The sequence below is a fragment of the Bacillus sp. JH7 genome (assembly GCF_001563515.1).
Taxonomy (GTDB): Bacteria; Bacillota; Bacilli; order Bacillales; family Bacillaceae_G; genus Bacillus_A; species Bacillus_A cereus.
In genome coordinates this window covers 576,714-805,744 of the sequence record NZ_LPUS01000001.1, presented here as the reverse complement: position 1 = coordinate 805,744, position 229,031 = coordinate 576,714, and the positions used below count along the sequence as shown (strand labels likewise).

The window sequence follows — 229,031 nt, the reverse complement described above, 5'->3', positions numbered from 1 at the left end:
TTATTGATTAACCATGGTAACGTTCGAAATTGAAACTCTAAATACTGTTGCATTCCCTCTAACTCATCTTTAGTAGGAATATCCCCTTTAATAAATTGTTGCTTTAAAGAAAGTGCCCCAAATGGAAAACTATGGTACTCTAAAATCTCTCTATTTCTAAAGTATGTAACTTCTGTACTTCCCCCGCCGATATCTACCGTTATTCCTTCTGAAAACGATGTAGAATTCATAACCGCCAAGTATCCGTAACGCGCTTCCTCATACTCTGATAATACTCTAAGAGTAAAGTCCGTTTGTCCTTCAACAAGCTTTTTAATTTCCTCTTGATTCTCCGACTGTCTAATTGTTGCTGTTGCAACACAAAGTACATGATGCAACTGATGGAATCTTGTACTTTCTTGAAATTGAAATAATGTCTGTAATAATACTTCTATTCCCTCTTCATTCAACACACCATCAATTAAGTAATTCCTTAACCTAGCAACAACTTTCGTATTTTCAATCTCTTTATAAAAACCTCCATTTTGCTTTTCATAAATAACTAAACGCATTGTATTAGATCCAATATCTATAATGGCATACTGTTGTTTTAATATTTCTTTCAAACTTCTCACTCTTTCATTATCAAATTTCAAAAACATATTCTATTACTATTATACAAAATAGTTGTTTTTTGTAACAATATTGCTTTAATATTGAAAATATATACAATCACTTTTTGCGTATAATAAATACCTATTTTATTTATGGTATAATAATGAAAAATTGAAAGGAGATTCAATATGAAACCTTCACAACCACAATCTCAATTACAAAACCAACATTCTATTAATCGACTAGCTCAATCTATTTTCGTTGTGAATCGTCATGCTAAAGCAGCTACTAATCCTAAATATTTATACTGGTTAAAAAAGACAGCTTTAGAACGTTTGATTGCTGAAAAAAAAGCAATTAAAGAAGGATTACATTTTTCTAGAAACCCACGTTTTAGCCAACAACAATCTGATGTCCTTATACGTTTAGGCGATTATTTTTTCCACATCCCTCCTACGAAAGAAGATTTTCGAATTCTACCGCATCTTGGTCATCTTGAATCCTCCTATCGAAATCCGAAAACAACCTTATCTTTAACAGTGGCAAAAAAAACAATTCAAGATTATATTGGTCCTGAAGCATTAAAACAAGAAAAAAAATTAAGTGAACCTGTTCCATGGTATAGTCGTACTTATACAAAAAAATAAAACAGTTTGGCCAAGTGTAGGCCAAACTGTTTTATTTTTTCTCTTCTTTAATTTTAATATTTGCTTGTTTATAAAAAGCTACTTTTTCTGTATTATAAGACTTTGTGAATTCATTAAATTTATCTTTTTCTGACTCAATATCCTTATAAGATTGATTTACTACTTTTACTTTTTCACTAATATCTTTTAATTTAGTACCTTTATCTTGTAACATTGTATATAACTCTTTTTCTTGTTTTAAAGATTTGTCATAGCTGTCATACATTTTATTAAATGAATCGTGTCGTTTCTCATACGTGCTTTTCACTTTATCAGCTTGATCTTTCAATTTCTTATCTTCAATTTTCTTCACATACTTATCAGCTGACTTCACTTCTTCTTGCGCTTTATTTAAAACTTCTTTTTCTTTTGCAAGCACTTTTTCTCGTTCAGTTGTATTTTTCACTGCTTGATTCAGTTTTTCTTTAACAGTTTGATTATTATCTTTTCCTTCTTGAACAATCTGGTTATATAATTCTTGTCCTTCTTTCTCTAAAGTCTCAAGTTTTTTTGCATCTTCAAACATTGTTTTTTCTTGTTTAGCAGCGTTTTCAAACGCTACATATAATTCTTCTTCTGGTTTCGGACCGAAACAACCGGCTAATAAAATCATTGATAATGCAGTTACAATTGCTAATTTACTATATTTCAACATCTCTTCCTCCTACTTATAAACGACCATCGTGTAATATAAAAAAGTTATAAAATATGTAATTGTTCTATACACTCGCATCTTTTTTACGAAGATCATTAATATTGTTTGTACAAATTATTACTTGATATTACATTATTCTTTTTGAATTATTTAGCAATTCCATATCCATCTTTAAGTATACTACTTCGTGTTTTTTAAGGCCTGTTCACACTATGTATTACTTTAATATCCACGGAATTTCACCTCAGTCTTAATAAGACTATAATAGTTCACCTGATAAAAGGTGATCGCTCCGCTCTCACGTCTATCATTCCCTTTCCAGCTTTCTATCAATTAATCTCTTTGTTCATTTTACACAGTACAATCGATATCTCGCAACAACTTACAAATATTCTTTTCATTTCCTAAAAAGGAAAAGTGTAGAGCTTGCTTTCCTCTACACTTTTAAAATAAAACACACTGTGCAAATTGCATTGACACTACCATCATAATTATATGCTTATTTCATATATTTTTAAAGACTTTTATTACAAACGTGGCGTTTTTTTGTAATAAAAGTCAAAAAAATGTTACAAACAAAACATCTTCCTATCATATATCTTCAAATCAAAGCTTCACTCATTTTCTTGCAAATTTCTATACTGGTACAATTGATTTTGCGACTTTCTCAACAGTTCTTCAAACGTTTTTCCTTCTACTGGATAGCTAGCTGCTCCAAATAAAAGAGTGACACTGAGTAAATCACCTTCTATTTCACTTTCAATATTTTTCATTAATCGTTTTGTTATTGTTGATGTTTCATGACCATTATCAATTGCTACAATAACGTACTTATTTTCATCCCACTTTGTAACAACATCTCCCTTCCGAATTGTCTTTACAATGGTACTCTCTAATTTTTGTACTAACACTCCCAACTTTTTTTCTTGCAACGTGTCTTTTAATCCTTCCCATTCTTTTACAGAAAGAATGTACACTGTAATATTACGAGAATCTCTTTCAGATAAAGCAGCTACTTTCCCAAAAAAATCAACAACAAAATCATTGCTTGCCATTCCTCCTACTTCCATACCCATACGCTCGTTCGCTCTTTTATCGTACCAATGTCCAAAATAATAACTTAGTATCATTTGCAATATATAAATAATAAAGACGGTATAAAATGATCGTGAATCCAGTTTTGCAATTACATCCTGAAGTGCAATCCATTCTGTAACTGCCACAGTATTGCCAAGCAATAATCCACTAATTTTCCCTTTATGTTTCATACTTTTCCCCCTTTTATACCAATATATGTTTCTATATCAATAATGTTTTTCTACAAAATAAAAAATGTACATATGCAATGTACATTTCTGCTTAAGCTTGTATACCTTTTCTACTCTATTTCATATATATATAATATAACTTTTATAGAAAGGAGTAATCTATATGCTACAAAAAGAGAATCTATCAGATGCTATGCGTTTACTAGCTGGTTTTCTATTATCATTAAAATTATTATTTACCTCTTTCGGCATACACTTTATTACAAACGATCAAATCGACGCTATTGTTAATGTTGTTTCATTTTTATTTATTCTATACTTTGGCTACAAAAATAACTATGTAGGAAAAAAAGGAATGGAGCAAAAGAAAATACTCAAAAAACACAACCTTCACTAAAAAAGGAACCTTTTGTACAGGTTCCTTTTTATCATTGACGCACAACAACTTCATTTGTTTGCAGTGGGCCATATGATATCTCTTTATCTTGAAATGTATATGTAGCCTGAAAGAATGTTTGTTTAAGAGCTTTATCTTTATTAGCTTTTATTTTACAACGTAGTTCCACCTTCTCATTCGGTAACAAATCATCAATTCGCCATCTAACAAGCTGGAATAAAAACTCACTTATCCCCTTATCAACTTTTAAAGAATTAGGAATATAAGCAAAGTAATCTCGAATCATATGACTTACAACAACTCTCGAAATCATTTCTACTCCTTTATTTTCCACTTCAATTCGCATAATAAGTATGTCGTTTACATCGTAGGTCAATTCATACGAAAACTGTTCTGTATACATACTACCAATTTGTAATGTAACGGCTACTTGAGGAAATTCGTTTTCCTTTTTCGATCCGTCAATCCACAATACTGGTTGTAGCGGTATTGAATACTTTCCTGTATCCGAAATTCGTCCCCATATTTTCATAATATATATTCACCTCATTTCAGATGTAACATACACACAATGAATTCCCCAAATTACTAAAGCTTGCTACAAGCAATGTTTAATATTTCTCTTCCTTTTATCCTATTCGACAATATGAAGAAAAAACCATTTTTCATCTATTAACAGAAGGTGTTCTTTATGAAATTTTTTTACAATTTACTTCATTTCCTTTATAGCAATATTCAGTATGGCTCACTCGTTTTCTACTCATACGAAAGAATATTTTGACGGAAGAAAAAGTTTGCCTTATAGTCAAATTTGACTATAATATTCTTTATGGCATATCAGTGCACTTATGGAAAAGAAATTAAAATCAACTATACATTAAAATTTTTTATCCACTGCACTCAAAACTTAATATAGTTTACTTATTTCTAAAGGAGGGTTATATTTGGAAACTCAACCATTAAAAAAAGACGCCAACAAGACAAAATTTGTTGTTGCTGGTTTACTGCTTGGTATATTAATGGCCGCAATGGATAATACAATCGTTGCAACCGCAATGGCAACAATCGTTGGAGACCTAGGAGGATTTGATAAGTTTGTTTGGGTCACATCAGCTTATATGGTAGCAACAATGGCAGGGATGCCTATCTTCGGGAAACTTTCTGATATGTACGGACGGAAACGTTTTTATATTGGTGGCCTCATTCTTTTCTTATTCGGTTCTGCGCTCTGCGGAACAGCTTCAAGTATTGAGCAATTAAGTATTTATAGAGCTATTCAAGGTATCGGTGGTGGTGCCCTTATGCCTATCGCCTTCACAATTATGTACGATATCTTCCCACCAGAAAAACGCGGAAAGATGACAGGACTATTCGGTGCTGTTTTCGGGACATCTAGTGTATTCGGTCCTTTATTAGGTGCTTATATTACAGACTATATAAGTTGGCATTGGGTCTTCTATATTAATATTCCATTAGGACTTATCTCCTTTTTCTTCATTACTAAATACTACAGTGAGTCTCTAGAATTTAGAAAACAAAAAATTGATTGGGCTGGTGCTATTACACTTGTCATAAGTATCGTTTGCTTAATGTTCGCATTAGAACTTGGTGGTAAAGAATATGCCTGGAATTCTACTGTAATTATTGGCTTATTTACAACAGTAGTTATTACGCTTATTATTTTCTTCTTTGTAGAACGAAAAGCAACCGAGCCTATTATTTCGTTCCATCTATTTAAAAAACCTTTATTCGCAGCTAGTCAAGGAGTTGCCTTTTTCTATGGTGCCGCTTTTATTATCTGTACAGTTTATATTCCAATCTTCATTCAAGGCGTTCTTGGAGGTTCCGCCTCTAATGCTGGATTAATTTTAACACCAATGATGGTTGGTTCTGTAATTGGAAGTCAAACAGGAGGACAATTAGCGTCTCGAACAAGCTATCGTAACATTATGATGGTATCTGGTGTCTTCTTCGTTCTTGGTATTTATTTATTAAGTACTTTAACAATGGACACACCTCGTTTACTCGTAACACTATTTATGATTCTCGCTGGGCTTGGTGTCGGTTTCTCATTCTCAGTATTAAGTATGTCTTCTATTCACAAGTTGGAAATGCGAGACCGTGGTTCGGCGACATCAACAAACTCATTCTTCCGATCACTCGGTATGACTCTTGGTGTAACGATTTTCGGTACAATTCAAAATCATATTTTTACAGATAAACTAAACTCTGTATTCCCCCCTGAACTAGCAAAATTAGCTCCAAAAGGCGGAGACACAAGTTTCTTATTATCACCAGGCGCTACCGCAAAAATTCCTGCTGAAATATTAGCGGGTATTAAAGAAGCTCTCGCTACATCTATTGCGAATACATTCTTCTGGGCACTCATCCCGGCTGTACTAAGTATTATTTGTATTTTACTTATGGGAAATGAACGCCTCTTTACTGGCCCTAAAAAGAAAGAAAAACAAAAGCAAGTTAGTTAATATAAAAAAGAAGCGGCATATTCCTTTATGAAAAAGGATATGCCGTTTATAATATGTATAAAGTGAAACTTTAATCAGTGGGGGTTGTTCATCTCCCACTGATTATTAGCCCTCACCAATCTGGTTTTTACGGGCAGTTAATCCCCACCTAACTTCTTTGCTTCCACTGAATTTTTGGGTGGGGTCTTACTGCCCGTTAATGCGGGATAAAGTTTTTGTATACAGGAGTTGAGACAGCATGAGCATGAAATTAGTCATTCTCGGCTTGCTACTCGAAGGAGATAAACATCCATATGAAGTGCAGCATATTATGAAAGAACGACAAATGGATTGTTACATTAAATATGCTAAAGGATCACTTTATTACGCCTTCGAGCAATTAGAAAAGCAAGGTGCAATTCATATTACAAATGTAATTAGAGACACAAATCGACCGGACAAAACGATTTTTCATATAACAGAAGAAGGCAAAAAACTATTCCATACTTTACTATTAAAACAATTTGAAGCCAAAAACCAAATATATAAACCTATTTATTCAGCATTATCTTTCGCTCACTTTAGCAATGATCACGAATTAGTTCCTATTTTAGAAAAAAAGAAAAACGATACTCTTCAATATTTACATACTATGCAAACGATATATGATTGTAATAAAGGAAAGGTTCCACGTGCACAACTATATATTTTGCAAAGTGTAATTGAGCATATTACAGTTGAATTACAATGGTTAAACACCCTCCTTAAAGATGCTATAGCAGGCCGACTTTCAGAAGTTGCTATAGATGAAAATTGAGCTATGAAAGAAGACATCCCTACTTCTTTCATAGCTCAATTTCTCTTTTTATACAGTACTATTATTAATTAATTCAGAATAAAAATTCAGAATAATAAGAAATAAAAACTTTAGAATTTTCTTATTTCAAAACAGTAGACAAAATTCCAAAAATTGTGTTAGAATTTGTTTCAATATCATATCGCTTGTTAAATTCCTTTCAAAAGGAAAATAGGTACACGAAAGTTTCGTTTCGTGTTTAAAAGGGAAGCTTGGTGAAACTCCAACACGGTCCCGCCACTGTAAATGCTGAGATTTCTTTTTAGTACCACTGTGAAAACGGGAAGGTGAAAGAAATTATATGAAGCATAAGTCAGGAGACCTGCCTGTTTTAACAACACTGATAGATTCACGGATGATGATGAGGTGTTAAAACAAAAAGGAAGGCTTATTTTCTATGTCTTTGTACTTTTTGTTATAGGTATTTCCTAGTAAACGGAAATGCTTACTTTCAATTAGGGAGGAATTTAAAATGGCAATTCAAACAAGTAACTTAGGTTATCCACGTATCGGACTACAACGAGAGTGGAAAAAAACATTGGAAGCATTTTGGTCCAATAAAATCGATGAAGAACAATTTTTAACAACAATGAAAGAAATTCGCCTTCAACACGTAAAAGTACAGCAAGAAAAAGGGATTGAACTCATTCCAATTGGCGACTTTACATATTATGATCACGTTTTGGATACTGCCTATATGCTAGGATTTATTCCATCACGTTTTTCTGAGTTTACATCTTACCTTGATGTATATTTCGCAATGGCGCGTGGCTCTAAAGATCACGTAGCTTCCGAAATGACAAAATGGTTTAACACAAACTATCACTATATCGTTCCTGAATATGAAGAGGGATTACAAATCTCTTTAAAAGATAATCGTCCACTTCGCTTATACGAAGAGGCAAAACAAGAATTAGGAGTAGATGGAAAGCCTGTTATTTTAGGACCATATACTTTCTTAAAATTAGCTAAAGGCTATACACAAGAACAATTTTCTACCATTTTAAAACAGTTAGTTGTACCTTACGTACAACTGCTTTCAGAACTACATGCAGCTGGGGCACAAGCCATTCAAGTTGATGAACCGATTTTCGCTTCTTTAACGAAAGAAGAAGTTCAACAAGCAAAAGAAATTTATGAAGCTATTCGTAAAGAAGTTCCAAATGCGACTCTTCTTTTACAAACATATTTTGATAGCGTAGAAGAAAACTATGAAGAAATTATTACATTCCCGGTATCCGGTATTGGATTAGATTTCATTCATGGTAAAGAAGGCAATTTAAATGCTATTTCAAAATATGGGTTCCCAGCTGATAAAACTTTAGCTGTCGGTTGTATAGACGGCCGTAACATTTGGAGAGCTGACCTTGATGAAGTACTTACGTTATTTACAACGTTACAAAAACAAGTCCAAACGAAAGATATCATCGTTCAGCCTTCTTGTAGCTTATTGCATACACCAATCGATAAAACAGAAGAAACTCACTTATCGACTGAGCTGTTTGATGCGTTAGCATTTGCAAATCAAAAATTAGAAGAGTTAGTTCTTATTCATTCCGCTCTCACTCAAGGTACAGAAAGCATTAGTAATGAGCTGGAAACATATCGAAACGTACATCATACAATTCGTTCATCTGCTGCACGTAACCGAGAAGATGTCAAAGCAGCACGAACAGCACTAAAAGAAGAAGATTTTTCACGTCCTCTTACATTTGAAAAACGATACGAATTACAACAAGTTGCCCTGGAGTTACCGCTATTACCAACAACGACTATTGGTAGCTTCCCGCAAACAACTGAAGTTCGTCAAACGCGAAAAGAATGGCGTAACGGTGTTATTTCAAATGAACAATATGAACAATTTATTGAAAAAGAGACAGAAAAATGGATTCGTTACCAAGAAGAAATTGGGCTTGATGTACTTGTACATGGTGAATTTGAAAGAACTGACATGGTTGAATATTTTGGTGAGCGCCTTGCTGGTTTCTCATTCACTAAAAACGGTTGGGTACAATCTTACGGTTCCCGCTGCGTAAAACCACCTGTTATTTATGGTGATGTAGCCTTTATTAACGGCATGACTATTAAGGAAACAGTTTATGCACAAAGCTTAACGGAAAAAGTTGTAAAAGGAATGTTAACCGGACCTGTTACAATTTTAAATTGGTCCTTCGTTCGAAATGATATTCCAAGAAAAGAAGTTTCGTATCAAATTGCACTAGCTCTTCGTCACGAAATTGAACTACTTGAATCTTCCGGAATTAGAGTAATCCAAGTCGATGAGCCCGCACTTCGTGAAGGAATGCCACTAAAAGAAAAAGATTGGGATGCTTATATTACATGGGCAGTACAATCCTTCCTTTTAGCAACTTCTTCTGTAGCAAATGAAACACAAATTCATACTCATATGTGTTACAGTAACTTCGAAGATATTGTTGACGCGATTCGCGCATTAGATGCAGATGTAATTTCTATCGAAACATCAAGAAGTCACGGAGAATTTATTGATACATTAAAACATACAACATATGAAAAAGGCATTGGCCTAGGTGTATATGATATTCATAGCCCACGTGTACCGAGTAAAGATGAAATGTATAAAATCGTAGAACAATCTTTAGAAGTATGTGATCCTAAATATTTCTGGATTAATCCCGATTGTGGTTTAAAAACGAGAAGAACAGAAGAAGTTATTCCAGCTTTAGAACATATGGTGCAAGCAGCGAAAGATGCTCGTTCCCTTTTAAAAACAAACGCATAACAAAAATGGGTTATCCTTTTCTCAGGATAACCCATTTTTTATTCTTTACTTTCAAAAAAGAATTCATATTGTATTTTATATAATTCATCATCCGTTGGCTCTTCAAGAGGAATTGCTTGTAATACAACTGTATACTCACCATTTGGAATAGGTATTTGAAATTTATTAGAAAGAATACTCGTTATAACGATACTTTCATTTTCAACTGTAAAAGGAACCGTAATCGTTCTAACTACTTCTTCTTTTTCAATATGTTTCCCTGGGGTCACTTTCACTTCACAAGTATAATCAGAAAGTGCTTCAAAAATAACAGTTCCATCTGCCTTAGCATAACCTCTTTCAAAATCTTCATCAGTCCAATCTACATAAGGCTGCTCACCGTCATAGTTCATCAACATTAATTGCGAATAAGAAATCGTTAACTCCATAGTTCCCCTTCTCCTTCATTATGAAATATACAACTACTACTTCACTTCAAATTTTACTCGCGTACCATCTGGGTATTTATCTAACTTATTCCCTACCCAAGAGCCTGCTCCACGGTTATCCGCCGGACTTATATATTCAATATGTGCTCCTTTTCCGCCTTCCTTGCACATCGCCATTGGCCATTCATCACGATCATACCCTTTTTTTGATGGATATGGTGCTAACGACAATTTCCTTCTATCTGCAGCACCACCACGATCGATTGTACAAACTTCTGAATGCCCTTCTTTTATAGCATCCGTAATATGTTTTCCTGTCTCTGGATAACGTTCTTTCGGAAATTCTAACACTTGATCATACGTATTCGTTTTCTTTACACTTGTTTCCTCTGGCACAAGTACTTCATAAACTGCTACTAAAATAGACAGAATTGCGATAATTGAAATGATAATACCTTTTAATTGCTTCATGTATACCTCCATGTTTCTACCAGTTTCTTTTCCTCCGTTATTATAACAAACTTCTCCTGTATATGTTTTCAGACATTATTTTAGTTATTCCTTGCCATTCCGCCAAAAATTTTCATTTTTTCACTAATGCTGTAGAAAACTAATAGCCTTCCGACATTCTTTTTCAAAGGAAGTCCTCATAAAAGATTGAAATGATATATACGATACTTTTTGGGGAGGAAATATGATGGAAGCTACCTATAAAACGAAAGATGTCACGAATAAAACAGGCATCCCAAAACATATAGTTCGCAAATATAGTCAACTGTTAGAGGAACATGGTTATATGATTTCCAAAACAGCTGATGCTCGTATTTATAAACTTGATGATTTAAAATTATTGAAATCTATACACGAAAGAGCTGCTACATTACAAGAAGATATTTCAGAAACGATACCGATTATTTTAAAAGAAAAAGAGGCCCCACCTGTACCAGTTATACAAGATAAGCAAGAGATACAAACGAAAGAAAAAGAAGATGGGCGTAACTTTGAGGAGTTCATGTTAAAACTTGAAATGCTAGCTCAATTAAATGAAGCAATTATTCATCAAAATTCTACTCTAATTACACAAAATCGTTTAAAGGATGAGAAACTAGACGAATTGATGCAACAAGTTTATGTAAAAGAAGGCTCTCAAGAAAAAATGCTTCAAGAGTTAGTCGATCACGCCGCTCAAACAGATGCACTGCAAAAAGAAAAGATGGACTTATTAATGAATCATATGTATAAACGAGAATCCAAACAGGAAGAAAAAATGAATAAACTTGTTAGTCAAATTTATAACAAAGACAGTAACCGTGATGCACAGCTTATGCAAGTTATTCGAGAAATTCAAGAAACAAAAAGAATGGTTGCTGCCTCAAAAGAGCAAAGCTTCTTTCAATCATTTAAAAGTTTATTTAGCCGAGCAAAACAAGAAAAAACAAATGAATAAACAATATAAAATAAAAAGTTACCTTTCATCGGTAACTTTTATTCCTTATTTTGTACAGCTGGTAATATAATAATTGCTTCAGTGCCTTTTCCGCTCTCACTCTTATATTCCAATGTACCATTATGCGCTTGTAAAATACTAAATGTTACCATAAGTCCTAATCCTGTCCCTTTTTCTTTTAAAGAATAATATGGTTGCCCAAGCCTTGCTAACTGTTCTTTCGTCATACCAACACCACTATCTTTAACTCTTATTATGATTGTTTCATCTTTTTGAATAGCTGTTACTTTTAAATATCCTTTATTTCCTTGAATTGCTTCAATACCATTTTTAACAACATTCATAATAGCTTGCTTCAATTTTGTCTTATCACCAATCGTATAAAGACTTTCTGAAATTTCAACTTGTAAATATACACCTTGCATCGCTGCAAATGACGACATAAGAGTGGTCATTTCTATTAATTGGGCTGATAAACAAATGTGTTCTTTTTTCTCAATTTGCGGCCTTGCTAAATTTAAGTAATCTGAAATAATTTGTTCCGCCCGATCCAATTCAGCTAATACGAGACGCATATAATCCTTATTCTTCACATCTTCCGTACTTTCTAGCAATTGGATAAATCCACGAACAACAGTTAGTGGATTTCGAACTTCATGTGCCACACTTGCTGCTAACTCACTTACAATATTAAGCTTTTCTGATTTTTGCATCTCTGTACGTAGCAATGCATTTTCATTTAAATATTCAGTTAAATACACCTGGAATACCATTGTCATGACCATGATAAGCGAGGCAAATATAAATCCGCTATATATTTGCGAAATATACGGTGTAAATCCTGTTTCCAAAAGAACATTAATCATGCCTAATACTAAAGAAACAAGCACATAAAATGATGAAATCATAAATGCTAAAATTAATTTCTTATCCCTTGAAAAAAGAGACCATTTCTTTGATAAAAATAGCGGAACTATCAATAAAAATATTACTTCTAAAACTGGAAGAAAGCTCATTCCCTTTAGTAACCATTCATATGCAACAAAAATAACCGCTGGGATTAAACCAACAATCCCACCATATAAAAAACCACTGACAATTGGAATGGGGTGAAAGTTATACCCACACACATTGCCAAAACAAATAGAGTATGTCATGGAGAGAACGAGCGTAACGCTAGATAAAAACATAATAAAGTAACGATTTGGCTTCGGAGGCATTTCTTGATAGCGATTTAAACGAATCGCTTCATATAAAAATAGTGGCAAAATTATGATGGCAATTTGAATCAATAAATCACGGATAAGCTCCATAACCTCTCATCCCCTATATGTATTTTGATATGATTATATCATTTTATAGGTGTATTTGTTTTAAAATTTTGATTTTTCTTAACATATTTGTTAATTCTTTGTTAACAACTCATAATAATTGTTACAGATTTTCGAAATGATTGTAAACCCTGTACCAAATTTCCTTCGTGCAGTATACAATGAATACGGATTACAAGGAAAATATAAAAATACTTTTTTAGACGGACAACTATAGCAAAATACAGCATATAATCCATACTATCTATGTTTACAAATAAGTGATCATTACTTTAGTAGGAGGAAGATAAATATGGCGGGTACTACGCTTGTTTTAAAAGAAGAAAATTTGGTTGTTCTAGAAAATGTTGAAAAATCAGTATATGAAGAGTTGCAGCATAAAGCGGGAGAAGAAAACTGCACATGTGCTGTGAACGAATCAGTTGTTCACCTTGGCAAGGTATCCTCTGTACTCTGGAATGAAGATGAAATAGATTGGGAATACGGATATTAAAAAGTCGCTTATAGCGGCTTTTTTTCTCTTTTCTCTCTCTTTCTAAATAACATATACAAAGCGTAATCATAGAAAATATGATAAAATGAACTTAATTTTCAAACGGAAGAAAGGGAGATACAATGGAACAATTCATTAACCCTAGAGTGAAGGATATCCAAATTTCTGGAATCCGTCAATTCTCTAACATGATTCAAAACTATGGTAATTTGATTTCTTTAACAATTGGACAACCCGATTTCCCTACACCTTCTCTCGTGAAAGAAGCGGCAAAACGGGCTATTACAGAAAACTATACAAGCTATACACATAACGCTGGTTTACTAGAATTACGTAAGGCAGCTTGTAACTTCGTAAAAGATAACTACGATTTACATTACTCACCTGAAAACGAAACCATCGTTACAATCGGTGCTAGCGAAGCAATTGATGTTGCATTCCGAACGATTTTAGAGCCAGGAACAGAAGTAATTTTACCTGCTCCTATTTATCCAGGCTACGAACCTATTATTCGATTATGCGGTGCAACGCCTATTTTTGTAGATGTTCGTGAAACTGGATTTCGTTTAACAGCTGAAGCGCTTAAAAATGCTATTACAGAAAAAACAAGATGTATCGTACTACCGTATCCTTCTAACCCAACCGGTGTAACTTTATCAACAGAAGAGCTAAAAGATATTGTAGATGTTTTAAAAGATAAAAATATTTTCGTCCTTTCAGATGAAATTTATAGCGAGCTTGTATATGAACAAAAGCATACATCTATCGCTCATTTCCCAGAAATGCGTGAAAAAACAATTGTCATTAACGGTTTATCTAAATCACATTCTATGACTGGCTGGCGTGTTGGACTTTTATTTGCACCAAGTTATTTAGCAGGACACATATTAAAAGTTCATCAATACAATGTAACGTGTGCTACTTCAATCGCTCAATACGCTGCAATTGAAGCATTAACAGCAGCTAAAGACGCACCAAAAATGATGCGCCACCAATATAAAAAACGCCGTGATTACGTATATAATAGACTCACTCAAATGGGATTAACAGTTGAAAAGCCAACAGGTGCATTTTACTTATTCCCATATGTTGGTCATTTGACATCTTCATCATTTGATTTTGCACTTGATCTTGTCAAAGAAGCGGGACTAGCTGTAGTTCCTGGAACAGCATTCTCTGAATACGGTGAAGGCTACCTTCGCTTGTCCTATGCGTATAGTATCGAAACTTTAAAAGAAGGCTGCGACCGATTAGAAGCCTTTCTAATGAAAAAAGCTAAGAGTTAAACTCTTAGCTTTTTTATGCATAATGATCACAAGTTTGACGTTTTAGTAATTTATGAGGAATAATGATACACTTTGCAGTGGATTCTGCATTCTCTACTTTATCAACTAAAGCTTTTGCTGCCTCATATCCTAGCTGATAAATATTCACATCAACTGTCGAAAGTGGAGGGCTCGCAATTTCTGATAATAAAGCATTATTAAAGCTTACAATAGAAACATCTTTCGGTACAACGAATCCTTTTTTAGAAAGAGCACTTAACACACCAAGTCCAATTAAGTCATCCGTTGCCATAATTGCCGTTGGCGGTTGCTGCAGTCCCATTAATTCCTCAACAGCTTGTTGACCACTTTCCCTCGAAAAATCAAAATGTAAAATATATTCTTTTGGTAATACAATGTCTGCTAATTTCAAGGCATCACTCATACCAGCTAAACGATCTCTCGTTACAAGTAAATCTGATCCACCACCAATGAACGCGATTTGCTTATGCCCTAATGAAATTAAATATTCTGCCACTTCTCTTGCAGCTGTATAATTGTCATTATCTACATATGTAATTTCATCTTTTCGATTATATGGTTTTCCTATTAAAACAAACGGGAAATTTTGTTCATGTAAATATTGAATAATCCGATCATTCTCCCTTGAATATAAAAGAATAATGCCACCAATTTGGCGTCCCTGTACCATCTTTACGACACCATTAAAAATTTCTTCTTCCGTTTCACCTGTCGACATGTAAAGCGCATAACCTTCTACGTGTGCAAATGAACTAATCCCTCTTATAACTTCTGGGAAAAATGGATTTTGAAAAGCTTTACTTGCAGAACTTGGCATAACAAGACCAAGTGTTTTCGTCGTTTGGTTCGCAAGATTTCTCGCATTTAAATTGGGATGATACCCTAATTCACTCATCACTTTCCTAACACGGCGCTTTGTCTTTTCACTTATACTTGGATTATCAGCAATTACACGAGAAACTGTTGATGGTGCAACATTTGCTTGCTTCGCCACATCTTTAATTGTAACTGTCATAAAAATCCCCCTCCTCTCATTTCTCTGCCATTTTTCATATATTTTATCTCGCACTCATTGCAAGTCATAAACTTTCATTTCTTATATCTTGCAAAACTAATCCTATTCTCCCTCTTCATGTATTGTAAGGGATATAGCTATTTTTTCCTATACTATAATATACTATTTATTTCACTTCTTTTCACATGTGATGTCAAATCTCTTTTCATCTCCCTATAAACTTATTTATAGGGAGATGAAAAGAAAAATGGGACGTAATGTCCCATTTTTCATCCTTTTGTACCTCCAGCTGTTAAACCAGAAATAAAGTATTTTTGTAGTGATAGGAATAAAATTGAAATTGGGATCGCAATTAACACAGAACCCGCTGCAAACGTTGTAAATTCATTACCGAATTTCTTCGCAACCATTTCATATAATCCAACTGCTAAAGTATAATTTTCTGGTGTTCGCAAAATAATACTCGCTAAAATGAAATCTGTAAATGGACCAATGAAAGTAAATAACGCTACAACCGCTACGATTGGCTTTGCAAGTGGCATAATGATTTGCCAAAAAATACGAAAATGTCCTGCTCCATCCATTCGAGCTGATTCATCCAGTTCTTTCGGAATCGTATCAAAATACCCTTTCATAAGCCATGTATTCATCGGAATAGCCCCGCCTACATAAATTAAAATTAATGCAAGGTGTGTATCAATTAATCCTGTTAATTGAGCTAATACGTATAAAGCAATTAACGCTGCAAAGTTTGGAATCATTTGCAGAATTAAAAATGTTAATAAACCATTTTTTCTTCCAACAAAACGATATCTCGAAAATGCATAAGCGGTAAAACTAATTGCTAACACTGAGAAAATCATCGTTAAAACACTTACTTTTAATGTGTTTTTATACCATAGTAAGTAATTACTATTCTCTAGATCTAATAACTTACGATAATGATCTAACGTTGCATTTTGTGGAATAATACTTGATCCAGATAAACTATCACCTGGATTAAACGATGAGCCAATAATCCATAATAACGGATAGAAAATGATGGCACACATTACGAAAATAACTAAATAACTTAATGAGAGACGTAACATCTTCTGTCTTTTAATATTCATTTACATCATATCCTCTTCTTGGAATGATTTTGTTCTCTTAAATTGCCATAACGCAACTGTAATAACAATTAACGATAATATCATTGTAAGAGCTGCTGCTTTTCCGTACTGCGCTGAAGTCATCGTTAACTTATAAATCCATGAAATTAAAATATCCGTTCCACCTGCGTCTTGTCCAGCTACAGCAGGACCTCCACCATTAAATAGATAGATGATACTAAAGTTATTAAAGTTAAACGTATATTGCGTAATTAATATTGGTGCTGTTGCATATAACACAAGTGGCAATGTAATTTTACGAAACTGTTGCCAAGCTGTCGCTCCATCTACTGTAGCCGCTTCATATAATTCTCCCGGAATCGATTGCAGTATACCTGTTGTCATCGCAAAGATAAACGGGAACCCAAGCCACGTTTGAATCATAATTAAAGCAATCTTCGCCCAAAATGGATCTGTCATCCAAGCAATCTTTTCAATTCCGAATAAAGCTAATACTTGATTGTTAATCGCTCCGAATGTTTCATTAAACATACCAGAGAAAACAAGAATAGATACGAATGCTGGAACCGCCCACGGTAAAATGAAGATTGTTCGAATAATCGCCTTTCCTTTAATACCAGGCTGATTTACGATAATCGCTAAGAAAATACCAAGTGCAACTTGTAATGTTGTTGCAACGAATGTCCAAATGACAGTCCAAGAGAATACACTTACAAATGTCTCTCTCCACATCGGTAAAGTGAAAATATCAATAAAGTTTTTAAAGCCCACCCAATCTACTAATTTAGCTGGAGGAGAATGATATAAATCATAGTTTGTAAATCCAATTAAAATTACGAAGATGATTGGAAATACGACAACAAAGATAAGTAGTAGAAAACCTGGTGAAACCATTAAATAAGGAAAACCTTGATCTAACAAATTACGATATTGCTCTTTTACAGAATTTAACGCTGTTCCGCTATCACGTTTCTTTCCATTTTGGTATGCATCATATAAGTTAAATGCATATATGCCTAGCCCAAAAGCGATAACGATAAGGGCCAAGATTCCTTCTACTAATAGAAAGACAGAATGGTCACGTGGAACTTCTGTACCAAGCGTTACAATACCCCATAATCCCATATTTAATAAATCAGCAAAGGCTACAATAAAAGAACCTGTTAATACTAGAAAAATAAGACCTTTTACAAATTGTTTATTATACATTTGGCCCACGCCTGGAATGATTGATAACATGGTTGCCATTTTCCTATGCTTTGAACGGTTTAACCCATTTGCTGGTTCCATAGATGTTTGCATGTTCCTTCCCCCTTTTTTCTTCCTACATGGAAGGGAGAGAATTCGTGCCTCTCATATTAGAGGCACGAATTTCACCTTATTTTTTCTTGTTATGATTTGCCTCAATATTACCTTTAATTTGTTTCACTGCACTATCAAGCGCCGCTTTTGGTGCCTCTTTATCTGTAACAACTAATTGAAGCGCATCTCCAGCTGGTTTCCAAACTTCTTGCATTTCTGGAATGTTTGGCATTGGAATTCCATTTTCAGATTGCGTTGCAACTGCTTTTGCAGCTTCGTTATCTTTAATAATTGGATCTTCCATTACTGATTTTACTGGAGGAATTTCTTTTGTTTTCTCAAATCGAATTTTTGCGTTTTCTTCATTTGTTACCCACTCAGTGAATTTTGTAGCTAAATCATTTTGTTTAGAGAAACTTGTTACATGCCATCCTTTAACCCCAACAAACGTTTTCATTGGTTGACCATTTGGTAATTTCGGCATTGGAGCAACGCCATAATCAATCCCGTTCTTTTCCATTGCTTGGAACGCCCATGGGCCATTCATGATAGAAGCTGCTTTTCCTTCATTGAATAGTCCATCAGCAGCAGGCCCACCTGATTCACCGATAATACCTTTTGGGAATAATTTTTCCTTGTACCATTTTTGAAGATATTCAGCACCTTGTACTGCTCCACTATTATTTAATCCAACATCACTTGCATTTGGCTTTCCATCTTTTTCACCAAATACATAACCGCCCATACCTGCCATGAATGCATTAGCAAAGTAGAAGTTATCTCCTAATGCTAAAAATCCGTACTTGCCATCTTTCGTAAATTCTTTTGAGAAGTTAAACAGCTCGTCCATCGTTTCTGGCGCTTTTGGCATTAGTTTTTTATTGTAAATAAAGACTGGTGTCTCAATTGCTTTTGGTAAACCATATAATTTTCCGTTATATGTCTGTGCTTCTATTGATGAATTAGTAAATTTACTCTTTACAGCATCATCTGCTTTCACTTCAGAAAGTAAACCTTCTGTTACTGCATTTCCGATTTGATCGTGTGGCAATGTTACAACATCTGGTCCAGTCCCCGCTGGCCCATCAAGGCGTAACTTCTTCACTTGATCTGTCATTTGCATTTCAACAACTTTTACTTTTACTTTATATTTTTCCTCAAAGCTTTTCACTGCTGGTTCTAAACCAACACCTTTTTTATCATCTTCCCAAACAAGAAGATCATAGTCTTTTTTCGCTTTACTTTCCTCTTTTTTCCCTGAATCTTTCGGTCCACATGCAGATAACATACCAATAGATAATGCTGAAACCGTTAATAATGATAATGCTTTCTTCATCCCAAAAACCTCCCTAAATTGTCTATGTACCTCAGTAACTGAAAACGTTTGCATTTGATAGTTTAATTGAAGCGCAAACAATATCTCAATCTATGAAAACGTTTGCGCTATTTGTCTATCATTATACATTCTTTTATTCATTTTGCAAATATTAATTTAAAAATTATGTCATTATACTCTTTATACATTGACTTTATATAAAATGAATACTACTCTTATAAGCAATATTAAAGCTACGAGAAAGGCAATCGTTTGCAATACAGGCTTTATTATTACACTTAAGGGAATACTATGTATAGAGATATTGAAGGGGGATTTTCTATATGTTTAAAGAAGCCATTTATCATAGGCCGAAAGATAATTATGCATACGCTTATGATGAACAAACAATTCACATCCGAGTACGTACTAAGAGAGATGATATTCAAAGCGCCGATCTTATTTACGGTGATCCTTACGAATGGAAAGACGGGAAATGGATATCAGCAAGTACACCCATGAAAAAAACGGGTTCTACTGCATTATTTGATTATTGGTCCATTGCAATCGAACCAAAATTTAAGCGCTTACGTTATGGGTTTGAATTAAAATCTGAAACAGACACTCTTATTTATGCAGAGCGAGGATTCTTTTCTAGCATTCCAAATGATGATGTTGGTAACTTTTTCTGTTTTCCATTTATTCATGCAGATGATGTATTCAAAGCACCATCTTGGATTAAAGACACCATTTGGTATCAGATTTTCCCTGAGCGATTCGCTAATGGCGATAGTACGCTGAATCCAGAAAACACCCTTCCTTGGGGAAGTGCGAATCCAACTCCAACTAATTTTTTCGGCGGAGATTTTTCTGGTGTTATTCAAAACCTTGATTACCTTGTTAAGCTTGGCATTTCCGGAATATATTTCACACCTATTTTCAAAGCTCATTCAAACCATAAATATGACACAATTGACTATATGGAAATTGACCCACAATTTGGGACGAAAGAAACTTTTAAAGAGCTCGTTGAAGAATGTCATAAGCACGGTATAAAAGTAATGCTCGATGCTGTGTTTAATCATAGTGGATACTTTTTCGAGAAATTTCAAGACGTACTAGAGAATGGTGAGAAGTCCGCATATAAAGAGTGGTTCCACATTCATGAATTTCCGATTATAACCGAACCACTTCCAAATTATGATACTTTCGCCTTTACACCGTATATGCCTAAATTAAATACAGCTCATCCAGATGTAAAAGAATACTTACTTGAAGTAGGACGTTATTGGGTACGAGAATTCAATATAGATGGCTGGCGCCTTGATGTCGCCAATGAAGTCGATCACAACTTTTGGAGAGAATTCCGAACTGAAATAAAGACACTAAATCCTGAAGTATATATTTTGGGAGAAATTTGGCACGATGCCCTTCCGTGGCTACAAGGCGATCAATTTGATGCTGTCATGAGCTATCCTGTTACAAATGCTCTACTTTCTTACTTTGCTAACGATTCCATTAAAGCAAGTGAATTCATGAAACAAATTACAGAATCTCTACATTCCTACTCTATGAATGTAAATGAAGCAGCATTTCATTTATTAGACAGCCATGATACTCCAAGAATTTTAACAACATGCAACGGAGATAAAAATAAGTTGAAATTGCTCTATGTATTCCATCTTTCTTTCATCGGCTCTCCTTGTATTTATTACGGGGATGAAATTGGTATGGATGGCGGCATGGACCCTGATTGCCGTAAATGTATGATTTGGGATACTAAAGAACAAGATCATGCATTATTTACCCATATACAAACATTGATTTTATTACGTAAACAACATAAAGCATTTGGAGGACATGGTACTTTTCAATTCATCGAAGCAAATGATGAACATAATTATATTTCTTATACGAAAACATATGAGGATGAAACTATCTTTTTCGTTTTAAACCCTACTAATAGTGAAGTTACAGTTTCACTCCCTCTTCATGTTACTGGTAAGAAAATAATTAACATTTATACAAACGAAGAATTTTCAGCGGAAGCAAGTGTATTACAAGTTACACTTCCTCCATATGGATTCTCCATATTAAAATGGTAATCCAAAAAAGCCTTATGCCAAGTTCGAAATGGCATAAGGCTTTTTCTTATTTCAATTTGAACACTATCGCTTCATACGGACGTAATGGAATGTTATCTATTGATCCGATTTCTACATCGTAATTGTGTATAAATAACTCTGATTCACTATAACTAATATCCTTAGGCATTTCAAATACACTTTCATCCGCAGTAAAGTTTGCAATGACAAGTAGTTTTTCATCTCCATATGTTCTTACATAAGCAAAAATAGAAGGGTCATTATCTAATATTAAATCATATGATCCATACACAACTATTTCATTATTTTTGCGTAGTTCAATTAATTTCTTATAGTAATAAAAAATTGAACCTTCATCTTGGATTGCTTGTTTCACATTAATCTCTTTATAGTTAGGATTTACAGTAATCCAAGGTTCACCTTTTGTAAATCCAGCGTGATTCTGATCATTCCACTGCATCGGAGTTCTAGCATTATCACGACCCTTTATATAAATAGATTCCATTACTTTTTCTATATCTTCACCATGGTCTATCACTTTTTCTTTATACATATTTAACGTTTCAATATCTCGATATTCATCAATTGATTGGAATCGAACGTTCGTCATTCCAATTTCCTCTCCTTGATAAATATATGGCGTTCCTTTCATCATATGAAGAACTGTCGCTAACATTTTTGCTGATTCAATGCGATACATTCCATCATTACCAAAACGAGATACAACGCGAGGCTGATCATGATTATTCCAATAAAGGCTATTCCATCCGGTATGCTCTAATGCTTTTTGCCACTTTGTTAAATTCTCTTTTAAAGTAAGAAGTGAGCATGGTTTTACATCCCACTTTCCACCTTCTCCTGAATCTAAATCCATATGTTCAAATTGGAATACCATTTGCAACTCTTTTCGTTCTTCTCCAGTATACAATTTCGCTTCTTCTGTCGTTACACCAGGCATTTCACCAACCGTCATAATATCATAATGCGATAATACTTCCTCATTCATTTCATGTAAATATTTATGAATGTTTGGACCGTTCATAAAATGCTTATGACCTGAAACATACCCCTCTTCTTCTGTTTCAACAGCTGGTAATCCCTCTTCTTTAGAAATAAAATTAATAACATCCATACGGAAGCCATCAATTCCTTTTTCTAACCAAAACTTCATCATTTCATAAACATCTTGTCTTACCTTTTCATTATCCCAATTTAAATCTGGCTGTTTTTTAGAAAACAGATGTAAATAATATTCATCCGTCATTTCATCATACTGCCATGCAGATCCACTAAAAGCAGCTCCCCAGTTGTTCGGTTCTTTCCCTTCTTTTCCAGGGCGCCATATATAGTAATCTCTATATTTATTATCTTTTGATTTACGTGATTCAATAAACCAATTATGTTCATCCGAAGTATGATTAACAACTAAGTCCATCATAAGTTTCATATTACGTTCATGCATTTCATATAATAGCTCATCCCAATCTTCCATTGTTCCGAACTCGTTCATAATTTTACAATAATCGCTTATATCATAACCATTATCATCATTTGGAGATTCATAGACTGGTGATAACCAAATCACATCAATCCCTAACTCTTTTAAGTAATCTAGCTTTGAAATAATCCCTTGAAGATCTCCTATACCATCACCATTACTATCCATAAAGCTACGAGGATAAATTTGATATACTACACTTTCTTTCCACCATTGTTTTTCCATTATGCTACCCCATTTCATTCATCATTCATTTTTCTCTTTTTTAAGGCGCAAACGTTTTCATTAATGAATGATAACAGATTCTATCTCAATTTAAAATAGCGCTTACAATTTTTATTGTTCTTTTTCTAAGAAAACATATGAAAACCACTAATAAATCTCCAATAAATGAAAACGTTTTATTTTTTTATTTATTTTTTGAATCTATTCGTTTATAATGAACTCAAAGAAAACGTTTGCATAATTATTTCTAGGGGGAAATACCATGGCAGAACTTAAATTAGAAAACATTTATAAAATATATGATAATAACGTAACAGCTGTAACTGATTTTAATTTACACATTCAAGATAAAGAATTTATTGTATTTGTCGGTCCTTCTGGATGCGGAAAATCTACAACATTACGAATGGTAGCTGGACTTGAAGATATTTCAAAAGGCGAGTTTTCAATTGATGGTAAACTAATGAATGATGTTCCTCCAAAAGATCGAGATATCGCTATGGTATTCCAAAACTACGCTCTTTATCCACATATGAGTGTATATGATAATATGGCATTTGGATTAAAACTTCGAAAAATACCAAAAGATGAAATCGATCGTCGTGTGAAAGATGCAGCAAAAATTTTAGGACTTGAACAATATTTAGATAGAAAACCGAAAGCATTATCAGGTGGACAGCGCCAACGTGTTGCGTTAGGTAGAGCAATCGTTCGAGATGCAAAAGTTTTCTTAATGGATGAACCATTATCAAACTTAGATGCTAAACTCCGTGTTGCAATGCGCTCAGAAATTTCTAAGCTACATCATCGCCTTGGAACAACAACAATTTATGTAACACATGACCAAACAGAAGCAATGACTATGGCTTCGCGTCTTGTCGTTATGAAGGATGGAAAAATCCAACAAATTGGAACTCCAAAAGAAGTATACGAAACGCCAGAAAACATTTTCGTGGGTGGATTTATCGGCTCACCAGCGATGAATTTCTTCCGTGGTAAATTGACTGAAACCGATTTCGTTATAGACAATACTATAAAAATTAAAGTATCTGAAGGAAAAATGAAGATGCTACGTGAACAAGGCTATGTAAATAAGGAAATTGTTTTAGGTATTCGCCCCGAAGACATTCATGATGAACTACTATTTTTAGAAGCTTCGCAATCTACTGCCTTCACAACAAAAATTGAAGTCGCTGAATTATTAGGTGCTGAATCCATTTTATATATGAAACTTGGAAATCAAGATTTTGCAGCACGTGTAGATGCAAGACATACATTTTCACCTGGTGATCAAATTAAATTAGCATTTGATATGAATAAAGCACATTTCTTTGATAACCAAACTGAACAACGTATTCGCTAAAAAATTTATCTTTACTATACACATACAAAAAAACCGTCCACATATATTGAGGGCGGTTTTTATTATTATACTAGGGCTTCTACTGTATGAAATGATTGTCCTTTTGTGCTAATAATACCGAAAATCGGTAAATCACTAAGCACCACTTCTTCTTGCTGTTTCATAAAAGATGACGTTAATTGTTTTATCTCTATCCAAACGTCATTAATACAAAGTACATTGGAATCGTTCTCTTGTTGGCGAGAAAAAATAGAATCTATTTTATATAAACCTGCATTTTGAAAAAGCATATCAATGCGACTGAATGCATTCAAAGTAATGCTAATAACGCGTTGCCAATCTCCTTGCTTTCCCATATCATAGGATACAAAAAGTGCCTCTCCGCCTAGATTCATAATTTCCTCCACTGTTGCTTGTCCACTCTCTTGATCAATGTCCGTCACAATAACTTTTGCGCCTTGTTTAGCCAACAAAAGAGCTGTATTACGTCCAATACCGATGCCACCGCCAGTTACGATAGCAACTTTTCCTGCAAGCTTCATTTTCATTACCCCTTCTATAAGTCTTACCGTCATTCAGTATACTCCTTTATAAGATTAATCTGCAAGCAAGAAAATTGCTATCTCATTTGTAAACGTTTACTTTTTATCCTTCTTTTTTCTTATTATTACGCTGGTCGAAAACTAAACCGATGAAAATTAAAATCCCCCAAAAGATTACACTACCTCCAGTCATTTTAATCTCCCCCTTATTATATAAAGTGAAATTTTAATCAGCCCCAATATGGCGGAATAAAGATATTATTTTTAATCATTATATAATTTTCTTAATTTTCAATCTATTATAAATAGAATTAACACATTTTAGCTTTTCCTTACTGTAAACATTCCCCATATACTTATAAAATCAAAAAGACCCTTTTATATATAAAAAGGTCTTTTTTTCATTATACAAGACTTATTACTTTCGTTTTTGTAATTAAATCCTGAAAACCACAATTATCTTTGCGGAACAACATCATATATATATTACATATTAATGGAATTCCTAATAGCAATACGTTCGGTAATAACACTACAAAAAATCTTATAATTAATGTTTGCAACGTTAGCTTTTCACTCTTCAATGAAATTAATTTTATTCTCGTTACCTTTTTTCCAAGTGTAACACCGTTCCAAATAAAGGGTAACACAATAAAATATATCGCCATTAATATAAAAACTACTGCGAAATCATATCTAAAATCACCTAAGCTTATATTAAAGCGCTTAAACATAGCACTATAGTTTCCGGTCATAACAGCTACTACTGCACCATACATAACCGAGATTAAAAACATGTCAATTAGGGAAGCACCTATGCGATTCATTACAAGCGCTGGACGATGCATCTTTAACTTCATTTTATGTCGACTCCTTCATATCCTTCTTTACCCGTCTCATCGTACCACTTCTAAAAAACATTGTAAACTAGCGTTTCTCTTACTTTTCTTGTACAATTTGTTACAATAGCATTATAAAGGAGGTTCCCATATTGAAAAAATGGATAATCCTATTCGTCGCCTTCCTATTAACTGGTTGTGCAGGAAACACAGGTCACTTAACTTATACGGTTAACGATGAATACGAACTCATACGTACTTCTGGAAATGCATTTGAACTTTTCCCCTCGCAAGATGCTGTATATGCCACACAATACATCCCTGCAAAAATTACAGACATTGCTTGGGATGATAAATACATTATTGCAAAACAAACCGAGGAAAAATCAGATCCGAATAACCCTGACGCAGCAATTGCAAATAAAAAAAGTGAACATTATTGGATTATTGACGTAAAGCACAATAAACGTTTCGGTCCCTACAATGAAAAGCAATTTAATGAACAAAAAGATGCGTTTAAAATTAAGGTACCTTTTCAAAATGTAGATTCATACATAAAAGAAATAAAAAAACAGTCAGCATAATATTTGAATGCTGACTGTTTTGTCTTACATTATTTTAGTGAGATGTTAAACGTTTGTGGCTCTTTTACAACATCTTGTGTTTCTGAATCCCCTGCAAGTAAATCATCAGTTGTAAACTGAATATCCTTTACCTTGTCTTTTCCATCGTCAAGTATTAAACCAATAATACCATCTCTTGTTTCACCAGGCTTATAGTCTTCTCTTGATACATTTTTTGTACCAACTAACGTATCTTCGTCATATAAAAAGTTTTGAGTGGCTACTTTAAAATGTTGCTTACCATTAATCATAACATCATTCATAGAGAAAAATTGCATATTTTTATTTCCGGTATTCTCCACTTTATATGTAATCTCAACGTAACGAATTGTATTACTAATCTCTGTTCCACTTAGCGATGCATATAATTCTGCATCTTCTTGGCTTACTTTATCCCCTAATCTCCGTTTTACTTCTTCAGGGGTTAGTGCCGTGTATACTTTCAATGTTTTTTTTGCCTTTTCACTCATCTGTGATAAAGAAATTACTTTCACATCTTGTACGTGAATTTTCATTGGCGCTACTTCAAATGTTTGATTCACAGAATGCATCTGCTCTAACTTGAAAGTACCCCATCCTGTTTCTTTCACTTTTTGTCCTACTTTTTTCAGCTCACGCCCACCATATTCTTTTGTTTCAGGAATAGATTCTTTCTTCTTTGGTTCAGCTTTCTTTTCTTCTTGATGGAAGCAACCACTTAACATAAGAAGAAAACTACATAAAACAAAAATACTTTTCCATGCTTTCATCATTTCATTTCTCCTAACGCTATCATTCATGAATATAAAATTAGTCCCTGGCTTTGTAAACTATAGAAACAATGACAAGTCCACAAAATGAACTTGTCAGTCCAGATACTATTATACCTCCAATTTGGAAAATATGAAAATAGGGATCTAGGAACGCGTGCACGATAAATATAATAGTTGCTACAACAATTACTGAAACCCAATACTTTCTTTTTTCTGAAGCTAAAATAAGATCTTTACCCATTTCATTTCTATACTTCCATAAAACGTATACTAATAGTAGAACACCAATACATGTACTTCCATGTTGCATATATTTATAAACAGAGATACCGTACCATTCTCTTTGTAATAATGGTATTTTCATAACAAAATAGCCTGTATTATGAGTAAATGCATCCCAAACGACATGCGTGAGCATACCGAATAATGCAGAATAGCAAAATACAAAGAATTCTTTCCATGTATATAGCCCCCACCTCTCATCTATTGCATATGAATAATAACCAGCAAACGGTTTAGGCAAATGCGTTATAAACGGCTTTTTTAAAATGTAATGATATATGTATGCTAACAAAAAGACAAGTGGTAAATTGAAATATAAGAATCCAAGCCACGTATGCCCAATTACACCATACGGTCTAAAGTGTAAGAAATATTCAAAGTCAGGCGCCATACTACCTAATATAAGAGCCGTTACTGAAATATGTTTAGAATGCTTTTTCGCAAAAGGAAGAACTGCTGCTGGATGTGCAAATGTAAACGGCATACTTTAACTCCTTCTCACATTTTCAATAGAATACCATATATCATAACGAGAGAATGGATCTTCATGCAATATTTATTTTCACATTGGAATATGATAGTTTAAATGATATAATCCACATAAAATATTCAGAAAATAAGGAAGGGATTCAGGTGTCATTAACACTTGTATTTTCTGCCTTTTTAAATTCAAAATCCGTTATGAATTGAGGTTTATATATTGATTGACGTACCTTTTTTACAAAATGTCACATTAAAAAAAGAAAATATCCCTAGTTTTTCCGCATATCCTTACTGCTTACCTGCTATCCGAACATTACAATCACTAGCTTTCCATCCAAATGTAACATTCATTATTGGAGAAAACGGAACAGGTAAATCAACATTACTTGAAGGAATTGCAATTGCGTTAGGTTTTAATGCAGAAGGTGGAACGAAGAACTTCCGCTTTAGCACAAACGATTCCCATTCATCTTTACATGAATACCTTCGAATTTCAAAAAGTTTCAATACACCAAACGACGGTTTCTTTCTTCGCGCTGAATCATTTTATAACGTTGCTTCTTATATTGATGAAATAGATGCTATAAAATCTTACGGCGGCGTTTCACTACACGAACAATCACACGGCGAATCGTTCTTCTCATTATTTATGAATCGTTTTTCAGGACAAGGTTTATACATTTTAGATGAGCCTGAGGCAGCTTTATCACCAATGAGACAACTTTCCATGCTCATTCGAATGCACGAGCTAGCGGAACAAGGTTCACAATTTGTTATTGCGACGCATTCTCCTATTTTAATGGCCTACCCTGAATCCACTATATATTCTTTAACACAAGAAGGGATTCACGAATCCACATTAGAAGAAACTGAGCATTACCAAACGACGAAACTTTTCTTTGAAAATCGTGATCGATTATTTCATCATCTATTTGAGCCGTAAAAAAAGAAGCAGCAATAGCTGCTTCTTTTTTATAGTGCTTCTATAAATAAGGCAACCCCGATACCGCCACCGACGCATAAAGAGGCAATTCCTTTTTCTAACCCACGTCTTTTTAATTCGTGAATTAAACTTACTGTAATACGAGCCCCTGTACAACCAATTGGATGCCCAAGTCCTACGCCACTACCGTTTACGTTCACTTTTTCACGGTCTAAGCCTAACTCTTTCTCTACAGCTAAATATTGAGCCGCGAAAGCTTCATTAATTTCAAGTAAATCTGCATCTTCCAATGACCAATCTACTTTTTCTAAACCTTTACGAATTGCTGGTGCTGGTCCAATACCCATAATTTTTGGATCTACTCCAGCTACTGAATATCCAACAATTCTAGCTAACGGTTGTAAACCTTTTTCTTTCGCTTTTTCTTCGCTCATTAATACTAGAACTGCACTCCCGTCATTAAGGCCAGATGCATTCCCCGCAGTCACTGATCCATCTTTACGGAATGCCGGCTTCAATCCAGCTAATTTTTCAGCTGTAATATCTGCACGTGGATGTTCATCCTTCGAAAATATAACTTCTTTTCTACGCTCTTTTATTGTAATAGGAACAATTTGATCGTCAAAGTATCCAGACTCGATTGCCTTCAGTGCCAATGTATGACTGCGAAGAGCAACTTCATCTTGTTCCTCTCTTGTAATTTCATATTGTTCAACTAAATTTTCCGCTGTTTCACCCATCATAATATGGTGAATCGGATCTTCTAACACTTCCCACACCGTATCACGAATTTCTCCGTGCTGTAGACGTTGTCCCCAGCGGTGCTGTTTCAATGCATAAGGGCTCGAACTCATCGCTTCTACTCCACCTGCAACAACAACATCACTTACACCTAATTGGATTTGCATTGCAGCTGACATAATTGCTTGCATACCTGAAGAACATTGGCGTTGGATTGTATATCCCGTAACTGTGTCAGGAAATCCTGCCGCTAATGCAGCTGTTCTCGCCGTATTTGCTTCATCAGTTCTTTGAATACAATGACCTAAAATTACTTCATCAACTTCATGTGGTTCTACCCCGCCTCGTTTTACAGCTTCCTGAAGTACAGGAACAGCTAATTCTACTGGCGTTACATTTTTTAGCGCTCCTCCAAAAGTTCCAATTGGCGAACGAACTGCAGCTGTAATAACAACATTATGCATTTTGCACTTGCCCCTCTCTTATGTACCCTAGTAAGTTTTTAGGTGAAATTCCATAAGATGTATATCTATAACTATCATACTATAAACATACTAAAAAATCAAAATATTTGATATAATAAAAATAGAAGGAATTAACCTTCTATTCTGTTAGTGCATATAAAAACTTTTGTAAAATTTTCTCTGTTGTTTCATTCAATTTTGGCAACTTATCTACTGGAAAATATTGAAGTTTCAACCCTTCATGATCGAGCTTTAATTCCCCGCTCACATGATGTGCCTGATACAGATGAATGACATTGAAAATTTCATCGCCATTCGGATAACGGAAATATACTTCTTTTCCTGATAGAACACCAAGAAATTGCATTATTTTTGCAGTTAACCCCGTTTCTTCAAATAACTCTCTACGTGCAGTTTCTTCTGTCGTTTCGCCCAGTTCCATCGCCCCACCAGGTACACCCCAATCATATGTATCTGAACGATATTGAAGCAATACTTCTTGATTATCGTTTAATATAATAATTGCTGATCCTACGAGAATAAGCGGCCTTGTACCAACGACTTTTCGTAACTCTTCAATATACCCCATATGTAAATTCCCCTTTCCCTAACCTCCCTTATCATAACAAAATTTTGCTCTTTTTGTTCATGTAATTTTAAAGAAAAAAGGAAGCTTTCGCCTCCTTTTTTTCACCTTTATTTCTTAAAACTTTCATATTTTACAGCTTCAAAAGCTTCCTCAATTTCATCATTACGATAATGGACATATGTAAAACGACCCAACTCTACTAATCTTGCTATTTCCTGTAACGCTTTATGCTGCTCATATATTTCTTTCAGCTTAATATGTACATAAAACTTCATTAAAGGATGTTCATATAAAGGTTCTCCCACCTCTACATATACATCTTCAACCCCTTGTACAACTCTTACATAACTCGCAAATTGATAAAGTGCTTCTCTGTCTGAAACGATTTTTAATGTATACATATATTCTCCCCCTTTCCTTTACTATATCAAAAAGACGACCACACCATGTTATAGAACTATGAAATTTTTTCGACTTGTCATCTATATATTCAATAAAGAAGGCGTTTATCCATACATGACATCTTTTTCCCACATATATTATAGGAAGAACTTTTTTTCATTTGAGGTGTTCCTTATGGATCCATACGTCAATATATGTATTTGCATTACTCCCGGCGCCGATATTTCTGATGACCGCATCGCAAAAGATTTAGCTGTTGCAGAATCAATTTGGCACCCCATTACATTTCAAATTCAAGAAGTAATTGTATTAAATGAACTTTTCCGTTTTTCCGATCGTGAAATCAGTTATAAAAATTCCATTCAAAGTCAAGAAAAGCTGGCATCCTTTTTCCAAACATGTGTAAATGAAGCTCCTGAATGCGACCTTTATATTTGTTATATTGGCAGTGATTATTTCAAAGAAACAGCAGTAATTGCCTGCGCTTATTCTTTAGCAAAACAACAGCAACTTACCGGTTATATCGTTTTAACAAATTCGGCTGCTCCTATGAAAAATATATATACGCTCGCTCACGAAATTGGTCATATTTTATTTACAAGACGTATTCATGGAAAACTTACTCATGCAGATCCTCATTCTCCAACCGGCTCGGAGCACCACCCTTCTCCAACAAATCTTATGTATCCGATAGTCCCTCGTCCAGAAAACGTTCATATTCATTCCTTATTAACAGCAGAACAAAAAACACTCTCTTTACAAAGCTCTTTATTGCAAAGAAAAAAACAGTAACCCTCATGTTACTGTTTAAAACAACTTATTCCAATCAACAAAACAAATCCCGGCTGCTAGAAATAAAAATAGACAACTAAATGTAAATGTAATCCCTCTAAAAATCCCTATATAATATTTCTTTGGAAATAATTTTTGGTATATCCAGAGCAGCCGCTTTTTATTGAATTTCTAGTTCATACTTTTTCTTTCTTCAATTTTTAAAGACCATTTCATTAATCCATATATACTTCCATACATAAGTAAGACCTTTGCAATTCCCCAAAATACATTACTTTCTTCTAAGTCTTTAAATAAGAACATAATCATAAGAGGAACAATTAGTACAAAAACACCCATCCAGCCAAGAACATATACTTCACCAATAAGAAGTAATAAAAAGATAATTGCTGCTAATATATATGTTTGCATTGTCGCCAATTGCAATACAGGTGTCCCATACCATTTATTCATAAACATCAATAACACCAATAATAAAATAGGAACCATTACTATTACATAAATTATTCCAAATTCTACTAATTTACTTTTAAAAGAAGACATTCTAAATGCAACAATCGTTCCAATAATCGTAATGATTAAAACGATAGGATAACCAATTAACTGTATATTTGTTAACGTAAATTGTTGATCTGGACTTCCAAATAAAATATTTGTCAGTAACCAATATCCACCAATACCAATAATCATCCCTAAAATACTTTTTATGCTCCCACTTTTATCCTTCTCCATCTCTTTCGCTAATTCTTCCGCATACTCTTTTGGTGAGTCACCAAATATGTCACTTACTGTCTTTCCCTTTTTTTCACCTTCTATTAAATGAAGCTCTGCATCTTCTAGAAAAGCGTCCACATCTTCTTCTTTAATACCTTTTGTTATTAAATATACTTTCGTATCGATTAAAAACTTTTCACCTTCTTTAGAAATCTTCATTATAACCCCTCCCTTATTTAATCATTTCTCTTCTATTCGTCTTTATCATAATTTCAACAAAAATTAAAATGAATAAACTTCCATATAAACATATAATTTGAAATAAAATTGGCACGAGATCTTCCGATGTAAATGTTTTAAACACTAACATAATTGAAAGTGGAATAATTAAATATAAGTTTTTAAACCATCCATTAAAATACATATTTACCGCTACTGTAATAATAAAAATACCACCAGCCAATAAATAACTTTGCATTTGAGTGAATATAAACATTTTTGTAGGATATATCACATCTAGTACCATAATAACTCCCATTAAAAACATTGGCGCTATCATTACTAAAAACCACATAGAAAACCACGTTTTTGAAAAACTTGTTACAAAAGTCATTTTGCGAAGTAGAAAATTAGGACCTATAACAACTAAAATAAATGAAAAACTATAACCGATACACTGAATAAGTGAAATCTGTAACATTCCATGATTCACTATTAAGATAGAAGCAATAATCCAAAACGATACGATATTCATTACTGTAAAACCAATTTGCTTCCACGTTTCCTGTCTATCTCTTTCCATCACTTTTACAAGTTCATTTGCATATTCTTTCGGTGAGCTTCCGAAAATATCTTCTACACTTTTCCCATCACTCTCACCATCAATTAAATGGAGTTCCGCATCTTCTATAAAATTTTCAATATCGCTTTCTTTCACACTCTTTGCCGTCAAAAATAATCTCATATCTAACAAAAACTTTCGCGCTTCACTTGATAGCATTATTTTCTCCTTCCCTTCCCTTCAAGTAGACGTTCTACACTACTTTGCATCGTTTCCCAGCGATCCATAAATTCATCAAGTGCTTCCTCGCCTTTTTCTGTTAATGTATAATATTTTCTCTTTGGACCAGATGGAGATTCCTTCATTACGCTTGTTATTAGTCCTTCTTTTTGCATTCGTATTAATAACGGATAAATACTTCCCTCACTCGCCATTGTAAAACCATACTTCGCTAGCTTTTCACTCATTTCATAACCGTATATTTCGCCTTCAGAAATAATAGCAAGTAAGCATCCTTCTAAAATCCCTTTCAGCATTTGACTTGTCGACATAATTCAAATCCTCCTACTATCTTGCTTTACAAAATAGTATAGCAAAGACTATTTTGCAAAACAAGATAGCTAACAATATTTTTTTCCAAATGTTTGCAGGAATTTCATTATAGCTTCTCTAAATAGAGCACTATGAAAACTTTATTATGAAGGGATGTTTTTCATCATGGTTACAAATCGAGTTGTCTTTTTAACAGGTGCTGCAAGTGGTATTGGTTATGAAATGGGAAAGGCTTTTGCAAAAGAAGGTGCAAAAGTTGTGATTACCGATCGACTTGAAGAACGTGCAAAAGAAGCTGCTGAACAATTACAAAATGAAGGTTTTCAAGCTATCGGTTTAAAATGTGACGTTACATCTGAAGAGGAAATTACAGCAGCAATTTCTCAAACAGTTGATCATTTCGGTTCATTACATATATTAATTAACAACGCAGGAATGCAACACGTTTCACCCATTGAAGACTTTCCAACTGAAAAGTTCGAGCTACTAATTCAAATTATGCAAATTGCTCCGTTTATTGCAATTAAGCATGCCTTTCCGATTATGAAACAACAAAAATATGGTCGTATTATTAATGTCGCTTCTATTAACGGCCTTGTCGGGTTTGCTGGAAAAGCTGCCTACAATAGTGCAAAACATGGCGTAATTGGATTAACAAAAGTTGCTGCTTTAGAAGGTGCTACGCATGGTATTACTGTTAATGCCCTTTGCCCTGGTTATGTCGATACCCCTCTTGTACGTAATCAACTACAAGACTTAGCTACTACACGAAATGTACCACTTGAAAATGTTTTAGAAGATGTTATTTATCCACTCGTCCCACAAAAGCGCTTATTACAAGTACAAGAAATCGCTGATTATGCGATGTTTTTAGCGAGTGAAAAAGCTAAAGGTATAACGGGACAAGCTGTTGTTATAGATGGTGGTTATACCGCTCAATAAAAATAAAGTTTGCTCAAGAAGAGCAAACTTTATTTTTATTCCCGAGGATCTTCGTACTTTAGTAATTGCCGCGGGAGCTTCTCAATTGCAACAATTACCCCCTCTAGTTTACTTTCAATACGGTGGAGTAAATATAATGTTACAACAATCGGAAACCCTACATTACCTATCATCTTGATCCACTCTTCCATCCTCTTCCCCTCCTTTCATTATATAAGTAAGAGAAAACACTGCATTTAGGCATAAAAAAACAAGCTATTATGTATTAGCTTGTTTTTCAAATAATGATGCAATTTCTCGTTTATAGTCCCCGCGTATAATACCTTTCTCAGTAATAATTCCTGTAATTAATTCATTCGGCGTTATGTCAAATGCTGGATTATAAACATCCGTTCCAATTGGTGCTACTTGTTTTCCAAAGATTTTCGTAACTTCTGTTTCATCTCTTTCTTCAATAATAATTTCAGCTCCAGTTTCTTTCGTAACATCAAATGTTGACAGTGGAGCAGCAACGTAAAATGGGATATTAAAGTGCTTTGCTAAAATAGCTAAATTCATTGTCCCTATTTTATTTGCCGTATCTCCATTTGCGACAATTCGATCCGCCCCTACAATAATTGCATTTATTTCTTTCGTTTGAATAGCATGAGCTGCAGTATTATCTGTAATAAGGGTCACATCAATATTTGCTTGCTTCAATTCCCAGGTCGTTAAGCGACCACCTTGTAAAACTGGTCTCGTTTCACACGCATATGCATGTAAACGCACACCTTCCTCTTTTCCAATATAAAAGGGAGCTAATGCAGTTCCATATCTGGCAGTTGCGATACTTCCAGCGTTACAGATTGTTAAAATATTATCGCCATCTTTAAAACATGTTAACGCATATTCCCCAATATTTCGGCACACCTCTTCATCTTCCTGCTGAATGCGAAGCGCTTCTTCTTCTAATGTTTTTTGTGCTTCTTTTATTGTAGTAATCTCTCGAATAGATTCTCTCATACGATCAATTGCCCAAAATAAATTTACTGCTGTCGGGCGTGACGTTCCTAAATAATTACAATCTCTATTAAACTTCTTTTGAAATTCTTCAATATGTACAGTGTTATATTTTTTTGATGCAAGCGCCAAGCCAAATGCAGCTACAATTCCAATTGCAGGCGCTCCTCGTACTTCTAACATTACGATGCTTTTCCAAACCTCTTCAATAGTCGTCAATGTTTTGTATTCTGTGCTATGCGGCAATTTCGTTTGATTTAATACCGCAATTGCATCACCTTTCCAGCTTACAGATCTCGGAACAGTAACAATTGTACTCACGCTTTTACGCCCCCTGAAACTGTCTGTTGAAATAATGTTCGAAACAGTTGAATATCAGCACTTTTAGATTCATATTTTATTAGTTCTTTACCTAAGGATAGCACTTGTTTCTTAGCTTGAATTCTTGTTTCTTTATTTTCTATTTCATCTAAATCTGCTACATGAGCTAAACCAATTGTTCTACGAATCAGTTCACATCCGGCAAACCCAACTGCATCAGTAAAGATATTTTGCAAAATAATTGGTAACCATTGTTTTTCTTTCGTATATGCTTCTACACCTTCTCCAATCCATAACTTTGTAAAAGTTTCTACAAAATAACTCCACGTCTTTTCTATATGGAAAAATAGTACACTTCTTTTTTCTTCTTCTCTAGATAAAGCATTTAATAATAGATTTGCAATAAATTGACCTATGTCAAATCCAAATGGGCCATATGTCGCAAATTCTGGATCAATCACCTTCGTTTCAGAAGGTGACGAAAAAATACTACCAGTATGTAAATCACCATGAATAAGAGTTTCTTTTCTTGTTAAGAACTTATATTTATATTGTGCTACTTTTAGTTTTAAAGTTTTATCACTCCAAAGTTCATCAACCACGAGCTGTAAATCTGGCTCATAATCATTTGTATCATAATGTCCAAACGGATCTGTAAACACTAAATCCTCTGTAATTTTACAAAGGTCCGGATTTACAAAGGTACCTTCTAGTACCCTCTTCTCTTCTGACTGTAAACCAAAATCTGAAGTATAAAATAAAACATGTGCTAGAAAATGGCCGATATGCTGGGATAAAAGCGGATATTCTTCTCCGTCTATTAATCCTTTTCTTGTAATTGTTAGTCTTGATAAGTCTTCTATTACCGTTATCGCTAACTCTTCATCATGACTGTACACTACTGGAACATAATCCGGTACATACTGCGCAAAAATTTGTAATGCCTTGCTTTCAATCGTTGCTCTTTTTATAGACAATGGCCAGCTTTCACCAACTACTTTCGCATAAGGCAGTGCTTGTTTTATTATAATTGATTTCTCTCCATCATCTAATTTGAACACGTAATTTAAGTTTCCGTCTCCAATTTCATGACAAACGACATTTGCCTTCGCTTCAAAATAGCCATGATCTTTCGCATATTGTACAGCTGTTATTTCTGTTAATGAATAATATCCCATCGTCTTCTCCCCCTTTTTAAATTCAGAGGTTTTTCTAACATAGAAAAACCTCTTTCCACTAAGAAAGAGGTTTGAAGTTTATCTTCTCCCCTCTTATCTGCCAGAAAGTTTTACTTTCTGCTGGAATTAGCACCGTGCCTTTTGGCGTAATAAACGCCCCATTTCACAATGGTATTACGGTCGGTTGCTGGGCTTCATCGGGCCAAATCCCTCCACCTGCTCTTGATAAGAGTTGTATAATTTTTTGAATTTTTAACTTTATGTTGAAGACTATACCAAGAATAAAAATCACTTGTCAACATTTTATTTGTATAATTCTGGACGGCGATCCGCAAAAACCGGAATTCCTTTACGTACTTCTTTAATTTTCTCGAATTCAAGCTCTCCAAATAAAATTGATTCCTCTTCATTCGCCTCTACTACAACTTCACCCCAAGGGTCCACAATTAAAGAATGACCCGCAAATACATTATTTGGATCTTTTCCTGCTCTATTACACGCAACAACATAACACTGATTTTCAACTGCTCTTGCTTGCAATAGCAAACGCCAATGTGCTAAACGAACTAATGGCCATTCTGCTACAACAAATAATACTTTTGCCCCTTTAGCAGTATGGACACGCATCCACTCTGGAAAACGAATATCATAACAAATTGTTCCAGCGCATTCGACATCATCTAGCTTAAATTCGCCCGTACCATTACCGGCTATTAAATATTTATGTTCATCCATAAGCTGAAATAAATGTACTTTACTATATTCGTTGACTAGCTGTCCTTCATTATTTACAACATACATCGTATTTGTAACACCTTGCTCTGTTTGCTTTGCTATAGAACCACCAACAATATGTATATCATATTGCTTCGCCCATTCTATTAACTTTTCTTTCGTTTCCACTCCATCACTATCTGCAATTTCAGAAAGTCTCGTTAAATCATATCCTGTTGTCCATAGTTCTGGTAAGACGATAACATCTGGCCTTTCCTTCATAGCTTCGCTTATTTTATTTTTAGCATTCTCAATATTTTTTTCTACATCTCCAAAAACAATATCCATTTGAATACATGCGACTTTCATTTTTTCAGCCCCATTCTTATTTTTTTCTTTACAAAATACTGGAAAGATTATATCATTTGTCACTAGAATTGTAACAACTTTCAAAAGAGGTGGAAAGTATGAAATTATTTCAACCTTCTGAGATAGTAACATCATTGCCAACACAATTTTTCGCTTCACTTGTTGCAAAAGTTAACAAAGTCGTTGCAGCTGGTCACGATGTTATTAATCTAGGTCAAGGTAATCCAGATCAACCAACACCGCAGCATATCGTAAAAGCTTTACAAGATGCTGCCGAAAAGACCATTCATCATAAATATCCGCCATTTCGCGGACATGAAAGCTTAAAGGAAGCCGTGGCTACATTCTATAAACGTGAATACGGCGTCGAATTAAACCCAAAAACTGAAGTTGCTATTTTGTTTGGCGGGAAGGCTGGACTAGTAGAATTACCGATTTGTTTTACAAATCCTGGTGATACGATTCTCGTTCCGGATCCAGGTTATCCAGATTATTTATCCGGGGTTGCTTTAGCAAAAGCACACTTTGAAACAATGCCGCTTATTGCAGAAAATAACTTTTTACCAGATTATACAAACATTGATGACTCTATTGCAGAGCGTGCAAAATTAATGTTTTTAAACTATCCAAATAATCCTACCGGTGCTACTGCATCAAAAGATTTTTTTGATGCAACCATTCACTTTGCTAATAAACATAATATATTAGTTGTTCACGATTTTGCTTATGGCGCTATCGGATTTGATGGTCAAAAACCTGTTAGTTTCTTGCAAGCAGATGGTGCGAAAGATATAGGAATTGAAATTTACACATTATCAAAAACTTTCAATATGGCTGGCTGGCGCATCGCTTTTGCTGTAGGGAATGAAAGTGTGATTGAAACAATTAACCTATTACAAGATCATATGTATGTTAGTATATTCGGTGCAGTTCAAGATGCTGCTCGAGAAGCGCTATTAAGTTCACAGTCTTGCGTAATAGACCTTGTAAATAGTTACGAATCTCGAAGAAACGCTCTTATTTCAGCCTGTCACTCAATTGGTTGGAATGTAGACATTCCAAAAGGATCATTCTTTGCATGGCTTCCCGTTCCAAAAGGATATACCTCTGAGCAATTTTCTGATATTTTACTAGAAAAAGCACATGTCGCAGTTGCTCCTGGTGTTGGATTTGGTGAGCATGGGGAAGGGTATGTCCGTGTTGGTCTCTTGCATGCAGAAGATAGATTACGGGAAGCCATTAATCGAATTGATAAATTAAATTTTTTCAAAAAGTAATTGACAACACGAAAAATATCTGACAAAATTCAGTTATCTTAAAAATTTAAACATTTCTAAATACTTCTTATCAAGAGCAGGTGGAGGGACGAGCCCGACGAAACCCGGCAACCGATCTACAATTGTAGACACGGTGCTAATTCTCGCAGCATTACGCTGACAGATAAGGAGCTGGTTGTAAAAAAACCTCTCCTTAGCTGAGAGGTTTTTTTATTTAACTAGGAGGTTATAACAATGAGCGGAATTATAGCGACGTATTTAATCCATGATGATTCACATAACTTAGAAAAAAAAGCTGAGCAAATTGCACTCGGTTTAACAATTGGCTCTTGGACTCATTTGCCACACTTATTGCAAGAACAATTAAAGCAGCATAAAGGCAACGTCATTCATGTTGAGGAATTAGCTGAACATGAATATACCAATTCGTATTTACGTAAAAAAGTAAAACGCGGAATTATTAAAATCGAATATCCGCTATTAAACTTCAGTCCAGATTTACCAGCGATTTTAACGACTACATTTGGAAAGCTATCACTTGATGGCGAAGTAAAACTAATTGACTTAACTTTTTCAGACGAGTTAAAAAAACATTTTCCTGGTCCAAAATTCGGGATAGATGGTATTCGAAATCTTTTACAAGTGCATGATCGTCCCCTTTTAATGAGTATTTTTAAAGGAATGATTGGACGAAACATTGGGTATTTAAAAACGCAATTACGCGATCAAGCAATTGGTGGTGTAGATATAGTAAAAGATGATGAAATATTATTTGAAAATGCATTAACACCACTTACGAAACGCATTGTATCTGGAAAAGAAGTTTTACAATCTGTCTACGAAACATACGGTCATAAAACGTTATATGCCTTAAATTTAACAGGACGAACTTTTGATTTAAAAGAAAATGCTAAACGTGCAGTGCAAGCTGGAGCTGATATTCTATTATTTAACGTATTTGCTTACGGACTAGATGTACTACAATCACTTGCAGAAGATGATGAAATCCCAGTTCCTATTATGGCACATCCTGCTGTAAGTGGTGCTTATTCAGCATCCAAGTTATATGGAGTTTCATCACCATTATTACTTGGAAAGCTACTACGTTATGCTGGGGCTGACTTTTCATTATTCCCATCTCCATACGGAAGTGTTGCGCTAGAAAAAGAGGAGGCTCTTGCTATCTCAAAATATTTAACTGAAGACGATGCATTTTTCAAGAAGAGCTTTTCTGTTCCGTCTGCTGGTATTCATCCTGGTTTCGTTCCCTTTATTGTACGAGATTTCGGTAAAGATGTTGTTATTAATGCTGGCGGCGGGATACACGGACATCCAAATGGAGCGCAAGGCGGCGGTAAAGCTTTCCGTACTGCAATTGATGCTACTTTGCAAAATAAACCACTCCATGAAGTAGACGACATAAATTTGCATAGTGCACTACAAATATGGGGAAATCCCTCTTATGAGGTGAAATTATGAGTATTCAAGTATTTTGTGATTTCGATGGCACGATTACAAATAATGATAACATTATGTCCATTATGGAAAAATTCGCACCACCAGAAGCCGAAGAAGTAAAGAATAAAATTTTATCACAAGAACTATCCATTCAAGAAGGTGTTTCTCAATTATTTCAATTCATACCTACTAATCTGCACGATGATATTATTCAATTTTTAATAGAAACTGCTGAAATCCGTAGTGGTTTTCATGAGTTTATACAATTCGTAAAGAAAAATAACATTTCTTTTTACGTGATATCAGGTGGAATGGATTTCTTCGTCTATCCACTCTTACAAGGAATCATTCCAAAAGAGCAAATTTATTGTAATGAAACAGACTTTTCAGCAGAGTTTATTACAGTTAAATGGCCTCATTCTTGTGATGATCATTGTCAAAATCATTGCGGATTATGTAAATCATCATTAATCCGTAAATTAAGTGATACAAATGACTTTCATATTGTAATTGGAGATTCTATTACCGATTTACAAGCCGCGAAACAAGCTGATAAAGTATTCGCTCGCGATTTTCTTATTACAAAGTGTGAAGAAAATCATATTGCTTATACACCGTTTGAAACATTTCAAGATGTGCAAGCTGAATTAAAACTTTTGTTGGAGGTGAAGGCATGAAACAACTTTTTCGTCAATGGTATGACTTAAGCGAGTTAAAAAAAGAGTTAACAACACGAAATTGGTTTCCAGCAACAAGTGGTAATATTTCTATAAAGGTTAGCCATGAACCACTTACTTTTCTTATTACAGCAAGCGGTAAAGATAAAACAAAAACCACTCCAGATGATTTTCTATTAGTAGATCATGTAGGAGTTCCCGTTTTAGAGACTGAATTACGCCCTTCAGCAGAAACAATATTGCATACACACATTTATAACAATACGAATGCCGGGTGCGTACTTCATGTTCATACAACTGATAATAATGTCATCACAAATTTATATAGTGATGCAGTCACCCTTCAAAATCAAGAAATTATTAAAGCTCTCGATATTTGGGAAGAAGGTGCAACAATTCAAATTCCTATTATTGAAAACCATGCCCATATCCCAACGCTTGGAGAAAACTTCCGAAAGCATATACAAGGAGATTCGGGTGCAGTATTAATCCGTAACCACGGTATTACCGTATGGGGTCGAGATAGCTTTGATGCAAAGAAGAGATTAGAAGCTTATGAGTTTTTATTCCAATTTCATATAAAACTATTATCAATTCAAGGAGGCGTTTCTAATGGCGCAAATTCGTATTCATGAAGTAAATACTCGTATTGAAAATGAAGTGGAAGTATCTAAATTTCTACAAGAGGAAGGCGTTTTATATGAGAAATGGAATATTTCTAAACTTCCTACTCATTTAAATGAAAATTATTCTTTAACAGATGAAAACAAAGCTGAAATATTAGCTGTGTTTTCAAAAGAAATCGCTGATGTTTCAGCACGCCGTGGTTATAAAGCACATGATGTAATTTCACTTTCAAATAGCACCCCTAACCTTGACGAATTATTAATTAATTTCCAAAAGGAACACCATCATACAGATGACGAAGTTCGTTTTATCGTCAGTGGTCATGGCATTTTCGCTATTGAAGGTAAAGATGGGAAATTCTTTGATGTTGAACTTGAGCCAGGCGATTTAATATCTGTTCCTGAAAATGCAAGACATTATTTTACCTTGCAAGATGATCGCCAAGTTGTAGCTATTCGTATTTTTGTGACAACTGAAGGCTGGGTTCCAATCTATTAAGGTAGTTAGTTGAATAAAAGGACTTGGACCCCCTTTTCCAAACTTTTATTCACTCTACATATATACATCCTCCTATGGAACAGGCTTATTTCATTTTGAAATAAGCCTGATTTTTTATTTACTTGAAAGTACCATTTCATCACAAGTTTAACACCTTGATTTTTCAAGTGCATTTTTTGAACATTTTTTGAATTTTTTCTGAAAATTCTGTTTTATATGTGATATACTACAATTAACTAAGAAGGAAAATAATATCGCAAACAGAGGGGGATAATCATGAGCTTACTTATCGCACTTATACTTGGAGTTACATGTGGAGCATTTCCTGTTATTTTAGGAGCTATTATGGAAGAGTTAGAAATTGGTGTTTTAGGATTTGTCGCATCTTGTGTAAGCGCTTTATTATTTGGTTTATTCGGCGCTATTCCTGTTTCAATTCTGTGTGCTTTTTATATAATACGCCATGCTCGTACAAAACAATTTGGCCCTAATCACATCGCACAAATTATCCCGTTCCCGGTTGAACGATGCCGCCGGGCTTCTAACTTATAATTATAAAAATTAAAGATGACTAAATAAATAAAAGTCCTCATTTGAGGACTTTTATTTATTTTCTTCTAGAAATTGAAACAATTCTTGTAGATGTAGGGCATCTTCACCATAGCTAATAGATACATAAAATATGCCGTCAATCTCAGCTTGCATATAAAGATCCACTCCATCACGATCATATTTCAATGCTAAATAAAACTCCATTTCTTCTAACATCTTTTTTGAGGTTCGAATTACATAATGCCCCTTCTCATCTCTTCCATATTCAAATTCTGGTTCAAAATCATATTTTTGTTTAAAAGCTTCTTTTTGTCTTTCATTAATTTGCATACAAGTAGCTCGCTGTACAGTATCAATCATCTCATCAAACTTTTGAAGGTCCACCTCGTTTACCCCCTTATATATTTTTTATATAATACTTGTGTTCCACTATTTTCTTCGCCATCCTTAATTAACTCTTCATACAATTCTTTCGCCAAACTTAAGCCTGGGACTGGTAATTGTAATTTTTCTGCTTCCTCTAAAGCAATTTTCATATCTTTCATAAAATGCTTTACATAAAATCCTGGCTCAAAGTCTCCTTTTAACATTCGAGGAGCTAAATTACTTAATGACCAGCTACCTGCTGCTCCTGTTGAAATACTCTCTAACACTTTATCTGGATTCAGTCCAGCCTTCTTCGCGTAAGCAACAGCTTCACATACTCCAATCATATTGGAAGCAATGGCAATTTGATTGCACATTTTTGTATGTTGTCCACTCCCAGCTGGTCCTTGTAATTGAATGTTTGTTCCTAACTTTTCAAGTAAAGGTAAGCATCTATCATATATTTCTTTCTCTCCACCTACCATAATTGTGAGTTTTGCTTCTTTCGCGCCAACATCTCCTCCTGAGACAGGTGCATCTAACGTATATATTTTTTTGCTTTTTGCAACTTCATTAATACGTTTTGCTAAAGTAGGTGTAGATGTCGTAAAGTCAATTGCTATCGTACCTTCTTTTGCATGTTCTATAATTCCTTCTATACCAAAATACACTTCTTCTACATCATGTGGATATCCAACCATTGTCATTACAATATCAACTTGCTTCACTAACTCTTTTGGCGTATTACACCAATTTGCACCAGCTTGCACTAAAGAATCTGTTTTTGCTTTCGTTCTATTATATACATATACTTTATGACCATCTTGCATTAAGTGATAAACCATACTTTTTCCCATTACGCCAATACCAATGAAACCTATTGATACAGTTTTATGTTCCATTTTCTCATCCCCTTTGTTCTAATAAATCATTTACCATCTTTCGGAACTCTTTATTAAAGTCATCATCCATACTATTTTTCACATTTGAAAATAACATAACAAAAATTCCTTTTTCTTTATTAAAATTATTGAAAGTGTTCCAACCAGATAATACACCATGATTATGAAAATAATCTGGATATATATAAAAACTAAATGCATATTTCCGTTCTGCTGAAGGTGAAAACATTGCTTGTATACTTTGTTCAGAAAGAAGTTTTCCATTTATAATTGCTTCGTCTAACTTCTTCATATCTCCAACTGTCGTATACATCTCACCACAACCATATAGCCAATCCATGCCTAACTTCTGCGCTGGTACAAGCTCTTTATCTTTTTTCACATAACCCTTTGTAAAATTTTTATCTCCAGGTACCATATTTCCCATACCGGATTCATGCATATCTGCTTTTACAAATATGTTTTCTTTTATGTAATCTCCTAAAGGTTTTTTCGATATATGTTCTATTATATAAGCAAGAACCATATAATTATAATCTGTATATCTCCAACCTGTTCCTGCAGGAAATTCTAAATTTTGACGTCCAATCCAATTAATTAACTGTAAACGGGAAGCAGCATTCACATTTCCTTTCGCATGTTCAGGTAAACCAGAGGTATGCGTTAATAAATGATATAGTGTAATATTTTTATTCTCCGGAAATGAAGGAATATATTTATTTACATTATCTTGAATATTCAATTTACCTTGTTCTTGCAACTGTAAAATAGATGTGGCAACAACTGTTTTCGTAATAGAACCGATACGATATTTTGTTTGAGGGGTATTTTCTATTTTATTTTGAACATCAGCATACCCATATCCTTTATTCAATATAACACGCTCTTTATCTGTTACCAAAACTGTTCCATTAAATTGCTTTCCGACTAAATATTGATCTAATTTTTGAGATATACTAGCATAATCAATTTGTTGCTCTTCTTTTTCTTCTATATTCCCTTGTACTTCCGATTCAATAGTAGGATTCACTTTAGTTGTTAATACAGTGTTTTCCTTTATATTGGGGCTAACAAGAAAATAGTATACTCCGCTGCCAACTATAGCAGACAGTGAAGCCATCACCATTACTTTTTTTATCATATTGATCCTCCATAATTCCTTCGCTAAAAATTATCCCCCCTATTCTATTATCAAACAATAAAAAAAAATCGCAACAATTTGTTGCGAAAAATTACATTTTTTCTTTTCTATACACACATACTTGATTCTTTCCATTTTTTTTCGCTTCATATAATGCAATGTCCGCTCGTTGCATTAATTCTTCTCTTGTAGTTCCTTGTTCATATAACGCAACTCCAAAGCTAGCTGTTAACTTCGAAATTCCAGTAAATTGCTTTGTTTCAATAAAGAATCGTAATGACTCCGCAACTTGAAATGCTTCCTTTTCTACTGTATTTGTCACTAATATAATGAATTCTTCTCCTCCCCATCTTGCAAATACATGTTGCTGCTCCACTTTAGATTTCATAAGCTCTGCAAGTTGTATTAATGCTAAATCGCCAAAATCATGACCATATGTGTCATTAACTGTTTTAAAATTATCTATATCAAATAAAATGATTGCTATTTTCTCATCACTACGTATTACCTTTTCCCATTCTACCTCTAGTATTTGTTGAAACTTTAAACGATTATAAATCTCTGTCAATGAATCTATCATAGCAAGTCTTTCTTGTTCTTGATAGATTTCATCTAATTCTGTAATTTCCGTGCACTTTACAATAAATCTTGATAAATCTTCTGGCAATGGTGTCGCACGTAATAGAAAAGTAGATACTGCCCCTTCATAATTTAACATCTTAATTCTTCTACCACTAGATAAAGTATCGTCTAGCCATGTTATATCATGCGTCGTCGAGTAGTATCCATTTTCTCTAATAAAATGTTCAGCAAATACTAAATGTTGCTCACGATAGGCAAACAAATTTTCATATCCGAAAAAAGCTAAAAAATTTGTATTACAATCAACTATTTCATCATCTTCTACTATAAATAATAGATCATTTTGAAAATCAAACATCGTTTGAAGCAATTCCTGCTGCAAACTAACTTGCCTTACTAAAGAAAGTTGATACAAACTCTTATTCACTTCCTCTAACACTGCTTGCGGAGTTACAGGAGCTATTACAATATTACGTATTCCTAATGCAAGTACATCTGTGAATTCTTTTGTTATTTGTTGATCCCAAATGACAATGAATGTACTGTGCGGAGTATACATATTCTTTATATATTTTATTTGAGAATAATCTGTTACATACGTAATGATAATGTGTGGTTTCGTTCTTTGAAATAATAGTTCGCCCTCTTCAAAACTATTTGCTATAAACATACATTTGGGATGGATATTTTCTACCGTTTGTTGATGCTTACATCCATTTTCTATATAAAGGACATTTAACTGCAGATCTTGTAACACATTTTGGAAAACCGTATTCTCTAATAAAAAATGTAGTATGTTCATCACTAGTCTTCACTCACTTCATATATCTTGTTCTACTGAATTCCTCACAAACTTTTTTAAAAGACTGGTCTCCAATAAACTTTAATTTGTGAGAGATACATATTAACAAGCTAATTGAGAATGTTATCTTCGCTTTTCACTCTATAAATTCCTTTTTTAGTGTATGATTGTAGGAATTGTATCGTTTGTATGAATGCCCTAGCTAATTTTTAAAACTTGACAATTAAAATAAAGATATTATATTCTTAAATTCGATAACTTACAAAATGTAAGTAGTGTATATTATTTTTTTGAAGATAATTCGATATACAATTTGGAGGATATACAATGACAAACGACAACTTTTTTGATGTTCTATATGAACGCACATCTACACGTGCATTCAACCCAAATAAAGAAATCTCATCTACAGAATTACATGAGATTTTAAAAGCCGCAGCACAAGCACCTTCCGCTTGGAACTTACAACACTGGAAATTCCTTGTTTTTCAAGGTGAAGATGTACAAAAACGATTACACCCAATAGCTTATAACCAACAACAAATTCTTGATGCTTCTGCAGTAGTCGCTATTTTAGGCGATTTAGAAGCTTATAAAAATGTTGAGCCGGTATATGGTCCAATTGTAGAACAAGGATTTATGAAAGAAGAAGCAAAAGAACGCTTAGCTAAAAATATTGAATCTGCATATGCTCGTGAACAATTCCCAAGAGATGCTGCCTTTTCAAATGCATCTTTAGCAGCAATGCAACTTATGCTTGCAGCTAAAGCAACTGGTTGGGATACTTGTGCTATTGGTGGCTTCAATCCACAAGCACTGACAGACGAATTTAACGTTTCATCTCGTTACGTTCCAATTATGCTTATTACAATTGGTGAATCAACTTTAAAAGGCCACCCTGCACCTCGCATGAGCGTAGAGCAAGTGAGTGAGTGGGCAAAATAATAAAAAACGAAGGTAACTACGTTGCCTTCGTTTTTTTATTTCCTGTCATACTTTTGTAATATTACTACAAATCATTCGACATTTATACTTATGGAAAAGTATATTCTATTCCCTCCTCATAAATAAACGTGACGTTTCGTGTCGAATTTTGTTAAGGTGTTGAAATATACCCGTGTATTTTTGTTACAATTGTGATACAATGATAACAAATAGATAACAAGAGAGGGATTTTCATTGAGTTCATACGGAAGCTTTATCGCACTTTTATGTTACATAGTAACTGTACTGCTTCTATATTTTATTGGTGATGCCGCAAACATCTCCATTTTACAATTTCCAAAAGAAGAAGCATTCCAATTAGAATCAGAAAAACATACTGCACGATCCATTGTGCCACTACTCCTAGCTCTTCCTGTATATATCATCGTTTTATATAAAAGTAAAAAAGTGTAAAGGCTACCCATTTCATTTATTTCGGTGGTTTTTACATTTTTTTGTTATATTCCTCCTATTTTAAACATCATTCCATACTAAACACCCAGCTAGTCATTTAAAATGAGAAAATCCCCTAGAAAAAATTCCACTCTCTGTCCAGTCACTAACTACCGAACTTACATAGATTATAAGTGTGAAGGGGGTGATGAGGATTATGTTTGGATCATTTGGATGCTGTGATAACTTTAGAGACTGTCATCATCGTGAAAGAGAGTGTGACCATCGCGAACATCGCGAGAAAGAGAGAGAAGTAGTTAGACCACAACAACCAGCTGTATGTAACGTACTTGCTAGCATTTCAGTTGGAACAGAGCTTTCTCTTTTAAGCATTAGAGGTAATGGCACTTTCAATAATGTAATTTTTGAAGGTTTCGCTAACGGTGTTGCTCTTTTCTCTGCTTTAGCTCGTAATAACAAAGACGACAAAGATAACAATAAAGACGATAAGAACAATCAAAATCGAAATACTTTTACTGGTATTTTACGTGTATGCCCAACTGATATCGTTGCAATCGCTATCTAATTCTGTCTCTTATCCTCAATAGTAAGCAAATAAGATTTACTTTTCTCATAGAAAAAACCTGAGACCGATTTCAAATCGGCTCAGGTTTTTTTATTGTTTATATGCTTTTAACTAGTTCAACAACTTCTTCAGCAGTTGACATCATTAATGCTTTTTCTGCTAATGTTTCCATTTCTGCTTTTGACAACTTGCTTAGCTGTGTTCTTGCAGGAAGAATAGATGTTGCACTCATACTGAACTCATCTAAACCTAATCCTAATAATAATGGGATAGCAAGTGAATCGCCCGCCATCTCACCACACATACCAGCCCATTTGCCTTCTTTATGAGCAGCATCGATAACCATTTTTACAAGACGTAAAATAGATGGGTTATATGGTTGGTATAAGTAAGATACTTGTTCGTTCATACGGTCTGCAGCCATTGTGTATTGGATTAAATCATTTGTTCCGATAGAGAAGAAGTCAACTTCTTTCGCGAATTGATCTGCTAATACTGCTGAAGCTGGGATTTCAACCATCATACCAACTTCAATAGAATCAGAAACAGTTGTACCCGCTTCTACAAGTTTCGCTTTCTCTTCTAATAAAATCGCTTTCGCTTGACGGAACTCATCAAGAGTTGCAATCATTGGGAACATAATTTTTAAGTTACCGTATACGCTAGCACGAAGTAATGCACGAAGTTGTGTACGGAACACATCTTGCTCATCAAGACATAAGCGAATTGCACGGTATCCTAAGAATGGGTTCATTTCTTTTGGTAAATGTAAGTATGGAAGCTCTTTATCTCCACCGATGTCAAGTGTACGAACAACGACTGGTTGACCTTCTTTTACACCTTCAAGAACTGCTTTATACGCTTCGAACTGCTCTTCTTCTGTTGGAAGATTATCACGGCCCATGTATAAGAATTCTGTACGGTATAAGCCAACGCCTTCTCCGCCATTATCGATAATACCTTGTACATCATTTGGTGTTCCGATATTTGCAACAAGCTCAACGTGATGTCCGTCACTTGTTACAGTAGCTTGGTCTTTTAATTTAGCCCATTCAGCTTTTTGCTCTTCAAATTTCGCTTTCTTTTCTTCAAACGAACGAAGAGTTTCTTCTGATGGATTTACAATTACTTCTCCATCTAAACCGTCAATGATAACGATATCGCCGTTTTGGATTTTCTCCATAACAACTTTCGTACCAACAACAGCTGGAATTTCCATAGAACGAGCCATAATTGCAGAGTGAGATGTACGTCCACCGATATCAGTAGTGAAACCTTTTGCATACTTACGGTTTAACTGAGCTGTATCAGATGGTGTTAAATCTTCAGCAATGATGATTACCTCTTCAGAAATTGTACCAGGATTTGAGAAGTTAATTCCTAGTAAATGTGCAAGAACGCGTTTTGTTACGTCACGAATGTCCGCAGCACGTTCTTTCATATATTCGTTATCCATGTTTTCAAACATAGAAATAAACATTGATGCAACTTCATCCATTGCAAATTCAGCATTTACTTTTTCGCTATTTACTTTATCTTTTACTGGGTTTACTAGTTCTGGATCATTTAACACTAATAAATGTGCTTCAAAGATCGCAGCTTTGTCAGCACCTAGTTCAGCAAATGCGTGGTCCTTAATAGCTTCTAATTCAGTTTTTGCTTTCTCAAGCGCAGCGTCTAAGCGTGCAATTTCTGCAGCTTCGTTTGTAATTGATTTCTTTTCGATGTTAAATTCAGGATTTTCAAGTCTGAAAGCCTTTGCAATAGCAATCCCACTTGATGCAGCGATCCCTTGAATGTTAAGAGTCATTATTCTCCTAATCCTTCATTTTTCATAGTTTCTTCGATAGCTGCTAGTGCTTGAGCTGCATCATCACCATTTGCAGTGATTTTAATTTCTGCGTTTTGTTGAATGCCTAAAGACATAACGCCCATGATTGATTTTAAGTTAACGTTCTTTCCGTTATACTCTAAGTTAATGTCAGAACCGAATTTGCTTGCAGTGTTTACAAGTAGAGTTGCTGGACGAGCATGAATTCCTGAGTCGCTAGTTACTTTAAAGATTTTTTCCATGATAATTTATCTCCTTTAAATTACAGTATTTTTTAGTTGTATAGACGTGAGTACTACACCATCTATTGTATATAATAGGCGATGTTCGGTCAACCACATCGCCTATTATAATTATAAACATTTTGCGTCAAATTCCTACTGAATGTCAATAATAGCGGTTTCGCCCTTCTTAACATTTCCATCTTTTTTCAATTCGACTTGTTGCCCTTGTTGTAAGTTTGTAAAGACAATTGGTGTAATGATAGATGGTGCATTTTCTTTTACAAATGCAAGATCTACTTTTAATAGTGGTTGGCCTTGTTTCACCTTGTCGCCTTGTGCTACAAGCGCTTCAAAACCTTCACCATTTAATTTTACAGTATCAATACCGAAGTGGATTAAAATTTCTTTTCCGCCTTCAGATTGAATGCCAATCGCATGTTTTGTAGGGAATACATTGACAATCTCACCGTTCACTGGAGAAACTACTGTTCCTTCAGTTGGTTCAATTGCAAATCCGTCTCCCATCATTTTTCCTGAGAATACTTGGTCAGGTACTTCTGTAATTGGTAAGATTTTTCCTTCGATTGGTGATACAATTGTTTCATTTTCATCAACTTTTTGAGGAGTTTCTTCCACTTTTACAGGTTCTTCTTTTTCAACATGAGGTGTACGCCCTGACATAATATCATGAATTTGTGATTTTAATGTGTCAGATTTCGGCCCGAAAATAGCTTGAATGTTATTTCCAACTTCAAGTACACCAGCTGCTCCAAGTTCTTTTAAGCGGTCTTTGTTTACATTCTTTTGTTCGTTAACTTGAACACGTAAACGAGTAATACAAGCATCTAAAGAAGCAATGTTTTCTTTACCACCAAGTGCTACTAATACTTCACGAGGAAGTTCGCCTGCTTCTGCTTTTCCTGCGCCGTCATTTGCATTTGCCACTTCACGACCAGGTGTTTTTAGATTCCATTTGCGAATTGCAAAGCGGAATCCGAAGTAGTAAATAACTGCTAGTACAAGACCAACAATAATTACCCACCACCATGCTGTGCGGCCTGGTAATACACCGAATAATAGGAAGTCAATTAAACCACCAGAGAATGTCATACCAATTTTAACACCTAAAATTTGCATTGTCATAAATGATAGACCAGCAAATACAGCGTGAATTCCGAATAATACTGGCGCTACGAATAAGAATGAAAATTCAAGTGGCTCTGTAATACCTGTTAAGAAAGATGTTAATGCTGCAGAACCTAAAATACCTGCTGCTAATTTTTTATTTTCTGGACGTGCTTCATGGTACATTGCTAAAGCTGCTGCTGGAAGACCAAACATCATGAACGGATACTTACCAGTTGTAAATGTACCTGCTGTTAATTCTACACCGTCTTTTAACTGTGCCATAAAGATTTTTTGGTCACCACGGATTAATTCGCCAGCTGCATTTGTATACTGACCGAATTCGAACCAGAACGGTGAATAGAAAATGTGATGTAATCCAAATGGAATTAATGAACGTTCAATTAAACCGAATATAAATGCTGCGATTGTTCTATTTGCATCAATCATTTGATGTGAGAACGTGTTTAAGCCACCTTGAATGTATGGCCAAATGAAGCACATGATAATACCTACTATTAAAGAGAATGTTGCAGTTGCGATCGGTACGAAGCGCTTACCTGCAAAGAAACCTAAGTATGATGGTAATTCAATGTTGAAGTATTTATTATAGCAATATGCCGCTACTATACCGACGATAATACCACCAAATACTCCTGTTTGTAGCGTTGGAATACCTAATACGTTTGCATACGCTGGATCTGCAAATCCAATTTTTACTGGGTCTGCTCCAGAACTTGTTACTTTCACTAGCTTATCTACTTCTAAGAACACACTCATCGTTTTGTTCATAATTAAGTAGCCGACGAATGCTGCTAAACCAGCTACTCCGTCTCCACCAGCTAAACCAATTGCTACCCCAACTGCGAATAATAATGCAAGGTTAGCGAAAATAATATCACCAGATTGTTCCATAATTTTTGCAACCATTACGAACCAATCTGCTTTTAAAGCAGGAATAACATTTGTTAACTGTGGATTTTGAAATGCATTACCAAATCCAAGTAAAATACCTGCCGCCGGTAAAATCGCTACTGGAAGCATTAACGCTTTTCCGACTTTTTGAAGAACACCAAAGATCTTCTTAAACATGGAAACCCTTCCTCTCTTATCTATATTGATACCTTCCGACAAACGCCAAAAAGACATGAGGAAAAAAAGATAGAACGATAGCTATACAAAGGGTAGTATATCCCTTTCTCTAGCTTACATTCCTTACTTTTCTCCACTCATGCCTGATCGAATCAGTAACACGTGTCAAAAATAGGTTTACGTATAAGTTCACTATAATTAAGGCAAACGTTTTCGTTACTCACCTTAATGTGTTTGTCGAAATTTGTATAACTTTGCAATAGTTATTATACATAACTATTGTAAGCGATTCAATCATTTTTTTTAACGTTTTCATTTTAGACAAAAATATATGACTTTTTACACATGCTCTGCCTTCACTAAGCGTTGCAAGTGCATCGTTAAATAAATACTTTCAGCTTCATATACAGGTAGTTGCAACTCTTTTTGCATGACCTTAACTAGCTTCCAAGCCAAGTTATAGCAAACTGGATACTCCGCCTTTAATAAATCAGCAAAACTTTGCGATTCTTCTACTTTTTCTCCTTTTTTCACCCTCTCAATAGCATATTGAAGATGACGAATAAGGCGTAAATAATGAATGCTCTCTTGGTCTAATGTAATTTGTAAGTTTGTCTCAATTAAAGATACAAGTTGTGCAATGAGACGGGAGTTTTGATTAACTGAAGATAAATCAGAATTTGTAAGCGAACTGTAAATGTGAAGTGCAATAAAACCAATTTCTCCTTCTGGCAATGTAATTTGCAAACGAGAATTTAAAAGTTGTACAACACCTTCCGCAATTGCATATTCCTCTGGATAGAGCATTTTTGTTTCAACTAAAAAAGGGTTATCAATTGTAAGTCCTTGTTTTAACCTTTTAATCGCAAATGAAATATGATCCGTTAACGCAATATGAATATGTTCATTTAGTGGAGATTTCGCTTTTTCTTGAATGTACAGCATAATATCGTTCATCAATTCAATTAATTTTTCACTAATATGCGGCACTAATAATTTATATTGTTCACGATCACGTTCATTTTTTAAGACAAACATTTTTTCGATTTGTTCTTGCTCCAATACATCTTTCGCTTTTTTCCCAAATCCAATTCCTTTTCCAATCACTACTACTTCCTCGTGTTCAGGATGGCTAGCAATGATGACATTATTATTTAAAACTTTTTTAATTTCTAGATAATTATTCATATAACACCACCCTCGTACTTAAATAGCCTACTTTCATGTTACAGAATATTCTTCTTTGTCGTCAATGTAAAACATCTGCCATTTAATAAAAATTCATTTTTTAGACATGTTTATATATGATGCGTATAATGTAAGAGCAACTGTACATAGAAAGGAGATAACAGCATGATTAAAATGTTTGTAAGTGATATCGATGGTACAATGATGCAACACGGAGGTCTTATTGATGAACAAGATGTTGCGGCACTACGCAGCCTTGCCGAACAAAATGTTATTCTTTGCTTCGCTTCCGGAAGACTTGATAATGAAATTGCAGACTTAATGAAAGCTGTAAATACAAATTTTCATCGCATTAGTGTAAATGGTGTTTTTGTATATACACATGAAAATAAACAACTATTATCTGCAACTTTTGATTCCAGCATACTTCCCGATTTGTTAGCTATGACGAATGAAGATCCTTATTTCCGTTATGTAAGTGATGAGCATAATTATTACATTGAAGAGAAAACACCTTTTATTCAAGAACTTGAACAACAAGTAACTATGACTTCTGTTGAAGAACCAAACTTACTACAGAAGATTGATGATACAATTTTCCCAAATAAAATTTCTGTCGGTGGAACAAAGGAGAGCTTGCAACTCCTTCAGAAAAAAATTGATGAAAAATTCCACGGGAAAGTTAGTACTTTCATCTCAGCAGAACAATGTTTAGATGTAATGCCACCGAATGTTAGTAAAGGCTCTGCCATTTCTGTTTTATTAAATGAGTTTCAAATAAAACCTGAGGAAATTGCTTGTATAGGGGATTCTTACAATGATATTCCTATGTTTTCTTTAACTCCTCACAGTTTTGCTATGTCACAAGCAGATGATGCAGTAAAAAATCACGCTCACTATGTAGTAAATCACGTCAAAGATGCTGTTAACCACGTAATTGCTCATAATAAAAATACGACTCATTCCTTATAAGGATGAGTCGTATTTTTATTTCTTTACATGTTAACCATTTTCAATTCCACTGTACTTCACAAACTGAAATATACTATTTGTTACGTGCGATATTCGTAATAAATTTATAACGATCTCCACGATAAATACATTTCACATACTCTAGCGGTATCTCACCTTCTGAATATGACCATTGACGCATTACAAGTACAGGCGCCTTTTTAGGAATATGCAGATGTTCAGCTTCATTTTCCGTCGCAACGGAAGCTTCAATTGACTGAGTAGCGCTAACAAGTTTAAAGCCCAGTTTTTTCTCTAAATGTTCATATAAAGATTGTTGCAATATCTCTTCGTTAATATCTTTTACAAGAGCTGGCGACAAATATGTCGTCTCAAAAGCAATCGGTTCATCATCAGCTAAGCGAATACGCCTCACTTCATAAACCGATTCCCCCTCCTGTATTCTCAACCGGTCTGCTATTTTCGCAGTAGCTGGAACTAGGCGGAAACTAAGTAATTGACTACTTGGGTTCATCCCACGAGAAATCATGTCTTCTGTGAATCCCGTCATTCCTTGCAATTTTTGTTCCACTTTCGGAAGTTGGACAAATGTTCCAATTCCACGCTTCCGATATAAATAGCCTTGTTCCACTAAATTATTAATCGCCTGTCTGATTGTCATTCGACTCACTTCGAACTTATCACAAAGTTCATTCTCAGATGGGATTTTATCTCCCGGCTTCCATTCGCCGTCCTCAATTAGCTGTTTCACCCACTCTTGAATCTGATAATAGATCGGAAATGGTGAATACTTGTCGATGTTCATCAGCAATCGCCTCACTGCATAAAGATAGAGCTTCTTGATCAGCGATTACGGTTACATTCGGATGACGTTGTAAAACTGTAGCCGGACACTCTTCACTATATTCACCTTGCAATAATTCTTTAACAGCTTCTGCCTTTTTAGAACCCATAGCAACTAGTAGAACTTGTTTCGCTTTCATAATGCTTCCAATTCCCATTGTAATCGCATGAGTTGGCACATCTTCTTCTTTTTCGAAGAAGCGAAGGTTTGCTTGGCGTGTAGATTCTGTTAATTCAACAATGTTTGTTGGAGAATTAAACGGTGTTCCTGGCTCATTAAATCCGATGTGACCGTTTTCACCGATTCCAAGAATCTGTAGGTCAACTGGGTTAGCAGCTAGAATGCTCTCGTAACGTTTGCATTCTTCCTCTAAATCACTTGCCATCCCGTTTGGTACATAAGTTTGTTTAAATGGAAGATGATCAAACAACTGTTCTTGCATGAAATAGTGATAGCTGTTTTTATCTTCATGTGGTAAATTTACGTACTCATCTAAGTTTACAGTGGTTACACGGCTTGTATCAAGTTTATTTTTTCGCATTTCTGCATAAATACCTAATGGAGAGCTTCCTGTAGCCATTCCTAACGTTGGATTTTCTTTTGTTTTTACAACTTCTTCAATTAATTTATAACCTGCTTCTGCTAGTTCTTCTGGAGTTTTTACAACAAGAATATTCATTTAATTACTTCCCTTCCTTCATATGAATTCCTAAACGAACCGTATCATATACATGTAAATCTTCATTCATCACAACAAAGTCTGCATCTTTTCCTACCGCTAATGCACCTTTATTATTTAATCCAAACTCTTCTGCTTGGTTAACTGATGTCATCAGTACTGCATCTTCGATTGAACAACCTGTAAATTCAATTACATTTCGGAAAGCTTGATCCATTTTTAAAATACTACCAGCTAATGTTCCATCTTCTAATCGAGCACTACCATCTTTTACATGTACTGGCTGTCCGCCAAGCTCATATAATCCATCTTCAAGACCCTTTGCACGCATTGCGTCAGTGATAACACTTACTTTTTTTGGTCCTTTTAACTTATATGCTAATTTCACCATATCAGGGTGAATATGAATGCCATCTGTAATTACTTCAACCATTACATCTGGATTTAATAACACATGACCAACAACTCCTGGTTCACGGTGATGTAATCCACGCATTTGATTGTATAAATGTGTCGCATGTGTAATCTTTCTATTTTTTAGTTGCGCATCAATTGCATCTGTATGCCCCATTGTGCCAACTACACCAGTTTCAGCAAGATATTGTTCAAACTCTAACGCTCCCTCTTCTTCTGGTGCATATGTTACTAATTTAATTAAATTCCCACTTGCTTCTTGCCATTGTTTAAATTGCTCAATATTTGCAGGAACGATATGTTCAAGTGGTTGTGCACCTGCACGTTTCTTTGAAACATAAGGTCCTTCTAAGTGAATATATTCGAAATGCGCTCCTTTTTCTTTTGCTTCTTTTGCAGCAGTTAACGCTGCTTCAATTGCCTCTGGAGCTTGTGTCATTGTTGTTGGGAAGTAAGTTGTAACCCCTTCTTTTAACATTTCTTTACCTAGAGTTACTAACCCATCGCTATTTGCATCCATCGCATCAATATCGTATCCACCATGAATATGAACATCGATCATACCTGGAATTACAATCTTCCCTGTAGCATCAAAAACAGTTTCATTTTCTTGTGGTACATATTGAGCCATCAAACCAATTTCTTTAATGGTTTCTGCGTAACGAATAAATCCGTTTTCCACTATTTCTTGACCTGTGTAAATTTTGGCATTGATGACAATTTGCGTTTTCATTTTCATCGATCCTTTCCCATGAATTACCTACTTGTTATTATTACCTTATTCGCCTAGTTCCATCTTAATATACGCACGAGTAGTTGTCTATACATTCTAATGAAATTTCCTTTTTATTCAACAGAAAAGGAAATTTCTTACGTCTCTTATAATTATAATATATATTATTCATTTTTCCAAAAAGGGACAGTATCGCCCCCTAATCTAGAAATCACTTCAATAATGGCATTAACCCGCTAGATTCTAACATAATATGTTCACCATCTGTTTCCATTTCTACTGTACGTTTATTCGTTCTATATACCATTATACCGTGCCTTTTTAAGCGTTTCACTACACTTTGGTGAGGATGTCCATACGGATTACTACTCCCGTACGACAAAATAGCAAACTGCGGTTCCACTTTTTTTATAAACGTTTCACTTGTTGAAGTATATGAGCCGTGATGCCCCACTTTTAACACATCTGCATGGACATCAAATTGTTTTAATATTTCATGTTCTGTCCGTACATCCGCGTCACCCATTAATAAAAAATCCGCTTTTCCATATCGCACCTTTAAAACAATTGAGGATTCATTATTTTCATCTTTTGATTTCCCGTTGTTTAATACTTGTATAGAAACATGTGGATCCAGCGGTATATATTGTCCTTCCTTTACTGAAACGAAAGGTATCCCTCTTTTTTTAATATTATTCCGATACGTATGATAAGTAAGAGAACTATATGTTTTTCCGCTATCTAATATAAGCGATACCGGCATTTGCTCTACAATTGGAATTAACCCCCCTATGTGATCCATATCGGGATGCGTACTGACAATTACATCTAAATGATTAATCCCTTTCTCAATTAATTTCTGAATAATAACCTCTCCTGCTTCATAAGGTCCTCCATCAATTAACATTGTTTGTCCATTTGGCATTATAATAAGTGTTGCGTCACCTTGCCCCACTTTTAAAAAGCTCACTTTCATTTTACTAAGATGTTGCCGATGCATATGTAAAGGAGACGTAGTATGAATGGACATCATATACCTTTTAGCTGATGCGCTATTTAAAGAAAAACATAATAAAACAGAAACTAATAATAAAATAATCCGCATACCTCTCATAACTCGTCTCCTTTTTTCATTTAGTATGGCACTGTAAATAATTGATATACAAAAAAAGCTTAGCAAAATGCTAAGCTTTTATTTCGATATCTCTTGTAAGGAACCGAAGAATAAATCTGCTTCATTCATTTGTTCATTCTCTTCAGAAAGCAGTGGTAAATCATCTAATGTTTTCAATCCAAATGTGTCCAAAAATTCTTTTGTTGTTCCGTATAAAATAGGACGCCCTGGTCCTTCTGCTCTTCCCATTTCTTTTATAAGTAAATGTGAAACCAACGTTTGTAACGCCTTATCGGTTTTAACTCCTCTAATCTCTTCCATTTCAGTCCTTGTGATTGGTTGGCGATATGCAACAATCGCTAAAGTTTCGAGGGCAGCTTGTGAGAGTGAAGCAGCTGTTGGTGTATCTATTAATTTTTGATAATATGAAGCATGTTCTTTCTTTGTAGCAAAACGATATACTTTTGCATACTGTACAATTTGCAAACCACGGTTTGCACCTTCACATTCTTGTTGCATTTCTTCTAAAATATTAATTACTTCATTCATTTCAATTTCAAGAACTTTTGCTATTTGTTCTGGATAAATCCCTTCATCACCAGAAACAAATAAAAGGCCTTCAATAATTGACTTTTGTTCTTTCCTATCCATTTCACGAGCTCCTTCCTTCTATTTTCCCATAAAAATACACATCAAAAAACCGAATCACAATTAATGCGTTCGGTTCAATATTTTTTCTCTTGTTCCAAACGATACATTAAAACATAGCATGAGATAAAATGTTTCTATCCCATTTTCACATACTTGCTCTATGCAGATTTATTAGAGCTTGATACGAAAATTTCATCAAAATTATGTTCTTGCTCAATTATGATTTGTTGATTTTTCATAAGTTCCAGAACTGCTAAAAATGTTACAACCATTATTTCACGTTCATCATCAACAAACAAATCATAAAAACTTTGGCGACCACCCTTTATTTTTAACTGCTTTAAAATATCAGTCATTCGCTGTTCAATTGGTATTTCTTGACGAGTAATACGTGTTGTTACAGGTTTTTTTGCCTTTTTACGGCGCATTAATTTTTGAAATGCTGCTAGCATATCATATAACGTAACATCAAGAGGTAAGCTTGTCTCCTCTTCTTGTTGCAACGATGTAAAGTCAATTGGTGGACGTGTATATAGCTGTGCTCTTTCTTGTTCTCTTTCTTTTAACTCAGTAGCAACTTGCTTATATTTCTTATATTCAATTAACCTCTCCATCAATTCTTGACGAGGATCATCTATAAAATCATCACCGTTATCAAGTACATCTTCTTCATGTTTCGGCAACAACATCTTACTTTTAATTTGTAATAACGTTGCAGCCATTACTAAATACTCACTTGCAACATCTAATTGAAGTTCTTTCATCGTATGCACATAAGATAAATATTGCTCTGTAATATCTGCTACAGGAATATTATATATATCAATTTCATAACGATGTATTAAATGTAACAATAGATCTAACGGCCCTTCAAAAGCCTCTACTTTAAAATTATATTGCACAAAGCATCCCACCACATTTTTTCTATAACAACATAAGTATAGAGCATACTCATGTTCTATCCAACCTTTTTAAGAAATTTAATTAAAAATAGACCGATGCCTATGTCATCATGCCCACCACTTCATATGATAACAGTGTAGTAAGAACAATGTAGGAGGTCAAAAAACTATGGGTCACGTTGATTGTGGTTTTAGCGGTGGGTTCGCATTACTTGTTGTACTGTTTATTTTACTAATTATTGTAGGAGCAGCTTGCTTCTGCTAATATGAACAATAACGGCTAGGGGGAAACCTCCTAGTCGTTTATTGTTCATATTTCTATGATACACTTATATGTATAACCGTTAGATAGGAGCGAGAAAACATGTATCCTACCGAATACATACAATTTTTAATTCATTTCCATGGAGATTATGACTATTTTGAATGCCACGAAATACTAGAAGAGTATTGGAAAACAAAACCAAGAGGTAATCGTGATCATTACTTAGTTGGTCTCATTCAAATCGCAGTTTCTTTATACCACCAAAGACGTGCTAATTGGAATGGTTCCACAAAAATGATGAAAAGCGCAATCACAATTTTAGAAAAAAGCGGTGTGCCTTTACAACGTTTAGGAATTAATCAAGTACAACTTCTTTCCTTGCTCAATGAAAGATTGCAATCTATCCATAAAAAAGAACGTTTTGTACCTTTATTTTTACCCTTATCAGATCCATCGTTAGAGAAGCAGTGCATAAAGTTATGTCAAAAACAAAACCTCTCTTGGAAAGACTTGAATGCTATCCCAGGTGAATATATTATAAACAAGCACACTATGCGTGATCGCACAGAGGTCATTACTGAACGAAACGAACAATTACAAAAAAGAAAGCAGAGATAATAAACTACTTATCTCTGCTTTCACGAATGTATATTTTGTTCTAGCCCTTTACATTTTTCGCAAAAACTTGCCGTTTGCTCATTTCCGCAAATTGTAAACTCAAGAAATTTACTCTTTAACTCTTGAACCATCTTCGTCCCAATCCCCACATGACGGTGAGACGGGTTCACACTCAAATGCTGAATTTCTAATACTTGATTCTCTTTTTTTACAATCCCCATTATTCCAACAAAATCTTCATTTTCTTTCCACAAATACAATTGCCAATCATCTTTTGCTTCATATTCTTTCATTGTCAATTGTAATGTTTTCACATCTTTTTCAGTTGGCATAAACGAAAGAAGCCCCATTGCAATTTTTTCATAACTTTTTTTAAAACGAATTAACATAACCCTTATCCCTTCTTACAAAAGTTACAAACTAGTAATCCCCTCAATCACTCTTTTCATATCACATTCATTTTACAATATTTTCAACAGAGTGAGAAGAGTCTAAAACAACTTGATAATCATACAAAGCGAAAAGAAGAAAGTCAAATCTATGTTTCAGCACTATTCCTTTAATAAATAGAGTTAAAAAAAGAAAATTTTATATGGAATGGAAAGAAACATATCATTCAACAGCACTTCATTTATAGTTACCCTAAAGCAGCACAATTCTAGCAAAATTAATATAACAAAAAATATTTATTGAAACATATAATGTAATGTATTGTATGTAATTGGTTAAAGGTTTGTTCTCACAAGCAATATATTTTAGCAACAATACTACTTGTATGATGAGCTGTAGAAGAAGTACTCAATCTCATTAAAAATAAAAAAGAGAGCAAAAGCTCTCTTTTTCCTTACCTTATTCTTCCCAAACTTTAACTTCTTTCATTACATCGCCTTGACGCATTTTTAATACTGTTTCAATACCGCTTGTTGCTTTACCAAATACAGTATGAACACCATCTAAATGCGGTTGTGGCTCATGAACGATAAAGAATTGGCTACCGCCTGTGTTACGGCCAGCGTGAGCCATAGAAAGTGATCCTACAAGGTGTCTATGAGGGTTTCCATCAGTTTCACATGGAATAGAGTAACCTGGGCCACCTGCACCTGTACCTGTTGGGTCTCCACCTTGGCTTACGAAGCCAGGAATAACACGGTGGAATGTAACACCGTCATAAAATCCTTGCTCTGCTAATTTTTTAAAGTTTTCTACTGTTTTCGGTGCTTCTTCTGGGAAAAATTCCAAGTCGATTTTTTCACCGTTTTCCATTAATATGTATCCTAAAGTTTTCATGCGTATATGTCTCCTTTCAATTATCTCAGCACTATATTACCACATTCATGACTAGAAACAAAAAGAATCCGACAATCTAGATACTTCTTTTTTGAAATGTGGAAAAAGCTAGGTGACAAATAAGAAATATATACTATAATAACTTTGTTGCCCGAAAATTTTAGAAAGAGAAAGGGAGCGATTTTTCGTGAAAACGAAATTATTAGCTCTGCTATTAGCTGTAACGGTATTTATGATGCCAACAGCTTCATTTGCAGACATCATCGAGGGAGAATCAATTGTTACATTAGGAGAGAACTTATCCGAACAACAAAAACAAGATCTGTTAAAAGAAATGAAAGCACCAAAAGATGCTACAATTATCACTGTATCTAATGCGGAAGAACATAAATTTCTAGAAGGCATTGTTCCAAAAGCACAAATTGGTACGAGAGCAATTTCTTCTTCTATGATTACATACACAAAACCAGGATCTGGTCTTATTGTACGATCAAAGAACATTAACTGGGTAACAGATGCAATGTACACTAACGCTTTGATTACAGCAGGTGTAAAAGATGCAGAAATTCAAATTACTGCACCTTTTAAAGTTTCAGGAACTGCAGCTTTAACTGGATTAATGAAAGCATACGAAACTGCGTCCAATAAACAAATTCCTGAAGAAGTTAAAAAAGTAGCGAATGAAGAAATGGTACAAACAGCCCAGCTTGGTGATAAAATTGGTGAAGAAAAAGCAGTTCAACTTGTTGCAAAAATTAAAGAAGAAATTGCAAAAGAACAGCCAAAAACAACAGAAGATTTACGTTCATTAATTAAAAAAATTGCTGACCAACTCGGCATTACATTAACAGATGAACAGTTAGATAACTTAGTATCGTTATTTGATAAAATGAAGAATCTTAATATCGATTGGAATCAAGTTGGTAGTCAATTAAACAAAGCAAAAGAACATGTTTCTGCCTTTTTAGGATCTGAAGAAGGGCAAAGCTTTCTAGATAAAGTGAAAGATTTCTTCTCAAGTATCATTGATTTTGTTAAATCTTTATTCAAGTAAAAAAGAAGCCCGCCAATGACGGGCTTCTTTTTTATACAAGTAACGGTAATTTCATAACAGCCTCTTCAACCGAACGCACTATATGATTTGCTTTCTCCTTTACATATGGATGGGCATGATGAAGAGTAAATGAATGCGGGGTTACTTCAAACATAGAAATATCATTGAAAGAATCTCCAATACAAGCAACTTCATTTGCTTCAATTTGCAAATGATCCATTAGTCGCTTTAGAGCACTCCCCTTACTCACGCCTCTTGGCATAATATCAACATAGCGTTTACCTGATATAAAAACTTCCGCTTCGCCTTGAAACGTATCTCGTAGCTCTTGATCTAACGTCACAATTTTCTCTTCTTCTCCAAAAACAAACAATTTTGCAGGGTGTACAGTCTTACCAAACTCTTCTTCTAACGCTTCAATTTCAGCGATATGCACGCCCATATATGCTTCAAAATTATGGTGATGTTCATTCTTCCTTTTTGTATATCGCTGCTCATTTGCACAAACAATATCCGCTAGTCCTTTTTTATGTATATATCGATATATTTCCTGGGCAACCACATTTTCAAAACTCGATTCATGAAATAAATTTCCATCTGGAAGTAACATTGTCGCTCCATTTAAGCCAGTTGTGTAATATGGGAATGCAAACCTTTTTACAACTTCATCAATTCTGTGTGTAAAGCGGCCAGAGGCAAAACAAATATTTGTCCCTTTCTCAGCTAACCAACACAGCGCACGTTCATCTTCTTTTTGCATATGATTCACATCGTAAACGAGCGTGTCATCTAAATCACTTACAAATAATTTAATCATGTCCTCTTCCCCTTTCATACACAATATCTACTCTAAGTGTACACAAAAAATGTTTGATTTTTGTTAAAAAATAATAAATTTTTGCTAAAAAAAATAAACGGGTGTATAATCCCGTTTATTTTTGTCTTTTTACATTTTGAGGTCTTACAATACTTGGTCGTACTTTTAAACTAGACATCGTTGGACGGAGTAAAATTTTTGTTAACGCGCCCCAATCAAATGGTAAAAACGGCCATAAATAAGGTGTTTGTAAACTTTTTATAGACGTTAAAAATAAAATTAATATCGTCATACCAATTACAAATCCCATCTCATGGAAGAGACCTGTTAAAATAATAACAAACAATTTCCCAACCTTATTCCCTAATCCTAGTTCATAACTCGGTGTTGCATATGCACCAACCATCGAAACTGCTACATACAAAATTACTTCTGGCACAAACAAACCTACATCAATTGCAATTTGACCAATTAATATAGCGGAAATTAACCCTGCTGCAGACGATAACGGCGTTGGAGTATGAATGGCTGCCATCCTTAAAAACTCAAGTCCGACCTCTGCCATTAACACCTGTAATAAAATTGGTAAATGCGTCATCTTAGTCGGTCCAATAAAAGCAAGATTTGCTGGCAAAAGAGTTGGATCAAATACAAACACTAACCAAAATGGTAATAAAAATAACGAGAATATAACACCTAAAAAGCGCACCCAGCGTAAAAATGTACCGACAGCTGGATTTTGTCTAAACTCTTCCGCGTGCTGTAAATGATGAAAATATGTTGTCGGTGTAATCATAGCACTTGGCGATGTGTCAACAAGTACTAACACATGTCCTTCTAGTAGATGATTTGCTGCTACATCTGGCCTTTCTGTATATCGAATAAGTGGGAATGGGTTATAGCTTTGCTTTACAACAAATTCTTCTACTGTTTTATCCGCCATCGTAATTCCATCTACATCGATGTTATTTAATTCTTGTTTTATAATCTTTACTAAATCTGGATTTGCAACATCTTGAACGTATGTAATACAAATATCCGTTTGCGATCTATCTCCTACTCGAACCATTTCATTTCGAAGACGTGGATCTCGAATTCTCCTACGAATTAACGCTGTATTTACAACGATATTTTCAACAAATCCATCCCTCGCACCTCGTACTACCTTTTCGGTATCCGGTTCTGTCGGTGTTCGCCCTGGATAACTACGAACATCGATCGCGAACGCTTCCGTTTCACCTTCCACAAATATCACGATCAGTCCTGATAATACTTGGAGCATTACCTCATCCATCGTTTTCACTTTACTTACTTGTTGATGGATTAAGCGATTCTCTAAAAGCTTCACTGTATCTTCTTCTACATCCCTTATCTCATTTGTATCCACCGCTTCTTCTAAAATAGGGATAATATAATTTGTATCACAAAGTCCGTTTACAAATAACACACCAATTTCTTTATTCAAAATTTGAAATTTACGAATGCCGACATCGTATGTAACGCCTAGTCCAACTGTCTGCTTTAAATAATTTTCATTGTCACTTATGAAAGTTGATATAGGGATATCCACTTTTTTAGGCTTCGTCATAAAAACCACTCCTTTCCAAAATTAATTGAATTGCTTTCTTCGTAATAGGTGATCCCCTCTCCCATTCATCATTTCCACACATCTTACCAATGTCACCGACTCCAACAATGACAGGAACATTTAAATCGTCTAAACAATATATTGTATCTCCGCTAATCCTGCCAATTTCACCATCTGGAAGTCCAAATTTATCAACACCGTATTCGGTTAAATTCCCGTTCCGATCTACACTTACATCTACACGTGCCCATTCCCAATGATGCGTATTAGACGCTACTGCTAAAATACCGAGCACATCAATTTGTTTATGGGTAGCCACATATTTTAATGCCTTTTCACCAGATCCTTCTCCAATAAATCCACTGTCATCAAACATGACAAATACAGGGTCATATGGCGTTTGCATAATAAGCTCAACAACTTTTTTCCCTGTCAATTTGGTTGGATTACTTTGTGATGCTGAAATACACCTTCCCCCAAATTCCTTCGTTAAAAGCTCAATTGTCCGCTTTGCATATTCATCTCCATCTGTGACCAAAACAACCCTTCGTCTCATTTGATTTATCCTTTCGGTTTACATATAAGTGCTATAAAAAATGAAAACAATATCGCTGCGGAAATGCCCGCAGACGTTAAACTAAACATGCCAATACCAATTCCTAAATATCCATGTTTTTCTGCTGCATGCATTGCTCCGTGCAATAGTGAATGTCCAAAACTTGTGATAGGGACTGTCGCTCCAGCACCTGCAAATTTTATTAGTTTATCGTACAATCCAAATCCATCTAAAATTGCTCCGATGACTACAAAAGTTGCCATTAAATGAGCTGGTGTTAACTTTACGAAATCTAACAATAGTTGCCCAATTAAACAAATAGCTCCACCTACAAGAAATGCATATATAAAATCCACAATTCACTCTCCTTTAACTCTCTCAAATACGACACCATGTGCAATTGTTGGAATCGTTTCCTTCTGTTGCATCATCATCGGGCTTAATAATGCACCAGTCGCAACGACAAAAATTCGTTGTAAATTCCCTTTTTGCATCTCGTGTAATAAATGGCCATACGTAACAACTGCTGAACAAGCGCAACCACTACCACCTGCAAACACTTCTTCTTGACTTGATTCATAAATCATCAATCCACAATCATTGTATATATGCCCAAGATCATAACCTTCCTCAAGTAAAAGTTGTTTCGCAATCGGCGTCCCAACAGCTGATAAATCACCCGTAACAATCAAATCATAATCATCGGCACTTCTTCTTAAATCTTCAAAATGTTGTTGAATTGTATGAGCTGCTGCTGGAGCCATCGCTGCCCCCATATCCAAAGGATTTGTAATTCCTAAATCTTGCACTTTTCCGATTGTAGCTGACGTAATTTTAATTGCACTTTTTTCATTGCTAATTAATATAGATCCTGCACCAGTCACAGTTGAATTTGCTGTCCCTGGTTTTTGCCCACCGTACTCTGTTGGATAGCGAAATTGTCTTTCAGCCGTTGCATTATGACTGCTTACTGTAGCTAAGACACGATTTGCAAATCCACCGTCTATAAAAGCTGAGCCAACTGCTAAAGTCTCCATAGACGTTGCACAAGCGCTAAACATTCCTAAAAAAGGAATGCCCCACTTACGCGCAACATAATTTGCTGTCACTGTTTGATTTAATAAATCTCCCGCTAAAAAGAAATCAATTTGCGATGTTTTTATATTCCCTTTTTGCACTGCTTGTTGAATTGAGTCTGACATTAATCTTCGTTCGGCGAGCTCCCAATTTTCTTCTCCACAATGCAAGTCATCATATGAAATATCAAATTTTTTCCCAAGAGGGCCCTCAGCTTCTTTCGGACCGACAGCAGTACCCGTTGCATTCACATATATATCATTTTGAAATACCCACGTTTGTTTTCCGGTCAACCTCATACTAGCCCCTCCTTTAAGACATAAAAATTTTAAAGGTATACCTTATTAACCCAATGATATATGCACCAACAACCCCAAATACAATCACACTTCCTGCCAGTTTAAACATATTTGTAGCAATCCCTAGAACAACCCCTTCGCTCTTATGTTCTAAGGCAGCGCTCGCCATAGAATTTGCAAATCCTGTTACCGGTACCGCTGATCCTGCTCCAGCAAATTGACCGATTTTATCATATACACCACACCCTGTTAAAATCGCGGATAATAAAACAAGGGTTGCAACAGTTGGGTTTCCTGCCTCTTGTTCACTGAAGTGAAAATAATGTATATAAAATTTCATCAATACTTCCCCAACTGTGCAAATGAGTCCACCTACAAGAAATGCTTTGATACAATTTAGTAAATAGTTTGGCTTTGGATGATACTCCTTCACTTTATTTATGTAATCATCCTTCAATTTCTGACTTGTCATTTATATACTGCCTCCTACTTTACGAAATAAATCCAGTGAAACAACGATCCTATTACTTTCCCAAGTACAAGAGCAACGAGTAAAACAATAATCTTCCCCTCTACCCCTACTCGTTTCGCTAAAATAGGTAGAACATTTAACACCTCTGTTAATGCCGCAGCAAGCATTCCAATGAACGTGCCACAAAATATCCCTAATATAACGAGCCAATATTGCGACGTTTGAAATGTAATGTTTTTCAAACTGCACCAAGCCCCTGTTAAAGTACCTGCAATGACTGCCCACTCAAAATATTGAATATGCTTTCCACTTCTCGTTAATTGGGCTAAACGGGGGATTATACCAAGTACAGCTAAAAATGCGACATATCCGCTACCTACCGCAATCCCTCCAGCTAAACCAATTAAAATAACAAATCCAGACTCAATCATCGGTAAGTTGTTTCATATTATCCTTGTTTTCATTAACGATTACATACTGATCAAGTGACTGTTGGTATTGAAACATCTCAACTTCTAGCGGACTTGGCTCTTCATTAATTCGCTTTTGAAATACATGATTAAAGAATAAAACCATCCCTAAACCAAGACCTAAAGAATAAGGAATTTGAAATAAAAGTGGTTGCGCATTAAATTCTCCAGTAATCATGTAATATAACCGTTGATGTACTTGTTGCATACTTACATCTTCATGGAAATAAATGATCGCAAGGGCCGCTCCAATGAAAAGTAACAGCCATACAAGCCCGAAAAAAATTGGGTGCGCCTTCTTTTTTTCGTATATAATTTCAACAAGAGTTTGTCCAGAACCGAGTAAATTAATTTGTAGATGAGATGCTTTCTGTTGAATAATCTCAATTACTTTCATAACATCAATTACAACATGCGTCTTATCATGCGCTGTTATTTTGTAAACTATCTCATTTTGTAACAACTCAACTACGGAAGAATCTCCGGCAAGTTGAGCAACATCGCCCAGCTTTACTTCATAAGTAGGAGAAACTTTTAAACGATTGCGCATTTTAATATAAATCGTTTGTTCCAACTTTCATTCACCCCTTCACTCTTCCTCGTAGTTGTAGTATGGTTATTGAATTTTTTTCTAATACAATTTTTTCATAAAAAAAACATCTGCACCATTTCGGTACAGATGTTTTTTACTTATGCCTTTTTCTTAAATAAGTTTGCAATACTTAATGCAAGCCCTCCCCAAATGACTACTATTCCAATAACCATCATCATAATTGCTGATCCACTCATTATGAAACACCTCGATCTTTCCATTCTTTTTCAAGCTTGGCAGAATCCGAATGTATTTGTGCATTCCATTTCTTTAGACTAATAATTAGCGCAACGATAAGGAAGGCTGCTGCTATCGACCAACCATACGTTACAACAAACTCAGTCGGATAATCTCCATAATTCTTTTTAATGTTTTGGATTGTACCATCAATTAGCATATACCCTAACATAAGCGGAGTAATAACGAGTAAACTTACTCTCCAAAACGTTCCTAATTTAATATCAGATACAAAGTTTGCATGATTTTGATAAACTGGTAAACGACGTAAAATGAGCCCTATCGTCACTACTTCCGCAAGTGCAATTGTAATTAATCCGAAATTATTAGCGAAATAGTCGACAACATCTAAGAACATAAGCCCACCACGTGTTGCAAATACAAGAGAAACTAACACGAGAAGGGTTCCCATAATTCCAATGGTTTTTTCCCGACTTAAACTGAATTTTTCAGATACAGCGGCAAAACATACTTCCGCGAGTGAAATAAGTGATGTGATTCCAGCAACCGTTAACGATAAGAAAAATAATACACCAAACAACGGTGACATCGGCAATTCATTAATAATTTGCGGAAATACTACGAACGCAAGCCCAACGCCAGCACTTGCTACTTTATCAACCGGTACTCCCATATTATTCGCCATAAATCCAAGAGCTGCAAAGACCCCAATACCTGCTAATAATTCAAATCCTGAGTTTGCAAATCCAGTAATAAAGGCATTATTTGTTGTATCCGAGTTTTTCGGTAAATAACTAGAATACGTAATCATAATTCCAAATGCTAAAGATAAACTAAAGAATATTTGACCATAAGCAGCAAGCCATACTTTCCCATCAAAAATACGACTCCAATCTGGTTTAAAGAATGCATCTAGTCCTTGCATAGCACCTTCCATCGTCACTGCACGAACGACGATAATAAGGAACATAACAACTAATAAAGGAATAAATATACGGTTAACAACTTCTATTCCTTTTTTAACTCCTTTAAATGCAACGCCAAGCACAATAATCCAAACGAGAGCTAATGGAATTAATACTTCCGGTACAAGTCCTCCAAATTGCCCTGGCTTATCTGCAACATGTAAGTACTCTTTAAATAAAAATGATTGCGTGTCTTTTCCCCATGCTCCAGTAATTGCAAAGTATGTATACGATATAGACCAAGCAATAATCACTGCATAATATGTTGAAACGATAAATGTTACGCACATTTGCCACCATCCAATAAATTCGGCACGCGGGCTAATACGGAAAAATGTAAGTGGTGCTGAACCACGATGACGATGACCAAGGGCAAACTCAAACGCTAACAATGAAATACCAGTCGTTAATAATGCAAATAAGTACGGTAAAAAGAATGCTCCTCCTCCATTTTCATACGCTGTATAAGGAAAACGCCATATGTTTCCTAATCCAACGGCAGATCCGACCGCTGCAAAAATAAATCCAGCTCTCGTTCCCCATTGTTGCCTCGTTTCCATGTTTCCTTCCCCCTTTATGACAAGTTCATACTTGGATTATATTTTAAATTGACTAAATTATCAATAAATTCTGTTAATTTTTGCGAAAATTAACATCTCTCTCCTATTAACGGCATAAAAAAATCGAATAGACAATTATTCGTCTATTCGATCTTTCATCTGTTTTAATATTTTCTTTTCAAGTCTTGAAACTTGTACTTGCGAAATGCCTATGCGCTCTGCTACTTCTGACTGTGTTTGATCTTTATAGTAACGCAAGTATACAATTAAGCGCTCTCGTTCATCTAGTTCTCTAATCGCTTCTTTTAAAGCAATTTTATCGAACCATTTCGCTTCAGATTGATCTGCAATTTGATCTAAAATAGTGATTGGATCTCCATCGTTTTCATATACAGTTTCATGTATAGACGAAGGGGCCCGGCTCGCTTCTTGTGCTAGAACAACTTCCTCTGGCGTTAGTTCTAGTGCCTCTGCCACTTCATTAATCGTTGGAGCCCTTCCGAATTCTTTCGAAAGCTCATCTCTCATCTTTCGAATTTTGTTTCCTGTTTCTTTTAAAGACCTACTAACTTTCACTGATCCATCATCACGTAAGAAACGTTGTATTTCACCAATAATCATTGGAACTGCATATGTTGAAAATTTCACGTCGAAAGATAAATCAAATTTATCTACCGATTTCAAGAGCCCAATACATCCAATTTGAAATAGGTCGTCTGGTTCGTATCCTCGATTAAGAAACCGCTGTACAACCGACCAAACGAGGCGCATATTACTTTGAACGATTGTATCTCTCGCTTGTTGATCTCCATCTTGACTTTTTTGAATTAACGCTTTTAGCTCGTGGTCCTTTAACTGAGGTTTCTTCTTCTCATTTTTGACCTCTATGTCCATAGGCTATTCTCCTTAATTGCATAGAGCGTTACTATTTGATAAGTATTTTGTCAAATGGATTGTTGTCCCGAAAGATTCGTTTGAAATAACTTCTACTTCATCCATAAAATTTTCCATGATAGTAAATCCCATTCCGGAACGCTCTAATTCAGGTTTAGTTGTAAAAAGGGGTTGTCTCGCTTCATCTAAGTTAAAGATTCCAATCCCTTCATCTCGAATCGTGAGTTTCACCATTGCTTCTTCCAAAATTACAGAAATATAAACAATACCTTCTGCATTTCCTTCGTATCCATGAATAATTGCATTTGTAACCGCTTCTGACACAACTGTTTTAATCTCCGTTAATTCTTCCATCGTTGGATCTAGTTGTGCAATGAAAGCCGCTACTGTAACGCGAGCGAACGATTCATTTTGACTTAATGCTGAAAATTGAAGGTTCATTTCATTTCTCATCTATGCCACCCCCAACGTCGCGAGCGCGTGCGCTTCACTTTCTTCTAAGCGAACGATTTTGAATAAGCCCGACATTTCAAATAAACGCTTAACAGGCGGTGAAATTGCACAAACAACCATTTCTCCACCTAATCCCTTTACGTGTTTATATCGGCCTAATATAACACCTAGACCAGAACTATCCATAAAAGATAAGTTCTCTAGGCTCAAAACAATATGATGAACACCATGTGTCTCAATCATATCTGTTACTTTCGTTCGCAACTCTTCAGCCGTATGATGATCTAATTCACCCTCTAGTCTCACACATAGGACGTCACGTTTTACTTCTAATTGCATGGAAAGACTCACACGATTTCCTCCTTATGCTCAAACTTTACTTATTCACATACATAAAGATTTTCGTGATACAAAATAAGAATCCTTCCTGCTGACAAAAGAAGAACTATTTCGTCATAAAGTGAAACCTTTCAGCATTATTCACTTACATACGAATAGAAAAGCGGCAAAATATTTGCCGCTATTTTGATGTTGAAAACATCCCAAAACTTCTTTTAAATAACTCCCACCAGCTCGCTGCAGCAACATCTTCTTTTGCTACAATTGTTTGTTTTAATAAAACATCTTTATCTTTTTTAATAACAAGTGTACCAAGCGCGTCACCTTTTTTAATCGGTGCTTTTACTTTCTTTTCAGCAATTACTTCTTGTTTTACCTTGTCCATATTCTCGCCCTTCTTCATAAGAAGAGAAACATTATCTGATGCAACTAAATCTACTTTTTCTTTTTTCCCTTTCCCTACTTGAACTGTCTTAATTTTTTCGCCGCGCGTATACAATTTCTTTGTCATATATTGACCAAATGCGTAGTCAAGAAGCTTCGTCACTTGGTTGTTCCGTTCTTTTGATGTTGGTGCTCCCATGACAACTGAAATGACACGCATGCCATTTTTTTCAGCCGATGCTGTTAAACAATATTTCGCTTCTGTCGTAAAACCTGTTTTTACTCCATCTACGCCAGGATAAAAACGTACTAGCTTATTCGTATTAACGAGCCAAAACTTTTTATCCGTATCTTCACGTAAATAATCTTCGTACTTACCTGTGTATTTACGAATAAGTGGATACTTCATCAATTCTCTCGCCATTATAGCCATATCATTTGCTGTCGAATAATGGTCTTTGGCCGGAAGACCTGTTGGGTTTTGAAAATGTGTATTTTTCAGCCCTAGATCTTTCGCCTTTTTGTTCATCATATTTACAAATCCTTCTTCTGAACCTGCGATATGCTCGGCTACTGCAACAGATGCGTCATTTCCAGATGCAATTGCAATACCCTTTAACATCTCGTTTACAGTCATCTCTTCCCCAGGTTCTAAAAAGATTTGCGATCCACCCATTGAAGCTGCATGTTCGCTCGCTCTAACTTTATCGGTCAGTTTTAGTTTTCCTTTTTCAACTTGTTCCATAATTAAAAGCATTGTCATAATCTTTGTCATACTAGCAGGTGGTAATTTTTCATTTGGGTTTTTATCAAATAAAACTTTACCTGTATCTTGCTCAATTACGATTGCTGACGACGCTTGTTCCGCTAACTTCGGTGTTGTTTCTTCTGTTTTCTCCTGCTTCGTTTTCTCAGATTGTGCGAAACTCACTGAAGTTCCAGAAAGCAATAACATGAAACAAACAAGTATTCCAAAAACTCGCTTCATGACTAACCCTCCATTCTATATCAGACCTATTTTTTCCAATTTACCTTTTTTTAATACCAAATTTTTCTAACATTTTCAGTTGACAAATACATTCGTCCCCTATATTGTATTAAGTGTATTACATACAGTAGTACACTTAATACATATGAGGAAGGAGACATTGCTCTTGCATATTCAACTTGACCCAAGAAGCAACACTCCGATATGGGAACAAATTGTTCAAAATATAAAAGAACTCGTATTGAAAAACATGTTGGCTCCAAGTGATAAACTTCCTTCTGTACGCGAACTCGCTTCTTTACTCGTTATAAATCCAAATACAGTGAGTAAAGCGTATCAAGAGTTAGAGCGACAAGGAATTATTGAAACGTTACGAGGAAAAGGAACATTTGTATCCCAATCGATTACCCCAACATTAGACGAAAGGAAAATCGCTATGGTTGAAAAGCAATTTCATCAATTACTATTAGAAGCCTCTTATCTTGGTATTACGAAAGATAAAATTCATGATTGGATAGATTCATACTATAAAGAGATTGGAGGGAATACGGATGTTGAAAGTGACAAACTTGAAGAAAACAATTGATAATCAAACAATTTTAGACGATGTTTCTTTCACATTGCAAAGAGGGAGTATCATCGGATTACTCGGAAGAAACGGTGCGGGGAAAACAACTTTATTGCGAACGATGGTCGGTATTTTAGACCCAGACGAGGGAACTGTTACATATGAAGATACAAACATTCATCAGTTTCCTGAAATAAAGCAAAGAATTGTATATGTTCCTGATTCTACTAATATACTGAACGGCTATACGATAAAAGAAATCGTAAAGTTTTATAAAGAAGTTTATACCGCATTTGATGAAACACATTTCTATGAACTGTTAGAACGTTTTAACTTACCAAATAAACGAATTCGTAGTTATTCAAAAGGAATGAAAGCACTGCTCGCCATCATTTTAGCCGTTTCTACAAAGGCAGAATATATCATTTTAGATGAACCGACAAATGGACTTGATCCTATCGTGAAAAGGAAAATTTTACAGTTTCTCGTTGGAGAAGTTGCAGAAAAAGAGATTACCATTTTCATCTCCACTCACCATTTAGATGAAGTAGAACAAATTGCAGATACAATTATTATATTAAAAGGCCATACTATCTCGTCTATTACATCACTAGACGATGCAAAATCACGATTTGCTAAAATACAAGTTGCTTATGAACGTTCACTACCTCAAAAACTAGAAAACTTAAGCAATATTAAAATATTAAATCAAACAGGAAAAGTATATACAATCTTAATTGAGGGAAATGTGGCAGCTACATTAGAAAAGTTTCATAAAGAACAGCCACTGCTCATTGAAGAATTAGCCATGTCGCTCGAAGATATTTTTATCACAACGTTTGAGGAGGATTCGCATGTTTCATAAAGCTTTATGGATAAGGCAATGGAAGCAAGGAAAATATATAATTCTATTATTTTGGTTAACTAGTTTATATCAACTACCTTATAAATATTATCAAGAAGCGCAAATGCAACTAAAACTATCAAAAATGAAGTTTGGTGACTATGCATATTACTACTCCTACTATTTTCAGACATCTGATGGTGCCGTCTTCTTTCAAGGAGCTACTCTAATTGCACTCGCTTGTCTTTTAATTGGATGGGAACGTAATAATCAATCAACTGATTTTCTATTCTCGATGCCTTTTAAACGAAAGGATATTTTTTTAACAAAATGGTGGCTTGGTGTTTTGAATATTATTACAGTACAAATTGTTTGCTGGATTAGCATGTACGGAATAAAGAACATGTCGTTTCACAATGAGTATCAAACCTTCGCTCCGTTCTATAGTTACTTTCTATATGCTACCGTTGTACTTATCGCTATTTATACATTCGCCTTATTTATCGGGACTCTTACTGGACATATATTTTCTCAAAGTATTTTAACTATCATTCTATTATTTTTACCATACGGTTTTGGATTGTTAATTTCCGGATTCATTTATTCACACACACAATGGTCTGTAGATGCAATGGGAGAAATAGAGCACCATACTCATGAGTACTTACAACATATAGGTATCATTTCACCATTAGAATATTTTTCTATTACTTATGATTACCACCCGATAGAAACATTTGATGACTATGGCAATAAACTTCCCAGTGTATCACAGGACAATCCTACGGAGCGTATTTCTGTACCTTCTCCTTGGACACTATTAACACCATTTGCTTACATCATTACCTTTTTATCAATAGCAACCTTTCTATACACACGTACACCGAACGAACAAAGTGGAAAAATACTATTGTTTCCTAACTTGCAAAAATGGTTCATAATTTGCACTGTTCTATGCTTCGGACTACTTGGTGGTAGAATATTAGGCGGACGAGATGCACTTCTGTCTTATTATGTTGGATTTTTCCTATTCGCTACCATAAGTTACTTCATTTTTACACGTCTATTAAAATTGAAGTTTGCTTTTGTAGGGAAATAAATATGCATTAAGGTGGTGGATACATGTTTCCAAAAGCATCATAGATGTGAAACTATAAACACGGAACAATGGCATTAATAGAAGCTGACAAAAGAAAGATGTTATGAATTATTTAACTCTTATATGAACTAAATAAAAAGGCATTGCACAAGAGCAATGCTTTTTATTATATATGTCCCTATCTAAATAAAGAGGTTATTTCACATTCTCTCTCCTATCCCCATACACCATCTCTTCTTTCATCCCAAATCCATCACCATTTTGCACAATTTGCTCTGTCGGTGCAACTACACTTTCAGCAATTTTCCATTCCCCACGCTCTTTCACAAATACTTGTAGAAAATAGTTCATGCCATCTAGTTGATATGCATTTTCTTTTTTCACATTATAGTGAATCGCAATGTAGTATACTTGAATGTTTTCTTTTCCTGCTTTTGATACGTATTGCGATAATCTCGGTATATAGAGGGCCGCTTTCTGAAAAGGTAGTTGTTTCGCTTTAACAAGCGATGAACTTGTTACATTACGTAATGTGTCCTGATTACGAATATTATCGCTATGGTGGAATAATACTGCGTTTTGCATAGAACGAACCCATAATTTCGAATATAAGACTGTATTATCGTTTTCAATGTACTTCACTTCTTTTCGTACCACTTGGATAGGTGTATCTGCGTACGTGAATGTTTGAAAATAGAAAAAACCACCAAATAAAATGGTAAGTGCAGCAATATATTTCATAATCTTTCCTCCGATCTTTTAATTAAAGTATCGGAGTTTCAAAATATTTTTATTCAAAAGAAAAAGGATAGGAATGCTTTCGCTTCCTATCCTCATTTATTATAATACGCGGCCAAATAGTTCTAAGACCATTTCTATTTCTTGGTCGCTCCAACCTTTAAATCTCTCTTTATAATATTCTTTACGCACAGCTTCAAGTTTTTCAGTTACTTCTCTTCCGTGCTCTGTAATTTCTAAGTACACGATTCGACGATCTGAATTAGAACGTTTTCTTTCTACTAATCCTTTTCGTACGAGACGATCTGTAACAGCTGTAATATGACTGGAGGTTACGTTTACTTCACTCGCAATTTGCGAAGCCATCTGTGGACTCTTTAAAAATAACGCACGTAATACAGAAAATTCATTATATGGCATATGTTCTGCAAAACGTGTATTAATATCATTTTGTAATAAACGTATCATTTTTCGAAATGATGCAGATAAATCTAAAATCAGCGTTTCTCTTTTTTCGTTCAATAGCCTCGTCCCTTTTTTATCATATTTACACATATTATAATCTATAAATACCTATGTTGTACATGCTTTCTTTCCTCAACATTCTCATTTCTGTAACTTTTTTCATATAAATTTCTTTTTTGTTCACACATATACATATAAAAAGGATGGTGATGGAAAATGCAGGGTGGAATGAATCCTTATTTACACAACGTACGCACAACTAATACTGGTAAAGAAGCTACTATTACTGTACAAGGCGAAGGCGTTGTCAAAGCAAAACCGAATGTTGTCATATTAACGCTTGGCATTCGAACAGATGATAAAAATGTAAAACAGGCTCAAGAAGAAAATGCAGTGCAATCCAAACAATTGCTGGATGCACTTAAACAGCTTGGTATTGCCGATAAAGATATAGAAACGATTTCTTATACGATTACTCCTCAATACGAATATGTAAATGATAAAGCATTGCTACAAGGATACCGTGTGGAGCATTTGTATGAAATTACCGTTTTAAATGTACAAAAAGCTGGGGAAGTATATGATATAGCCGTTTCAAATGGCGCAAATGTAGCAAAAGGGTTACGTTTCCGAGTATCTCATCCAAATAAATATTATGAGCAAGCTCTCATTCAAGCTCTGCACCAAGCAGTAGAAAAAGCTCGTGCTATTGCGAGTACATATAATTTAAATATTAATCCTGTTCCCCTCTCATTCGTTGAAGAATCTGCCCAATTACCACGGGAGGTTACGTCTTATGCTACTTTACATGCGCAAGCGGCCCCACCCATTCAATCGGGTGAATTAGAAATCATTTCATCCATACGGGCTATTTTTACGTATTTATAACGAATTCTCTTTACAAGTAAACGTTATCATTTTACTTGTTGTAAAAACATGATGTTCTGATATAATAAAGAACGGTGAGCTCTTACAAAAGAGATATCACGGGTGGGAGAGGGATATGAAAAAGAAGGTTTAACATGAAAGGAATACTTGAAAGAACATTTAAATTAGGTTTACACGAAACATCACCAAAACAAGAAGTTTTAGCTGGAGTTACGTCATTTTTCACAATCGTATATATTATGATTGTAAATGCGTCAATCTTATCAGATGCTGGCATTCCTCTTGAAGCTGGAATTTTAGCAACTGTTTTTAGTTCATTTGTCGGATGTCTACTCATGGCATTTTGGGCAAATGCACCTGCTATTCTTGTCCCGGGTATGGGTGTAAATGCATTCTTCACGTACACAGCTGTGCATACGCTTGGACTAACTTGGCAAGAAGCATTGGCTGCTGTCTTTATCTCTGGTATTATTTTTGCAATTGCCGCTTTTACACCAATCGCTCGCGTGCTATCAGTATCAATTCCAAAGTCATTAAAGGAAGCGATTACTGTCGGCATCGGATTATTTTTAGCGTTTATCGGATTGCAAAAAGGTGGTTTAGTCGTTTCGAACCCAAATACTGCTGTGGCAATGGGGAAATTAAGTAATCCTGTCGTTCTTGCGACATTACTTACTCTTATCATTGCACTTGTATTATTTATTCGTAACGTACGTGGAAACTTTTTATGGACGATTGCAATAGGAACTGGTATCGCATGGCTATTTGGTCTTGTGGATACGAGTCAAGTGGGAAATAGTTCATTCTCATTCGCTAATTACGGTGATGTGTTTGGAGCTATGTCATTTGGGAAACTTTCTTCCTTACCATTTTGGATTGCAACATTCTCTTTAAGCATGGTGCTTATTTTTGAGAACATGGGACTTCTGCACGGTTTATTAGAAGATGATCGTAAATTCCCACGTGCTTACCAAGCCAATGCAATTTCAGCAATGACATGTGGTCTATTTGGCACAAGTCCTACCGTTTCAACAGTAGAAAGTGCCGCAGGTATTACTGCAGGTGGTAAGACAGGTCTGACGTCTATCGTTACTGGGTTGCTATTCTTTGCATCACTGTTTGCTCTTCCATTTGTCAAATTAATTCCTGATAGTGCCATTGCACCAATCTTAATTATTATTGGCGGTCTGATGATTACAAGCATTCAACAAATTCCTCTGAATGACTTTTCAGAAGGATTTCCAGCATTCTTAATTATCGTTATGATCCCGCTCACATATAGTATCGCTGATGGCATTGCGTTCGGATTTATTGCTTACCCTATCTTAAAAGTTGCTCTTGGAAAGCGTAAAGAAGTCGCACCATCTATGTATATCATTACATGCTTATTCTTAGCTATGTTTGTATTACATGCTATTGGTTAAAAAAACACCGAGGAAATCCTCGGTGTTTTTTTACTTAAACCATCCTTTTTTATAAAACCAGGCCATCATTCCGCCGCCAATTAGTGCCATAATAAGTAGACAAATAAAATAACTATATTGTCCACCAAGCTCTGGCATATGCGTAAAGTTCATTCCATATACTCCCGCAATAAATGTTAATGGCATGAAAATAGTCGAGAATACAGTTAATGTTTTCATAATGTTATTCATATGATGTGAGTTTAATGAAAAATAACTATCCCGAATATCTGCTGTTAACTCTCGGCTTGCCTCAATCATTTCTGTTAGTTTAAGCAAATGATCATGTATATCTTTAAAGTAAATTTCATGATCGCTTATACCGTAAAAACGAGTCGAATTTAAAATACGATATAATAAATCACGCATCGGAATGATTGTACGCCTTAGCTTTGATAAATCTGTACGTATATCAAATACCTCTTCTAATACACTTCCTGCTGTCTCCCCCGTTAAATTATCATCAATTGCATTTAAATGATCCTCAATGTAATATACAGGCGCAAAATAGTCATCTACAATTTGGTCGATAATTGTATGAGCTACGTGTAAAGGACTATTTTTAATACGCTTCTTTTCTCCAAGTGTTTTCCATACTCTTTCGATTGCATTGTTATGAGAAAAGTGGAAAGAAACAATATAACGATCACTAATAAATAAATCGATTTCGTGCGGTTCTAGTCCATCTTCCCCAAATGCATGAAGTACTAAAAAGTTATATCCATCATAAAAATCAACTTTTGGCCTCTGTACATATTCTATACAGTCTTCAATTGCAAGGGGATGGAACTTAAAATGGTCTTGCAGAATATATGTATACTCTTCTTTCGTTGGCTTATATAAATCTAGCCAATACCATACAATATGGTCTTTCTTTGTTTCTTCTAGAGAAACATCATATAATACTTCATCTGTTTTTGTTACTGCACAAATTCTAATCATAATTTCACCCATTATTATTATAAACAAAAAATAGTAAAAAAAGCCAAGGAGAAATCTCCTCAGCTTTTTTATTACTTCGTTACGATACCGTGTACTAAAGTTGGTGCATCTACATGTTCTTTAGAAATCTTCATGTTCTCATAAATTTTCGCTTTTACATCTTCAACATTTTCGCGGTTTGCGTAAATTGTAACAAGGGATTCACCTTGCTTCACGCTATCGCCTACTTTTTTGCGCAGCATTAGACCAACTGCTAAATCAATTTCAGACTCTTTCGTTGCACGTCCTGCTCCTAAAAGCATTGCTGCTGTTCCGATTTCGTCTGCAACGATTTCTGATACATATCCGTCTTCTTTCGCTTCCACTTCAATTTTAAATTGTGCTTGTGGCAATTTAGAAGGATCATCAACAACAGATGCGTCGCCGCCTTGCGCTGATAAGAACGTTTTAAATGATTCTAGCGCTTTTCCGTTGTTCATTACTTCAATTAGCTTTTCACGTGCATCTTCTAAAGATGAAGCTTGTCCGGCAAGGTACACCATTTGACTTCCAAGTGTTAAACATAACTCTTCTAAATCTTTCGGCCCTTTACCTTGTAATGTATCAATTGCTTCTTGTACTTCTAGTGCATTACCAATAGCTTCACCAAGTGGTTGACTCATATCCGAAATAACTGCCATCGTGTTACGACCAACGTTATTACCGATACGTACCATTGCTTCTGCTAAACGTTTTGCATCTTCATCCGTTTTCATAAATGCACCTGCTCCAGTTTTTACATCAAGAACAATTGCATCTGCACCAGCAGCAATTTTTTTACTCATAATCGAACTTGCAATAAGCGGAATTGAGTTTACTGTTGCTGTTACATCACGAAGTGCATATAACTTTTTATCAGCAGGCGTTAAGTTACCACTTTGGCCGATAACTGCGATTTTGTTTTCATTTACAAGACGCATGAATTCATCGTTTTCAATTTCCACATGGAATCCTGGGACTGCTTCTAATTTATCAATTGTACCACCAGTATGTCCTAAACCGCGTCCAGACATTTTCGCTACTGGTACATCTAAAGCAGCTACTAATGGACCTAATACAAGTGTCGTTGTATCACCAACACCACCTGTTGAATGCTTATCTACTTTTACACCTTCAATAGCTGATAAGTCGATTGTATCACCGCTATTTACCATTGCCATCGTTAAATCAGCACGCTCTTGATCGTTCATATCTTGGAAGAAAATTGCCATTGCAAGTGAACTTACTTGATAATCAGGAATATCACCATTTGTATATCCTTCAACAATAAAATTAATTTCTTCTGTCGTTAATGCATGTCCGTCACGTTTTTTTGCAATTAGGTCCACCATTCTCATTGTGAGGTCACCCCTTCATTTGTTTTACGATTGCTTTTACTAATGCTAAGAAGTTCGCTTTAACACGTTCTGTCGTTTCAATTACTTCATCGTGGTGAAGTGGCTGATCTAAAATACCAGCTGCCATATTTGAAATACAAGAAATACCTAATACTTTCATACCAGCATGACGCGCTACAATTACTTCAGGTACTGTTGACATACCAACTGCATCTCCGCCAAGTGTACGAAGCATACGAATTTCAGCAGGTGTTTCATATACAGGACCTGTCATTCCTACGTATACACCTTCTTGTACTTTAATATTTAAGTCTGCTGCAACTTGTTTCGCCATTTCGCGAAGTTCTACTGTATATGATGTAGACATATCAGGGAAACGTACGCCCATTTCAGAATCATTTGGTCCGATTAATGGATTCGTACCCATGAAGTTAATGTGGTCTGAAATTAACATAAGATCGCCTGGCTCAAATGATGTATTTACACCACCAGCTGCGTTTGTTACAACTACTGTTTCTACACCTAGTTCTTTCATAACACGAACTGGGAATGTTACTTTTTGCATGTCGTATCCTTCATAGAAGTGGAAACGTCCTTGCATTGCTACTACTGTTACACCTTGAAGTGTACCAAATACTAGTTGACCTGCATGGCCTTCTACAGTTGATACTGGGAATTCAGGGATTTCACTGTAAGGTACTGTTACTGCGTTCTCAATTTCGTCTGCTAATACACCTAGTCCTGATCCAAGGATTAGTCCTACTTGTGGTGTCTCTTGAAATTTCTCTTTTAAGTATGAAGCTGATTTTGTAATAAGTTCACGATTCATTTGTTTATCCCCCTATTTCTTTAGCTCGTTTAAGAAGCTTGTTCCGTATTCTGGCATTTTCACACCGAAGTTTTCTGCTACTGTTGCACCAATATCAGCAAATGTTTGACGAAGTGGTAATTCTTGTCCGCCTTCTTTCATGCTTGGGCTATATGCCAATAATGGTACATATTCACGTGTATGGTCAGTACCAGGGTGAATTGGATCATTACCGTGGTCTGCTGTAATTAATAATAGATCATCTTCTTTTAGTTTTGCGAATACTTCTGGAAGACGTGCATCATATTCTTGCAGAGCTTCTCCGTATCCTTGTGGATCACGGCGGTGGCCGAATAATGCATCAAAGTCAACTAAGTTTAAGAAGCTAAGACCTGTAAAGTCCATATTTAATGTATCTACAAGCTTATCCATTCCATCCATGTTAGACTTCGTACGAAGTGATTCAGTTACCCCTTCACCATCATAAATATCAGAGATTTTACCGATAGCAATTACATCGTAGTCACTATCTTTTAATTCATTCATTACTGTACGGCCGAATGGTTTTAATGCATAGTCATGACGGTTTGGTGTACGTGTAAAGTTTCCAGGTTCACCAACGAATGGACGAGCAATAACACGACCTACCATGTATTTCTCATCTAATGTTAATTCACGTGCAATTTTACAGATTTTATATAACTCATCAAGTGGCACTACTTCTTCGTGTGCTGCAATTTGCAATACGCTATCAGCAGAAGTATAAACGATTAAAGAGCCTGTTTCCATTTGCTCTTGACCAAGTTCATCAAGAATCTCAGTTCCAGAAGCTGGCTTATTACCGATAATTTTACGGCCTGTTTTTTCTTCTAATTCATCAAGTAATTCTTTCGGGAATCCTTCCGGGAACACTTGGAATGGTGTATCAATGTAAAGGCCCATGATTTCCCAGTGACCTGTCATTGTATCTTTACCAGTAGATTTCTCTTGCATTTTTGTGTAATATCCAAGTGGTTTCTCTACTTTAGAGATACCTTTCATTTCTCGAATGTTACCAAGACCTAATTTCACCATGTTAGGCATTTGTAACCCATTCATATGTTCAGCAATGTGACCAATTGTGTCAGATCCTAAATCACCAAATTGCTCAGCATCTGGTGCTTCACCGATTCCCACAGAGTCCATTACGACTAGGAATATACGTTTATATTTATTCATAACTGCGACCTCCTATAAGTTCAGTTCTACTTCTTGTAGTATGTTCAAAACGCTATAAAGTGAAACTGTTATCAAAAAGAATTCTCATTGTCAAACAGTACTTCTTTAAATCATTTTCTAACCTATTTCGTTTACTTGAAACGATTCAAAAACATTTCTAGTTTTTTCTAAGTCAGATGTCAGACATCTGATACTGATATCATAACATGTTTACGCTTTCTTTTTAATACATTTTCGTAGAATTTCTCATTTTCTTCACACTTCTATTGTAATCCATTCTGCAACGAAGTGCTAATTTTTTTATGATTTATTTCTTCATATTAAAAATAAAAAGTAGCTCTAAAGAGCTACTTTTTATTTTACTTCTATTGTTTCTTCTTTATGTTCATGCAATTCGCCTTTTCTTACATGTACTTTCACTTTGTAAGCACCGTTCTCTTTGAAAGTATGTTTCGTTTCATACTCTCCTTTATTTCCTTCTTTCGCTGGAATAAATTCGTGTTTTTCAACACCATCTTTCCAAATCTCTAGTTGTACTTCAGCACCAGTTAATGCTTCTTCTTTTTGCTTTAAATGAACTTTCATTGTAGATTCAGCATTTGCCTTTATGTCTCCAGCCATAAGATGGATCATTGTGTCACTTTTATGATCTCCATGTCCTGCACTGTGGTCACTATTTTCTTTTTTCGCATCTTCTACTTTCGCATTTCCTACAGCAACTTTTACTTCTGGCATAACGTGCATTTCACGTGCATTTGTGTGAGCGATAATATGGTATACTCCATCCGTTTCGAATGTTTTCTCTACTGCATAAACACCTTTTCCTTTATGCTTACCATCTAACATCTCGTGTTTTTCGTCGCCATCTTTCCAAATTTCAAACTTTACATCATCGGCATCCGTTACTTTTTCTTTCCCTTGTGTAACAAGTGCTTGTACTTCTGTTTTTTCACCTGGTTTAATTTCTTTCGGATTTGTTTGTACTGCTACTTTTACAGCTTCAAGTTTCTGTTCTTTTTTCGGTTCTTCTTTGTTTGTATTACAGCCAGCCAACGCTAGCATCGCGATAAATAAAGTTATAATCAGTTTTTTCATCATCATTTCCTCCTTTATACTTTATTTAGTATAGAGGAAATACATTGTAATATTCCAGTCTTCTGCTGAAAACAATATACGAAATGTTTGTGAAGTTTCTGTGAAGCGGTCTTCCCCTCTTAATCTATGAAAAAAGAGCATAGTAACTATGCTCTCGGATGAAACTGTTTATATACATCTTTTAATCTAGTTTTTGAAACGTGCGTATAGATTTGAGTCGTTGAAATATCTGCATGTCCAAGCATTTCTTGTACAGCACGTAAATCTGCTCCATTTTCTAATAAGTGCGTAGCAAACGAGTGACGCAACGTATGAGGTGTAAGCTCTTTTTCAATATTTGCTTCTTTCGCTAATCGTTTTAATATTTTCCAAAATCCTTGTCTTGATAAACGATTACCATGATGGTTTAAAAAGAGTGCATCTACTACTTTTTTCCCCATTAATTCTCTTCTTCCTTTTTCAATATACTTTTGAATCGCTTCCGTTGCTAAACTTCCTAGTGGAATAATTCTTTCTTTATTCCCTTTCCCTATGCAACGAACAAATCCCATCGTTAAATGTACATCTTCTAAATTGAGTGCAATCAATTCTGAAACACGAAGTCCTGTCGCATACAGTAACTCTAGCATCGCCTTATCACGAATCCCAAAAGCACTTGTCATTTTTGGTGTTTGAAGTAACGCCTCTACTTCATCAACTGATAATACTTTTGGTAATTTCCGTTCCCCTTGTGGCGTTTCAATATGTACGGATGGATCGTGTTCTACCGCTCGTTCACGAAGTAAAAATTGGTGGAACGAACGAATTGATGCGATATGACGCGCTAATGTTTTCGAAGATTTTCCGTTCTCTTTTAAATACTGCAAAAAATTAACAATATGTAAACGGGTCACTTCATGAAAAGTTTTCGTCTGTTCCACATTTTGCAAATACTTTACGTAGCTTTTTAAATCCCGTTCATAAGATACTACTGTATTCTTTGCTAATCCTTTTTCGACAACCATATAATGAATAAAATCTTTTAATTGATCTTCCACTCTACACTACTCCCCATTTTCATAGAAAAACATCATTCTATTTACGAAAGCATCCTTTGCCGGTTCTTCATTCCCTGATACTTTTTCTACAGTCTCTTCTTTAGGTTTTTCATAACGATGATAGCTTTCATATTCTTCATTTATCCATAGTATAGCGAAATAAAACAAAATCGTACAACTTGTAAATAATAAAAATACTTTTATTCCATCAAAAGTTAATTTTAAAGCTCGGCGCATTGTAAATTCCTCCAAAATATAAGTTATTACAACATATGCCAAGCTTTCACCAATTTATACCTTATTCAAATAAAAAACCTCTTCCTAGATAAATAGGAAAAGGTTATTTTTCATCCGTTTCATTTTCTTGACAATTTTTACAAATCCCATGGAATGTTAAACGATGATCTTTCACCTTAAAGCTCCAGTCTCGTTCTACTTTCCTTTCCACTTCACCAAGTAAATCTTCTTGTATTTCTTGTACAGCACCACATTGTGTACAAATCAAATGATGGTGGAAACGCTGCGCACCTTCTTGGCGTAAGTCATAGCGTGAAACACCGTCTCCGAAGTTAATCTTATCGACAACTTTTAACTCAGATAATAGTTCTAAAGTTCGATAGACGGTTGCTAATCCGATCTCTGGCGACTTTTCTTTTACAAGGAGGTAAACATCTTCTGCGCTTAAATGATCTTCTTCATTTTCTAGCAGCACACGAACTGTTGCTTCACGTTGCGGTGTTAATTTGTAGCTCGCTGCATGTAATTGCTTCTTAATTCGTTCAATTCTTTCTTCCATTCGGTACTACTCCCTCCTCGCCACTCTTACACCATTATATCAGAAGAAGGGCTTCTGTCAAAAGAAAAAAACAATAAAAACAAATTGATAATTATTCTCAAAAAGTATTTATTTTTTATTAATAGCCTCAACGACTTCTTTCATTAAAACTGGTGATGCGTAAGCCTCCACACTAGAAGCAAGTGCTAACACCACTCCAATTACGAGAAAGAAGCATGTATAACGGATTAATAATGGTAATAGTGGCTCGGTTATTTTTCTAATAAATTGATGCCTAATCATCCGTAAAGAAAAACTTGCAGCAATAGTTGTCATAACGAGAAAGACTGGAATGATAATTAAATTTTGTGGCAAAACAGATACAAATGCTAATAATAGTCCATTCCATCCATGCTGACTTACTAAAAAACCAACTGTAAATCCAACGACAACTCCTTTTACAAATAATAAAATAAAAATAAGTGGTAATCCAATAATCGAAATCCCTAAAATCCAAATAAACCCGATGTATTTTAATTGCGAAAAGTAACTTTCTCGAAACATTTCGCCCGCAATAGCAAATTCTCCTTTAGAGACTTGTCCAAAAAAACGTTGTAAATAAAATGATAAATCTTGTTTTTGATTGATTTGTAAACTATTCACCAGAATGGCTCCGAATATTACTCCCATCAATAATAAAACGGCGTTAAATATATATAATGAAGAGTTTTCCTGTATGTGAGACATTACACGGTCTTGCCAATTTTTTCGCCACATTTTTCTTCCCTCCGTTCACACTCTTATTAAAAATGTATGAAAGAAAGAAAAAAGTATGACGAATTAACATTGAAATTCCGCTCTACTTTGCTAAACTAAAAAGTAGAGAATAGGAGGGATTTCTCTTGAAACCATTATTATTAGATTTTCCAACATTATTTCAAACTGAACGCTTGCAAGTTCGTAAACCATTTCCAGGTGATGGTGCAGAAGTATATGAAGCAATCCAAGCTTCTCTAGAAGACTTAGTACCGTGGATACCAATTAACGCTGAAACAGAAGAGAGTGCTGAAGAAATTGTTCGCGAAGCTCACGGACAGTTTTTACTTCGTGAAACACTTGATTTTCACTTATACGATAAAGTATCTGGTACATTCATCGGAGCAATTACACTAAAGCCTGAAAACTGGGATATTCCAAAGTTTTCACTTCACTTCTGGCTACATAGTGCCTATACAAAACAAGGCTATATGACCGAAGCTGTTAAAGGTGCAATTCAGTTCGCCTTTGATAAACTAGGCGCTAGAAGAATTGAAATTCGTACTGATGCAACAAATATAAATGCATGTAGCTTAGCAGAACGTCTAGAATTCATTCTAGAAGGTACAATGGAAAATGATTTCCTAGCACCAGATGGTAGCTTACGTGATGCACGTGTATATGCAAAAATCAATTAAAAAACACTCGCCTTTGGCGAGTGTTTATTTTTGTAGTTGTAAATATTGTACTGCAAACATCGTCTTCGCATCATGAATACGAAGATCTTTCATAAGAGTAATCGCTTCTTCTAACGATACTTCCATTAATTCCACAAACTCATCTTCATCTAACTCAGCTTTATTTTCTTTTTTTGTCAAACCTGTCGCTTTATATACATATAAAATTTCATCTGCGAATCCTGGAGATGTATAGAAAGAAGTAATGAGCTCCATATTTTCACATACATATCCTGTTTCCTCTTCTAATTCACGAACTGCTGTTACCTCAGGTTTTTCACCAGGTTCTAACTTGCCAGCCGGAATTTCTATAATCGCCTTTTCAAGTGCTTTACGATACTGCTCAACAAGCACAATTTTCCCCTCATCAGTAATAGCAATAATAGCAACTGCACTAGGGTGATTTACAATTTCACGTTTACTCATTGCTCCATTTGGTAATACTACATCATCAACACGAACTTTTATAACTCTACCATCAAAAATCGGCTCAGTTTTTACTGTTCTCTCTGCAAGATTACTCACACTACTTCATCTCCCTGTTCTATTTCCTATTCTTTCCTCATACATTTTACCACATTGAAAGGAGCGTGATAGAAATGAAAGTTTATATTTTACCAAATCGCGTCACTTTAGTCGGAAAAGCATGGCAAATTCGCCATAAGCTAAAGCAATATAGCAAAGAGTATACAACTGTACAAGAGTGGATTACAGCAAATAAAGTGAAACATTAATCATGCTTTTACGGGCAGTTAATGCGCAGCGAAAAGTAAACGTTTGTCAACCTCTTTTCCCTCTCGTACAATAAAGGTAAGGAGGTTGACCTATGAAAAAACGTCAATTAGGAAACTCAGATTTGTTTGTTACAGAAATGGGCCTTGGCTGTATGTCTCTCGGTACATCTGAAACAGAAGCTATGCATATTATCGATGAAGCGATCGATTTAGGAATTAATTTTTTTGATACAGCAGATTTATATGATTACGGATTAAATGAAGAATTTGTTGGAAAAGCCTTGAAGGGAAGAAGAGACCAAATTGTACTTACAACGAAGGTTGGAAATCGTTGGACAGAAGAAAAAAATGGCTGGTCTTGGGATCCTTCTAAAGCTTACATAAAGACTGAAGTAAAGGAAAGTTTACGTAGACTTCAAACTGATTATATTGACCTTTACCAACTTCATGGCGGAACGATTGAAGATCCAATAGATGAAACAATTGAAGCTTTTGAAGAATTGAAAAAGGAAGGTATTATTCGCCATTACGGTATTTCTTCTATACGCCCAAATGTCGTTCGTGAGTATGCAAAACGCTCAAACATCGTTAGTGTACTAATGGAATATAGCCTTTTAAATCGTCGCCCTGAAGAATGGTTCCCACTTCTGAATGAACACCAAATTAGCGTCATTGCCCGCGGGCCACTTGCAAAAGGAATTTTAACTGACAACAATGCAAGAAAAATAGAAAGAGTAAAGGAAAAGGATTATCTTTCTTATTCTTACGATGAATTACATACAACTCTAGCGAGTGTAAAAGAAACGATTGGAGAACGCTCTTTAACAGGAACAGCTATTCAATATTGCTTACATAATAAGACTGTTGCAGCTGTTATACCTGGTGCAAGCTCGCTTCAACAATTACAGGAAAATATACGAGCTAGCCAACAGTTACCTTTAACGAAAGAAGAATATATACAACTTCAAAAGATTGTTAAATATGACACATATGCTTTGCATCGTTAAAAATATCGAATTACCGATAAATAGAAGACTGTCTCCAGTATCAGGAGACAGTCTTTTTTATAACGTATCATATTTATCAGGATTCGTTCCTACATGTAAATCACGATTCAACGTGTTAATTTGACGTATCTCTTCTTCAGTTAGTGCAAAATCAAAAATAGTAAAGTTTTCTTTAATACGAGATGGTGTAACAGATTTAGGAATTGTAACAATCCCGCTTTGAATATCCCACCTTAATATAACTTGTGCAGGTGTTTTTTCATATTTGTTAGCAATAGCCTGAATGATTGGATGCTGGAATACTTCTCCGCCCCTCATTAACGGACTCCATGCTTCCATTTGAATTTGCTCATCTTGACAATAATTGCGCAACTCAAATTGCGTCAACATCGGATGAAGTTCCACTTGGTTTACCATCGGCTTCACTTTGCAATTTGGTAATAATAGTTCTAAATGATGTTTATGAAAATTAGAAACACCAATCGCGCGCACTTTACCTTCTTCATACAATTTTTCCAAAGCTCGGTACGTATCAACATACTTCCCTCTTACCGGCCAATGTATTAAATATAAATCTACATAGTCCATTTGTAATTTTTTTAAACTCTTTTCAAATGCCTCGAGTGTCTCCTCATATCCTTGATCGTCGTTCCATACTTTTGTTGTAATAAATAGATCTTCTCTTGGAATTCCTGATTCACGTATCGCCTCTCCGACACCGCTTTCATTTTCATATACAGTTGCTGTATCAATCGAACGGTATCCAACTTCTAACGCTGTTTTTACTGCTTGCTTTACTTCGTCTCCTTCTTTCGCTTTATATACGCCTAGACCAATCATCGGCATTTTCACGCCATTATGAAGTGTAGTTGTTGGAATATGCACAGTCGTCTCCCTTTCATTGTTACATTTTTTATAAGCCACAACTTTATTTCAACAAGATTCATCCCAAAAGTCAAAACATACGTACAGTTTACATAACACTTTTATATAGTTAAAAAATAACGTGAATTCATTCATTCACGTTATTTTTTCTCCATTCTTTCGCTTTTTCATCCACATTGCGCACAAACTCATTTTTTCCTTCCGTATATAACGCGCCATCATATGTATACTTTTCGGCTAATTCTTTCTTTAAGGTTGCATATGTCTCTGCTTCTTCACAATGAGCCATCATATAATCACGAAATGCTAAATGCCTTACTATCTCTGGATTTCCTTTTTCAAACACGTGTAAATGATACGAACGTTTTTCTTCAGTTCCATGAATAAAATATCGGCGTCTTGAAATACCATTTTCCCCTTTTACGATGTAACCAAGCTCTATAAATCGTTCATTCCACCCATCTACTCTTTCGATATTTTCTACTTCCATGATCATATCAATAATAGGTTTAGCTGCCAGTCCAGGAACTGACGTACTTCCAATATGATGAATTTTTACCGTTTCTGGCATCGCTGATTTTAATCTTTTAGCCTCCATTTGAAATTTTTCACTCCAATGGTTTTCATGTGGAACAACGACAATTTTTCTCATTCTAACTCCCCTTTTCTTACAAGCTCGTCAAAAAATGATCAGTGGTATTTCACTGATCATTTTTTATTATTTAAAGTCTTTCCAAGTAAGGTTACTTTCACTTAGCAGTTCTTCAAATGATTTATTCTTTTCACGTTCTTTTTGTTCTTGGCGCTTTCTTTCCAGTTCAGCTGCCTCTTTTTCCTCTTCTCTCACTTGCAACTCTTTCTTCTTACTCTTTAATTGTTGCATGAGTGAATCATTTAATTGATCGCCTAATGTAAGTGTTTCTTTCTTTGGTTGATTCACTTGCGATTGTCTTTGCATTTGTCTTTGTTTCTTTTTCTTCATGCTACTCACCTTTTACTTTTTTCTCCATTATAGTAGATACACGATGAAATCGACAATAAAAAAGGGTCTTTACTCTATTATTCACTTTTTGTAAATATGTTAATTTTTCGAAAAGACTAAATTTTTGTGTAGCTATAATCCTATGAATCTATTAAAATTATGTCGTATGATGTCAGATTATAAAAAAAGGAGAATTATATTATGTGGAAAAAAATTATTCCTGCCGTTGCTGTTTTAAGCACCATTACTTTTTCAAGCGTATTTGCCGCTCCCCCATCTCAGAATCCAGCTGAACAAAACCGCTACATAGACGTACAAATGCTTGGTATTAATGATTTCCATGGACAACTAGATACTGTTAAAAAAATCAATAATAAAGAAGCTGGTGGCGCTGATTACTTAGCTACTTATTTAAAAGAACGTAAAAAACAAAACCCTAATACACTTCTCGTACATGCTGGTGATATCGTCGGAGCTAGTCCACCAGTTTCAGCATTATTACAAGATGAACCGACAATTGAATTTTTAAATGACTTAAAATTTGATGTTGGTACAATCGGAAACCATGAATTTGATGAAGGTATTGATGAAATGCAACGCCTCATTTACGGTGGATATCATGAAAAAACAGGAAATTTCAAAGGAGCTAACTTCCCCTATGTAGCTGCTAACTTCTACAACAAATCAACTGGCCGCTTATTTTTACCACCGTTTACTGTAAAAATGGTAGATGGTGTTCCTGTAGGATTCATTGGGGTTGTTACAACTGATACACCAAATGTCGTTATGCCTACGATGCTTAACAATGTACAAATTACTGATGAAGTAGAAGCAATTAATAAATCAACACAACAATTAAAACGTCTCGGCGTTAAATCTATCGTCGTTCTTGCTCATGTCGGTGGAACAACCGATGAGTCTGGGGTAACAAATGGCGATCTTACTCGAATTGCAAATGAAACAGACCCAGAAGTTGATGTTATTTTCGGTGGACATAGTCATACGTATGTAAATGGTACAGTAAATAATAAACTAATTGTCCAAGCAAATTCATACGGAACGGCTTTCTCAGACGTGGATGTAACAATTGATCGTAAAACAAAGGATATTGTAAAGAAAAAAGCTGAAGTTGTTACAACGTATCATGAAGGTGTAGAACCTGATAAACAAGTAAAGAAAAAACTAGATCAATATAAAGAAAAAATTGCACCACTTGTAAATGAAGTAGTCGGAAAATCTACAGCACCTATCGACCGTAAACAAAATGATGCTGGTGAGTCCACTCTTGGAAATTTAGTTGCCGATGCTCAGCGTCAAACAATGCAAACTCAAATCGCCCTCATGAATCCTGGTGGCATTCGTAATGACTTAGATGCTGGTGATATTACGTGGGGTGAGTTATACGGCATTCAACCTTTTGGAAATCAATTAATTAAAGTAGATTTAACAGGTCAAGACATTCGCGATATTTTAAATCAGCAATGGCAAAAAGGAACAACAAGAATGCTTCAAATTTCAGGTATTCAATATACGTGGGATGCAAATAAACCAAACGGTGAAAAAGTTACAAATATACGTTTAACAAACGGTGAAGAATTATCTCCATCTAAAATGTATAGCGTAGTTGCAAATGCCTTCTTAGCTTCTGGCGGTGACGGATTCGTATCATTTAAAAATGGTAAAAATGCAGAAACTGGTCCAAACGACTTTGAAGCGTTAGTCGATTACGTAAAACAATTAAAAGAACCAATTCAGCCAGTTATTGATGGAAGAATTCAAAAAGTAAATTAAGTGTTTCTCTAATAATAAATTTCATTTTTCACGCCATAAAGGATTTATACTGATCCTCTATTTTATATGTAATATACATCATAAAAAGGATACTCGTTCTTCCAATGAACATAGTATCCTTTTCTTTAGTTATCAAAATGTGATGTTTTGTCAACTTCATATTGCTGTAAAAATTGGTGCAACGCCTCTTCTACAAGTTTAGATTTTTGAACTCCTTTCGATTCTGATATAAGGTCCAATTGTGATAATATTTCTGTATTAATAGAAAAGGTTCGTCTCTTCTTCTCTGTACTTTTACTCATAATTGGTACAATTACTTCTTCTCTTTTTCTTAATAATTCATAAATGCTTTGTAATTGCTCATAAATTAACAATTGATAATCTGTTTTCTCATATTGAAGGGCGGTCGCTTCTTGGAGTTGTAAGTGACGTGGTTCTTCTCCATCTCCTACAAAAATACGTTTCTTCTGCTCTCCATCATATTCGTATCCAATCAATCTTAATTTCTTCGATAATGTATACGGGCTAATTTCAAGACGTTTTGCTATAATAGCGATGGGTTCACGTCTATTTAAACCATCTATAATTTCTCCAATCGTCACAATTTCCCTCCTCCCGTGTTGAAATGACACTAGTATGGTATGTTACAATGATTTTCTAACAGTATATGCAAAATGAATAGCCTGTGCGATTCATACGATTTCACAAAAGGAGGTTTTCAATATGCTTTTTCGTAGCTACACCCCTCAGTTCTATAATGAAAACAAACAACTCATTCCTAATAGTATCGCTACGATAGAAAGCGTTATGATTAATAATCGAAAACAAACTCTCCTTATGCGTGGACAAAACGTAGAGCAACCTATTTTATTATGCTGTCACGGTGGACCTGGGATGGCACAAATCGGATTTATTCGCCATTTTCAAAAAGAATTAGAGAAGCAATTTATTGTTATTAATTGGGATCAGCGCGGGGCTGGTAAATCCTTTTCACTGAAAGATTTCGGAGCAAATTTCACAATCGAACAATTCGTTTCCGATGCAAAAGAAGTGATTCAATATGTACTTAAAAGGTTCAACAAACAAAAACTATTTCTCGCTGGTCATTCTTGGGGAAGTATTATTGGGCTTAACATAGCACATCAATATCCAAAGTATATCGAGGCTTACATCGGTATTGGGCAAATTGTACATATGAAACAAAATGAAGAATTGCTATATCAACATTTAATTCATTCTGCAAAAAAACATGATCATAAAAAGGCATTAGCTTCCCTTTTAAAATTAGGCAAACCACCATTTTTAGATACGAGACGTCTCATTATTCAAAGAAAGTGGCTTGGCACATTTGGAGGCGCAATCCAAAACGGATCTTCCTTTTCTTTCATACGAAAAGGTTTCTTTTCTCCTGAGTATACGCTATTAGATTGGTTCAAGTTTCTCGCAGGAAATTTAAAATCTGGAGTTTTATGGGAAGAAATGCTGACAATCGATTTCTTTTCTTCTATCTCAAGTTTATCTATTCCAGTTTATTTTTGTTCTGGTCGCTATGATTATCAAACTCCTTATGCACTCGTTCAAGAATATTGCGATATTATTGAAGCGCCTATAAAAAAGATGATTTGGTTCCCAAATTCAGCACATTCTCCTGATTTAGAAGAACCAGAATTATTCGCTAATTCTTTGCAATCAATTAAACAAGAGCTAGCTTTTCAGCATTAGTAACAAAAGGCTCTTTTACATTTCATAGAAAACATTTTATAATAATATGTCGCAAGTATGTATAAACATAGCAAAACATTTCATATTTACTTGTCTTAACAGAATAAATATTTAGGGAGATTACATTTATTATGAACGCTGTACTCGTCGCAGTAGCAATTATGCTATTGCTTAGTTTGTTACGTGTCCAGGTCATTGTCGCCATCATTGTTGGAGCTTTAACAGGCGGAATTATCGGCGGACTCGGTATTTCAGAAACGATTAACACTTTTACAACTGGTCTTGGAAATAGTGCTCCAATCGCTTTAAGTTATGCAATGCTTGGTGGTTTCGCTATTTCCCTTTCCAAAACAGGACTTCCAGATGCTATGATTCAAACTGCATTAAAATGGATTGGCAATGAACAAGACACGAAAAAACAAGTTTATTCTAAAATACTTATTTTATTCATTATTTTAACGATGGCTTGTTTCTCACAAAATTTGATTCCTGTTCACATTGCTTTCATCCCCATCTTAATTCCAGCACTTTTAAAAGTATTAAATGAGCTGAAAGTGGATCGCAGACTTGTCACATGTATTATTACATTTGGATTGATTACTCCTTATATGTGGATCCCTGCAGGATTCGGAAAAATTTATCATGACGTATTACAAACCAACGCTGCGCAAAGCGGCCTTACATTTGATGTCACACTTATTCCAAAAGCAATGACTATTCCAGCAATTGGTATGATTATTGGATTATGTGTAGCGGTATTCATTACGTACCGAAAACCTCGTACGTATGAAACAGAACAAATTCATACTACCGAAAATGAAATCGTTCCCTATACAAAACGTAGCATTACTTTCGGGTTATTATCTATTATTGCTACATTAACTGTTCAATTAACAACCGAATCAATGATTTTCGGTGCTTTAGCAGGTATTATCGTCTTATCAGTTAGTGGCAGTCTACCACTTAAAGAAGCAGATGCGATATTAACAAGCGGAATGCGTATGATGTCCTTCATTGGCTTTGTTATGATTGCTGCCGCTGGATTCGGCGCTGTTCTTCGAAAAACAGGACATGTTGAATCTCTGGTGCAAACGAGTGCACATATAATCGGAAATAACAAACCACTCGCTGCATTTCTTATGCTCGTTATTGGACTTCTCGTTACGATGGGAATTGGTTCATCCTTTTCAACCATCCCTATCTTAACAACCATTTTTGTACCTCTTTGCATTCAGCTTGGATTTAGTCCAATGGCCACAATTGCAATTATCGGTACAGCCGGAGCACTAGGTGACGCAGGATCTCCAGCATCGGATAGTACCCTTGGACCAACATCCGGTTTAAATGCTGATGGTCAGCACCATCATATATGGGATACATGTGTACCCACTTTTCTACATTACAATATACCGTTACTTATATTTGGCTTTATTGCCGCAATTACATTATAAAAAGGTGCGTATAAAACGCACCTTTTACTTTTTTATTTTTCCTTTTAATTGTTGAAAAGCTACTTTTCCGTTATCTTTGACATAGCTTTCAATTGTCGGTAGTGATGAACCTATCCATTCACACTCTATACTCCCGTTCGGTCCAACAATTTTTAATTTATCTGGTATATGTATATTTAGAAATCTCGCTGACCGAATTAACTCAATAGCAATCTGATCACTTGAGGCTACAATTCCATCTACATACGGATTGTTTTGCAATAATGTAATAAATTGTTTATTTGTATACCCTTGTACACATTCTTCTCGATAAGAGATTCCTTCATCCCAAACAGCGTCTAAAAACCCTGCTATATGATCTTCCATTTCTTCACTTTCTTCTCCCTCACCGAAATATGCAAGAAAGTGACACCCTTTCTCTTTTAATAAAGAAACAGCTCTCTGTCCACTTTCATAATAATTTCCATGTGATTGTTGCTCATCGATCACAACAAACGGAAATGGAATTTTTCCTACACTTTTAAAAACTGCTCTTGTCAAAATAACACCTGCAATGTTATTTTGCTTCAGCATATGTATGTATCTATCTTTATTCTCTATATTACAAATAATGATTTGATAACCTTCTTTATATGCTAGTTCCTCAATACAATGTAGCAAAGTGATGTTTGATTGGTTACATAAATTATCTACAAGTAATGCAATTATCGTTGAATTCTCTTTAAATAGTGGCTTCGCTGCACTGTTTGGCCTATAACGTAATTCTTCAATTGCTTCCTTTACTTGTTTTACTGTGTCCTCATGAACGTATCCTTTTTCATTAATAACTCGTGAAACGGTTGCGACTGAAACACCTGCCAATTTTGCAACATCACGTATAGTTGCCACATCGTCACCCCTTAATATGGTAATAGATTACAAATTTACGGTAACCTAAATTACACTATCCGTCAAGATTAATAACTCACATTTCTGAAAATTGTTACATCATTTCACTAAACGATACTCCAACTGAATTTCATGTAAAATTGGGATATTATCATATCCAATACGTGGAATTTCTTTCTTTATTTTTCGTGCCTCCTCTACCGCATTCACATATAAATTAGTCATTACAAAATTACGTTTTTGGTAAAATCGTAACGCATTCATATTATCATTTGTTGTAATAAGCCAAACCTGTCTGCACCGTTCTTCTTCTGCAACTTGTAATACACAATCCACAAGTTTCGTCCCTATTCCTTTTCTTTCTTCAAAGCTATCTAGCGATACAATTTCGCACATATTCCCGATCACTTCATACGTTATAATTCCGATTATTCTGTCATCTAAGAGCGCAACAAATCCTGGCAACTCTTCTAACTGATGTCCCTTACCACGTGAAACCATCAATGAACTTCCCCAGTTCTCACACATGAACATTCGGATTGTTTCTTTCATCGCTGGCGTAATTTTTTGTATATGCAGCATTTCCTATTTCTCCCCTTTTATATCATTGTGATACAATATAAGTGTATCACATGTAACGGTATTTGGAGGATGAGGTAAAGTATGAAACGTTTTTTTGCAGCATTGTTTACTATACTAGGTGCAATAACTGCCCTTGGGATTTTCTTTACAAATAAAGTGATGTACTTAAAGAAAAAAACAGAGGAAGAAGTACTCGAAAGAGAAACGAAAAAACATTTTCGTATAGAGGATTTTGATGCTCTTCATAAAGAAGAAATTCATATCCCTTCACAATTCGGATACGACCTTCACGGATATTACATTCCTGCTGGTCATTCCACCAATAAGTTTATGGTTTTTTGCCACGGTGTAACTGTAAATAAAATAAACTCTGTAAAATATGCAAACTTATTCTTAAAAAGGGGATATAACGTCCTCATTTACGATCATCGTCGTCATGGTAAAACTGGCGGAAAAACAACAAGCTATGGATACTATGAAAAACATGATTTAAAATCCGTAGTTGACTGGCTAAAAAACCGTTTTGGCACCAATATTACACTTGGTATTCATGGTGAATCTATGGGAGCTGCAACACTTCTTCAATACGCAGGACTTGTAGAAGATGGTGCTGATTTCTATATTGCAGATTGTCCTTTCTCTGATTTTCACGGACAATTACAGCACCGTTTAAAGGTTGAATTCCATTTACCAAAATGGCCTTTATTACCTTTAGCAAATGCATTTTTGAAAGTTCGTGACGGTTATACAATTCGTGAAGTTTCACCAATCGACTGTATAAAAAACATTAACAATCCCGTTCTCTTTATTCATAGTAAAGATGACGACTATATTTTAGCTGATATGACAAAAGCGTTATATGAAGCGAAAGAAAATAATAAGCAGCTTTATATTGCAGAACACGGTGCACACGCTTGCTCTTATAACGAAAATAAAGAAGAGTACGAAGCAGCCGTCGATCAATTTTTAAACACATATGTGAAAGAAACAAAAAACAGGCTTGCATAAGCCTGTTTTTTATTGCGCTAAAACGTCTGTAACTTGTTCCATATTTTCAGAAATCCATTGCATTGCATCATCTAACGTTGGGAATTCTGTCGTTTGAAATGTTACTTCATCTTGAAGTAACCAAACATCCTTTGCCTCTTGCCCTACACCTGCAATGGACCAATGTAACAAACTATATGGATGATTATCATTCAAAAATGATGCCCACGTGCGCTCATTTGCAATGTTTCGTAATGTATGTAATTGTTTATCCATCTCTCGTCACCTTACTCTAGTCAGTTATGAAAACTATTATAACACTCTCTTCTTTCTCAAACAAAGTGCTCTTTTTTCTCCGCTATTTGCGGGCAGTAAAACTCCCACCTCAAAATTCGGCTGAAACAAAGAAGTTAGGTAAGAGATTAACTGCCCCTAAAAGCCCGATTGGTTCAACTAATAATTAGTGGGGGATGCCTCCCTCACTAATTAAAGTTTCACTTTATATTGCCAAGCACTTCCCTTGATTATATGATGAAATTAAGCGTTTGGGAAGGAGGGATAACGTTGGCAAAAGTACAAATTAAAGTAAATGATAATGGCTCTTTTCGCGTTACAGGGGACGTGGAATTAGTCGACTCACAAGGGAATGCATTCCCAGCAAAACCGGCATTTTCTTTATGCCGTTGTGGTTTATCAAAAAATATGCCTTATTGCGACGCTTCGCATAAAGGTAAATTCGAGTCTGTTGTTAGAGCACCAGAGGCAGAATAATGTGACATGCACATTTTTTTGTGCATGTTTTTTCTTTTTAGCAACTCCGTTATATCCCTTCTCTTTACAACATTTCTAATACTTTTATTTCCATTCCAGCCTGCATATATTTTCACACAATTCTTCACATTCGAATATTTTTTACTAGCCTTTTATTTTTTTTGTGCTATAATTTGAGCAAACAGCATCCTTCGGGGTCGGGTGAAATTCCCAACCGGCGGTGATGAAGTGAAAACTTCTAAGTCCGTGACCCGTTTTCAACTCGAAAACGGTGGATCTAGTGAAACTCTAGGGCCGACAGTATAGTCTGGATGGGAGAAGGATATGTTTCTAGTTTTTTATATAGTGAATACACTTTTATTTCAGTATGCATATTTTTAAAGATTCATTTTGATTCTTTATATATGTTTAATTTTCTATACTTATTTTTTATACTGAAATAAAAAGAGACAACTAGCGTTTAAAAATTCGATATTTTGCTAGGTTTTTTCCTTATGCAGAAATATCAATTATCGTTAGGTTTCTTTCCTATGCTTTCGTATTCAAACTATATTTCTAGAAATCACGTCTCCCAAACCCCAAGGATATTAAATCCTTGGGGTTTTTTGATTTTTTTAGGAGAGGTGAAGAAAATGACAGATCAAGAATATATGAGGATTGCCCTGCAGTTAGCAGAAGGAACATCAGGACAAACAAGTCCAAATCCTATGGTTGGTGCTGTTGTTGTAAAAGATGGAAACATCGTTGGTATGGGGGCTCATTTACGGGCTGGTGAAGAACACGCAGAAGTTCATGCCCTTCAAATGGCTGGTCAGAACGCCAAAGACGCTACCGTTTATGTAACACTGGAACCGTGTAGCCACTTTGGAAAAACACCACCTTGTTGTGAATTGCTCATCGAAAAAGGAGTTAAGCGTGTTGTAATTGCTACTCTCGATTGTAATCCGCTCGTTTCTGGTAACGGAAAAAGAAGATTAGAGGAAGCTAGAATTGAAGTAACTACCGGTGTTCTTGAAGCAGAAGCAGTTTTATTAAATCGCTACTTTTTTCACTACATGAAAACGAAACGCCCTTTTGTAACAATCAAAACAGCGATGAGCTTAGATGGAAAAACAGCAACTGTAACTGGTGAAAGTAAGTGGATTACAGGTGAAGAAGCACGTGCTGATGTTCACCAATATCGCCATATACATGATGCAATTCTTGTTGGAGTGAATACAGTTATAGCTGATAATCCTCATTTAACAACAAGAATTCCAAATGGTGGGAAACATCCTATTCGCGTTGTTTTAGATACCCATTTACGAACACCACCATCTTCTCATGTTATAACAGATGGTTTAGCACCGACATGGATTATTGTCGGTAAGGATGTAAAGAAAGAGAAGATATCTTCTTATGAATCTAAAAATATAGCTATATTCCAAATGGAAACGAAGCATATAGAAATTGAGGACCTTCTTTCCTTTCTTGGAGAAAAACAAATTCTTTCTCTATTCGTTGAAGGTGGCCAATCGATTCATGCAAGTTTCTTAAAAACAAACAATTTTAATGAAATTGTAACCTATATAAGCCCGAAATTAATTGGTGGGAAAGATGCTCCTACTTTATTTGGAGGAAATGGTTTTTCAAAATTACAAGATGCGCTTTCCTTGAAAATTCAAGAGATGAAACAAATTGGTGATGATATAAAAATTGTTGCGAATGCCCGAAACGAGGTGACGGAATGTTTACAGGAATTGTAGACGAATTAGGAACGATAGCAAACATGCAACAAAGCGGAGAAGCGATGAAATTAACGATTCATGCAAAGAAAATTTTATCAGATGTTCACTTAGGTGATAGTATCGCGGTGAACGGTATTTGCTTAACTGTAACAAGCTTTACAACTAATTCATTTACAGTTGATGCAATGCCTGAAACGATGCAGTCGACATCACTTCGCATGCTTAAACCGCACTCTAAAGTAAATTTAGAGCGAGCAATGGCTGCAAACGGACGATTCGGTGGACATTTCGTTTCAGGACATATTGATGGCATCGGAACGATTTTAAATAAAAAACAACATTACAATGCCGTCTATTACAAAATAGCAATTTCTGATGAACTGCTGCGCTATTGTTTGCATAAAGGATCCATTGCTGTTGATGGAACGAGTTTAACGATATTTGATATAGACGAATCTTCCATAACGATTTCACTCATCCCGCACACAGTAAGCGAATCTGTCATTGGAGAAAAAAATGCCGGAGATATCGTAAACATTGAGTGTGACATGATTGGTAAATATATCGAACGCTTTATTACTAAACCTACAAAACGAGTAGGTTCAATGACTGAAAGCTTTTTACAAGAAAACGGATTTCTATAAGGGGGAAGCATAATGTTTCATCGTATTGAAGAAGCTCTAGAAGATTTAAAACAAGGTAAAGTCGTTATCGTATGTGATGATGAAAACCGAGAAAATGAAGGCGATTTTATTGCTTTAGCAGAGTACATTACACCAGAAACAATTAATTTTATGATTACACATGGCCGTGGTCTCGTTTGTGTACCGATTACAGCAGGGTACGCAGAACGTCTACAATTAGAACCAATGGTATCTCATAATACAGATTCACATCATACTGCGTTTACAGTGAGCATTGACCATGTTTCTACAACAACAGGGATTAGCGCTCACGAACGTGCAACTACGATACAAGAATTGTTAAACCCCGCATCAAAAGGCGCTGATTTCAATCGACCTGGACATATCTTTCCATTAATTGCGAAAGAAGGCGGTGTCCTGCGTCGTGCAGGTCATACAGAAGCTGCTGTTGATTTAGCAAAGCTATGCGGTGCCGAACCAGCTGGAGTTATTTGCGAAATTATAAATGAGGACGGCACGATGGCACGTGTACCTGATTTAATAGAATGCGCAAAACAATTTGATATAAAAATGATTACAATAGAAGATTTAATTGCTTATCGCCGCCATCATGAAACACTTGTGACGAGAGAAGTGGAAATTACATTACCTACAGATTTCGGTACTTTCCACGCAATTGGCTATTCTAACTCATTAGATACGAAAGAACATATCGCACTTGTAAAAGGTGATATTTCAACAGGTGAACCGGTACTTGTACGTGTTCATTCTGAATGCTTAACAGGAGATGTATTCGGTTCACATCGCTGCGATTGCGGACCACAACTCCATGCAGCACTTGCTCAAATTGAGCGTGAAGGAAAAGGTGTTCTTCTTTATATGAGACAAGAAGGAAGAGGCATTGGGCTTCTTAATAAGCTTCGCGCTTATAAATTACAAGAAGAAGGATTCGATACTGTAGAAGCAAATGAAAAACTCGGCTTCCCTGCTGATCTTCGTGATTACGGTATCGGTGCTCAAATATTAAAAGATTTAGGTTTACAAAGCTTACGATTATTAACGAATAACCCAAGAAAAATTGCTGGCTTACAAGGTTACGATTTAGAAGTAGTCGAGCGTGTACCGTTGCAAATGCCGGCAAAAGAAGAAAATAAATCGTATTTACAAACGAAAGTAAATAAATTAGGACACTTACTAAACTTATAATTAAAGGAGAGATTTATTATGGTATTCGAAGGTCATTTAGTTGGTACAGGATTAAAAGTTGGAGTTGTTGTTGGACGTTTTAACGAATTTATTACAAGTAAGTTACTTGGCGGCGCTTTAGACGGATTAAAGCGTCACGGTGTAGAAGAAAATGATATTGATGTTGCTTGGGTTCCTGGTGCATTTGAAATTCCTTTAATCGCTAAAAAGATGGCTAGTAGCGGAAAGTATGATGCTGTTATTACACTAGGTACTGTAATCCGAGGTGCTACAACTCACTACGATTACGTTTGTAATGAAGTAGCAAAAGGTGTTGCGTCTTTATCACTACAAATGGACATCCCAGTTATTTTCGGCGTATTAACGACAGAAACAATTGAACAAGCGATTGAACGCGCAGGTACGAAAGCTGGTAATAAAGGATATGAATCAGCTGTTGCTGCAATTGAAATGGCTCACTTATCAAAACAATGGGCATAAAAAAAAGAGGCTGCGGCCTCTTTTTATTTTTTCACCTTTTTTTGTACATCTTTTATTAATTCATTCATCGTTTTTCCTTCTGTTTTTATATGAAGAGCTTGTGCTGTTCTCCATACATTCTCTCTTTTTTTCGCTTCTTCTATAATAGTAATTTCTTTTCTAACTTCCTTTAAATCTTTTCCTTCCGTTTTCAATCCAAAATGTTCAGCTTTCGTTCGAAAGTGTTGTTCGATTCTTTGTTGCATCTCTTTTTGTTCAGGATTTTCAGCAGCCTTAACTGGATCAGAACTTATTGCTTTTATTAAAATTAAACAAGTCATAATCGCTAATATGTATTTGTACATGTAAAATCCTCCAACCCAATATAAATTACATATTTACTATGTACAACTAGGGCTTGGAAAATTCGTCCACAAAAATTCTTTTTTTCGCTCAAAAACCAATAATATCAAGCGTTCACAACTATTTATTACATTTTATTTACAAAAAAAGCAAACCCTTTTACAAGTTTGCTTTTTCATCTATCTTATAATGCACATTCTTCAATCTCAAATCCTAAATCTGCAATCATACCCCAGTCCGCAGTCGGCTCTTGCCCAGCTGTCGTTAAGTAGTCCCCGACAAAAATAGAATTTGCTGCAAATAAACCGATTGGCTGTACAGAACGTAAATTGATTTCACGTCCTCCTGAAATACGAATTTCTTTTGTTGGGTTTACAAAACGCATCATTGCAAGTACTTTTAAACATTCTACTGGCGTTAACTCTTTTTGCCCTTCAAGAGGTGTCCCCTTTACAGCAACAAGGAAATTACAAGGGATAGAATCTGCATCTATACGTTGTAATTCAAATGCAATTTCAGCACGCTCTTCAATTGTTTCTCCCATGCCAAAAATTGCTCCAGAGCATGGTGAAATACCAGCTTGTTTTGCTTTTTGAACTGTATCAACACGATCATCATACGTATGAGTTGAACAAATACTATCGTAATTATTTGCATGTGTATTTAAGTTGTGATTATAACGGTGCACGCCTGCTTCCGCTAAACGTCCTGCTTGATCTTCATTTAAGAAACCTAAACAACAACAAATCTTCAAGTCTGTCGTTTCACGAATTTCCTTAACTGCTCCAATTACGTGATTTACCTCTTTATCCGTCGGACGACGACCAGACGCTACAATACAATATGTACCTGCTTTACGGCGTATTGCTTCATGTGCACCTTCTACAATCTTCTCCTGCGTTAACCATGCATATTTATCAATCGGTGCTTCTGAAATAATAGACTGTGAGCAATATCCACAATCTTCAGGACATAATCCAGATTTCGTATTAATAATCATATTCAATTTTACTTTCTTACCAAAGTGATGATGGCGAATAATGTAAGCTGCATTCATAATTTCTAAAACTTCTGTATCATCAGCTTCTAATATCGCTATTGCATCTTCTTTCGTAATCATTTTCTCTTCCACTACGTCGTATGCAAGTTTTTTCCAATCCCTTTTTGTTTGTACTTGTTTCATTTCATCTCTTCCCCTTTTTTGTTATATGTATAAATAAAGCATGATACGTTGCCATTATCCCTTCATTTCCCGTGAAGTCTCTTTCGTATATGCGTAGCATCGCACGAAAGAGTGAGGGACTTTGACAATATGATCCTTCATTGCTATTAGTTGCTCCTACTTTTCGAATAGAATGCAGAAACTCCTTAACTTCTGTAAAACTCTCTATGTAACATGTTTCAGAAACATGCACATCCCCTGTTTCTATCTTACATATATGAAGCAACTGATCTTTTGAATAAAAACGTTGACCAATCGATATTTCATTTTTTATATTTCTTTCTTCTTTCGCACGTTGGAACGAAGCATGCAATTCTTGAAATGTTTCATGTCCAAACGTTGAAAAGAGTAATATCCCATCTATAGACAAATGTTGAAATAAATTTCTTAACACTTGTTGTAAATTATTTAACCATTGAAATGTAGCATTTGAAATAATGACATCATATGATTCTTCTAATCGTAATTGCTCAATATCTTCACAGTGAAACGTTACATTTTTTACATTTTGTCTAGTTTGCGCAATCGCAATCATACTTTCAGCAAAATCAACTGCTGTAATATGTGCTTTCGGAAATAACTTTGATAATTGTTCTGTTACATACCCCGTCCCGCATCCCAGTTCTAAAATACGTATTGATGCCGTTTCACTATATCGTTCCTTTAAGATTGAAAGTAATGAATGTGCCATCTTTTTTTGTACATTTGCATATCGATCGTAAGATACGGCTGCCCCATTAAACCGTTTTTGTAGTAACGTTTTGTTGATCATGTCGTATCCCCTCTACAAATTGAATTATCTCATTTGCACAATATTCAAAATTCGTTACACATAATGCATGCCCTGCTTCACTTACTACTTTCAGCTCGCTGCTGCTATTCTCCGTCATACTACGTGCCGCAGACAATGGGCATATTACATCCTGTTCTCCGTGAATAAGTAGTATAGGTACTTTAATTTCTTTTAGTTCTTCTCTCATATCTGTTTCTATTAAATAATCCAAACCTAGTTGTAAAGACTGAATAGAATCACCTTTAAAACGGTCTACAATGTCTTCAAAGTTTTTATTCCCTTTTAGCTCATCTTTCGTAAACATATTTTCATAAAAACGCTTGAGCGTATCCTCTCTCCTTCTCGCCAAATTCCTTTTCAGCCGTTCTATATGCAAAGCATTCCATCCATTACTATAGTCGCTCGTATTTGTAAATTTAGCAGTCCCACCAATTAATACGATGCCTTTTGCCTGAATCTTTTTATAAGCTTCAACTGCTGCTAACGCTCCTAGTGACCATCCAACTAAAATTACGTTGTCGTTATGCGCTACATCTATAATTCGTTCCGCAAATTCACTTCGTTCTTTCACATTACGCCAATCTACGCATTCAACAGGATATCCTTTAAAATACGGAAGTACTAAATCCCAAATATTCTCTTCCATTCCCCATCCGGGGATAAAAATAATCTTTAGCTCGTTCATACGAAAATCTCCTCTTCTTTCGCAATGTGAATAATTCGGTCAATAGCCCATTTTAAATCAGCTATTGTATGTTGCGATGTAACTGCAAAGCGAATTCGAGAACTATGAACCGGCACAGTTGGCGGACGAATTGCAATGGCCGCAATCCCTGCCTCTTGCAACCTTTTACTAAATCGTAAAGCATGTTCATTTGAACCGACTACAATCGGTACAATATGAGTTGAACTATTCCCAATATCAAAACCAGCATCCCTTAATTTAGTTCTGAAGTATTCTCCGTTTGCTATAAGGTTCTCTCTTCTTTCATTATCTTCTTTTACAATTTCAATTGCTTTTTGCACTGCTCCTAACGTACTTGGTGGTAAAGCTGTAGTAAAAATAAAGCTTCTCATCATATTTTGTAAATACTCTATATAAATTTCATCACCTGTCAAATACGCACCATAACACCCTAAAGCCTTGCTAAACGTCCCCATATGTATATCAATTTTTTGAGCAAGATTTTTTTCTATATGAGATAACCCAGCTCCGCCGATTCCATATATTCCACTCGCATGTGCTTCATCGACTATAATGATTGCCCCGTATTTCTCTTTCAGCTGTACTAAATCTCTCAAATACGCAGTATCACCATCCATACTAAAAACGGTATCTGTTACGATTAATTTTCTGCTTTCAGGCGAAGCCATTTTCAACAGCTTCTCTAAATGATCCAAATCATTATGACGATACCTTTTATGCTCTGCCCCGCTTAATATGATTCCATCAACAATACTTGCGTGATTTAACTTGTCACTAAAAACAATATCGTGCCGAGAGGCCAAAGAAGATATGGCACCTATATTTGCCGTATACCCACTATTTACAATTAAAGCTCTTTCAGTACCTTTCCAGTCACATATGCTTCTCTCAACCTCTTCATATAATGGATGATTTCCTACAACGAGACGAGAGGCAGTCGCTCCAGTTCCATATCTTTTTGTACAGGCAATAGCAGCTTCTTTTAACCTTTCATCTCCAGCTAACCCTAAATAATTATTTGACGCTAAATTTAACATCCTTTTTTTATCTCGAATAAGCCAAGTCTCTTCTGCCTTCTCTGTTACATGCAAATCACGATACTGCCCTTGCTCATGTAATTGTTGTAATTTACATTGAAGGTGCGCCCGCCACGTTTGATTCATTTTGGATAAACTCCTCTAATTTTGAAATCATAATATGTTCTTTTGCAGATTCTAATACTTCTTCTTTCGTAAACTCACCTTCAAAGAATGGTAATAATCCTAAAACTGGTACCCCGCTCAGCTCTTCAATCATCTCTTTATTTTCTTGCACTCTTTCCATTTCACATTCTTTGCAACCTGATAAAATGACACCCGCTACGGTTAAGCCATGCGCCTTTGCATAAGCAATCGTTAACACTGTATGATTTACTGTTCCTAATGTAGGACGAGCTACTACAATAAGAGGCAACTGTAATTCTTTTGCAAAATCAATTACTAAAGCATCTTCTGTATATGGGACAGCAAGCCCACCTGCCCCTTCTACAAATAAGCTATTAAACTCTTTTAATAGTTCATTATAGTAATCAGTAATTTCTTTTAACTTTACTACTCTTCCAGCTCTTTTCATGGCAAGTCTCGGAGCAAGTGGTTCTTCAATAGAATAAGGGCAAATTTCATTTTCTTGTGTCGGCACACCTGATAATGCTTTTAACCTTGCCGCATCTCCCTCAGGGTTTGATGCAACATGCCCACTTTGCAACGGTTTATATACTCCGATGTTATATCCCAATTCTCTAAATACACCGGCTAATGCACCGGCAACGACAGTTTTCCCCACTTCAGTATCTGTTGCTGTTATAAAAAAACCGCTCATTATTCTCCCTCCGTAACATCCGAGATTGCTTTATACAAAATACGTAACATATCATCAATCTCCTCAATTGTAGAAGCAAGAGGTGGCATAAATACAATCGTATTACCGAGCGGTCGTAAGATCATACCCAGCTCTCTTGCGCGTTTACATACTTGAACACCGACTCTTTCTGTCCAGTCAAACGCTTCTTTCGTTTCCTTATTCTTCACAAGCTCAATACCAACCATTAATCCGCACTGACGAATATCACCTACATGTTTATACGCAAAGAGCTTTTCTAATTGCGCTGCCACATAATCCGTTTTATGTGCCACTTCTTCTATTAAATTTGTTTTTTCATATAGCTCTAAATTCGCGATTGCTACGGCACACCCTAACGGATTACCTGTGTAGCTATGTCCATGGAAAAATGTTTTTTGTTCTTCATATTCTCCTAAGAAGGCATTATATATTTCATCTGTCGTTACCGTAACTGCAATTGGTAAATATCCACCTGTTAAACCTTTCCCAGCAGTTAAAATGTCTGGCGTCACATTTTCATGTTCACACGCAAACATTTTCCCTGTACGCCCAAATCCAGTCGCTACCTCATCTGTAATAAATAATACATTGTACTTTGTACATAAATCGCGCAGTCCTTTTAAATATCCTTTTGGCATTGTAATCATTCCGCCAGCACCTTGCATTAATGGCTCTACAATGATGGCAGCTACTTCTTCATGCTTTTCTTTCAACAATTCTTCCATTTCTTCTAAATGGCTTTTTACAATTTCCTCCTTATTATTTCCGTAAGGAGAACGATATGTATATGGATACGGCATTTTAATCGCATCAAATAAGAGCGAACTATACACTTGGTGAAACAAGTCTATTGCTCCTACCGAAACAGCTCCAATTGTATCACCGTGATATGCTTCTTTTAATGTAACGAATCTTTGTTTCTTTGTTTTCCCTTTATGCTGCCAATATTGGAAAGCCATCTTAATTGCAATTTCAACAGCGGTAGAACCTGAATCAGAATAGAATACCTTCTTCAATCCATCTGGTACAACCTCAATAATTTTTTCTGCTAATAAAATAGATGGAACGTTAGCAAGTCCTAACATAGTAGAATGAGCAATTTTATTTAATTGCTCACGAATTGCTTCATCTAATTCCGGTACTTGATGTCCGTGAACATTTAACCATATAGATGAAACACCATCCCAATATTCATTACCATTTACATCGTATAGTTTTCTTCCCTCTCCACGTTCAATAATGACAGGATCTTCTTCTAAATAATCTTTCATTTGTGTAAATGGGTGCCATACGTAAGCTTTATTTTTCTCTGCTAATTCTTCATATGTATAAGATGATTTTTCAATCGTTTTACTATTTATTGTCACAATTGTCACCCCTAATGTTAACTCGTTTATAAATATAGTTAACATTAAATCCGAATGACTGTCAATTATTTTAAAATCAAATAGTTCTTAAAAAAGAACAACTTATCATACGATAAGTTGTTCTACTTTCCATGCTGTATCTTTCCAATTTCTAAAATAATTTCTTCATCTTTTTTCCCCTCTGTATCAATTCCAAGTTGCTTAGCGTGCTCAATTAATAAATCATGACGCTTCTCAAATCTAGCGGTATTTACTTCTTTCGTAACCTCTTCTTTTGTTTTCCCCTCAGTAGAAACTCCTAGTTTTTCTGCTGCTTTTTCCATTGATTTCTTCTCTTCTATTTCTTTTACTTTCTTCACTTCTGACTGTTGTATTTGCTTTTGTTTCAACTGCTCTGATTCAGCCGCAAAAGCTGTGTAAATTCCAGCACTTCCTCCAATAACTAATAAAGTGGTAAAAAGAATTATTTTTTTCTTCACTCTTTCCTCCCCCTTTCAAATTCATTATAACGTACATTTTTACAGCGTTAAAAACAATTATCCTTTATTTCCCTAAAAAAACATTTAATATTTTTATTGACATGTAAGATGAAAATATGATAAAAATTTAACTAACATCATATGAATCGGCGTTGATAGGATTTAGTAGTATTTCGATTTCTGATTTCAGAGAGCTGGTGGTCGGTGCGAACCAGTACAGAGCGAATTATGAATTACCCCCTGGAGCTTCTTTTACGAAACGTGAGGAGTAGTGAAAGACGGTTATAGACCGTTATGTCTAAAGAGTGGTGAAACGACACTGTTTCACAATTTAGGGTGGTACCGCGAATTTTTCGTCCCTGCATATATTGCAGGGGCGTTTTTTATTTTATAAGCGCATATCATATGACCCTTTATTTTGTGATACATTCATTTCACAAGCTAGGGTGGTACCGCGATTTCTTCGTCCCTGCATAATTATATGCAGGGACGTTTTTTTATCCAATCTTTTCCGTATCATATAGAAGAACAAACAATTACCAGTAATTTGTCACAAAATTCTAAATTTTAGAAGGAAATATACAATATTGGCGAATTTTATATAAAAAAGAGCTATTTCACATTACTTAGGAGGGGAAAACAATGGTTTCAAAAATTGAGTCTGTTCTTTTAACAATTTTTATCTTTTTCTGCATTGGCTTTAGTGTTATCAAATTAGAAGTTTCACCACACATCCCGATTTTATTTGGCATCGTTCTTTTATTAGCGTTTGGATTTATGAAAAAAATTGATTGGTCTACTATGGAAAAAGGAATGATAAGTAGTATTTCAGCTGGTATTCCATCTATATTTATTTTCTTACTTGTAGGCGTATTAATTAGCATTTGGATCGCAGCTGGAACTATTCCAACTTTAATGGTATACGGCTTCCAACTTGTATCTCCAAAAATTTTCGTTCCAACTGTTTTTGTTGTTTGTGCAATTGTTGGAACGAGTATCGGTAGTGCATTTACAACTGCTGCAACTGTAGGACTTGCCTTTATGGGAATGGGTGCTGCCCTTGGATACGATCCAGCTCTTATTGCTGGGGCAATTATTTCTGGGGCATTCTTCGGAGATAAAATGTCTCCTTTATCTGATACAACAAACTTAGCGCCTGCTGTAACGGGTGTAGATTTATTTGAACATATTCGTAACATGCTTTGGACAACAGTGCCAGCTTTCATTATTGCTTTTATCGCATTTTTCATTTTAGGAAGCGGATCTGGTGGAAACGTTGATTTCTCAGCATTTATTAACACATTAGAAAAAAATGCAACGATTTCTATCGTTACACTGATTCCTATTTTATTACTGTTCCTATTCGCATTTAAAAAGGTACCCGCAGTTCCAACATTACTTGCAGGAATTGTGGTAGGGATTATTATTCTCTTTATTTTTAAACCTAGCACTTCTTTAGCTGATTTAATAAAAATTATGCAAGACGGTTACGTTTCTAAAACTGGTATCAAAGATATTGATAGCTTATTATCTCGCGGTGGCCTGCAAAGTATGATGATGTCAATTGCTCTTATTTTCCTAGCTCTTTGTATGGGAGGATTATTACAAGGAATGGGTATTATAGCGCAGCTGATGAATATTATCTCTAGCTTCGTAAAAACTAGTACACGCTTAATTATTTCTACTGCTTCAACTGCAATTGGTGTAAACTTCTTACTCGGTGAGCAGTACTTATCCATCGTTTTAACAGGACAAGCATTTGCTAATAAATACGATGAAGTCGGTTTAGAACGTCGTAATTTATCACGAGTATTAGAAGATGCTGGTACAGTAATTAATCCACTCGTACCATGGGGTGTAAGTGGCGTATTCTTAACAAACGTTCTTAGCGTTCCAACATTCGATTACCTGCCATACGCAATCTTCTGTTTAGCATGTCCAGTCGTAACCATTATCGTCGGCTTTACTGGATTCGGCCTTTCATGGAAAAAAGAAAAAGCAGTACCAGTTTCATAATATAATAAAAAGGATTACCAAATCGGTAATCCTTTTTATATTTCTCGACTATCTATTCGCTTTCTTTCTTCTAAATAACATAAGTAATCCCGCTCCAACAAACGCAAGACCCGCTCCAATTGTAGAAGCAATACTTGCACCTGTTTTCGGTAAATCACGTTCATCTTTTTCAGCTTCTTTATTTTCACTTACAGTTGTTGTTGTTTCTTTTGTATTTTGATCATCTGTTGTAGTTTGTCCAGATCCAGTATTGTTTCCATCTTGTTTTGGTTCATTACCATTATTACCTTCTTCTGTTGGTGGTGTTGGGTTTTCTCCATTACCTGTTGGCGGTGTTGTTGGATTTTCTCCCCCACCTGTTGGCGGTGTCGTTGGATTTCCTTCACCAGTTTCTTTATCATCATTTTTCTTCGTTATATCAATTGCATATTTAGCAAATTCATTTTCAGATGGTCCAACATATGATATGTTCCCATCTTTCTTTATATACTTTTGTGCATTTGGTGAAGAATCAAATGTTGTATTTAATTTATCTGCAACAATCGGTTTAAACGTCCAATTTTGATCAGCTGCTGGATCAATATTTTTTATTTTTTGCATATACTTCACAATGATTTGACGTGTTTCATCTTGTGATTGGTATACAACCTCCCCTTTACTTACACCTGGGAACGTTTGACTACTTCCACGATAGTTATTTGTAGCGACGATGAACTCTTGATCATCAGCTACTGGCTTACCTTCATATGTCATATTTACAATACGATTCGTATTTGCATTTACAACTTTTCCATCTTTATCGTATTTCGCCGGTTGTGTTACATCAATTTCGTATTTTAAGCCATCTAAAATATCGAAGTTATATGTAGGATAGCCTATATTTACTAACGGCTGTTCTTCTGTTTTCTTTGGATCAATTGTATTAAACTGACCTGCAGACATTTCAAGCCATTCTTTCACTTGTGCCCCATTTACTTTTACAGCATATAACGTATTTGGATACACGTATAAATCTGCAACGTTTTTAATCGCTAACGTTCCAGCTGGAATATCCGTATAATATGTTGCACCGTTTCGGCCACCTGCTTTAAATGGTGCTCCTGCAGATAAAACTGGAATATCTTTAATCTTTTCGTATTCTGGTTTTTTAAGTTCTTGTTCTACGTACCATTTTTGCGCATTTGTCACAATTTGTACGGAAGGATCATCTTGTACTAATGAAAAATAACTATTAATTGGTGCTTTCGTTTCACCTACATGTGTATTTACATATTCGATTGTCTTTTCATGTTCATCTTTAATTTCATTAACTAATTTTTGATCAGATTCTACTAATGGATTACCTTTACTATCAGCAATCGGACGAAGTTGCGGCTTAGACTGATCTTTTTGCACTTCCCATTTTCCGTTTACCTTTTTCAATTGCATATCAATAATACCTAAGTTACTACCAAAAACACCCGGCATTACAACTGGAACACCATTAAATACATCCTTCACTTCAGTATGTGAATGTCCCATTAATACTGCATTTACGCCAGGAACCTCTGTTAAATAATACGACGCGTTTTCCATACCAACGTTGTATCCACTTTTATCAACACCGGAATGAGCTAGTGCAACGATAACATCTGCACCTTCTGCTTTCATTTTTGGTACCATTTTCTTCGCTGTTTCAACTATATCTTTCGCTTTAACTTGTCCTTCTAAATTCGCTTTATCCCAATTCATAATTTGTGGTGGAACAAATCCCATTACACCAATTTTCACTATTTGTTTTTGGCCTGCTTCATCCACTACTTCTTTCTCTAAAATATGATATGGTCTATCAAAGTAATGCTCGTCATTCTCATCATTACCATCATGGTCATCTCTGTAGACATTCGAGTTAATAACCGGAATTTTTGTTTTACTAGTCACTTTCTTTAAATAATCTAAACCGTAGTTAAATTCATGATTCCCAAGAGAGATGACGTCATACTTCATTAAATTCATTACACGATATAATGGGTGTGTATAACTAGGATCCACACGATTCTTCTGATCTTTTATTTTATTTGCTACATAATCTCCAAGCGGTGTCCCTTGTAATGCATCCCCATCATCAAATAGGACAGAGTTTTTCACTTCTTCACGTGCTTTATTAACGAGTGTTGCAGTTTGTACGAGACCTACTTTATTATCTGTTTTCGTTTGATAATAATCGTAATTCATTAAGTTAACGTGAATATCTGATGTTTCTAGAATTCGTAAGTTAACTGTACTCTCCCTAGTTTGCTCATCCGCATGAGCTGTTGCTGGCAATACTTGCGGCGCTATAACACCAATAGCAAGAGTTGCTCCAGCTAGCATTTTTTTTGACTTTTTCACAAAAAATCCCCCTTATACAATTACCAGAAATAATGAAATGAATCCCTATCTGTCTCTAACCACATACCTTTTTTCTTCTATTAGAGACACAATTTTCATTTCACCCTGCGCTAACGAGTAGTCCCCTTAAACGCCCGATTGATGAAGACTATTAATTAATAGGAAATAAAGCTCCCACTCATTAAAGTTTCACCTTATCTGACATTATCATATATAAAGTTCTTTCCTATCGTCAATATTTTTTGACAAACTTCAACAAATTTTCTGTAAAGTTATTATAAACTTTTCATAAACATATAATATGCCCTTACATTGCTAATACTGCTGAATATGATACAATTACCAATTACAAGGAGGATGAATTTATGAAAAAAGTCATCTTAACAATTGTTTGTCTCCTCCTTCTGATCATTTCTTATTCTTATTTTGAAAAGAACGACGAGACAAAACAAAATGAATCTGAAGAAAAAACAGAAAAAACATCTGCCCCAAATTGGATTGATAAGCAAACAAACGAATCTTTTTATCATCTTGTATTAGGTGATTCACTCGCTAAAGGATATGGATCGACACAAGGTGGATTTGCTGAATTAGCTTCTAAGCAAATAGAAGCACAAATTCATAAACCAATTACAGTAGAAAACCTTGGGGTAAACGGTCTTACAACAGATCGTCTCGCTAAAAAAGTTCAATCAGAAGATGTAAAGGAAAAAATTAGAGCAGCAAATATAATTACAATTAATATTGGAGGAAATAATTTATTTCGTTTAAATCGTGATGTTGGTGTTATAGATGGTATAAAAATGTTAAATAAAGAAAAAGCCCATTTTGAAGCGGATATAAAAAGTATTGTAAAGACAGTTCGAGATCAAAATCCGGACGCTTTACTCATTCTCTCAGAACTCTATAACCCGTTACAACTCGATGACTCCATCGCAAGTTATGCAGATATGTTTTTAGATGGCTGGAATGAATCTGTTTATTCCATTTCCAAAGCAAATCAACCATCTATCGTTTTACCAATTCGCAAATTAATATCGAATGATAAAAAAGAGTTATTATTTGACCAAGTACACCCAAATGATAACGGCTATGCAATTATTGCCAATACATTTACAAAGCAAGTATTATCCTACAAATATTAAAGCGACCATGAAACAATTCTATTTTTATAACATGTCTTTTTTGTTACAATGATAGTGGAAGGGGGCCTTTATATGGAATCACGCGAGTGGGAACGTATTGTTGATCATCTTCTTTCGCTAGTGCCTCTTTTTTATCGCAAATTTATGCTTCCTGGAGAATTTTCTTCTCAAAGACATATGCCGCCATCACATACACAAGTATTACTGCTTTTGCATGAAAACGGCACATTAGCAGTTTCCGAAATCGGCAAGCGGCTAGCGATTTCACGGCCTAACATGACACCTCTATTAAACAAACTTATTCAAGAAGAACTAATAGAGCGTCATTATAGCGAAAAAGATCGACGGGTCATTTTAATTTCCCTAACAGCTGAAGGGAAATTATTAGTAAATCAGTATCAGCAATTCATTTTAGACAAACTAAAAGAAAATTTCCAAACATTATCTGAGGAAGAGCGCGAAAAGCTCATTCATTCTCTTCAAACCATTCAAAATTTAATTTTGAAAACAAACGTATAAAGCTGCTTCTAAATAGAAGCAGCTTTATGATTCGTAATAATTACCATAGTATACATTGGAATATGGCCATGTTGTTAAATATGGTTTTTTTTCCTGTGTAGGCTGTTGTGTTGGTAATTGTGGTATTTGTGATAATTGCTGTAATTGTTGTTGCCGATATAATTCGTATTGTCTACTCGTATCATAAACCGGATAATAATTTACATATGGATATACTTGAGGTACGTAATAATAATACATTATCCTCTCCTCCTTTTTCTTAAACATATTCAAAGGAGAAAATGAATGTGACATTGTTTATAATTGTACAAGTGGTTCTCTCACTCGTTTCTTCCTTTTCTTCAAACGTAACTTACGGTTCTTTTCGTATAAATAATGCACAACGAAATATGAAATGAGACCAAACACAACTCCTAAAATCGTCATTCCAATTAATACATACACTTCACTTTGTAATAAGCTCTTTAATATCGTAAAAATGTGACTTGAAAACAAGTCCGATATGGTAAATGGTTCATGATGAATTTTCTGTACATGAAATGGATAAATCATTTTTCCTAGCGCATACGCAAGCGGAAATAAAAATACTGGGAGAAACGATATTTTCCCAATAATATTGCCAATAACTGCCGCAGGAAAAGATCCCTTTGCTAACCTGACGATTGGATAAAATATTACATATACGAGCGATGCCGTATAAATGACTAACATTTCTAAGCCGAATCCTATAGCAAACCCTAACGATACTTTCTTTGCGCCTTCTGGCGATCGAAGCAACTTATAATATTGAAACTTTAATATTCTCCACATCCGCTGGAAAAACGAATATGTTTTCTTAGTTGTTTTCACCCTCATCATCTCTTTAACTATATTTTTATATGTAGTATGTCCTTACACACTCTGAAAAACAAATTTAGTTTTCTCTTTTATTATAAATGATATCGAAATGGTTAACCAAATATACATCCGACATTTTAATATAAAAAAACCTCCCTTTTAGGAAGGCTCTTCTACATTTTTAAATAAACTCACTAATAACGCTTTTTGAGCATGCAATCGATTACCAGCTTGCTCAAAGACGATAGACTGCGGTCCATCTATAATTTCTCCTGTTACTTCTTCTTCACGATGGGCAGGTAAACAGTGTAAGAAACGATATGTTTGCTTCGCATGCTTAACAAGTTCGTTATTGATTTGGTAAGGTTGAAATAAAGTATACTTCTCTTCTTCGCCCTCTTGCCCCATGCTCATCCAAACGTCAGTATAAATGAAATCTGCTTCATTCACTGCTAATTCAGGATCATGCAAAACTTCAATTTCAGCTCCTGTTTCCTTGGCAATTGCTAACGCTTTTTTTACAATCTCTTCATTCGGTTCATACCCTACAGGCGTTGCCACAGTCATATGCATTCCGACTTTTGCACTCGCTAGCAACAATGAATGACATACATTATTTCCGTCACCTACGTAAGCCAATTTTATTCCTTTAAATGTATTTGTTTCTTCGTATATCGTCATAAGGTCTGCCAATGCTTGACAAGGATGATGATCATCCGTTAAACCGTTAATAACAGGAATACTCGATTCTTTTGCAAGCTCTTCTACATCCGCGTGTGAGAATGTACGTATCATGATCCCGTCAATATACTGCGATAATACTTTCGCAGTATCTGAAACGCTTTCTCCTCTTCCCATTTGCATCTCTTTCCCACTTAAAAACATACCATGTCCCCCGAGCTGTACCATTCCTGCTTCAAAAGATACACGAGTACGAGTGGAATGCTTATCAAAAATAAGCCCTAATATTTTGCCTTGTAATAAAAGCTCTTGCTTATTCTTTTTTAAATATATAGCGAACTCAATTAAAGAAATAATTTCTTCTTTCGTTAATTCTTCTAGTGTTAAAAGATCTTTCGTATTTAATTTCGGTACTTGTACAGTTGACATGAAACTTCCCCCTTATATGATTGATACGTTTTTTGTACAAACTACTTTTTTTATTATATATACTGCCTGTTCTAACTCTTCATTCGTGACAATGAGTGGCGGTAATAGTCTTATCACATTAGGACCTGCTTGTAATACGAGAAGTCCTTCGTTTTCTAGTTGTTCTATAAAACTTGCAACTTCATGCTTACACTCAATCCCAATCATAAGCCCCTTACCACGTATATTTTGAATACATTCGACATGCTGTAATTCCTCTTGCAACTTCTCTAATACGTACTCGCCTTTTTCTTGTACTTCTTTTAAAAACGATGGTTTTTTACTTACTTGCAATACTTCTTTCGCTGCAGCCATCGCGATGTAATTCCCGCCAAAAGTTGAACCGTGTGATCCTGCAGGAAACGACGCTCCGAGCTCTTTCCGGCCAATCATCGCTCCGACAGGAATCCCATTCCCAAGCGCCTTTGCAACGGTAACGATATCAGGCTCTATTCCCACTTGTTCATAAGCGAATAGTGTTCCAGTTCTTCCTATCCCCGTTTGTACTTCGTCTATAATAAATAAGGAACCGAACTTATTACATAATGTTTCAATCTCTTTCAAAAAAGATAGATCAGCAGGTATTACTCCTCCCTCTCCTTGAACAACTTCTACCATTACCGCCGCAACTTCTTCATTCATTACTTCCTCTAATGCTTTAATATCGTTAAAAGGGATATGTAAAAAAGATGGAAGTAATGGACCAAATCCTTCTTTTACCTTATCTTGGCCCGTTGCACTCATCGTTCCAAATGTTCTACCGTGAAAAGACTGCTGGCATGTTACGACGAGAGATTTTCCAGTATGCTTACGTGCTAACTTTAAAGCCGCTTCATTTGCCTCTGCCCCACTATTACAGAAAAACACATAATCTAATGCTCTATTTTCTGTTAATAATGACGCAACTTCTTCTTGCAAGCTGTTTGTAAACAGGTTAGATATATGCCATATATCATCAAGTTGCTCTTGTACACCTTTGAGAACAGTAGGGTGACAATGTCCTAGATTACATACGCCAATTCCTGATGTAAAATCTAAATATTCCTTACCGTTATTATCAATAACTTTCGTTCCAGTTCCCTTTACAAACTCAATAGTTCTTCTGCCATACGTTTGAAAAAGATGACTCGTCATGCAATACTCACACCTTTCGTTACCGTCGTTCCAATACACTCTCCCGTAACCTCAGTAAAATCTTTTGTACCGTTCACAATACTTATCTTTTGCACTCCCATTTTTAATGATGCTAGTGCCGCCTGTACTTTCGGAATCATCCCACCTGTAATAACACCTGTTTCTATAAAAGTAGCAATTTCCGATTCATCCGTTTCCTTTACCAAATTCCCTTCATGTAATATTCCATCTACATCCGTAATAAAAATAAGCTCTTTTGCCCCTAACGCAGCCGCAATCCCAGCTGCAGCATTGTCCGCATTTATGTTATAAATTTCATTACCATTTATCCCGATTGGAGCAATAACAGGAATATACTCCATATTTATTAATCCTTTTAATAAGGCTGTTTCTACATAACTTACTTCCCCCACATATCCTATCTCTTCGCTGACAGGTTGAACTTGAAGTAAATTGCCGTCACACCCTGAACAACCTACCGCAAGTAAATTATGCTTTTGTAAATTCATTACGAGTTTTTTATTCGTACTTCCGCATAGCACCATTTGAACAACATCCATAACTTCTTTTGGTGTTACGCGTAATCCATCTCTTTTTTCTACGTTGATGTTACAATCTTTTAATTTGGCATCAATTTCTGGCCCACCACCATGGACAATCACTACTTTATACTTCTGCTGTAATTTCTTTATACAATCAAAAAACACATCATTTAATTGATTCAACATACTACCGCCGCATTTCACTACAATATATTCGCTCATCTTCTCTCTCCTTATGTACGATAACAAGCGTTTATTTTCACATATTCATAGCTTAAGTCACAGCCCCAAGCTGATCCTGTCTCTTCTCCTAAGTGTAAGTACACATTAATGACTATTTCATCTTCTTGTAATCTCTCTTTCATTTCTTCTTCAGAAAATGTTTGAGGCTCACTATTTTTTAATACCAATATAGATTGAAGAGTAATGTCAATTGTATTCGGATTAATAGCTACTTCACTTTGTCCAATACTGCTAATAATTCGCCCCCAGTTTGGATCTTCACCATGTATTGCTGTTTTCACAAGACTCGAACCGACTATTTGCTTTGCAATTTTTTTTGCCTCTTCATTCGTTTGAGCTCCTAGCACATTTACTTCGATTAACTTTGTAGCGCCTTCACCATCTTGCGCAATTTTCTTTGCTAAATCTTCACATACCTTCTGTAAAGCACATACGAAAGTTTCCCAATCTGTATGTTCCATATTTATCGGCCTTGTTTCTGATAATCCACTTGCCATAACGATGACCATATCATTCGTAGAAGTATCTCCATCTACCGTAATTTGATTAAATGTATGATTCGTAATTTGGGATAATGCCGTTTGCAATACGTCATGCTCTATATGAGCATCTGTCGTAATAAAACTAAGCATCGTTGCCATATTCGGATGAATCATCCCTGAACCTTTTGCAACACCCGCAATCGCCACTTTCTTCCCATCAATAATCATTTCATAGCAAGTTTCTTTCGTTATAAGATCCGTCGTTAAAATTGCTTCAGAAAAAGAATATGCTTCACTTTCTTCCTTCGTCGGTATAAGAGTTGCAACTCCCTTTCGGATTATATCCATCGGCAGCGGAACACCAATTACACCTGTTGAAGCTACTGCAACGTAATTTTCTTTCAATCCAAAATGTTCCGCCCCTAATGCGCGCATCTCGTATGCGTCTTGTAATCCTTTCATTCCAGTACAAGCATTTGCATTTCCACTATTAACGATAATTGCTTGTAACTTCCCTTCTGCCGTTATACTATCCTTCGTTACTTGTAAAGGGGCTGCTTGTATTTGATTCGTTGTATACACAGCGGCACATGATGCTGGTACGTCACAAACGATTGCCCCTAAATCCTTTTTCTCCTTTTTCAGACCATTTGCAGTACCAATTGCCGAAAAGCCTTTCGGCGTTACAATCGAACCATTTTCTAATTTTGTAATAGACGCTACTTTAATCATCATGTCCCCCTTATAGATAAAGCGGCATATGTTGTAAACCTGTTGTCTCTTCTAGTCCCGCTATTATGTTTGCATTTTGAATCGCTTGCCCAGCCGCGCCTTTCATCATATTGTCTATAACAGAAACGACCGTAACTCTTTCTGTTCTTTCATCGTAAGCTATGCCAATATCACAATAATTTGAGCCTCTCACTTCTTTTGGACTTGGAAATTTCCCTTGCGTACAAATTCGGATGAAAGGCGATTGTTCATACGTTTCTTCATACAATTTTTGAAGTTGCTTTATTTCCATCTTTTGTTTTACTTTTGCATAAAGTGTAATCATGATTCCTCGTGATATCGGTATTAAATGTGTGCTAAATGTAATTGGCTGTAATTCACTATTCCATTCTGTAAGCATTTGCTCAATCTCTGGAACGTGCTGATGCTGGTTTACTTTATAGATGTGTAAGTTATCGTATAGCTCAGGAAAATGAGTCATTGTTGTTGGTGTTTTACCTGCTCCTGTTACCCCTGATTTCGCGTCAATAATAATCGAATCTTCTTCAATCATGCTACTACGTACTAACGGTGCTATCGCTAGCAATGTGGCTGTAGCAAAACATCCTGGGTTTGCAATTAAATTTGCCTTTTGAATCTCAGTCCTTTTCCATTCACTTAACCCATACACTGCTTTTCTAAGAATTTCTTCTTTCGCTGCTGGCCTTTTATACCACAATTCATATGACGAAGGATCTATCATACGAAAGTCTCCAGATAGGTCAATTACTTTTAAACCTTCAGCTAATAACTTGGGAGTTAACTCCGCCGATACTCCTGCTGGTGTTGCTAGAAATACGATTTCTGCTTCTTTCCCTATTGTCTCCACATCAATTTCTTGTAACGTATGAACGAGGACATTTCGAAGATGCGGATATACATTTGTTATACACTCACCAACTTGTGAAAAAGAATGAAGAGATGCTATAGAAAAATATGGATGTTGTTCTAATAAACGAATTAACTCAATGCCCCCATATCCAGTGGCTCCAATAATTGCGACTTTCATAAGTTCCTCCTCAAATCGATTCTTTAAATTAAGTATGATTATAATATTGTATATTTATAGAGTCAATTAAATATTTATAAATTTTGCAAACTTAAAAAACTTAATTTTACTAGAAAAACAATATACACAACCGAATTTTTATACAAAAATAGTGCATGGTAGTTTTTTTATTTCACTTCAAGTACAATAAAACAATACATACGTACATACAGGCGGGAAAAAATATGAACGAAAAATTAATTGAGAAAATGATTATAAAAAGTTTTCAGCAATATCAATGCAGTCCAATATCAAAAGAAGATCAGGAAATGCTAGTGAAACATATTCAAACGGTGACTCATTCAAATATTGAAATTGATTTATACGAGGAGATTGAGGATATTGTTTATGATTATGTGACTGGAAAACAATAAAAATAGGAGATTTCCATGTGGAAATCTCCTATTTTTTACTTAATGATTTACCTGCTACACGTTCAAATAAACCTGGGAATAAAGCATAAAGTTTCGGGCCAATTCCCATCCACTTCGGTAAGTTTACTTCACGTTTTTTCGTGTGCATCGACTTTACGATTTGTTCTGCTACGTATGTTGGTTTTAACATGTAACGTCCCATATTCTTTACATATGTACCAGATTGATCCGCTATTTCAAAAAAGTTTGTATCTATCGGACCTGGATTAATTGCTGTAACATAAATATCTGTATTCGCTAATTCCATGCGTAAACTATTCGTAAATCCTAATACAGCATGTTTCGTTGCTGCATACGCACTTGATTTCGGAGTTGCAATTTTTCCGGCAAGGGAAGCAATATTAATAATATGTCCTTCGTTCTTGTTTACCATATAAGGTAGTACCGCTTTCGTACATGCTACTAATCCAAATACATTTACTTGGAACATATCTTTCACTTCATCCATTGACGCATCTTCAAACGTTTTAAAAATACCAAATCCCGCATTGTTTACTAATATATCAATACGTCCCACTTCTTGTAATACCTTTGAAAAAACAGACTGTACTTCCATCTCTTCACTTACATCTAATACATAATAATAGCAAGGCGTATTATAAGTTTCTTTAATTTTGTCTACTAACGCTTGTAGTTTCTCTTCTGTTCGAGCCATTAATACTGGAGTCGCTCCCTGTGCTGCAACTTGCATTGCAACTTGCTCACCAATCCCACTAGAAGCACCTGTAATGACGATTACTTTATTTTGTAAACGTCCTGTCATTGCTGTCACCTACTTTGCATAATAAATCAATTGTTGCGATGACTCATCAATCATCACTTGTTGATTATATGCTAAATAGTCCAATTGTCCAACCGTTTCTGAAATAGTAAGTGGTAATTGTTCTTTATATAATACCGGAAATAGTTTTACACATACTTCAAATGCTGTCATTGGTTTTTCCTTTAATAACTCAAGCACTTTAAAAGCACGTGTTTCTTGCTTTTGTAATCTCGTTTCAATAAGTTGTTTCACATTTAGAACATCTTCCCCATGCCCTGATAAAATACGTGAAATATTCATTTCGCTTAAACGCTGTAATGTTTGATTATATTGTAGTAATGGGCGTGCCCGTTCTGTTTGCCCTTCATATGGTGGTTCTAGTATTGGATTCGAAGAAATATGACTGATGAGAGCATCCCCACCAATTAATATTCCATCAGATTCTCTATATAAAGAAATATGAGTAGAAGCATGACCTGGTGTTTCAAGTACTATAAATCCAGGCAAAGAATCAATACGATCTCCTTCTCTCACAGTATGCGTTAACGATCTATTACAAGAATATTTAAGTGTCCTCGTCGTCAATAACGACTCGTCTTTCAAAAATGCTGCTGGCACACCAAACTGTAAGGCCGTCTCTCTAAAAAATTCATGATACCGCTTTAAAAATTCTGGATTTTGTGTGATCCAAGGCTCATTCCAAGGATGTCCAATAATATTCGTCTTCTCAGAAAATATATTTAAAAGTCCACAATGATCTGCATGATGATGCGTAATGACTACTGTTTCAATATCTTCTAGCGTATGTCCTAATGCACCTAATTGACTTTCTAACGCATTCCTTGCCTCTTCTGTATTCGTCCCTGTATCAATTAATGTTAATGTCTCCCCCTCAACTAAAAACACATTCACAGTTTCCACTGCAAATGGTACAGGAATCTCCATTCGGTGAATCGCCGTCATGCTTAGCCCCCCTGTCTCTTTCCGGTTCAAAAATGAATACTTCTTCAGTTTACAACTTCTATATATATTTGTCATTATTTTCAGATAAAAAGAGGTGTTTCCTATAAAAAAACGAATGTATGTACATTTATAAGAATTTCTAACCAAAATTAAAGGAGGAACATCATGTCTATTCAAAACATTTCCTTTCTCGGTGCAGGCTCCATTGCCGAAGCTATTATTGGTGGCTTGTTACATGCAAATGTTGTTAAAGGTGAACAAATTACTGTAAGTAATCGTTCTAACGAGACAAGATTACAAGAGCTACATAAAAAATACGGTGTCAAAGGTACTCATAATAAAAAAGAATTGCTTACTGATGCAAATATTCTTTTTCTAGCAATGAAACCAAAGGATGTTGCAGAGGCGCTTACCCCTTTTAAAGAATACATAAATAATAACGTGCTTATTATTTCATTACTAGCAGGTGTTTCTACTGACTCAATTAGAAAACTACTTCAAAAAGACGTTCCAATTATTCGTGCAATGCCAAATACATCCGCAGCCATTTTAAAATCAGCTACCGCTATCTCCCCTTCAAAACATGCAACAGCGGAACATATTCGCACTGCAACATCTTTATTTGAAACGATTGGTCTCGTCTCTGTTGTAGAGGAAGAAGATATGCATGCTGTCACTGCATTATCCGGAAGTGGACCTGCTTATATTTATTACGTAGTGGAAGCTATGGAAGAAGCTGCAACAAAAATTGGTTTAAAAGAAGATGTTGCAAAATCACTTATTCTTCAAACGATGATTGGTGCTGCTGAAATGTTAAAAGCAAGTGACAAACATCCTTCTATTTTGCGAAAGGAAATTACTTCTCCTGGTGGAACTACCGAGGCAGGTATTGAAGTATTACAAGAACATAAATTTCACCAAGCACTTGTTTCTTGTATTACACAGGCAACGAAACGATCACATAATCTTGGAAAAACATTAGAACAACTAACAAAAGAAAAATAGAAAAAGGAGCTCAAGTTTATTTGAGCTCCTTTTTCTATAATTACACTTAGTTATTGTTCTTCCCAAAAATCTCTTCTTGCAGGCGACGACCAGTCGGCGTTGCTGCAAGTCCACCTTCTGCTGTTTCACGAAGTGCTACTGGCATCGTTTGTCCGATTCTAAACATTGCCTCAATTACTTCATCACATGGAATTGTACTCGTTACACCAGCTAATGCTAAATCTGCTGAGATCATCGCATTTGCAGCTCCTGCTGCATTACGTTTTACACAAGGTACTTCTACAAGTCCTGCAACAGGATCACACACTAAACCAAGCATGTTCTTTAATGAAATTGCCATCGCTGTAGCTGCTTGATCTTGTGTTCCACCAGCCATCTCAACTGCAGCTGCAGCCGCCATTCCACTTGCTGAACCAACTTCAGCTTGGCATCCTCCTGCCGCACCAGAAATACAAGCGTTATTCGCAACAACCATACCGAAAGCTCCTGCTGTAAATAAGAATTCAATCATTTCTTCACGTGTAGGCTGCAATTTTTCTCTTAGTGCAAATAGTACACCTGGCACTGTTCCAGCAGACCCTGCTGTTGGTGTTGCACAAATAATTCCCATCGCTGCGTTTACTTCATTTGTTGCAACAGCTTTGCTTACTGCATCCAAAATCGTATCTCCAGATAAGCCTTTTCCACTCTTCATATACGCTTGAACTTTTACAGCATCTCCACCAGTTAAACCAGTTGGTGATTTCACGCCGCGAATACCACGTTCTACTGCTTGCTCCATCACGACTAAGTTCTTTTCCATACCAGCAATTACTTCTTCACGTGAAATACTTCTTGTTTCCATTTCACATTGAATCATAATTTCTGCGATTTTTACATTTTGTTCTTTAGCTTGCGCCACTAGTTCCGCTGCGTTCCGAAACATGGTGTGTCCCCCCTGCAATTATTCCATAATAGTTACTTGACAAATATTTTGTTGCGCTTTTATTTCTTCAATTACTTCATCTGCTAATAATTCATCTGTTTCGATGACCATAAGCGCTCTTCTTCCTTTTTCTTTACGAGATACACTCATTGTACTAATGTTAATCTCATGTTTCGCAAGGATTGAAGCTACCGCTGCAATAGCACCGAAGCGATCGTTATTTACAATAAGTAGTGCTGGGCTCGTGCCTGATAATTGAAGATCGAATCCGTTTAATTCTACAACTTCAATTTTACCGCCACCAATTGAGCAAGCAACAACTTCAATTTCATCTTCACCTTTATACAAACGAATTCTCGCTGTATTTGGGTGAGGTGCATTGGCATCTTCTTCAATGAATTCTACTTCAATTTCGCGCTCTTTTGCTATTTCTAGCGCCTCTGGAATACGTAAGTCATCTGTTTCAAATCCTAATATCCCACCTATTAGCGCTACATCCGTACCATGCCCACGATACGTCTTTGCAAATGATCCATATAATGAAATGCTTACTCTTTCTGGTTCATGACGAAACAGCTGGCGAGCAACTTGCCCCATTCTTGCCGCGCCTGCTGTATGTGAACTTGATGGTCCAATCATAACTGGACCGATAATATCAAATACTGAGCGATACTTCATCATAACTCCCCCTAAACCTCTATGAAAAAATTTATTCTACTATTCTATTAAGCTGCTACATCTGTCGCTTTTCCAGTTGTACCACGAATTTGTTCTGCTGTACGAATTGGATAGTTTTTGAATAAAAGTAATCCAATATAACCTGAAATAATGCCAGTTATCATAATACATAAAATTCTTAGTATTATTTTTATTAAAAAATGATATAAGATAATCCACAATAAAGTCTGGTAGCAATCCAAAGTTTAACACAGAAGCCATTGCAAGCATAGCATAAACAAGTGATATAACCATTGCTAATGCAACTAAATTTGCACCCGCTATTCCGCCTAGACTACCTGCTGATGTTCTGAACTCTTTTAAAGAGTGGTGTACCAATTAAATCTCCACCACCTTATTAATAAAAAGCTTCTACTAAGGAACTTGCAATAGATACACTCGCTAATCATATCGTTTAGCTAAAAAGTGAAAAAGACTTATGACAAATAATAGTAATATCTTTCCTATTATAATTCTCGTGTTACTCTCTCATGATTTAGTCAACTTCACTTGTTACGATAATGACTAAACTACATGTGACTTATCATAAATTATAATCTGCCCTCATTATAGCTTGTTTTTTATAAAACGCTTACTTTTGTTGAATTTTAAAAGTTCTGAATAAAAGTCCATTTCTGCTATTTGTATCACTTGTATGTCATCTGACTTATATAACAGTTTTTCTAAATAATCATTATTTCGTATTTTTATCCTATATATTCAAACCATCCTAATTTTCTGTATCATCCAAGTATAAGTATAAAATAATAACAGTTTTATTTTTAAATTTTTTTAGACATAAAAAAATGGTAACCCGCCGTTACCATTTTTTATAAAATTATCATTTTTCTACTGGGAATGATTTCAAATCCGTCGCTATTTCTGTATTAGAAAACAACTCTCTAGCCTCTTTCAATAATTCCTTATATGTATCTCCTTGATAGCGAGAACTAATGTGAGTTAATATTAGTCGCTTCGCATTTGCCTGAAGTGCAATGCTCGCAGCTTGCTTAGATGTAGAATGAAAATAATCATACGCTTGTTGCTCATCTTCTGCTGCGAAAGTCGCTTCATGGACAAGTACATCTGCATCTTGCGCAAGCTCCCTACTCGCTTCGCAATATCGCGTATCACCTAAGATAGTAATAATTCTTCCTTTTTGAGGTGGGCCGATAAACTCATTTCCATTTAATATCGTGCCATCCTCTAATTCAACTGCTTCACCATCTTTTAAACGTTTAAAGATTGGACCTGGTTTCACACCCATCTCAAGCAACTTATCAACTAAAAGAGCACCTTGTATATCTTTCTCTACAATACGATATCCAAAACATTCTATACCGTGTGACAATCTTTTCGTTTCTACATAAAATTCATTATCTTCAAATACGGTACCTTCTTCTGTTATCTCCACAACTTCAAGTGGATATTTCACATGTGTCGTACTTACCGATAATGCCACTTCAATAAATTGTTTAATTCCTTTCGGTCCATACACCGTTAAAGGCGTAGTTCCTCCTTGAAATGAACGACTACCTAATAAACCAGGCAATCCAAAAATATGATCGCCATGTAAATGCGTAATAAATATTTTTTCAATGCGGCGCGGACGTACAGATGTATGTAATATTTGATGTTGCGTGGCCTCGCCACAATCAAATAACCAAGTTTGTCCTCGTTCTTCTAACAATTGTAAAGCAATTGCTGAAACGTTCCTTCCTTTTGAAGGAACACCTGCACCAGTTCCTAAAAATACAAATTCCACTTTCTTTCCTCCAGCTCTAAATATACTCTATCTCTCATCTTACGGAATGTTATTTCAAATGGCAAATTGAATTTACATAACCAATCATCTAGACAACTATATAACACGAACATTATACTTAAAAAATTTAGCTATCGTTCGTGTTTTATGGTAAAATGATTATACTACATTTTAAGGGAGCGTTTTATTATGAAAGAAGTATTTCGTTTACAAACTGATTTTTCATCTTCATTTGATCGCTGGGTAAGTTCTTTCGTGTCTGATCACCCAGCACAATTAGAATGGACAACTTTAAAGGAATTAATCCATGAATATACAACATCACATACAAATGATACGTTACCAGCATATATTTCTTCAGCTTTAACATATTACGCCCAACGTGTTTCAACTACAAACAGTTCAGAGATTGTTATTTTTGAAAACCCTACAATCTCGTAATCTATAAATAAAAAAGCACTGGTTACAGTGCTTTTTTATTTATACTTATTTAGTAAATCGTCATATTCCGTCCAAAAGTTTGTATACATCCTTTGATCAAACTCATCTAAAATTATCTTGTCACTTGATTTATTAAATAATTCTTTTGCTTGTAGTGCAAAAGAAACAATTTGTCTTCTATATTCATTTTCATTCAATTCTATATGAAGTCCTTCATAGTATATAGCCTTTTGATCAGTAGAAATAACTTTGACAAAGTCCTTTAAAATCACGTTTTTACCTATATGGTTTATAGTCCAATGAATTGAAATTGGGCATCCTAACATTAGCATAGTGCCACATCCGTGCAAAATAAGCCCCTCTTCATTTTCAATATCACAAATATATTCTTTATCTAAAGTTCGTAACAAAGCTAAAGCTGATTCACTTATTCCCCATTCCTCATCCATACCTGCCTGCGTAATAATCGTTCCAGCCATATTTAAATATATTTCTCCATGAGAACATAAATCTTCCTGCTCATTAAACAACCATTTTTGATTCTCAATATTTATAATAAAATTTTGTGGTACCATTACAAATTCCCCTTTTATAAAAATATTTATTTTCCATATTATTTATAATCAATATCATGCATTTCATCCCATATATCTATTATAAATCCATTTAATATTTTAAAAACACAGATAAAAAAGATATTGACACTAAGATTTTACAGTGCTAACATCAACATGTAATTGAATATGGTCTCTGTTAGGTGAGGCTCCTGTATAGAGAAACGCTGCTGCCCAAAAATGTCGAGAGACGCCAATGGGTCAACAGGAAAGGTCGGAATGAAGGCCTTTTTTAACGTAGCTGGTTTCAGTACCTATGCTATACAGTGCTAAAACTCAACGAGGGAGAGGTGCATGTATTTTGTCATACACAAAAACTGTTTTTATTTATATCTACTAACAGTCTTTGTTGTGGACTCTTTTAACTGCGAATTCAGACCTTTACTCGTTTTGAGTAAAGGTCTTTTTACGTCTATATGCACCTTACTATGAAACAAACATAGCATATTCAGAAACTACTAAATTGTACGGAGGTGAGGAACAGTTGGCAATTGATGATTCGGCCCAGATACCCATACGTTTTACATTCATATTTCATCATGTAGGTAGGAAAGAAACTGTTCCTCACCATTTCAAATAGTTAGGTAACAGATTGTTTCCTCCTTCATGACAGAGGAGGAACTACCGATGTTTAATTTACAAAGACAAGAAACAAAGCATGCTTATGAGCAAGATAGCATGAAAACAAATAACGAATTATTAGTGGAGGTTGCAACACAAGATGTAAGCTCTGCGTTAAAACTTTTAGAAACAACACAAGATGGATTATCTAAACAAGAAGCGTCTCGTAGACTTTCTTTATATGGTCCGAATGAAATAGCTCATAATAAAATGGCGCCGTGGTACATTCAATTTCTATTGGCATTTAAAAATCCATTTATTTTCGTTTTATTAGCTCTTGGAGCACTCTCCTTTTTCACAGATGATATGCAAGGAACGATTGTCGTATCTGTAATGGTCCTACTTAGTGCAACGATTCGGTTCTCCCAAGAATTTCGTTCTCAAAAAGCTGCCGATAAGTTAAAAGCTATGGTTCGAACAACTGCGAGCGTATTTAGAATAAATGGATTTGTACATGAAACAAAAAATGTAAAGAATTTAAACCGAAATTACACAACAGAAATTCCAATTGAGGAACTTGTACCTGGCGATATTATTTCCCTTTCAGCTGGTGATATCGTTCCAGCTGATGTGCGTGTTGTATCCGCTAAAGATTTATTTGTTAATCAATCTTCTTTGACAGGGGAAGCACTTCCTGTAGAAAAATACGAACACTGCTACCATACAGAAAATAAGCATATCTTACCGAAAAACATGAAAAAAAATTACAATCCACTCGATATGGAAAACCTTTGTTTCATGGGAACAAATATTGTAAGTGGCAGCGCAAAAGCTGTTGTCATCTCAACAAGTACCGATACGTATTTCGGCTCTTTAGCAAATAAGGTAATTGGAAAGCGTGTAGAAACAAGCTTTGATAAAGGTGTAAACAAAGTAAGCTGGCTCTTAATTACATTCATGCTTATTATGGCACCTATTGTCCTTCTCATTAATGGATTCACAAAAGGAGATTGGCAAGAAGCTTTCTTCTTCGCTATTGCCGTTGCTGTTGGCCTTACACCTGAAATGTTACCAATGATTGTAACTGCTAATTTAGCTAAAGGTGCCGTTAACATGTCTAAACAAAAAGTAATTGTAAAACAGCTAAATTCTATTCAAAACTTAGGTGCTATGAACATTCTTTGTACAGATAAAACCGGAACTTTAACAGAAGATAAAGTGGTCCTTGTTCGTCACTTAGATCCCAAGGGAAATGAATGCAATCGCGTCTTGCAATTTGCCTATTTAAATAGTTTCTATCAAACTGGATTGAAAAATTTAATAGATAAAGCTGTTATTAAGCATACAGAGGAAAACAATAAATTTAATCCATCAGCTTTTCAAAAGCTAGATGAAATTCCATTCGATTTCGCCCGCCGGCGTATGTCAGTTATCGTAAAGGATATTTCAGGTGAACATACAATGGTTTGTAAAGGTGCCGTAGAAGAAATTTTATCAATTTGTAACTACACTGAAGTGGATGAAAAAATCGTTCCACTCACCGAGGAAATACGTTCAAATGTCAAAAAACTAAGTGAGACACTAAATAGTGAAGGTATGCGAGTTATTGCTGTGGCTTATAAAAAAGATAGAAGAATAAATGATACAGAGTACGCAGTAAAAGACGAAACTGATATGATTCTCAGTGGATATATCGGCTTTTTAGATCCACCGAAACCATCTGCAGCAGCTGCAATTCAAGCATTACAAAAACATGGTGTACAAGTGAAAATTTTAACTGGCGATAACGAAATTGTTACAAGAAAGGTTTGTAAAGAAGTTGGATTAGATATCGGCGAACCAATCCTCGGTTACGAGATTGATTCTTTACCAGATAAAGCATTAGCAAAACTTGCTGAAGAAACGACTGTATTTGCGAAGCTTAATCCAATGCAAAAATCTCGTATTATACACGCATTACAAGGAAATGGACACACTGTAGGTTACATGGGAGACGGCATTAACGATGCTGTAGCATTACGTGAAGCTGATGTCGGAATATCTGTTAATACTGCTACTGATATTGCGAAAGAAGCTTCCGATATTATTCTACTCGAAAAAAGTTTAACTATATTAGAAGCAGGTATTTTAGAAGGACGTACTACATTCGGAAATATTTTAAAATATATTAAGATGACAGCTAGCTCTAACTTCGGTAATGTGTTTAGCGTGTTAGTAGCAAGTGCTTTCATTCCTTTTTTACCGATGCTTGCCATTCATCTTTTAATTCAAAACTTACTTTATGATATTTCACAACTTTCTATTCCATGGGACAAAATGGATAAAGAGTTTCTAGAAAAACCACGAAAATGGGATACTGCAAACTTACGAAGCTTCATTATTTCTATCGGCCCAATTAGTTCCGTATTTGATATTATCACATACGTAGTCATGTGGAATGTATTTGGTGCAAATACACCGAGCGAGCAATCATTATTCCAGTCCGGTTGGTTTGTCGTTGGATTGTTAACACAAACTTTAATTGTTCACATGATAAGAACACAAAAGATTCCATTTATTCAAAGCACTGCATCAACACCAGTCGTTTTATTAACCGCTCTTATTATGGCAATCGGGATTTATATTCCATTCTCACCACTTGGTGCAGCCGTTGGTTTGCAAGCATTGCCACTTAACTACTTCCCTTGGTTAGTAGGAATACTATTAGGCTACGCTTTTTTAACACAGTTCCTAAAAAAGCTTTATATTAAAAAGTTTCATAGCTGGTTGTAAAAATAAGAATGAGTGGGTATTCCCCGCTCATTCTAAAAAACATAACACATATTTATATATGGAGGTGACCATGATGGTATGGTACGACATTGTATTCAGATTAGTTATCGCAATTATTGTAGGAGCTTGCATTGGAATGGAAAGACAATGGAGACACCGAATGGCTGGGTTACGGACAAATGCTCTCGTATCACTTGGTACCTGTATAATAGGAAAGGTGTCATGATTTTACTACTTCATGACACCTTCTACATAAATTTATTTTCTAACTTTTGTTGAAACGACTTCTCTTGCTTACGTAGTAGTTGACTACCTCGTTGTAAAATCGGTGTTCCATACTTATCATTAATTTGATCAATGACAGCAAGTAGTGGTTCTTTTTTCGCATCCTCTTCAAATGAAAACAAATCTAATTGTTTCACCGATTCTGTCTTCCACTCTATTTCAGTAGCTGTAACACCTAGTAAACGAACGGAATCACCATCCCAATGTTGCTTCCATAAACGGGATGCTGCTTGAAAAATATCGCGTTCTTCCCAAATTGCATTTTTCAATTGCTTACTCCGTGTTACTGTTCGCCTATCATGGTATTTAATCATAATTTGAATATTATAGCTGACAAGGGTTCGCTTTTGTAATCTTTTACTCACTGATTTTGATAAACGTTCTAACATATCAAGCAATTCTTTCTCTTCATCCATATCCTTTGAAAAAGTCATCGAGTTACCGACACTTTTATGTTGGCCCATTTGACTCGGATCCACTTCCCTATCATCCGTACCTTTTGCACGCTTTTGTAAATCAATACCGTGCTTCCCAATTTTAGCGCGAATGATATGCTCGTCTCCCTTCGCTAACTGTTCAATTGTATGTATATGAATTTCATTTAATTTTTCAGCTGTTTTTTCTCCAATCCCATGCATTGCTTCAACTGGAAGTGTCCAAATCATTTCTGGAATATCACGTTTTCGAAGTACGGTAATACCGAGAGGTTTTTTCATATCAGAAGCTGTTTTTGCTAGGAAAAGATTTGGAGCAATTCCGATACTACACGGAAGCTGCAACTCTGTTAATAGTGCTTGTTGAATCATCTTTGCTATTTCAAGAGGCGAACCAAGTGCGTAGCAATCTGTAATATCTAAATATCCTTCATCTATTGAGACTGGTTGTATCTTTTCTGTAAAACGGGAAAGGACTTGAAACATTTGAAATGAAGCTTCGCGATATAATGTGAAATTAGGACGCCTTACAACTAATTGCGGGCATAACCTTTTCGCTTCCCAAAGGGGCATCGTCGTACGTATTCCGTATTCTCTCGCCTCATAACTACATGTTATAATAATTCCTTTTCTCTCTTTTTCATTTCCAGCAACCGCTAATGGCTTTCCTTGTAATGATGGATCATGAGCAATTTCAACAGATGCGAAAAAGCAATTCATATCTACATGTAAAATAACACGACCATTTTTCGGATACATTTCTCGCATAGTACTCACTCCCTAATCAGAACGTTCGTTCTTTCATTATATCAAATTTTGCACAATAGTTATAATAATTACTTGTTCTTTTTTATAATCGATATAAAGAGGATATATATGTGAAAGGGTCTGATTATGATGAGATCAACTAATAAAGTGAAACTTTAATCAGCCTCACCAATCGGGTTTTTGCGGGCAGCAGGGCCCCCACTTAACTTCTTTACTTTCGCAGAATTTTGAGGTAGGGAGCTTACTGTCCGGCAAATAGCGGGATAAACTCAACTATACATTCCTTGTAGTTATATTAATCATTGCAATTAATTATTTACTACTTCCGATTTTCAATATGAATACGTTAGGATTATTCCTTCGTCTAGTACATGTAGCAACAACGTATATACTTCCATAGGTTTTCTTATATTGGCTTATACGTCTTGTCAACGCAATCGAATCAAAATAAAAAGCGTGTAAATCACAATTGATTTACACGCTTTTTCTATTTCATTACTTCGCTACTTCTTCAATAATTGCAACAACTAATTCTGCTGTTTTTGCTAATTCTTCAACAGGAATCTTCTCGTTTGTTGTATGAATTTCTTCATAACCAACTGCTAAGTTAACTGTTGGGATACCATGTCCTGCAATTACGTTTGCATCACTTCCGCCACCACTTTGGTGAAGAGAAGGTGTACGACCAATTTTTTCAGCTGCACGTTTTGCAACTTCTACAACGTGATCGCCATCAGCAAATTTAAATCCTGGGTACATAACGTTTACTTCAACGTCTGCATGCCCGCCCATTTCTTTTGCAGTTGTTTCAAATGCTTCTTTCATTTTCGCAACTTGTGCTTCCATTTTCTCATTGATTAAAGAACGAGCTTCTGCAAAGATTTGTACATGATCGCAAACGATATTCGTTTGTGTACCACCTTCAAAACGTCCAATATTTGCAGTCGTTTCAGAGTCAATGCGACCAAGTGGCATCTTCGCAATTGCTTTCGCTGCGATAGTAATTGCAGATACACCTTTCTCCGGCGCTACACCAGCGTGAGCTGTTTTTCCGCGAATAATTGCGTTCACTTTCGCTTGTGTTGGAGCTGCAACAACGATTTCACCAACTTTTCCATCGCTATCTAATGCGTAGCCATATTTCGCTGTAATACGCTCACGGTCTAATGCTTTTGCACCAACAAGACCTGATTCTTCTCCGACTGTAATAATAAATTCAATTTTACCATGAGGGATATTTTTCTCTTTTAAAACACGGATTGCTTCGAACATTGATGCTAATCCAGCTTTATCATCCGCACCTAAAATTGTTGTACCATCTGATACGATATATCCATCTTTAATAGAAGGCTTAATTCCATTACCAGGAACTACTGTATCCATATGAGAAGTAAAGTAAATTGTATCAACACCATCTTTTGTTGCTGGTAAAGTACAAATTAAGTTACCTGCACCATGACCAGTTACAGCCATTGTGTCATCTTCAAATACTTCTACACCTAAATCTGTGAATTTCTTCGTTAATACTTTGCAGATTTCTGCTTCAAATTTCGTTTCAGAATCTACTTGTACTAATTCCATAAATTCATTTACTAAACGTTCTTGATTAATCATAAGACTGCGCCTCCTGCACTACCATTATGTATGTAACACTATTAATTATAACAGAATTTCGCAAAAGTTTCGAAATACAAGACAAAAAACAGATGGTTTACATGTCTAGATAACCATCTGCTTTCTATTACTCATTTAACAATACCCAGCGCATATGATCTTCCCACACGCCATTTACCATTAACATCTTCCTAGACACGCCTTCATATTGAAAACCTATCTTCGTTACTACTTGTATAGATGCTAAATTACGAGGCATAATCGGAGCTTCTATACGATGTAACTGAAATTCCCCAAAAGCAACTTGAATTGCTTTTCTAAGCGCTTCTGTCGTATACCCTTTGTTTAACTCTGCTTTATCTAATTTATAACTGAGTACACAAGATTGATAAATGCCACGAACGATTAAATTAAATGAAATACACCCAATTATTTTCGTATCATCACCCTTTTTAAAAATCCATAGTCTGATGATTTTCCCTTCTTCGAACTCTTTTCTATCCTTTTGCAACTTTTTCTTTTGATAATCTAGCGTAAAAAAATCATCCGGTCTATACTCTTCCCAAGCTTTTAAAAATTCACGATTTCTGTCGTAATATTGAAGAACTGTTTCAGCATACGACTCATCAATTTCCCTTAAGTATAAACGATCTGTTTCGTATATTTTCATCATCGTATCTCCATTCTTCAGCTTGCCCAACTAAAAATTAACAATATACCCTTTTACTATATTCTCTACACACTCTCAAATTTCCTGTTATATTTTGCAATCCCCTCCCGAATTTTGTCCTCACTCTCCCCTTGTCCATAATTTCATTTCTCGTTACAATGAAATTGTACTGATTTGCAAGGAGGTATAACGATGCATAAAAAAGCTCAAAAAGTTATGGTTTATGTGATGCTAATTTCTATGCTTGTAACAACATTACTTGCTGGCGCGAGTATGTTTTGGTAAAAAGGGCGATGTGTTCGTCCTTTTTTTACTTTTTACACATAACAAAATAAACCATCTCGACATCGAGATGGTTTATTTTATATAAAACACAATCGCTACAATACTAAAGGAAAATGACATTACAAGCGCTATTACAAAACTTGTATATTGTTTCTGCTGAAATGCCCCAATAACAAAAGTGAGATTAAGTAATGCCATACATACAATTGCTACAAGATAAGAACATATATTAAAAGTTGCCAATATGAATGTAATAACAAATAGAAATCCCATAAAAAACTGCATATACGAAAGTTTTGGATTCAAGTACATATGAGCAACCCCTTTATCTAATTTTATCTTTCTATACTCTCATTAACGCACGGTTATGTACACATGTCAAGACAACTTATTATAATAGAAAAAGCCACCCTTTTCGTTGGCTTTTTCATATGCAACGGCTCCTTTTTCTTTTGCCAATTGCTGAAATGATTTTTTCGATTTCACAATCCATACTTTCGTTCCAATTGGAATGCGATCAAACAAATATTCCACATCGTTTTTCTTCATTCTTATACACCCTTGTGAAATATACTTTCCAATTGAACTCGGTTGGTTTGTTCCATGTATTCCATATTTACTTCCATCAGTTCCTCTTGCATTAAATCCAATCCACCTTGACCCAAGTGGATTTTTTGGCGATCCACCTGGAATATCCTTCGCAATGTAATACGGATCCTTTGCTTTCATTACAACATCAAAAGTTCCTTCTGGAGTTAATTCATTCGTTTTCCCTGTCGCTACTGGAAAAACCTTTTGAATCTTTCCATCGTCAATGTAAGCTAATTTATTCGTTGCTTTATTTACAATAATAAAAGGATCTCCGGCACGTGGATTATCCCCAAGAGGCCAAATCGGTGATAAAGAAAGACATAATATGATAGAGAGAAGATACGGCATAGATAATTCCTACCTTCTATATAAGTTCTTTTATATTATCCTTTCCCTTAAAGCGACTTTTAATGAGTAAATATTGTTCCATTTCATACACAAGTTGAACAAGTTTCGCACGTATCTCAAATTCTTCGCGTGTAGCTGGCAATGGCATGTCTCTAAATAATTCCCTCATTTCTTGAAGCTGCCTTAAGGAAATAACGCCAGTACTCTCAGGGCTAATAGCATTACCAATGTTTTCAACAACATCTGCAATCATGTCAGCTTGTTCATATGTCCACGATAAAGAAGCTGCTAGTGGTATCATTCGCTCTAAAATTTCGAATTGTTGCATACGCATATTAAAATAACGATAGTAATAATCATCTTCTCGCATAAATGCATTCTCAAGTTTTTTAAACGATAAATCTCTTGCTTCATTTAACATATTCTCGGTTTCAATGAGTTCTGCTCCACTCCAACTACTTTCTCGATTTCGTAAATACACAACCATTTCAAACAAAATCGTTTTAAAATTATTCTCTATTTTATCCTGATACTCTTTTAGCTTATTTTCACTACTCGGCATATACATATTTACTAATAACGCCACGCTAATCCCTATCGTTAATATAGCAATTTCATTTCCAACTATAAGCCATGTAATTTGCTTCAATGAATATAGATGCATAACAATAACTGAACTCGTGACAATACCTTCTTGAATTTTAAGCATTACTGCAGTCGGAATAAATGTAAGTAACAATATGCTAATTGCAAGTGGTGTATAGCCAATCGTTTCAAAAATACAAAACGCGAATGCCATTGATAATACACACGCTAGAAAACGATGTAACGACACTTGAAGTGATTTGCGCTTCGTATTTTGTACACATAAAATAACTAAAATGCCTGCTGAACTATAAAATTCTAACCCTAATAACTGAGCAATAAAAACTGCCGCACCTGTCCCTATTGCTGTTTTTACTGTACGATATCCAATTTTAAACATATCATTACTCCTATATGTATAAACGTATTTACAGCTAGTATAAAAAAAGGATGACACAATGTCATCCTTTTCTACTTATTATTCACATAACCTTTTCATATTACAATATTTTTTGTAAAAATTGTTGCGCACGTTCACTTTTCGGCGCTGCAAAAAATTCTTCTGGCGCACTATCTTCTACAAGCTTTCCTCCGTCCAAGAAAAGAACACGATCTGCCACTTCTTTTGCAAAGCCCATTTCATGTGTAACGATAGCCATCGTCATTCCTGTCGTAACTAACGATTTCATAACTTCTAACACTTCTTTCACCATCTCTGGATCTAGCGCCGATGTCGGTTCATCAAATAACATAACTTCCGGTTTCATCGCTAACGCTCTTGCAATTGCTACACGTTGCTTTTGTCCTCCCGAAAGACGATTTGGATACGTATCTTTTTTATCTACTAATCCAACCTTTTCTAAAAGTTTCTCAGCTTTCTTTTCAGCTTCTTGCTTCGTTACCCCTTTTACATTGATAGGAGCATACGTAATATTTTCTAATACAGTCATATGAGGAAATAAGTGAAAATGTTGAAATACCATACCGACATTTTCACGAACATGCATAACATTCGTTTTCGGATTCGTTACTTCTTCCGTCCCAATCCAAATGTGACCATCCGTTGGTGCTTCTAACATATTCATACAACGTAAAAATGTTGATTTTCCTGATCCAGAAGGCCCTATAATTGCGACTACTTCCCCTTTTTCAATTGTTGTTGTAATTCCTTTTAATACTTCGTTTTTACCAAATGATTTATGAAGGTTTTCAATTTTAATCACTTTTCTTCATTCTCCCTTCAATTGCCTTCCCGACTAATGTAAGAATAATGACTAACATATAATAAATCAGTCCAACAAAAAGTAATGGTTCAAGATATTTAAATGTCTCACCGCCTACAATGTAAGCACGACGCATTAAATCAGTCGCGCCTATTACTGTTACTACAGCCGATTCTTTCGTAAGTGTCGCAAATTCGTTCACAAGCGCTGGTAATATATTTTTTAATGCTTGAGGGAAAATAATATTTCTCATCATTTTTCCGTACGGTATCCCTAAAGCCATTGCTGCTTCTGTTTGTCCTTTATCAACCGCTTGAATACCAGCACGAATTACTTCTGACATGTATGCACCTGAATTCAAGCTAAATGCAAGTACAGCAGCTAAGAATGCTGGTATTTCATAACCAATTATTTGTGGGACGCCGAAATAAATAATCATTAATTGCAATACAAGGGGTGTACCACGAAAAATTGATGTATAAAAATCTGCTGCTATATTTAATGCTCGTATTCTAGCAATTTTACAAAGTGCTAATAGCGTTCCTAAAATAAATCCTGCTAAAGCTGATACTGCTACAATTTTCAAAGTAACTTCTAAACCTTTTAGTATATATGGTATCGAAGGCGTAATCGCCGAAAAATCTAAGTTCATTCTTTTCATTCCCCTCACAGAAAAGTGAAAGGCAGCTTATTTTCCGCTGCCAAACCATTTCTTCACTAATTTATCCATTTCTCCATTTTCTTGCATTTTTTTAATTACTTTATTAAATTCAGCTGTTTTATCACTGTTTTTCGGAAGGGCAATTGCTGCTCCAACTTCTTCTGGTGCTTCTTTAATTTCAATTCCTTGTAAATCTTTCATTTTCTCTAAATAATTTTTAGCAACTGTATCTTCTATAATTGCAGCGTCAAAACGACCAGCTTTAATTTCTTGTACGATTTCTGGTATACGGTCACGTCCCTCAACTTGGAAATCTACTTGTTTTTTAAATTCTGAAGCTTTCTCTTCTTGAATAGACCCTGTTTGTACCCCTACTTTTTTCCCTTTTAAATCCTCTACAGATTTAATGTTAGAATCCTTTTTAGAAACGACCATATTTTTCGCAACAAAATAAATATCTGTAAAATCAACATTATTTTTACGCTCTGCAGTTGGCGTCATACCTGCCATTACGAAATCAACTTTTCCTGAACTAAGAGATGCTAATAAACCACCAAAATCCATATCTTTCACTTTCACTTCATACCCAAGTTCTTTTCCGATATATTTAGCAACATCAACATCAAAGCCAATAATTTCATCGCTCTTTGACGCATCTACATATTCATAAGGTTTATAATCTGCTGAAGTTCCCATTACGAGTACTTTTTTATTTCCTTTTGTTTCTTTCGATTCCCCATTACTACAAGCGCTGAATATACTTACCATTAAAATAAGTGCAAACGATATTGATACTAACTTCTTCATCTTTCTTCCCCCTAATAATGTATATTTAAAAGTTTAATAGAATATTTATTCGATGTTTGTATTGTATCAGCACTTTTATTTTTATGCAATATATAAAATAAAAATAAATAATTAAACAATATAAATGCTGTTTGTTATGTATAAAATGATGCATAAAATAACACAACTATGCATATCTCAGAAATTTTAATAATAAATAAAAAAGGCGGCACATCCACTTGATTGTGGACGTGCCGCCTTTTCTCTTATTTTTTATAGTTCTTCACAATTCTCTTCGAAATATGATTGTAGTTTCGCAATAACTTGCATCGGTTCATGACCTTCAATTTCATGACGCTCTACCATCGTTACAATTTTTCCATCTTTTAATAAAGCAAATGATGGAGAAGAAGGTGGGTACCCTTCGAAATATTCACGCGCTCTTGCTGTCGCTTCTTTATCTTGACCTGCAAACACCGTTACAAGGTGGTTAGGACGTTTATCATAATGTACGGAATGCGCAGCAGCAGGACGAGCAATACCACCTGCACAACCACATACAGAGTTTACCATTACAAGTGTTGTTCCATTTCTTTTAAACGCTTCTTCTACCGCTTCCGGCGTCGTCAATTCTGTATATCCAGCAGAGACAATCTCTTCACGCGCTTGGCGGACAACATCATTCATAAAAAAGTTAAAATTAATCACTCTTTTCCCTCCTCTAAAACTACCTATTTGTATCTTACCAGTTAATGTTTATGAAATACAAGTAAGTTTACTTGTATTTAAGTATATAAAAGGTGTTAGAGCTCTTGCTCTAACACCTTTTCTTTAATGACCACGATGTTTTTGCTTTGCTTTTTGTACTTTCATTAAACGTCTTCTTTCTTTTTCAGCTTCTCGCTTCTCTTTAGACTGCAGTTTCTTTTCTTGTTTATGCAATTCATAAGATAAACTAATCGCCTCTTGCGCCTTAGTAAAACGTTTAATAGTTGTTTCTTTTGCTGCTTGTCGTATGATACGCTTTATGTTTTTAGGACGCTGTTTTTCTTTAACTTCTACACCACATTTTGCAAAGTGCTGAAAATGCTCTAAAAGTGAACCATTCACAAACATAAGCACTTCTTCATCTGACGGTTCCGCCCCAAAAATATACCTCGCCCCATACAATTTCCCTTTTTCTTTACATGTAATGATTCCAACAAAAAATTGGCCATCGTGATATACTGTCAAATCCATTGACAGCCCCTCCTTTAAAAGATTAGAAATACGGGACATCCCGGAGGGGAAGGTTACTGACATGAAATCATGCGTCTGGACTACCAACCAGAGCTGTGTTTTTGTATTTCTTTCACTATTATTATATCTTTTTTTCCATAATCTTCATATATTCAGCAATCATTTTTTTATGCGATCCTACAATATAGTCAGGTAGTTCTGTTACTGAAAAGAATTTAAGCTGAACTGCTTCTTCTTTATTCATAACAAAATCCCCTTCGTATTCATCCGTATAATAGGCGGTTGTTACAGATTGAAATTCATCACCGTTTTCTAATTTTGTAAAGTAGTTCGCTCCAGAAAATACATTGATTAGTCGCAAGTTCTTCACTTTTATTCCTGTCTCTTCATATACTTCACGATAAGCTGTTTCTTCTGGTGATTCACTAAGCTCCATTAGCCCGCCAGGTAGCCCCCATTTTCCGTACGGCTCTGTCCGCTGCTGCAATAAAACATATCCATTTTCATTTATAACAAGTACAACAGCACCAACTAAAATTAAAGGGCGATGACCAACTATTTTTCGTAATTCTTCTACATATCCCACCGTATCGCCTCCTTTTTCGTTGTCCACACTATTGTATCATATGTTCGAAACGACAAAATGCGTATATTTTTCATTTTTTTAACAAAATATTTATTTTATGTGATTCATCTACTGTAGCTAACATAATAGATTCCACTTCTGTACTCTCCTCTAGAAATTCTCTCGCCCACGCTTCTGTTTTTCCTAATAATGCAAGAACATCTTTCTGTATCCTCCCATCCTTTACTAATACAAAAGAAACTGGAGATTTTTTTCCCGCCACTTTAAGATCAAGCCGCGAAACTGCTTCATATTCTGGATACCGAAATATAGAAACGACACCGTTTGCTTCCCATAATGCTAATTTAATCGTTTGAATATCGCTCACATTTCGCATACGAAGTTCCGAAAACAAATATTCCAAGGTAATTCTCGCCTTTTTCAAATTGCTAAAATTAATGGAACCATTGTGTATAAGAATAATAGGTGCAGGCTCTAAAAAACGTCTCCATCTATCCCATTTCAGCATTAAAACTGAGCTTATAATATGAAGTACAACAAGTATGAACGTTGTAATCATCGATCCCAGTAACCCTACTTTTTCATCAGACAATGCGTTAGAAATATTCCCACCAAGCAATAACACTAATACAACATCTAAAAAACGAAGTTGTGCGATAGACCTTTGCCCCATCGCTTTCGCAACTAATATTAAAAATATGTATGCTATAATAGCCCGAATAACCCATTCACTATTAGAAAGATGTCGTGCTCCTTCAAAAATATGCATATGCATCACTTTGCACTCCTTACCCGTCTCAAACTGCTATCCTGTTTTAGTTTGCAACGTTTATGAGCATATATGTAAAAAAGCTGGTTCGTTTAAAAACGAACCAGCTTTTTTTACTTAACTGAAAACATATATTTTTTATACGTTTTCCGTACCGATAATATGAGCCCCATCATAATCATATTTGAGAATAAGGAACTTCCCCCATACGATAAGAAAGGTAATGCAATACCTTTTACAGGCATTAATCCAACGATCATACCGATGTTTTGGAATATTTGAACTGTTAATATACCGATTGATCCAGCGCATAATAATGTACCAAATAAATTATCAGCGGAATAACCAATAATAATTGTTCGATATAGTAGTAATAGGAACAAGAAGACAACTAAGGCTGCTACGATAAATCCACCTTCTTCGGCAATTGTAGCGAAAATAAAGTCAGTATGCTTCTCTGGGATATAGACGCTTCCTCCACCGTATCCTTTACCTTCCATTCCTCCACTACCTACAGCTAAAATCGATTGTTGCGTTTGATAACCTTGATCTGCATTTTCAAATGGATTTAACCAACCTACAATACGCGACTGTTGGTGAGGTTTTAGTAAAGTAACTAACTTATTATAGAAAAAATCTGGATACTTAAAGAAAATAAATATTAAAGCAGATAATATGGTCAACGGAATAACTGTACATAATGCTATCAATTTCTTTTGAATACCTGACATAAATAAAATACATGCAATAGCAGCAGCATATAAGAACACCATACCTGTATCCGGTTGGCTATATACAACAGCCATAGGCGGAAGAGAAACTAGCATAATTTTACCTACTAATTTTAAATCCGTTTGGAATGTCCTCGCCATATACTGCGCATTATGTTTCACAGCTATGCTTGCTACTACAAGAAGCAATGCAATTTTGAAAAACTCAGACGGCTGAATTTGTCCAAGTACTGGAAAAACAAACCATCTTTTTGCACCTAATTTTTCAGGTGTGAAGGTGGAAACCGGTAGTATTTTCAAAAGAATAAGTGAACCAAACCCGGCAATATAAAGTGGCCAAGATAATTTTTGCAATTGATCTAAGTCGATGCTTGCAACAAGAAGTAACAATACAACCCCAATTATGTAGTTAACACCTTGTTTCATAGCAAAGTTTGCAGCTCCATACTGTCCCGTTTGCTGACTGCTATATATAGCAGCTATACTCGTCACACATAGTGCACACAAAATTAAAATTAATTTTACATCTAAACTTTTTAGAAACTCGGTACTTCTTTTCATGACATCCTCCTGAAACATTGTTACGGCAAAAATAAAAAACCAGGAGTCAACATTCTTCATGTTTTGACGACTGATTACACATTATCTATAAAACACTTATATAGAATAACTCTCTTTTTCATACAATACAATATATTATACTACAGTTTCGTCAGTAAGATTTGCCAAAAAAATTATTCTTTTCTTATTTTATATCCATATACCATATATCAGCAATGTATTTTCGTAAATTCCTAATACATAATCGTTTATTGTAAGATTACTGGGAAAGATATTTATACATATAGTAGGATGTAGATGAAGAAATAAGATAATAAAAAGCTCGCATAAGCGAGCTTTTTATTAATATACAGATGTATTATTTTCTGACATGTTTTCTAAAATTTCTTTAACACGTCCTAAGAACTTACCACAAATTAAACCATCAAGTACTCGGTGATCAAGTGATAAACATAAGTTAACCATATCACGAGCACCGAACATACCGTTATCCATAATTACTGGGCGTTTTACAATTGATTCAACTTGTAAAATAGCTGCTTGCGGGTAATTAATAATACCCATAGATTGAACAGAACCGAATGATCCTGTGTTATTAATTGTAAATGTTCCACCTTGCATTTCGTCTGCTTTTAACGATTTCGTACGTACTTTTCCTGCAAGTTCTGTAATTTCACGAGCGATGCCTTTAATTGTTTTCTCGTCCGCTTGCTTAATTACTGGTACAAATAGTTCTTCCTCTGTTGCAACAGCGATAGAAAGGTTAATATCTTTCTTCTGAACAATTTTATCGCCAGCCCACATTGAATTAATTTGAGGATACTCTTTTAACGCTTGTGCTACTGCTTTTACGAAGAAAGCAAAGAACGTTAAGTTAAAGCCTTCACGCTTCTTAAAGTCACCTTTAATTGAGTTACGGTATGACACAAGGTTTGTCACATCTACTTCAATCATCATCCAAGCATGTGGTGCTTCGTGTTTACTACGTAACATGTTTGCTGCGATTGCTTTACGCACACCTGTTACTGGAATTTCGATATCTCCAGGCATTGTAGGTACAGAAACTGGTTTCGCAGCTTCTACTTTTTGCGCTACTGGTGCTGCTTTTGGTGCTTCTGGGCGAGCTTCTACTACTGCCGCTACAGCTTCCTCTTTCTTCGCCGCACCTGCTTGTGGGATATTTCCAGATTCCACTAGCTTTAAAATATCTTTACGAGTGATACGGCCGTTTGCTCCCGTACCTTCTACTAGATCTAAATCAACGTTATGCTCACCCGCAAGCTTTAACACAGCTGGTGAAAAACGTGGTTTTCCATCAGTTGGTTGTTTTACTTTCGGTGCTTTTTCAGACGTAGCTACTTCTGCCTTTGATTCTTCTTTAGTTTTTTCCTCAACAGCTGTTGCTGCTACTTCATCTGCGCCTTCTACTTGAATAACACAAACTACTTCACCTACAGCTAACGTATCACCTTCACCAGCGATTAACTCTTTCACAACACCCGTGAAAGAAGATGGTACTTCAGCATTTACTTTATCAGTCATTACTTCTGCAAGCGGATCATACTTATTTACGTGATCGCCAACATTAACGAGCCATTTACTAATTGTGCCCTCTGTAACGCTCTCCCCGAGCTGAGGCATTGTAATATTTTCTACAGCCATGTATAGTCCCCCCGATTAAAATTCCGCAAGTTCACGCATTGCTTTTTCAACTTTATCTGGATTTACCATAAAGAATTTTTCCATTGTTGGTGCATATGGCATTGCTGGAACGTCTGGACCTGCAAGACGTGCGATTGGCGCATCTAAATCAAATAGACAGTTTTCAGCGATAATTGCTGCCACTTCACTCATAATGCTTCCTTCTTTATTGTCTTCTGTTACAAGAAGAACTTTACCTGTTTTAGAAGCTGCTTCAATGATTGCTTCTTTATCTAATGGATATACAGTACGTAAATCAAGAATGTGTGCAGAGATGCCATCTTGTGCTAACTTTTCAGCCGCTTGAAGAGCAAAATGAACACATAATCCGTACGTGATAACTGTAATATCATCACCTTCACGTTTTACATCTGCTTTTCCGATTGGTAATACGTAGTCATCCTCTGGTACTTCACCTTTAATTAAACGATATGCACGTTTATGTTCGAAGAATAATACTGGATCTTCATCACGAATGGCTGCTTTTAATAAGCCTTTTGCATCATATGGTGTAGAAGGGATAACGATTTTTAAACCTGGTTGGTTTGCAAACATCGCTTCTACAGATTGTGAATGATACAATGCACCGTGAACCCCCCCGCCAAATGGTGCACGGATTGTAACTGGACAAGTCCAATCATTATTAGAACGATAACGAATTTTTGCCGCCTCAGAAACAATTTGGTTTACTGCTGGCATGATGAAATCAGCAAACTGCATTTCAGCGATTGGACGCATACCATACATTGCTGCACCAATTGCTACCCCAGCAATTGCAGATTCTGCAAGCGGTGCATCAAGCGCACGATCTTCACCAAATTGATCATACAAACCGTGTGTCGCTTTAAACACGCCACCTTTTTTACCAACATCTTCTCCTAAAACGAATACTTTCTCATCGCGTTCCATTTCTTCGCGCATTGCTAATGTAATAGCATCAATATAAGACATTACAGCCATGAAACGTTCCCCCCTATTCTGCGTATACGTGCTTCAATGCATCTTCAGGTGCTGCATACGGAGCATTTTCTGCATATTCTGTTGCTTCATTTACGATATGCATAATTTCGTCTAACATTTGTTTTTCGGATTCCTCAGTTAACACACCAGCTTCTTTTAAATAAGCTGCGAATGTTATAATTGAATCTTTTTTCTTTGCTTCTTCTACTTCTTCTTTATCACGATAAACACGATCATCATCGTCACTAGAATGTGCTGTTAAACGATATGATACTGTTTCAATTAAAGTTGGTCCTTCACCACGACGACCGCGATCTGCTGCTTCTTTTACAGCTTTATATACTGCAAGTGGATCGTTTCCGTCTATTGTATATCCAGGCATACCGTAACCAATCGCACGATCTGATACGTTTTTACATGCTAATTGTTTTTCAACTGGAATAGAGATTGCATATTTGTTATTTTCACACATAAAAATAACAGGTAGTTTGTGTACACCAGCAAAGTTTGCCCCTTCATGGAAGTCACCTTGGTTTGAAGAACCTTCTCCAAATGTAACGAACGTTACTAAATCTTTCTTCTCCATTTTTCCAGCTAGTGCAATACCAACTGCATGTGGTACTTGTGTTGTTACTGGAGATGAACCTGTAACAATACGATTTTTCTTTTGACCGAAGTGACCAGGCATTTGACGACCACCAGAGTTTGGATCTCCAGCTTTCGCAAAAGCAGACAACATAAGCTCTTTAGCTGTCATACCAAATGCTAGTACAACACCCATATCACGGTAGTATGGTAATGCATAATCTTTCTCTCTATCAAGAGCGAACGCCGCTCCAACTTGTGCAGCCTCTTGTCCTTGACAAGAAATTACGAATGGAATTTTACCAGCGCGGTTTAATAACCACATACGTTCGTCAATTTTACGTGCAAGTAACATCGTACGGAACATTTCTAATACTTGCTCATCACTTAAGCCAAGCTCTTCATGGCGCTTTTCTTTTACTTCTGCCATTTTTCATAACCTCCTAAATCCACATTTTTATGCGTGTAACGCTCTTCCATCTACAGCAAGTGCTGCTTCACCAATCGCCTCAGATAATGATGGATGCGGATGAATTGTATGTGCTACTTCCCAAGGTGTTGCATCAAGTACTCTTGCAAGACCCGCTTCAGAAATCATATCTGTTACATGTGGTCCAATCATATGAACACCAAGAATGTCATTTGTCTCTTCATCAACTACAAGTTTTACGAAACCATCTGATTCTCCGTATACAAGTGCTTTTCCGATTGCGCGGAATGAGAACTTACCTACTTTTAACTTATAGCCTTTTTCTTTCGCTTCTTGTTCTGTTAAACCGACAGAAGCAACTTCTGGACTGCTATATACGCATTTTGATACCATAGAGTAATCAATTGGTGTAACTTCTTTCCCTGCAATATGTTCTACTGCAGCAATTCCTTCATGAGAAGCAACGTGAGCAAGTTGCAGGCCACCGATTACATCTCCAATTGCGTAAATATGCGATTCTTTCGTTTGATAAAACTCATTTGTTTGAATGTATCCTTTTTCCACAACGATATCTGTGTTCTCTAGGCCAATATTTTGCGTATTCGCTTGTCTTCCTACAGATACAAGCATTTTTTCTGCTTTAAATTCTTTATTTTCACCGTTGTGTTCAGCTTGGATTGTTACTCCATTATCTTTTACCAATGTTTCTGGTAATACTTTTGCACCAGTTACCACTTTAATACCTTTTTTCTTGAATAGACGTTGCATTTCTTTTGAAACGTCTTGATCTTCTAGTGGTAATATTGTTTTTGCATACTCTAATACTGTAACTTCTACACCGAAGTCAGCAAGCATAGATGCCCACTCAATACCGATTACACCGCCACCAACGATAATAATCGAACTAGGAAGCGTTTCCATTTTTAGGGCATGATCTGAAGACATTACGTACTCTCCGTCTAATTCTAAACCTGGTAATGAATTTGGACGAGAACCTGTTGCAATAAGTACATTTTTTGGAATTAACATTTCATTCTCTTCTCCACTTGCAAGTTCAACTGAAATTGTCCCTGGCATCGGAGAGAAAATAGATGGGCCAAGAATACGGCCAATACCTTCAAACACATCAATTTTACCTTGTTTCATTAAGTGTTGAACGCCTTTATGAAGCTGCGTTACAATCTTCTCTTTACGCTCTTGTACTTTCGCAAAGTTTAGTTCTACATTGCTTGCAATAACTCCGAACTCTTCGCTTTTTTTAGCAGTTGCATATACTTCCGCACTACGTAAAAGAGCTTTACTAGGGATACATCCTTTGTGTAAACAAGTACCACCAAGATTTTCTTTTTCGACTAGTGCAGTTTTTAACCCTAGTTGTGATGCACGAATTGCAGCAACATATCCACCAGTACCGCCGCCAACGATGACTAAATCATATTCTTTTGCCATTATCTCAACCCCTAGCTACCGTTTCTTTTTCACGTACAACATATTCTTTTGGAGCTTCTTCTTCACGTAATACACGAAGTGCTCCTTCTGCTAACGCTTCTAACTCATCTTCGCCTGGATGTACGATAACATCTGCAATCCAGTCCACTCGCTCTTTTATTTCATCGACAAGAATTTTACTGTATGCCAGTCCACCAGTTAATACGATTGCATCGATTTTCCCGTGAAGTACAGCGCTAGCTCCGCCAATCTCTTTTGCAACTTGATATGCCATTGCTTTATAAATAAGAGTTGCTTCAGGATCACCTTTTTCAACCATTTTCTCTACTTTAATCGCATCATTTGTACCGATTAAACTTACAAGTCCACCTTGTCCGACAAGCTTTTTAATCATTTCATCTCGGTAATACTCACCAGAGAAACACATTTCTACTAGTTGCCCTACTGGTACTGTACCAGCACGCTCTGGACTAAATGGTCCTTCTCCGTTTAAACCGTTATTCACATCGATTACTCTTCCTTTTTTATGAGCACCAACTGTAATACCACCGCCCATATGTGTAACTAATAAATTTAAATCCTCATATTTGTGGTTTAACTGTTCGGCTACTTTACGAGCAACTGCTTTTTGATTTAATGCATGGAAGATACTTTTACGTTCCATACCAGCAATACCACTTATACGAGCAACTGGCTCCATCTCATCTACAACGACAGGATCCACAATAAATGCAGGAATGTTTAATCCAGAAGCAATTTCATATGCTAAAATGCCTCCAAGGTTTGAAGCGTGATGACCGCTAAACCCATTTTTTAAATCTTCTAACATCGCATCGTTTACTGTATACGTACCGCCTTCGATTGGACGAAGTAATCCACCACGTCCACAAACAGCGTTTAATTTTGAAATGTTAATACCATGAGAATGTAGAACTTCTAAAATCGTTTCTTTTCGAAACTCATATTGGTCGATAATTCGCTTGTATTTCCCAATCTGTTCTACGTCATGACGAATCGTTTCTTCTAAAACGGGTCTTTCATTATCAAAAACACCAATTTTTGTGGATGTACTACCTGGGTTAATAACAAGAATTCGATTTACAGACAATGTTGCTACCTCCACTAATAAATTCAAAAGGAAGTGGAAACCTCATAAGAGGTAACCACGCCTTTTGTAAAAGTTATATATGAATGATTAGCGACGGCTAATAATATCGTGACCGTTGCGTAAGTAAGTGCTACGAGAATTTTTCAAGCTTGCAATGCGCTCTTCAGCTAGACGATCTGCCGCTACATAAGTTGCTATGCCATCGCGTTTTGAAATTTCGATTACTTTTGCAATTGTGTCATAAATAGACTCAACACGTTTTAGTGCACGTTCTCTATTGTATCCATATAATTCGTCTGCTACGTTAATTACGCCACCTGCATTAATTACATAATCTGGTGCGTATACAATACCCATTTCATGAATGATGTCACCGTGACGATTTTCTTTTAATTGGTTATTTGCAGAACCTGCGATTACTTTTGCTTTAAGTTGTGGAATAGTTTCATCATTAACTGTTGCGCCTAATGCACATGGTGCGTAAATATCGCATTCAACACCGTAAATTTCATTTGGTTCAACTGCTGATGCACCGAATTCTTCTACAGCACGTTGTACAGCTTCTTTATTAATATCTGTAACGATTAATTTTGCTCCTTCAGCGTGTAAATGTTTGCATAGGTGATATGCTACGTTACCAACGCCTTGAACAGCAATTACTTTTCCTTCTAAATTGTCAGTACCGAAAGCTTCTTTTGCAGCTGCTTTCATACCACGGTAAACACCGTATGCAGTTACTGGAGATGGGTTACCAGAAGAACCGAATGATGGTGAGATACCTGTTACAAAGTCAGTTTCTTCATGGATAATATCCATATCATCTACTGTTGTACCAACATCTTCAGCTGTAATGTAACGTCCGTTTAGTCCTTGGATATAACGTCCTAGTGCACGGAACATTGCTTCGCTCTTATCTTTACGAGGATCACCGATAATTACTGTTTTCGCACCACCTAAGTTTAAACCAGCTGCTGCGTTTTTGTATGTCATCCCTTTTGCAAGACGCAATGCATCTTCAATCGCCGCTTCTTCAGAATCATATGTCCACATTCTTGTTCCACCAAGAGCCGGTCCAAGTGTTGTATCATGAATTGCAATAATTGCTTTTAAACCAGATTCTTTATCTTGACAAAATACTACTTGCTCATAATCATATTTTTCTAAGTATTCGAAGATTTCTAATGTCATTGTCGTTTCCCCCTAATGTTTTACCCTTTTTGGTTTATTTTGAAGCAGTCGCAACTGCCAATGCTAATGAATATACTTTTGTTTCTGCTGAATCAGCACGAGATGTTAAAACAATCGGTGCTTTTGCGCCAGCAATCATTGCTCCTACTTTTGCATCCGCAAAGTATACGAGTGATTTATATAGCACATTTCCAGCTTCAATCGTTGGGACGAGTAAAATATCTGCCTTACCTGCTACATCACTTACTATGCCTTTATGCTCTGCTGCAATTTGTGATACTGCATTATCTAAAGCAAGTGGTCCATCAACGATACAATCTTTAATTTGTCCGCGGCGATTCATTTGTGTTAACATCGCTGCATCAATTGTCGCCTGCATCGCTGGATTCACAACTTCTACTGCTGCGATTGGTGCCACTTTGGGCAAGTCGATTCCTATTGCCTGGGCAACTTCTACAGTATTTTGTATAATAGCAGCTTTTTGTGTTACGTCAGGTGCGATGTTCATCGCTGCATCTGTAACGAAAATAAGACGGTCGTAATTTTGAACTTCAAATGCTGCTACATGTGAAAGTACGCTACCTTTACGTAGGCCCCACTCTTTGTTTAACACAGCCTTCAAAATATTCGCTGTTGGGATGTTCCCCTTCATAAGCACATCTGCTTCACCATTTCTCACAGCTTTAACAGAAAGTTCTGCAGCTTCAGCACTAGACATTGCTGCAATCACTTCAACATGTTCTGAAGTTTGTAAACCATGTTCTTGTAGCATCCCCATTATTTTTTCTTGATTTCCATATAGACGAAATTGAGCTAGCTGTAATTTAATTGCTTTCGCTACAGCTTCAATTACTTCATGATCTTCAGCTACTGCTACAGCCACAGTTTTTTTAGGCTTTCCTGCTGCTTGATCAATTAAGTATTCTAACTTCATATTTTGTAATCAACCCTTTCCGTCGTCCCTCGTCTATTTATAAAGCAAATACCGTGCCAACTTTTAAAAGTGGTCTTACCAATAATGAAAACGCATTCAAAATGCAGTAAAATCAATACTTTGGAAAATAACGAAAGATTCTGTCTTATTTTGTCGCTTTTTGTATACCATGCAATAAATTGCACGGTACGCAATTTATTGCATGCTATTTTTTGCATGGTCATACTTTTCTAGCTTGTAATATAAATTTCGAACGGAAATTCCTAACGCTTTTGCAGTTTGTGTTTTATTCCCATCAAATCTCTCCAAATATTCATAAATAATATTCCCTTCAAACTCTGTCACTAAATGTTCAAGTGGCTTTTCTTCTAATTCAGGTAATAAATGAGATTGCTTTGACTCCACCTGCTCTTCGTTATGTAATGGCGGTAAATGGTGTACATCAATATAGGTCTCGTTATAATTCATAAAGATAATAGCTCTCCCCAAAATATTTTCAAGTTCCCTCACATTTCCTGGCCATTCGTATGATTGTAAATATAAAACGGCTGAATCAGTGAGCCCTTCTACATTACGACCGTAATCTTGATTAATTTTTTGAATCAATCTGTCCGCAATTGTCGGTATATCTCCTTTACGTTGACGAAGAGATGGAATTTGAATTGGAATTTTATTTAATCGATAATATAAATCCTCCCTAAACTTCCCTTCTAGAATAGCCTTTTCTAAATTCACATGTGTCGCTGCAATTACTCGAACATTAATAGGTATCGCTTTCGTTCCACCAACTTTTACAATTTCTTTTTCCTGCAATACACGAAGGAGTTTCGCTTGTGTATTTGCAGACAACTCCCCTATTTCATCTAAAAAAATACTACCGTTATTCGCTTCCTCAAAGAACCCACGTTTCCCACCTCTTTTCGCTCCAGAAAACGCCCCTTCCTCATAACCAAATAATTCACTTTCTAACAACGTCTCCGAAATGGCCGCACAGTTTACACGGACGAACTTATTGTATTTTCGATTACTTCCATTATGGATTGCATGTGCAAACAATTCTTTACCAGTCCCAGATTCCCCGCGTAACAGTACTGTTGCTGGTGTATTCGCTCCTAGCTTCGCCTGTTCGATAGCTGCCGTTGTTTCATCTGAATTTCCGACAATATCATCAAATGAATATTTCGCTTCTAATGTACGAATAATTTGCCTTGCTCTATTCAATTCATTTGTTAATTTTTGAATTTCCGACACGTCACGGATAACACCGACGCTTCCTTTCAATATTCCATCCACAATAACTGGTGCTACGTTTACAATTACATCTCGCTTTTTTTGCCCAATCTTCATATGTATTCCGCGCACCGCACGACGCGTTCGAAGTACTTTCATATGCATACTTTCGCCTTCTACAATATCAGTTGTAGCAGGCTTCCCAATAATATCTTCTTCTGTTAAACCCGTTAATTTCGTATATGCTGGGTTAATGACTAAACCTCTTCCTTTTTCATCCACAACCGAAATCGCTTCTTCAGATGAGTTAATAATTGCCTCTAATAGTGTTTGAATTTCTTTTAAGTCTGTAACTTCTTCCGCAAGATCTACAACTTCTGTTATATCTTTAAAAATTGCAAATGCCCCTTGTACCTCTCCTCCTTCTTTTAATATTGGAATACGCGTTGTAATAATTTTCTTTCCATTCTCTAATGTCAGTTCATAATTTACTTCTATTTGTTTCGTACGTATAATGCGAAGTAATTTACTAGTTGGAATGACTTCTAAAATATACTTTCCTATCGCCTCTTCTTTTTTATATCCGATAATACGCTCTGCACTTTTATTAAAAAGACGAACTTGTCCCTCTCGATCAATTACAATCATGCCGTCATGTGTAGAATTTAAAATTAATTCTCCTTGTTGCGTCTGTTCCTCTAACCGCCCAATTAGCCCTTCCTTCTCATGCGCTAATCCTGTAACAATTTTTGCGATATCACCTGGTATAAGAAGAGTGTCTTTTTTCTTTTTTTCTAATAAAACTTTATGTACATCATCTTCACCTGTCATATCAAATATTACATCGATATGCATAGAAAGAAATGGAGTTACACTTTCTCCAATTGCAATCCCGTATTCCTTAGCAATTTGTAGTCCTTTTGCCAACGGATTTATATCAATAATCCCTATAATTTGAAATATATTCGAACTTTGTAACAGATTCAGCAGCGCGCTCCCGCCTTCACCTGCACCAACAATTAATACTTTTTGTTTCATATATTACACTTCCTCTCGAAGTAACTCTGCAAATTTTTTCACACCCTTATCTTACTCGTTCAGCACCCTCTTGACAAACCCCCTTTCCGTATAACATCATTAAAATATACGAAATAATCTGAAAAGGAGCGTTATGTATGCAGCGTTACGTTGCTCTACTATTAGCACTCATCCCTATTTCATTAGCTGTGTTTGGTATAAAGTTAATGAGAGATACTGTATTCGGGATTCAATTTCCACCAATTTCCATACTGTGGTTACAATTTTTAATCGGCGCTCTCTGCTTCGCGCTCGGGTTTTATATCTTTGGTGGCTTCGTCTTGCACCGAGATCGCAAACGAAATAAAGTACAAGCTCGCTTTAGAAGATAGGAATGCCCCACTATTTATAAATAAAAAAATGAGACCGTTACACGCGGTCTCATTTTTTTATTGGCAATAAGGTTCTTGCCGTTTCAGGGTAATCAGTAATAATCGCCGATATATTCATATCAAAATATTTACGCATAAGCGTTTCTTCATTAATTGTATAAGGGCGAACTTCTACACCACTTTCCATCGTTAGTTCGGCAATAGCATCTTGAAGATAACGATAATTCGGATGTACTGCTGTAGCCCCCATTTTTTTCGCGTATGCCCACGGACTATGCAAACCTTCGCGATATAAAATTGCTGTTTGAATATCAGGAGCCATCATATGGCACCGTTTCATACTGTAGTGATTAAACGAAGAAAATATAACACGATCCTCTAGACTAAATTTCCGTACAAGCGTTATAACTTCTTCCTCTAAACCTCTGTATGGAATTTTATTATTTTTAAGTTCAATATTAAGTAGCAAACTCGTTTGTTCAAGCCATTCTAATACCTCTTCTAAAATTGGTATTTTACAAAAACCTACTTTATCACCAAATTTATAACTTGCATCTAACTTGCATAAGTCCTCATATACATAATTCCGAACCGCACCTTTTCCATTTGTTGTCCGGTCCACCTTTTCATCGTGAATGACGACAACTTTTCCATCTTTCGTTAATTGAACATCAAGTTCAATTCCATCCGCTCTAAAAGACTCAGCTGCTTCAAATGAAATCATTGTATTTTCTGGGTACGTTCCAGCCGCACCACGATGTGCAAATATAAGAGTCATCCTCACTCCCCCAATCTTATGCTATACTATACGAAAAAGGAGGTACTTCTATGAGACCATTACAAATCTCTCCAGATACTGCAGTCCGCTTATCAAAAGCACTAGGTGTTCCACTTGAACAACTCATGCATATGCCGCAGCACATTTTAATTCAAAAACTAGTTGAATTAGAAAAACAAAATAAAGACGAAGAATAATACAGTCCTGTTTTTTGCAGGACTTTTTATTATTTTCTATTATATCACGGATGCCTTTCCTACTAAAATCCTTTAACAGATGTACTACGATGTGATTTAGCCGTTCCTTCATCATTTAATAATGAATCACATCTTTTCTTTTTTGTTACACGTCATAAAGAAAGCAGACCATTTATTTATAAGTCCCAATTGCGTCCTAAAAACACAATCATAAAAAACTAGAAGCCCTTTATATTGTTTTTTATTGAACGTGCGGAGCATCCCCTGATTCGTATAGTTCTTTCGCTTTTTCCTCCCCGAATGTAGTTAAAATATAATGTTGCTCTTCTAACGCATCCATTGCTCTAGTTGCTTTACAAACGCTATCTTCTTGAGCATCTGAGAAATAATTGTGATCTTCTACAATTTTACTAAAATCTTTTTTCGCCCATCTATCAGCAATTGCTAAAAGTTCATTTTTCTTCGCAAAGCTACTCTTATTTATAATTTCTTTTAATTTTTTAGTATTACTTTGAATCATTGGGATAGAGCCCGATTTTCGTTCTGCCACCACTTTTTGATGAGTCATGCGATGCATCGCTGTAATGACTTCGCTTTCAGTAGAATTTTCAGTAACATACACATCAACAAAGACCCCATCTACCTCTCTACCTACTATTGTTTGGTCTTCTTTTTTATCTATTTGAGCACTCACTTCTTTATCTACGGGATTATCTGCAAGTTCTAACATTCCAAATGTAACTGCAATAGCAAGAACTCCCATAGCTGCTACTATTCCTAGCCAAGTTGAAATTTTATTTTCCATTCCCCTTCTCCCTATCTATATCTATTTTATTGCCTTATAAAAAACTCAATTACATGTAATATTACTAAAAATAGGTTTTATTTTCCATGCTATCAAATAATCTCTTTTTCTCAACAAAATAAAAAGACCAACGAATTATAACATTCATTGGTCTTTAAATAAAAAGTTCATTGGCTTTAAATTTGATATCGAGTATCAATTTCAAGAATTATTAAGCTTTACTAAAGCTTAAATCCCTTACTACTTTTACTCTCAACTAGCTTTATGTTCAAGTCTCAGCTTATCCGCAACCATTGCGATAAACTCAGAATTCGTAGGTTTTGCTTTTGACATGGATACTGTATAACCGAATAAGGACGAAATAGAATCAATATTCCCACGGCTCCAAGCTACTTCAATTGCGTGACGAATTGCGCGCTCCACACGGCTTGCTGTTGTATTATATTTCTTTGCGATATCTGGATACAATACTTTCGTAATCGATCCTAATAATTCAATATCATTGTATACCATGGAGATTGCTTCTCGTAAATACATATATCCTTTAATATGAGCGGGTACACCAATTTCATGAATGATACTCGTAATACTCGCATCTAAGTTTTTCGGTTTTCCATCTACTGTTGTGGCTGATCGGAATGATGGTAGTGGACGCTTAATCATAGTGTTTGCTTTACCACTCACTTGACGAATATGACTCGTTAAATTCTCCATATCAAATGGTTTTAATATGAAATATGAGGCACCTAAGTCAACTGCTTTTTTCGTCACATCTTCTTGGCCAAATGCTCTCAACATAATTACGCTAGGCTGTTTTAACCTTTCAATATGTCGCATTTTCTCCAATACAGCTAAACCATCTAAGTGTGGCATAATAATGTCTAAAACGAGTACATCAGGTTGCTTATCTGTTAATAAGTTTAAACACTCTTGACCATTATAAGCAGTACCGATTACTTCCATATCATCTTGAGCGGCTACATAGCTCTCTAACATTGATACTAGTTCTTTATTATCATCCACAAGACATACTTTAATTTTCTCCACAGCTTTTCCTCCCTTACCGAATCGATTCTCCGACATGTGTATCCTTCTAGGCTACATGAATTGTTCGACAATTGTGTGAAAATTCCCTTTTAAAGTTTCTTACTTTCCGATAAAATCACAAAAAAATATGTTTATCGTTCATTTATTCCCTTTCGCAACACATTCCATCATAGAAATACAACGAAACGTTCAACCCTTTCCTTTTATTTTACAACAAAAAACACCTCTTGCGGAGCTTTTACAAAATTTCAACGAATTTTTCAACAGAAAAAGCGAGCTAATAATATATATTAGCTCGCTTTTTTCTCTTGATCATAAATATTAATTCCAGCTTGATGTAACATCCATTCAATATGAACACCATATCCTGATGTTGGATCATTTACAAATACATGTGTAACAGCACCAATTACTTTTCCATTTTGTACAATTGGACTTCCGCTCATTCCTTGTACGATGCCGCCCGTTTTCTCTAATAGACGTTTATCTGTTACTTTTATTACCATACCCTTTGTAGCTGGGAATTTTTGCTGCACTGTACTAACAACTTCAATATCAAACGCTTCTACTTTATCTTGATCAATAACTGTTAATATTTTTGCCGGTCCTTCTTTTACTTGATGAGATAATGCGATAGGCATTGCTTTATCCATTATACCGTTTTTCATATTCGTATTTAATTTTCCAAAAATACCATATGGACTATTAATTGTAATATTGCCAATCACTTCACGGTCTGGTGAGAATCTTGCTAATTTCTCCCCTGGATTCCCATGACTACCTCTTTCAATTGATGTAACTGTCGAGCGCATAATTTGTCCATCTTCGACTTGAATCGGCTTTTTCGTATCATTATCAGAAATAACATGACCAAGTGCCCCATATTTCATAGAATCTGGATGAACAAATGTCATCGTTCCAATTCCAGCTGCCGAATCACGGATATACAAGCCAATTCGATAAGATGATTCACCGTTGTCTTTTTGTGGAGTTAGCTTCGTACGAATATATTTTCCATCTCTTAACAATACAAGATTAAGCGGTTCACCTGTTTCTCCACTATTATGAATAAACGGTGCTACATCACTCATTCTTTCAATTGTTTTACCATTAATTTCAGTAATCATATCTCCAATTTGTACACCTGCTGTTTCACCAGGAGATATTTTACCTTTTTCAGTTTGAATTAAATGATGGCCTACAACAAGTACACCTTTTGTATTTAATTTCACACCAATTGATTGTCCACCTGGAATCACTTTAAAATCTTTTAACACTTTCACATTTACTTTTTTCACTGGAAAACCAGCAAGCTGAAATACCATATCAGCTTCACCATTTTGATGAGAATTTACCATAAGTCCTTGTTTTTGTTCATTCGAACTCACTGTAAATACATGACGATTTGTGGATGAAGCTTTGAAAACTGGTAATGATGATATTTCTGATTGTTGCCCTTCAAAAACAACAAGTTGTTTCGGTGATGAAATAAACGTTCGAAGCGGTTTAAAACATCCAATAAAAACTAAAGAAACAAGGAGACAAAGACCTATTATTTTTCGAAATTTTTCTAATTTCAACTTGTTCACTCTCCTCGCTCCTACCCCACATTCAGCCTCTTGGCTTCACTTTTTAATCTCTCCTTGCAGTGCTTTATTTATAACCGGAAGAATTAAGAAATCGTCATTTGAGAAAAAAAGCTATCCATTACTGGATAGCCTCTGCTGTCTGTTTAAAATGATGCGCTTGCGTAAGTAATTCTTTCGCATGCTCTGTCGTTAAATCTGTGATTTCCACACCAGAAATCATTCGAGCTATTTCTGTTACTTTATCCTCCATAGTTAAAACAGTCACTGATGTAATTGTCCGATCATTCGCTACTTGTTTTCGAATAAATAAATGTGAATCCGCCATTGAAGCTACTTGAGGTAAGTGCGTAATACAAAGTACTTGCGAGTTTACTGATACTCGATAAATTTTTTCCGCAATAGCCTGTGCGACCCGGCCACTTACACCCGTATCCACTTCATCAAAAATAACAGATGCAACCCCTTGATGCTTAGAAAAAATGCTTTTTAAAGCTAAAATGATACGAGATAACTCTCCGCCAGAAGCAACCTTTGAAAGTGGTTTTAGCGGCTCTCCTGGGTTCGTTGAAATATAAAATTCCACATGATCGTAACCATCCGCCGTAAGTCTTACCGGCGCACCTTCCACAAGGGGCTCTTCTGCATTTCCTTCTCTCTTCATAATTCTCACTTCAAATTTCGTTTTTTCCATATATAATTCTTTTAATTCCTGATGAATTGCATTTGTAAGGTGTTCTGCAAGCTCATGACGCATATTACTTAACAACGTTGCTTCTTTCATAATAACACTTTCTAATTCCTTCAACTGTTTCTTCGTCGTTTCAATATGAACGTCTTTATTTTCAATCGTAAAAATTTCCTGTTCAATTTTATCAGCATACGCTAAAATCTCTTCTACATTATTTCCATATTTTCTCTTTAGCATACGAATTTCATTCAAACGTGTTTCAATTTCATCTAAACGATTTGGATCATATTCCATCATATCGAGCTTTTCCCTCAGTTGATAGGCAACCTCTTCTAATAAGTAATAGCTATTTGCAATTGAATCATGATTCTCTTGATACACTTCATCTAAATGTGTAATACTTTCCATTTGCCCCATTGCACTTCTTACATTATCTAATCCTTGTCCGTCGGCACTTAAAGAACGATATGCATCACCTAACGCTTTATAAATCTTTTCAAAATTAGAAATTTGCAATCGTTCCTCAGTTAATTCATTTTCTTCATCCATCTTTAAATCCGCCTTGCGAATTTCCTCGTGCTGAAATTGAATTAAATCTAAGCGATGTGCCATTTGTTGCTCATTTTCACTTAACGATTTCAATTGTTTTTTTAATTTTTCATAGTCAGCGTATACGTTTTGATATATGTCTAATTGTTTAACGATTCGATCACCATCAAAGTGATCAAGCATAAACAGATGTCGTTCTTCATTCATTAAATCTTGCGTTTCGTGTTGTCCATGAATATCAACAAGTGTTTTCCCAATTTCTTTTAATATGCTAAGTGTAACAAGCTTCCCATTTACACGACATACACTCTTCCCGTTCGCAGCAATATCACGCTTTAAAATAATCATACCATCTTCTATTTCTATATCTAACTCTTCTGCCTTTTCAATACATGGATGCTTCTCATCTTCAACATAAAATAGCCCTTCAATCTCAGCCTTTTCTGTTCCATATCGAACAAATTCTGCTGACCCACGGCCACCTACAAGTAAACTAATTGCATCAATAATAATCGATTTTCCGGCCCCTGTTTCACCGCTTAAAACCGTTAAACCTTTTTGAAAAGAAATATTTAATGCTTCAATAATAGCAAAGTTTCTAATCGATAATTCCGATAACAATGCCCCATTCACCTCGTTATAAAATAATCCCTTACTAAAGGATTTTCTCAGTTCTTCATTCAAATAATCATGCTATATATTTGTATGTATATACTCTTCTAACCCGCTTCATTGTACCAAACATTTGTTTTACGGGTCAATCCATCTATTTTTTAACTTTATGCAAACAAAATATTATATTACAATTGAAAATTCATATTTTTAACCAATAAAAATATCTTGTTCACTTTCCACTTTACGATGGAAAGCAAACAAGATTTTTTGTTACAACATATTTAAGAAACGATCAGAGACAACACCTGTATCGTCAGGTGTACGGCAAATAATTAAGCAAGTATCATCACCACAGATGGTTCCGATGATCTCATCCCACTCTAAATGATCAATAAGTGCTCCAAGTGAATGAGCGTTACCAGGCAATGTTTTTAGCACAAGCATATGTCCTGCCGTGTCTAATTTTACAAATGAATCCACTAGATTTCGTTTTAATTTTTGTAACGGGTTAAATCGTTGATCTGCTGGCAAGCTATATTTATAGCGCCCATCATGTAATGGCACCTTCACTAAGTGCAGTTCTTTAATATCGCGCGATACTGTTGCTTGCGTTACATTAAATCCCTCATTACGTAAAATATCAACTAATTCATCTTGTGTTTCAATTTCTTTGTTTGCAATAATTTCCCTGATTTTAATATGGCGCTGACCTTTATTCATACATTTGCACCTCACACTATCTCTTACCATAGTTTAAACATTGGTATACTTCACTTATTTATGTTAACTTATAATTCGTTTCTTGTACACAATTGTTTTTACAATCATTATACAATTACAGCAAAAAGAGGAACAACATATGTTATTCCCCTTTCCCTTTTTGTTTTAGAACGTCATGCGCTTCTGTAACAACTTGCTCTATAGAAATCGGAGAATGATTTTCGCCATTCTCACGTTCACCATGCCATTTCAGATGAATTAAAAATTCAATATTACCATCCCCACCCGTAATTGGTGAGAATGTTAAACCTTCCACATCATAGCCTTCTTTTAAAGCAAACTCGACAATCATTTCTACAACAGCTTCATGTACTTTTCTATCACGAACGATACCTTTTTTCCCAACTTGCTCTCTTCCAGCTTCAAACTGCGGTTTAATTAACGCTGCTACGTCTCCGTTAGGCATAAGCATTGTTTTTAAAACTGGCAGTATAAGCTTTAATGATATAAATGAAACATCAATACTTGCAAATTGAGGTAAACCACGTTCTAAGTCTGCTGGTGTCACGTAACGGAAGTTTGTTCGTTCCATTACAACAACACGCTCATCTTGACGTAATTTCCACGCTAGTTGATTGTATCCTACATCTAATGCATAAGATAATTTCGCTCCATTTTGAAGCGCGCAATCTGTAAAGCCACCAGTTGATGAACCAATATCTATCATAACTTTATCTTGTAAATCAAGATGAAATGTCTCTAATGCCTTTTCAAGTTTATAACCACCACGACTTACATACGGCATAACTTGTCCCTTCACCGTAATCTCAGTATCTTGCGAGATTTTCTCTCCTGGCTTATCAAGTCTCATCTCATTTGCATATACGAGTCCGGCCATAATGGCGCGCTTTGCTTTCTCACGCGTTTCTATAAGTCCTCGCTCTACTAATAGTACATCTACTCTTTCTTTTTTTACGCTCATTTGTTACGCCCTTTTTTGTTTTGATGGAATCATTGTATGAATACGGTCTACAACAGCATCTGTCGTTAAACCAATTTCTTCTAATAATTTTGTTACACTTCCGTGCTCTATGAAGCGGTCTGGAATACCCATTCGTTCAACTAATGCACTATGGTAACCATTTTCAGATGCAAATTCAACTACCCCTGTTCCAAAACCACCGATTAAACAAGCTTCTTCAATCGTTAAAATCGGTATATTCTTTCCTAGAAGATCATGTAAATATGCTTCATCCATTGGTTTAATAAAGCGAGCATTCACTACTTTCACTGAAACCCCAGCTTTTTCAAGACGCTCAGCTGCTTCCATTGCCATTGGTATTGTCGTACCAAACGTTAAAATAGCTGCTTGTGTACCCTCTTTTAACGTCTCCCACGTACCGATTGGAATCGCCTTTAATTCTTTATCCATATGAACGCCAAGTCCATTACCGCGAGCATAACGCAATGCGATTGGTCCATCTTCATATTGCATCGCCGTATAAACTAAATGTTGCCCTTCATTTTCATCTTTCGGCATCATAAGCACCATATTCGGCAAGTGACGTAAGAATGAGATATCAAATACGCCTTGATGCGTTTCACCATCTGCTCCTACTAATCCCGAGCGATCTATTCCGATGAAAACATTTAAATTTTGGCGGCATATATCATGAACAACTTGGTCATATGCTCTTTGTAAAAATGTTGAATAAATCGCTAAGAATGGCTTCATTCCTTGCGTTGCCATACCTGCTGCCATTGTTGTAGCATGCTGTTCTGCAATACCTACATCAATCATACGATCTGGGAATTCTTTTTGGAATTTCTCAAGTTTTGATCCAACAGGCATTGCAGGTGTAATTGCTACGATACGCTCATCCGCTCTCGCTAGCTTAAGTACTGTTTCACTAACAACAGCACTCCATGCTGGTGCAACTTCTTTCGGCTTAACGAAGTCACCTGATTCAATTTTATAAGGTCCTGTTCCATGCCAAGTTCCAATAACGTCACTCTCAGCCGGTTTATAACCTTTTCCTTTTTTCGTAATAACGTGAACAAGCACTGGGCCTTTTGTTTTCTTTGCATATTGCAACGTTTCGAATAACTTTTCATAATCATGCCCATCGACTGGACCTAAATATGTAAAGCCTAACTCTTCGAAAAAGACACCAGATACTAGTAAATATTTAAGACTATCTTTTATTTTCTCTGCTGTCGCAGCCACTTTCCCGCCAACTGCTGGGATTTTCTTTAATATATACTCTAATTCATCTTTTACCCAGTGATATTTTCCTGCGGTACGTAAACGACCGAGCACATTATGAAGCGCACCAACGTTTGGTGCAATTGACATTTCATTATCATTCAAAATAACAATCATGTCTGTTTTTTCATGTCCAATATGGTTCAATGCCTCTAAAGCCATTCCGCCTGTTAAAGCACCATCTCCAATAATTGGTATAACATATTCTTTCGTTTTCTTTAAATCACGTGCCAGAGCCATTCCCATTGCAGCCGATAACGAAGTCGAGCTATGACCAGTTTCCCATACATCGTGCTCACTCTCGCAACGTTTCGGGAAACCACATAGACCTTGATATTGCCTTAATGTACCAAACTCTTTCGCACGTCCAGTTAAAATTTTATGTACATAGGATTGATGTCCTACATCCCATAAAAATTTATCTTGCGGGCTATCAAATAATTTGTGCAGAGCAATTGTGAGTTCTACTACACCTAAATTAGGTGCAATATGTCCACCTGTTTGAGAGAGCTCTTCAATTAAAAACTTACGAATATCCTCACTCAATCCCTCTAGTTCACTGATAGACATATCTTTCAAAAAACTAGGGTTTTGAATTTGCGTTAGATCCACATGGATCACTCACTTTCATTTCATAATCTGTCAACATGTCAAATATTATAAAAAACATTTACACAAAACAAGAAATTCTCTTTTCTATTTTTCGTCTTGTCCCGCTATTAACCAGTCTATTGCGCCCTAATCCTATTATAAACCATATTTCTTTAGGCGATGAAAAAAATAGCCGCTAACACGAAGTGATAACGGCAATGTAATCTACATATATTTTTGCCAATAACAAGAAAAGAAAAACCTTTTCCTACATTTATATCATAAAATGATGAATGACTCAACAAATGAAAACGCTGTTATATTAGTTATTACGTTTTGCAATCAAATCACAAATAGATAGTAAATATTCATCTTGTAATTGCAAGGAACTAATCGCACCTTTTGCTTCTGCAATTGTTTCTTCTAAAATATCTTTTGCTCTATCTACAGTAAACAACGTTGTATATGTGCTCTTTTCATTAGAAAGATCGCTACCAATCGGTTTTCCAATCTCTTCTTCAGTTCCTTCGACATCTAAAATATCATCTCGAATTTGGAAAGCTAGACCGATATATTTGGCAAACGTAAGCAACTTTTCTTCTTGCTCTTCTGTCGCATCAGAAAGTATCGCACCCGCAAGTACAGCAAATTCAAGCAGTTTTCCGGTCTTATGTTTATGGATGTACTCCAATTCATCAATCGTAAGGCGTTTCCCTTCAGCTTCCATATCTGCCACTTGTCCGCCAACCATTCCTTCTGGTCCTGCTGCTTTTGCAAGTTCAAGTACAAGTCTTACTTTTTTTTCGGCAGAAATTTCTTTTTGCTCATATGCCATAATAACTTGAAAAGCATACGTCAATAAGCCATCTCCTGCTAAAACTGCCATCGCTTCACCAAATACTTTGTGATTTGTGGGCTTTCCTCTTCTTAAATCATCATCATCCATACAAGGTAAATCATCATGAACTAATGAATATGTATGAATCATTTCAAGAGCACAAGCTGCACCTACTCCAAGATTTCTTTCTTTCCCAAACGCTTGTAATGTTGCAAACAAAAGTAACGGGCGGAGACGTTTTCCACCCGCTTCCAAAGAATATGCCATCGCTTCACGAAGTACATTTGGACATTGTAATTCATTTGCATAGCTTACAAGTTTTTCTTCTACGAAAGTTTTACTTTCTTTCAAAAAAGTATCAAAAGCAATCGTCACTATGCTTCATCTCCTAAAGCAGTAAACGGTTCAAGCTCTCCATCTTCCCCAAGAATAACTGCCATTTGTTCTTGTACATTCTTCAGCTTCTCATCACAAAGCTTAGATAATTCCATACCTTCTTTAAAATAAGAAATCGCTTCTTCTAAAGGTACGTCACCTTGTTCTAGCTTAGAAACAAGATGCTCAAGTTGCGAAATTGCCTCTTCAAAGCTTAATTTATTTTCCATTATTCAATTCACGCTCCTCTATGCCTGATACGCTACAATCTAGTATTCCATCTTGTAATTGAACTGAAACAGCATCTCCAAGGCTTACATCTTTCACACTTTTTAACACTTGCTTCTCTTCATCATATACAAGCCCGTACCCTCTCATCATTACTTTAAGCGGACTTAACGCTTCAAGTTTTTGAGCAGCTCTTACAAAGGCAAATTCTTTCGTTTGAAGTAACGTTTGCATTTCACGTTGTAATTGCTTTTGCAACGTTTCAACAGCTACCTTCGTTTGCATAATTTTTTGAGATGGGTGGTGCTTCTCTAAATAAAATGAAAGTTGCTTTAACTGATTCACCTTTTTATCAATATAGCGCTCTTTCGCTAAAACAAGCTGTTCTAGCGCTCTATCTAATTGCTCTTCCTTTTGCTCATATACTTGTCTTGGATAACGGAACGCATACGATTTTTGCAACACTTGTAGTTTTTCTTCTTTTTTATGTACTAACTCTCTCATTGCTCTTTGCAATCTCAGAGTTCTTTGTAATACCTTTTCTTGTAACTCTATAATGTTAGGTGCTGCCAGCTCAGCTGCTGCAGTCGGTGTTGGCGCGCGTAAATCTGCAACAAAATCTGCGATTGTAAAATCCGTTTCATGGCCTACTGCCGAAATAATAGGAATTTCACTCTTAAAGATTGCTCTTGCAACCATTTCCTCATTGAAAGCCCATAATTCCTCAATAGAACCTCCACCACGACCAACGATTAGTACATCTATCTCTCCCATTTCATTCGCTGTACGAATCGCTTGTACAATCGAGGGAGCCGCTGACTCCCCTTGTACAAGTACCGGAAATACAATAACATTCCCAATTGGATAACGACGTTTAATCGTTGTTATAATATCACGAATCGCTGCTCCTGTTGGCGACGTAATCACACCTATTGTTTTAGCGTAAGGAGGAATCGCTTTTTTATAAACTTGAGAAAAAAGTCCTTCTTCTTCTAAACGAACTTTTAACTGTTCGTACGCTAAATGTAAATTCCCGACTCCGTCAGGCTGCATGTCTTGAATATAAATTTGATAAGAACCACTCGCCTCGTAAACAGAGATTTTCCCTTTCACGAGTACCTTCATCCCATTTTCAGGTTTGAATTTAATATTACGATTATGGCCCGCAAACATAACCGCTGCGATTCTTGCATTTTCATCTTTCAATGTAAAATACATGTGGCCACGGCTATGATTTTTAAAGTTGGAAATTTCACCTTTTAACCAAACAGACTGCAAATGCGGATCATATTCTATTTTTGTTTTTATATAGCGTGTTAACGCTGTAACGGTTAAATATTGCTTCTCCATTTCTCTCTCCTCATAGCCGACTCAAATTATTTACAAACGACACCTGCACGTTTGGCAGATTCAACAGTATTATGAAGAAGCATTGTGATTGTCATTGGACCAACACCCTTTGGCACAGGTGTAATGTAACCCGCAACATCTAACACATTGTCAAAGTCAACATCACCACAAAGTTTTCCTGTTTCTAAACGGTTAACACCAACGTCAATTACAACCGCTCCTTCTTTAATATAATCCGCTGTTATCATTTTAGGTCGTCCAACAGCTACGATTAAAATATCAGCTAACTTCGATAACTCTTTCATATTTTGCGTCTTAGAATGACAATATGTTACAGTGGCATTTTCATTTAAAAACAATTGTCCCACTGGTTTACCGACAATATTACTTCTTCCAATTACTACTACATGTTTTCCAGAAATATCAAGATTTGTTTCTTTTACTAATTCTACAATACCATGCGGTGTACATGGAAGGAATGTATCTTGTCCCGTCATCATACGTCCCACGCTGATTGGGTGAAATCCGTCTACATCCTTTTCTGGTGAAATTCTTTCAATGATAGCTTTTTCTTCAATATGTTTTGGTAAAGGTAATTGCACTAATATGCCATTAATACGGTCATCTCCATTTAAGCGATCGATTTCAGCAAGCAAACGTTCCTCAGTAATTGTTTCAGGAAGTTCAATTAGCTCTGAGTAAATCCCTACTTGTTCACAGCCTTTTTCTTTTCCTTTCACATAAGAACGAGATGCTGGATCTTCTCCAACTAAAATAACTGCTAATCCTGGTACAATACCTTGCTCTTTCAACTTCACAACTTCTTCTGTTAATTGTGCTCGTTTTTTCTCCGCAACTTCATTTCCTTTGATGATTACTGCTACCATTTTAAGATTCCCCCTTAAAGAATTTACAGTGTATCTTTTATATTAGATAAAACGCCGTTAATAAAACGACGAGATTCCTCATCCCCAAATGTTTTTGCAATTTCAATTGCTTCGTTAATTGTTACGTTGTGTGGAATTTCTTCCATGTACTTCATTTCATACACAGCTACACGTAAAATACTGCGATCAACAATACTAATACGCTCAAGCTTCCACTTTTTTAAGTTTTGACGAATCGCTTCATCGATTGCTTCTTTATTTTCTACAAAACCTACTACAAGTGACTCTAGAAACTCATTTGTTTCTTCGCCTTCATCCAGCGTGTTTTCCACTGCTACTTTCGGTTCTAATTCACCTGTAATATCCATTTGGTATAATGCTTGCATTGCTCTTTCTCTAGCCGTCCTACGTTTCATTGTAACTCTCCTTTATGCTTCAAGTCTTTCCTTATACTTTGTTATATTATTATAATTTATAAGCCGTCAATTCACTTACTCTTACAGTTTTCATTGATTTTCCAACCTTATAATACAATGATAATAACACAATTTATCGTTTCACACACGGGTTACAAGGCTGAAAAATAATAAAAAGATTAACTTCAAGTTCCATATCTTATCACAATGTACGTTTTTTGGAAAAACGACACATTTTCTTGTTTATTTCTTATTTTTTGAAATAGTATAATAATTAGAGGGTTGTAATTTGTGAAGAAATGAAACGATAAAAAAGATGCCTATGTTACTAGGCACCTTTTCATTCTTACACTGGTTCGATTTCTGTTTTTTGTGTTTCGAATGTTACGCCAACGATGTGAACATTCACTTCTTTTGGCTCAAGTCCTGTCATTGTAAAGAGTGCTTGGCGAATATTGTCTTGAATCTTTTGTGCAACAACTGGAATTGCTACACCAAAATACATTACAACATAAAGGTCAACGATAATATCTTCGTTTGCTAATTCAACCTTTACACCTTTACCATGATTTTTCTTACCTAACTTCTCAACAACATCTGTAGCAAAATTACCGCGCATTGCCGCTACACCTTCTACTTCAGCAGCTGCAATACCTGCAATTACTTCAATTACTTCTGGTGCAATTTCTACTTTACCAAGAGTTGTATCTTGACCCATATCTAACATATGTTCAGCCATGAAAAAAACCTCCTTTAATGTATCACTGCGTCACAAGTTCATGCTCTTCCAAAAATTTCGTATTAAACTCACCTTTTACAAAATCAGGATGATCTAGCAATTGCAAATGGAACGGGATTGTTGTATGTACGCCTTCAATGACAAATTCACTAAGTGCGCGCTTCATTTTTGCAATTGCCTCTTCACGTGTTTTTCCGTGAACAATTAATTTAGCAACCATCGAATCATAGAAAGGTGGGATTGAATATCCCGGATATACAGCTGAATCGACGCGAATACCAAATCCTCCTGGTGGTAAGTACATTTCTACTTTACCTGGAGATGGCATAAATTTTTTGGCAGGGTTTTCCGCATTAATTCGACATTCAATTGCCCAACCATTAAATTGTACTTCTTCTTGCTGTAACGATAACTTTTCTCCTGAAGCAACAAGAATTTGCTCTTTAATTAAGTCCATTCCCGTTACCATTTCAGTAACCGGATGCTCAACCTGAATTCTCGTATTCATCTCCATGAAATAAAAGGTTTTCGTTTTATATTCATAAATAAACTCAACCGTACCAGCACCTGTATAATCAACCGCTACCGCCGCTTTAACTGCCGCTTCACCCATCTGCTTGCGAATATCTTCATCAAGTGCAGGTGATGGACTTTCTTCTAATAGTTTTTGCAAACGGCGCTGAATTGTACAATCACGCTCTCCTAAATGAATGGCATTTCCGTGTGTATCTGCCATTATTTGAATCTCAACATGGCGGAAATCTTCAACGTACTTTTCTAAGTATACACCAGGGTTCCCAAAAGCGGTACTAGCTTCTTGCTGTGTAATTTGAATTCCTTTTATAAGCTCTTCTTCATGGCGTGCAACACGAATACCTTTTCCACCGCCACCTGCAGTCGCTTTAATAATAACTGGATATCCAATTTGATCAGCAAGCTCGATCGCTTCTTCGGTATTTTTAATAATCCCTTGTGAACCTGGTACAATCGGAACCCCTGCTTCTTTCATTGTATCACGAGCAACGTCTTTTGTGCCCATCTTTGAAATAGCTTCTGGACTTGGACCGATAAAAATCAAGTTACATTCACGGCATAACTCTGCGAAATCTGCATTCTCTGCTAAAAATCCGTATCCCGGATGAATAGCATCGCAGCCTGTTAACTTCGCAACGCTAATAATGTTTGTCAAATTTAAATAGCTTTCTTTCGAAATCGTTGGTCCTACACAATACGCCTCGTCTGCAATCTGTACGTGAAGTGACTCTTTATCTGCTTCTGAATAAATTGCAACTGTTTCAATATCCATTTCTTTACAAGCACGAATAATTCGTACAGCAATTTCCCCACGATTGGCTATTAATACTTTTTTTATCATCACAAAGACTCCCTTATTACGCTTTTACAAGAAATAGCGGTTGTCCATACTCAACAAGCTGTCCGTTATTAACAAGAATTTCAACAATTTCGCCCTCTACATCAGCATCAATTTCGTTAAATAACTTCATAGCCTCGACAATACATACGATAGAATCTTTCGATACTCTATCCCCAACACTTACATATGGAGGTGTATCAGGCGAAGAAGAAGAATAGAATGTACCTACCATCGGTGATGTGATTTTATGTAGGTTTTCATTTTGAACAACCTTCTTCTCTTCTTGTTTTGGCGCTTCTGCTTGTGCTGCTGCTACTTTCGTTTCAACTTCAACAGGCGCTACTGGTTGCATAGCTTGTTTTGCTGCAGGTGCTTGCACAGCAACAACTTCATTACCACGCTTTTTCATTTTGATTGTTGTACCGTCTTTTTTGTATTCAAATTCATCAATATTAGAGCTATCAATTAATTTAATTAATTCGCGAACTTCTTGAATTTTAAACATGTAAAATCCACTCCCATACTCTTGTTTGTCCCGTTTTTACAGATTCTCGTCACGAAAACTAGATTGACTGTAAAAATACGATGTATTCTATTAGAAAATATATTTCATTAACTAATAGAAATATTTACTATTTCCATCTTACGATAAATTTTTTAAACATTCCAATTTATATTTCTTTATAATAAATCGAAACTCCTGTAAAAATATTATTCCAATAAAAATTTAATACCTAGTAATAATACCAAGTTTCACACGAAATTGGCAAGACCACTTCTTAAAAAACATTCACTACTTTTTCAAAACGTTACACAGCAAACATGCCATCCCCTCTCCACTCTTCACCACATCTATAGTCAACAACATATTTTTACCAAATATTATTTTTTTGTTTACACGCCATTCATCATTCCTTCATATAAGAATAGTATGTTCAAAGTGTAGAAAATATATTGTGTCGAGGTGTGGAAATATGATATGGCTCATTCTCTTTTTACCTGCCGTAATCGTTTGGGCATGCGTTCTTTGCATCCACGTCAAATCCGGAAAAAGTAATCATCAGTACCATGAACCATTAATCTTTTACTCACAACGTGTTTCTCCATTCCGAGTTGAACATAGTAAAAATAATTACAAAGACGAAATAGAAAAAAGCTATCGAAAATGATAGCTTTTTTCTATACACACGTTTACTTACATACTCTATTTTACTATTTGCATACCCTTTGCTTAGTAAAAGATAATAATCCGTAGGGAAATCCCTACGGATTAAGGTTTCACTTATTTCGCTGGTGGATCAAATTTCACACCTACATCTTTTGATCCGCCTTCACTTCTTACAAGTTGAATAATTTTATTTGCTTCTTTCTGTGAATGTTTTGCCGCTTTAACCGTTACTCTAATATCAGTACCATCAGCTCTTACAAGAGCATCTGGATATCCTCCTTGAGATTTAATTACTGTCTCAAGTAATTCTTGCTTCGTTTCCATTGTCGTAATGGCATCAAAATTTTCTTTCGCTTTATTCTTTTCTGTTGCTGAAGCTTTTGTTGAACTCATCACTTCTTGTAATTTTGCTTTTTGTTCACTACGCTGATCTTCCATTTGCATACGTAAAGCTGTGAAATTCTCATCACTTGATTGAACTGATACATTGCCCTCTTTTTTACTTGTTTCTTTTTTTGCATTTTCTTTTTTGTCTGTTTCTTTATTTATTGTTTCTTTGCTTGTATTTTCTTTTTTCGGAGTTTCTTTAGGCGCTTCGTTTGTTACTGCTTTATCAGTACCTTGTTTTTCTTGTCCAATCTTTTCACCTGTTGCTGGCGATGCTGTATTCATTTTGTCAGGAGTTGTCACGTAATACACAGATAGTACAACAACTAAACTTAACATCGTTAATAACCAAACTGTTTGTTTTTTTAACACTTTATTTCCTCCCTATCAATTTTTCGGTGAAACTGAAACGCGATGGGCCGGTACATCTAGCAGCCTTATCACAGCTTCTTTTACCATTGCTTTAACTTGTATATTATCCACTCCCTTTGCTACGACAAGAACACCACGTACTTTCGGCTTCTCTGTTCGTAAAACAACAGGAGTTTCTTTATCCCCTTCACGTATAATGACAGTCTTTTCATCAAGAGACTCGTCCTCTACTTCTCTCTTACCGCCTGTTTTATCTGTTTCACCTGTTGTTTGTGAGCGTTTCACTGTATTTTTTTCTAAAATTTTTTCTTCAGATGAATCTAAATTCACTTTAATCGTTACGTCTTTTACTCCTGCTATTTCTTCTAAAGCAGTTTTTAATTCTTGTTCATACGCTTTTTCATATTTTTCTACATTTGACATACTATCATTACTTTTTTGTCCGAAAGTTGGTACGTCTTTTTCTTGGTTTTGAGTTTTTTGTTCTTTAAATACAGGTACTTCTTCTTTTTTACTTGAAAAGAGACTACTAGAAAACATAAGCAAAATTCCAAGTATGAGTAGGACAAGTAAAAACTTAGGTGTTACCTTTTTACCCTTCTCGTTGCTTTCTTTTTGATCCCCATTCAATAAGTTTCGAAAAAATGAGAACTTCGAATTTTTATCTTTATTGTCCATTTACTCTACCTGTCCTCCCTTCCATTTGAACTTGGATTTGTTTACCCTCTAGTTGCCACCTGCTTGAAAAGAAATCTTTCATTTCTCCATTCGTTTCTTCCACTTTTTTTGGAGGCTCTTTCGTGTTAATTTCAATTGGCTTTACTGTTTCGATTGCATCATTTTTACTACGTTCTTTTTCTTTCAACGTCACAACAATAGATTGAATATCTTTCGCTGACTTTACTTCTTCTATATTTTCTGCTGCGACTATTTGTATTTCAGAGACAGCCATACCATACTTTTTCTCAAACTCTTTTCCTACTTCTTTTTTCATTTTGGTAGCCATCTCTTCTAAACTATATGCACGTGTTAGAGCTTGTATTTCTTTTTTCTTCGAATCTATTGAATTTTTTACAGATCCTTCTGCTACGTACTTTTCTTCATTAAAATTTGCAATTACTTCATTTACATCTGTCTGCAATAGTTTAAAAAGGGGTGTTAAAATTAATACGACTAACAAAAGACTTACAACAAATTTAACGTATTTTTGCAAATTCGAATTTGGAAGAATAAGATGAAGCATTGTCGCTAAGAGCAAAAAAACGATAATATTTCTGATCCACTCTGTAACAAATTGCATACTCTTCACCTCCTACCGCATCATAAGTGTAATATTCCCCGCAGCAATAATAATTGTAATACTTAAAAAGAACATAAATGATACGATAGCTAAGCAAGCAAATACGTAAATGATGCTTCTTCCAATAATGTCTAAACATTGAATAATTGCTCCGCCGCCAACCGGTTGTAATACTGCTGCTGCGAATTTATAAATAAATGCAATACAGAAAATTTGAATCGCAGGAAAAGCAACAATTAAGCATAAAATGACGAGCCCAATAATTCCGACTGTGTTTTTCAATAATCCTGATGCGCTAATAACAGTATCTGCCGCTTCCGTAAACATCCTTCCAACTACTGGAATGAAGTTTCCTGTTACAAATTTAGCAGTTTTCACAGCTATACCATCAGCAACGGCTGTCGCTGTTCCTTGTACAGATAATACCCCTAAAAAAATCGTTAAGAAGATACCGATAATCCCAACGCTAACGTTTTGCAGAAGCTTGGACAATTTTGTAACTTTATATTGATCACTCATTGTACTTACAATACTTAATATCGTTGCCAGTAATAAAAGCGGTAGAACGATATAATTCATAAGAAGCCCGCTTGTATTCATTAAGAAAATGATAATCGGATGAAAGAAAGATACAGATACAACCCCGCCACCAGTCGCTATAAGCGCCAATAAAATTGGCAATAGCGCTAATATGAAATCTACCATTGTTTGTATCGTTTCTCTTGCATATGTCATAACGACATAAAAACTATTTAAAGCAAAAATAATAAGTACCATATATACAACAGCATCAGCAATTTTACTTACACTACTTTTTGAAAAAGCGGATTGCAGTGATTGCAACAATGCACTAAAGATTGTGAGCATAATGAGTGTGCCAAGCAGTTTTCCATTAGCTGCAAGCTCATGAAATAAATATTTTAATAACCCTATCATCCACTCTTTTAGAGAGAATTCTTTTTCTCCCTTTACAAACTCCATAAAACTCCCTTTTTGACTCTCTGGCAAATAGCCACCATATTTTGTAACAAGCCCGTCCCAAAATTGCTTCACATCTTCAATTCCGAGCTTATCCAATTGTTGATCAACGACGTTTGTTTCTACAGGAGAAGCTTGTACAACAACCGGTAAAGAAAAGAAAAGGAAGCAAGCAAATAGCAGCTTAGCTCCAAACCTCCTCAACATTCACTCCCCCTTATCCCGTCGGTAAAAATCCGAGAATAGTTTCAATTACAACCGTCAAAATAGGAATTGCCATAACGAGAATTAAGATTTTCCCAGCAAGTTCAATTTTCGAAGCGATGGCACCTTGACCAGCATCTTTTGTAATTTGAGCTCCAAACTCGGCAATATAAGCAATTCCAATAATTTTTAGTAACGTTTCCACGTAGACGTTGCTAACTTTCGCTTCACTCGCTACTCTCTCAATCATTTGTAAAATAGAATGAATTTGATCGATTAAAATAAGAAACATCACGCTACCTACGAACACAATAAATAAAGATGTAATACTAGATTTATGCTGGTTCAAAACAGCAGCTAAAAACGTAGCAACGAGGCCTAATCCGACAATTTGTATAATTTCGATTCGAACCGCCTCCTTTACTGGAAGAGAAAGACACTTTTAATCTTGTCGAATAGCGTATTAATTAAAAATGCAACATGAAATAAAATGACGACAAAACCGACAAGGATAACCCAATTTGCAATATCCTCACGCTTCAATTCTTTTAGTACAGTATGAATGAAAGCTAAAACAATGCCGATTCCGGCGATTTGAAATATTAATCCAACATCAATGGACATCGCCTTTCTCCCCCCTATAGCAGTAAAATTACAATAAGTAGCCCTGCTAGTACCCCTAAGCTCTTAATCATTTTTTCGTATTGCAGTTGTAAAGCTTTCGCTTCCTCTTCTTCTCTCTCCAAATGTGTAATACATAAGCGAATATGTTTTTGTTGTGATTCACGATCATGTTGCCCGAGCGTTTCACCAAATTGCTGCAGTATTTCATACTCGGTTTGTTGAAAAGCCGTCAACTTCCAATTCTCTTTCAAACTATCTATCCAAGCTTCCCTTACTGTTTGTTCTCCACTTTCTAGTTTTTTAGCGAAACTTTGAAATATCCAATTTAATGGCTTTGGCATTTGTTTAACTAATCGCTCGGCAGCCTCAGATAAAGGTGTGTGTCCATACATAATTTCTGCCTCTAATGATTGAAGTGCTGATTTTAATAACCTAAGTTGCCTCGGTCTCTCACTGTATCTTTTAGCATACGAAAACCCGAAAAAGGTGCTGACCGCAACGATTAACACTGCACCAAATATTTTCACCATACGCCCTCAGCCTTTCTATTTGATAACACTGGTTTTCCATATTTATCTTTCACCTGCATAACCGTTCCTGGACCCCTCGCTTTTGACAACTCCACAAACCTATCAAATATACCAAGCTCTAGCACTGCCTTGAGCGATGGACGTCTCACAACATCCTCATAGGAAAATCCGTGTGCGCTTATAAAAAGCTGGACACCTGCATGCACTGCCTCCATAATTGCTTCACTATCTTCTTTACGGCCAATTTCATCTACGATCAAAATATCAGGACTCATAGAACGAATCATCATCATCATTCCTTCTGCCTTTGGACATGCGTCTAACACATCGACTCGGGTACCAAAATCATATTGCGGGATCCCTTTCACACAACCAGCAATTTCTGACCGTTCATCAACGATCCCCACTTTACAGGAAGGAATTTCCGAAGCACTTACCCCTTGACTCATGCAACGTGCTACATCTCTTAAAAGTGTCGTTTTACCCGTTTGGGGAGGGCCAATTACCATCGTGTTTAACCACCTTTTTTCATACAAATATGGCAAAAGCGGTTCAGCAATCCCTATTTTTTGACGAGCAATACGAATATTAAAGGAAGAGACATCACGAATCATTTTCACTGCGCTTTTTTCTGTAATAACTTTTCCTGCTAACCCGATTCTATGCCCCCCGCGAAGCGTCACATACCCACGTTTTAATTCCTCTTCCATCGTATAAATTGAGAATTGACTTAACTTATTCAATAAGTAAATAGCATCCTCTGCAGTAGTGATATAGTCATAAAAAAACACCTTTCCGTGTGCAATACACTCTAGCGGCCTTCCAATTCGAACACGAATTTCCTCTAAAGCATCGTATTGCTTACATTCTTCAATTAAGTACTTCATCGTTTTTGGTAAAACTTCTAATACCTCTTTCATCGGCTTCTCCCCACTATACTCGACTTACTATTTCAGTAATGCGATAAAAATACAGCAAATTCCAAGCGCTAGAAAAAAGAGCTTCAAGAAAGAAATTTCACTTGCTACACTCGCTATCCCAATTGTCATTGTTAAAATTAATACGGTAGGTCCAACAAACGCCAACATACCATTTATAAACAACGCTTTCTTCGCATCATTCACATAAAGCATAAGCAAAGCAGCAAATATCTCCGCACTACCTGAAAATAATCGAAGTGCCCCCATAACAAGCACGGATGTTTCCATTGCCGCTAGCCACTGTTTCATTCTTCCACCTTCTCCCGTAACAGTTACTAACTTCGTATTCTAAAAAAGAATATATTTGTACAACCATATGCAGAGGTTGTCTATTTCAGAAGTAAAAACATAATTTTTCTCTAAATTCCGAATTACAATCTGAATATTCATATTATTTCATGGTATATTATGGTATATTTAGTTTAAAAGAGGTTTAAACCATGCAGCACGTCACTTTATTACCACTAGATTTATGCTATACAAATGTGATTTTCGAGCTATCAAGTGATCCACATATAAAAAATGCATTGGGGATAACGGTAGAAAACATCGAAGACACGAAAACATTTCTTCTTTTCGCAATAGACGAAGAGCGTCAAAAGAAATCCTTATCGAGAATGATTGTGAATGAAGAAAATGAAATAATTGGCCTCACCACACTTAAACATATTAATAATGAGAAAAAGCAATCTCACATTGGTAGTTGGCTCGGCTATCCGTACTGGGGAAAAGGCTATAACGAGGCTGCTAAAAAAGAAATCTTTAAAATCGCCTTTTTAGACTTACAACTTTCCTACGTATTTGCTGGTGCTAAAACGAATAATATCCGCTCTTTAAAAGCACAAGAAAAACTACCTTATATTTCATTGCATGTGGAAAACAAGTTTCCAGACGAACACGCTGCACTAGAGAAAGAAGTAAAGTCACCTTGCTCTCTGCATGTCGTGTCACGTGAAAATTTTTTAAACTGGTTGAAATTACAGAATGAGGGGGAAAAATATGAAGGCATTGAAAGTTAGTTTAACCGTTGTAGTAGAATTAGCTCTTATTTATCTTTTTTCATTATTGGTCGGTTGGTCATTTATAGAGACCTTTTTCCTTGGTAGTTTAGCAATATTTGCAATTATGTGGTTAATTATTATGAGTAACCATAGAAATAACATTACAGATCACGCAATAAGTAAAACATTAACTGGCGTTGAGACTGGCGAAATAAAACCATTTCAAATTGTTTTGACTCCATCTATTATGGGTACTCTTTCACTTGTTTTAGTCAGTTTTATAATAACAGCTATTTACTATCTACCCTATTTCCTATAAAAAAAGCACTCGTGAATTATCACGAGTGCTTTTCTACTATGCACGAGAAACGTATTTACCTTCACCAGTGTTGATGATAAGCATTTCGCCTTCGTTAATGAAGATTGGTACTTGTACAACAAGACCAGTTTCTAATGTAGCTGGTTTTGTTACGTTAGAAGCAGTATCACCTTTAATACCAGGCTCTGTTTCTGTAACTTGTAATTCAACTGTGTTTGGAAGTTCAACACCAAGTACTTCGCCTTGGTAAGTCATGATTGCTACTTCCATGTTTTCTTTTAGGAATTTAAGCTCGCGCTCGATTTGTTTTTCACCAAGTTCGATTTGCTCATAAGTTCCGTTATCCATAAATACGTGAGCCTCACCGCTTGCGTATAAGTATTGCATACGACGGTTTTCGATGTGTGCTTTTTCTACTTTCTCACCTGCACGGAATGTTTTCTCTTGAACAGAACCTGTGCGAAGATTACGTAGTTTAGAACGAACGAATGCAGCACCTTTACCTGGCTTTACGTGTTGGAAATCAAGTACTTGCCAAAGGGCATTGTCCACTGAAATTGTTAAACCTGTACGAAAATCGTTTACTGAAATCATGTAAAAAAATCCTCCTGTGTATTACAAAATAATAAGTTCTTTTGGTGATTTCGTAATTACTTCATTACCTTCACTTGTCACAATGATATCATCTTCAATACGTACGCCGCCAATACCTGGAATATAAATACCTGGTTCTACTGTTACAGCCATACCTGGTTCAAGTACTGTATGAGAACGGAACGCTAAACCTGGTGCTTCATGGATTTCAAGACCTATTCCATGACCAGTAGAGTGTCCAAAGTATTCACCATATCCTTTTTCCGTTATGTAGTCACGCGTTAGCGCATCAGCCTCGCGACCTGTTAAACCAGCTTTAATACCGTTCACACCACGTAGTTGTGCTTCTAAAACGATATTATAAATTTCTTTTAATTTATCAGATGGTTCACCGACTGCAATCGTACGAGTAATATCAGAGCAATATCCTTTGTAATAAGCGCCGAAGTCTAATGTAACGAAATCTCCTGTTTCTATCACTTTTTCAGATGCCACGCCGTGCGGTAATGCCGAACGAAGACCTGAAGCAACGATAATATCAAACGAAGAAGATGTTGCTCCTTGTTTTCTCATGAAAAATTCAAGTTCATTTGACACTTCAATTTCAGATACTCCCGGGCGAATGAATGATAGAATATGCTCAAAGGCAGCATCTGCAATCTGTGCAGCTTCCTTTAATATCTTAATCTCTGAATCAGTCTTTATCAAGCGTAACTTTTCTACAAGTCCAGAAGTCGGGATAAATTCAGCATCAATCGCTTCCTTATGCACTGAATAAGAACTATATGTAAGAGTATCTTGCTCAAAACCAAGCTTTTGAATTCCAAGCTCTTTCACTTGCTTTGCCACTTCATCAATGATCAACCCTGCGTGCTGTACAACCTCATATCCAACCGCTTGTTTACTTGCCTGCTCGACGTAACGGAAATCTGTAATAAATTGAGCACGATCTTTTGAAATAAGAACAACGCCTGCTGTTCCTGTGAAGTTAGCCATATATCTACGACTATGTTCATTTGTTAACAAAATACCGTCAATACCAGCCTCATCAAATGCACTTCGTAATCTTTCAATTTTCTCCATTACTTTATGCCTCCCTCAATTTCTCCATTAATGCAAATAACGCTAACTTATAGCCATAAAAACCAAATCCTACAATTTGACCTGCACAAACAGCTGCCGTCACAGATTCATGACGGAACGATTCACGCTGATGAATGTTAGAAATATGTACTTCAATAACAGGAATCGAAATGCTCGCAATGGCATCACGAATCGCATAGCTATAATGCGTAAATGCTCCCGGATTTAAAATGATCCCTTCATATATATCTTCCGCTTCATGAATAATGTCGATAATGGAACCTTCATGATTCGATTGGAAACATTCTAACTCCACTCCCATTGTTTCTGCTTCTTGCTTCATATCTGCTTCAAGTGTCGTTAGCGTGCCCTTTCCATATACATTTACCTCACGAACACCGAGGCGATTTAGGTTAGGACCGTTTACGAGGAGTAACTTTTTCATATTCTTAAAACTCCTTAATATTAAATATCTATACAATATTTTAACATAGGAGTTACTTATTTGAATAGTTCGTCTTCTCTTACCCTTCTTGTTCTGCTTTATTGCTATTTACTGCGTAAGAAACAGAATATGCTATAAACACACCATACAATATAAAAATACATATTGTCGTCACAATTGTCTCTTTTGGTAAATGGAGCGCACTTTTAATAACAGGAGCCATTAAACCCATCCCCAAAAACAGTAGTGCCCACCAAAATAGCCCATAAATAATTCCCGCTATAATCCCTTCAAACTTTGCAAAAAATGCTTTATACAAAAAGGCAATCAAAATTGAAAGAAGTCCCATACACACTATTCCGAACACATTGCCCCATACACCCTCTTTCCAACTTCCAAACGCAAATGGTAAAAGGAAATAATTCGGGCCCGCCTCCGTGAATGAAAATATATGAAGGAAATACCATACCCCGCCCCAAAAGATTCCACCAAACAAACCAATCTGCACAAAATTCCTTGTTCCTAATTGTTCTTGACTCACATCGACACCTCCGCTCAATAGTATGCCCGAAACTATTTTGAAGCATGTTTAAATCCTGCGAAATTTGTCTATAAAAAGAATAAGAAATGTCCGACTCTCATAACATTTTCCCTTGTCATCTACTTGTATTTGCCGATAAAATAAAGGAAACTCGGTGATTGTCTTATTTCAAAACGACAGAACCCAGTATGACAATTGCCTCTTTTTCTACATAAGAGAGAAACAAATACAGGTTGGTGTTAACATGGCAGAAGAGTCAAAACAAATATATGGCGGGCAAGCGGTCATAGAAGGAGTTATGTTTGGCGGTAGAGAATATACTGTTACAGCGGTTCGTCGTAAAGATAAATCGATTGAATTTTATCGATTACCACGCGTTCGTAATAAAGTACTATCTACCCTAAAAAAAATTCCATTTTTACGAGGGATTGCCGCTATTGTGGATGCAAGTGCGAATGGAGCAAAGCATTTAAACTTCGCTTCAGAACGATTTGACGTCCACCCAGAAGATGATGAACAAATTGCAAATAAAAAAGAAGAACAATCAAAATTAACGATGGTATTAGGAGTTGCAGCTGTTGGCGTTTTATCTTTTATATTCGGTAAAGTCATTTTCACAGCAGTTCCTGCACTATTAGCTGAATTAACAAGACCGATTTTCCCGTCTCATACTGGGCAAATCATTGTCGAAAGTGTCATTAAGCTCATGCTATTATTGAGCTATATATACTTTATTTCTTTAACCCCACTTATTAAGCGGGTATTTCAGTATCACGGTGCAGAGCATAAGGTAATCAATGCTTACGAGAATAACCTTCCTCTGACTGTAGAAAACGTTCAAAAGCAAACTCGTCTCCATTATAGATGTGGCAGTAGCTTTATTATATTTACAGTCATTATTGGAATGTTCGTTTATTTCCTAGTCCCTACAGATCCTCTTTGGGCACGAGTTATAAACCGAATTTTATTAATTCCAGTTGTACTTGGTATTTCTTTTGAAGTATTACAATTTACAAATCGATTACGAGATATTCCCGTATTACGCGTACTTGGATATCCTGGATTATGGCTACAACTATTAACAACGAAAGAACCAACAGATGATCAAGTGGAAGTAGCAATTGCATCGTTTGAAGAATTATTACGTTTAGAGAACAAACAATAATTATTTAAAAATGGTGTTCAACTCCTTTCCTCATCGTTAATATACTAATTTTAATATACGTTTTTAGGAGGTGTCCCTTATGAACGGTCGTTCGTTTACTTTCGCTATATTTGTGCTTATTATCGGATTGGCAATATTCGGCCTTGTTTCATCTGTTATTACAAATCCCATGGGTGTATTAAGAAATATCGGGTACATGTTACTTGTTGTTGGTATCTTTTACTTGCTATACAAGATGTTTACAAATTCCAGTGGTTCTGCAAATTCACAAAGCTCATATAAGCGTGCGGCAAAACAATCGAACCGCAAACATGGGAAACAAAATGTAGCACCCCTAGGCAATTCTTTCTTTAAGTCAAATACTTCTAATGACAAAAGTAAAAAAGGGAATTCTTCCACTTTGAAACGAAAAAGAAAACAGTCTCATTTAACTGTCATTGAAGGCAAAAAAAGCAAAAAGAAAGACCGTGCTTCCTTTTAGGAAATACGGTCTTTTTTTATACTTTGAAGCACTTCTTTTAAACTTTTCTCTCTCATACTTTCAATTCGAAGATGATGATTTTCAAATGGTAAATTCCGTGTCACATCATTAGGTACCACAACGCACGTTAATCCCGCTGCAACTGCTGCTCTCAATCCATTTAATGAATCTTCAAATACAACAGCTTCAGACGGCTTAATTCCTAATTCTTCTATTGCAACTCGATAAAGAGCTGGATCTGGTTTTACCTTCTCAACATCTTCTCTCGTTTTAATTACTTCAAAATATTCTCTAATTTGTAGCTCTTCTAAAAAATGAATAACCCATTCTCTAGAAGAACTAGAAGCTAGTGCGATTTTTAATCCCATTTCTTTCGCTTCTTCTAAATATTCTTTTACCCCGTCACGAGCTTCTGGTATTCTCATTTTCTCTTTATGTAAAGTTGCCACTTTTTCTTTTAATGCACTTTTGTTAAACTTCTCTTTTAATTGATCATTTAAATATGTATAAAGTACCTCATCTGTTGTTCCAATGCATTTCGCAAATTCCTCTAAAGGTAGTTCCCCGCCGTATTCACGAACAGCATCTCTGAAAGAGTGAAACCATATCGTTTCTGTGTCCACAATTAATCCATCAAAATCAAAAATAATTGCTTTCATAATTCTCCCATCCTTTTCGAATTGAAATAAAAAAGGAAACGCCATACGTTCCCCTTAATTACTTTTCTCTTCATTTGCTCTTTGAACACCACGAAGTGTTTCCACTCGGACTGCATCTTGTTCAAAGTATTCCACTAAATCACCAATGCGATCAATTGCTTCCCAACTTAAATGATGTTCAATTCCTTCTACATCATTGTAAATTTTACTTTCATCCACACCGATAATACGCATAAATTGCTCTAGCAAGTCATGACGATATACGAGACGTTCTCCGATTTTTTTACCTTTTGTTGTTAATACAAGCCCTCTATATTTTTCATAAATTAGATATTCATCTTTGTCTAATTTTTGCACCATTTTTGTTACAGAGGATGGATGTACACTAAGCGCTTCAGCAATATCAGATACGCGGGCGTAACCCTTTTCATCAATCAACAAATAAATTTGTTCAATATAATCTTCCATACTAGGGGTAGGCATCGGTTTCCTCCATCCAAGTTCATTTTGCTTATTCCGTACGAAGCAATCAATAAAATGATACACCAGAAAGAATAACGTGACAAGTTGAAAACGAGCCTAAATATATAAAACAAAAAAGAATCTGTATTTGCATGCAGACCCCCCTTAAGTAAAATATTGTATTTCTGCATTAGGAAAAAACTCATTTATATAACCTCTTATCGTTTCTTCCAATACTGCTGCATCATCCTTTTTATATACATATTTTCCGATGGTTTTGGAAAACGATGCTGAATCAATTCAAACGTTAAATTTGGTATCGTCATATCTTTGTCGCTCAAATAGTTTACGGTTCCTTCTTCCCATTCTTCATGCATTTAAATTGGCGCAACTATAAAACCAAGTGGATATTCAAGTGCCTTTCGTTCAAAGTAAACGAGCTTTGGCATAAATGGTCTCATATGCTTTTCGCCCTCTCGTTAGTATGGGGGACATTAAAGTTTTCCACCCCAGTAACTTGCGTTGCAAGTTACTGAATGTTATAATTTGGATACCAGCTACCTTGCAACGCAAGTTACCTGAATAAAAGGTGGTGAAATCATGCACAGCCAAATGTTAAAAGGCGTGCTCGAAGGGTGCATCCTATACATCATTTCACAAGAAGAAGTGTACGGATATGAACTGAGTACAAAATTAAATAAACACGGATTTACATTTGTAAGCGAAGGAAGCATATATCCATTATTGTTACGTATGCAAAAAGAAAAATTGATTGAAGGAACATTAAAAGCTTCCTCACTCGGTCCAAAGCGAAAATATTATCACGTAACCGATAAAGGGCTAGAACAACTTGAAGAATTTAAAAAAAGCTGGGGAATGGTTTCTACTACGGTAAATAACTTATTACAGGGGGAGTGATAGGGATGAATGCACAAGACATGATTGAATTGAATAATAAAAAACGTGAGCTTCTAACTTCCGAAAACGAAATTGCTTATGGTGATATGTTAGTATATCTTCGGTTATCTAATGTACCCGAACATCAAGTGGAAGAACTTTTGTTAGAAATATTAGACCACCTTATCGAAGCACAAGCTGAAAATAAAAATGCTTATGACATTTTCGGAAATGATTTACAATCTTACTGCGATGAACTTATAGCTGCTTTACCCGCCCAAACAAAACTAGAAAAAACTTCTTTAATTGGCTTTGTTATTAGTTTACTCCTTGCTATACAATTTGGAATGGATACCCTTGCTTCTCTTTTCATTTTCCTGTTTGAAAAAGATACCGATATAATAAGTCCACCTTTTAGCATCCCTGGAACTACTTTGTCTATTTCATTAATTGTACTAGGAATACTGCTTATTTTATATTTATTAAAGCGTTATTCTTTTAATAAAAAGATAAATTGGAAAAAACGAATTCTATTCGGGTTCGCTTTTGCTACTCCATTTTGTTCAGCTATATTCGTAAATATTTATTTCAGAAAACAACCTTATTTCATTTACCATCTAACTTTTTGGCAAAACGCCTTAATCGCAATCTTATTTTTTATTTTATATAAACTACTATACAAAAAATCAAATTTTTAACAGCCCTTCAAAAGGCTGTTTTTTCTTCTGTCTAATTTTACAAATTGAAAAATTTCATAAAGAAAATAAGAAAAATGCAAAATAATTAAAGTTAATTGTTGACGTGATGCTTTTATTATCGGTATCATAAATCTTCGTGAGCAATTATTTTTCGTTATACGATTTTTTATTATTACTGAATTTTTGAGAGGAGAAATTAGATGTCAGTTAAGAAGAAAACGCAAGTACGCACCGGCAAAATGGTACGTGAACTAATGTTAGCAGACGAAGATGTAAATGCTTCGCTAATTATGGTATATAGTGAAAACGGTGTAAACGCAGAAATTAAAATCGAGGGCTTAACGCCGAAATGTAACGAAGAATTATTTTTGAGCGGAAACGTGGATTGGAACAAGAGTGTTATTTATAAAATTGTTGATTTCACTGGAAACGCTGAAGTTGGTAAAGTTACATTAACAGCGATGAACAAAAACAATGTTTCTCTAGAAATTGAACGCGTTATGTGGAGTAAAGAAAATAAAGAAGCTGCCGAGCAAGAAGAAACACAGGTAGAAGCAGCACCGAAAAAAGAAGTAGTTGTAGAAGCTCCAAAAGCAATTACGCCTGCTCCTAAGCCTGTTACGCGTGTGGAAACACCTGCTATGGCACCTAAGCCTACTCCGGTACCGACACCGAAGCCAGTAAGCGTAGAAGCAGCTGTAGAACTAGTTACTCCAGCGCCTGTGAAAAAAGCAGTCCCTACTCCAGTTACAAAGCAAGAGACAGCACCGGTTGCTCCTGCAAAACCGAAGCAGCCTGCTTTGACTGAAACAAATTCAAAACTACAAGAAAATTATGTTAAACTCGTGAAAAAGACAATTGAAGTTTGTCAAGATTACGAGCTTGGCATCGACATAGATGATTCTATTGAAAGCTTAAAAGAAGAACTACAAAGCCAAGGTATTAGCGTTACATTTGACAAAGAAATTATGGACGTTGTAAGTCGCCTTCGTTCTTTACAAGATAAAGGAATCAAAGTAGAAAAAGTACTTAATTTACTATAAAAAATAAGAGGTGGCTATCGCCACCTCTTATTTTTTATAATTCCACTCATTACTTTCATACTTTTCTTTCGCTAACGTTTGAACTTCATGTAACTGTTCTTCTGTTAATTCATATGGAACAAGTTCTACATCCAATCCTTTTTCAAAGCCAACTTCAAACGCTTTAATTAACTGTTCTATCGTAAATGTACGGTCTGTTAATTCATTAATTGCTACTGCTTTAGAAGAGAACATACTCTTCATACGTTCCTTCACACGTTCATTTGGGAATAAAAATAGATCATATAGTTCATCTAAATCAATTTCTAGTGGAATTGATCCATGCTGTAAAATAACACCTTTTTGACGTGTTTGAGCACTACCAGCAATTTTTCGTCCTTCCACTACAATTTCATACCAAGATGGTGCATCAAAACATACGCCTGAACGTGGATTTTTTAAATTTTCACGATCTGCTTCTGTTTTTGGAACTGCATAATATGCTTCTAACCCTAATGCCTTAAAACCATCTAATAAACCTTGCGAAATAACACGATACGCTTCTGTAACTGTTTTCGGCATATTCGGATGATCTTCAGACACAATAACACTATACGTTAACTCTTTGTCATGTAGTACACCCCTGCCGCCTGTTTGACGACGAACGAATCCATATTTCTTTTCGTTAACTACATCCATATTAATATCTTTTTCAACACGTTGAAAATACCCAACTGTTAATGTTGGTACTTCCCATTCATAAAAACGAATTGTTGGTGGCATTTTCTTTTCACTTTGCCAATTTAATAAACATTCATCTAACGCCATATTAAATGCCGGTGAACATTGACCAGAGTTAATATAACACCATTTTTCTTTTCCCATCCTGCACCTCATATAACCAATTATTTTTCACATTCTCTAGTCTACCAAATTCGACAAAATTTGTGAAAGAATACGAAATTTCTTCTTATATGCAAATGAATCTGTTGCATAAATACATAAGGGCATTATAATATTGAAAGTAGGATAAGAAAAAAGGGAGCGATAGAATCGTGTCAACAACTTGGATTATTTTATTAGCCGTAATCGTAGCATTTATCGGCTACACTGTATGGATGTACTTCTATCAGAAAAAATTAATTAAAACTCTTACAGAAGAAGAATTTCGCGCTGGCTACCGTAAAGCACAGCTTATCGATATTCGTGAAGCAGACGAATATAACGCAGGGCATATTTTAGGTGCACGTAACATTCCGTTATCACAAATTCGCCTTCGCCATAAAGAACTTCGTCAAGATCAACCTGTTTACTTATATTGCCAAAGCGGATTCCGTACAGGTCGTGCAGCGCAATACTTAAAAAAACAAGGCTACAAAGATTTCTACCAATTACAAGGTGGATTTAAATCTTGGACAGGCAAAATTAAAAAGAAATAATAACATACAAAAAACTAGCTGAATAAATCAGCTAGTTTTTTCATTTCATCTTATTCGCAATGTATAATAAATTCTGCTTGATTACCTTTTCATCGTTCTCTTCTACATTCCGATACAGCAGTTGATATTCAATTCCTTTCTCTTTCCATATAAGCGTAGCAAATTCGTCACCACGTTCATAATCATCTTTATTTTTAAAATAAGCAGACGTTCCATTATTCAGTTTCATTTGTTCTTGAAATCGCTTCTCTTCCACAAGATCCAGAAAACTATAGGGAAAGTTCGCGACATTTAACTCAATATACTCATTTCTACCTGACTCCTTCTGTTTATATTTAATCGTTAAGACAGTGTTCTTTTTCCCAAGCGTTCTTACTTCCCCCTTCACATCACTTGTAATGTCGTACGGTAAAAACGTTGGAACTTTAAACTTCACCGGAAAATATTTTGGAAGTTCCTTTAGCGGAATAGGATCCGTAACACGATCCATAGCTCCTCCTGTTGTTCCCACAAAGTGTTTTTCTTCTTGCATCGTTTGCTGAAACGAACACGAACTAAGCATGAAACTAGAAAACACGAAACAAATGATTCTTTTTTTCAATTTGTTTCCGCCCTTTCATACCGCTCTCTTAACGAACGAAGCGTTGATATTCTCTTCATATTCGCTTTGTCACCAAACTCCACCTTTGAAAACTTTCCACGTTATTCTCACACATTTTGACAACACTTTTTGCAAACAAAAAAGACCCCTATCATTCTTACGCCCAAGTGAAAAGGTTACGCGAATAAAAAGAAGTCTTATTAATACCATAGTTTGTGAAAAGCTTTTCAGGTCAAGATTTTTTCTTTCTTATTATTTTCCCTTTATAATAAGGGAAAGAGGTGATACATATGGCCAATATAAAACAAATTGCTAAAACTGCTGGTGTATCGATATCAACTGTTTCTCGTGTCCTGAATAATCACCCTTACGTAAAAGAAGAAAAGCGTAAGCGTGTTCTAGATGCTGTTGAAGAATTAAACTACGCAAAAAATATAAATGCTGTCCATTTAATAAGAGGGAAAACATATACAATTGGCGTTATGCTTCCTTTCATTAACCTCCCCTACTTCAGTACGATTATTGAAGGAATCGGAAACGAAGCGTTAGCTGCCGGATATCACATTAATTTATGTCAAACGAATTACGATAGCATTGAAGAAATTCGTGTTCTTGAAATGATGAAAATGAAACAATTTGATGGGATGATTATTTGCTCCCGAACGAGCTCTTGGGAACAAATCGAACCTTTTGCAAAATTTGCCCCTATTATTTCATGTGAAAAAATGAAGCATCCCCTCATTTCATCCATCTACGTAGATCATTATGAAGGTTTCCGTCTCGGTACTGCCTATTTACTAAGTAGAGGCCATGAAAAAATCGGAATTTGTTTAGCAAGAAAAACAAGTGTAAATTCCATGGAGCGCGAAAAAGCGTTCGCCGATACACTTCGTAACGAAGGGAAAACGTTGCATCCTGAATGGATTTTCCACCAATGCTATACAATGCAGGACGGAGCACAAATACTCCATCGTATTTTAAATATGAAAAATCGTCCAACTGCTATTTTCACAGCGAACGATCAAGTTGCAGCTGGTTTATTAACAGAGGCTCGAAAACATGGTATTCGAGTACCTGAAGACCTTGCTATCCTTGGATTTGATAATCATGAAATTTCAAAGGCATTAGAAATTTCCACAATTGAACATCCCGGTCTCGCAATGGGCTCACATGCTTTTTCTTTATTCCATAAGCAGATCCAAAGCGAGCAAATTGTCGGCAGTGCAAAAGAACTTTCATTCCATTTAATTGAGCGAGAGACTGTCTAAAAAGAGCGTTACTTATAACGCTCTTTCTCAGCTCTTCACCTATTGACTTTATATTTCCCATCTCATATAATGAACCTAACGAACGGTAGGTAGGGGATGAAAATGACAGCAAACCGCATTAAAGCTGTAGCACTTTCTCATTTCGCACGCTACGGCTATGAAGGAACTTCATTGGCAAATATTGCTCAAGAAGTTGGGATTAAAAAACCATCGATTTACGCACACTTTAAAGGAAAAGAAGAGCTATATTTCATATGCTTAGAATCTGCTCTTCAAAAAGATTTGCAGAGCTTCACAGGCGATATCGAAAGCTTTTCCAATTCGTCCACTGAAGAATTGCTTTTAAAATTATTAAAAGGGTATGCAAAACGATTTGGTGAAAGTGAAGAATCAATGTTTTGGTTACGAACTTCTTATTTTCCGCCTGATGCATTTCGCGAACAAATTATTAATAAAGCAAATGTACACATTGAAAACGTCGGAAAACTTTTATTCCCTGTATTTAAAAGAGCAAGCGAACAAGATGAGCTGCATAACATTGAAGTAAAAGATGCCTTAGAGGCTTTTCTATGCTTACTCGACGGTCTTATGGTTGAACTATTATACGCAGGTTTAAATCGTTTTGAGACACGTTTAGACGCTTCTTGGAAAGTATTTTGGCGCGGACTTTCAAACTGACGGATTGCCCTTTGCAATGCGTCGTTTTTAAGCCCTTTACCTAACGACTGGTAGGAAGGAGAAATGACATATGGCATGGATTTATGTAATCATCGCTGGTATTATTGAAATCTTTTGGGTGATTGGACTAAAAAAAGCAGAGGCACCACTTGAATGGGCTGGTGTTGCTCTATTAATTACAATTAGTTTCGTCTTATTATTTAGAGCTTATAAAGATTTACCTGTCGGCACTGTATACGCAGTCTTTACAGGAATCGGAGCTGGTGGAATCGTTCTTACAGAGATTTTCATTTTCGGAGAACCTTTCTCTATCGTAAAAGTTTTATTAATCGGTTTAATCTTCTTCGGAGTAATTGGTTTAAAACGAGTAACAGAAGAAAAAGAAGCGAAGGAGGCTGCATAAAATGGCTTGGGTATTTTTAATTCTAGCTGGTATTTGTGAAATTATTGGTGTACTCTTTATGAAAGTAGCCACTGAAAAGAAAGGCTGGGCACCAAAAGTTATTTTAATCGCTAACTTCGGCGTAAGCTTCTTCTTCTTATCTCTTGCGATGAACACATTACCGATGGGAACTGCTTACGCAATTTGGACTGGAATCGGAACTGCTGGAAGTGCACTTCTAGGCATTCTCATTTTCCGAGAATCAGCGGATTGGCGTCGTCTTGCTTTCTTAAGCTGCATTTTATGCGGCGCTGTTGGCTTAAAACTATTAAGCTAACGTGAGGTGAATGTCATGTGGAAAGAACAAGGAAAGAAAATATTAGCATGGATCACACTTTGTATCGTCATTCTATTACAAATAAGTTTTCATATAATAGAATCATTGTTTCATAAAGTATTATCCATTCTCACATTCCTTCCTAACATGACACTTGAAATTATATCGATTGTTTGGTCTATTATCGCCTCCATTGCAATCGTCATTATATGGAGTATCGCCAAACTATGGAATAAGTTATTTAAAAAGGACAGTACTTCTGAAAAAGAGTAACTGTCCTTTTTATATTCATTCAGACTTTCTGTAGAAGTTACATGTGATAAGACAAAACAGACCAATTATGGCAATACTTATACCAACCCCTTTATGTAAACTTGGAAATAGTGGTGGTATATTAGAATAAAAATTTGCTAATATGAGACCGATTGAAAATAAAAATACCCCTATTCTATATAACCATTTTCTTTTGTTCATCATTCTCCCCTCCTAAAATTTTTCATACACTCCTTTCTTTTGGACATACTAACTAAAAAAGGAGTGGATAATATGCAAAATTCTATACATAAGCAAATTCTATTTTTATTTTTCCTCTTTCTTATTCTCGTTATCGTTTTCAGCTTTATATTACATACTCCAAAAGATGTACCAAATAGCGTTTCTTTTTATAAACTACTGCTCTCGTATTGTCGTTATTGAAGAAGGTGCCTTTTTTAAGGCACCTTTTAAAATTCTCTTTTTTCATATATTTTTACTGAAACAAAGATAGATATTATGAACATGCATATTGAACTAATGAATAACAAGCTGTTATATAGTTGAATTTGTTCTAGGTTGATTCCAAAGAAAATAGAAGAAACGGCCATAGGTGCTATTAGTATAAAAATCGCAATAAAAATAGTTTTTTTATAGGCCAACCAAAACGATATCGGTAAAACAAAGCTTAAATACACTAAAATAAAGCTAATACTAGCAACCATTGTCGTTTCAATAAATTCAAATAGGTTAACCCCACTCTTCATTCCCATCGTAAAACAACCGACCATTACACTTATAAAAAGAATAATAATTGCTACTATATATTTTGCAAATACAATTTGTTTTCTCAATATTGGTAAACTATTTACTATAACTTCACTCTTATTTTTACTATCTGCTTCAAACGTTTTTACTGTTGCCCCAATTGTAATAATTACTGACATAATTATGAACAGATTTTCCGTATCTGTTAAGGCCATATAAAAGAAAACAGGATACAGTATGTACCAAATTAAAAATTTCCATTGAATAATGAAATCTTTTAAAATTAGTTGCTTGATCATGTATTGCACCTCCTAATATGAAAATGTCCCTTCTATAACTCTGCCTGCTGAAACATTTTCATTGAGAGGAACATTGATATGAATATACTCACTAATACTCCAATACTAAGAACACCCATTGCTAGTGTAGCCTCTTGAGAGTGAAGTACTTTTAACATAATTGTTTTATCACCAAAAATATTGCACATAAGACCAATCATACCCATTAAAGGAAACAGCATAATCAAATTCAAGACTGTAATAACTTTATATCCCCCAATGTAATTAGTCGGTATCGTTACTACACAATAAATCAAAGTTGCTACTATCGCTGAAAACACTGCATATCCAGGCATGACTATATCCCTGTCCAATAAAATATTTCCTAATATTACGACTATAAAAATTACACTCAAACCAGCCATAATAAATAATGTGCTTGAAATATATTTAGCTATAATTATCTCTTTTCTCGTTATAGGTAAACTCACTAATACTTTTTCCGCTTTACTTTTCTCGTCATAATAAAAAGAAATATATATAATCGTACTACATGTTATAAATAATCCTATTGCAATCCCCATTGGTTCGACGGAATTCTTAAAAATAGATAAAATAGGGATTAAAAAATAGAAAGGAAACATCTTCTTCTGTAAAAAAAACTCCTTCAAAATCAACTGTTGCATATGAATTCCCCTCTCTATAAATCACGCGTTTTATAAATTTTAATTGTAAGAAACATAGAAGCGATATAGGCACTAGCTAATATCATTCCTCCAACTGTAAATACACCAATATGTACTGGATTCATAATCCACTCACTGAATGAAGATGTTGTTTCATTCAGCCCATCACTAATAAATATCCAAAGAAGTACACCAATCCCCATTGCTGCGGCTGATACTATACTTCTCATGCCCTTTGATTTTGTACCATAATAACTAGGAAAAAATGTCGCCACAAATACTACAGAATAAATCACTCCACTTACCACTACATACCATGGAATTTCAATATAAAAATTAGGATGGTATACACCAATATCATCAATAACAGCAATACCTCTTAAAAGGAATACAATTATCATAGTTGAAGCCATGGCACCGACAATAAATATTGCACAGGAAATATATCTAGCAATAATGATATCCTTCCGACTTACTGGTAAACTATTTATAATAATGTCACTTTTATTTCTTTCATCCATAAAGGTTAACGTCATAACGGAGGAGAGGGTTATAAATAGACAACTCATCGGAAATAAAAATTCACCACTTGGCTCTAACATAAAAAACAAAAGAGGCATAACAAAATTCACTAACCACATTACCCGAAAAAAGAACAAATCTTTATATACAAGCTGACGCATAGGCACCTCTCCCTTTCGCAGTGTAAACGATAATGTCATCTAATGTAGGCTTTTCTAGTACAACCTCATTTCCAAACCAATCGATAATTCCTTGTTTATCCTTCGCTAAACCTTCGAAACCAAATTTATTTTTTCGTAATCCAACAAATAGTTCTTTTCCTTCTTGGTCTAATAAATCATTACTTCCTTTTACGATTACGTAGTTCTCCATTAAGTCTTCTTTTTCACCAGTAAATATAATTTCTCCATCATTGATGAACGTAACATAATCTGCAATGCGCTCTAAATCTGTTGTAATGTGCGTTGAGAATAATACGGATACTTCATCTTCCATTACAATTTCTTGCAACATATCAAGTAATTCACTTCGAACAACTGGATCTAACCCTGCTGTCGGTTCGTCCATAATAATAAACTCTGCGTGGTGCGAAAGTGCGATGGCAATCGCAAATTTCATTTTCATTCCTTTTGATAATTCTTTAATTTTTTTATACTTTGGAACTTGCAATCTATGCATATACGATTGATACTGCTCTTCGTCCCACTTTTTATATAACGGTGCAATAATACGCTTCATTTGTTCACACGTTAAATCTTCGTAATAATGATTTTCATCATATACAAAGCCGATATTTTGTTTTATTTCCTTTTCAGCTTTCTTATTGTCCTTGCCAAAAATTTTTATATCTCCGTTATCTTTTTTAATTAAATTCATAATCATTTTGATTGTCGTACTTTTCCCGGCCCCATTCGGTCCGACAAACCCCATAATATATCCGCGTGGTAACGTAAAACTTATATTTTTCACTGCGAAACCTTCATAACTTTTACAAACATTTTTTAACTCTAACATCTCTCTCATTCCCCCTTATATAAAAACGCAATCATCTGCTGTAATTCTTCAAGTGAAAGCTGCAACGCTTTACTTTCATTCACAATCTCTTCCGCTTTACTTTCCAATAGGCGAAGCCTTTGTTCTTTTAATAGTTCATTATTTTTACGTGAAACATAAGTCCCCTTCCCAGCAACAGTTTCTATATATCCTTCTTTTTCAAGCTCCTCGTATGCACGCTTCGTTGTAATGACACTAATTTGTAATTCCTTCGCTAAGCTACGAATAGACGGTAATTGATCTCCACCCTTTAAACCGCCATTTAAAATAAGCTGGCTTAATTGTTTTCTTATTTGCACATAAATAGGGTCTTGGGAAGAATTCGAAATAATAATATTCATGTTTTCCTCCAGTGTGTGTATATACTGTGTATACCTTATATATACAGTATATACACAGCATCCTATTTTTGGCAAGAAAAAAAGACCAACACTTTCCTGTTGGTCTTTCGTATATGTATCACTTTTCAAAGCGATCTAACATCTCGTCTCTCATTCCGAAACTTACTACTGCAATTCCTATATACATAAACAGAAGGAATGCCGGATGAACTGTATTGTACCAGCTGCTGTCAACAATTAAGTAAATCGTTAATGCCACAACAAGAACAAACGCTAAGATAAACATATAAAAGTGTCTTGTACTACCCATGATAAACTCCTCTCTTCTCACTTCACCATTCAACAGTTTATTTTATCGAATAATTCGATATGACTCAAGGTTAACTTTCTGTTATGTAATCAAGTTCTACCTTTACAATGTCCTCACATGCTATTGAAATGATTGTTCCTTGTTTATCAATCGCCGTCACTTCTCTATTATCCATTACACGATTTGCTACTCTTTCTAACACTTTTCCCTGGTCTCGATAGCAAAATTCTTTTACATCTTTAATTGTTTCTCCATTTTCTAAATGGTATACCATTCTATAACATCGATATCCCACACTTTCACCCCCGTCTTGTTCGTTTTTTCACATATACATAAAAATGAGTAATCTTTGCCTCATCACATCTTCTTAATTTCAATAAAATTCTAACAAAAATAAATACTTTTATCAAACCGACTTTTTCAACAAAACTACCTATAAAACTACACCTTTACACCATTAGGAAACAAAAAACATATTTTTTTAACATTTTCTTCACTATTTCTGCATAAAGTGAAACTTTAATCAGTGGGGATTTTTGTTCATCCCCACTGATTATTAGTTGAACCAATCGGGCATTTACGGACAGTTTATCTCCCACCTGTCTTCTTTGCACCAGCTAAGTTTTGAGTTGAGAGTTTACTGTCCGTTAATGCGGGACAAATTATCCATACAAAAAAAGAACCCGCCTCAGCGAGTTCTTCTTTTGTTATTTTAATCAAACTTGTACAGGAGCTGGCTTCGCATAACGTAAAACTGGTTTACGTGCAGCCATCGTTTCGTCTAAACGTTTAATGACTGTCGTATGCGGTGCTTCTTGTACAACTTCTGGATTTTCTTCTACTTCTTTAGCGATTTGAATCATCTTATCAATGAAACCATCTAATGTTTCTTTTGATTCTGTTTCTGTCGGCTCAATCATAATACATTCTTCCACATTTAATGGGAAGTAAATTGTTGGTGGATGATAACCGAAATCAAGCAGACGTTTTGCAATATCTAATGTACGTACACCAAGTTTCTTTTGACGACGACCTGATAATACAAATTCATGTTTACAATGTCTATCGAATGGAAGATCGTAGAATGGCGCTAATCTTCTCATCATATAGTTCGCATTTAATACCGCATACTCAGTTACTGCACGCAATCCATCTGGACCCATAGAGCGAATATACGTGTATGCACGAACGTTAATTCCGAAGTTACCATAGAATGGTTTCACACGACCAATTGCTTCTGGACGGTCGTAGTTGAAGTGATAACCATTTTCCGTTTTCTCTAAAATCGGTTTTGGTAAGTACGGAATTAAATCAGCTTTCACACCTACTGGACCAGAACCTGGGCCACCACCGCCGTGAGGACCTGTAAATGTTTTATGAAGGTTTAAATGCACAACGTCAAATCCCATATCTCCTGGGCGTGCTTGGCTTAATACCGCATTTAAGTTTGCACCATCATAGTATAATTTACCGCCTGCATTATGGACGATTTCTGCCATTTCTAAAATATTTTCTTCGAATAGACCTAATGTATTAGGATTTGTTAACATAAGTGCTGCTGTTTCTTCGTTTACAACACGTTTTAAGTCTTCTAAGTCAACAAGGCCATTTTCATTTGATTTTACTGTAATTGTTTCAAAACCAGCTACAGTTGCAGATGCTGGGTTCGTTCCGTGAGCAGAGTCAGGCACAATTACTTTCGTACGGTTAAAGTCACCATTCGCTTCATGGTATGCACGAATTAACATTAAACCTGTCCATTCTCCGTGTGCACCAGCTGCTGGTTGTAAAGTAACAGTATCCATACCTGTAATTTCAATTAAATGCTCTTGTAAGTCGTACATTAATTCCATTGCACCTTGTACTGTCTTTTCATCTTGCAACGGATGAATATTTGCAAATCCTGCGAAACGAGCTACACTCTCATTAATTTTCGGATTATATTTCATCGTACAAGATCCAAGTGGATAGAATCCAGAATCCACACCGTGGTTACGGTTTGAAAGTGCTGTATAGTGGCGCATAATATCAAGTTCAGATACTTCTGGTAGCTCTGCATCTTCTACTCGAATATAATCGCTCTCAAACACATCTTCTAGTTTCACTTCTTCTACATCTAATTTGGGTAAGCTATATCCTATGCGTCCTTCTTTACTCACTTCAAAGATAAGTGCTTGGTCTTGGTTCTTCATTGGATAGCCCCCATTTCGTTTACAAGTGTGTCAATTTCCTCTTTTGTACGAAGCTCAGTTACTGCTACAAGCATATGGTTTTCATGCTCTTTATAATCACGGCCTAGGTCGTAACCGCCGATAATATTCTTTTGTAATAATGCATCGTTTACTTCTTTCACTGGACGCTTGCAATCTACAACAAACTCATTGAAGAATGGTCCAGCAAATGTTACAGTGAAGCCTTTCGCTTCAAATTGACGTTTTGCATATTGTGCTTTAGAAATGTTTTGACGTGCCATTTCTTTCACACCTTGTTTGCCAAGTGCCGTCATTGCAACAGAAGCTGCTAATGCATTTAACGCTTGGTTTGAACAAATGTTAGATGTCGCTTTATCACGACGAATATGCTGTTCACGTGCTTGTAACGTTAATACAAATCCACGTTTACCATCTGAGTCTACAGTTTGTCCAACAAGACGTCCTGGAATTTTACGCATAAATGCTTTCGTTGTTGCAAAGTAACCACAGTGCGGTCCACCAAACTGCGTTGGAATACCGAATGGTTGTGCATCACCGATTACAATATCAGCACCAAATTTCCCTGGTGGTGTTAATGCGCCTAATGATAATGGATTTGAAGAAACGATAAATAATGATTTTTGTTGATGAACGATTTTTTCAATATCAGCTAATTTTTCAACTTGTCCGAAGAAGTTTGGATATTGAACGATTACACAAGCAACTGTATCATCTACTTCACTTTGTAATACGTCTAAATCTGTTACACCATCTTTATGATTAATTTCAACAACTTCAAGATTTTGTCCTTTTGCATACGTTTCAAGTACTGCTCTTGATTCTGGATGAACCGCGCTAGATACAAGAATTTTCTTTTTGCGAGTATGACCAGCTGCTAACATTGCCGCTTCAGCTAAAGCTGTACCCCCGTCATACATAGAAGAGTTTGCTACATCCATTCCTGTTAATTCACAAATCATTGTTTGGAATTCAAAGATTGCTTGTAATTCCCCTTGTGAAATTTCCGGTTGGTATGGTGTGTAAGCTGTATAAAATTCTGAGCGAGAAATAACATGATCTACAATTACTGGAGCATAATGATCGTATACGCCTGCTCCTAAGAAAGAAGCGTATTCTTTTAAGTTAGCATTTTTACTAGCCATTTGAGATAGCTCTTTTAAAAGCTCTGGCTCTGATTTTGCTTCTTTAATTTTTAAATCCCCTTTAAAACGAACACTCTCTGGAATATCAGAGAATAATTCATCGATCGTTTGAACGCCGATCGTTTGTAACATTTCTTTTTTGTCTTCTTCTGTCATTGGAAGATAACGATGCAACATGAAATCTACCCCTCTCCCCGTTACTTTGAACGTTTGTAAAATGGTGTTGGAACAACTACTGCTTTGACGCGTTTATTACGAATTTCAATTTCTACTTCTGTATCAACTGCTGCGTATTTTACATCAATTAGTGCTAAACCAATGCTTTTCTTTAACGTTGGAGATTGTGTACCACTCGTTACTTCCCCAATTTTTTCTTCACCAATAAATACAGGGTAATGCGTACGAGGAATTCCACGTTCGATTACTTCGATGCCGACTAATTTACGAGGCGCACCGTTTTCTTTTTGCTCTTTTAACGTTGCTTTTCCAAAGAAGTCTGCTTCTTTATTTGTTTTTACCGCAAAGCCAATTCCAGCCTCAATCGGTGTAATATCTTTTGATAATTCTTGTCCATAAAGTGGTAATGTTGCTTCGAATCGAAGTGTATCACGAGCACCTAAACCACATGCTTTTAAGCCCTCTTCTGCTCCAACTTCAAGAAGTTTCTCCCAAAGTTTTGCAGCATCTTCACTCTTACAGTAAATTTCGAATCCATCTTCACCTGTGTAACCTGTACGAGATACAAGTGCTGGAATTCCATCTACAAGAATATCGTTTTTAAATTTAAAGAACTTAATTTCTTTCAAATCTTCTGACACAACTTTTTGTAAAATGCCTTCTGCTTTTGGTCCTTGAATTGCAAGCTGTGCAACTTCACTAGAAACATTGACTACTGTCGCATCGCCAATTACATGACTTGCTAACCATTCGTAATCTTTCTCGATATTTGATGCATTGATTACTAATAAATAGTCTTCTTCACCACGTTTGTAGATTAATAAATCATCTACTGTACCACCATTTTCGTAGCACATAGCTGTATATTGTGCGCCCCCTACCTTTAAGGTAGATACGTCATTTGTAACAACACGTTGTAAAAATGCTAAACTATCTACACCTTTTACTTCAACTTCTCCCATATGAGACACATCGAACAAACCTGCAGCTGTACGTACAGCTTCGTGTTCTTCTTTAATGCTTGAAAATTGAACTGGTAATTCCCAACCACCGAAGTCGATTGTTTTTCCACCATACTTCGCGTATACATCAAATAACGGTGTACGTTGTAATGTAATCATGCTCTCTCCCCCTTATGCTTTGACAAATCAATAAAAGTTGCTTCCCTTTTCTAAACATTTTCATTCTGAAAAGATAGGATATACGGAATCTCATTATATTTTTTTATGAAAGCGTAAATAAAAAATCACTTTCTTGGATAAAATACGAAAGATTCCACACATTTCACACCATTATCCTAACATCATTCGCTATATTTCATCAATATTCTAGCATAAAAAATAATTTAGAATTTTTTATGTTAAAACACAATAAATACAGCTTTTGAGATTTAATACTTTATTATTGTCTATCATATAGCCTTTAATAACGATAATTATGCCTTCTTTTAAGGCAAATCATCATACATTAAAAAATAATTACTTTAGTTTATAAAAGGTGGGAGAGTTGTAATGAATGTCGATATTTCCGTAGATCGGACATGGCAAAACAATTTTTTAAATAGAATTGACGAAGATGGTCCTTGGACAAACTGGGATTTATATCACTTAGCTTATGAAACAGAAAAATCGTTACTTATTCCTACTTTTGATGGACTACAAGCACCGAAACATTTATCCCATTTCACACCGCTTCCGCATCAATTAGAAGTCGCTCAAAATGTGATTGAACAAATGAACGGTAAAGCGATTCTAGCAGATGAAGTAGGCCTTGGAAAAACAATCGAAGCTGGACTTATTTTGAAAGAATATATGGTCCGCGGGCTTGTGAAAAAGGTACTTATACTTGTCCCAGCTTCTCTCGTATCACAATGGGCATACGAACTGAATACAAAGTTTTTCATTCCCGCTGTAGCACAAAAGAAAAGCTACTCATGGGAACAAGCTGACGTAATCGTATCATCAATTGATACTGCGAAACGTTCACCACATCGCGATATCGTGTTGAACTTGGAATATGACCTTATTATTATCGATGAAGCACATAAACTGAAAAATAATAAAACAAAAAACTATGAATTTGCACAACGATTAAAAAAGAAGTTTTGTTTATTACTAACCGCTACTCCTGTTCAAAATAAGATTGATGAAATTTTTAACCTTGTTTCTTTATTAAAGCCAGGACATTTAGGCAATCAATCCAACTTTGAAGAATATTACGCTTCCAAAAATCGCTCAGCCGAATCAGATGAAGACTTAAAAGCTCTCATTAATAAAGTAATGGTGCGAAATAGACGACATAATACCGGTATCGATTGGCCGAAGAGACATGTACGTACAATTTTTGTTGAGTTTAATGAACAAGAACAAGCTCTATATAATGATATCGAAAATTGGCGAGGACAAGACGCCTTCACATCTGCTTTCTCATCGTTAACTTTAAAACGGGAAGCGTGTAGTAGTCGTGAGGCTGTTTACTATTCATTGAAAAAGCATGTAGAAAAAAGACAGAAAGAAAACGAACATTATATAAAAGATCCACATATCGATGTGCTAATGGACAAAATTAATCATATTCCTTTCAACTCAAAAGCAAATAAAGCTCTTGAGCTTATAAAAGAAATTGACGATAAAGTCGTTATCTTCACAGAATATCGAGCGTCACAAATGTACTTACAATGGTTTTTACAACAACACGGTATTTCTTCCGTTCCATTCCGCGGCGGGTTTAAACGCGGGAAGAAAGATTGGATGAAGGAGCTTTTCCAAAACCACGCACAAGTATTAATTGCAACTGAAGCTGGTGGTGAAGGGATTAACTTACAGTTTTGTAGCCATATGATCAATTATGATTTGCCATGGAATCCAATGCGTCTTGAGCAAAGAATCGGACGTATTCACCGTCTCGGTCAAAAAAATGATGTTCATATTTATAACTTAGCTACAAAGCATACTGTTGAAGAACATATTCTGAAACTGTTATATGAAAAAATCAACTTATTCGAGCGTGTTATTGGTGAACTCGATGAAATTTTAACAAGAATTAATATGAAAAACATCGACGCGCACATTCAAGAAATTTTCGCGCAATCAAAAAGCGAAGGTGAAATTAGAATTAAGATGGAAAACTTAACATCTATTATCGACTTTGCGAAACGAAATGAAGCTGAGGTGCAAGGCTATGCAGCAACATGAAATTCATAATTACTTATACAATTTCTTTGAGGCGAATAACTGTGAAATTTTAGAACGTTCTCCTCATTTATTAGATGTACAGTTAACAATTGAGATGGATAAATTATTAATGAATCGCCCTTTTTATTGGCACTATCTTGAGAAAACAGGAGGCGTACCGAATCCGATGCGCCTTACTCTTATTACAAATCCAGAAAATGAAGAAAATGATGGTGAGCTTATTCACTACGGTTCACCACGTCTACATCAAATTTTCCAAACGACAAAAGAATTAGGCTCATACATACGTTTATATGAGGATGTAAGACATAATGGGGCAACACATACACCGCTCCACCCTTGGCTCGGTATTAATATAAAAGTTTCCTATCAATGTGATCGAAAAAAAGACATCCTTCACTCGATTGGTATTCATCTCATTTCTGGAACAATGATGGCAAACTTTCATGAAACATTAACAAACATTAAACTTACACCAAAAATACCTGATTTTTGTTTTACGCTCTCGCCTATCATTAAACCTCAAAGTGGTTTACAACGCATAGAAGACGCTTTAAAAAATATAATTGCAGAAGATGACCATACGTGGGCAAAAGAAGCAAGAGTGCGTTGGAATCATGATTTAGACCTTTTAAACCGTTTTTATGAAGAAAGTGACGAACTTCCTGAGAGCTATGAAATTGAAAAACAAGCTCTGCAAGAACAGTATGAACCACGTATTACAGTGCAAATTATTAACGGTGGACTCTTTTATGTTACCGCGAATCACTTTCTATCAAAATAAAGCTCCTTCTGCTTTAGAAGGAGCTTTATTTCGAGTTATTCTCTATCCTCATTACGCTCTTGTTGTTTTTGCTTTGCCATGCGTTTTTGATACGCACGATCCTTCGCGCTCACATGATTTGCATCAGTTGGAAGATTTTCTTTCGAACGTCCAATTCCATTGCTCATCTTTCCCACTCCTTTTTACGTTTTTCAGAATACATGTTTATTTTCAGCTAGAGTTACAATCCTTATACAAAAAAATAAGAGCAGCCATTGGCCACTCTTACTCGCTCACATATTTTTGAAACATATCATGGATGCCTTTATTTACTAGGTTCGAGATCTGCTCGTCAGATTTATTCGGATAACGATCACGCAATCTGATAGATGCCTTCACCATTAAATTTTCTAATACAGAACGGCCACCTTCTCCATAAATAATTTCAGCATATTTAACAAGCCTTCCATCCTCTACTGTTGCTGGATTATGATTGAAGAAAAATTTACTCATTGTCTCCACCTCTCTATTTTGATAACGTTTACATTTATATAGATTATTTATGTTATTTATTTCACAATATTGTATGCATGTATATTTAATTAGTTTCATTATAAAGCAACATATCGATAGTAAATATGTGATTTTCCGTCCATTTTGTGAACAAATTCAAAATGAAAGCGTTTCCTTTATTATATACTAAAAAAACTTACTACGCTAGGGGCAATTTTTTTCAATCTACTCCCCCTCGAAAATTGATATATTTTTTCTTTTCCCATTAAACCTTATACAATTTTCAGAAATTATATTATAAAATATATGTATGACTTAAGGAGGCTTTGTATGAATCAAAATAAAAAAGCTATATTAGATCTTGTCTTTTATCTCGTAATCCCATTCCTCATTTGGAAATTTGCAAAACCTTATATCGATCCTTATTACGCGATGTTACTTTCCTCTGTTCCGGGGATTATTTATACACTGTATACCTTTAAAAAAGAAAAACAGTTTAACGTGACAGGGTTCTTTATTTTAATTACACTCATTTCTAATACAACGGTAGATTTATTATCTGGGTCAGCTGAACGAATGTTGTGGAATGATGCATATTATCACATCGTACTCGGTATTATCGTCATATGTACAATTTTTATAAAGAAACCACTTATGTTATATTTCGCTGCGGATATTGCCGCACTGCAAGGCCATGATCGCGATAAAAGTCGTGAGCTTTATCGTGATAGTCGTATATATCCAGCACTGCAATATTTAACGCTATTTTTCGGGCTGCAATTTATATTAAAAAGCTTTTTAAAAATTTATTTCATCTCTGTTTTTGGTGTAGATGGCTATGGTGAAATGAGAGCGATTATGACCGCTGTCGGCTGGGGCATTTCTATTTGTATCGGAATAGGGTTCGTATGGGTGAACAATAAAATACATGCCGTTACGGAAGAACAAGAATCCGTGCAGTAAATAAAAATCCCCTAGTGTAATACGACACTAGGGGATTTTGGGTTTGCTAAACATATGACTAAAATTTAACTTGATTTTTTTCTTTTACTTTTTACATTTCGGTAAAACAAAGCAGCACTCAGCGGCATAACACCAAACCACTTATTCATAAATGGCTCTTTTTCAGCACGGCGTTGTTCTTTCTTTTGTTTACGATCTTCTTTCGGAGCATCCATATACGATACAAACTGCTGCGTCACAAAGCGAACATAATCATTAGTAGACATATTATCATCACCTCTACTTGATTAGTATGTCCACTTTTTTATACATTAATCTTTTCCTTTAATTCATTCATAATTTGCTTTACAGACTTATTTGTCGTATCGATATGAATATGAGCCTCTTCATAATAAGCTCGGCGTGATTCAAATTTCTTTACGAATGCATCTATATCTTTCTTTTGAAATAGTGGACGTGTCGTATCTTCCCGAAGCCTTTCTGCAATTACATGCGGATCACAATATAAATACACGACAGTTCCGTTCTCTTTCATCCACTTGCGATTTTCCGCTCGTTCAATAATTCCCCCACCAGTTGTAATAATAACATTGTGGACTGGTAGCGCACGTAACATTTCGCTTTCATATTCCCGAAAAGCCATTTCGCCTTCTTCGGCAAAAATTTTTCGAATTGCCTTCTCTTGCTTCTCTTCGATTTTTTGATCAGTATCTACAACATCCATTTGAAGTTCTTTACTTAACGCTTTTCCAATTGTTGTTTTCCCTGCTCCCATGTAGCCGGTTATGTATATAGATTTCATTTCTTGTCCTCTCAATCGTCATTTATTAATTGTTATTATAACGAAAGATGCTACTTTGTTTAATAAAAAAACGTTTTGTTCTTATACTATAAAGAACAAAACGTAACACTCGCTTTTACTTATAAGTACCTCTTCTCACCCACTGCGTTGCAATCCATTTCTCGCCTTTCGTTACAGGTGCCCCTCCGTGTAACGTAAGCTCGTTTAGTGATTGATCTTGATAAAAATACTCAAAGTATACTGCCATTCCCTTTCTAGGGTGTACAGAAAGATTTAATTTTGGGAAGTACGTTTCTCCGCCTTCTTCTACATCATTTAAATACATTACAAGCGTACTAATACGATTGTTAGCAGCTGATCTACTATGTTCCGCAAAATAATCATAGTGTGCTTTATATTGTTGATCCACTTCATAATTTAAAATGTGCAATCCTTCTCCGTGCGCCACCGGAACATTCATGATAGATGAAATTCGTTTTTCAATCTTTGAAGTAAGTTCATTGTCTTCCAAAAATGCACCGCTACTTGTTCGAATATCATTTACATCACGTGATGAACCAATTTTAGAACGCTCCATTTTATTTTTAGACATTTCAATCAATTCATCACACTCTTCATCACTTAGTACATTTGCTAATACGACAATAAGAGGTTCTTCGAATTTTGAAATAATGTGTATTTCTCTATCTTCTGTCATAATCGTATTTCCTTTATGATCAAAAATAGTTTGTTCCTTATTTTCACCTATTTGATTGTTGTTTGTCATTTCCCTATTCTCCCTAAAAATAATGATTGGATAGCATGAATATATCATATTCTTTCTACCTTTCTCTTTTTTGAGAAAATTTAAACTTTTGATCATTATATTTGTCCATTTCTTCTAAAAAATCAATTCAATTTACAATAGGAAATCCTGGTTTATCTATATATATATTTTACATATTATCCTTCTATCCAATCGACTATTTTCCCATCCTTTTTTCTATACCGAAAACTCACCGTATAGAAAGCTTCCTGTTTGAGTGTACACTGCAAAGCAACGAGAATTAAATCATTTTCAAAGACATAATTTCCACTCGCTTCTCCCTTTTCATACTGAAAGAAAAACGTACCTTCTTTTTCTTTTTGCTGTAAGTCTTTTTTTATATCTGTAATAGATCGGTTAAGTAATTCATCCAATAAAAATTTTTGTTCTATTCCTATATAAAAATTTTTATCTGTAAACAACATATTTGTTTCGTATATAAAAAAAGAAGTTAATAAAATAAGAAAGATAATCGTTCCAGGCATTGTAAATCCCTTTTGCTTTCTCATACGTTTATTCCTATTTCGCTATATCGCATAACTACACCTTCATATATTTTCCCACTAGTATCTTTCACATTTATAATGAGTACATGAGGTGTTAGTTTGTAAGAAACCGTTCCAATATTTTGTAAAACAACTTCCCTCCCGCGCCTATCTACCTTTCTTATAAGACGACTATTCTCTTTTTCATACGATACTTCACTCCCATTACGCGATCGGAATTGTAAAATACTTTCTCCATTTTCAAATGCTAGCTGTTCTCCAGATGATACTTCACGAAACTCCAATTGCATTTGCCCTAAATACACATCCCACTCCCAATCATTTAACCCTTTCGACTGTTTATTTTCCATTTCAATGAAATGTAGGCGGGGAAAGAGCAAAAAAAATATTGATAATAGAAACAGACATACAATCATTTCTATTAATGAAAAACCAAATTCTAATTTATTTTTTCTCCTACATAAAAGCATTGTTCCATCATTCTGTCTTTCACATCTTTCCACATGGTACAAACTTCATTGCCTCCCCAATATGTGTAATACCCAATTCCATTTATATTCTTTTCTATTATTCGCTTTTCTTCATTTCCATACATATATATAGCTGCTTCTTTTTTTAATAATCCAGTTGCCTTATAACGAATTTGTATATTTTTTCTTTCTTGCATAACTAATACTGTTTGCGGTAGTAGTAACGATACAGCCATCATTAAAACACTTAACGATACAATCATTTCAGCCATTATGGATCCTTTTTGACATTTCACGATACGTAAATCTCCCTCTTCCAAGCTGAAATACAATTTCATATTTATAATTTCTATACGAAATTATAATCGTACCACCTCTATTAATATTTCCACTTGGGTTATATGTCATCGGATTTGGAAACGTATGCAAATCAATTTGTATATCTTCTTCATACTCTCGCTTGACGATATAATACTTTGTACCTGACTCTTTTATAGCATACATATTTCTATCTTTATGCCAACGTAATGTGTAGTGCTTTTGATGGTTTATCGCTAATTGCTGCATATACAAAATATCATTTGAAAACTGTCTCAAAAATTGTTCAACTTTTTGTCGCTCGTATAAGGAATGAACACTAAAATACGTAACTATACTTAATACAGAAATAACAAATAAAACGAGTAACATTTCTAAAAAAGTAAACCCTTGTTGTTTCACAATGCCCTAATTGATACTGTGCCATCATCTGATATATGAATAGATTCGCCATTCGGACACTTATCAGTTGTAATATACTTTTCATCTGCCAGTTCTTTTAACGATGGAATTTTATTATGTTGTAATTGATATACTTGTATTTGCGCTTCTATAGATTTCACGTAAGCTGCACACCCTTTTCCTTGGACCGATGAACGCTGTGTAACTACATTTGGAATAATTAATAGTAATAATATAGTTATGACAACCATTACTAATAGCATCTCTAACAGAGTAAATCCTTCCTCATTCTGCATACAAATGCCCCCTAAATAGAATTCATCATTTGAAACATCGGCATAATCATCGCTAAATACATAAGGACAACGATTCCTCCAATACATGTAAATAAAATAGGCTGAATGATAACTAACATATGTTTAATTTTTCGTTCCATCTTTTCCATAATAAGATCGCTATAGTCACCTAATTCAATCCCTAAATTGCCATTTGCTTGTCCATGCGTAATAACATAAGAAAGTTCTTTCTCGTAATACCCACTTTTAGCAATGATAGATTGTAACTGTTCTCCTCCAATTAATTGTCTTTCAATCCGATTCGCTTCATATTGAAAGAACGGATGATATCTTTGCTCCATCATTATTGTTAAAGCTTCGCATACTGATAGTCCACCATTTAATAAACCACTCAACTGAGTAGCAAAATAATGTGAATGCTTTAAAATAAGAAATGTTTTGATGAGAGGAATACGAAGCATGATTTTTACCTGTCTAATATGTGGAAGTTTCCTAAAATACAACATGTATAAACTACATCCAATAATAACAGTTAAAATAGCGGTTAAAATAATGTATGGTAGCAGTTTTATTGCACTTAAAATTTGTTCTGTAAGTAGTGGTGTATTAGAACCGAACGAACTATAAACCATTTCAACCTGAGGTAATAAAATGAGGTTAAAAATAAAAAGCATGATTAGTAGAAAAAACATCAAGAACATAGGATACTGCATTATTTTCATCATGTCTTTCCTATACTTATCTTTCTTATAAAGAAGTGCACTTCCTTGTTGCAAAGCAAAAGAAATATCACCATGTTGCTCGGCATAAAATAGATAACTTAACATGTCCTGATGAAACTTTAACTGATGAAAAGAATCGTGTAGACTTTTCCCATCTTTTAACCCCTCAATCATGCGCTGCAATTGTACTTTCTTTTCTACAGGTAATTGAAACTGTAAAAATTCTAATGCTTGTAAAAGAGAGTAGCCTTTTTCTAATAATTCTCCTAAACGTTTCAACAATACTACTTGATCACTTAAACTCCAAGTTTTCTTAAACATAAACATCTTCTTCTAAAAAACCTAAAGCATATCCTTTTCGTATTGACGATTCTAAAGTCTCATGTTTGTAAGTAACACATTCTCCATCTGCTTCTTTAAGTGCTTGTTTTAACTCATGTCCATATAGTAGCTCATAAATGCTTGCTTGCCTTACTTGCCTCATTGATTTACATAAAGTTGAGCACTTTCCTCTGCAAAACGGACACTTCAATTCGACAAGTCGCTGTGCAGCTACAGCCAATAAAGACTGTTCAATCTCTTGCCTCGTTATACCATAATCCATGAAACGAATGATTGCTCCTTTCGCATCATTCGTATGCAGCGTTGTCATTACTAAATGTCCTGTCAAACTTGCCCTTATAGCTATTTTTGCTGTTTCCTCATCCCGGATTTCACCGACTAAAATAATATCTGGATCATGACGTAAAATAGCCTTTAATCCTGTTTCATATGTGAGACCCGCTTTTTCATTTATTTGAATTTGTAATACATCGTCACTTCTTTTTTCAACCGGATCTTCAAGTGTAATGATGCGACGTGTTTTCTTTTTTCTAATTACTTCTAATAATGCATACATTGTCGTCGTCTTCCCAGATCCAGTCGGTCCAGTAAATACGAGTAGCCCCTGTGAATAGCGTAAAAACGAGAGTAGTTTTGCTGCCGTACTTGGAAATAACGAAAGATGTGATAAGGGCTGAACAGATGCTTGTAAATGAAGGCGAATAACGAGACTTTCTTGATATACTGTTGGAAGTGTTGAAAGGCGTAAATACACTTCTTGTCCATCAATTTGCAAATACAACGAACCATTCTGTGGCTTCCGTTTCTCTCCTATGTCCATAGATGCTAAAAATTTGAAATGTGAGACAAGTTTTTCTCCAAACTCCTTTTCAATACACTGTCTCGTCATTAAATCTTTTCCTATACGTAGTTGCACTGCTACATCCTTCTGCCGGGGCACAATATGTAAATCTGACGCTTGTACCCTACACGCTTCTTTTAAAATTGTATTCGCAAAAATTTCAATCCCATTCATTACTTTTCCCTCCTCACTATGTATATAGCATGAAAACATTCGCAATAAAAATTTGGACTTTTGTATTTTCAATAGAGGAAAAAGGAAAAATATGTTTGTGAAATTATGAACAATTTCCGAATTATTGTCTGAAATTACCTATACTCATGTTTATCTGTATTATAATGTTATTATCTTGGATAAAGTGATAAAGGTGGAGATCCTCATGGAACAAGCTTTAAAAATTACAGGTGTATTATCTGACCCAACTCGTTATTACATTTATAAATATATTTCGCAAAAACATAGTTACGTAACGGTACAAGAAATTGCAGATGAATTCGATATTCATCCAAACGTAGCGCGTTTACATTTATCTAAATTAGAAGATGTTCATATGCTAAAATCGGAAACGAAGAAAACTGGAAAAGGCGGACGACCGAGCAGATTGTATGTCTTATCTGAAGATGTTATCCAATTACAATTTCCATTCCGTGATTATCAATTGTTAGCAAGAATCGCATTTAATTCTTTACTTAGCCTTGGCGCTGCTGGTGAGAAAGCGCTATACGAAACAGGAAAACAATTCGGAGCTGAATTAATGCAACAACATATGCAACGTTTAAATGTGAGTGAAGATGCTTTAACAGTGGAACAAAAAGTTCAAATTGCAAAAGAAGCTTTCTCAACAGCTGGCTTATCACCTGCATTTGAATTAAGTGCAGATGGAACAAAAATTTTCTATGATGTACACAATTGTCCATTTAAAGAAGTTGCTGTTCATCATCCAACTGAAATTTGTAACATGCACGGAGATATGATGAAAGGAATTTTTGAAATCCTATTCCCTAACATGGAATTAACTCGAAATGATAGTCTATTAGATGGATGTAAATCTTGTAATTATAAACTAACAATTTAATTTCTCATATAAAAAGAAGCCAATAATAATTGGCTTCTTTTTATATGAATGAATATTTACAATAGTAAGAAAAATAAACTATAATGAGGTGAGGTTTACTTTTTTTAGAAAAGGAGGGAGATGGCATGGAGCGCATGTTTCGCGTTCTCGGCTTTTGGACTGGAATTTTCTCGGTTATGTTTTACGTAGGGGATATGCAACAGACCGCACTACTATTTTTAGGACAAACAGGTTTCTTCGTACTTTTAAGCTATTTAAAATTAACAGAGCGTATGTATATATACGTATTTGGGGCATATTTAACTGTTTTCTTCATAGGATTTACATACTACACGACGTTTTTACTTGTCCCTGGGGCTGGACATTAAAAGATGGCATTTTGCCATCTTTTTTTAATTCCGGAATTTCCTAGTTGACTTATAGGTTTTATTGCCTTATATTCTATATAACAGATTGGAATTAGGGGGAATCAACATGAATACACTGCTTGTCGGAATTAACGTTGCAGTCATGCTCATTTTAGTTGGCGTATTATATTATATGCAACGTAAGCATGTATCTTTTAATAAACGTGTATTTACTGCTTTAGGAGTCGGAATTATATTCGGTCTTATATTACAATTTATTTATGAACCAACTTCTAAAATAATTATTGAATCAAATACTTGGTTTGGCTTAATCGGTAACGGTTATGTGAAATTACTTCAAATGATCGTTATGCCACTTATTTTAGTATCTATTATTTCAGCCTTTACAAAATTACAGTTAACGAAAAACCTTGGTAAAATCAGTGGTCTTATTATCGGAATTTTAATTCTTACTACAGGAATCGCTGCAGCTGTCGGTATCGCTGCAAGTGCAGGATTTGATGTATCTGCAGCAGGCTTGCAACAAGGTGATGCAGAATCTGCTCGTCTGAAACTAGTTGAAGAAAGATTTACTTCTATTGAAAAGACAACAATTCCAGATAAATTATTAGAGCTATTGCCTACAAATCCGTTTCTTGATTTAACAGGCGCTCGTCCAACATCAACAATTTCTGTCGTAATATTTGCAGCCTTTATCGGCATTGCCTTTATAGGTGTAAAACGAAAATATCCAGAACAAGCAGAACTATTTAAGAAAATGCTTGATGCTGTATATGCAATCGTAATGCGTATGGTAACATTAATTTTACGCCTTACTCCATACGGCGTATTAGCTCTTATGGCAAAAACAGTTGCTGGTAGCGATATAAATGCTATTTTAAAGCTTGGTAACTTCGTGTTAGCCTCTTATGTAGCACTTATCGTAATGTTTATCATTCACTTATTATTAATTGCATTGTCTGGTTTAAATCCAATTCAATATTTGAAAAAAGTATTCCCTGTACTAACTTTTGCATTCACATCTCGCTCTAGTGCTGGTGCGATGCCATTAAATATTGAAGCTCAAAAAGAAAAGCTTGGTATTTCCGAAGGAATTGCAAACTTCGCAGCTTCATTTGGGGTATCTATCGGACAAAACGGTTGCGCAGGTATTTATCCAGCAATGCTTGCAATGATGGTCGCTCCAACTGTAGGAATTGATCCATTACAACCACAATTTATTTTAACTTTAATCGCTGTTGTTGCTATTAGCTCATTCGGTGTTGCCGGAGTTGGTGGCGGTGCAACATTCGCAGCTTTAATCGTACTATCTACAATGAACTTACCAATCGGTATTGTTGCTCTAGTTATCTCGGTTGAGCCATTAATCGATATGGGTCGTACAGCTCTTAACGTAAGTGGTTCTATGACAGCAGGTCTTATTTCAAGTAAATGGCTTGGTGAATTAGATCAAGATACGTACAATCAAGATGATACAAAAACTGGTGAAATTGCTTCATAATGAAAAAAAGACGCTAACAATTGTATGTTAGCGTCTTTTTTATTCCGTTCCCTCTTTATAGATTTTATCTTGAGAATTCTTACTCCAAGTATTCTTCTAGTTGCTCTTTTAACTCCTCCTCAATCTCATAACAAGATTCATCAACAAGTTCCCCTACTTTCTTACTCCCAAAAATGTTTGATTGAATTGACATTCCTAAAAAGATTTTTTCGCATTTCCAAATTGGAATATAGTGAAATTCAATCATCTCTTTTTCTTCATCTAATATAGCTATGGCAACTGATGAATAATAACCCACCTCAAAGGGATTCTCTTTTTCTCTTGCAAATCCCATATCTAATTCCATGTGTTTTTCTATGTATAAATCGCATACTCTTTATGCAGTTTAAGTGATATTCGCTCTATTTCCTTCTCCATACATTGAATGTTCTCTTTTAACTCCAACGTAAACTCCTGTTCTTTATATTTCATTTTCGCCTCCTGAAACATAGAAAAAGAGAATATGATAACATATCCTCTTTCCTCAAATATATTTCATTATCTCACAGCCCGTCCTTTTCACAAATAACCATTTTGTTCGCACCATTTATGAAATTGTCCTACGTCTACTCCAACTAACACGATATCCTTTAGCTCTACATCAATGATTTGTTCTCCAATTACAATAGCAAACTGCGATGCTAATTTTGTCTCGTTTTTCTTTACAATTCCAATTCGGTTCCGATGCGGTCCATCTTTTATATATGCTTTTTGTCCTACAATATCAAAGTTCAAAATTCTCACCTCTTTTACTGCGCTCAAATTGGAAATACGATCTCCACCTCGGAAAATTTCCTTTCATTGCACTATTTCTCTATATATATGACGAAACAATAAAAGAGTCCTTCCTTCTTTACAATTATTTTTTCTTTGTTTCATTTTTGTGATTGAAACGTAAAGTTTATAATAAAATACACTTGGAAGCGCTTTCTATGTAATTTTTTATGTTATAATATATAAGTAGAACTTCGTAAAGAGGGTTAAAAAATGAATACAAAAATGATTAAAAAAGTAATTGAAGCATTAAAAGTATATGGCTTTCAGGATGTATCATTCTGTGACAAAACGAAGCAATTTTTATTTCATAACGAAACCGATATTATGAGCGGCTATGCAGAAATAACATATAGTAGTCAATTTGAAAAATTCAACGTACAAATTCATCCAATTGAAACGCATCACCAAGCAGAGTTACAAGAGATTGAAAGACATATACAAGCTTGTATAAGAAAAGTGGAATATTTAAACGCACTTCTTACCGGGCAGACAAAACTAGATGATAAAATTATTATTATGTAAAAAAAGAACGTGATCCAATCACGTTCTTTTTTCATTATACGTTCATCTTTTCCTTTAGTTGTAATCCTGTAACAGATTCTAATACATCCATCGATTCTCCAAATGTCATATCAAAAATTGTCTTGTCCTCTATGTATGGAAACTGTCTGAAACGCTTTTCTAACAACTTCACAGCATCTGATGTAAAGATTGCACTATCAATGCCAAATTCTGTTTCAAGAAGAACGATCCAATCTAGCACATGAAAACCTAATCCATTGACGAATGAAATAAGTTTTTCTTCTGGATTTGAAGATAAGAATACTTGGCGTTCCATCTCACTAAAAAGTTCTTCTCCTAAGATTTCAGCTAACTCATCATCATGTTCACGTTCAACAAGTTCTTCGTAGCCGTAATCATCCACAAGCTCTTCTACTTCTTCACTATCCTGACAAAGCAATTGACTAAGAAGTGCCTCTTTCTTAAATTCACTATTTTGTACGACTTCTAAAAAGCTCGTTTCCCATCCATTTTCTAATTTCATATTATGTACTCCTTTATATACGTTTCTTATCATCACTGTACCCAAAAGATCACTTTTATAACCTTTTAGGTAGTTACTATTATTTCACATGATTCATAACAAAAGATGCAAACTCAGCTACATCTCCTTCAAAAATATTTATTTCTGGCAAGTGATAGAACGTTGTTTGGAGCGGGTTTCCTGCATGATATACATATATCGTTTTCTCTAGTGCAATCGCCATTCCAAACTCTGTATGGCTCCCGTTTCCACCATCTAATATAAGTAAAAATACATCCGCTTCTTTTACAGCATTTCGTTCTGCCTGACCAATTTCTCTTAATTGTTCTTCATTCGCTGCTCTTTCGTTTTTGGTCCAATCATATGTATGGTGCCATCCTGCATGTTTCAGTTCATTTGCTACGGAATGTACAAGATGTTTATTTTGGAAACCTGAGGCGATATAAAAATTCATTTATATACACTCCTTCATTATGTATGGGGAAACTCCTTTTTAGCGTTATTTGTTATAGCTATAATAAAGAACAACTTCAAAAAAAATCCCCATCTTTAAAACTTATTTGCGTTTAAATGATGGGATGCTTCATGGTCTTCTTTTATTTTTTGTTTTTTATAACTTTCATCAGCTAACATTTCTAGTTCAGCTGTTATCTCTGACTTTTCAAGCTCTCTTTCTTGCGAAAATTTCCTTGAAATATAAACAATAACACTACCAACGTACAACACAAAGCATATAATAAGTGCAGTATTTTCATAGAGACTTAGCTCCAACACAGTCACTCCTAATCCATTCGTATTTTCACGCCTCATTAATTGGAATTTCCCTATTAACCCATTTGTTATCCCGCTATTTGAGGGCAGTAAGACTCCCTCCTCAAAATTCAGTAACAGTAAAGAAGTTAGATGTGGGATGAACCCAACTGATTAAAGTTTCACTTTATTGTAACATAAAAATATCAATTCTTGGAATCTTTCACCCTACTAAAAGAGGCATGATTGTTTCATCATGCCTCTGAAATATTTTGAATGATTGTTTTAATTGCTTCTTTTCCATTATATTTTTTTAGTGCTGTTTTATACTTCTCATTATTTTGATTCAATTCTTCGACATACTTTATAAGAGATTTTACAGTTACATCTTCTTCATATAACACGGAGGCATACCCTTGCCTTTCAAAGGACTCTGCATTTAATATTTGATCTCCACGGCTTGCAAATTTCGATAATGGAATTAAAACCATCGGCTTTTGTAATGTTAAAAATTCAAAAATTGCGTTGGAGCCCGCGCGTGAAATAACAAAATCTGTTACCGCTAATATGTCTGGCAGTTCTCCATGTACATATTCAAATTGTCTATATCCTTCTTTATTTTGTAAACTTTCGTCAAGGTTACCTTTTCCGCAAAGGTGAACAATTTGATATTTTTTAAGAAGTTCTGGTAATGCTTCTCGAGCTGTATCATTAATTTTTTTCGCGCCCAAGCTGCCTCCCATAATCGTAATAACTGGCTTTTTACGTGAAAAACCTAAAAACGCTAAACCTTTTTCACGATTTCCCTTCAGCACTTCTTCACGTACAGGAGATCCCGTATATATTACTTTTTCTTTCGGTAAATGTTTCGCTGCTTCTTCAAATGTAACAAATATTTTCGAAGCAAAACGAAGCGCAATTTTATTTGCTAGTCCTGGTGTCATATCAGATTCATGTAATAAAACTGGTACTCTATTTAGCCATCCTCCAATTACGACTGGTACAGATACGAAACCGCCTTTTGAAAAAATCACATCTGGTTTTAGTCTTCGAATCCTTACATACGCATCCATAACACCCTTCATTACAAGAAAAGGATCTTTTATATTTTTCAAATCAAAATAACGACGTAGCTTTCCACTCGAAATACTATAGTAGGGAATGCCTTCCTTTTCTATAATCGTTTTCTCAATACCTTGATGAGAACCAATATAAGAGATATCCCAGTTGTCTTCCTGTAAATATGGGATAATGGCTAAATTAGGTGTTACATGTCCTGCCGAACCGCCACCTGTAAAGACTATTTTCTTCATACGTCTCCCCCTTCTAGACTATAATACACTAAAATATCTTGCCTCAGGGTGAGAAAATACCATAGCCGTTACGGACGCTTCTGGCTCCATCATGAATCCTTCTGTTAATGAAATACCTATTTCCTCTGGATGAATTAAGCGAAATAGCTTTTCTTGATCTGCAAGTTCTGGACACGCCGGATAACCAAATGACACTCGTATTCCTCTATATTTCGTACGGAAACGTTCTTCCATCGTCAGTTCAGGTGAGTCCGGAATGCCCCAGCGGTCACGAATGAGCATATGTGTTTTTTCAGCAAGTCCTTCCGCTAATTCAAGCGCTAACGATTGAATGGCATGACTACGTAGGTAATCACCTTTCGCCTTCCACTCTTCAGCAATGTCCCGAACTCCTTCCCCAACCGTAACAGATAAGAAAGCAACATAGTCCATCTCATCTCCTATTGGGCGCAAATAATCACCTAAAGTACGATAGGGAGCCTTTCCTTGTCTAGGGAATGTGAAACGCTCTATAACACGCGTATGATCTTCTGGATCATATATTACAATGTTTTGTCCGTCGCTTTGCGCTGGGAAAAATTGATACACTGCTTTCGGCTTTAACCAAGATTGTCCTTCCTGCAATAATTCATCTATTAAATCATTTAATTCATGTGCTCTCTTATCTCCCTCTTTCAAAAGCTTCTTCACATTTCCTTTTAATCCAAGGTGATGCCCAAGTAGCATTTGTCTATTTAAAAATGGAGCGAGATGAAGGGCCGGAATATCGCGTAATACAATTCGTTTTGTTGAATCAGGCACGATAACTTCAGCCTTCGGTAATGGCTCAATTACTGCTGGAATTTCTACTTTCTTCTCCTCTTTTTTTACGATATGAAGATGACGTTCTTTTTTATCCTGTTTCATCTTCTCACGCTCTTCTTCTTTTTGAAGCTTATTAATAATATCGAGCCCCGTCATCGCATCACTCGCATAACAAACGAGTCCTTTATATGATGGTGAAATCCGATTATCTGTAAACTTTCTCGTTAACGCTGCACCACCTACAACAATGGGCACATCAATATTTGCCGCTTTTAAATCTTCAGCAGTCGTTACCATTTGTTGCGCTGATTTTACTAATAAACCGGAAAGGCCTATAATATCCGGTTTCTTTTCTTGTACTTCTTGAACAATTCGATCCGAACGTACATTAATTCCTAAATTAATAATCTCATATCCGTTATTTGCTAAAATAATTTCAACGAGATTTTTCCCAATATCATGCACGTCACCTTTTACAGTTGCTAATAATACTTTCCCTTTTTTCGCACTATCACTAGATTCCATATGTGGCTCTAAATAGCTTACAGCAGCTTTCATACTTTCGGCACTTTGCAATACTTCAGCAACAATAAGTTCATTATTATTAAATAGTCGTCCTACCTCATCCATCCCTGTCATAAGCGGACCGTTAATAATATCAAGAGGTTTTCTTCCTTCTTCAAGTGCAAGACTTAAATCCTCTTGTAATCCTTGTTTCGTACCTTCTACAATATAATTTGCTAGTCTTTCATCAAGCGTTAACGTTTCTTGCACAACGACATCTTTCTTTTTAGCAACTCGGTAAAAGTTTGTAAATTCTTCTAACGTCTCTTTCGTCGTTTCAAACAGTAGTGCATCTGCAAGGCGTTTTTCTTCCTCTGGAATCGACGCATAGCGTTCTAATTTTTCCGTATTCACAATCGCGTAATCTAACCCTGCTTTCGTAGCATGATATAAAAAGACTGAATTTAATACCTCACGTCCAGCCGGTGGTAAACCAAATGATATGTTACTTACCCCTAAAATCGTTAAACACTCTGGTAACGCTTCTTTAATAAGGCGAATTCCTTCTATAGTTGCTGCTGCTGAACCAATATATTCTTCATCACCTGTCCCTACCGGAAACACAAGTGCATCAAAAATAATATCTGACGGGCGTATCCCATACTTCTTTGTAAGTAATTCATAGCTTCTTTTCGCAATTTCTATCTTTCGCTCCGCACTAACCGCCATACCGTCTTCATCAATTGTTCCTACAACTATAGCAGCACCATACTTCTGAAGAAGCGGTGTCACTTTTTTAAATCGTTCTTCTCCATCTTCTAAATTAATTGAATTAATAACAGCTTTTCCTTGAATATAAGTAAGAGCTCGCTCCATCACATTTTCATCTGTTGAATCAATCATAATCGGTACTTTTAAAACTTTCGTAACTTCTGCTAAGAAGTTTTCCATATCTTCTATTTCATCGCGATCAGGATCTGCCATACAAATATCAATAATATGAGCATTTTTCTTCACTTGCGCTCTTGCCACTTCAGCAGCCTCTTCAAATTTCCCTTCTGCTACTAATCGTTTAAATTTACGTGACCCAATAACATTCGTTCTTTCACCTACAAATAACGGTCTCATAGACTCATCATATTGCAGTGCTTCTAATCCACTAATTCCATGTCCTTCTCTCTCATGATGGTCACGAGGCTTAAGAGATGCTAGCGCGGATTTCATTGCTTTTATATGTTCTGGTGTCGTGCCACAACAACCACCAATAATATTAACCCACCCTTCTTCAGCAAATCGCTTCACCTTTTCAGCAAGAGAAGATGGAGATTCATGGTAATGTCCATCTTCATCAGGAAGACCTGCATTTGGATAACAAGAAATGTAACACTCCGATAAATCAGATAGTGAACGAATATGGTCCCTCATAAACTCCGGACCAGTCGCACAGTTTAACCCAACAGATAATGGTTTCATATGTTCTACTGATAAATAAAAAGCTTCAATTGTTTGCCCAGCCAGAGTCGTTCCCATTGGCTCAATCGTACCTGAAATCATAATAGGAACCGTTTTTTTCAGTTCTTCAAAAGCAGCTTGAATTCCAATATAAGCTGCTTTCACGTTACGCATATCTTGACTCGTCTCAACGAGTAATACATCAACTTCTCCTTTTAATAATCCTCGTGCCTGCCTTGTATAAGCCTCAATCAATTCTTCAAAAGTCACACCACCAGTAACACTAATTGCTTTCGTTGTTGGTCCCATCGCTCCCGCAACATATACTTCATTCCCGCTTTCTTTAACAGCTTGCTTCGCCAAAAGTGCTGCCTTTTCATTTAGTTCTTCATCTAAATGAGACAGCTCATAATCACTTAGTACAATATTCGTTGCCCCAAATGTATTTGTTTCAATAATATCCGCTCCAGCTTCAATATAAGCTTTATGAATCTTTAAAATAACGTCTGGTCTTGTTTCCACTAAATATTCATTACAGCCCTCGTACTCTTCTCCTCCGAAATCTTCAGCAGTTAAATCCTCTTGCTGAATCATTGTCCCCATTGCACCATCTAATATTAAAATGCTATTTTTCAATTTTTCTTCTATACACTTCATCAATTAATACCTTCTTTCACTTCTTGCTTTTCTCTTACATATTTAACAAGATGTTCTGTAATTTCATACTTTAAAAATGGTGTAATAAGATAAATACCATTAAAATATTTCATCGCTGCGTCGACCAATTCTTGTGAAATGCGAATCCCTTCCTCAATTGCTGCCTCTTTCGTTTCATGTCCATCCATTCTCTCTCTTATTTCTTCAGGAAGAGTAATACCCGGCACCTCAAAATGAAGAAAATCTGCATTCCGCTTACTTACTAACGGCATAATTCCAATAAAAATAGGTTGTTCCAAATGCTTTGTCGCTTCATACACTTCTTCAATTAACTTGATATCGTAAATTGGCTGAGTTAAAAAATACTCCGCTCCAGCATCTATTTTTCGTTCCATTCGCTTAACCGCTGCTTTTAAGTGCCTCACGTGAGGATTAAATGCGCCGCCTACAGAAAACCTTGTCGCCGGTCCAATTGATTTCCCTAAAATTGAACGTCCATCGTTCATTTCTTTAATCATTTTAATAAGCTCAATAGAGGATAAATCATATACAGAAGTGGCACCGGGAAAATCACCAACGCGCGCTGGATCACCAGTTAAAGCTAACACTTCTTCCATCCCTAACGCCGATAAACCTAACAAATGAGATTGTAGTCCAATGACGTTATGATCTCTACACGTTAAATGCGTCAATACTGGGATATCATGCTTCGTTAATAACGCACCCATCGCCATATTAGAGACACGAGGCGATGCTAATGAATTATCTGCTAGAGTAATAGCATCTGCTCCCGCTCTTTTTAACGCTCTTGCTCCTTCAAAAAAACGCTGTGTATCTAACGTTTTCGGTGGATCTAATTCCACTACAACTGTCGTTTGTTTTTTTGCTTTCTCTGCTAGAGTGACGTGAGCCTTCGAACGTTTCTCATGCGTATGAACGACTTTTGGCCTTTGAATCGTTTCTTTTTCGATTACAGGGGTAATATTCGCAACAGCGCGCTTCATACTTTGAATATGTTCTGGAGTCGTACCACAACAGCCACCCAATAACCGAATACCTTGCTCAATAAATTTCGGTGTCATTGCTTCAAAATAAGCTGGACTTCCCTCATATACGTAACGTCCCTCTACATAATTCGGGAGACCTGCATTTGGGTATGCTGATAAATAGCCATTTTGCGGAATCGATATCATTTTGAAAGCTTCCGTCATATGAAGCGGCCCCAGTTGACAATTCAATCCAACAACATTTGCACCGTAATCTATAAACTGCTTTAATATTTCATTGACATCATTTCCATTTTGAGTCGTACCTGCTTCATGTAACGCTAATTGCGCAACAATCGGAATATTCGTTTGCTTACGCAACACTTTAACAGCATGAAGTAATTCAAATTCATCATAAAAAGTTTCTAATAGTAATCCATCAACCTGTTCTTCTAGTAAAGCCCCCGCCTGTTCAAGTAACATAAACTCCCTTTCCATATCAGTCGTTGTAACAGCTCCGATATGTTTCATACCACCAATTGTTCCTAAAATTGCATTTTTATCTGTCACAGATGCTTTCGCCAATTTCACTGCCGCTCTATTAATTTTTGTAACTTGATTTTCTAAACCATACATACGTAATTTCGCCTCATTTGCTCCATACGTATTCGTTTGAATTACATCTGCTCCAGCAGCTACATATTGTTTATGAATGGATATAATTAGATCTGGATCAGATACGTTCAATTCTTCAAAGCTACTTTGCAAACCATGTGAATGCAATAACGTTCCAACCGCACCATCACCTATTACAATTCCTTTTGATAATAAATCTAGTAATTTCACGAATCTCCCTCATTTCTATCAATATAAAAACCCCCTCTTCACTTTGAAGAGGGGGACATAATTGTTCCTCCTCTTATTATGCAAAACATTCGTTTTGCAGGTATTAGCACCGTTTCAAACATTTCGTTTGAAGGTTGCCGGGTTTCACAGGGCCTTTCCCTCCACCGCTCTCAATAAGAGTTGTCTTTATTATTTTATTTATGTAGCTAAAAGGAAATGCGTTCCCCTTTTAACAATGTTTGTTAATTTTTTAATAAATTTAGCATGCACAAAATTAAAAGTCAATGACACTTGCGGAAAAATAAAAATTATTTAAAATAAAGTTGCAATTCAATTATCTTTTATTGTAAAGTTAAAAACATAATAAAAATTTCATACGAACATTCTTATCTAGAGAGGTAGAGGGACTGGCCCTGTGACGCCTCAGCAACCATTAACATTTTGTTAATAAGGTGCTAATTCCAGCAAATTGTGAAAGATTTGACAGATGAGAAGAAGACTCTATTCAAACCGAAAGCCTTCTTCTTAGAAGGCTTTTTTTATTTTATATTCACTTAATGTTTCAATTTAAAAAGGAGGAATTTTCACATGTCAACAATCGAAACAAAACTAGCACAAATCGGAAATCGTAGTGAAACTACAACTGGAACGGTTAATCCACCAGTTTATTTCTCAACCGCTTATCGCCACGAAGGAATTGGTAAATCTACTGGCTTTGACTATTCACGAACTGGCAATCCAACTCGCGGTCTTTTAGAACAGGCGATCGCAGACTTAGAATATGGCGAACAAGGTTATGCCTGTAGTTCAGGGATGGCGGCTGTTCTCCTCGTCCTTTCTCTATTCCGCTCTGGAGACGAACTTATTGTATCTGAAGATTTATACGGGGGAACGTATCGATTATTTTCTGAGCATGAAAAAAAGTGGAATGTTCGATGTAGATACGTAAATACACAGTCTATTAAACAAATTGAGCAAGCTATCACAACTGAAACGAAGGCTATTTTCATAGAAACTCCAACTAATCCATTAATGCAAGTTACTGATATTGCTGCTGTCGCAACTGTAGCGAAAAGGCACGGACTACTTCTTATTGTAGACAACACATTCTACACACCTTATATACAGCAACCATTAACAGAAGGTGCTGACATTGTACTTCATAGCGCAACGAAATATTTAGGGGGACATAACGATGTACTAAGCGGGCTTGTCGTTGCAAAAGGAAAGGAACTTTGCGAGGAAATCGCTCATTATCATAATGCATCAGGTGCAGTTTTAAGCCCATTTGACTCATGGTTATTAATTCGCGGTATGAAAACGTTAGCGCTTCGCATGAGACAACATGAAGAAAATGCGAAAGCAGTTGTTGCGTATTTAAATGATGAAGACGGGGTGACAGATGTATTTTATCCAGGAAGAGGCGGCATGATTTCATTCCGCCTTAAAGATGAAGCTTGGATTAATCCATTCTTACAATCTTTATCCTTAATTACATTTGCCGAAAGTCTTGGTGGTGTAGAAAGTTTAATGACTTATCCAGCAACGCAAACACATGCTGATATTCCTGAAGAAATTAGAACAGCAAACGGCGTATGCAATCGTCTTCTTCGATTCTCAGTTGGCATTGAAAATAGTAACGATTTAATTCAAGACTTAAAGCAAGCCATTAAACTCGTAAAAGAAGGTGTAAGAATATGAGCTATTCTATAGATACACTCTTACTACACAACCAATATAAACATGACTCGCAAACAGGAGCTGTGAACGTTCCTATTTATAACACATCAACTTTTCACCAGTTTGATGTAGATACGTTCGGAAAATATGACTATAGCCGGTCAGGAAATCCAACTCGTGAAGCTCTTGAAGATATCATTGCTTTATTAGAAGGCGGAACAAAAGGATTCGCCTTTGCATCAGGCATTGCAGCGATTTCCACTGCATTCCTCCTTCTTTCACAAGGTGATCACGTACTCATTTCAGAAGATGTGTACGGAGGCACTTACCGAGTGATAACTGAGGTACTCTCCCGTTACGGTGTTTCACATACATTTGTTGATATGACCAATTTAGAAGAAATAAAACAAAACATGAAACCAAATACAAGGCTCTTTTATGTAGAAACACCTTCTAACCCACTTTTAAAAGTGACAGATATTCGCGAGGTTTCTAAACTCGCAAAATCTATTGGCGCTCTTACTTTTGTTGATAATACATTTTTGACACCACTATTCCAAAAACCACTTGAACTTGGAGCTGATGTCGTTCTTCATAGTGCTACAAAATTTATTGCTGGTCATAGTGATGTTACTGCCGGATTAGCAGTAGTAAAAGATGCAGAACTCGCTCAAAAGCTTGGATTTTTACAAAATGCATTCGGTGCTATTTTAGGACCTCAAGATTGTTCTCTCGTACTTCGCGGTCTAAAAACATTGCACGTACGCCTCGAGCATTCAGTTAAAAATGCCAATAAAATCGCACATTATTTACAAGAGCACGCTAAAGTACAAAATGTCTATTATCCGGGATTACAAACACATCTCGGATTTGATATTCAACAATCTCAAGCAACATCAGCTGGAGCGGTCTTATCGTTTACTTTGCAGTCAGAAGATGCACTCCGCCAATTT

Annotated in this window: 262 protein-coding genes, 4 pseudogenes, 7 riboswitches and 1 other annotated feature (2 of these 274 cut by a window edge); of the genes and pseudogenes, 79 read left to right on the top strand and 187 right to left on the bottom strand. The window is 35.6% G+C overall.

The genetic code is table 11. The features are described from left to right. Positions 1-641, bottom strand: partial view of a Ppx/GppA family phosphatase gene (locus AU379_RS04365; protein WP_061138975.1) — the start only. The gene continues 934 nt to the left of window position 1, outside the view; only the first 641 of its 1,575 coding nucleotides appear in the window; it begins with the start codon at positions 639-641; its stop codon lies beyond the left edge, outside the window. Between the two features lie 141 nt (positions 642-782). Between AU379_RS04365 and AU379_RS04360 the strand changes: the two genes are divergently transcribed. Next, on the top strand, positions 783-1,241 hold the full coding sequence (locus AU379_RS04360; RefSeq protein ID WP_000804862.1) for a YkyB family protein: 459 nt from the start codon (positions 783-785) through the stop codon (positions 1,239-1,241). Between the two features lie 31 nt (positions 1,242-1,272). Here the strand turns inward: AU379_RS04360 and AU379_RS04355 are convergent, their stop codons facing one another. Continuing rightward, positions 1,273-1,935 carry a YkyA family protein gene (locus AU379_RS04355; protein WP_000922482.1) on the bottom strand — a complete coding sequence of 221 codons (663 nt, stop codon included), beginning with the start codon at positions 1,933-1,935 and terminating at the stop codon, positions 1,273-1,275. Positions 1,936-2,549: 614 nt separating this feature from the next. After that, on the bottom strand, positions 2,550-3,203 hold the full coding sequence (locus tag AU379_RS04350; RefSeq protein ID WP_000680811.1) for a diguanylate cyclase: 654 nt from the start codon (positions 3,201-3,203) through the stop codon (positions 2,550-2,552). 163 nt (positions 3,204-3,366) lie between these two features. Between AU379_RS04350 and AU379_RS04345 the strand changes: the two genes are divergently transcribed. Beyond that, positions 3,367-3,600: an SPP1 phage holin family protein gene (locus AU379_RS04345; protein WP_000939448.1), complete on the top strand. Its 234-nt coding sequence runs from the start codon at positions 3,367-3,369 to the stop codon at positions 3,598-3,600. 31 nt (positions 3,601-3,631) lie between these two features. On the opposite strand, the gene AU379_RS04340 is transcribed toward AU379_RS04345, so the two are convergent. Further along, complete coding sequence (locus AU379_RS04340; protein WP_000708120.1) at positions 3,632-4,132, bottom strand: hypothetical protein; 501 nt, start codon at positions 4,130-4,132, stop codon at positions 3,632-3,634. A 412-nt stretch (positions 4,133-4,544) separates the two neighbouring features. On the opposite strand from AU379_RS04340, the gene AU379_RS04335 reads away from it, so the two are divergent. From AU379_RS04335 to metE, 3 genes are all read left to right on the top strand, one after another. Next, positions 4,545-6,086 (top strand): MDR family MFS transporter, encoded by a 1,542-nt coding sequence (locus AU379_RS04335; RefSeq protein ID WP_000449901.1) that lies wholly within the window; start codon positions 4,545-4,547, stop codon positions 6,084-6,086. 238 nt (positions 6,087-6,324) lie between these two features. Further along, positions 6,325-6,882 (top strand): PadR family transcriptional regulator, encoded by a 558-nt coding sequence (locus AU379_RS04330; RefSeq protein WP_000062063.1) that lies wholly within the window; start codon positions 6,325-6,327, stop codon positions 6,880-6,882. A gap of 195 nt (positions 6,883-7,077) precedes the next feature. Continuing rightward, a riboswitch (cobalamin riboswitch) is annotated at positions 7,078-7,266 on the top strand. Between the two features lie 127 nt (positions 7,267-7,393). Next, positions 7,394-9,682: a 5-methyltetrahydropteroyltriglutamate--homocysteine S-methyltransferase gene (metE, locus tag AU379_RS04325; RefSeq protein ID WP_061138974.1), complete on the top strand. Its 2,289-nt coding sequence runs from the start codon at positions 7,394-7,396 to the stop codon at positions 9,680-9,682. Between the two features lie 38 nt (positions 9,683-9,720). Here the strand turns inward: metE and comJ are convergent, their stop codons facing one another. Together comJ and nucA are read right to left on the bottom strand one after the other, a co-directional pair. Next, positions 9,721-10,110, bottom strand: a complete 390-nt coding sequence (comJ, locus tag AU379_RS04320) for a competence protein ComJ (RefSeq protein WP_000424030.1) — start codon at positions 10,108-10,110, stop codon at positions 9,721-9,723. A gap of 36 nt (positions 10,111-10,146) precedes the next feature. Continuing rightward, positions 10,147-10,581, bottom strand: coding sequence for a DNA-entry nuclease (gene nucA, locus AU379_RS04315; protein ID WP_000811494.1), 435 nt, complete (start codon positions 10,579-10,581; stop codon positions 10,147-10,149). A 226-nt stretch (positions 10,582-10,807) separates the two neighbouring features. On the opposite strand from nucA, the gene AU379_RS04310 reads away from it, so the two are divergent. Further along, on the top strand, positions 10,808-11,557 hold the full coding sequence (locus AU379_RS04310) for a DUF3967 domain-containing protein (protein ID WP_000388471.1): 750 nt from the start codon (positions 10,808-10,810) through the stop codon (positions 11,555-11,557). A gap of 38 nt (positions 11,558-11,595) precedes the next feature. Here AU379_RS04310 and kinB read toward each other — a convergent pair whose 3' ends face one another. Further along, positions 11,596-12,870, bottom strand: a complete 1,275-nt coding sequence (kinB, locus tag AU379_RS04305; protein WP_000420369.1) for a sporulation sensor histidine kinase KinB — start codon at positions 12,868-12,870, stop codon at positions 11,596-11,598. A 310-nt stretch (positions 12,871-13,180) separates the two neighbouring features. On the opposite strand from kinB, the gene AU379_RS04300 reads away from it, so the two are divergent. Continuing rightward, positions 13,181-13,381: a hypothetical protein gene (locus tag AU379_RS04300; protein WP_000929280.1), complete on the top strand. Its 201-nt coding sequence runs from the start codon at positions 13,181-13,183 to the stop codon at positions 13,379-13,381. Positions 13,382-13,503: 122 nt separating this feature from the next. Beyond that, positions 13,504-14,667: an aminotransferase A gene (locus AU379_RS04295; protein ID WP_000434600.1), complete on the top strand. Its 1,164-nt coding sequence runs from the start codon at positions 13,504-13,506 to the stop codon at positions 14,665-14,667. Between the two features lie 13 nt (positions 14,668-14,680). Here the strand turns inward: AU379_RS04295 and malR are convergent, their stop codons facing one another. The 4 genes from malR to AU379_RS04275 form a co-directional block, all read right to left on the bottom strand. Then, positions 14,681-15,703: a maltose operon transcriptional repressor MalR gene (gene malR / locus AU379_RS04290; protein WP_061138973.1), complete on the bottom strand. Its 1,023-nt coding sequence runs from the start codon at positions 15,701-15,703 to the stop codon at positions 14,681-14,683. Between the two features lie 269 nt (positions 15,704-15,972). Then, complete coding sequence (gene malD / locus AU379_RS04285) at positions 15,973-16,815, bottom strand: maltosaccharide ABC transporter permease MalD (RefSeq protein ID WP_001022608.1); 843 nt, start codon at positions 16,813-16,815, stop codon at positions 15,973-15,975. After that, positions 16,816-18,117, bottom strand: coding sequence for a maltosaccharide ABC transporter permease MalC (gene malC, locus AU379_RS04280; protein ID WP_030027745.1), 1,302 nt, complete (start codon positions 18,115-18,117; stop codon positions 16,816-16,818). 76 nt (positions 18,118-18,193) lie between these two features. Further along, positions 18,194-19,453, bottom strand: a complete 1,260-nt coding sequence (locus tag AU379_RS04275; RefSeq protein WP_000709923.1) for an extracellular solute-binding protein — start codon at positions 19,451-19,453, stop codon at positions 18,194-18,196. 323 nt (positions 19,454-19,776) lie between these two features. Between AU379_RS04275 and AU379_RS04270 the strand changes: the two genes are divergently transcribed. Further along, positions 19,777-21,537, top strand: coding sequence for an alpha-glycosidase (locus AU379_RS04270; protein WP_000471776.1), 1,761 nt, complete (start codon positions 19,777-19,779; stop codon positions 21,535-21,537). Between the two features lie 46 nt (positions 21,538-21,583). Here the strand turns inward: AU379_RS04270 and malL are convergent, their stop codons facing one another. Continuing rightward, positions 21,584-23,260, bottom strand: a complete 1,677-nt coding sequence (malL, locus tag AU379_RS04265; RefSeq protein WP_000415182.1) for an oligo-1,6-glucosidase — start codon at positions 23,258-23,260, stop codon at positions 21,584-21,586. A gap of 262 nt (positions 23,261-23,522) precedes the next feature. Between malL and ugpC the strand changes: the two genes are divergently transcribed. Continuing rightward, on the top strand, positions 23,523-24,623 hold the full coding sequence (gene ugpC / locus AU379_RS04260) for a sn-glycerol-3-phosphate ABC transporter ATP-binding protein UgpC (protein ID WP_000818931.1): 1,101 nt from the start codon (positions 23,523-23,525) through the stop codon (positions 24,621-24,623). 65 nt (positions 24,624-24,688) lie between these two features. Here the strand turns inward: ugpC and AU379_RS04255 are convergent, their stop codons facing one another. The 3 genes from AU379_RS04255 to AU379_RS04245 form a co-directional block, all read right to left on the bottom strand. Continuing rightward, positions 24,689-25,198, bottom strand: a complete 510-nt coding sequence (locus AU379_RS04255) for an SDR family NAD(P)-dependent oxidoreductase (RefSeq protein ID WP_000218410.1) — start codon at positions 25,196-25,198, stop codon at positions 24,689-24,691. Between the two features lie 70 nt (positions 25,199-25,268). Then, the gene (locus AU379_RS04250; protein WP_000145650.1) at positions 25,269-25,358 is read right to left on the bottom strand and encodes a hypothetical protein; all 90 of its coding nucleotides are present in this window, start codon (positions 25,356-25,358) and stop codon (positions 25,269-25,271) included. Positions 25,359-25,569: 211 nt separating this feature from the next. Next, complete coding sequence (locus AU379_RS04245; protein ID WP_000769095.1) at positions 25,570-26,025, bottom strand: RDD family protein; 456 nt, start codon at positions 26,023-26,025, stop codon at positions 25,570-25,572. A 131-nt stretch (positions 26,026-26,156) separates the two neighbouring features. On the opposite strand from AU379_RS04245, the gene AU379_RS04240 reads away from it, so the two are divergent. Next, the gene (locus AU379_RS04240) at positions 26,157-26,588 is read left to right on the top strand and encodes a DUF3997 domain-containing protein (RefSeq protein ID WP_000758785.1); all 432 of its coding nucleotides are present in this window, start codon (positions 26,157-26,159) and stop codon (positions 26,586-26,588) included. Between the two features lie 29 nt (positions 26,589-26,617). On the opposite strand, the gene AU379_RS04235 is transcribed toward AU379_RS04240, so the two are convergent. Continuing rightward, positions 26,618-27,379, bottom strand: a complete 762-nt coding sequence (locus tag AU379_RS04235) for a hypothetical protein (RefSeq protein WP_000973895.1) — start codon at positions 27,377-27,379, stop codon at positions 26,618-26,620. 37 nt (positions 27,380-27,416) lie between these two features. After that, complete coding sequence (locus AU379_RS04230; RefSeq protein WP_001116848.1) at positions 27,417-28,145, bottom strand: DUF4184 family protein; 729 nt, start codon at positions 28,143-28,145, stop codon at positions 27,417-27,419. Between the two features lie 216 nt (positions 28,146-28,361). On the opposite strand from AU379_RS04230, the gene AU379_RS04225 reads away from it, so the two are divergent. Further along, complete coding sequence (locus tag AU379_RS04225; protein WP_030027760.1) at positions 28,362-29,087, top strand: AAA family ATPase; 726 nt, start codon at positions 28,362-28,364, stop codon at positions 29,085-29,087. Positions 29,088-29,116: 29 nt separating this feature from the next. On the opposite strand, the gene AU379_RS04220 is transcribed toward AU379_RS04225, so the two are convergent. The 3 genes from AU379_RS04220 to AU379_RS04210 all read right to left on the bottom strand — a co-directional run bounded on the left by AU379_RS04220 (position 29,117) and on the right by AU379_RS04210 (position 31,282). Further along, positions 29,117-30,292, bottom strand: a complete 1,176-nt coding sequence (locus AU379_RS04220) for an acetyl-CoA C-acetyltransferase (RefSeq protein ID WP_000552076.1) — start codon at positions 30,290-30,292, stop codon at positions 29,117-29,119. A gap of 139 nt (positions 30,293-30,431) precedes the next feature. Then, positions 30,432-30,881, bottom strand: a complete 450-nt coding sequence (locus tag AU379_RS04215; protein WP_000540529.1) for an NUDIX hydrolase — start codon at positions 30,879-30,881, stop codon at positions 30,432-30,434. 107 nt (positions 30,882-30,988) lie between these two features. Next, positions 30,989-31,282, bottom strand: coding sequence for a DUF3928 family protein (locus AU379_RS04210; RefSeq protein ID WP_061138972.1), 294 nt, complete (start codon positions 31,280-31,282; stop codon positions 30,989-30,991). Between the two features lie 175 nt (positions 31,283-31,457). Between AU379_RS04210 and AU379_RS04205 the strand changes: the two genes are divergently transcribed. After that, positions 31,458-32,075 (top strand): hypothetical protein, encoded by a 618-nt coding sequence (locus AU379_RS04205; RefSeq protein WP_000371615.1) that lies wholly within the window; start codon positions 31,458-31,460, stop codon positions 32,073-32,075. Positions 32,076-32,090: 15 nt separating this feature from the next. Here AU379_RS04205 and AU379_RS30855 read toward each other — a convergent pair. The 4 genes and pseudogenes from AU379_RS30855 to AU379_RS04190 all read right to left on the bottom strand — a co-directional run. Beyond that, positions 32,091-32,234: pseudogene (locus AU379_RS30855) on the bottom strand (DNA-binding protein); the annotation flags it as partial. Between the two features lie 12 nt (positions 32,235-32,246). Next, positions 32,247-33,008 carry a DUF1129 domain-containing protein gene (locus AU379_RS04200; RefSeq protein WP_030027768.1) on the bottom strand — a complete coding sequence of 254 codons (762 nt, stop codon included), beginning with the start codon at positions 33,006-33,008 and terminating at the stop codon, positions 32,247-32,249. A gap of 13 nt (positions 33,009-33,021) precedes the next feature. Continuing rightward, a complete protein-coding gene (locus AU379_RS04195) occupies positions 33,022-33,789 on the bottom strand; it encodes a DUF1129 domain-containing protein (protein ID WP_000952882.1) in 768 nt (255 codons plus the stop codon). Next, positions 33,789-34,121, bottom strand: a complete 333-nt coding sequence (locus AU379_RS04190; protein ID WP_000107982.1) for a PadR family transcriptional regulator — start codon at positions 34,119-34,121, stop codon at positions 33,789-33,791. Before AU379_RS04190 ends, AU379_RS04195 begins: the two co-directional genes overlap by 1 nt. A gap of 166 nt (positions 34,122-34,287) precedes the next feature. Between AU379_RS04190 and AU379_RS04185 the strand changes: the two genes are divergently transcribed. Beyond that, positions 34,288-35,064, top strand: a complete 777-nt coding sequence (locus tag AU379_RS04185; protein WP_000258428.1) for a 3-hydroxybutyrate dehydrogenase — start codon at positions 34,288-34,290, stop codon at positions 35,062-35,064. Positions 35,065-35,099: 35 nt separating this feature from the next. On the opposite strand, the gene AU379_RS04180 is transcribed toward AU379_RS04185, so the two are convergent. From AU379_RS04180 to AU379_RS04165, 4 genes are all read right to left on the bottom strand, one after another. Beyond that, positions 35,100-35,255: a YvrJ family protein gene (locus AU379_RS04180; protein WP_000393337.1), complete on the bottom strand. Its 156-nt coding sequence runs from the start codon at positions 35,253-35,255 to the stop codon at positions 35,100-35,102. Between the two features lie 67 nt (positions 35,256-35,322). Further along, positions 35,323-36,384 carry an S-methyl-5-thioribose-1-phosphate isomerase gene (gene mtnA, locus AU379_RS04175; RefSeq protein ID WP_000104608.1) on the bottom strand — a complete coding sequence of 354 codons (1,062 nt, stop codon included), beginning with the start codon at positions 36,382-36,384 and terminating at the stop codon, positions 35,323-35,325. Further along, positions 36,381-37,562 (bottom strand): S-methyl-5-thioribose kinase, encoded by a 1,182-nt coding sequence (gene mtnK, locus AU379_RS04170; protein ID WP_061138971.1) that lies wholly within the window; start codon positions 37,560-37,562, stop codon positions 36,381-36,383. Before mtnK ends, mtnA begins: the two co-directional genes overlap by 4 nt. A 90-nt stretch (positions 37,563-37,652) precedes the next feature. Beyond that, positions 37,653-37,794: riboswitch (SAM riboswitch) on the bottom strand. 71 nt (positions 37,795-37,865) lie between these two features. Further along, positions 37,866-38,729 (bottom strand): carbon-nitrogen family hydrolase, encoded by an 864-nt coding sequence (locus AU379_RS04165; protein ID WP_030027774.1) that lies wholly within the window; start codon positions 38,727-38,729, stop codon positions 37,866-37,868. Between the two features lie 14 nt (positions 38,730-38,743). Here AU379_RS04165 and AU379_RS04160 point away from each other — a divergent pair, with 14 nt between their 5' ends. From AU379_RS04160 to AU379_RS04135, 6 genes are all read left to right on the top strand, one after another. Further along, entirely contained in the window at positions 38,744-39,922 is a 1,179-nt protein-coding gene (locus AU379_RS04160; RefSeq protein ID WP_000765512.1) for a pyridoxal phosphate-dependent aminotransferase, read from the top strand. Between the two features lie 64 nt (positions 39,923-39,986). After that, positions 39,987-40,092: riboswitch (SAM riboswitch) on the top strand. Positions 40,093-40,156: 64 nt separating this feature from the next. Beyond that, on the top strand, positions 40,157-41,401 hold the full coding sequence (mtnW, locus tag AU379_RS04155; protein WP_000014192.1) for a 2,3-diketo-5-methylthiopentyl-1-phosphate enolase: 1,245 nt from the start codon (positions 40,157-40,159) through the stop codon (positions 41,399-41,401). Then, positions 41,398-42,057: a 2-hydroxy-3-keto-5-methylthiopentenyl-1-phosphate phosphatase gene (locus AU379_RS04150; protein ID WP_044584820.1), complete on the top strand. Its 660-nt coding sequence runs from the start codon at positions 41,398-41,400 to the stop codon at positions 42,055-42,057. The genes mtnW and AU379_RS04150 overlap by 4 nt, the downstream gene beginning before the upstream one ends. Then, a complete protein-coding gene (locus AU379_RS04145; RefSeq protein WP_000811347.1) occupies positions 42,054-42,692 on the top strand; it encodes a methylthioribulose 1-phosphate dehydratase in 639 nt (212 codons plus the stop codon). The genes AU379_RS04150 and AU379_RS04145 overlap by 4 nt, the downstream gene beginning before the upstream one ends. After that, positions 42,670-43,182: a cupin domain-containing protein gene (locus AU379_RS04140; protein ID WP_000057317.1), complete on the top strand. Its 513-nt coding sequence runs from the start codon at positions 42,670-42,672 to the stop codon at positions 43,180-43,182. The genes AU379_RS04145 and AU379_RS04140 overlap by 23 nt, the downstream gene beginning before the upstream one ends. A gap of 276 nt (positions 43,183-43,458) precedes the next feature. Further along, positions 43,459-43,734 (top strand): hypothetical protein, encoded by a 276-nt coding sequence (locus AU379_RS04135; RefSeq protein WP_000054659.1) that lies wholly within the window; start codon positions 43,459-43,461, stop codon positions 43,732-43,734. Positions 43,735-43,785: 51 nt separating this feature from the next. On the opposite strand, the gene AU379_RS04130 is transcribed toward AU379_RS04135, so the two are convergent. From AU379_RS04130 to AU379_RS04115, 4 genes are all read right to left on the bottom strand, one after another. Continuing rightward, a complete protein-coding gene (locus AU379_RS04130; RefSeq protein WP_000365624.1) occupies positions 43,786-44,118 on the bottom strand; it encodes a DUF3909 family protein in 333 nt (110 codons plus the stop codon). Positions 44,119-44,123: 5 nt separating this feature from the next. After that, positions 44,124-45,002 (bottom strand): NAD(P)-dependent oxidoreductase, encoded by an 879-nt coding sequence (locus AU379_RS04125; RefSeq protein WP_044584821.1) that lies wholly within the window; start codon positions 45,000-45,002, stop codon positions 44,124-44,126. Between the two features lie 4 nt (positions 45,003-45,006). Then, positions 45,007-46,143: a serine hydrolase gene (locus AU379_RS04120; protein ID WP_061138970.1), complete on the bottom strand. Its 1,137-nt coding sequence runs from the start codon at positions 46,141-46,143 to the stop codon at positions 45,007-45,009. A gap of 91 nt (positions 46,144-46,234) precedes the next feature. Continuing rightward, entirely contained in the window at positions 46,235-47,527 is a 1,293-nt protein-coding gene (locus AU379_RS04115) for a GGDEF domain-containing protein (protein ID WP_001023189.1), read from the bottom strand. 327 nt (positions 47,528-47,854) lie between these two features. Here AU379_RS04115 and AU379_RS04110 point away from each other — a divergent pair, with 327 nt between their 5' ends. The 3 genes from AU379_RS04110 to AU379_RS04100 all read left to right on the top strand — a co-directional run bounded on the left by AU379_RS04110 (position 47,855) and on the right by AU379_RS04100 (position 49,490). After that, the gene (locus tag AU379_RS04110; RefSeq protein WP_000180372.1) at positions 47,855-48,472 is read left to right on the top strand and encodes a nitroreductase family protein; all 618 of its coding nucleotides are present in this window, start codon (positions 47,855-47,857) and stop codon (positions 48,470-48,472) included. 234 nt (positions 48,473-48,706) lie between these two features. After that, on the top strand, positions 48,707-48,925 hold the full coding sequence (locus AU379_RS04105) for a hypothetical protein (protein WP_000100485.1): 219 nt from the start codon (positions 48,707-48,709) through the stop codon (positions 48,923-48,925). 196 nt (positions 48,926-49,121) lie between these two features. After that, the gene (locus tag AU379_RS04100; RefSeq protein WP_000468038.1) at positions 49,122-49,490 is read left to right on the top strand and encodes a DUF3915 domain-containing protein; all 369 of its coding nucleotides are present in this window, start codon (positions 49,122-49,124) and stop codon (positions 49,488-49,490) included. A 97-nt stretch (positions 49,491-49,587) separates the two neighbouring features. On the opposite strand, the gene ptsP is transcribed toward AU379_RS04100, so the two are convergent. From ptsP to glcT, 4 genes are all read right to left on the bottom strand, one after another. Then, positions 49,588-51,300, bottom strand: coding sequence for a phosphoenolpyruvate--protein phosphotransferase (ptsP, locus tag AU379_RS04095; protein WP_000174207.1), 1,713 nt, complete (start codon positions 51,298-51,300; stop codon positions 49,588-49,590). Beyond that, positions 51,300-51,563: a phosphocarrier protein HPr gene (gene ptsH, locus AU379_RS04090; RefSeq protein WP_000411080.1), complete on the bottom strand. Its 264-nt coding sequence runs from the start codon at positions 51,561-51,563 to the stop codon at positions 51,300-51,302. The genes ptsP and ptsH overlap by 1 nt, the downstream gene beginning before the upstream one ends. Before the next feature lie 135 nt (positions 51,564-51,698). Next, positions 51,699-53,762 (bottom strand): PTS glucose transporter subunit IIABC, encoded by a 2,064-nt coding sequence (gene ptsG / locus AU379_RS04085; protein ID WP_000473174.1) that lies wholly within the window; start codon positions 53,760-53,762, stop codon positions 51,699-51,701. A gap of 339 nt (positions 53,763-54,101) precedes the next feature. After that, complete coding sequence (gene glcT, locus AU379_RS04080) at positions 54,102-54,950, bottom strand: ptsGHI operon transcription antiterminator GlcT (protein ID WP_001067317.1); 849 nt, start codon at positions 54,948-54,950, stop codon at positions 54,102-54,104. A 165-nt stretch (positions 54,951-55,115) separates the two neighbouring features. Between glcT and AU379_RS04075 the strand changes: the two genes are divergently transcribed. Beyond that, positions 55,116-55,922 (top strand): Cof-type HAD-IIB family hydrolase, encoded by an 807-nt coding sequence (locus AU379_RS04075; protein ID WP_000594244.1) that lies wholly within the window; start codon positions 55,116-55,118, stop codon positions 55,920-55,922. A 73-nt stretch (positions 55,923-55,995) separates the two neighbouring features. Here AU379_RS04075 and AU379_RS04070 read toward each other — a convergent pair whose 3' ends face one another. From AU379_RS04070 to scpA, 6 genes are all read right to left on the bottom strand, one after another. After that, entirely contained in the window at positions 55,996-56,727 is a 732-nt protein-coding gene (locus tag AU379_RS04070) for a GntR family transcriptional regulator (protein ID WP_014894892.1), read from the bottom strand. Beyond that, positions 56,657-57,445, bottom strand: a complete 789-nt coding sequence (nagB, locus tag AU379_RS04065) for a glucosamine-6-phosphate deaminase (protein WP_001024210.1) — start codon at positions 57,443-57,445, stop codon at positions 56,657-56,659. Before nagB ends, AU379_RS04070 begins: the two co-directional genes overlap by 71 nt. A gap of 4 nt (positions 57,446-57,449) precedes the next feature. Continuing rightward, a complete protein-coding gene (gene nagA / locus AU379_RS04060) occupies positions 57,450-58,592 on the bottom strand; it encodes an N-acetylglucosamine-6-phosphate deacetylase (protein WP_001987227.1) in 1,143 nt (380 codons plus the stop codon). Between the two features lie 211 nt (positions 58,593-58,803). Further along, a complete protein-coding gene (locus tag AU379_RS04055) occupies positions 58,804-59,706 on the bottom strand; it encodes a ComEC/Rec2 family competence protein (protein ID WP_001214829.1) in 903 nt (300 codons plus the stop codon). A gap of 78 nt (positions 59,707-59,784) precedes the next feature. Continuing rightward, the gene (gene scpB / locus AU379_RS04050; RefSeq protein WP_000375170.1) at positions 59,785-60,357 is read right to left on the bottom strand and encodes a segregation/condensation protein ScpB; all 573 of its coding nucleotides are present in this window, start codon (positions 60,355-60,357) and stop codon (positions 59,785-59,787) included. A gap of 158 nt (positions 60,358-60,515) precedes the next feature. After that, complete coding sequence (scpA, locus tag AU379_RS04045) at positions 60,516-61,259, bottom strand: segregation/condensation protein A (RefSeq protein ID WP_001199753.1); 744 nt, start codon at positions 61,257-61,259, stop codon at positions 60,516-60,518. 169 nt (positions 61,260-61,428) lie between these two features. Between scpA and AU379_RS28400 the strand changes: the two genes are divergently transcribed. After that, positions 61,429-61,524 (top strand): YjcZ family sporulation protein, encoded by a 96-nt coding sequence (locus tag AU379_RS28400; protein ID WP_000510194.1) that lies wholly within the window; start codon positions 61,429-61,431, stop codon positions 61,522-61,524. A 99-nt stretch (positions 61,525-61,623) separates the two neighbouring features. Continuing rightward, entirely contained in the window at positions 61,624-62,142 is a 519-nt protein-coding gene (locus AU379_RS04040) for a DUF309 domain-containing protein (protein WP_000283594.1), read from the top strand. 20 nt (positions 62,143-62,162) lie between these two features. Here AU379_RS04040 and ribT read toward each other — a convergent pair whose 3' ends face one another. Beyond that, a complete protein-coding gene (gene ribT / locus AU379_RS04035; protein WP_000908401.1) occupies positions 62,163-62,531 on the bottom strand; it encodes a GNAT family N-acetyltransferase RibT in 369 nt (122 codons plus the stop codon). Positions 62,532-62,991: 460 nt separating this feature from the next. Beyond that, the gene (locus AU379_RS04030) at positions 62,992-63,429 is read right to left on the bottom strand and encodes a peptidylprolyl isomerase (protein WP_000853782.1); all 438 of its coding nucleotides are present in this window, start codon (positions 63,427-63,429) and stop codon (positions 62,992-62,994) included. 187 nt (positions 63,430-63,616) lie between these two features. Between AU379_RS04030 and AU379_RS04025 the strand changes: the two genes are divergently transcribed. Next, the gene (locus AU379_RS04025; protein ID WP_000850515.1) at positions 63,617-64,483 is read left to right on the top strand and encodes a DUF1002 domain-containing protein; all 867 of its coding nucleotides are present in this window, start codon (positions 63,617-63,619) and stop codon (positions 64,481-64,483) included. Positions 64,484-64,514: 31 nt separating this feature from the next. On the opposite strand, the gene AU379_RS04020 is transcribed toward AU379_RS04025, so the two are convergent. The 14 genes from AU379_RS04020 to dacF form a co-directional block, all read right to left on the bottom strand. After that, a complete protein-coding gene (locus AU379_RS04020) occupies positions 64,515-65,318 on the bottom strand; it encodes a Cof-type HAD-IIB family hydrolase (protein WP_001987215.1) in 804 nt (267 codons plus the stop codon). Positions 65,319-65,415: 97 nt separating this feature from the next. Next, positions 65,416-66,888: a spore germination protein SpoVAF gene (gene spoVAF / locus AU379_RS04015; RefSeq protein WP_000165596.1), complete on the bottom strand. Its 1,473-nt coding sequence runs from the start codon at positions 66,886-66,888 to the stop codon at positions 65,416-65,418. Further along, on the bottom strand, positions 66,875-67,444 hold the full coding sequence (locus AU379_RS04010; RefSeq protein WP_001254415.1) for a stage V sporulation protein AE: 570 nt from the start codon (positions 67,442-67,444) through the stop codon (positions 66,875-66,877). Before AU379_RS04010 ends, spoVAF begins: the two co-directional genes overlap by 14 nt. A 5-nt stretch (positions 67,445-67,449) precedes the next feature. Continuing rightward, positions 67,450-67,800 (bottom strand): stage V sporulation protein AE, encoded by a 351-nt coding sequence (gene spoVAE, locus AU379_RS04005; RefSeq protein ID WP_000345904.1) that lies wholly within the window; start codon positions 67,798-67,800, stop codon positions 67,450-67,452. A gap of 3 nt (positions 67,801-67,803) precedes the next feature. Further along, a complete protein-coding gene (gene spoVAD / locus AU379_RS04000) occupies positions 67,804-68,820 on the bottom strand; it encodes a stage V sporulation protein AD (RefSeq protein ID WP_001241163.1) in 1,017 nt (338 codons plus the stop codon). Between the two features lie 13 nt (positions 68,821-68,833). Continuing rightward, positions 68,834-69,292 carry a stage V sporulation protein AC gene (spoVAC, locus tag AU379_RS03995; RefSeq protein WP_000203810.1) on the bottom strand — a complete coding sequence of 153 codons (459 nt, stop codon included), beginning with the start codon at positions 69,290-69,292 and terminating at the stop codon, positions 68,834-68,836. 14 nt (positions 69,293-69,306) lie between these two features. Further along, complete coding sequence (spoVAB, locus tag AU379_RS03990; protein WP_000572936.1) at positions 69,307-69,723, bottom strand: stage V sporulation protein SpoVAB; 417 nt, start codon at positions 69,721-69,723, stop codon at positions 69,307-69,309. Continuing rightward, on the bottom strand, positions 69,716-70,336 hold the full coding sequence (locus tag AU379_RS03985) for a stage V sporulation protein AA (protein WP_000438365.1): 621 nt from the start codon (positions 70,334-70,336) through the stop codon (positions 69,716-69,718). Before AU379_RS03985 ends, spoVAB begins: the two co-directional genes overlap by 8 nt. 116 nt (positions 70,337-70,452) lie before the next feature. Beyond that, positions 70,453-70,551, bottom strand: coding sequence for a methionine/alanine import family NSS transporter small subunit (locus AU379_RS03980; RefSeq protein ID WP_000016826.1), 99 nt, complete (start codon positions 70,549-70,551; stop codon positions 70,453-70,455). Then, on the bottom strand, positions 70,551-72,077 hold the full coding sequence (locus AU379_RS03975; protein WP_000450089.1) for a sodium-dependent transporter: 1,527 nt from the start codon (positions 72,075-72,077) through the stop codon (positions 70,551-70,553). The genes AU379_RS03980 and AU379_RS03975 overlap by 1 nt, the downstream gene beginning before the upstream one ends. Positions 72,078-72,212: 135 nt before the next feature. Beyond that, positions 72,213-72,971, bottom strand: coding sequence for an RNA polymerase sporulation sigma factor SigF (gene sigF / locus AU379_RS03970; protein ID WP_000350728.1), 759 nt, complete (start codon positions 72,969-72,971; stop codon positions 72,213-72,215). Between the two features lie 12 nt (positions 72,972-72,983). Then, entirely contained in the window at positions 72,984-73,424 is a 441-nt protein-coding gene (gene spoIIAB, locus AU379_RS03965) for an anti-sigma F factor (protein ID WP_001243398.1), read from the bottom strand. Further along, entirely contained in the window at positions 73,425-73,775 is a 351-nt protein-coding gene (spoIIAA, locus tag AU379_RS03960) for an anti-sigma F factor antagonist (protein ID WP_000059135.1), read from the bottom strand. It abuts the gene before it with no gap. A gap of 169 nt (positions 73,776-73,944) precedes the next feature. Beyond that, complete coding sequence (gene dacF, locus AU379_RS03955) at positions 73,945-75,135, bottom strand: serine-type D-Ala-D-Ala carboxypeptidase DacF (RefSeq protein ID WP_000831998.1); 1,191 nt, start codon at positions 75,133-75,135, stop codon at positions 73,945-73,947. Between the two features lie 166 nt (positions 75,136-75,301). Here dacF and AU379_RS03950 point away from each other — a divergent pair, with 166 nt between their 5' ends. From AU379_RS03950 to AU379_RS03940, 3 genes are read left to right on the top strand one after another with little or no spacing between them, the layout of a single operon-like run. Continuing rightward, positions 75,302-75,721: a GntR family transcriptional regulator gene (locus tag AU379_RS03950; protein WP_000548027.1), complete on the top strand. Its 420-nt coding sequence runs from the start codon at positions 75,302-75,304 to the stop codon at positions 75,719-75,721. Further along, positions 75,687-76,568, top strand: coding sequence for an ABC transporter ATP-binding protein (locus AU379_RS03945; RefSeq protein ID WP_044584825.1), 882 nt, complete (start codon positions 75,687-75,689; stop codon positions 76,566-76,568). The genes AU379_RS03950 and AU379_RS03945 overlap by 35 nt, the downstream gene beginning before the upstream one ends. Beyond that, positions 76,558-77,646, top strand: a complete 1,089-nt coding sequence (locus AU379_RS03940) for an ABC-2 transporter permease (protein ID WP_044584826.1) — start codon at positions 76,558-76,560, stop codon at positions 77,644-77,646. The genes AU379_RS03945 and AU379_RS03940 overlap by 11 nt, the downstream gene beginning before the upstream one ends. Before the next feature lie 195 nt (positions 77,647-77,841). Here AU379_RS03940 and AU379_RS03935 read toward each other — a convergent pair whose 3' ends face one another. After that, positions 77,842-78,387, bottom strand: coding sequence for a hypothetical protein (locus AU379_RS03935; protein WP_000873778.1), 546 nt, complete (start codon positions 78,385-78,387; stop codon positions 77,842-77,844). A 99-nt stretch (positions 78,388-78,486) separates the two neighbouring features. Further along, positions 78,487-78,906 (bottom strand): MarR family transcriptional regulator, encoded by a 420-nt coding sequence (locus AU379_RS03930; protein ID WP_001003305.1) that lies wholly within the window; start codon positions 78,904-78,906, stop codon positions 78,487-78,489. 159 nt (positions 78,907-79,065) lie between these two features. On the opposite strand from AU379_RS03930, the gene AU379_RS03925 reads away from it, so the two are divergent. Next, complete coding sequence (locus AU379_RS03925) at positions 79,066-79,737, top strand: SIMPL domain-containing protein (protein ID WP_001161465.1); 672 nt, start codon at positions 79,066-79,068, stop codon at positions 79,735-79,737. Between the two features lie 134 nt (positions 79,738-79,871). Next, complete coding sequence (locus tag AU379_RS03920) at positions 79,872-81,161, top strand: NCS2 family permease (protein WP_000676240.1); 1,290 nt, start codon at positions 79,872-79,874, stop codon at positions 81,159-81,161. Between the two features lie 30 nt (positions 81,162-81,191). Here AU379_RS03920 and corA read toward each other — a convergent pair whose 3' ends face one another. From corA to spoIIM, 9 genes are all read right to left on the bottom strand, one after another. Continuing rightward, complete coding sequence (gene corA, locus AU379_RS03915; RefSeq protein ID WP_002005674.1) at positions 81,192-82,154, bottom strand: magnesium/cobalt transporter CorA; 963 nt, start codon at positions 82,152-82,154, stop codon at positions 81,192-81,194. 59 nt (positions 82,155-82,213) lie between these two features. Then, a complete protein-coding gene (locus AU379_RS03910; RefSeq protein WP_001243069.1) occupies positions 82,214-83,518 on the bottom strand; it encodes a pyrimidine-nucleoside phosphorylase in 1,305 nt (434 codons plus the stop codon). A gap of 7 nt (positions 83,519-83,525) precedes the next feature. After that, entirely contained in the window at positions 83,526-84,347 is an 822-nt protein-coding gene (locus AU379_RS03905; protein ID WP_001078446.1) for a purine-nucleoside phosphorylase, read from the bottom strand. Positions 84,348-84,359: 12 nt separating this feature from the next. Then, entirely contained in the window at positions 84,360-85,544 is a 1,185-nt protein-coding gene (gene deoB, locus AU379_RS03900) for a phosphopentomutase (protein ID WP_001046079.1), read from the bottom strand. Between the two features lie 354 nt (positions 85,545-85,898). Further along, complete coding sequence (locus AU379_RS03895; RefSeq protein WP_000733456.1) at positions 85,899-86,639, bottom strand: FixH family protein; 741 nt, start codon at positions 86,637-86,639, stop codon at positions 85,899-85,901. Between the two features lie 146 nt (positions 86,640-86,785). After that, entirely contained in the window at positions 86,786-87,676 is an 891-nt protein-coding gene (gene xerD / locus AU379_RS03890; RefSeq protein ID WP_000390088.1) for a site-specific tyrosine recombinase XerD, read from the bottom strand. 6 nt (positions 87,677-87,682) lie between these two features. Further along, positions 87,683-87,913 carry a YqzK family protein gene (locus tag AU379_RS03885; protein WP_001250432.1) on the bottom strand — a complete coding sequence of 77 codons (231 nt, stop codon included), beginning with the start codon at positions 87,911-87,913 and terminating at the stop codon, positions 87,683-87,685. 103 nt (positions 87,914-88,016) lie between these two features. Further along, entirely contained in the window at positions 88,017-88,472 is a 456-nt protein-coding gene (locus AU379_RS03880; RefSeq protein ID WP_000392657.1) for a Fur family transcriptional regulator, read from the bottom strand. A 108-nt stretch (positions 88,473-88,580) separates the two neighbouring features. Next, positions 88,581-89,198, bottom strand: coding sequence for a stage II sporulation protein M (spoIIM, locus tag AU379_RS03875; protein ID WP_013142149.1), 618 nt, complete (start codon positions 89,196-89,198; stop codon positions 88,581-88,583). A 155-nt stretch (positions 89,199-89,353) separates the two neighbouring features. On the opposite strand from spoIIM, the gene AU379_RS03870 reads away from it, so the two are divergent. After that, entirely contained in the window at positions 89,354-89,905 is a 552-nt protein-coding gene (locus AU379_RS03870; protein ID WP_000803479.1) for a GNAT family N-acetyltransferase, read from the top strand. Between the two features lie 24 nt (positions 89,906-89,929). On the opposite strand, the gene AU379_RS03865 is transcribed toward AU379_RS03870, so the two are convergent. Beyond that, a complete protein-coding gene (locus AU379_RS03865; protein WP_061138969.1) occupies positions 89,930-90,469 on the bottom strand; it encodes an NUDIX hydrolase in 540 nt (179 codons plus the stop codon). Positions 90,470-90,543: 74 nt separating this feature from the next. Between AU379_RS03865 and mciZ the strand changes: the two genes are divergently transcribed. Next, a complete protein-coding gene (gene mciZ, locus AU379_RS03860) occupies positions 90,544-90,678 on the top strand; it encodes a Z-ring formation inhibitor MciZ (RefSeq protein WP_000870302.1) in 135 nt (44 codons plus the stop codon). A gap of 92 nt (positions 90,679-90,770) precedes the next feature. Further along, positions 90,771-91,685, top strand: coding sequence for an aldo/keto reductase (locus AU379_RS03855; protein ID WP_000747213.1), 915 nt, complete (start codon positions 90,771-90,773; stop codon positions 91,683-91,685). A 57-nt stretch (positions 91,686-91,742) separates the two neighbouring features. Here the strand turns inward: AU379_RS03855 and AU379_RS03850 are convergent, their stop codons facing one another. The 3 genes from AU379_RS03850 to AU379_RS03840 form a co-directional block, all read right to left on the bottom strand. Beyond that, positions 91,743-92,570 (bottom strand): aldo/keto reductase, encoded by an 828-nt coding sequence (locus AU379_RS03850; protein WP_000547994.1) that lies wholly within the window; start codon positions 92,568-92,570, stop codon positions 91,743-91,745. Positions 92,571-92,697: 127 nt separating this feature from the next. Continuing rightward, positions 92,698-93,222, bottom strand: a complete 525-nt coding sequence (locus AU379_RS03845; RefSeq protein ID WP_001227188.1) for a GrpB family protein — start codon at positions 93,220-93,222, stop codon at positions 92,698-92,700. Positions 93,223-93,288: 66 nt separating this feature from the next. Then, complete coding sequence (locus AU379_RS03840) at positions 93,289-93,552, bottom strand: YqkE family protein (RefSeq protein ID WP_000727561.1); 264 nt, start codon at positions 93,550-93,552, stop codon at positions 93,289-93,291. A 201-nt stretch (positions 93,553-93,753) separates the two neighbouring features. On the opposite strand from AU379_RS03840, the gene AU379_RS03835 reads away from it, so the two are divergent. Beyond that, complete coding sequence (locus AU379_RS03835) at positions 93,754-95,343, top strand: 5'-nucleotidase C-terminal domain-containing protein (protein WP_000265548.1); 1,590 nt, start codon at positions 93,754-93,756, stop codon at positions 95,341-95,343. A 125-nt stretch (positions 95,344-95,468) separates the two neighbouring features. On the opposite strand, the gene AU379_RS03830 is transcribed toward AU379_RS03835, so the two are convergent. Next, the gene (locus AU379_RS03830) at positions 95,469-95,945 is read right to left on the bottom strand and encodes a ribbon-helix-helix domain-containing protein (RefSeq protein WP_000151927.1); all 477 of its coding nucleotides are present in this window, start codon (positions 95,943-95,945) and stop codon (positions 95,469-95,471) included. Between the two features lie 121 nt (positions 95,946-96,066). Between AU379_RS03830 and AU379_RS03825 the strand changes: the two genes are divergently transcribed. Both AU379_RS03825 and AU379_RS03820 read left to right on the top strand, forming a co-directional pair. Continuing rightward, positions 96,067-97,065 (top strand): alpha/beta hydrolase, encoded by a 999-nt coding sequence (locus AU379_RS03825; protein WP_000898966.1) that lies wholly within the window; start codon positions 96,067-96,069, stop codon positions 97,063-97,065. Between the two features lie 131 nt (positions 97,066-97,196). Beyond that, complete coding sequence (locus AU379_RS03820) at positions 97,197-98,516, top strand: Na+/H+ antiporter family protein (RefSeq protein WP_000994808.1); 1,320 nt, start codon at positions 97,197-97,199, stop codon at positions 98,514-98,516. Positions 98,517-98,540: 24 nt separating this feature from the next. Here the strand turns inward: AU379_RS03820 and AU379_RS03815 are convergent, their stop codons facing one another. Together AU379_RS03815 and AU379_RS03810 are read right to left on the bottom strand one after the other, a co-directional pair. Then, the gene (locus tag AU379_RS03815) at positions 98,541-99,404 is read right to left on the bottom strand and encodes a LacI family DNA-binding transcriptional regulator (protein WP_061138968.1); all 864 of its coding nucleotides are present in this window, start codon (positions 99,402-99,404) and stop codon (positions 98,541-98,543) included. A 99-nt stretch (positions 99,405-99,503) separates the two neighbouring features. Beyond that, the gene (locus AU379_RS03810; RefSeq protein ID WP_000902432.1) at positions 99,504-99,986 is read right to left on the bottom strand and encodes a GNAT family N-acetyltransferase; all 483 of its coding nucleotides are present in this window, start codon (positions 99,984-99,986) and stop codon (positions 99,504-99,506) included. Between the two features lie 81 nt (positions 99,987-100,067). Here AU379_RS03810 and AU379_RS03805 point away from each other — a divergent pair, with 81 nt between their 5' ends. Next, positions 100,068-100,994: an alpha/beta hydrolase gene (locus tag AU379_RS03805; RefSeq protein WP_000819234.1), complete on the top strand. Its 927-nt coding sequence runs from the start codon at positions 100,068-100,070 to the stop codon at positions 100,992-100,994. 9 nt (positions 100,995-101,003) lie between these two features. Here the strand turns inward: AU379_RS03805 and AU379_RS03800 are convergent, their stop codons facing one another. Continuing rightward, positions 101,004-101,249 (bottom strand): DUF2552 family protein, encoded by a 246-nt coding sequence (locus AU379_RS03800; protein WP_000360793.1) that lies wholly within the window; start codon positions 101,247-101,249, stop codon positions 101,004-101,006. Positions 101,250-101,537: 288 nt separating this feature from the next. On the opposite strand from AU379_RS03800, the gene AU379_RS03795 reads away from it, so the two are divergent. The 5 genes from AU379_RS03795 to ribH all read left to right on the top strand — a co-directional run bounded on the left by AU379_RS03795 (position 101,538) and on the right by ribH (position 105,801). After that, a complete protein-coding gene (locus tag AU379_RS03795) occupies positions 101,538-101,744 on the top strand; it encodes a CDGSH iron-sulfur domain-containing protein (RefSeq protein WP_001151579.1) in 207 nt (68 codons plus the stop codon). A gap of 183 nt (positions 101,745-101,927) precedes the next feature. Beyond that, a riboswitch (FMN riboswitch) is annotated at positions 101,928-102,071 on the top strand. A 305-nt stretch (positions 102,072-102,376) separates the two neighbouring features. Beyond that, a complete protein-coding gene (gene ribD, locus AU379_RS03790; protein WP_000131984.1) occupies positions 102,377-103,489 on the top strand; it encodes a bifunctional diaminohydroxyphosphoribosylaminopyrimidine deaminase/5-amino-6-(5-phosphoribosylamino)uracil reductase RibD in 1,113 nt (370 codons plus the stop codon). Next, a complete protein-coding gene (gene ribE, locus AU379_RS03785; protein ID WP_000493869.1) occupies positions 103,471-104,115 on the top strand; it encodes a riboflavin synthase subunit alpha in 645 nt (214 codons plus the stop codon). The genes ribD and ribE overlap by 19 nt, the downstream gene beginning before the upstream one ends. Before the next feature lie 12 nt (positions 104,116-104,127). Beyond that, positions 104,128-105,321, top strand: a complete 1,194-nt coding sequence (gene ribBA, locus AU379_RS03780; RefSeq protein ID WP_000468983.1) for a bifunctional 3,4-dihydroxy-2-butanone 4-phosphate synthase/GTP cyclohydrolase II — start codon at positions 104,128-104,130, stop codon at positions 105,319-105,321. Between the two features lie 18 nt (positions 105,322-105,339). Continuing rightward, positions 105,340-105,801 carry a 6,7-dimethyl-8-ribityllumazine synthase gene (gene ribH, locus AU379_RS03775; RefSeq protein ID WP_000230895.1) on the top strand — a complete coding sequence of 154 codons (462 nt, stop codon included), beginning with the start codon at positions 105,340-105,342 and terminating at the stop codon, positions 105,799-105,801. Between the two features lie 23 nt (positions 105,802-105,824). On the opposite strand, the gene AU379_RS03770 is transcribed toward ribH, so the two are convergent. From AU379_RS03770 to AU379_RS03735, 8 genes are all read right to left on the bottom strand, one after another. Continuing rightward, positions 105,825-106,145, bottom strand: coding sequence for a hypothetical protein (locus AU379_RS03770; protein ID WP_000280032.1), 321 nt, complete (start codon positions 106,143-106,145; stop codon positions 105,825-105,827). A 182-nt stretch (positions 106,146-106,327) separates the two neighbouring features. After that, positions 106,328-107,326, bottom strand: coding sequence for a biotin synthase (gene bioB / locus AU379_RS03765; RefSeq protein ID WP_000815856.1), 999 nt, complete (start codon positions 107,324-107,326; stop codon positions 106,328-106,330). Between the two features lies 1 nt (position 107,327). Continuing rightward, positions 107,328-108,137, bottom strand: coding sequence for a malonyl-ACP O-methyltransferase BioC (gene bioC / locus AU379_RS03760; RefSeq protein ID WP_000608907.1), 810 nt, complete (start codon positions 108,135-108,137; stop codon positions 107,328-107,330). Beyond that, positions 108,103-108,843, bottom strand: coding sequence for an alpha/beta hydrolase (locus AU379_RS03755; protein WP_001004163.1), 741 nt, complete (start codon positions 108,841-108,843; stop codon positions 108,103-108,105). Before AU379_RS03755 ends, bioC begins: the two co-directional genes overlap by 35 nt. Beyond that, the gene (gene bioF, locus AU379_RS03750; protein ID WP_001077288.1) at positions 108,840-110,027 is read right to left on the bottom strand and encodes an 8-amino-7-oxononanoate synthase; all 1,188 of its coding nucleotides are present in this window, start codon (positions 110,025-110,027) and stop codon (positions 108,840-108,842) included. The genes AU379_RS03755 and bioF overlap by 4 nt, the downstream gene beginning before the upstream one ends. Continuing rightward, positions 109,993-110,721, bottom strand: a complete 729-nt coding sequence (gene bioD / locus AU379_RS03745; protein ID WP_000012496.1) for a dethiobiotin synthase — start codon at positions 110,719-110,721, stop codon at positions 109,993-109,995. Before bioD ends, bioF begins: the two co-directional genes overlap by 35 nt. Continuing rightward, positions 110,721-112,154: an adenosylmethionine--8-amino-7-oxononanoate transaminase gene (gene bioA / locus AU379_RS03740; RefSeq protein WP_061138967.1), complete on the bottom strand. Its 1,434-nt coding sequence runs from the start codon at positions 112,152-112,154 to the stop codon at positions 110,721-110,723. The genes bioD and bioA overlap by 1 nt, the downstream gene beginning before the upstream one ends. Positions 112,155-112,231: 77 nt before the next feature. Then, positions 112,232-112,588, bottom strand: coding sequence for a hypothetical protein (locus AU379_RS03735; RefSeq protein WP_000726902.1), 357 nt, complete (start codon positions 112,586-112,588; stop codon positions 112,232-112,234). Between the two features lie 143 nt (positions 112,589-112,731). Beyond that, positions 112,732-112,952 (top strand) — a binding site (T-box leader). Positions 112,953-113,230: 278 nt separating this feature from the next. Here AU379_RS03735 and nhaC point away from each other — a divergent pair. Further along, a complete protein-coding gene (nhaC, locus tag AU379_RS03730; RefSeq protein WP_061138966.1) occupies positions 113,231-114,604 on the top strand; it encodes a Na+/H+ antiporter NhaC in 1,374 nt (457 codons plus the stop codon). A 48-nt stretch (positions 114,605-114,652) separates the two neighbouring features. Here the strand turns inward: nhaC and cpdB are convergent, their stop codons facing one another. Next, positions 114,653-116,974, bottom strand: a complete 2,322-nt coding sequence (cpdB, locus tag AU379_RS03725) for a bifunctional 2',3'-cyclic-nucleotide 2'-phosphodiesterase/3'-nucleotidase (RefSeq protein WP_061138965.1) — start codon at positions 116,972-116,974, stop codon at positions 114,653-114,655. Between the two features lie 365 nt (positions 116,975-117,339). Between cpdB and AU379_RS03720 the strand changes: the two genes are divergently transcribed. Together AU379_RS03720 and AU379_RS03715 are read left to right on the top strand one after the other, a co-directional pair. Continuing rightward, complete coding sequence (locus AU379_RS03720; RefSeq protein WP_000755850.1) at positions 117,340-118,119, top strand: GDSL-type esterase/lipase family protein; 780 nt, start codon at positions 117,340-117,342, stop codon at positions 118,117-118,119. 72 nt (positions 118,120-118,191) lie between these two features. Then, entirely contained in the window at positions 118,192-118,638 is a 447-nt protein-coding gene (locus AU379_RS03715) for a MarR family transcriptional regulator (RefSeq protein WP_000445819.1), read from the top strand. Positions 118,639-118,662: 24 nt separating this feature from the next. Here the strand turns inward: AU379_RS03715 and AU379_RS03710 are convergent, their stop codons facing one another. From AU379_RS03710 to argC, 7 genes are all read right to left on the bottom strand, one after another. Continuing rightward, positions 118,663-118,878 carry a hypothetical protein gene (locus AU379_RS03710; protein ID WP_000291957.1) on the bottom strand — a complete coding sequence of 72 codons (216 nt, stop codon included), beginning with the start codon at positions 118,876-118,878 and terminating at the stop codon, positions 118,663-118,665. Between the two features lie 57 nt (positions 118,879-118,935). Then, entirely contained in the window at positions 118,936-119,496 is a 561-nt protein-coding gene (locus AU379_RS03705) for a DUF2062 domain-containing protein (protein WP_002005691.1), read from the bottom strand. Positions 119,497-119,634: 138 nt separating this feature from the next. After that, positions 119,635-120,585, bottom strand: coding sequence for an ornithine carbamoyltransferase (gene argF / locus AU379_RS03700; RefSeq protein WP_000108846.1), 951 nt, complete (start codon positions 120,583-120,585; stop codon positions 119,635-119,637). 12 nt (positions 120,586-120,597) lie between these two features. Then, complete coding sequence (locus AU379_RS03695; RefSeq protein WP_061138964.1) at positions 120,598-121,758, bottom strand: acetylornithine transaminase; 1,161 nt, start codon at positions 121,756-121,758, stop codon at positions 120,598-120,600. Continuing rightward, positions 121,755-122,522: an acetylglutamate kinase gene (gene argB, locus AU379_RS03690; protein WP_000006081.1), complete on the bottom strand. Its 768-nt coding sequence runs from the start codon at positions 122,520-122,522 to the stop codon at positions 121,755-121,757. The genes AU379_RS03695 and argB overlap by 4 nt, the downstream gene beginning before the upstream one ends. An 11-nt stretch (positions 122,523-122,533) precedes the next feature. Continuing rightward, positions 122,534-123,757 (bottom strand): bifunctional glutamate N-acetyltransferase/amino-acid acetyltransferase ArgJ, encoded by a 1,224-nt coding sequence (argJ, locus tag AU379_RS03685; protein ID WP_000598380.1) that lies wholly within the window; start codon positions 123,755-123,757, stop codon positions 122,534-122,536. 10 nt (positions 123,758-123,767) lie between these two features. Further along, the gene (argC, locus tag AU379_RS03680) at positions 123,768-124,805 is read right to left on the bottom strand and encodes an N-acetyl-gamma-glutamyl-phosphate reductase (protein WP_000861250.1); all 1,038 of its coding nucleotides are present in this window, start codon (positions 124,803-124,805) and stop codon (positions 123,768-123,770) included. Positions 124,806-125,029: 224 nt separating this feature from the next. Between argC and AU379_RS03675 the strand changes: the two genes are divergently transcribed. Beyond that, positions 125,030-125,218, top strand: a complete 189-nt coding sequence (locus AU379_RS03675; RefSeq protein WP_001003222.1) for a YqzH family protein — start codon at positions 125,030-125,032, stop codon at positions 125,216-125,218. 28 nt (positions 125,219-125,246) lie between these two features. Here AU379_RS03675 and AU379_RS03670 read toward each other — a convergent pair whose 3' ends face one another. Further along, the gene (locus tag AU379_RS03670) at positions 125,247-126,041 is read right to left on the bottom strand and encodes an SDR family oxidoreductase (RefSeq protein WP_000147791.1); all 795 of its coding nucleotides are present in this window, start codon (positions 126,039-126,041) and stop codon (positions 125,247-125,249) included. Between the two features lie 9 nt (positions 126,042-126,050). Continuing rightward, positions 126,051-127,004 carry an MBL fold metallo-hydrolase gene (locus AU379_RS03665; protein ID WP_000125122.1) on the bottom strand — a complete coding sequence of 318 codons (954 nt, stop codon included), beginning with the start codon at positions 127,002-127,004 and terminating at the stop codon, positions 126,051-126,053. A gap of 165 nt (positions 127,005-127,169) precedes the next feature. Between AU379_RS03665 and proI the strand changes: the two genes are divergently transcribed. After that, positions 127,170-128,009 carry a pyrroline-5-carboxylate reductase ProI gene (proI, locus tag AU379_RS03660; protein WP_000027251.1) on the top strand — a complete coding sequence of 280 codons (840 nt, stop codon included), beginning with the start codon at positions 127,170-127,172 and terminating at the stop codon, positions 128,007-128,009. A 46-nt stretch (positions 128,010-128,055) separates the two neighbouring features. Here the strand turns inward: proI and sdaAA are convergent, their stop codons facing one another. The 4 genes from sdaAA to rnz form a co-directional block, all read right to left on the bottom strand. Then, positions 128,056-128,934 carry an L-serine ammonia-lyase, iron-sulfur-dependent, subunit alpha gene (sdaAA, locus tag AU379_RS03655; RefSeq protein ID WP_000489461.1) on the bottom strand — a complete coding sequence of 293 codons (879 nt, stop codon included), beginning with the start codon at positions 128,932-128,934 and terminating at the stop codon, positions 128,056-128,058. 18 nt (positions 128,935-128,952) lie between these two features. Then, a complete protein-coding gene (sdaAB, locus tag AU379_RS03650; RefSeq protein ID WP_000877445.1) occupies positions 128,953-129,612 on the bottom strand; it encodes an L-serine ammonia-lyase, iron-sulfur-dependent subunit beta in 660 nt (219 codons plus the stop codon). Between the two features lie 39 nt (positions 129,613-129,651). Then, positions 129,652-129,990 carry a hypothetical protein gene (locus AU379_RS28385; RefSeq protein ID WP_002098098.1) on the bottom strand — a complete coding sequence of 113 codons (339 nt, stop codon included), beginning with the start codon at positions 129,988-129,990 and terminating at the stop codon, positions 129,652-129,654. A gap of 502 nt (positions 129,991-130,492) precedes the next feature. Further along, complete coding sequence (rnz, locus tag AU379_RS03645) at positions 130,493-131,416, bottom strand: ribonuclease Z (RefSeq protein WP_000397453.1); 924 nt, start codon at positions 131,414-131,416, stop codon at positions 130,493-130,495. Positions 131,417-131,605: 189 nt separating this feature from the next. On the opposite strand from rnz, the gene AU379_RS03640 reads away from it, so the two are divergent. Continuing rightward, positions 131,606-131,857, top strand: coding sequence for a DUF3932 family protein (locus tag AU379_RS03640; protein WP_000665709.1), 252 nt, complete (start codon positions 131,606-131,608; stop codon positions 131,855-131,857). A gap of 35 nt (positions 131,858-131,892) precedes the next feature. Here the strand turns inward: AU379_RS03640 and AU379_RS03635 are convergent, their stop codons facing one another. Further along, complete coding sequence (locus AU379_RS03635; protein ID WP_000249056.1) at positions 131,893-132,432, bottom strand: hypothetical protein; 540 nt, start codon at positions 132,430-132,432, stop codon at positions 131,893-131,895. A gap of 167 nt (positions 132,433-132,599) precedes the next feature. Further along, a riboswitch (M-box (ykoK) riboswitch) is annotated at positions 132,600-132,767 on the top strand. Between the two features lie 331 nt (positions 132,768-133,098). Between AU379_RS03635 and mgtA the strand changes: the two genes are divergently transcribed. After that, positions 133,099-135,804: a magnesium-translocating P-type ATPase gene (gene mgtA / locus AU379_RS03630; RefSeq protein ID WP_000482690.1), complete on the top strand. Its 2,706-nt coding sequence runs from the start codon at positions 133,099-133,101 to the stop codon at positions 135,802-135,804. A gap of 73 nt (positions 135,805-135,877) precedes the next feature. After that, positions 135,878-136,012 (top strand): annotated as a pseudogene (locus AU379_RS28375) (MgtC/SapB family protein); the annotation flags it as partial. Between the two features lie 40 nt (positions 136,013-136,052). Here AU379_RS28375 and AU379_RS03625 read toward each other — a convergent pair. From AU379_RS03625 to AU379_RS03615, 3 genes are all read right to left on the bottom strand, one after another. Next, positions 136,053-137,291: a DNA polymerase IV gene (locus AU379_RS03625; RefSeq protein WP_001208860.1), complete on the bottom strand. Its 1,239-nt coding sequence runs from the start codon at positions 137,289-137,291 to the stop codon at positions 136,053-136,055. Between the two features lie 495 nt (positions 137,292-137,786). Next, a complete protein-coding gene (locus AU379_RS03620; protein ID WP_000609803.1) occupies positions 137,787-138,905 on the bottom strand; it encodes a tripeptidase T in 1,119 nt (372 codons plus the stop codon). A gap of 127 nt (positions 138,906-139,032) precedes the next feature. Next, the gene (locus AU379_RS03615; RefSeq protein ID WP_001987197.1) at positions 139,033-139,578 is read right to left on the bottom strand and encodes a GNAT family protein; all 546 of its coding nucleotides are present in this window, start codon (positions 139,576-139,578) and stop codon (positions 139,033-139,035) included. A 189-nt stretch (positions 139,579-139,767) separates the two neighbouring features. Between AU379_RS03615 and prli42 the strand changes: the two genes are divergently transcribed. After that, the gene (gene prli42, locus AU379_RS28370) at positions 139,768-139,860 is read left to right on the top strand and encodes a stressosome-associated protein Prli42 (protein WP_000549040.1); all 93 of its coding nucleotides are present in this window, start codon (positions 139,768-139,770) and stop codon (positions 139,858-139,860) included. 72 nt (positions 139,861-139,932) lie between these two features. Here the strand turns inward: prli42 and AU379_RS03610 are convergent, their stop codons facing one another. The 19 genes from AU379_RS03610 to AU379_RS03520 form a co-directional block, all read right to left on the bottom strand. Further along, complete coding sequence (locus AU379_RS03610) at positions 139,933-140,172, bottom strand: DUF3894 domain-containing protein (RefSeq protein ID WP_000281167.1); 240 nt, start codon at positions 140,170-140,172, stop codon at positions 139,933-139,935. Between the two features lie 66 nt (positions 140,173-140,238). Beyond that, complete coding sequence (locus tag AU379_RS03605; RefSeq protein ID WP_001146565.1) at positions 140,239-140,799, bottom strand: L,D-transpeptidase; 561 nt, start codon at positions 140,797-140,799, stop codon at positions 140,239-140,241. A 16-nt stretch (positions 140,800-140,815) separates the two neighbouring features. Next, a complete protein-coding gene (locus AU379_RS03600) occupies positions 140,816-141,784 on the bottom strand; it encodes an aromatic acid exporter family protein (protein ID WP_000472665.1) in 969 nt (322 codons plus the stop codon). 100 nt (positions 141,785-141,884) lie between these two features. Beyond that, positions 141,885-142,607, bottom strand: coding sequence for an amino acid ABC transporter ATP-binding protein (locus AU379_RS03595; protein ID WP_061138963.1), 723 nt, complete (start codon positions 142,605-142,607; stop codon positions 141,885-141,887). Further along, positions 142,600-143,259 (bottom strand): amino acid ABC transporter permease, encoded by a 660-nt coding sequence (locus tag AU379_RS03590; RefSeq protein WP_001046915.1) that lies wholly within the window; start codon positions 143,257-143,259, stop codon positions 142,600-142,602. The genes AU379_RS03595 and AU379_RS03590 overlap by 8 nt, the downstream gene beginning before the upstream one ends. Before the next feature lie 36 nt (positions 143,260-143,295). After that, positions 143,296-144,075 carry a transporter substrate-binding domain-containing protein gene (locus tag AU379_RS03585; protein WP_061138962.1) on the bottom strand — a complete coding sequence of 260 codons (780 nt, stop codon included), beginning with the start codon at positions 144,073-144,075 and terminating at the stop codon, positions 143,296-143,298. 252 nt (positions 144,076-144,327) lie between these two features. Further along, positions 144,328-144,741 (bottom strand): BrxA/BrxB family bacilliredoxin, encoded by a 414-nt coding sequence (locus AU379_RS03580; RefSeq protein WP_001979317.1) that lies wholly within the window; start codon positions 144,739-144,741, stop codon positions 144,328-144,330. Positions 144,742-144,885: 144 nt separating this feature from the next. Next, positions 144,886-145,293, bottom strand: a complete 408-nt coding sequence (locus AU379_RS03575) for a YjdF family protein (RefSeq protein ID WP_000366585.1) — start codon at positions 145,291-145,293, stop codon at positions 144,886-144,888. A 121-nt stretch (positions 145,294-145,414) separates the two neighbouring features. Further along, positions 145,415-145,879: an NUDIX hydrolase gene (locus AU379_RS03570; protein ID WP_000542555.1), complete on the bottom strand. Its 465-nt coding sequence runs from the start codon at positions 145,877-145,879 to the stop codon at positions 145,415-145,417. A 70-nt stretch (positions 145,880-145,949) separates the two neighbouring features. Continuing rightward, positions 145,950-146,654 carry a YetF domain-containing protein gene (locus AU379_RS03565; RefSeq protein ID WP_000550964.1) on the bottom strand — a complete coding sequence of 235 codons (705 nt, stop codon included), beginning with the start codon at positions 146,652-146,654 and terminating at the stop codon, positions 145,950-145,952. A 107-nt stretch (positions 146,655-146,761) separates the two neighbouring features. Continuing rightward, a complete protein-coding gene (locus AU379_RS03560) occupies positions 146,762-147,940 on the bottom strand; it encodes an FtsW/RodA/SpoVE family cell cycle protein (RefSeq protein ID WP_000831182.1) in 1,179 nt (392 codons plus the stop codon). A gap of 342 nt (positions 147,941-148,282) precedes the next feature. Then, positions 148,283-149,602 carry a dihydrolipoamide acetyltransferase family protein gene (locus AU379_RS03555; RefSeq protein ID WP_000257681.1) on the bottom strand — a complete coding sequence of 440 codons (1,320 nt, stop codon included), beginning with the start codon at positions 149,600-149,602 and terminating at the stop codon, positions 148,283-148,285. 15 nt (positions 149,603-149,617) lie between these two features. After that, a complete protein-coding gene (gene bfmBAB / locus AU379_RS03550; protein ID WP_000290071.1) occupies positions 149,618-150,601 on the bottom strand; it encodes a 3-methyl-2-oxobutanoate dehydrogenase subunit beta in 984 nt (327 codons plus the stop codon). Positions 150,602-150,614: 13 nt separating this feature from the next. Next, entirely contained in the window at positions 150,615-151,616 is a 1,002-nt protein-coding gene (bfmBAA, locus tag AU379_RS03545) for a 3-methyl-2-oxobutanoate dehydrogenase subunit alpha (protein WP_000852551.1), read from the bottom strand. 27 nt (positions 151,617-151,643) lie between these two features. Further along, complete coding sequence (lpdA, locus tag AU379_RS03540) at positions 151,644-153,065, bottom strand: dihydrolipoyl dehydrogenase (protein WP_001051289.1); 1,422 nt, start codon at positions 153,063-153,065, stop codon at positions 151,644-151,646. Between the two features lie 4 nt (positions 153,066-153,069). Then, the gene (gene buk, locus AU379_RS03535) at positions 153,070-154,173 is read right to left on the bottom strand and encodes a butyrate kinase (RefSeq protein ID WP_000115780.1); all 1,104 of its coding nucleotides are present in this window, start codon (positions 154,171-154,173) and stop codon (positions 153,070-153,072) included. Between the two features lie 87 nt (positions 154,174-154,260). Continuing rightward, on the bottom strand, positions 154,261-155,361 hold the full coding sequence (locus AU379_RS03530; RefSeq protein WP_000171357.1) for a leucine dehydrogenase: 1,101 nt from the start codon (positions 155,359-155,361) through the stop codon (positions 154,261-154,263). A gap of 34 nt (positions 155,362-155,395) precedes the next feature. Further along, a complete protein-coding gene (yqiS, locus tag AU379_RS03525) occupies positions 155,396-156,295 on the bottom strand; it encodes a phosphate butyryltransferase (protein ID WP_000764670.1) in 900 nt (299 codons plus the stop codon). A gap of 195 nt (positions 156,296-156,490) precedes the next feature. Continuing rightward, positions 156,491-158,563, bottom strand: coding sequence for a sigma-54-dependent Fis family transcriptional regulator (locus AU379_RS03520; protein WP_000810974.1), 2,073 nt, complete (start codon positions 158,561-158,563; stop codon positions 156,491-156,493). Between the two features lie 137 nt (positions 158,564-158,700). On the opposite strand from AU379_RS03520, the gene AU379_RS03515 reads away from it, so the two are divergent. Then, entirely contained in the window at positions 158,701-158,934 is a 234-nt protein-coding gene (locus tag AU379_RS03515; protein ID WP_001190214.1) for a DUF2627 domain-containing protein, read from the top strand. A 49-nt stretch (positions 158,935-158,983) separates the two neighbouring features. On the opposite strand, the gene AU379_RS03510 is transcribed toward AU379_RS03515, so the two are convergent. Beyond that, positions 158,984-159,712: a glycerophosphodiester phosphodiesterase gene (locus AU379_RS03510; RefSeq protein ID WP_061138961.1), complete on the bottom strand. Its 729-nt coding sequence runs from the start codon at positions 159,710-159,712 to the stop codon at positions 158,984-158,986. A 50-nt stretch (positions 159,713-159,762) separates the two neighbouring features. Here AU379_RS03510 and AU379_RS03505 point away from each other — a divergent pair, with 50 nt between their 5' ends. After that, positions 159,763-159,909 (top strand): YycC family protein, encoded by a 147-nt coding sequence (locus AU379_RS03505; protein WP_001247671.1) that lies wholly within the window; start codon positions 159,763-159,765, stop codon positions 159,907-159,909. A gap of 241 nt (positions 159,910-160,150) precedes the next feature. Here the strand turns inward: AU379_RS03505 and AU379_RS03500 are convergent, their stop codons facing one another. The 15 genes from AU379_RS03500 to accB all read right to left on the bottom strand — a co-directional run bounded on the left by AU379_RS03500 (position 160,151) and on the right by accB (position 175,492). Beyond that, positions 160,151-160,714 (bottom strand): PRK06770 family protein, encoded by a 564-nt coding sequence (locus tag AU379_RS03500; protein ID WP_000428232.1) that lies wholly within the window; start codon positions 160,712-160,714, stop codon positions 160,151-160,153. 252 nt (positions 160,715-160,966) lie between these two features. Further along, complete coding sequence (gene spo0A, locus AU379_RS03495; protein WP_061139503.1) at positions 160,967-161,761, bottom strand: sporulation transcription factor Spo0A; 795 nt, start codon at positions 161,759-161,761, stop codon at positions 160,967-160,969. Positions 161,762-162,051: 290 nt separating this feature from the next. Further along, the gene (spoIVB, locus tag AU379_RS03490) at positions 162,052-163,350 is read right to left on the bottom strand and encodes a SpoIVB peptidase (RefSeq protein ID WP_002098091.1); all 1,299 of its coding nucleotides are present in this window, start codon (positions 163,348-163,350) and stop codon (positions 162,052-162,054) included. A 118-nt stretch (positions 163,351-163,468) separates the two neighbouring features. Beyond that, complete coding sequence (recN, locus tag AU379_RS03485) at positions 163,469-165,208, bottom strand: DNA repair protein RecN (RefSeq protein ID WP_000947765.1); 1,740 nt, start codon at positions 165,206-165,208, stop codon at positions 163,469-163,471. 264 nt (positions 165,209-165,472) lie between these two features. Further along, positions 165,473-165,922 (bottom strand): arginine repressor ArgR, encoded by a 450-nt coding sequence (gene argR / locus AU379_RS03480; protein WP_001032580.1) that lies wholly within the window; start codon positions 165,920-165,922, stop codon positions 165,473-165,475. Positions 165,923-166,064: 142 nt separating this feature from the next. Further along, positions 166,065-166,904, bottom strand: coding sequence for a TlyA family RNA methyltransferase (locus AU379_RS03475; protein ID WP_000111874.1), 840 nt, complete (start codon positions 166,902-166,904; stop codon positions 166,065-166,067). Positions 166,905-166,907: 3 nt separating this feature from the next. Then, entirely contained in the window at positions 166,908-168,800 is a 1,893-nt protein-coding gene (gene dxs / locus AU379_RS03470; protein WP_000366454.1) for a 1-deoxy-D-xylulose-5-phosphate synthase, read from the bottom strand. A gap of 301 nt (positions 168,801-169,101) precedes the next feature. Further along, positions 169,102-169,992: a (2E,6E)-farnesyl diphosphate synthase gene (gene ispA, locus AU379_RS03465; RefSeq protein WP_000150374.1), complete on the bottom strand. Its 891-nt coding sequence runs from the start codon at positions 169,990-169,992 to the stop codon at positions 169,102-169,104. Further along, on the bottom strand, positions 169,992-170,222 hold the full coding sequence (xseB, locus tag AU379_RS03460) for an exodeoxyribonuclease VII small subunit (protein ID WP_000428423.1): 231 nt from the start codon (positions 170,220-170,222) through the stop codon (positions 169,992-169,994). Before xseB ends, ispA begins: the two co-directional genes overlap by 1 nt. Continuing rightward, positions 170,212-171,570 carry an exodeoxyribonuclease VII large subunit gene (xseA, locus tag AU379_RS03455; protein WP_000415249.1) on the bottom strand — a complete coding sequence of 453 codons (1,359 nt, stop codon included), beginning with the start codon at positions 171,568-171,570 and terminating at the stop codon, positions 170,212-170,214. Before xseA ends, xseB begins: the two co-directional genes overlap by 11 nt. Before the next feature lie 26 nt (positions 171,571-171,596). After that, the gene (folD, locus tag AU379_RS03450) at positions 171,597-172,457 is read right to left on the bottom strand and encodes a bifunctional methylenetetrahydrofolate dehydrogenase/methenyltetrahydrofolate cyclohydrolase FolD (RefSeq protein ID WP_000226732.1); all 861 of its coding nucleotides are present in this window, start codon (positions 172,455-172,457) and stop codon (positions 171,597-171,599) included. A 23-nt stretch (positions 172,458-172,480) separates the two neighbouring features. Further along, entirely contained in the window at positions 172,481-172,873 is a 393-nt protein-coding gene (gene nusB, locus AU379_RS03445) for a N utilization substance protein NusB (RefSeq protein WP_000830247.1), read from the bottom strand. A 346-nt stretch (positions 172,874-173,219) separates the two neighbouring features. Beyond that, a complete protein-coding gene (locus AU379_RS03440) occupies positions 173,220-173,612 on the bottom strand; it encodes an Asp23/Gls24 family envelope stress response protein (RefSeq protein WP_000807630.1) in 393 nt (130 codons plus the stop codon). A gap of 22 nt (positions 173,613-173,634) precedes the next feature. Further along, positions 173,635-174,987, bottom strand: coding sequence for an acetyl-CoA carboxylase biotin carboxylase subunit (gene accC, locus AU379_RS03435; RefSeq protein ID WP_061138960.1), 1,353 nt, complete (start codon positions 174,985-174,987; stop codon positions 173,635-173,637). Between the two features lie 16 nt (positions 174,988-175,003). After that, on the bottom strand, positions 175,004-175,492 hold the full coding sequence (gene accB / locus AU379_RS03430; protein ID WP_000472861.1) for an acetyl-CoA carboxylase biotin carboxyl carrier protein: 489 nt from the start codon (positions 175,490-175,492) through the stop codon (positions 175,004-175,006). 469 nt (positions 175,493-175,961) lie between these two features. Here accB and AU379_RS28350 point away from each other — a divergent pair, with 469 nt between their 5' ends. Beyond that, positions 175,962-176,156, top strand: a complete 195-nt coding sequence (locus tag AU379_RS28350) for a hypothetical protein (RefSeq protein ID WP_002000935.1) — start codon at positions 175,962-175,964, stop codon at positions 176,154-176,156. A 113-nt stretch (positions 176,157-176,269) separates the two neighbouring features. Here the strand turns inward: AU379_RS28350 and AU379_RS03425 are convergent, their stop codons facing one another. The 9 genes from AU379_RS03425 to AU379_RS03385 are packed head-to-tail and all read right to left on the bottom strand — an operon-like array spanning position 176,270 to position 181,779. Further along, positions 176,270-176,914 carry a SpoIIIAH-like family protein gene (locus tag AU379_RS03425; RefSeq protein WP_000914705.1) on the bottom strand — a complete coding sequence of 215 codons (645 nt, stop codon included), beginning with the start codon at positions 176,912-176,914 and terminating at the stop codon, positions 176,270-176,272. Between the two features lie 15 nt (positions 176,915-176,929). Next, the gene (gene spoIIIAG / locus AU379_RS03420; RefSeq protein WP_000368890.1) at positions 176,930-177,592 is read right to left on the bottom strand and encodes a stage III sporulation protein AG; all 663 of its coding nucleotides are present in this window, start codon (positions 177,590-177,592) and stop codon (positions 176,930-176,932) included. After that, a complete protein-coding gene (gene spoIIIAF / locus AU379_RS03415) occupies positions 177,582-178,214 on the bottom strand; it encodes a stage III sporulation protein AF (RefSeq protein WP_061138959.1) in 633 nt (210 codons plus the stop codon). Before spoIIIAF ends, spoIIIAG begins: the two co-directional genes overlap by 11 nt. 12 nt (positions 178,215-178,226) lie before the next feature. Further along, the gene (gene spoIIIAE / locus AU379_RS03410) at positions 178,227-179,399 is read right to left on the bottom strand and encodes a stage III sporulation protein AE (RefSeq protein ID WP_000946110.1); all 1,173 of its coding nucleotides are present in this window, start codon (positions 179,397-179,399) and stop codon (positions 178,227-178,229) included. A gap of 10 nt (positions 179,400-179,409) precedes the next feature. Next, on the bottom strand, positions 179,410-179,793 hold the full coding sequence (gene spoIIIAD, locus AU379_RS03405) for a stage III sporulation protein AD (protein ID WP_077393170.1): 384 nt from the start codon (positions 179,791-179,793) through the stop codon (positions 179,410-179,412). Between the two features lie 23 nt (positions 179,794-179,816). Continuing rightward, entirely contained in the window at positions 179,817-180,020 is a 204-nt protein-coding gene (spoIIIAC, locus tag AU379_RS03400; RefSeq protein WP_000020914.1) for a stage III sporulation protein AC, read from the bottom strand. A 14-nt stretch (positions 180,021-180,034) separates the two neighbouring features. Next, positions 180,035-180,550 (bottom strand): stage III sporulation protein SpoIIIAB, encoded by a 516-nt coding sequence (gene spoIIIAB / locus AU379_RS03395; RefSeq protein ID WP_000238702.1) that lies wholly within the window; start codon positions 180,548-180,550, stop codon positions 180,035-180,037. Beyond that, positions 180,544-181,470: a stage III sporulation protein AA gene (gene spoIIIAA / locus AU379_RS03390; protein WP_000665905.1), complete on the bottom strand. Its 927-nt coding sequence runs from the start codon at positions 181,468-181,470 to the stop codon at positions 180,544-180,546. Before spoIIIAA ends, spoIIIAB begins: the two co-directional genes overlap by 7 nt. 27 nt (positions 181,471-181,497) lie before the next feature. Beyond that, positions 181,498-181,779, bottom strand: a complete 282-nt coding sequence (locus tag AU379_RS03385; RefSeq protein WP_000816050.1) for a YqhV family protein — start codon at positions 181,777-181,779, stop codon at positions 181,498-181,500. A gap of 191 nt (positions 181,780-181,970) precedes the next feature. Here AU379_RS03385 and AU379_RS03380 point away from each other — a divergent pair, with 191 nt between their 5' ends. Both AU379_RS03380 and AU379_RS03375 read left to right on the top strand, forming a co-directional pair. Next, positions 181,971-182,549 carry a GNAT family N-acetyltransferase gene (locus tag AU379_RS03380; RefSeq protein WP_001164984.1) on the top strand — a complete coding sequence of 193 codons (579 nt, stop codon included), beginning with the start codon at positions 181,971-181,973 and terminating at the stop codon, positions 182,547-182,549. Beyond that, a complete protein-coding gene (locus AU379_RS03375; RefSeq protein WP_000645695.1) occupies positions 182,530-182,850 on the top strand; it encodes a hypothetical protein in 321 nt (106 codons plus the stop codon). Before AU379_RS03380 ends, AU379_RS03375 begins: the two co-directional genes overlap by 20 nt. A gap of 36 nt (positions 182,851-182,886) precedes the next feature. Here the strand turns inward: AU379_RS03375 and efp are convergent, their stop codons facing one another. The 4 genes from efp to AU379_RS03355 form a co-directional block, all read right to left on the bottom strand. Further along, positions 182,887-183,444, bottom strand: a complete 558-nt coding sequence (efp, locus tag AU379_RS03370; protein WP_000626516.1) for an elongation factor P — start codon at positions 183,442-183,444, stop codon at positions 182,887-182,889. 21 nt (positions 183,445-183,465) lie between these two features. After that, on the bottom strand, positions 183,466-184,527 hold the full coding sequence (gene pepQ / locus AU379_RS03365; protein WP_000411041.1) for a Xaa-Pro dipeptidase: 1,062 nt from the start codon (positions 184,525-184,527) through the stop codon (positions 183,466-183,468). Positions 184,528-184,531: 4 nt separating this feature from the next. Then, positions 184,532-184,972 (bottom strand): type II 3-dehydroquinate dehydratase, encoded by a 441-nt coding sequence (gene aroQ, locus AU379_RS03360; RefSeq protein WP_061138958.1) that lies wholly within the window; start codon positions 184,970-184,972, stop codon positions 184,532-184,534. Positions 184,973-185,051: 79 nt separating this feature from the next. Further along, positions 185,052-185,513: a YqhR family membrane protein gene (locus AU379_RS03355; protein WP_000076893.1), complete on the bottom strand. Its 462-nt coding sequence runs from the start codon at positions 185,511-185,513 to the stop codon at positions 185,052-185,054. Positions 185,514-185,757: 244 nt separating this feature from the next. Between AU379_RS03355 and AU379_RS03350 the strand changes: the two genes are divergently transcribed. Both AU379_RS03350 and AU379_RS03345 read left to right on the top strand, forming a co-directional pair. Further along, a complete protein-coding gene (locus AU379_RS03350) occupies positions 185,758-186,678 on the top strand; it encodes a DUF1385 domain-containing protein (protein WP_000807121.1) in 921 nt (306 codons plus the stop codon). Between the two features lie 79 nt (positions 186,679-186,757). Further along, on the top strand, positions 186,758-187,159 hold the full coding sequence (locus tag AU379_RS03345; protein WP_001014463.1) for an SA1362 family protein: 402 nt from the start codon (positions 186,758-186,760) through the stop codon (positions 187,157-187,159). Here AU379_RS03345 and AU379_RS03340 read toward each other — a convergent pair. From AU379_RS03340 to AU379_RS30845, 3 genes and pseudogenes are all read right to left on the bottom strand, one after another. Further along, on the bottom strand, positions 187,156-187,818 hold the full coding sequence (locus tag AU379_RS03340; RefSeq protein WP_025966333.1) for an HAD family hydrolase: 663 nt from the start codon (positions 187,816-187,818) through the stop codon (positions 187,156-187,158). The two genes, AU379_RS03345 and AU379_RS03340, sit on opposite strands and share 4 nt — an antisense overlap. Before the next feature lie 54 nt (positions 187,819-187,872). Beyond that, a complete protein-coding gene (gene mntR / locus AU379_RS03335; protein ID WP_001143083.1) occupies positions 187,873-188,301 on the bottom strand; it encodes a transcriptional regulator MntR in 429 nt (142 codons plus the stop codon). Positions 188,302-188,445: 144 nt separating this feature from the next. Next, positions 188,446-188,690, bottom strand: a pseudogene (locus AU379_RS30845) (spore photoproduct lyase family protein); the annotation flags it as partial. A 190-nt stretch (positions 188,691-188,880) separates the two neighbouring features. On the opposite strand from AU379_RS30845, the gene AU379_RS03330 reads away from it, so the two are divergent. The 3 genes from AU379_RS03330 to AU379_RS03320 all read left to right on the top strand — a co-directional run bounded on the left by AU379_RS03330 (position 188,881) and on the right by AU379_RS03320 (position 190,918). Beyond that, positions 188,881-189,198, top strand: a complete 318-nt coding sequence (locus tag AU379_RS03330; RefSeq protein ID WP_000556081.1) for a PadR family transcriptional regulator — start codon at positions 188,881-188,883, stop codon at positions 189,196-189,198. A 5-nt stretch (positions 189,199-189,203) separates the two neighbouring features. Then, entirely contained in the window at positions 189,204-189,875 is a 672-nt protein-coding gene (locus AU379_RS03325; protein WP_000993589.1) for a DUF1129 family protein, read from the top strand. Positions 189,876-190,075: 200 nt separating this feature from the next. Further along, positions 190,076-190,918, top strand: a complete 843-nt coding sequence (locus AU379_RS03320; protein ID WP_000111900.1) for a hypothetical protein — start codon at positions 190,076-190,078, stop codon at positions 190,916-190,918. Positions 190,919-190,945: 27 nt separating this feature from the next. Here AU379_RS03320 and AU379_RS03315 read toward each other — a convergent pair whose 3' ends face one another. Beyond that, on the bottom strand, positions 190,946-191,782 hold the full coding sequence (locus AU379_RS03315; RefSeq protein WP_000514081.1) for a biotin/lipoate A/B protein ligase family protein: 837 nt from the start codon (positions 191,780-191,782) through the stop codon (positions 190,946-190,948). A gap of 170 nt (positions 191,783-191,952) precedes the next feature. On the opposite strand from AU379_RS03315, the gene AU379_RS03310 reads away from it, so the two are divergent. After that, positions 191,953-192,336 carry a rhodanese-like domain-containing protein gene (locus tag AU379_RS03310; RefSeq protein ID WP_000108653.1) on the top strand — a complete coding sequence of 128 codons (384 nt, stop codon included), beginning with the start codon at positions 191,953-191,955 and terminating at the stop codon, positions 192,334-192,336. Positions 192,337-192,376: 40 nt separating this feature from the next. Here the strand turns inward: AU379_RS03310 and AU379_RS03305 are convergent, their stop codons facing one another. Further along, a complete protein-coding gene (locus AU379_RS03305; RefSeq protein WP_157462636.1) occupies positions 192,377-192,913 on the bottom strand; it encodes a DNA polymerase III subunit delta in 537 nt (178 codons plus the stop codon). A 314-nt stretch (positions 192,914-193,227) separates the two neighbouring features. Between AU379_RS03305 and AU379_RS03300 the strand changes: the two genes are divergently transcribed. The 5 genes from AU379_RS03300 (at position 193,228) to AU379_RS03280 (ending at position 195,875) form a co-directional block, all read left to right on the top strand. Continuing rightward, entirely contained in the window at positions 193,228-194,205 is a 978-nt protein-coding gene (locus AU379_RS03300) for a LacI family DNA-binding transcriptional regulator (RefSeq protein WP_001273982.1), read from the top strand. Positions 194,206-194,301: 96 nt separating this feature from the next. Continuing rightward, on the top strand, positions 194,302-194,883 hold the full coding sequence (locus AU379_RS03295) for a TetR/AcrR family transcriptional regulator (RefSeq protein WP_002005730.1): 582 nt from the start codon (positions 194,302-194,304) through the stop codon (positions 194,881-194,883). Positions 194,884-194,953: 70 nt separating this feature from the next. Beyond that, positions 194,954-195,286, top strand: a complete 333-nt coding sequence (locus tag AU379_RS03290) for a multidrug efflux SMR transporter (RefSeq protein ID WP_000312339.1) — start codon at positions 194,954-194,956, stop codon at positions 195,284-195,286. 1 nt (position 195,287) lies between these two features. Further along, on the top strand, positions 195,288-195,602 hold the full coding sequence (locus tag AU379_RS03285) for a multidrug efflux SMR transporter (protein ID WP_000312623.1): 315 nt from the start codon (positions 195,288-195,290) through the stop codon (positions 195,600-195,602). 15 nt (positions 195,603-195,617) lie between these two features. Beyond that, entirely contained in the window at positions 195,618-195,875 is a 258-nt protein-coding gene (locus AU379_RS03280; protein WP_000265427.1) for a DUF3975 family protein, read from the top strand. A gap of 15 nt (positions 195,876-195,890) precedes the next feature. Here the strand turns inward: AU379_RS03280 and AU379_RS03275 are convergent, their stop codons facing one another. The 11 genes from AU379_RS03275 to gcvT all read right to left on the bottom strand — a co-directional run bounded on the left by AU379_RS03275 (position 195,891) and on the right by gcvT (position 204,465). Continuing rightward, entirely contained in the window at positions 195,891-196,079 is a 189-nt protein-coding gene (locus AU379_RS03275; protein WP_033685729.1) for a hypothetical protein, read from the bottom strand. 245 nt (positions 196,080-196,324) lie between these two features. Beyond that, positions 196,325-196,921: an ABC-2 transporter permease gene (locus AU379_RS03270; RefSeq protein WP_061138957.1), complete on the bottom strand. Its 597-nt coding sequence runs from the start codon at positions 196,919-196,921 to the stop codon at positions 196,325-196,327. Positions 196,922-196,953: 32 nt separating this feature from the next. Next, on the bottom strand, positions 196,954-197,586 hold the full coding sequence (locus AU379_RS03265) for an ABC-2 transporter permease (protein ID WP_061138956.1): 633 nt from the start codon (positions 197,584-197,586) through the stop codon (positions 196,954-196,956). Positions 197,587-197,600: 14 nt separating this feature from the next. Further along, positions 197,601-198,269 carry an ABC-2 transporter permease gene (locus AU379_RS03260; RefSeq protein WP_001249563.1) on the bottom strand — a complete coding sequence of 223 codons (669 nt, stop codon included), beginning with the start codon at positions 198,267-198,269 and terminating at the stop codon, positions 197,601-197,603. Further along, positions 198,250-199,122 (bottom strand): ABC transporter ATP-binding protein, encoded by an 873-nt coding sequence (locus AU379_RS03255; protein ID WP_061138955.1) that lies wholly within the window; start codon positions 199,120-199,122, stop codon positions 198,250-198,252. Before AU379_RS03255 ends, AU379_RS03260 begins: the two co-directional genes overlap by 20 nt. A 5-nt stretch (positions 199,123-199,127) precedes the next feature. Next, a complete protein-coding gene (locus AU379_RS03250; RefSeq protein ID WP_001021353.1) occupies positions 199,128-199,502 on the bottom strand; it encodes a GntR family transcriptional regulator in 375 nt (124 codons plus the stop codon). Between the two features lie 118 nt (positions 199,503-199,620). Continuing rightward, complete coding sequence (locus tag AU379_RS03245; RefSeq protein WP_000535933.1) at positions 199,621-199,812, bottom strand: hypothetical protein; 192 nt, start codon at positions 199,810-199,812, stop codon at positions 199,621-199,623. 70 nt (positions 199,813-199,882) lie between these two features. Beyond that, positions 199,883-200,086, bottom strand: coding sequence for a DUF3929 family protein (locus AU379_RS03240; RefSeq protein ID WP_000262496.1), 204 nt, complete (start codon positions 200,084-200,086; stop codon positions 199,883-199,885). A gap of 442 nt (positions 200,087-200,528) precedes the next feature. Further along, positions 200,529-202,004, bottom strand: a complete 1,476-nt coding sequence (gcvPB, locus tag AU379_RS03235) for an aminomethyl-transferring glycine dehydrogenase subunit 2 (protein ID WP_000795702.1) — start codon at positions 202,002-202,004, stop codon at positions 200,529-200,531. Next, on the bottom strand, positions 202,001-203,344 hold the full coding sequence (gcvPA, locus tag AU379_RS03230; protein WP_000903240.1) for an aminomethyl-transferring glycine dehydrogenase subunit 1: 1,344 nt from the start codon (positions 203,342-203,344) through the stop codon (positions 202,001-202,003). Before gcvPA ends, gcvPB begins: the two co-directional genes overlap by 4 nt. 20 nt (positions 203,345-203,364) lie before the next feature. After that, the gene (gcvT, locus tag AU379_RS03225) at positions 203,365-204,465 is read right to left on the bottom strand and encodes a glycine cleavage system aminomethyltransferase GcvT (protein ID WP_000631769.1); all 1,101 of its coding nucleotides are present in this window, start codon (positions 204,463-204,465) and stop codon (positions 203,365-203,367) included. Positions 204,466-204,855: 390 nt separating this feature from the next. Between gcvT and AU379_RS03220 the strand changes: the two genes are divergently transcribed. Beyond that, positions 204,856-206,538 carry an SNF2-related protein gene (locus AU379_RS03220; RefSeq protein WP_061138954.1) on the top strand — a complete coding sequence of 561 codons (1,683 nt, stop codon included), beginning with the start codon at positions 204,856-204,858 and terminating at the stop codon, positions 206,536-206,538. Then, positions 206,525-207,322, top strand: coding sequence for a YqhG family protein (locus tag AU379_RS03215; protein ID WP_001183964.1), 798 nt, complete (start codon positions 206,525-206,527; stop codon positions 207,320-207,322). The genes AU379_RS03220 and AU379_RS03215 overlap by 14 nt, the downstream gene beginning before the upstream one ends. Before the next feature lie 35 nt (positions 207,323-207,357). On the opposite strand, the gene AU379_RS31115 is transcribed toward AU379_RS03215, so the two are convergent. Then, positions 207,358-207,489: a hypothetical protein gene (locus AU379_RS31115; RefSeq protein ID WP_000064668.1), complete on the bottom strand. Its 132-nt coding sequence runs from the start codon at positions 207,487-207,489 to the stop codon at positions 207,358-207,360. A gap of 97 nt (positions 207,490-207,586) precedes the next feature. Further along, positions 207,587-207,814: a hypothetical protein gene (locus AU379_RS03205; RefSeq protein ID WP_000032702.1), complete on the bottom strand. Its 228-nt coding sequence runs from the start codon at positions 207,812-207,814 to the stop codon at positions 207,587-207,589. Between the two features lie 73 nt (positions 207,815-207,887). Between AU379_RS03205 and AU379_RS28330 the strand changes: the two genes are divergently transcribed. Beyond that, positions 207,888-208,004 (top strand): GTP pyrophosphokinase, encoded by a 117-nt coding sequence (locus tag AU379_RS28330; protein ID WP_082769946.1) that lies wholly within the window; start codon positions 207,888-207,890, stop codon positions 208,002-208,004. A gap of 140 nt (positions 208,005-208,144) precedes the next feature. After that, entirely contained in the window at positions 208,145-208,777 is a 633-nt protein-coding gene (locus AU379_RS03200; protein ID WP_001073111.1) for a VC0807 family protein, read from the top strand. Between the two features lie 65 nt (positions 208,778-208,842). Here the strand turns inward: AU379_RS03200 and AU379_RS03195 are convergent, their stop codons facing one another. The 10 genes from AU379_RS03195 to comGA all read right to left on the bottom strand — a co-directional run bounded on the left by AU379_RS03195 (position 208,843) and on the right by comGA (position 214,455). Next, positions 208,843-209,043, bottom strand: coding sequence for a YqzE family protein (locus AU379_RS03195; protein ID WP_000106083.1), 201 nt, complete (start codon positions 209,041-209,043; stop codon positions 208,843-208,845). Between the two features lie 38 nt (positions 209,044-209,081). Further along, complete coding sequence (locus tag AU379_RS03190; protein WP_000836650.1) at positions 209,082-209,579, bottom strand: shikimate kinase; 498 nt, start codon at positions 209,577-209,579, stop codon at positions 209,082-209,084. 115 nt (positions 209,580-209,694) lie between these two features. Then, complete coding sequence (locus AU379_RS03185; protein ID WP_000183860.1) at positions 209,695-210,345, bottom strand: 2OG-Fe(II) oxygenase; 651 nt, start codon at positions 210,343-210,345, stop codon at positions 209,695-209,697. Between the two features lie 176 nt (positions 210,346-210,521). Then, complete coding sequence (gene comGG, locus AU379_RS03180) at positions 210,522-210,893, bottom strand: competence type IV pilus minor pilin ComGG (RefSeq protein WP_001231273.1); 372 nt, start codon at positions 210,891-210,893, stop codon at positions 210,522-210,524. After that, entirely contained in the window at positions 210,890-211,360 is a 471-nt protein-coding gene (comGF, locus tag AU379_RS03175) for a competence type IV pilus minor pilin ComGF (protein WP_000923098.1), read from the bottom strand. Before comGF ends, comGG begins: the two co-directional genes overlap by 4 nt. Then, positions 211,330-211,632, bottom strand: coding sequence for a hypothetical protein (locus AU379_RS03170; RefSeq protein WP_000829471.1), 303 nt, complete (start codon positions 211,630-211,632; stop codon positions 211,330-211,332). Before AU379_RS03170 ends, comGF begins: the two co-directional genes overlap by 31 nt. Further along, positions 211,625-212,080: a competence type IV pilus minor pilin ComGD gene (gene comGD, locus AU379_RS03165; protein ID WP_000813142.1), complete on the bottom strand. Its 456-nt coding sequence runs from the start codon at positions 212,078-212,080 to the stop codon at positions 211,625-211,627. The genes AU379_RS03170 and comGD overlap by 8 nt, the downstream gene beginning before the upstream one ends. Continuing rightward, positions 212,077-212,376 (bottom strand): competence type IV pilus major pilin ComGC, encoded by a 300-nt coding sequence (comGC, locus tag AU379_RS03160; RefSeq protein WP_001178686.1) that lies wholly within the window; start codon positions 212,374-212,376, stop codon positions 212,077-212,079. Before comGC ends, comGD begins: the two co-directional genes overlap by 4 nt. 11 nt (positions 212,377-212,387) lie before the next feature. Further along, positions 212,388-213,419: a competence type IV pilus assembly protein ComGB gene (comGB, locus tag AU379_RS03155; RefSeq protein ID WP_000475184.1), complete on the bottom strand. Its 1,032-nt coding sequence runs from the start codon at positions 213,417-213,419 to the stop codon at positions 212,388-212,390. Further along, on the bottom strand, positions 213,412-214,455 hold the full coding sequence (gene comGA / locus AU379_RS03150; protein WP_001013180.1) for a competence type IV pilus ATPase ComGA: 1,044 nt from the start codon (positions 214,453-214,455) through the stop codon (positions 213,412-213,414). Before comGA ends, comGB begins: the two co-directional genes overlap by 8 nt. A 205-nt stretch (positions 214,456-214,660) precedes the next feature. On the opposite strand from comGA, the gene AU379_RS03145 reads away from it, so the two are divergent. From AU379_RS03145 to AU379_RS03135, 3 genes are all read left to right on the top strand, one after another. Continuing rightward, positions 214,661-215,356 (top strand): helix-turn-helix domain-containing protein, encoded by a 696-nt coding sequence (locus tag AU379_RS03145; RefSeq protein WP_000434125.1) that lies wholly within the window; start codon positions 214,661-214,663, stop codon positions 215,354-215,356. A 125-nt stretch (positions 215,357-215,481) separates the two neighbouring features. After that, positions 215,482-215,724: a DUF2626 domain-containing protein gene (locus AU379_RS03140; protein ID WP_000440721.1), complete on the top strand. Its 243-nt coding sequence runs from the start codon at positions 215,482-215,484 to the stop codon at positions 215,722-215,724. A gap of 106 nt (positions 215,725-215,830) precedes the next feature. Next, positions 215,831-217,225 (top strand): cation:dicarboxylase symporter family transporter, encoded by a 1,395-nt coding sequence (locus AU379_RS03135; RefSeq protein WP_001094331.1) that lies wholly within the window; start codon positions 215,831-215,833, stop codon positions 217,223-217,225. A 79-nt stretch (positions 217,226-217,304) separates the two neighbouring features. Here the strand turns inward: AU379_RS03135 and AU379_RS03130 are convergent. Beyond that, a pseudogene (locus AU379_RS03130) lies at positions 217,305-217,696 on the bottom strand (hypothetical protein). 87 nt (positions 217,697-217,783) lie between these two features. Beyond that, positions 217,784-217,999 (bottom strand): DUF3912 family protein, encoded by a 216-nt coding sequence (locus AU379_RS03125; RefSeq protein WP_001008326.1) that lies wholly within the window; start codon positions 217,997-217,999, stop codon positions 217,784-217,786. 252 nt (positions 218,000-218,251) lie between these two features. On the opposite strand from AU379_RS03125, the gene AU379_RS03120 reads away from it, so the two are divergent. Continuing rightward, positions 218,252-218,563, top strand: coding sequence for a hypothetical protein (locus tag AU379_RS03120; RefSeq protein ID WP_001093237.1), 312 nt, complete (start codon positions 218,252-218,254; stop codon positions 218,561-218,563). 34 nt (positions 218,564-218,597) lie between these two features. Here AU379_RS03120 and AU379_RS03115 read toward each other — a convergent pair whose 3' ends face one another. The 6 genes from AU379_RS03115 to AU379_RS03090 form a co-directional block, all read right to left on the bottom strand. Beyond that, on the bottom strand, positions 218,598-219,086 hold the full coding sequence (locus tag AU379_RS03115; RefSeq protein WP_061138953.1) for a hypothetical protein: 489 nt from the start codon (positions 219,084-219,086) through the stop codon (positions 218,598-218,600). A 79-nt stretch (positions 219,087-219,165) separates the two neighbouring features. Then, positions 219,166-219,540 (bottom strand): nucleoside 2-deoxyribosyltransferase, encoded by a 375-nt coding sequence (locus AU379_RS03110; RefSeq protein WP_001012333.1) that lies wholly within the window; start codon positions 219,538-219,540, stop codon positions 219,166-219,168. 95 nt (positions 219,541-219,635) lie between these two features. Next, positions 219,636-219,896 (bottom strand): DUF3966 domain-containing protein, encoded by a 261-nt coding sequence (locus tag AU379_RS03105; RefSeq protein ID WP_001250699.1) that lies wholly within the window; start codon positions 219,894-219,896, stop codon positions 219,636-219,638. Between the two features lie 194 nt (positions 219,897-220,090). After that, positions 220,091-221,149 (bottom strand): undecaprenyldiphospho-muramoylpentapeptide beta-N-acetylglucosaminyltransferase, encoded by a 1,059-nt coding sequence (murG, locus tag AU379_RS03100; RefSeq protein ID WP_000724782.1) that lies wholly within the window; start codon positions 221,147-221,149, stop codon positions 220,091-220,093. Between the two features lie 18 nt (positions 221,150-221,167). Further along, positions 221,168-224,566 carry a methionine synthase gene (metH, locus tag AU379_RS03095; RefSeq protein WP_061138952.1) on the bottom strand — a complete coding sequence of 1,133 codons (3,399 nt, stop codon included), beginning with the start codon at positions 224,564-224,566 and terminating at the stop codon, positions 221,168-221,170. Beyond that, positions 224,566-226,398, bottom strand: a complete 1,833-nt coding sequence (locus AU379_RS03090) for a bifunctional homocysteine S-methyltransferase/methylenetetrahydrofolate reductase (RefSeq protein ID WP_000770360.1) — start codon at positions 226,396-226,398, stop codon at positions 224,566-224,568. Before AU379_RS03090 ends, metH begins: the two co-directional genes overlap by 1 nt. A 70-nt stretch (positions 226,399-226,468) precedes the next feature. Continuing rightward, positions 226,469-226,578: riboswitch (SAM riboswitch) on the bottom strand. A 203-nt stretch (positions 226,579-226,781) separates the two neighbouring features. Next, positions 226,782-226,892, top strand: a riboswitch (SAM riboswitch). Positions 226,893-226,986: 94 nt separating this feature from the next. Here AU379_RS03090 and metI point away from each other — a divergent pair. After that, positions 226,987-228,099, top strand: a complete 1,113-nt coding sequence (gene metI / locus AU379_RS03085; RefSeq protein WP_000103889.1) for a cystathionine gamma-synthase/O-acetylhomoserine thiolyase — start codon at positions 226,987-226,989, stop codon at positions 228,097-228,099. Beyond that, on the top strand, positions 228,096-229,031 hold the 5' portion of the coding sequence (gene metC / locus AU379_RS03080) for a cystathionine beta-lyase (RefSeq protein ID WP_061138951.1). Its footprint extends 228 nt past the window's final position; only the first 936 of its 1,164 coding nucleotides appear in the window; it begins with the start codon at positions 228,096-228,098; its stop codon lies off the right edge, out of view. The genes metI and metC overlap by 4 nt, the downstream gene beginning before the upstream one ends.

Bases quoted from the DNA above. Each gene is read 5' to 3' on its own strand.
- AU379_RS03825 (WP_000898966.1), top strand. From the start codon at position 96,067: ATGCTTTTTCGTAGCTACACCCCTCAGTTCTATAATGAAAACAAACAA.
- comGF (WP_000923098.1), bottom strand. From the start codon at position 211,360: ATGCTTTTATGTAGGAGAAAAAATAAATTAGAATTTGGTTTTTCATTA.
- AU379_RS03275 (WP_033685729.1), bottom strand. From the start codon at position 196,079: ATGATGAACAAAAGAAAATGGTTATATAGAATAGGGGTATTTTTATTT.
- AU379_RS04040 (WP_000283594.1), top strand. From the start codon at position 61,624: ATGTATCCTACCGAATACATACAATTTTTAATTCATTTCCATGGAGAT.
- gcvPB (WP_000795702.1), bottom strand. From the start codon at position 202,004: ATGAAGAACCAAGACCAAGCACTTATCTTTGAAGTGAGTAAAGAAGGA.
- AU379_RS03140 (WP_000440721.1), top strand. From the start codon at position 215,482: ATGGAGCGCATGTTTCGCGTTCTCGGCTTTTGGACTGGAATTTTCTCG.
- comGG (WP_001231273.1), bottom strand. From the start codon at position 210,893: ATGAGAAAGCAAAAGGGATTTACAATGCCTGGAACGATTATCTTTCTT.
- AU379_RS03295 (WP_002005730.1), top strand. From the start codon at position 194,302: ATGAAAATGACAGCAAACCGCATTAAAGCTGTAGCACTTTCTCATTTC.
- AU379_RS03265 (WP_061138956.1), bottom strand. From the start codon at position 197,586: ATGCAACAGTTGATTTTGAAGGAGTTTTTTTTACAGAAGAAGATGTTT.
- AU379_RS03120 (WP_001093237.1), top strand. From the start codon at position 218,252: ATGAATACAAAAATGATTAAAAAAGTAATTGAAGCATTAAAAGTATAT.
- deoB (WP_001046079.1), bottom strand. From the start codon at position 85,544: ATGAATAAATATAAACGTATATTCCTAGTCGTAATGGACTCTGTGGGA.
- ribH (WP_000230895.1), top strand. From the start codon at position 105,340: ATGGTATTCGAAGGTCATTTAGTTGGTACAGGATTAAAAGTTGGAGTT.
- AU379_RS31115 (WP_000064668.1), bottom strand. From the start codon at position 207,489: ATGAGCAATGGAATTGGACGTTCGAAAGAAAATCTTCCAACTGATGCA.
- AU379_RS03285 (WP_000312623.1), top strand. From the start codon at position 195,288: ATGGCTTGGGTATTTTTAATTCTAGCTGGTATTTGTGAAATTATTGGT.
- AU379_RS03945 (WP_044584825.1), top strand. From the start codon at position 75,687: ATGTTGAAAGTGACAAACTTGAAGAAAACAATTGATAATCAAACAATT.
- AU379_RS03515 (WP_001190214.1), top strand. From the start codon at position 158,701: ATGCAGCGTTACGTTGCTCTACTATTAGCACTCATCCCTATTTCATTA.
- AU379_RS03200 (WP_001073111.1), top strand. From the start codon at position 208,145: ATGAATCAAAATAAAAAAGCTATATTAGATCTTGTCTTTTATCTCGTA.
- AU379_RS04150 (WP_044584820.1), top strand. From the start codon at position 41,398: ATGAGTATTCAAGTATTTTGTGATTTCGATGGCACGATTACAAATAAT.
- AU379_RS03110 (WP_001012333.1), bottom strand. From the start codon at position 219,540: ATGAATTTTTATATCGCCTCAGGTTTCCAAAATAAACATCTTGTACAT.
- AU379_RS03905 (WP_001078446.1), bottom strand. From the start codon at position 84,347: ATGAATCGTGAACTTATTACAAAATCAGCTTCATACTTAAAAGAGAAA.
- dacF (WP_000831998.1), bottom strand. From the start codon at position 75,135: ATGAAGCGAGTTTTTGGAATACTTGTTTGTTTCATGTTATTGCTTTCT.
- spoIIIAF (WP_061138959.1), bottom strand. From the start codon at position 178,214: ATGCAATTTGTTACAGAGTGGATCAGAAATATTATCGTTTTTTTGCTC.
- AU379_RS03580 (WP_001979317.1), bottom strand. From the start codon at position 144,741: ATGAATGATGTTGTCCGCCAAGCGCGTGAAGAGATTGTCTCTGCTGGA.
- AU379_RS04010 (WP_001254415.1), bottom strand. From the start codon at position 67,444: ATGAGACGAAGGGTTGTTTTGGTCACAGATGGAGATGAATATGCAAAG.
- kinB (WP_000420369.1), bottom strand. From the start codon at position 12,870: ATGGAGCTTATCCGTGATTTATTGATTCAAATTGCCATCATAATTTTG.
- glcT (WP_001067317.1), bottom strand. From the start codon at position 54,950: ATGAATAATTATCTAGAAATTAAAAAAGTTTTAAATAATAATGTCATC.
- AU379_RS03805 (WP_000819234.1), top strand. From the start codon at position 100,068: ATGAAACGTTTTTTTGCAGCATTGTTTACTATACTAGGTGCAATAACT.
- spoIIIAG (WP_000368890.1), bottom strand. From the start codon at position 177,592: ATGGACAATAAAGATAAAAATTCGAAGTTCTCATTTTTTCGAAACTTA.
- AU379_RS03940 (WP_044584826.1), top strand. From the start codon at position 76,558: ATGTTTCATAAAGCTTTATGGATAAGGCAATGGAAGCAAGGAAAATAT.
- AU379_RS03195 (WP_000106083.1), bottom strand. From the start codon at position 209,043: ATGTCTACTAATGATTATGTTCGCTTTGTGACGCAGCAGTTTGTATCG.
- argC (WP_000861250.1), bottom strand. From the start codon at position 124,805: ATGAAAGTCGCAATTATTGGAGCCACTGGATATGGGGGCATTGAGTTA.
- AU379_RS03320 (WP_000111900.1), top strand. From the start codon at position 190,076: ATGTCAGTTAAGAAGAAAACGCAAGTACGCACCGGCAAAATGGTACGT.
- AU379_RS03665 (WP_000125122.1), bottom strand. From the start codon at position 127,004: ATGACGGCGATTCACCGAATGGAGATTCCTGTACCATTTGCAGTGGAA.
- AU379_RS04215 (WP_000540529.1), bottom strand. From the start codon at position 30,881: ATGGGGTATATTGAAGAGTTACGAAAAGTCGTTGGTACAAGGCCGCTT.
- AU379_RS04235 (WP_000973895.1), bottom strand. From the start codon at position 27,379: ATGATGAAAGCATGGAAAAGTATTTTTGTTTTATGTAGTTTTCTTCTT.
- AU379_RS04125 (WP_044584821.1), bottom strand. From the start codon at position 45,002: ATGGAACATAAAACTGTATCAATAGGTTTCATTGGTATTGGCGTAATG.
- proI (WP_000027251.1), top strand. From the start codon at position 127,170: ATGTCTATTCAAAACATTTCCTTTCTCGGTGCAGGCTCCATTGCCGAA.
- mgtA (WP_000482690.1), top strand. From the start codon at position 133,099: ATGTTTAATTTACAAAGACAAGAAACAAAGCATGCTTATGAGCAAGAT.
- sigF (WP_000350728.1), bottom strand. From the start codon at position 72,971: ATGGACATAGAGGTCAAAAATGAGAAGAAGAAACCTCAGTTAAAGGAC.
- AU379_RS03920 (WP_000676240.1), top strand. From the start codon at position 79,872: ATGAAAGGAATACTTGAAAGAACATTTAAATTAGGTTTACACGAAACA.
- AU379_RS03340 (WP_025966333.1), bottom strand. From the start codon at position 187,818: ATGAAAGCAATTATTTTTGATTTTGATGGATTAATTGTGGACACAGAA.
- argB (WP_000006081.1), bottom strand. From the start codon at position 122,522: ATGAGCGAATATATTGTAGTGAAATGCGGCGGTAGTATGTTGAATCAA.
- AU379_RS04200 (WP_030027768.1), bottom strand. From the start codon at position 33,008: ATGAAGATTTCTAAAGAAGGTGAAAAGTTTTTAATCGATACGAAAGTA.
- nhaC (WP_061138966.1), top strand. From the start codon at position 113,231: ATGGTTTCAAAAATTGAGTCTGTTCTTTTAACAATTTTTATCTTTTTC.
- aroQ (WP_061138958.1), bottom strand. From the start codon at position 184,972: ATGAAAAAGTTACTCCTCGTAAACGGTCCTAACCTAAATCGCCTCGGT.
- sdaAA (WP_000489461.1), bottom strand. From the start codon at position 128,934: ATGTTTCGGAACGCAGCGGAACTAGTGGCGCAAGCTAAAGAACAAAAT.
- AU379_RS03705 (WP_002005691.1), bottom strand. From the start codon at position 119,496: ATGATGAGGGTGAAAACAACTAAGAAAACATATTCGTTTTTCCAGCGG.
- AU379_RS04115 (WP_001023189.1), bottom strand. From the start codon at position 47,527: ATGAACATACTACATTTTTTATTAGAGAATACGGTTTTCCAAAATGTG.
- AU379_RS03710 (WP_000291957.1), bottom strand. From the start codon at position 118,878: ATGTATTATTATTACGTACCTCAAGTATATCCATATGTAAATTATTAT.
- AU379_RS04140 (WP_000057317.1), top strand. From the start codon at position 42,670: ATGGCGCAAATTCGTATTCATGAAGTAAATACTCGTATTGAAAATGAA.
- AU379_RS04190 (WP_000107982.1), bottom strand. From the start codon at position 34,121: ATGTCGACAAGTCAAATGCTGAAAGGGATTTTAGAAGGATGCTTACTT.
- xseA (WP_000415249.1), bottom strand. From the start codon at position 171,570: ATGGAGAAGCAATATTTAACCGTTACAGCGTTAACACGCTATATAAAA.
- AU379_RS04310 (WP_000388471.1), top strand. From the start codon at position 10,808: ATGGAAGCTACCTATAAAACGAAAGATGTCACGAATAAAACAGGCATC.
- spoIIIAB (WP_000238702.1), bottom strand. From the start codon at position 180,550: ATGGTGAAAATATTTGGTGCAGTGTTAATCGTTGCGGTCAGCACCTTT.
- folD (WP_000226732.1), bottom strand. From the start codon at position 172,457: ATGGTAGCAGTAATCATCAAAGGAAATGAAGTTGCGGAGAAAAAACGA.
- AU379_RS03115 (WP_061138953.1), bottom strand. From the start codon at position 219,086: ATGAAATTAGAAAATGGATGGGAAACGAGCTTTTTAGAAGTCGTACAA.
- AU379_RS04055 (WP_001214829.1), bottom strand. From the start codon at position 59,706: ATGAGAGGTATGCGGATTATTTTATTATTAGTTTCTGTTTTATTATGT.
- malR (WP_061138973.1), bottom strand. From the start codon at position 15,703: ATGACAGTTACAATTAAAGATGTGGCGAAGCAAGCAAATGTTGCACCA.
- AU379_RS03880 (WP_000392657.1), bottom strand. From the start codon at position 88,472: ATGGAAGAAAGAATTGAACGAATTAAGAAGCAATTACATGCAGCGAGC.
- spoVAD (WP_001241163.1), bottom strand. From the start codon at position 68,820: ATGAGGTTGACCGGAAAACAAACGTGGGTATTTCAAAATGATATATAT.
- AU379_RS03350 (WP_000807121.1), top strand. From the start codon at position 185,758: ATGGCAGAAGAGTCAAAACAAATATATGGCGGGCAAGCGGTCATAGAA.
- AU379_RS03755 (WP_001004163.1), bottom strand. From the start codon at position 108,843: ATGAACGAGCTAAAGATTATTTTTATCCCCGGATGGGGAATGGAAGAG.
- AU379_RS28330 (WP_082769946.1), top strand. From the start codon at position 207,888: ATGCATGTATATTTAATTAGTTTCATTATAAAGCAACATATCGATAGT.
- metI (WP_000103889.1), top strand. From the start codon at position 226,987: ATGTCAACAATCGAAACAAAACTAGCACAAATCGGAAATCGTAGTGAA.
- AU379_RS03375 (WP_000645695.1), top strand. From the start codon at position 182,530: ATGAAGGCATTGAAAGTTAGTTTAACCGTTGTAGTAGAATTAGCTCTT.
- argR (WP_001032580.1), bottom strand. From the start codon at position 165,922: ATGAATAAAGGTCAGCGCCATATTAAAATCAGGGAAATTATTGCAAAC.
- argJ (WP_000598380.1), bottom strand. From the start codon at position 123,757: ATGATTAAAGTAGCGTCTATTACAAAATTAGAAAATGGTTCGATTGTA.
- spoIIIAC (WP_000020914.1), bottom strand. From the start codon at position 180,020: ATGTCCATTGATGTTGGATTAATATTTCAAATCGCCGGAATCGGCATT.
- AU379_RS04355 (WP_000922482.1), bottom strand. From the start codon at position 1,935: ATGTTGAAATATAGTAAATTAGCAATTGTAACTGCATTATCAATGATT.
- AU379_RS03845 (WP_001227188.1), bottom strand. From the start codon at position 93,222: ATGAGAAAAATTGTCGTTGTTCCACATGAAAACCATTGGAGTGAAAAA.
- AU379_RS04210 (WP_061138972.1), bottom strand. From the start codon at position 31,282: ATGTATACATTAAAAATCGTTTCAGACAGAGAAGCACTTTATCAATTT.
- AU379_RS04100 (WP_000468038.1), top strand. From the start codon at position 49,122: ATGTTTGGATCATTTGGATGCTGTGATAACTTTAGAGACTGTCATCAT.
- AU379_RS04220 (WP_000552076.1), bottom strand. From the start codon at position 30,292: ATGCATAATGTTGTTATTACAGCTGCAGTTCGTTCGCCAATTGGAACT.
- xseB (WP_000428423.1), bottom strand. From the start codon at position 170,222: ATGGAAAATAAATTAAGCTTTGAAGAGGCAATTTCGCAACTTGAGCAT.
- ribT (WP_000908401.1), bottom strand. From the start codon at position 62,531: ATGTTAATTCGTTTTAAAAAAAGTTATGAAAAAATTGCAATGGGGCTT.
- AU379_RS03380 (WP_001164984.1), top strand. From the start codon at position 181,971: ATGCAGCACGTCACTTTATTACCACTAGATTTATGCTATACAAATGTG.
- AU379_RS03475 (WP_000111874.1), bottom strand. From the start codon at position 166,904: ATGAGCGTAAAAAAAGAAAGAGTAGATGTACTATTAGTAGAGCGAGGA.
- AU379_RS04135 (WP_000054659.1), top strand. From the start codon at position 43,459: ATGAGCTTACTTATCGCACTTATACTTGGAGTTACATGTGGAGCATTT.
- AU379_RS04110 (WP_000180372.1), top strand. From the start codon at position 47,855: ATGACAAACGACAACTTTTTTGATGTTCTATATGAACGCACATCTACA.
- AU379_RS03835 (WP_000265548.1), top strand. From the start codon at position 93,754: ATGTGGAAAAAAATTATTCCTGCCGTTGCTGTTTTAAGCACCATTACT.
- ribE (WP_000493869.1), top strand. From the start codon at position 103,471: ATGTTTACAGGAATTGTAGACGAATTAGGAACGATAGCAAACATGCAA.
- AU379_RS04070 (WP_014894892.1), bottom strand. From the start codon at position 56,727: ATGAACATCGACAAGTATTCACCATTTCCGATCTATTATCAGATTCAA.
- AU379_RS03520 (WP_000810974.1), bottom strand. From the start codon at position 158,563: ATGAAACAAAAAGTATTAATTGTTGGTGCAGGTGAAGGCGGGAGCGCG.
- AU379_RS03505 (WP_001247671.1), top strand. From the start codon at position 159,763: ATGAGACCATTACAAATCTCTCCAGATACTGCAGTCCGCTTATCAAAA.
- AU379_RS03715 (WP_000445819.1), top strand. From the start codon at position 118,192: ATGGAATCACGCGAGTGGGAACGTATTGTTGATCATCTTCTTTCGCTA.
- malL (WP_000415182.1), bottom strand. From the start codon at position 23,260: ATGGAAAAACAATGGTGGAAAGAAAGTGTAGTATATCAAATTTATCCT.
- murG (WP_000724782.1), bottom strand. From the start codon at position 221,149: ATGAAGAAAATAGTCTTTACAGGTGGCGGTTCGGCAGGACATGTAACA.
- AU379_RS03510 (WP_061138961.1), bottom strand. From the start codon at position 159,712: ATGACTCTTATATTTGCACATCGTGGTGCGGCTGGAACGTACCCAGAA.
- metE (WP_061138974.1), top strand. From the start codon at position 7,394: ATGGCAATTCAAACAAGTAACTTAGGTTATCCACGTATCGGACTACAA.
- AU379_RS03565 (WP_000550964.1), bottom strand. From the start codon at position 146,654: ATGCATATGCATATTTTTGAAGGAGCACGACATCTTTCTAATAGTGAA.
- comGC (WP_001178686.1), bottom strand. From the start codon at position 212,376: ATGCAGAATGAGGAAGGATTTACTCTGTTAGAGATGCTATTAGTAATG.
- bioC (WP_000608907.1), bottom strand. From the start codon at position 108,137: ATGATCAACAAAACGTTACTACAAAAACGGTTTAATGGGGCAGCCGTA.
- AU379_RS03640 (WP_000665709.1), top strand. From the start codon at position 131,606: ATGAAAGAAGTATTTCGTTTACAAACTGATTTTTCATCTTCATTTGAT.
- AU379_RS03800 (WP_000360793.1), bottom strand. From the start codon at position 101,249: ATGGATAAACAATTACATACATTACGAAACATTGCAAATGAGCGCACG.
- AU379_RS03575 (WP_000366585.1), bottom strand. From the start codon at position 145,293: ATGGATTTGACAGTATATCACGATGGCCAATTTTTTGTTGGAATCATT.
- AU379_RS03615 (WP_001987197.1), bottom strand. From the start codon at position 139,578: ATGATGAAAATATACGAAACAGATCGTTTATACTTAAGGGAAATTGAT.
- AU379_RS03205 (WP_000032702.1), bottom strand. From the start codon at position 207,814: ATGAGTAAATTTTTCTTCAATCATAATCCAGCAACAGTAGAGGATGGA.
- AU379_RS03820 (WP_000994808.1), top strand. From the start codon at position 97,197: ATGAACGCTGTACTCGTCGCAGTAGCAATTATGCTATTGCTTAGTTTG.
- AU379_RS04160 (WP_000765512.1), top strand. From the start codon at position 38,744: ATGAAATTATTTCAACCTTCTGAGATAGTAACATCATTGCCAACACAA.
- AU379_RS04350 (WP_000680811.1), bottom strand. From the start codon at position 3,203: ATGAAACATAAAGGGAAAATTAGTGGATTATTGCTTGGCAATACTGTG.
- AU379_RS03585 (WP_061138962.1), bottom strand. From the start codon at position 144,075: ATGAAGAAGTTAGTATCAATATCGTTTGCACTTATTTTAATGGTAAGT.
- AU379_RS03105 (WP_001250699.1), bottom strand. From the start codon at position 219,896: ATGAGGCGTGAAAATACGAATGGATTAGGAGTGACTGTGTTGGAGCTA.
- AU379_RS03555 (WP_000257681.1), bottom strand. From the start codon at position 149,602: ATGGCTGTAGAAAATATTACAATGCCTCAGCTCGGGGAGAGCGTTACA.
- bioF (WP_001077288.1), bottom strand. From the start codon at position 110,027: ATGAATCAAACGTGGCGGGCGCACCTTCAATGTAAATTACAACAATTA.
- AU379_RS03220 (WP_061138954.1), top strand. From the start codon at position 204,856: ATGAATGTCGATATTTCCGTAGATCGGACATGGCAAAACAATTTTTTA.
- AU379_RS03270 (WP_061138957.1), bottom strand. From the start codon at position 196,921: ATGATCAAGCAACTAATTTTAAAAGATTTCATTATTCAATGGAAATTT.
- AU379_RS03315 (WP_000514081.1), bottom strand. From the start codon at position 191,782: ATGGGAAAAGAAAAATGGTGTTATATTAACTCTGGTCAATGTTCACCG.
- spoIIAB (WP_001243398.1), bottom strand. From the start codon at position 73,424: ATGAGAAATGAAATGAACCTTCAATTTTCAGCATTAAGTCAAAATGAA.
- AU379_RS28350 (WP_002000935.1), top strand. From the start codon at position 175,962: ATGATATGGCTCATTCTCTTTTTACCTGCCGTAATCGTTTGGGCATGC.
- spoVAB (WP_000572936.1), bottom strand. From the start codon at position 69,723: ATGATTGAGTCTGGATTTGTTATTTTAATTGGTTTAGCTGGAGGGATT.
- argF (WP_000108846.1), bottom strand. From the start codon at position 120,585: ATGTCAACTGTACAAGTACCGAAATTAAATACGAAAGATCTTTTAACA.
- AU379_RS04195 (WP_000952882.1), bottom strand. From the start codon at position 33,789: ATGCTATCAAGTGAAGCGCGAAAGTTTTTGTTAGATATGAGATTATTT.
- prli42 (WP_000549040.1), top strand. From the start codon at position 139,768: ATGCATAAAAAAGCTCAAAAAGTTATGGTTTATGTGATGCTAATTTCT.
- AU379_RS04185 (WP_000258428.1), top strand. From the start codon at position 34,288: ATGGTTACAAATCGAGTTGTCTTTTTAACAGGTGCTGCAAGTGGTATT.
- AU379_RS03135 (WP_001094331.1), top strand. From the start codon at position 215,831: ATGAATACACTGCTTGTCGGAATTAACGTTGCAGTCATGCTCATTTTA.
- AU379_RS04020 (WP_001987215.1), bottom strand. From the start codon at position 65,318: ATGAAAGGGGAAGAGGACATGATTAAATTATTTGTAAGTGATTTAGAT.
- nagA (WP_001987227.1), bottom strand. From the start codon at position 58,592: ATGAAAACGCAAATTGTCATCAATGCCAAAATTTACACAGGTCAAGAA.
- AU379_RS03975 (WP_000450089.1), bottom strand. From the start codon at position 72,077: ATGGAAACGAGGCAACAATGGGGAACGAGAGCTGGATTTATTTTTGCA.
- AU379_RS03635 (WP_000249056.1), bottom strand. From the start codon at position 132,432: ATGGTACCACAAAATTTTATTATAAATATTGAGAATCAAAAATGGTTG.
- mtnK (WP_061138971.1), bottom strand. From the start codon at position 37,562: ATGGGATATTATTCATTAACAGAAATAACAGCTGTACAATATGCGAAA.
- AU379_RS03260 (WP_001249563.1), bottom strand. From the start codon at position 198,269: ATGCGTCAGCTTGTATATAAAGATTTGTTCTTTTTTCGGGTAATGTGG.
- lpdA (WP_001051289.1), bottom strand. From the start codon at position 153,065: ATGGCAAAAGAATATGATTTAGTCATCGTTGGCGGCGGTACTGGTGGA.
- bioA (WP_061138967.1), bottom strand. From the start codon at position 112,154: ATGTTAACTATATTTATAAACGAGTTAACATTAGGGGTGACAATTGTG.
- bioB (WP_000815856.1), bottom strand. From the start codon at position 107,326: ATGAAACAAGTACAAACAAAAAGGGATTGGAAAAAACTTGCATACGAC.
- malC (WP_030027745.1), bottom strand. From the start codon at position 18,117: ATGCAAACATCTATGGAACCAGCAAATGGGTTAAACCGTTCAAAGCAT.
- AU379_RS04145 (WP_000811347.1), top strand. From the start codon at position 42,054: ATGAAACAACTTTTTCGTCAATGGTATGACTTAAGCGAGTTAAAAAAA.
- accC (WP_061138960.1), bottom strand. From the start codon at position 174,987: ATGATAAAAAAAGTATTAATAGCCAATCGTGGGGAAATTGCTGTACGA.
- AU379_RS03190 (WP_000836650.1), bottom strand. From the start codon at position 209,579: ATGAAATCTATATACATAACCGGCTACATGGGAGCAGGGAAAACAACA.
- accB (WP_000472861.1), bottom strand. From the start codon at position 175,492: ATGTTTAAAATTCAAGAAGTTCGCGAATTAATTAAATTAATTGATAGC.
- AU379_RS03770 (WP_000280032.1), bottom strand. From the start codon at position 106,145: ATGTACAAATACATATTAGCGATTATGACTTGTTTAATTTTAATAAAA.
- AU379_RS04255 (WP_000218410.1), bottom strand. From the start codon at position 25,198: ATGACGGTAAGACTTATAGAAGGGGTAATGAAAATGAAGCTTGCAGGA.
- AU379_RS04295 (WP_000434600.1), top strand. From the start codon at position 13,504: ATGGAACAATTCATTAACCCTAGAGTGAAGGATATCCAAATTTCTGGA.
- spoIIIAE (WP_000946110.1), bottom strand. From the start codon at position 179,399: ATGTTGAGGAGGTTTGGAGCTAAGCTGCTATTTGCTTGCTTCCTTTTC.
- AU379_RS03675 (WP_001003222.1), top strand. From the start codon at position 125,030: ATGAACGAAAAATTAATTGAGAAAATGATTATAAAAAGTTTTCAGCAA.
- AU379_RS03330 (WP_000556081.1), top strand. From the start codon at position 188,881: ATGCACAGCCAAATGTTAAAAGGCGTGCTCGAAGGGTGCATCCTATAC.
- AU379_RS04330 (WP_000062063.1), top strand. From the start codon at position 6,325: ATGAGCATGAAATTAGTCATTCTCGGCTTGCTACTCGAAGGAGATAAA.
- mntR (WP_001143083.1), bottom strand. From the start codon at position 188,301: ATGCCTACCCCTAGTATGGAAGATTATATTGAACAAATTTATTTGTTG.
- AU379_RS03530 (WP_000171357.1), bottom strand. From the start codon at position 155,361: ATGACATTAGAAATCTTCGAATACTTAGAAAAATATGATTATGAGCAA.
- ptsG (WP_000473174.1), bottom strand. From the start codon at position 53,762: ATGTTTAAGAAGATCTTTGGTGTTCTTCAAAAAGTCGGAAAAGCGTTA.
- AU379_RS03720 (WP_000755850.1), top strand. From the start codon at position 117,340: ATGAAAAAAGTCATCTTAACAATTGTTTGTCTCCTCCTTCTGATCATT.
- comJ (WP_000424030.1), bottom strand. From the start codon at position 10,110: ATGGAGTTAACGATTTCTTATTCGCAATTAATGTTGATGAACTATGAC.
- nucA (WP_000811494.1), bottom strand. From the start codon at position 10,581: ATGAAGCAATTAAAAGGTATTATCATTTCAATTATCGCAATTCTGTCT.
- AU379_RS04270 (WP_000471776.1), top strand. From the start codon at position 19,777: ATGTTTAAAGAAGCCATTTATCATAGGCCGAAAGATAATTATGCATAC.
- AU379_RS28400 (WP_000510194.1), top strand. From the start codon at position 61,429: ATGGGTCACGTTGATTGTGGTTTTAGCGGTGGGTTCGCATTACTTGTT.
- mtnW (WP_000014192.1), top strand. From the start codon at position 40,157: ATGAGCGGAATTATAGCGACGTATTTAATCCATGATGATTCACATAAC.
- metH (WP_061138952.1), bottom strand. From the start codon at position 224,566: ATGAAGTGTATAGAAGAAAAATTGAAAAATAGCATTTTAATATTAGAT.
- AU379_RS03185 (WP_000183860.1), bottom strand. From the start codon at position 210,345: ATGACAAACAACAATCAAATAGGTGAAAATAAGGAACAAACTATTTTT.
- AU379_RS04340 (WP_000708120.1), bottom strand. From the start codon at position 4,132: ATGAAAATATGGGGACGAATTTCGGATACAGGAAAGTATTCAATACCG.
- nusB (WP_000830247.1), bottom strand. From the start codon at position 172,873: ATGAAACGTAGGACGGCTAGAGAAAGAGCAATGCAAGCATTATACCAA.
- efp (WP_000626516.1), bottom strand. From the start codon at position 183,444: ATGATTTCAGTAAACGATTTTCGTACAGGTTTAACAATTTCAGTGGAC.
- AU379_RS03145 (WP_000434125.1), top strand. From the start codon at position 214,661: ATGGAACAAGCTTTAAAAATTACAGGTGTATTATCTGACCCAACTCGT.
- corA (WP_002005674.1), bottom strand. From the start codon at position 82,154: ATGGGTGAAATTATGATTAGAATTTGTGCAGTAACAAAAACAGATGAA.
- pepQ (WP_000411041.1), bottom strand. From the start codon at position 184,527: ATGGAGAAAATTGAAAGATTACGAAGTGCATTTGATGAGGCTGGTATT.
- bioD (WP_000012496.1), bottom strand. From the start codon at position 110,721: ATGAGCGGTTTTTTTATAACAGCAACAGATACTGAAGTGGGGAAAACT.
- AU379_RS03440 (WP_000807630.1), bottom strand. From the start codon at position 173,612: ATGGCTGAACATATGTTAGATATGGGTCAAGATACAACTCTTGGTAAA.
- ribBA (WP_000468983.1), top strand. From the start codon at position 104,128: ATGTTTCATCGTATTGAAGAAGCTCTAGAAGATTTAAAACAAGGTAAA.
- bfmBAA (WP_000852551.1), bottom strand. From the start codon at position 151,616: ATGGCAGAAGTAAAAGAAAAGCGCCATGAAGAGCTTGGCTTAAGTGAT.
- AU379_RS03280 (WP_000265427.1), top strand. From the start codon at position 195,618: ATGTGGAAAGAACAAGGAAAGAAAATATTAGCATGGATCACACTTTGT.
- AU379_RS03255 (WP_061138955.1), bottom strand. From the start codon at position 199,122: ATGTTAGAGTTAAAAAATGTTTGTAAAAGTTATGAAGGTTTCGCAGTG.
- gcvT (WP_000631769.1), bottom strand. From the start codon at position 204,465: ATGATTACATTACAACGTACACCGTTATTTGATGTATACGCGAAGTAT.
- spoIIM (WP_013142149.1), bottom strand. From the start codon at position 89,198: ATGTCTCACATACAGGAAAACTCTTCATTATATATATTTAACGCCGTT.
- AU379_RS03610 (WP_000281167.1), bottom strand. From the start codon at position 140,172: ATGTACTTGAATCCAAAACTTTCGTATATGCAGTTTTTTATGGGATTT.
- AU379_RS04075 (WP_000594244.1), top strand. From the start codon at position 55,116: ATGATTAAAATGTTTGTAAGTGATATCGATGGTACAATGATGCAACAC.
- gcvPA (WP_000903240.1), bottom strand. From the start codon at position 203,344: ATGTTGCATCGTTATCTTCCAATGACAGAAGAAGACAAAAAAGAAATG.
- ptsP (WP_000174207.1), bottom strand. From the start codon at position 51,300: ATGACTCTTAACATTCAAGGGATCGCTGCATCAAGTGGGATTGCTATT.
- AU379_RS03215 (WP_001183964.1), top strand. From the start codon at position 206,525: ATGCAGCAACATGAAATTCATAATTACTTATACAATTTCTTTGAGGCG.
- AU379_RS03290 (WP_000312339.1), top strand. From the start codon at position 194,954: ATGGCATGGATTTATGTAATCATCGCTGGTATTATTGAAATCTTTTGG.
- AU379_RS04275 (WP_000709923.1), bottom strand. From the start codon at position 19,453: ATGAAGAAAGCATTATCATTATTAACGGTTTCAGCATTATCTATTGGT.
- mciZ (WP_000870302.1), top strand. From the start codon at position 90,544: ATGAAAGTTTATATTTTACCAAATCGCGTCACTTTAGTCGGAAAAGCA.
- AU379_RS03910 (WP_001243069.1), bottom strand. From the start codon at position 83,518: ATGAGAATGGTGGACCTAATTGCAAAAAAACGTGACGGACATGCATTA.
- AU379_RS03240 (WP_000262496.1), bottom strand. From the start codon at position 200,086: ATGGTATACCATTTAGAAAATGGAGAAACAATTAAAGATGTAAAAGAA.
- AU379_RS04120 (WP_061138970.1), bottom strand. From the start codon at position 46,143: ATGATAAAAAAAGTAATGGTGATGGCTTCACTGTCTGCTATAGTTGGC.
- AU379_RS03590 (WP_001046915.1), bottom strand. From the start codon at position 143,259: ATGAACTTAGATTTTTCGGCGATTACGCCTTCGATACCATATATACTA.
- AU379_RS03670 (WP_000147791.1), bottom strand. From the start codon at position 126,041: ATGACAGGACGTTTACAAAATAAAGTAATCGTCATTACAGGTGCTTCT.
- sdaAB (WP_000877445.1), bottom strand. From the start codon at position 129,612: ATGAAGTATCGCTCAGTATTTGATATTATCGGTCCAGTTATGATTGGA.
- AU379_RS04245 (WP_000769095.1), bottom strand. From the start codon at position 26,025: ATGAAGTTAAAGATGCATCGTCCAGCGCTTGTAATGAATCGCATAGGT.
- ugpC (WP_000818931.1), top strand. From the start codon at position 23,523: ATGGCAGAACTTAAATTAGAAAACATTTATAAAATATATGATAATAAC.
- AU379_RS03980 (WP_000016826.1), bottom strand. From the start codon at position 70,551: ATGAGTGGATCAGCAATTATGATGATGGTTATTGGAATAGTAGTCATT.
- AU379_RS04230 (WP_001116848.1), bottom strand. From the start codon at position 28,145: ATGCCGTTTACATTTGCACATCCAGCAGCAGTTCTTCCTTTTGCGAAA.
- AU379_RS03810 (WP_000902432.1), bottom strand. From the start codon at position 99,986: ATGCTGCATATACAAAAAATTACGCCAGCGATGAAAGAAACAATCCGA.
- AU379_RS03600 (WP_000472665.1), bottom strand. From the start codon at position 141,784: ATGTTTAAAATTGGATATCGTACAGTAAAAACAGCAATAGGGACAGGT.
- yqiS (WP_000764670.1), bottom strand. From the start codon at position 156,295: ATGAAGTTAGAATACTTAATTGATCAAGCAGCAGGAAAGCCTAAAAAA.
- AU379_RS03855 (WP_000747213.1), top strand. From the start codon at position 90,771: ATGAAAAAACGTCAATTAGGAAACTCAGATTTGTTTGTTACAGAAATG.
- spoVAF (WP_000165596.1), bottom strand. From the start codon at position 66,888: ATGACGAAGCCTAAAAAAGTGGATATCCCTATATCAACTTTCATAAGT.
- AU379_RS03385 (WP_000816050.1), bottom strand. From the start codon at position 181,779: ATGAAACAGTGGCTAGCGGCAATGGAAACATCCGTGCTTGTTATGGGG.
- bfmBAB (WP_000290071.1), bottom strand. From the start codon at position 150,601: ATGGCTGTAATGTCTTATATTGATGCTATTACATTAGCAATGCGCGAA.
- AU379_RS03620 (WP_000609803.1), bottom strand. From the start codon at position 138,905: ATGATTAATCAAGAACGTTTAGTAAATGAATTTATGGAATTAGTACAA.
- AU379_RS04345 (WP_000939448.1), top strand. From the start codon at position 3,367: ATGCTACAAAAAGAGAATCTATCAGATGCTATGCGTTTACTAGCTGGT.
- AU379_RS04180 (WP_000393337.1), bottom strand. From the start codon at position 35,255: ATGGAAGAGTGGATCAAGATGATAGGTAATGTAGGGTTTCCGATTGTT.
- AU379_RS04300 (WP_000929280.1), top strand. From the start codon at position 13,181: ATGGCGGGTACTACGCTTGTTTTAAAAGAAGAAAATTTGGTTGTTCTA.
- AU379_RS03695 (WP_061138964.1), bottom strand. From the start codon at position 121,758: ATGACGAGTCATCTTTTTCAAACGTATGGCAGAAGAACTATTGAGTTT.
- comGA (WP_001013180.1), bottom strand. From the start codon at position 214,455: ATGAATGGGATTGAAATTTTTGCGAATACAATTTTAAAAGAAGCGTGT.
- AU379_RS03300 (WP_001273982.1), top strand. From the start codon at position 193,228: ATGGCCAATATAAAACAAATTGCTAAAACTGCTGGTGTATCGATATCA.
- AU379_RS04030 (WP_000853782.1), bottom strand. From the start codon at position 63,429: ATGAAAACTTTAGGATACATATTAATGGAAAACGGTGAAAAAATCGAC.
- AU379_RS03325 (WP_000993589.1), top strand. From the start codon at position 189,204: ATGAATGCACAAGACATGATTGAATTGAATAATAAAAAACGTGAGCTT.
- AU379_RS04205 (WP_000371615.1), top strand. From the start codon at position 31,458: ATGGATCCATACGTCAATATATGTATTTGCATTACTCCCGGCGCCGAT.
- comGB (WP_000475184.1), bottom strand. From the start codon at position 213,419: ATGTTTAAGAAAACTTGGAGTTTAAGTGATCAAGTAGTATTGTTGAAA.
- malD (WP_001022608.1), bottom strand. From the start codon at position 16,815: ATGAATATTAAAAGACAGAAGATGTTACGTCTCTCATTAAGTTATTTA.
- scpB (WP_000375170.1), bottom strand. From the start codon at position 60,357: ATGGATAGGAAAGAACAAAAGTCAATTATTGAAGGCCTTTTATTTGTT.
- AU379_RS03840 (WP_000727561.1), bottom strand. From the start codon at position 93,552: ATGAAGAAAAAGAAACAAAGACAAATGCAAAGACAATCGCAAGTGAAT.
- AU379_RS03560 (WP_000831182.1), bottom strand. From the start codon at position 147,940: ATGAAAAGAAGTACCGAGTTTCTAAAAAGTTTAGATGTAAAATTAATT.
- AU379_RS03925 (WP_001161465.1), top strand. From the start codon at position 79,066: ATGCAGGGTGGAATGAATCCTTATTTACACAACGTACGCACAACTAAT.
- AU379_RS03170 (WP_000829471.1), bottom strand. From the start codon at position 211,632: ATGGCTGAAATGATTGTATCGTTAAGTGTTTTAATGATGGCTGTATCG.
- nagB (WP_001024210.1), bottom strand. From the start codon at position 57,445: ATGAATATTCTTGTTGTAAAAACTCCAGAAGAACTAGCAGAAGCAGGT.
- AU379_RS04360 (WP_000804862.1), top strand. From the start codon at position 783: ATGAAACCTTCACAACCACAATCTCAATTACAAAACCAACATTCTATT.
- spoVAC (WP_000203810.1), bottom strand. From the start codon at position 69,292: ATGACAAGTCAGAAATTGAAGGATGATTACATAAATAAAGTGAAGGAG.
- AU379_RS03895 (WP_000733456.1), bottom strand. From the start codon at position 86,639: ATGAAAAAACTGATTATAACTTTATTTATCGCGATGCTAGCGTTGGCT.
- AU379_RS03500 (WP_000428232.1), bottom strand. From the start codon at position 160,714: ATGGAAAATAAAATTTCAACTTGGCTAGGAATAGTAGCAGCTATGGGA.
- AU379_RS03250 (WP_001021353.1), bottom strand. From the start codon at position 199,502: ATGAATATTATTATTTCGAATTCTTCCCAAGACCCTATTTATGTGCAA.
- AU379_RS03885 (WP_001250432.1), bottom strand. From the start codon at position 87,913: ATGCGCCGAGCTTTAAAATTAACTTTTGATGGAATAAAAGTATTTTTA.
- spoIIIAA (WP_000665905.1), bottom strand. From the start codon at position 181,470: ATGAAAGAGGTATTAGAAGTTTTACCAAAAACGATGAAGTACTTAATT.
- AU379_RS03605 (WP_001146565.1), bottom strand. From the start codon at position 140,799: ATGCCGTATCTTCTCTCTATCATATTATGTCTTTCTTTATCACCGATT.
- AU379_RS03625 (WP_001208860.1), bottom strand. From the start codon at position 137,291: ATGCGAGAAATGTATCCGAAAAATGGTCGTGTTATTTTACATGTAGAT.
- AU379_RS03935 (WP_000873778.1), bottom strand. From the start codon at position 78,387: ATGAAATATATTGCTGCACTTACCATTTTATTTGGTGGTTTTTTCTAT.
- AU379_RS03345 (WP_001014463.1), top strand. From the start codon at position 186,758: ATGAACGGTCGTTCGTTTACTTTCGCTATATTTGTGCTTATTATCGGA.
- AU379_RS03245 (WP_000535933.1), bottom strand. From the start codon at position 199,812: ATGGGTAGTACAAGACACTTTTATATGTTTATCTTAGCGTTTGTTCTT.
- ribD (WP_000131984.1), top strand. From the start codon at position 102,377: ATGACAGATCAAGAATATATGAGGATTGCCCTGCAGTTAGCAGAAGGA.
- AU379_RS04250 (WP_000145650.1), bottom strand. From the start codon at position 25,358: ATGACTGGAGGTAGTGTAATCTTTTGGGGGATTTTAATTTTCATCGGT.
- ptsH (WP_000411080.1), bottom strand. From the start codon at position 51,563: ATGGAAAAAATCTTTAAAGTAACTAGCGACTCAGGAATTCATGCTCGT.